The sequence below is a fragment of the Wielerella bovis genome (assembly GCF_022354465.1).
GTDB lineage: Bacteria > Pseudomonadota > Gammaproteobacteria > Burkholderiales > Neisseriaceae > Wielerella > Wielerella bovis.
Window position 1 is genome coordinate 518,185 of sequence record NZ_CP092361.1, and the last position, 230,686, is coordinate 748,870.

At 42.0% G+C, this 230,686-nt stretch carries 223 protein-coding genes, 9 tRNA genes, 3 rRNA genes, 1 other RNA gene and 2 pseudogenes (1 of these 238 cut by a window edge); 142 read left to right on the forward strand and 96 right to left on the reverse strand.

Annotated features, from left to right (window positions below):
• Positions 1 to 339: 339 nt before the first annotated feature.
• Together nrdD and nrdG are read right to left on the reverse strand one after the other, a co-directional pair.
• Positions 340 to 2,121: an anaerobic ribonucleoside-triphosphate reductase gene (nrdD, locus tag MIS45_RS02630; RefSeq protein WP_249450911.1), complete on the reverse strand. Its 1,782-nt coding sequence runs from the start codon at positions 2,119 to 2,121 to the stop codon at positions 340 to 342.
• A 42-nt stretch (positions 2,122 to 2,163) separates the two neighbouring features.
• Positions 2,164 to 2,628: an anaerobic ribonucleoside-triphosphate reductase activating protein gene (nrdG, locus tag MIS45_RS02635; RefSeq protein WP_249450912.1), complete on the reverse strand. Its 465-nt coding sequence runs from the start codon at positions 2,626 to 2,628 to the stop codon at positions 2,164 to 2,166.
• A 326-nt stretch (positions 2,629 to 2,954) separates the two neighbouring features.
• Here nrdG and MIS45_RS02640 point away from each other — a divergent pair, with 326 nt between their 5' ends.
• From MIS45_RS02640 to MIS45_RS02685, 10 genes and pseudogenes are all read left to right on the forward strand, one after another.
• The gene (locus MIS45_RS02640; RefSeq protein WP_249450913.1) at positions 2,955 to 3,707 is read left to right on the forward strand and encodes a Nif3-like dinuclear metal center hexameric protein; all 753 of its coding nucleotides are present in this window, start codon (positions 2,955 to 2,957) and stop codon (positions 3,705 to 3,707) included.
• 252 nt (positions 3,708 to 3,959) lie between these two features.
• Positions 3,960 to 4,544, forward strand: coding sequence for a ubiquinol-cytochrome c reductase iron-sulfur subunit (gene petA, locus MIS45_RS02645; RefSeq protein WP_249447195.1), 585 nt, complete (start codon positions 3,960 to 3,962; stop codon positions 4,542 to 4,544).
• A gap of 14 nt (positions 4,545 to 4,558) precedes the next feature.
• Positions 4,559 to 5,911, forward strand: a complete 1,353-nt coding sequence (locus tag MIS45_RS02650; RefSeq protein ID WP_249444509.1) for a cytochrome b — start codon at positions 4,559 to 4,561, stop codon at positions 5,909 to 5,911.
• 13 nt (positions 5,912 to 5,924) lie between these two features.
• The gene (locus tag MIS45_RS02655) at positions 5,925 to 6,695 is read left to right on the forward strand and encodes a cytochrome c1 (RefSeq protein ID WP_249450914.1); all 771 of its coding nucleotides are present in this window, start codon (positions 5,925 to 5,927) and stop codon (positions 6,693 to 6,695) included.
• 449 nt (positions 6,696 to 7,144) lie between these two features.
• A 16S ribosomal RNA gene (locus MIS45_RS02660) occupies positions 7,145 to 8,681 on the forward strand.
• Positions 8,682 to 8,775: 94 nt separating this feature from the next.
• Positions 8,776 to 8,852 (forward strand) — tRNA-Ile (locus MIS45_RS02665).
• A gap of 19 nt (positions 8,853 to 8,871) precedes the next feature.
• Positions 8,872 to 8,947, forward strand: a tRNA-Ala gene (locus tag MIS45_RS02670).
• 335 nt (positions 8,948 to 9,282) lie between these two features.
• Positions 9,283 to 12,168 (forward strand): 23S ribosomal RNA (locus MIS45_RS02675).
• A gap of 133 nt (positions 12,169 to 12,301) precedes the next feature.
• Positions 12,302 to 12,413: ribosomal RNA gene (gene rrf, locus MIS45_RS02680) — 5S ribosomal RNA — on the forward strand.
• The 16S, 23S and 5S rRNA genes sit together here with 2 tRNA genes alongside, the layout of an rRNA operon.
• A 146-nt stretch (positions 12,414 to 12,559) precedes the next feature.
• A pseudogene (locus tag MIS45_RS02685) lies at positions 12,560 to 13,402 on the forward strand (IS630 family transposase).
• Between the two features lie 19 nt (positions 13,403 to 13,421).
• Here the strand turns inward: MIS45_RS02685 and MIS45_RS02690 are convergent.
• The 12 genes from MIS45_RS02690 to prmA all read right to left on the reverse strand — a co-directional run bounded on the left by MIS45_RS02690 (position 13,422) and on the right by prmA (position 21,210).
• Positions 13,422 to 13,604: a hypothetical protein gene (locus tag MIS45_RS02690; RefSeq protein ID WP_249444511.1), complete on the reverse strand. Its 183-nt coding sequence runs from the start codon at positions 13,602 to 13,604 to the stop codon at positions 13,422 to 13,424.
• Positions 13,605 to 13,663: 59 nt separating this feature from the next.
• On the reverse strand, positions 13,664 to 14,566 hold the full coding sequence (locus MIS45_RS02695; RefSeq protein WP_249450915.1) for a tyrosine-type recombinase/integrase: 903 nt from the start codon (positions 14,564 to 14,566) through the stop codon (positions 13,664 to 13,666).
• A gap of 174 nt (positions 14,567 to 14,740) precedes the next feature.
• Positions 14,741 to 14,992: a BolA family protein gene (locus tag MIS45_RS02700; protein ID WP_249443104.1), complete on the reverse strand. Its 252-nt coding sequence runs from the start codon at positions 14,990 to 14,992 to the stop codon at positions 14,741 to 14,743.
• Positions 14,993 to 15,054: 62 nt separating this feature from the next.
• On the reverse strand, positions 15,055 to 15,942 hold the full coding sequence (locus tag MIS45_RS02705) for a metal ABC transporter permease (protein ID WP_249443105.1): 888 nt from the start codon (positions 15,940 to 15,942) through the stop codon (positions 15,055 to 15,057).
• Between the two features lie 159 nt (positions 15,943 to 16,101).
• Positions 16,102 to 16,314, reverse strand: a complete 213-nt coding sequence (locus MIS45_RS02710) for a PspC domain-containing protein (RefSeq protein WP_249443106.1) — start codon at positions 16,312 to 16,314, stop codon at positions 16,102 to 16,104.
• Positions 16,315 to 16,380: 66 nt separating this feature from the next.
• Positions 16,381 to 16,638, reverse strand: a complete 258-nt coding sequence (locus tag MIS45_RS02715) for a spore coat-associated protein camelysin (RefSeq protein WP_249443107.1) — start codon at positions 16,636 to 16,638, stop codon at positions 16,381 to 16,383.
• A 26-nt stretch (positions 16,639 to 16,664) separates the two neighbouring features.
• Positions 16,665 to 17,135, reverse strand: a complete 471-nt coding sequence (locus MIS45_RS02720) for a DUF2750 domain-containing protein (protein ID WP_249443108.1) — start codon at positions 17,133 to 17,135, stop codon at positions 16,665 to 16,667.
• Positions 17,136 to 17,335: 200 nt separating this feature from the next.
• Positions 17,336 to 17,614, reverse strand: coding sequence for an FtsB family cell division protein (locus tag MIS45_RS02725; protein WP_249444514.1), 279 nt, complete (start codon positions 17,612 to 17,614; stop codon positions 17,336 to 17,338).
• 90 nt (positions 17,615 to 17,704) lie between these two features.
• Positions 17,705 to 18,991: a phosphopyruvate hydratase gene (gene eno / locus MIS45_RS02730; RefSeq protein ID WP_249450916.1), complete on the reverse strand. Its 1,287-nt coding sequence runs from the start codon at positions 18,989 to 18,991 to the stop codon at positions 17,705 to 17,707.
• Positions 18,992 to 19,096: 105 nt separating this feature from the next.
• Positions 19,097 to 19,339: an NGO_0222 family membrane protein gene (locus MIS45_RS02735; RefSeq protein ID WP_249443111.1), complete on the reverse strand. Its 243-nt coding sequence runs from the start codon at positions 19,337 to 19,339 to the stop codon at positions 19,097 to 19,099.
• Between the two features lie 88 nt (positions 19,340 to 19,427).
• Positions 19,428 to 20,279: a hypothetical protein gene (locus MIS45_RS02740; protein WP_249447250.1), complete on the reverse strand. Its 852-nt coding sequence runs from the start codon at positions 20,277 to 20,279 to the stop codon at positions 19,428 to 19,430.
• Between the two features lie 43 nt (positions 20,280 to 20,322).
• Entirely contained in the window at positions 20,323 to 21,210 is an 888-nt protein-coding gene (gene prmA, locus MIS45_RS02745; protein WP_249450917.1) for a 50S ribosomal protein L11 methyltransferase, read from the reverse strand.
• A gap of 240 nt (positions 21,211 to 21,450) precedes the next feature.
• Here prmA and rpsT point away from each other — a divergent pair, with 240 nt between their 5' ends.
• A complete protein-coding gene (gene rpsT, locus MIS45_RS02750; protein ID WP_249444517.1) occupies positions 21,451 to 21,714 on the forward strand; it encodes a 30S ribosomal protein S20 in 264 nt (87 codons plus the stop codon).
• 265 nt (positions 21,715 to 21,979) lie between these two features.
• On the opposite strand, the gene MIS45_RS02755 is transcribed toward rpsT, so the two are convergent.
• The 3 genes from MIS45_RS02755 to amgK all read right to left on the reverse strand — a co-directional run bounded on the left by MIS45_RS02755 (position 21,980) and on the right by amgK (position 23,937).
• Positions 21,980 to 22,309, reverse strand: a complete 330-nt coding sequence (locus MIS45_RS02755; protein ID WP_249443115.1) for a zinc ribbon domain-containing protein YjdM — start codon at positions 22,307 to 22,309, stop codon at positions 21,980 to 21,982.
• 75 nt (positions 22,310 to 22,384) lie between these two features.
• The gene (locus tag MIS45_RS02760; protein WP_249450918.1) at positions 22,385 to 22,924 is read right to left on the reverse strand and encodes a hypothetical protein; all 540 of its coding nucleotides are present in this window, start codon (positions 22,922 to 22,924) and stop codon (positions 22,385 to 22,387) included.
• Positions 22,924 to 23,937, reverse strand: a complete 1,014-nt coding sequence (gene amgK, locus MIS45_RS02765; RefSeq protein WP_249451325.1) for an N-acetylmuramate/N-acetylglucosamine kinase AmgK — start codon at positions 23,935 to 23,937, stop codon at positions 22,924 to 22,926. The genes MIS45_RS02760 and amgK overlap by 1 nt, the downstream gene beginning before the upstream one ends.
• A 97-nt stretch (positions 23,938 to 24,034) precedes the next feature.
• Here amgK and MIS45_RS02770 point away from each other — a divergent pair, with 97 nt between their 5' ends.
• Together MIS45_RS02770 and MIS45_RS02775 are read left to right on the forward strand one after the other, a co-directional pair.
• On the forward strand, positions 24,035 to 26,356 hold the full coding sequence (locus tag MIS45_RS02770; protein ID WP_430472164.1) for an LPS-assembly protein LptD: 2,322 nt from the start codon (positions 24,035 to 24,037) through the stop codon (positions 26,354 to 26,356).
• Between the two features lie 4 nt (positions 26,357 to 26,360).
• Positions 26,361 to 27,308 carry a peptidylprolyl isomerase gene (locus MIS45_RS02775; RefSeq protein WP_249449102.1) on the forward strand — a complete coding sequence of 316 codons (948 nt, stop codon included), beginning with the start codon at positions 26,361 to 26,363 and terminating at the stop codon, positions 27,306 to 27,308.
• A gap of 315 nt (positions 27,309 to 27,623) precedes the next feature.
• Here MIS45_RS02775 and MIS45_RS02780 read toward each other — a convergent pair whose 3' ends face one another.
• The 4 genes from MIS45_RS02780 to MIS45_RS02795 all read right to left on the reverse strand — a co-directional run bounded on the left by MIS45_RS02780 (position 27,624) and on the right by MIS45_RS02795 (position 30,924).
• Complete coding sequence (locus tag MIS45_RS02780) at positions 27,624 to 27,911, reverse strand: SPOR domain-containing protein (protein WP_249450919.1); 288 nt, start codon at positions 27,909 to 27,911, stop codon at positions 27,624 to 27,626.
• A gap of 694 nt (positions 27,912 to 28,605) precedes the next feature.
• Positions 28,606 to 29,472, reverse strand: coding sequence for an acetyl-CoA carboxylase, carboxyltransferase subunit beta (gene accD, locus MIS45_RS02785; protein ID WP_249450920.1), 867 nt, complete (start codon positions 29,470 to 29,472; stop codon positions 28,606 to 28,608).
• 144 nt (positions 29,473 to 29,616) lie between these two features.
• The gene (gene surE / locus MIS45_RS02790; RefSeq protein WP_249450921.1) at positions 29,617 to 30,390 is read right to left on the reverse strand and encodes a 5'/3'-nucleotidase SurE; all 774 of its coding nucleotides are present in this window, start codon (positions 30,388 to 30,390) and stop codon (positions 29,617 to 29,619) included.
• A 72-nt stretch (positions 30,391 to 30,462) separates the two neighbouring features.
• Positions 30,463 to 30,924, reverse strand: a complete 462-nt coding sequence (locus MIS45_RS02795; RefSeq protein WP_249450922.1) for a low molecular weight protein-tyrosine-phosphatase — start codon at positions 30,922 to 30,924, stop codon at positions 30,463 to 30,465.
• A gap of 120 nt (positions 30,925 to 31,044) precedes the next feature.
• Here MIS45_RS02795 and MIS45_RS02800 point away from each other — a divergent pair, with 120 nt between their 5' ends.
• The 4 genes from MIS45_RS02800 (at position 31,045) to MIS45_RS02815 (ending at position 33,652) form a co-directional block, all read left to right on the forward strand.
• Positions 31,045 to 31,365, forward strand: coding sequence for a hypothetical protein (locus MIS45_RS02800; protein WP_249443122.1), 321 nt, complete (start codon positions 31,045 to 31,047; stop codon positions 31,363 to 31,365).
• Between the two features lie 300 nt (positions 31,366 to 31,665).
• The gene (locus tag MIS45_RS02805) at positions 31,666 to 32,691 is read left to right on the forward strand and encodes a hypothetical protein (protein WP_249450923.1); all 1,026 of its coding nucleotides are present in this window, start codon (positions 31,666 to 31,668) and stop codon (positions 32,689 to 32,691) included.
• Positions 32,692 to 32,743: 52 nt separating this feature from the next.
• On the forward strand, positions 32,744 to 32,932 hold the full coding sequence (locus MIS45_RS02810) for a DUF3460 family protein (RefSeq protein ID WP_249444526.1): 189 nt from the start codon (positions 32,744 to 32,746) through the stop codon (positions 32,930 to 32,932).
• A gap of 51 nt (positions 32,933 to 32,983) precedes the next feature.
• Positions 32,984 to 33,652, forward strand: a complete 669-nt coding sequence (locus MIS45_RS02815) for an O-methyltransferase (RefSeq protein WP_249450924.1) — start codon at positions 32,984 to 32,986, stop codon at positions 33,650 to 33,652.
• Positions 33,653 to 33,872: 220 nt separating this feature from the next.
• Here the strand turns inward: MIS45_RS02815 and MIS45_RS02820 are convergent, their stop codons facing one another.
• The gene (locus MIS45_RS02820) at positions 33,873 to 34,502 is read right to left on the reverse strand and encodes a substrate-binding periplasmic protein (RefSeq protein WP_249450925.1); all 630 of its coding nucleotides are present in this window, start codon (positions 34,500 to 34,502) and stop codon (positions 33,873 to 33,875) included.
• Entirely contained in the window at positions 34,450 to 34,707 is a 258-nt protein-coding gene (locus MIS45_RS02825) for a hypothetical protein (RefSeq protein WP_249450926.1), read from the reverse strand. The genes MIS45_RS02820 and MIS45_RS02825 overlap by 53 nt, the downstream gene beginning before the upstream one ends.
• Positions 34,708 to 35,023: 316 nt before the next feature.
• On the opposite strand from MIS45_RS02825, the gene hscA reads away from it, so the two are divergent.
• From hscA to MIS45_RS02845, 4 genes are all read left to right on the forward strand, one after another.
• Complete coding sequence (gene hscA / locus MIS45_RS02830) at positions 35,024 to 36,886, forward strand: Fe-S protein assembly chaperone HscA (protein ID WP_249450927.1); 1,863 nt, start codon at positions 35,024 to 35,026, stop codon at positions 36,884 to 36,886.
• Between the two features lie 350 nt (positions 36,887 to 37,236).
• On the forward strand, positions 37,237 to 38,157 hold the full coding sequence (locus MIS45_RS02835; RefSeq protein ID WP_249450928.1) for a TonB family protein: 921 nt from the start codon (positions 37,237 to 37,239) through the stop codon (positions 38,155 to 38,157).
• Between the two features lie 44 nt (positions 38,158 to 38,201).
• Positions 38,202 to 38,873 (forward strand): MotA/TolQ/ExbB proton channel family protein, encoded by a 672-nt coding sequence (locus tag MIS45_RS02840; protein ID WP_249450929.1) that lies wholly within the window; start codon positions 38,202 to 38,204, stop codon positions 38,871 to 38,873.
• 2 nt (positions 38,874 to 38,875) lie between these two features.
• The gene (locus MIS45_RS02845) at positions 38,876 to 39,313 is read left to right on the forward strand and encodes an ExbD/TolR family protein (protein WP_249443130.1); all 438 of its coding nucleotides are present in this window, start codon (positions 38,876 to 38,878) and stop codon (positions 39,311 to 39,313) included.
• A 293-nt stretch (positions 39,314 to 39,606) separates the two neighbouring features.
• Here MIS45_RS02845 and MIS45_RS02850 read toward each other — a convergent pair whose 3' ends face one another.
• On the reverse strand, positions 39,607 to 40,011 hold the full coding sequence (locus MIS45_RS02850; RefSeq protein WP_249443131.1) for a roadblock/LC7 domain-containing protein: 405 nt from the start codon (positions 40,009 to 40,011) through the stop codon (positions 39,607 to 39,609).
• 214 nt (positions 40,012 to 40,225) lie between these two features.
• Entirely contained in the window at positions 40,226 to 41,266 is a 1,041-nt protein-coding gene (locus tag MIS45_RS02855; RefSeq protein ID WP_249450930.1) for a sulfate ABC transporter substrate-binding protein, read from the reverse strand.
• Positions 41,267 to 41,646: 380 nt separating this feature from the next.
• On the opposite strand from MIS45_RS02855, the gene cysT reads away from it, so the two are divergent.
• The 6 genes from cysT (at position 41,647) to MIS45_RS02885 (ending at position 46,559) form a co-directional block, all read left to right on the forward strand.
• Positions 41,647 to 42,465, forward strand: coding sequence for a sulfate ABC transporter permease subunit CysT (gene cysT / locus MIS45_RS02860; RefSeq protein WP_249450931.1), 819 nt, complete (start codon positions 41,647 to 41,649; stop codon positions 42,463 to 42,465).
• Between the two features lie 250 nt (positions 42,466 to 42,715).
• Positions 42,716 to 43,558: a sulfate ABC transporter permease subunit CysW gene (cysW, locus tag MIS45_RS02865; RefSeq protein WP_249451327.1), complete on the forward strand. Its 843-nt coding sequence runs from the start codon at positions 42,716 to 42,718 to the stop codon at positions 43,556 to 43,558.
• A 41-nt stretch (positions 43,559 to 43,599) separates the two neighbouring features.
• Positions 43,600 to 44,259, forward strand: coding sequence for a DUF2625 domain-containing protein (locus MIS45_RS02870; protein WP_249450932.1), 660 nt, complete (start codon positions 43,600 to 43,602; stop codon positions 44,257 to 44,259).
• A 39-nt stretch (positions 44,260 to 44,298) separates the two neighbouring features.
• Complete coding sequence (locus tag MIS45_RS02875; protein ID WP_249450933.1) at positions 44,299 to 44,937, forward strand: NAD(P)H-binding protein; 639 nt, start codon at positions 44,299 to 44,301, stop codon at positions 44,935 to 44,937.
• Positions 44,938 to 44,997: 60 nt separating this feature from the next.
• Positions 44,998 to 45,387, forward strand: coding sequence for a hypothetical protein (locus MIS45_RS02880; protein WP_249450934.1), 390 nt, complete (start codon positions 44,998 to 45,000; stop codon positions 45,385 to 45,387).
• Between the two features lie 89 nt (positions 45,388 to 45,476).
• Entirely contained in the window at positions 45,477 to 46,559 is a 1,083-nt protein-coding gene (locus MIS45_RS02885) for a sulfate/molybdate ABC transporter ATP-binding protein (RefSeq protein ID WP_249450935.1), read from the forward strand.
• 249 nt (positions 46,560 to 46,808) lie between these two features.
• Here the strand turns inward: MIS45_RS02885 and MIS45_RS02890 are convergent, their stop codons facing one another.
• Entirely contained in the window at positions 46,809 to 48,332 is a 1,524-nt protein-coding gene (locus MIS45_RS02890) for a fumarate hydratase (RefSeq protein WP_249450936.1), read from the reverse strand.
• 519 nt (positions 48,333 to 48,851) lie between these two features.
• On the opposite strand from MIS45_RS02890, the gene MIS45_RS02895 reads away from it, so the two are divergent.
• From MIS45_RS02895 to MIS45_RS02910, 4 genes are all read left to right on the forward strand, one after another.
• On the forward strand, positions 48,852 to 49,484 hold the full coding sequence (locus MIS45_RS02895) for a 4Fe-4S dicluster domain-containing protein (RefSeq protein WP_249443137.1): 633 nt from the start codon (positions 48,852 to 48,854) through the stop codon (positions 49,482 to 49,484).
• Between the two features lie 16 nt (positions 49,485 to 49,500).
• Complete coding sequence (locus MIS45_RS02900; protein WP_249450937.1) at positions 49,501 to 51,129, forward strand: FAD-binding protein; 1,629 nt, start codon at positions 49,501 to 49,503, stop codon at positions 51,127 to 51,129.
• Between the two features lie 178 nt (positions 51,130 to 51,307).
• Complete coding sequence (locus MIS45_RS02905; RefSeq protein ID WP_249443139.1) at positions 51,308 to 52,570, forward strand: complex I 51 kDa subunit family protein; 1,263 nt, start codon at positions 51,308 to 51,310, stop codon at positions 52,568 to 52,570.
• Between the two features lie 116 nt (positions 52,571 to 52,686).
• Positions 52,687 to 54,168, forward strand: coding sequence for a DASS family sodium-coupled anion symporter (locus MIS45_RS02910; protein ID WP_249450938.1), 1,482 nt, complete (start codon positions 52,687 to 52,689; stop codon positions 54,166 to 54,168).
• A 276-nt stretch (positions 54,169 to 54,444) separates the two neighbouring features.
• Here the strand turns inward: MIS45_RS02910 and MIS45_RS02915 are convergent, their stop codons facing one another.
• From MIS45_RS02915 to MIS45_RS02925, 3 genes are all read right to left on the reverse strand, one after another.
• Positions 54,445 to 54,891, reverse strand: coding sequence for an effector binding domain-containing protein (locus tag MIS45_RS02915; RefSeq protein ID WP_249450939.1), 447 nt, complete (start codon positions 54,889 to 54,891; stop codon positions 54,445 to 54,447).
• A 63-nt stretch (positions 54,892 to 54,954) separates the two neighbouring features.
• A tRNA-Glu gene (locus tag MIS45_RS02920) sits at positions 54,955 to 55,029 on the reverse strand.
• Positions 55,030 to 55,044: 15 nt separating this feature from the next.
• A tRNA-Arg gene (locus tag MIS45_RS02925) sits at positions 55,045 to 55,121 on the reverse strand.
• A gap of 109 nt (positions 55,122 to 55,230) precedes the next feature.
• On the opposite strand from MIS45_RS02925, the gene MIS45_RS02930 reads away from it, so the two are divergent.
• From MIS45_RS02930 to MIS45_RS03010, 15 genes are all read left to right on the forward strand, one after another.
• Positions 55,231 to 56,598 (forward strand): 3'-5' exonuclease, encoded by a 1,368-nt coding sequence (locus tag MIS45_RS02930; RefSeq protein ID WP_249450940.1) that lies wholly within the window; start codon positions 55,231 to 55,233, stop codon positions 56,596 to 56,598.
• Positions 56,599 to 56,756: 158 nt separating this feature from the next.
• Entirely contained in the window at positions 56,757 to 57,287 is a 531-nt protein-coding gene (locus MIS45_RS02935; RefSeq protein ID WP_249443143.1) for an inorganic diphosphatase, read from the forward strand.
• A gap of 123 nt (positions 57,288 to 57,410) precedes the next feature.
• Entirely contained in the window at positions 57,411 to 58,814 is a 1,404-nt protein-coding gene (dnaB, locus tag MIS45_RS02940; RefSeq protein WP_249443144.1) for a replicative DNA helicase, read from the forward strand.
• 54 nt (positions 58,815 to 58,868) lie between these two features.
• Entirely contained in the window at positions 58,869 to 59,594 is a 726-nt protein-coding gene (locus tag MIS45_RS02950) for a GspH/FimT family pseudopilin (RefSeq protein WP_283397277.1), read from the forward strand.
• A 72-nt stretch (positions 59,595 to 59,666) separates the two neighbouring features.
• A complete protein-coding gene (pilV, locus tag MIS45_RS02955; protein ID WP_249450941.1) occupies positions 59,667 to 60,287 on the forward strand; it encodes a type IV pilus modification protein PilV in 621 nt (206 codons plus the stop codon).
• 15 nt (positions 60,288 to 60,302) lie between these two features.
• Positions 60,303 to 61,400 (forward strand): PilW family protein, encoded by a 1,098-nt coding sequence (locus MIS45_RS02960; RefSeq protein ID WP_249450942.1) that lies wholly within the window; start codon positions 60,303 to 60,305, stop codon positions 61,398 to 61,400.
• A 15-nt stretch (positions 61,401 to 61,415) separates the two neighbouring features.
• A complete protein-coding gene (locus tag MIS45_RS02965; RefSeq protein WP_249450943.1) occupies positions 61,416 to 62,006 on the forward strand; it encodes a pilus assembly PilX family protein in 591 nt (196 codons plus the stop codon).
• A complete protein-coding gene (locus MIS45_RS02975) occupies positions 62,003 to 62,440 on the forward strand; it encodes a prepilin-type N-terminal cleavage/methylation domain-containing protein (RefSeq protein ID WP_283397435.1) in 438 nt (145 codons plus the stop codon). Before MIS45_RS02965 ends, MIS45_RS02975 begins: the two co-directional genes overlap by 4 nt.
• Positions 62,441 to 62,534: 94 nt before the next feature.
• On the forward strand, positions 62,535 to 62,981 hold the full coding sequence (gene smpB, locus MIS45_RS02980) for an SsrA-binding protein SmpB (RefSeq protein WP_249443148.1): 447 nt from the start codon (positions 62,535 to 62,537) through the stop codon (positions 62,979 to 62,981).
• Between the two features lie 53 nt (positions 62,982 to 63,034).
• Positions 63,035 to 63,685: a hypothetical protein gene (locus MIS45_RS02985; protein ID WP_249450944.1), complete on the forward strand. Its 651-nt coding sequence runs from the start codon at positions 63,035 to 63,037 to the stop codon at positions 63,683 to 63,685.
• A gap of 57 nt (positions 63,686 to 63,742) precedes the next feature.
• Complete coding sequence (gene folK / locus MIS45_RS02990; RefSeq protein WP_249450945.1) at positions 63,743 to 64,228, forward strand: 2-amino-4-hydroxy-6-hydroxymethyldihydropteridine diphosphokinase; 486 nt, start codon at positions 63,743 to 63,745, stop codon at positions 64,226 to 64,228.
• A gap of 225 nt (positions 64,229 to 64,453) precedes the next feature.
• Positions 64,454 to 64,777, forward strand: coding sequence for a DUF2185 domain-containing protein (locus MIS45_RS02995; protein ID WP_249450946.1), 324 nt, complete (start codon positions 64,454 to 64,456; stop codon positions 64,775 to 64,777).
• A 52-nt stretch (positions 64,778 to 64,829) separates the two neighbouring features.
• A complete protein-coding gene (gene ribH / locus MIS45_RS03000) occupies positions 64,830 to 65,285 on the forward strand; it encodes a 6,7-dimethyl-8-ribityllumazine synthase (RefSeq protein ID WP_249443151.1) in 456 nt (151 codons plus the stop codon).
• Between the two features lie 74 nt (positions 65,286 to 65,359).
• Complete coding sequence (nusB, locus tag MIS45_RS03005; RefSeq protein WP_249450947.1) at positions 65,360 to 65,806, forward strand: transcription antitermination factor NusB; 447 nt, start codon at positions 65,360 to 65,362, stop codon at positions 65,804 to 65,806.
• Positions 65,807 to 65,974: 168 nt separating this feature from the next.
• Positions 65,975 to 66,316: a hypothetical protein gene (locus MIS45_RS03010; RefSeq protein WP_249450948.1), complete on the forward strand. Its 342-nt coding sequence runs from the start codon at positions 65,975 to 65,977 to the stop codon at positions 66,314 to 66,316.
• 347 nt (positions 66,317 to 66,663) lie between these two features.
• Here MIS45_RS03010 and thrS read toward each other — a convergent pair whose 3' ends face one another.
• Positions 66,664 to 68,580: a threonine--tRNA ligase gene (thrS, locus tag MIS45_RS03015; RefSeq protein ID WP_249450949.1), complete on the reverse strand. Its 1,917-nt coding sequence runs from the start codon at positions 68,578 to 68,580 to the stop codon at positions 66,664 to 66,666.
• An 814-nt stretch (positions 68,581 to 69,394) separates the two neighbouring features.
• Between thrS and MIS45_RS03020 the strand changes: the two genes are divergently transcribed.
• Positions 69,395 to 70,243 (forward strand): transporter substrate-binding domain-containing protein, encoded by an 849-nt coding sequence (locus tag MIS45_RS03020; protein WP_249450950.1) that lies wholly within the window; start codon positions 69,395 to 69,397, stop codon positions 70,241 to 70,243.
• A 470-nt stretch (positions 70,244 to 70,713) separates the two neighbouring features.
• On the opposite strand, the gene MIS45_RS03025 is transcribed toward MIS45_RS03020, so the two are convergent.
• Complete coding sequence (locus MIS45_RS03025; protein ID WP_249450951.1) at positions 70,714 to 71,826, reverse strand: cytochrome-c peroxidase; 1,113 nt, start codon at positions 71,824 to 71,826, stop codon at positions 70,714 to 70,716.
• Between the two features lie 471 nt (positions 71,827 to 72,297).
• Here MIS45_RS03025 and MIS45_RS03030 point away from each other — a divergent pair, with 471 nt between their 5' ends.
• The 6 genes from MIS45_RS03030 to MIS45_RS03055 all read left to right on the forward strand — a co-directional run bounded on the left by MIS45_RS03030 (position 72,298) and on the right by MIS45_RS03055 (position 78,895).
• Entirely contained in the window at positions 72,298 to 74,082 is a 1,785-nt protein-coding gene (locus tag MIS45_RS03030; protein WP_249450952.1) for a 2-isopropylmalate synthase, read from the forward strand.
• Positions 74,083 to 74,317: 235 nt separating this feature from the next.
• Entirely contained in the window at positions 74,318 to 75,373 is a 1,056-nt protein-coding gene (gene tal, locus MIS45_RS03035) for a transaldolase (protein WP_249450953.1), read from the forward strand.
• Positions 75,374 to 75,494: 121 nt separating this feature from the next.
• Positions 75,495 to 76,160: a (d)CMP kinase gene (gene cmk / locus MIS45_RS03040; protein ID WP_249451328.1), complete on the forward strand. Its 666-nt coding sequence runs from the start codon at positions 75,495 to 75,497 to the stop codon at positions 76,158 to 76,160.
• Between the two features lie 173 nt (positions 76,161 to 76,333).
• Positions 76,334 to 78,004, forward strand: a complete 1,671-nt coding sequence (rpsA, locus tag MIS45_RS03045) for a 30S ribosomal protein S1 (RefSeq protein WP_249443173.1) — start codon at positions 76,334 to 76,336, stop codon at positions 78,002 to 78,004.
• 11 nt (positions 78,005 to 78,015) lie between these two features.
• Positions 78,016 to 78,318 (forward strand): integration host factor subunit beta, encoded by a 303-nt coding sequence (locus tag MIS45_RS03050; RefSeq protein WP_249443172.1) that lies wholly within the window; start codon positions 78,016 to 78,018, stop codon positions 78,316 to 78,318.
• Between the two features lie 277 nt (positions 78,319 to 78,595).
• The gene (locus tag MIS45_RS03055; RefSeq protein ID WP_249443171.1) at positions 78,596 to 78,895 is read left to right on the forward strand and encodes a hypothetical protein; all 300 of its coding nucleotides are present in this window, start codon (positions 78,596 to 78,598) and stop codon (positions 78,893 to 78,895) included.
• Positions 78,896 to 78,939: 44 nt separating this feature from the next.
• Here MIS45_RS03055 and MIS45_RS03060 read toward each other — a convergent pair whose 3' ends face one another.
• Both MIS45_RS03060 and MIS45_RS03065 read right to left on the reverse strand, forming a co-directional pair.
• On the reverse strand, positions 78,940 to 79,737 hold the full coding sequence (locus MIS45_RS03060) for a methyltransferase domain-containing protein (protein WP_249450954.1): 798 nt from the start codon (positions 79,735 to 79,737) through the stop codon (positions 78,940 to 78,942).
• On the reverse strand, positions 79,734 to 79,958 hold the full coding sequence (locus MIS45_RS03065) for a hexameric tyrosine-coordinated heme protein (RefSeq protein WP_249444559.1): 225 nt from the start codon (positions 79,956 to 79,958) through the stop codon (positions 79,734 to 79,736). The genes MIS45_RS03060 and MIS45_RS03065 overlap by 4 nt, the downstream gene beginning before the upstream one ends.
• Positions 79,959 to 80,200: 242 nt before the next feature.
• Between MIS45_RS03065 and MIS45_RS03070 the strand changes: the two genes are divergently transcribed.
• Positions 80,201 to 82,396 carry a RelA/SpoT family protein gene (locus MIS45_RS03070; RefSeq protein ID WP_249450955.1) on the forward strand — a complete coding sequence of 732 codons (2,196 nt, stop codon included), beginning with the start codon at positions 80,201 to 80,203 and terminating at the stop codon, positions 82,394 to 82,396.
• 374 nt (positions 82,397 to 82,770) lie between these two features.
• Here MIS45_RS03070 and MIS45_RS03075 read toward each other — a convergent pair whose 3' ends face one another.
• Both MIS45_RS03075 and MIS45_RS03080 read right to left on the reverse strand, forming a co-directional pair.
• Complete coding sequence (locus tag MIS45_RS03075) at positions 82,771 to 83,445, reverse strand: epoxyqueuosine reductase QueH (protein ID WP_249443167.1); 675 nt, start codon at positions 83,443 to 83,445, stop codon at positions 82,771 to 82,773.
• Positions 83,446 to 83,611: 166 nt separating this feature from the next.
• Positions 83,612 to 83,803, reverse strand: a complete 192-nt coding sequence (locus tag MIS45_RS03080; RefSeq protein WP_249450956.1) for a zinc-finger domain-containing protein — start codon at positions 83,801 to 83,803, stop codon at positions 83,612 to 83,614.
• Positions 83,804 to 84,034: 231 nt separating this feature from the next.
• Between MIS45_RS03080 and rpsO the strand changes: the two genes are divergently transcribed.
• On the forward strand, positions 84,035 to 84,304 hold the full coding sequence (gene rpsO / locus MIS45_RS03085; RefSeq protein ID WP_003791601.1) for a 30S ribosomal protein S15: 270 nt from the start codon (positions 84,035 to 84,037) through the stop codon (positions 84,302 to 84,304).
• Positions 84,305 to 84,432: 128 nt separating this feature from the next.
• Here the strand turns inward: rpsO and ccoP are convergent, their stop codons facing one another.
• The 4 genes from ccoP to ccoN are packed head-to-tail and all read right to left on the reverse strand — an operon-like array spanning position 84,433 to position 87,660.
• Entirely contained in the window at positions 84,433 to 85,401 is a 969-nt protein-coding gene (gene ccoP / locus MIS45_RS03090; protein WP_249444562.1) for a cytochrome-c oxidase, cbb3-type subunit III, read from the reverse strand.
• A 1-nt stretch (position 85,402) separates the two neighbouring features.
• Complete coding sequence (locus tag MIS45_RS03095; RefSeq protein ID WP_249443164.1) at positions 85,403 to 85,585, reverse strand: cbb3-type cytochrome oxidase subunit 3; 183 nt, start codon at positions 85,583 to 85,585, stop codon at positions 85,403 to 85,405.
• A 6-nt stretch (positions 85,586 to 85,591) separates the two neighbouring features.
• Positions 85,592 to 86,203, reverse strand: coding sequence for a cytochrome-c oxidase, cbb3-type subunit II (gene ccoO, locus MIS45_RS03100; RefSeq protein WP_249443163.1), 612 nt, complete (start codon positions 86,201 to 86,203; stop codon positions 85,592 to 85,594).
• A 20-nt stretch (positions 86,204 to 86,223) separates the two neighbouring features.
• Complete coding sequence (gene ccoN / locus MIS45_RS03105) at positions 86,224 to 87,660, reverse strand: cytochrome-c oxidase, cbb3-type subunit I (RefSeq protein ID WP_249450957.1); 1,437 nt, start codon at positions 87,658 to 87,660, stop codon at positions 86,224 to 86,226.
• Positions 87,661 to 87,966: 306 nt separating this feature from the next.
• Here ccoN and MIS45_RS03110 point away from each other — a divergent pair, with 306 nt between their 5' ends.
• The 6 genes from MIS45_RS03110 to MIS45_RS03135 all read left to right on the forward strand — a co-directional run bounded on the left by MIS45_RS03110 (position 87,967) and on the right by MIS45_RS03135 (position 94,272).
• Positions 87,967 to 89,721, forward strand: a complete 1,755-nt coding sequence (locus MIS45_RS03110; RefSeq protein ID WP_249450958.1) for a M61 family metallopeptidase — start codon at positions 87,967 to 87,969, stop codon at positions 89,719 to 89,721.
• A 217-nt stretch (positions 89,722 to 89,938) separates the two neighbouring features.
• Complete coding sequence (locus MIS45_RS03115; RefSeq protein WP_249450959.1) at positions 89,939 to 90,658, forward strand: tetratricopeptide repeat protein; 720 nt, start codon at positions 89,939 to 89,941, stop codon at positions 90,656 to 90,658.
• Positions 90,659 to 90,943: 285 nt separating this feature from the next.
• The gene (locus MIS45_RS03120) at positions 90,944 to 91,483 is read left to right on the forward strand and encodes a L,D-transpeptidase family protein (protein ID WP_249450960.1); all 540 of its coding nucleotides are present in this window, start codon (positions 90,944 to 90,946) and stop codon (positions 91,481 to 91,483) included.
• Positions 91,484 to 91,594: 111 nt separating this feature from the next.
• Positions 91,595 to 92,746, forward strand: coding sequence for a THUMP domain-containing class I SAM-dependent RNA methyltransferase (locus MIS45_RS03125; protein ID WP_249450961.1), 1,152 nt, complete (start codon positions 91,595 to 91,597; stop codon positions 92,744 to 92,746).
• Positions 92,746 to 93,303, forward strand: a complete 558-nt coding sequence (locus tag MIS45_RS03130; protein WP_249450962.1) for a hypothetical protein — start codon at positions 92,746 to 92,748, stop codon at positions 93,301 to 93,303. Before MIS45_RS03125 ends, MIS45_RS03130 begins: the two co-directional genes overlap by 1 nt.
• A gap of 162 nt (positions 93,304 to 93,465) precedes the next feature.
• Positions 93,466 to 94,272 carry an integrase core domain-containing protein gene (locus MIS45_RS03135; protein WP_249445581.1) on the forward strand — a complete coding sequence of 269 codons (807 nt, stop codon included), beginning with the start codon at positions 93,466 to 93,468 and terminating at the stop codon, positions 94,270 to 94,272.
• A 133-nt stretch (positions 94,273 to 94,405) separates the two neighbouring features.
• On the opposite strand, the gene metG is transcribed toward MIS45_RS03135, so the two are convergent.
• From metG to hemW, 4 genes are all read right to left on the reverse strand, one after another.
• Complete coding sequence (gene metG / locus MIS45_RS03140; protein WP_249450963.1) at positions 94,406 to 96,463, reverse strand: methionine--tRNA ligase; 2,058 nt, start codon at positions 96,461 to 96,463, stop codon at positions 94,406 to 94,408.
• A gap of 226 nt (positions 96,464 to 96,689) precedes the next feature.
• On the reverse strand, positions 96,690 to 97,253 hold the full coding sequence (locus tag MIS45_RS03145) for a FixH family protein (protein ID WP_249450964.1): 564 nt from the start codon (positions 97,251 to 97,253) through the stop codon (positions 96,690 to 96,692).
• 2 nt (positions 97,254 to 97,255) lie between these two features.
• Positions 97,256 to 98,698, reverse strand: coding sequence for a cytochrome c oxidase accessory protein CcoG (gene ccoG / locus MIS45_RS03150; protein WP_249450965.1), 1,443 nt, complete (start codon positions 98,696 to 98,698; stop codon positions 97,256 to 97,258).
• A 252-nt stretch (positions 98,699 to 98,950) separates the two neighbouring features.
• Positions 98,951 to 100,114, reverse strand: coding sequence for a radical SAM family heme chaperone HemW (gene hemW, locus MIS45_RS03155; RefSeq protein WP_249450966.1), 1,164 nt, complete (start codon positions 100,112 to 100,114; stop codon positions 98,951 to 98,953).
• A 96-nt stretch (positions 100,115 to 100,210) separates the two neighbouring features.
• On the opposite strand from hemW, the gene MIS45_RS03160 reads away from it, so the two are divergent.
• Positions 100,211 to 101,086, forward strand: coding sequence for an IS982 family transposase (locus MIS45_RS03160; protein ID WP_249450967.1), 876 nt, complete (start codon positions 100,211 to 100,213; stop codon positions 101,084 to 101,086).
• Positions 101,087 to 101,178: 92 nt separating this feature from the next.
• On the opposite strand, the gene MIS45_RS03165 is transcribed toward MIS45_RS03160, so the two are convergent.
• Positions 101,179 to 101,400 (reverse strand): HP1242/YdcH family protein, encoded by a 222-nt coding sequence (locus MIS45_RS03165; protein ID WP_249443181.1) that lies wholly within the window; start codon positions 101,398 to 101,400, stop codon positions 101,179 to 101,181.
• A gap of 149 nt (positions 101,401 to 101,549) precedes the next feature.
• Here MIS45_RS03165 and tmk point away from each other — a divergent pair, with 149 nt between their 5' ends.
• From tmk to tgt, 16 genes are all read left to right on the forward strand, one after another.
• Complete coding sequence (gene tmk, locus MIS45_RS03170) at positions 101,550 to 102,173, forward strand: dTMP kinase (RefSeq protein WP_249451329.1); 624 nt, start codon at positions 101,550 to 101,552, stop codon at positions 102,171 to 102,173.
• Positions 102,174 to 102,175: 2 nt separating this feature from the next.
• Positions 102,176 to 102,793, forward strand: a complete 618-nt coding sequence (locus MIS45_RS03175; protein ID WP_249450968.1) for a DUF4230 domain-containing protein — start codon at positions 102,176 to 102,178, stop codon at positions 102,791 to 102,793.
• A gap of 143 nt (positions 102,794 to 102,936) precedes the next feature.
• Positions 102,937 to 104,109 (forward strand): O-succinylhomoserine sulfhydrylase, encoded by a 1,173-nt coding sequence (gene metZ / locus MIS45_RS03180; RefSeq protein WP_249450969.1) that lies wholly within the window; start codon positions 102,937 to 102,939, stop codon positions 104,107 to 104,109.
• A 189-nt stretch (positions 104,110 to 104,298) separates the two neighbouring features.
• Positions 104,299 to 104,496, forward strand: coding sequence for a DUF2788 domain-containing protein (locus MIS45_RS03185; protein ID WP_249443184.1), 198 nt, complete (start codon positions 104,299 to 104,301; stop codon positions 104,494 to 104,496).
• 47 nt (positions 104,497 to 104,543) lie between these two features.
• Positions 104,544 to 105,086 (forward strand): septation protein A, encoded by a 543-nt coding sequence (locus tag MIS45_RS03190; protein WP_249450970.1) that lies wholly within the window; start codon positions 104,544 to 104,546, stop codon positions 105,084 to 105,086.
• A gap of 1 nt (position 105,087) precedes the next feature.
• Positions 105,088 to 105,381 (forward strand): YciI family protein, encoded by a 294-nt coding sequence (locus MIS45_RS03195; RefSeq protein WP_249450971.1) that lies wholly within the window; start codon positions 105,088 to 105,090, stop codon positions 105,379 to 105,381.
• A complete protein-coding gene (locus MIS45_RS03200; protein WP_249444577.1) occupies positions 105,378 to 105,650 on the forward strand; it encodes a BolA family protein in 273 nt (90 codons plus the stop codon). Before MIS45_RS03195 ends, MIS45_RS03200 begins: the two co-directional genes overlap by 4 nt.
• A 63-nt stretch (positions 105,651 to 105,713) precedes the next feature.
• Entirely contained in the window at positions 105,714 to 106,586 is an 873-nt protein-coding gene (locus MIS45_RS03205) for a peptidyl-prolyl cis-trans isomerase (RefSeq protein ID WP_249450972.1), read from the forward strand.
• 81 nt (positions 106,587 to 106,667) lie between these two features.
• A complete protein-coding gene (locus tag MIS45_RS03210; protein ID WP_249450973.1) occupies positions 106,668 to 107,588 on the forward strand; it encodes a YheT family hydrolase in 921 nt (306 codons plus the stop codon).
• Between the two features lie 208 nt (positions 107,589 to 107,796).
• A complete protein-coding gene (locus MIS45_RS03215; RefSeq protein WP_249450974.1) occupies positions 107,797 to 108,840 on the forward strand; it encodes a right-handed parallel beta-helix repeat-containing protein in 1,044 nt (347 codons plus the stop codon).
• A 296-nt stretch (positions 108,841 to 109,136) separates the two neighbouring features.
• On the forward strand, positions 109,137 to 109,604 hold the full coding sequence (gene infC / locus MIS45_RS03220; protein WP_249447292.1) for a translation initiation factor IF-3: 468 nt from the start codon (positions 109,137 to 109,139) through the stop codon (positions 109,602 to 109,604).
• Positions 109,605 to 109,768: 164 nt separating this feature from the next.
• Positions 109,769 to 109,966, forward strand: a complete 198-nt coding sequence (gene rpmI, locus MIS45_RS03225; RefSeq protein ID WP_003787833.1) for a 50S ribosomal protein L35 — start codon at positions 109,769 to 109,771, stop codon at positions 109,964 to 109,966.
• Between the two features lie 12 nt (positions 109,967 to 109,978).
• Positions 109,979 to 110,335 carry a 50S ribosomal protein L20 gene (rplT, locus tag MIS45_RS03230; RefSeq protein ID WP_249443193.1) on the forward strand — a complete coding sequence of 119 codons (357 nt, stop codon included), beginning with the start codon at positions 109,979 to 109,981 and terminating at the stop codon, positions 110,333 to 110,335.
• A gap of 82 nt (positions 110,336 to 110,417) precedes the next feature.
• A complete protein-coding gene (gene tadA, locus MIS45_RS03235) occupies positions 110,418 to 111,164 on the forward strand; it encodes a tRNA adenosine(34) deaminase TadA (protein WP_249450975.1) in 747 nt (248 codons plus the stop codon).
• Between the two features lie 126 nt (positions 111,165 to 111,290).
• A complete protein-coding gene (rpoH, locus tag MIS45_RS03240; protein ID WP_249443198.1) occupies positions 111,291 to 112,163 on the forward strand; it encodes an RNA polymerase sigma factor RpoH in 873 nt (290 codons plus the stop codon).
• 283 nt (positions 112,164 to 112,446) lie between these two features.
• Positions 112,447 to 113,562 carry a tRNA guanosine(34) transglycosylase Tgt gene (gene tgt / locus MIS45_RS03245; RefSeq protein ID WP_249450976.1) on the forward strand — a complete coding sequence of 372 codons (1,116 nt, stop codon included), beginning with the start codon at positions 112,447 to 112,449 and terminating at the stop codon, positions 113,560 to 113,562.
• A gap of 239 nt (positions 113,563 to 113,801) precedes the next feature.
• Here the strand turns inward: tgt and plsY are convergent, their stop codons facing one another.
• Positions 113,802 to 114,542, reverse strand: a complete 741-nt coding sequence (gene plsY, locus MIS45_RS03250) for a glycerol-3-phosphate 1-O-acyltransferase PlsY (RefSeq protein ID WP_249450977.1) — start codon at positions 114,540 to 114,542, stop codon at positions 113,802 to 113,804.
• 96 nt (positions 114,543 to 114,638) lie between these two features.
• Here plsY and folB point away from each other — a divergent pair, with 96 nt between their 5' ends.
• The 5 genes from folB to MIS45_RS03275 all read left to right on the forward strand — a co-directional run bounded on the left by folB (position 114,639) and on the right by MIS45_RS03275 (position 119,253).
• Positions 114,639 to 114,992, forward strand: a complete 354-nt coding sequence (gene folB, locus MIS45_RS03255; RefSeq protein WP_249443204.1) for a dihydroneopterin aldolase — start codon at positions 114,639 to 114,641, stop codon at positions 114,990 to 114,992.
• Between the two features lie 2 nt (positions 114,993 to 114,994).
• The gene (locus tag MIS45_RS03260; RefSeq protein WP_249450978.1) at positions 114,995 to 116,029 is read left to right on the forward strand and encodes a histone deacetylase family protein; all 1,035 of its coding nucleotides are present in this window, start codon (positions 114,995 to 114,997) and stop codon (positions 116,027 to 116,029) included.
• A gap of 2 nt (positions 116,030 to 116,031) precedes the next feature.
• Positions 116,032 to 117,768: a YdgA family protein gene (locus tag MIS45_RS03265; RefSeq protein WP_249450979.1), complete on the forward strand. Its 1,737-nt coding sequence runs from the start codon at positions 116,032 to 116,034 to the stop codon at positions 117,766 to 117,768.
• A 74-nt stretch (positions 117,769 to 117,842) separates the two neighbouring features.
• Positions 117,843 to 118,907: a uroporphyrinogen decarboxylase gene (gene hemE / locus MIS45_RS03270; protein ID WP_249450980.1), complete on the forward strand. Its 1,065-nt coding sequence runs from the start codon at positions 117,843 to 117,845 to the stop codon at positions 118,905 to 118,907.
• 52 nt (positions 118,908 to 118,959) lie between these two features.
• On the forward strand, positions 118,960 to 119,253 hold the full coding sequence (locus MIS45_RS03275; RefSeq protein ID WP_249449165.1) for a hypothetical protein: 294 nt from the start codon (positions 118,960 to 118,962) through the stop codon (positions 119,251 to 119,253).
• Between the two features lie 383 nt (positions 119,254 to 119,636).
• Here MIS45_RS03275 and MIS45_RS03280 read toward each other — a convergent pair whose 3' ends face one another.
• The gene (locus MIS45_RS03280; RefSeq protein WP_249450981.1) at positions 119,637 to 120,326 is read right to left on the reverse strand and encodes a class I SAM-dependent methyltransferase; all 690 of its coding nucleotides are present in this window, start codon (positions 120,324 to 120,326) and stop codon (positions 119,637 to 119,639) included.
• 148 nt (positions 120,327 to 120,474) lie between these two features.
• Between MIS45_RS03280 and MIS45_RS03285 the strand changes: the two genes are divergently transcribed.
• The 7 genes from MIS45_RS03285 (at position 120,475) to MIS45_RS03315 (ending at position 124,021) form a co-directional block, all read left to right on the forward strand.
• Positions 120,475 to 122,520 carry a lytic transglycosylase gene (locus tag MIS45_RS03285; RefSeq protein ID WP_249450982.1) on the forward strand — a complete coding sequence of 682 codons (2,046 nt, stop codon included), beginning with the start codon at positions 120,475 to 120,477 and terminating at the stop codon, positions 122,518 to 122,520.
• A 276-nt stretch (positions 122,521 to 122,796) separates the two neighbouring features.
• Positions 122,797 to 123,360, forward strand: a complete 564-nt coding sequence (pgsA, locus tag MIS45_RS03290; RefSeq protein ID WP_249443236.1) for a CDP-diacylglycerol--glycerol-3-phosphate 3-phosphatidyltransferase — start codon at positions 122,797 to 122,799, stop codon at positions 123,358 to 123,360.
• 77 nt (positions 123,361 to 123,437) lie between these two features.
• Positions 123,438 to 123,513: transfer RNA gene (locus MIS45_RS03295), tRNA-Gly, on the forward strand.
• Positions 123,514 to 123,538: 25 nt separating this feature from the next.
• Positions 123,539 to 123,614: transfer RNA gene (locus MIS45_RS03300), tRNA-Gly, on the forward strand.
• A 19-nt stretch (positions 123,615 to 123,633) separates the two neighbouring features.
• A tRNA-Gly gene (locus tag MIS45_RS03305) sits at positions 123,634 to 123,709 on the forward strand.
• Positions 123,710 to 123,749: 40 nt separating this feature from the next.
• Positions 123,750 to 123,823, forward strand: a tRNA-Cys gene (locus tag MIS45_RS03310).
• A gap of 108 nt (positions 123,824 to 123,931) precedes the next feature.
• Positions 123,932 to 124,021, forward strand: a tRNA-Leu gene (locus MIS45_RS03315).
• A gap of 81 nt (positions 124,022 to 124,102) precedes the next feature.
• On the opposite strand, the gene MIS45_RS03320 is transcribed toward MIS45_RS03315, so the two are convergent.
• The 3 genes from MIS45_RS03320 to MIS45_RS03330 form a co-directional block, all read right to left on the reverse strand.
• Positions 124,103 to 125,416, reverse strand: a complete 1,314-nt coding sequence (locus tag MIS45_RS03320) for a replication-associated recombination protein A (RefSeq protein WP_249450983.1) — start codon at positions 125,414 to 125,416, stop codon at positions 124,103 to 124,105.
• 75 nt (positions 125,417 to 125,491) lie between these two features.
• The gene (locus MIS45_RS03325) at positions 125,492 to 126,538 is read right to left on the reverse strand and encodes a metallophosphoesterase (RefSeq protein WP_249450984.1); all 1,047 of its coding nucleotides are present in this window, start codon (positions 126,536 to 126,538) and stop codon (positions 125,492 to 125,494) included.
• Positions 126,539 to 126,636: 98 nt separating this feature from the next.
• Positions 126,637 to 128,703 carry a TonB-dependent siderophore receptor gene (locus MIS45_RS03330; protein ID WP_249450985.1) on the reverse strand — a complete coding sequence of 689 codons (2,067 nt, stop codon included), beginning with the start codon at positions 128,701 to 128,703 and terminating at the stop codon, positions 126,637 to 126,639.
• A 461-nt stretch (positions 128,704 to 129,164) separates the two neighbouring features.
• On the opposite strand from MIS45_RS03330, the gene MIS45_RS03335 reads away from it, so the two are divergent.
• A complete protein-coding gene (locus MIS45_RS03335; RefSeq protein ID WP_249450986.1) occupies positions 129,165 to 130,496 on the forward strand; it encodes an anaerobic C4-dicarboxylate transporter in 1,332 nt (443 codons plus the stop codon).
• A gap of 273 nt (positions 130,497 to 130,769) precedes the next feature.
• On the opposite strand, the gene MIS45_RS03340 is transcribed toward MIS45_RS03335, so the two are convergent.
• The 7 genes from MIS45_RS03340 to rsmA form a co-directional block, all read right to left on the reverse strand.
• Entirely contained in the window at positions 130,770 to 131,492 is a 723-nt protein-coding gene (locus tag MIS45_RS03340) for an amino acid ABC transporter ATP-binding protein (RefSeq protein WP_249443772.1), read from the reverse strand.
• A gap of 63 nt (positions 131,493 to 131,555) precedes the next feature.
• A complete protein-coding gene (locus MIS45_RS11325) occupies positions 131,556 to 131,681 on the reverse strand; it encodes a hypothetical protein (protein WP_283397436.1) in 126 nt (41 codons plus the stop codon).
• Positions 131,682 to 131,817: 136 nt separating this feature from the next.
• A complete protein-coding gene (locus MIS45_RS03345) occupies positions 131,818 to 132,444 on the reverse strand; it encodes a hypothetical protein (protein WP_249450987.1) in 627 nt (208 codons plus the stop codon).
• Between the two features lie 44 nt (positions 132,445 to 132,488).
• Positions 132,489 to 133,355, reverse strand: coding sequence for a DUF1444 family protein (locus tag MIS45_RS03350; protein WP_249450988.1), 867 nt, complete (start codon positions 133,353 to 133,355; stop codon positions 132,489 to 132,491).
• Positions 133,356 to 133,388: 33 nt separating this feature from the next.
• On the reverse strand, positions 133,389 to 134,093 hold the full coding sequence (locus MIS45_RS03355) for a DUF6348 family protein (RefSeq protein WP_249450989.1): 705 nt from the start codon (positions 134,091 to 134,093) through the stop codon (positions 133,389 to 133,391).
• A gap of 153 nt (positions 134,094 to 134,246) precedes the next feature.
• A complete protein-coding gene (locus tag MIS45_RS03360; RefSeq protein ID WP_249450990.1) occupies positions 134,247 to 134,597 on the reverse strand; it encodes a hypothetical protein in 351 nt (116 codons plus the stop codon).
• A 169-nt stretch (positions 134,598 to 134,766) separates the two neighbouring features.
• Entirely contained in the window at positions 134,767 to 135,543 is a 777-nt protein-coding gene (gene rsmA, locus MIS45_RS03365; RefSeq protein ID WP_249449166.1) for a 16S rRNA (adenine(1518)-N(6)/adenine(1519)-N(6))-dimethyltransferase RsmA, read from the reverse strand.
• A 212-nt stretch (positions 135,544 to 135,755) separates the two neighbouring features.
• Here rsmA and zupT point away from each other — a divergent pair, with 212 nt between their 5' ends.
• Complete coding sequence (zupT, locus tag MIS45_RS03370) at positions 135,756 to 136,553, forward strand: zinc transporter ZupT (RefSeq protein ID WP_249444603.1); 798 nt, start codon at positions 135,756 to 135,758, stop codon at positions 136,551 to 136,553.
• 326 nt (positions 136,554 to 136,879) lie between these two features.
• Here zupT and MIS45_RS03375 read toward each other — a convergent pair whose 3' ends face one another.
• From MIS45_RS03375 to MIS45_RS03395, 5 genes are all read right to left on the reverse strand, one after another.
• The gene (locus MIS45_RS03375; RefSeq protein WP_249450991.1) at positions 136,880 to 137,533 is read right to left on the reverse strand and encodes a hypothetical protein; all 654 of its coding nucleotides are present in this window, start codon (positions 137,531 to 137,533) and stop codon (positions 136,880 to 136,882) included.
• Positions 137,533 to 138,153 carry a recombination mediator RecR gene (recR, locus tag MIS45_RS03380; protein WP_249450992.1) on the reverse strand — a complete coding sequence of 207 codons (621 nt, stop codon included), beginning with the start codon at positions 138,151 to 138,153 and terminating at the stop codon, positions 137,533 to 137,535. The genes MIS45_RS03375 and recR overlap by 1 nt, the downstream gene beginning before the upstream one ends.
• 85 nt (positions 138,154 to 138,238) lie before the next feature.
• The gene (gene dcd, locus MIS45_RS03385) at positions 138,239 to 138,805 is read right to left on the reverse strand and encodes a dCTP deaminase (RefSeq protein ID WP_249443241.1); all 567 of its coding nucleotides are present in this window, start codon (positions 138,803 to 138,805) and stop codon (positions 138,239 to 138,241) included.
• Between the two features lie 89 nt (positions 138,806 to 138,894).
• Positions 138,895 to 139,290 (reverse strand): MORN repeat-containing protein, encoded by a 396-nt coding sequence (locus tag MIS45_RS03390; protein WP_249447309.1) that lies wholly within the window; start codon positions 139,288 to 139,290, stop codon positions 138,895 to 138,897.
• Positions 139,291 to 139,342: 52 nt separating this feature from the next.
• Entirely contained in the window at positions 139,343 to 140,239 is an 897-nt protein-coding gene (locus MIS45_RS03395) for a recombination-associated protein RdgC (RefSeq protein ID WP_249450993.1), read from the reverse strand.
• Between the two features lie 140 nt (positions 140,240 to 140,379).
• On the opposite strand from MIS45_RS03395, the gene MIS45_RS03400 reads away from it, so the two are divergent.
• The 3 genes from MIS45_RS03400 to MIS45_RS03410 all read left to right on the forward strand — a co-directional run bounded on the left by MIS45_RS03400 (position 140,380) and on the right by MIS45_RS03410 (position 142,681).
• Positions 140,380 to 141,201 (forward strand): tetratricopeptide repeat protein, encoded by an 822-nt coding sequence (locus MIS45_RS03400; protein ID WP_249450994.1) that lies wholly within the window; start codon positions 140,380 to 140,382, stop codon positions 141,199 to 141,201.
• A 385-nt stretch (positions 141,202 to 141,586) separates the two neighbouring features.
• Positions 141,587 to 142,066 (forward strand): hypothetical protein, encoded by a 480-nt coding sequence (locus MIS45_RS03405; protein ID WP_249450995.1) that lies wholly within the window; start codon positions 141,587 to 141,589, stop codon positions 142,064 to 142,066.
• 69 nt (positions 142,067 to 142,135) lie between these two features.
• Complete coding sequence (locus tag MIS45_RS03410) at positions 142,136 to 142,681, forward strand: outer membrane protein (RefSeq protein WP_249450996.1); 546 nt, start codon at positions 142,136 to 142,138, stop codon at positions 142,679 to 142,681.
• Between the two features lie 480 nt (positions 142,682 to 143,161).
• Here MIS45_RS03410 and MIS45_RS03415 read toward each other — a convergent pair whose 3' ends face one another.
• On the reverse strand, positions 143,162 to 144,556 hold the full coding sequence (locus MIS45_RS03415) for a DEAD/DEAH box helicase (RefSeq protein WP_249450997.1): 1,395 nt from the start codon (positions 144,554 to 144,556) through the stop codon (positions 143,162 to 143,164).
• A gap of 752 nt (positions 144,557 to 145,308) precedes the next feature.
• On the opposite strand from MIS45_RS03415, the gene MIS45_RS03420 reads away from it, so the two are divergent.
• From MIS45_RS03420 to rfbB, 11 genes and pseudogenes are all read left to right on the forward strand, one after another.
• Entirely contained in the window at positions 145,309 to 146,160 is an 852-nt protein-coding gene (locus tag MIS45_RS03420; RefSeq protein ID WP_249450998.1) for an RnfABCDGE type electron transport complex subunit B, read from the forward strand.
• Between the two features lie 161 nt (positions 146,161 to 146,321).
• Positions 146,322 to 147,194, forward strand: a complete 873-nt coding sequence (locus MIS45_RS03425; RefSeq protein WP_249450999.1) for a ParB/RepB/Spo0J family partition protein — start codon at positions 146,322 to 146,324, stop codon at positions 147,192 to 147,194.
• Positions 147,195 to 147,246: 52 nt separating this feature from the next.
• A complete protein-coding gene (locus MIS45_RS03430; RefSeq protein ID WP_249444615.1) occupies positions 147,247 to 148,671 on the forward strand; it encodes a bifunctional cytidylyltransferase/SDR family oxidoreductase in 1,425 nt (474 codons plus the stop codon).
• 2 nt (positions 148,672 to 148,673) lie between these two features.
• Entirely contained in the window at positions 148,674 to 149,774 is a 1,101-nt protein-coding gene (locus MIS45_RS03435; RefSeq protein WP_249451000.1) for a hypothetical protein, read from the forward strand.
• A gap of 6 nt (positions 149,775 to 149,780) precedes the next feature.
• Positions 149,781 to 153,395: a CDP-glycerol glycerophosphotransferase family protein gene (locus tag MIS45_RS03440; RefSeq protein ID WP_249451001.1), complete on the forward strand. Its 3,615-nt coding sequence runs from the start codon at positions 149,781 to 149,783 to the stop codon at positions 153,393 to 153,395.
• Positions 153,396 to 153,427: 32 nt separating this feature from the next.
• Positions 153,428 to 153,691 (forward strand): transposase, encoded by a 264-nt coding sequence (locus MIS45_RS03445; RefSeq protein ID WP_249451002.1) that lies wholly within the window; start codon positions 153,428 to 153,430, stop codon positions 153,689 to 153,691.
• A gap of 17 nt (positions 153,692 to 153,708) precedes the next feature.
• Positions 153,709 to 154,191 (forward strand): transposase, encoded by a 483-nt coding sequence (locus tag MIS45_RS03450; protein WP_249441775.1) that lies wholly within the window; start codon positions 153,709 to 153,711, stop codon positions 154,189 to 154,191.
• Between the two features lie 187 nt (positions 154,192 to 154,378).
• Positions 154,379 to 155,254, forward strand: coding sequence for an IS982 family transposase (locus MIS45_RS03455; protein WP_249450967.1), 876 nt, complete (start codon positions 154,379 to 154,381; stop codon positions 155,252 to 155,254).
• Positions 155,255 to 155,491: 237 nt separating this feature from the next.
• A pseudogene (locus MIS45_RS03460) lies at positions 155,492 to 156,334 on the forward strand (IS630 family transposase).
• A gap of 109 nt (positions 156,335 to 156,443) precedes the next feature.
• Complete coding sequence (locus MIS45_RS03465; protein ID WP_346766865.1) at positions 156,444 to 156,965, forward strand: hypothetical protein; 522 nt, start codon at positions 156,444 to 156,446, stop codon at positions 156,963 to 156,965.
• 191 nt (positions 156,966 to 157,156) lie between these two features.
• Entirely contained in the window at positions 157,157 to 158,221 is a 1,065-nt protein-coding gene (gene rfbB / locus MIS45_RS03470) for a dTDP-glucose 4,6-dehydratase (RefSeq protein ID WP_249451007.1), read from the forward strand.
• 134 nt (positions 158,222 to 158,355) lie between these two features.
• Here the strand turns inward: rfbB and MIS45_RS03475 are convergent, their stop codons facing one another.
• From MIS45_RS03475 to ssrA, 4 genes are all read right to left on the reverse strand, one after another.
• Positions 158,356 to 158,898, reverse strand: coding sequence for an IS630 family transposase (locus MIS45_RS03475; RefSeq protein WP_346766869.1), 543 nt, complete (start codon positions 158,896 to 158,898; stop codon positions 158,356 to 158,358).
• Complete coding sequence (locus MIS45_RS03480) at positions 158,891 to 159,193, reverse strand: IS630 transposase-related protein (protein WP_249441922.1); 303 nt, start codon at positions 159,191 to 159,193, stop codon at positions 158,891 to 158,893. The genes MIS45_RS03475 and MIS45_RS03480 overlap by 8 nt, the downstream gene beginning before the upstream one ends.
• A gap of 115 nt (positions 159,194 to 159,308) precedes the next feature.
• A complete protein-coding gene (locus tag MIS45_RS03485; RefSeq protein WP_249451008.1) occupies positions 159,309 to 159,803 on the reverse strand; it encodes a hypothetical protein in 495 nt (164 codons plus the stop codon).
• 154 nt (positions 159,804 to 159,957) lie between these two features.
• Positions 159,958 to 160,319, reverse strand: a transfer-messenger RNA (tmRNA) gene (gene ssrA / locus MIS45_RS03490).
• 92 nt (positions 160,320 to 160,411) lie between these two features.
• Between ssrA and MIS45_RS03495 the strand changes: the two genes are divergently transcribed.
• The 7 genes from MIS45_RS03495 to ygfZ all read left to right on the forward strand — a co-directional run bounded on the left by MIS45_RS03495 (position 160,412) and on the right by ygfZ (position 167,020).
• Entirely contained in the window at positions 160,412 to 160,915 is a 504-nt protein-coding gene (locus MIS45_RS03495; RefSeq protein ID WP_249443286.1) for a DUF1841 family protein, read from the forward strand.
• Between the two features lie 73 nt (positions 160,916 to 160,988).
• A complete protein-coding gene (gene holB / locus MIS45_RS03500; protein ID WP_249451010.1) occupies positions 160,989 to 161,969 on the forward strand; it encodes a DNA polymerase III subunit delta' in 981 nt (326 codons plus the stop codon).
• Positions 161,970 to 162,041: 72 nt separating this feature from the next.
• Positions 162,042 to 162,434 (forward strand): PilZ domain-containing protein, encoded by a 393-nt coding sequence (locus MIS45_RS03505; protein WP_249447333.1) that lies wholly within the window; start codon positions 162,042 to 162,044, stop codon positions 162,432 to 162,434.
• Positions 162,435 to 162,499: 65 nt separating this feature from the next.
• Positions 162,500 to 163,270, forward strand: a complete 771-nt coding sequence (locus MIS45_RS03510) for a TatD family hydrolase (protein ID WP_249451011.1) — start codon at positions 162,500 to 162,502, stop codon at positions 163,268 to 163,270.
• A gap of 195 nt (positions 163,271 to 163,465) precedes the next feature.
• The gene (gene nagZ, locus MIS45_RS03515; protein ID WP_249451012.1) at positions 163,466 to 164,545 is read left to right on the forward strand and encodes a beta-N-acetylhexosaminidase; all 1,080 of its coding nucleotides are present in this window, start codon (positions 163,466 to 163,468) and stop codon (positions 164,543 to 164,545) included.
• Positions 164,546 to 164,936: 391 nt separating this feature from the next.
• Positions 164,937 to 165,734 (forward strand): basic amino acid ABC transporter substrate-binding protein, encoded by a 798-nt coding sequence (locus MIS45_RS03520; protein WP_249451014.1) that lies wholly within the window; start codon positions 164,937 to 164,939, stop codon positions 165,732 to 165,734.
• A gap of 443 nt (positions 165,735 to 166,177) precedes the next feature.
• The gene (gene ygfZ, locus MIS45_RS03525; protein WP_249451015.1) at positions 166,178 to 167,020 is read left to right on the forward strand and encodes a CAF17-like 4Fe-4S cluster assembly/insertion protein YgfZ; all 843 of its coding nucleotides are present in this window, start codon (positions 166,178 to 166,180) and stop codon (positions 167,018 to 167,020) included.
• Positions 167,021 to 167,206: 186 nt separating this feature from the next.
• Here the strand turns inward: ygfZ and MIS45_RS03530 are convergent, their stop codons facing one another.
• From MIS45_RS03530 to MIS45_RS03565, 8 genes are all read right to left on the reverse strand, one after another.
• Positions 167,207 to 167,797: a uracil-DNA glycosylase family protein gene (locus MIS45_RS03530; protein WP_249451016.1), complete on the reverse strand. Its 591-nt coding sequence runs from the start codon at positions 167,795 to 167,797 to the stop codon at positions 167,207 to 167,209.
• Positions 167,790 to 168,182 (reverse strand): hypothetical protein, encoded by a 393-nt coding sequence (locus MIS45_RS03535; protein WP_249451017.1) that lies wholly within the window; start codon positions 168,180 to 168,182, stop codon positions 167,790 to 167,792. The genes MIS45_RS03530 and MIS45_RS03535 overlap by 8 nt, the downstream gene beginning before the upstream one ends.
• 193 nt (positions 168,183 to 168,375) lie before the next feature.
• Positions 168,376 to 169,461, reverse strand: coding sequence for a putative phage abortive infection protein (locus tag MIS45_RS03540; protein WP_249451018.1), 1,086 nt, complete (start codon positions 169,459 to 169,461; stop codon positions 168,376 to 168,378).
• A 79-nt stretch (positions 169,462 to 169,540) separates the two neighbouring features.
• Positions 169,541 to 171,829 (reverse strand): Tex family protein, encoded by a 2,289-nt coding sequence (locus MIS45_RS03545; RefSeq protein ID WP_249451020.1) that lies wholly within the window; start codon positions 171,827 to 171,829, stop codon positions 169,541 to 169,543.
• 26 nt (positions 171,830 to 171,855) lie between these two features.
• A complete protein-coding gene (locus MIS45_RS03550) occupies positions 171,856 to 172,728 on the reverse strand; it encodes an HNH endonuclease (protein ID WP_249451021.1) in 873 nt (290 codons plus the stop codon).
• A 42-nt stretch (positions 172,729 to 172,770) separates the two neighbouring features.
• Complete coding sequence (locus tag MIS45_RS03555) at positions 172,771 to 173,115, reverse strand: DMT family protein (protein ID WP_249443275.1); 345 nt, start codon at positions 173,113 to 173,115, stop codon at positions 172,771 to 172,773.
• A 1-nt stretch (position 173,116) separates the two neighbouring features.
• Positions 173,117 to 173,776: a DUF1294 domain-containing protein gene (locus tag MIS45_RS03560; RefSeq protein ID WP_249451022.1), complete on the reverse strand. Its 660-nt coding sequence runs from the start codon at positions 173,774 to 173,776 to the stop codon at positions 173,117 to 173,119.
• A 71-nt stretch (positions 173,777 to 173,847) separates the two neighbouring features.
• Complete coding sequence (locus MIS45_RS03565; RefSeq protein WP_249451023.1) at positions 173,848 to 174,627, reverse strand: TrmH family RNA methyltransferase; 780 nt, start codon at positions 174,625 to 174,627, stop codon at positions 173,848 to 173,850.
• Between the two features lie 192 nt (positions 174,628 to 174,819).
• On the opposite strand from MIS45_RS03565, the gene MIS45_RS03570 reads away from it, so the two are divergent.
• A complete protein-coding gene (locus MIS45_RS03570; protein ID WP_249451025.1) occupies positions 174,820 to 175,050 on the forward strand; it encodes a hypothetical protein in 231 nt (76 codons plus the stop codon).
• A 20-nt stretch (positions 175,051 to 175,070) separates the two neighbouring features.
• Here the strand turns inward: MIS45_RS03570 and MIS45_RS03575 are convergent, their stop codons facing one another.
• Positions 175,071 to 175,592 carry a hypothetical protein gene (locus MIS45_RS03575; protein WP_249451026.1) on the reverse strand — a complete coding sequence of 174 codons (522 nt, stop codon included), beginning with the start codon at positions 175,590 to 175,592 and terminating at the stop codon, positions 175,071 to 175,073.
• Between the two features lie 226 nt (positions 175,593 to 175,818).
• Between MIS45_RS03575 and MIS45_RS03580 the strand changes: the two genes are divergently transcribed.
• Together MIS45_RS03580 and MIS45_RS03585 are read left to right on the forward strand one after the other, a co-directional pair.
• Positions 175,819 to 176,121: an IS630 transposase-related protein gene (locus MIS45_RS03580; RefSeq protein WP_249441922.1), complete on the forward strand. Its 303-nt coding sequence runs from the start codon at positions 175,819 to 175,821 to the stop codon at positions 176,119 to 176,121.
• A gap of 25 nt (positions 176,122 to 176,146) precedes the next feature.
• Entirely contained in the window at positions 176,147 to 176,656 is a 510-nt protein-coding gene (locus MIS45_RS03585) for an IS630 family transposase (RefSeq protein ID WP_249447679.1), read from the forward strand.
• Between the two features lie 176 nt (positions 176,657 to 176,832).
• Here the strand turns inward: MIS45_RS03585 and trkA are convergent, their stop codons facing one another.
• The gene (gene trkA / locus MIS45_RS03590; protein WP_249451028.1) at positions 176,833 to 178,254 is read right to left on the reverse strand and encodes a Trk system potassium transporter TrkA; all 1,422 of its coding nucleotides are present in this window, start codon (positions 178,252 to 178,254) and stop codon (positions 176,833 to 176,835) included.
• Between the two features lie 375 nt (positions 178,255 to 178,629).
• Here trkA and MIS45_RS03595 point away from each other — a divergent pair, with 375 nt between their 5' ends.
• From MIS45_RS03595 to rlmB, 5 genes are all read left to right on the forward strand, one after another.
• On the forward strand, positions 178,630 to 179,742 hold the full coding sequence (locus MIS45_RS03595) for an ABC transporter ATP-binding protein (protein ID WP_249443269.1): 1,113 nt from the start codon (positions 178,630 to 178,632) through the stop codon (positions 179,740 to 179,742).
• A gap of 11 nt (positions 179,743 to 179,753) precedes the next feature.
• Entirely contained in the window at positions 179,754 to 180,719 is a 966-nt protein-coding gene (locus MIS45_RS03600) for an ABC transporter permease subunit (protein ID WP_430472130.1), read from the forward strand.
• Complete coding sequence (locus MIS45_RS03605; RefSeq protein WP_249444651.1) at positions 180,716 to 181,606, forward strand: ABC transporter permease subunit; 891 nt, start codon at positions 180,716 to 180,718, stop codon at positions 181,604 to 181,606. Before MIS45_RS03600 ends, MIS45_RS03605 begins: the two co-directional genes overlap by 4 nt.
• A gap of 104 nt (positions 181,607 to 181,710) precedes the next feature.
• Positions 181,711 to 183,561, forward strand: coding sequence for a lipid A export permease/ATP-binding protein MsbA (gene msbA / locus MIS45_RS03610; RefSeq protein ID WP_249451029.1), 1,851 nt, complete (start codon positions 181,711 to 181,713; stop codon positions 183,559 to 183,561).
• Positions 183,562 to 183,739: 178 nt separating this feature from the next.
• Entirely contained in the window at positions 183,740 to 184,495 is a 756-nt protein-coding gene (gene rlmB / locus MIS45_RS03615) for a 23S rRNA (guanosine(2251)-2'-O)-methyltransferase RlmB (RefSeq protein ID WP_249451030.1), read from the forward strand.
• A 255-nt stretch (positions 184,496 to 184,750) separates the two neighbouring features.
• On the opposite strand, the gene argS is transcribed toward rlmB, so the two are convergent.
• The 5 genes from argS to rfbD all read right to left on the reverse strand — a co-directional run bounded on the left by argS (position 184,751) and on the right by rfbD (position 189,130).
• Positions 184,751 to 186,469: an arginine--tRNA ligase gene (gene argS, locus MIS45_RS03620; RefSeq protein ID WP_249451031.1), complete on the reverse strand. Its 1,719-nt coding sequence runs from the start codon at positions 186,467 to 186,469 to the stop codon at positions 184,751 to 184,753.
• Between the two features lie 100 nt (positions 186,470 to 186,569).
• Positions 186,570 to 187,124 carry a pseudouridine synthase gene (locus tag MIS45_RS03625; RefSeq protein WP_249451032.1) on the reverse strand — a complete coding sequence of 185 codons (555 nt, stop codon included), beginning with the start codon at positions 187,122 to 187,124 and terminating at the stop codon, positions 186,570 to 186,572.
• Between the two features lie 108 nt (positions 187,125 to 187,232).
• Positions 187,233 to 187,775, reverse strand: a complete 543-nt coding sequence (rfbC, locus tag MIS45_RS03630; RefSeq protein ID WP_249451033.1) for a dTDP-4-dehydrorhamnose 3,5-epimerase — start codon at positions 187,773 to 187,775, stop codon at positions 187,233 to 187,235.
• Between the two features lie 46 nt (positions 187,776 to 187,821).
• Positions 187,822 to 188,208 (reverse strand): SMI1/KNR4 family protein, encoded by a 387-nt coding sequence (locus MIS45_RS03635; protein WP_249444658.1) that lies wholly within the window; start codon positions 188,206 to 188,208, stop codon positions 187,822 to 187,824.
• A gap of 46 nt (positions 188,209 to 188,254) precedes the next feature.
• Positions 188,255 to 189,130 (reverse strand): dTDP-4-dehydrorhamnose reductase, encoded by an 876-nt coding sequence (gene rfbD / locus MIS45_RS03640; protein WP_249451034.1) that lies wholly within the window; start codon positions 189,128 to 189,130, stop codon positions 188,255 to 188,257.
• Positions 189,131 to 189,661: 531 nt separating this feature from the next.
• On the opposite strand from rfbD, the gene MIS45_RS03645 reads away from it, so the two are divergent.
• The 3 genes from MIS45_RS03645 to MIS45_RS03655 all read left to right on the forward strand — a co-directional run bounded on the left by MIS45_RS03645 (position 189,662) and on the right by MIS45_RS03655 (position 193,063).
• The gene (locus MIS45_RS03645) at positions 189,662 to 191,314 is read left to right on the forward strand and encodes a multidrug ABC transporter permease/ATP-binding protein (RefSeq protein ID WP_249451036.1); all 1,653 of its coding nucleotides are present in this window, start codon (positions 189,662 to 189,664) and stop codon (positions 191,312 to 191,314) included.
• A gap of 467 nt (positions 191,315 to 191,781) precedes the next feature.
• On the forward strand, positions 191,782 to 192,228 hold the full coding sequence (locus MIS45_RS03650) for a MarR family winged helix-turn-helix transcriptional regulator (RefSeq protein ID WP_249451037.1): 447 nt from the start codon (positions 191,782 to 191,784) through the stop codon (positions 192,226 to 192,228).
• Entirely contained in the window at positions 192,221 to 193,063 is an 843-nt protein-coding gene (locus MIS45_RS03655; RefSeq protein ID WP_249444662.1) for an ABC transporter six-transmembrane domain-containing protein, read from the forward strand. The genes MIS45_RS03650 and MIS45_RS03655 overlap by 8 nt, the downstream gene beginning before the upstream one ends.
• A 187-nt stretch (positions 193,064 to 193,250) precedes the next feature.
• Here MIS45_RS03655 and serS read toward each other — a convergent pair whose 3' ends face one another.
• Positions 193,251 to 194,543, reverse strand: a complete 1,293-nt coding sequence (gene serS / locus MIS45_RS03660) for a serine--tRNA ligase (protein WP_249451038.1) — start codon at positions 194,541 to 194,543, stop codon at positions 193,251 to 193,253.
• 292 nt (positions 194,544 to 194,835) lie between these two features.
• Between serS and miaA the strand changes: the two genes are divergently transcribed.
• Positions 194,836 to 195,783, forward strand: coding sequence for a tRNA (adenosine(37)-N6)-dimethylallyltransferase MiaA (miaA, locus tag MIS45_RS03665; RefSeq protein ID WP_249451039.1), 948 nt, complete (start codon positions 194,836 to 194,838; stop codon positions 195,781 to 195,783).
• 200 nt (positions 195,784 to 195,983) lie between these two features.
• Positions 195,984 to 196,496 carry an RDD family protein gene (locus MIS45_RS03670; protein ID WP_249443292.1) on the forward strand — a complete coding sequence of 171 codons (513 nt, stop codon included), beginning with the start codon at positions 195,984 to 195,986 and terminating at the stop codon, positions 196,494 to 196,496.
• A 178-nt stretch (positions 196,497 to 196,674) separates the two neighbouring features.
• On the opposite strand, the gene MIS45_RS03675 is transcribed toward MIS45_RS03670, so the two are convergent.
• Together MIS45_RS03675 and mtrR are read right to left on the reverse strand one after the other, a co-directional pair.
• The gene (locus tag MIS45_RS03675; RefSeq protein WP_249451040.1) at positions 196,675 to 197,970 is read right to left on the reverse strand and encodes a paraquat-inducible protein A; all 1,296 of its coding nucleotides are present in this window, start codon (positions 197,968 to 197,970) and stop codon (positions 196,675 to 196,677) included.
• Positions 197,971 to 198,090: 120 nt separating this feature from the next.
• Positions 198,091 to 198,723: a multidrug efflux system transcriptional repressor MtrR gene (gene mtrR, locus MIS45_RS03680; protein ID WP_249443294.1), complete on the reverse strand. Its 633-nt coding sequence runs from the start codon at positions 198,721 to 198,723 to the stop codon at positions 198,091 to 198,093.
• A gap of 164 nt (positions 198,724 to 198,887) precedes the next feature.
• Here mtrR and MIS45_RS03685 point away from each other — a divergent pair, with 164 nt between their 5' ends.
• The 8 genes from MIS45_RS03685 to MIS45_RS03720 all read left to right on the forward strand — a co-directional run bounded on the left by MIS45_RS03685 (position 198,888) and on the right by MIS45_RS03720 (position 210,921).
• Entirely contained in the window at positions 198,888 to 200,189 is a 1,302-nt protein-coding gene (locus MIS45_RS03685) for an efflux RND transporter periplasmic adaptor subunit (protein WP_249451041.1), read from the forward strand.
• Positions 200,190 to 200,200: 11 nt separating this feature from the next.
• A complete protein-coding gene (locus tag MIS45_RS03690; protein WP_249451043.1) occupies positions 200,201 to 203,365 on the forward strand; it encodes an efflux RND transporter permease subunit in 3,165 nt (1,054 codons plus the stop codon).
• A gap of 106 nt (positions 203,366 to 203,471) precedes the next feature.
• Positions 203,472 to 205,055 carry an efflux transporter outer membrane subunit gene (locus MIS45_RS03695; RefSeq protein ID WP_283397437.1) on the forward strand — a complete coding sequence of 528 codons (1,584 nt, stop codon included), beginning with the start codon at positions 203,472 to 203,474 and terminating at the stop codon, positions 205,053 to 205,055.
• Positions 205,056 to 205,254: 199 nt separating this feature from the next.
• Positions 205,255 to 206,514, forward strand: a complete 1,260-nt coding sequence (gene ftsW / locus MIS45_RS03700; RefSeq protein WP_249449227.1) for a putative lipid II flippase FtsW — start codon at positions 205,255 to 205,257, stop codon at positions 206,512 to 206,514.
• Entirely contained in the window at positions 206,507 to 207,583 is a 1,077-nt protein-coding gene (gene murG / locus MIS45_RS03705; RefSeq protein WP_249447343.1) for an undecaprenyldiphospho-muramoylpentapeptide beta-N-acetylglucosaminyltransferase, read from the forward strand. The genes ftsW and murG overlap by 8 nt, the downstream gene beginning before the upstream one ends.
• 297 nt (positions 207,584 to 207,880) lie before the next feature.
• Complete coding sequence (locus tag MIS45_RS03710; protein ID WP_249451044.1) at positions 207,881 to 209,377, forward strand: Ppx/GppA phosphatase family protein; 1,497 nt, start codon at positions 207,881 to 207,883, stop codon at positions 209,375 to 209,377.
• A gap of 108 nt (positions 209,378 to 209,485) precedes the next feature.
• Complete coding sequence (locus MIS45_RS03715; protein WP_249451045.1) at positions 209,486 to 209,833, forward strand: NF038104 family lipoprotein; 348 nt, start codon at positions 209,486 to 209,488, stop codon at positions 209,831 to 209,833.
• Positions 209,834 to 210,114: 281 nt separating this feature from the next.
• Entirely contained in the window at positions 210,115 to 210,921 is an 807-nt protein-coding gene (locus tag MIS45_RS03720; protein ID WP_249443301.1) for a basic amino acid ABC transporter substrate-binding protein, read from the forward strand.
• 322 nt (positions 210,922 to 211,243) lie between these two features.
• Here MIS45_RS03720 and MIS45_RS03725 read toward each other — a convergent pair whose 3' ends face one another.
• Together MIS45_RS03725 and MIS45_RS03730 are read right to left on the reverse strand one after the other, a co-directional pair.
• A complete protein-coding gene (locus MIS45_RS03725; protein WP_249451046.1) occupies positions 211,244 to 212,527 on the reverse strand; it encodes a hypothetical protein in 1,284 nt (427 codons plus the stop codon).
• A 312-nt stretch (positions 212,528 to 212,839) separates the two neighbouring features.
• Positions 212,840 to 213,199 carry a hypothetical protein gene (locus MIS45_RS03730; protein ID WP_249451048.1) on the reverse strand — a complete coding sequence of 120 codons (360 nt, stop codon included), beginning with the start codon at positions 213,197 to 213,199 and terminating at the stop codon, positions 212,840 to 212,842.
• Positions 213,200 to 213,846: 647 nt separating this feature from the next.
• On the opposite strand from MIS45_RS03730, the gene MIS45_RS03735 reads away from it, so the two are divergent.
• A complete protein-coding gene (locus MIS45_RS03735; RefSeq protein WP_249451049.1) occupies positions 213,847 to 214,866 on the forward strand; it encodes an IS110 family RNA-guided transposase in 1,020 nt (339 codons plus the stop codon).
• A gap of 215 nt (positions 214,867 to 215,081) precedes the next feature.
• Here MIS45_RS03735 and MIS45_RS03740 read toward each other — a convergent pair whose 3' ends face one another.
• Both MIS45_RS03740 and uvrB read right to left on the reverse strand, forming a co-directional pair.
• Positions 215,082 to 215,936: a hypothetical protein gene (locus MIS45_RS03740; protein ID WP_249451050.1), complete on the reverse strand. Its 855-nt coding sequence runs from the start codon at positions 215,934 to 215,936 to the stop codon at positions 215,082 to 215,084.
• A gap of 25 nt (positions 215,937 to 215,961) precedes the next feature.
• A complete protein-coding gene (gene uvrB / locus MIS45_RS03745; RefSeq protein ID WP_249451051.1) occupies positions 215,962 to 218,019 on the reverse strand; it encodes an excinuclease ABC subunit UvrB in 2,058 nt (685 codons plus the stop codon).
• 106 nt (positions 218,020 to 218,125) lie between these two features.
• On the opposite strand from uvrB, the gene MIS45_RS03750 reads away from it, so the two are divergent.
• On the forward strand, positions 218,126 to 218,500 hold the full coding sequence (locus MIS45_RS03750; protein ID WP_249443307.1) for a hypothetical protein: 375 nt from the start codon (positions 218,126 to 218,128) through the stop codon (positions 218,498 to 218,500).
• The gene (locus MIS45_RS03755) at positions 218,501 to 218,947 is read left to right on the forward strand and encodes a protein YgfX (RefSeq protein WP_249451052.1); all 447 of its coding nucleotides are present in this window, start codon (positions 218,501 to 218,503) and stop codon (positions 218,945 to 218,947) included. It abuts the gene before it with no gap.
• 212 nt (positions 218,948 to 219,159) lie between these two features.
• On the opposite strand, the gene MIS45_RS03760 is transcribed toward MIS45_RS03755, so the two are convergent.
• Entirely contained in the window at positions 219,160 to 220,491 is a 1,332-nt protein-coding gene (locus MIS45_RS03760; RefSeq protein WP_249451053.1) for a sodium-dependent transporter, read from the reverse strand.
• Positions 220,492 to 220,900: 409 nt separating this feature from the next.
• Here MIS45_RS03760 and MIS45_RS03765 point away from each other — a divergent pair, with 409 nt between their 5' ends.
• The 3 genes from MIS45_RS03765 to MIS45_RS03775 are packed head-to-tail and all read left to right on the forward strand — an operon-like array spanning position 220,901 to position 221,975.
• Positions 220,901 to 221,218, forward strand: a complete 318-nt coding sequence (locus MIS45_RS03765; RefSeq protein WP_249451054.1) for an ArsR/SmtB family transcription factor — start codon at positions 220,901 to 220,903, stop codon at positions 221,216 to 221,218.
• Between the two features lie 14 nt (positions 221,219 to 221,232).
• Positions 221,233 to 221,748, forward strand: coding sequence for a rhodanese family protein (locus MIS45_RS03770; RefSeq protein WP_249451055.1), 516 nt, complete (start codon positions 221,233 to 221,235; stop codon positions 221,746 to 221,748).
• Positions 221,749 to 221,780: 32 nt separating this feature from the next.
• Entirely contained in the window at positions 221,781 to 221,975 is a 195-nt protein-coding gene (locus MIS45_RS03775) for a YgaP family membrane protein (protein WP_249451056.1), read from the forward strand.
• Positions 221,976 to 222,040: 65 nt separating this feature from the next.
• Here the strand turns inward: MIS45_RS03775 and glyA are convergent, their stop codons facing one another.
• The 5 genes from glyA to MIS45_RS03800 all read right to left on the reverse strand — a co-directional run bounded on the left by glyA (position 222,041) and on the right by MIS45_RS03800 (position 226,980).
• Positions 222,041 to 223,291, reverse strand: a complete 1,251-nt coding sequence (gene glyA, locus MIS45_RS03780) for a serine hydroxymethyltransferase (protein ID WP_249451057.1) — start codon at positions 223,289 to 223,291, stop codon at positions 222,041 to 222,043.
• A 226-nt stretch (positions 223,292 to 223,517) separates the two neighbouring features.
• Positions 223,518 to 224,879 carry an acetyl-CoA carboxylase biotin carboxylase subunit gene (gene accC / locus MIS45_RS03785; protein ID WP_249451058.1) on the reverse strand — a complete coding sequence of 454 codons (1,362 nt, stop codon included), beginning with the start codon at positions 224,877 to 224,879 and terminating at the stop codon, positions 223,518 to 223,520.
• A 65-nt stretch (positions 224,880 to 224,944) separates the two neighbouring features.
• Positions 224,945 to 225,634, reverse strand: a complete 690-nt coding sequence (locus MIS45_RS03790; protein ID WP_249451059.1) for a hypothetical protein — start codon at positions 225,632 to 225,634, stop codon at positions 224,945 to 224,947.
• A 17-nt stretch (positions 225,635 to 225,651) separates the two neighbouring features.
• Positions 225,652 to 226,125, reverse strand: a complete 474-nt coding sequence (accB, locus tag MIS45_RS03795; protein ID WP_249451060.1) for an acetyl-CoA carboxylase biotin carboxyl carrier protein — start codon at positions 226,123 to 226,125, stop codon at positions 225,652 to 225,654.
• 66 nt (positions 226,126 to 226,191) lie between these two features.
• Complete coding sequence (locus tag MIS45_RS03800; protein WP_249451061.1) at positions 226,192 to 226,980, reverse strand: hypothetical protein; 789 nt, start codon at positions 226,978 to 226,980, stop codon at positions 226,192 to 226,194.
• 235 nt (positions 226,981 to 227,215) lie between these two features.
• Between MIS45_RS03800 and MIS45_RS03805 the strand changes: the two genes are divergently transcribed.
• On the forward strand, positions 227,216 to 227,878 hold the full coding sequence (locus MIS45_RS03805; RefSeq protein WP_249451062.1) for a protein-L-isoaspartate O-methyltransferase family protein: 663 nt from the start codon (positions 227,216 to 227,218) through the stop codon (positions 227,876 to 227,878).
• Between the two features lie 69 nt (positions 227,879 to 227,947).
• On the forward strand, positions 227,948 to 228,271 hold the full coding sequence (locus MIS45_RS03810) for a rhodanese-like domain-containing protein (protein WP_249444689.1): 324 nt from the start codon (positions 227,948 to 227,950) through the stop codon (positions 228,269 to 228,271).
• Between the two features lie 79 nt (positions 228,272 to 228,350).
• Here the strand turns inward: MIS45_RS03810 and MIS45_RS03815 are convergent, their stop codons facing one another.
• Both MIS45_RS03815 and MIS45_RS03820 read right to left on the reverse strand, forming a co-directional pair.
• Complete coding sequence (locus tag MIS45_RS03815; RefSeq protein ID WP_249449295.1) at positions 228,351 to 229,931, reverse strand: L-lactate permease; 1,581 nt, start codon at positions 229,929 to 229,931, stop codon at positions 228,351 to 228,353.
• Positions 229,932 to 230,095: 164 nt separating this feature from the next.
• Positions 230,096 to 230,686, reverse strand: the 3' portion of a protein-coding gene (locus MIS45_RS03820) for a LutB/LldF family L-lactate oxidation iron-sulfur protein (protein WP_249451063.1). Its footprint extends 858 nt past the window's final position; 591 of the gene's 1,449 nt are visible here — the last part of the coding sequence; its start codon lies off the right edge, out of view; the stop codon is at positions 230,096 to 230,098.

Genomic DNA, 230,686 nt, shown 5'->3' on the forward strand with positions numbered 1-230,686 from the left:
CACCGTGTTTAGAAAAATTATTTTCAGGCTGCATTATAAAGGTTTTGCGGTATTATCTAAATCAATAATTTAGGCAGCCTTACGGTACACGACAAAAATCTTTAATATGACCTGAAATCTGTTCCCTCCCACGCTGGCGGGGGAGGGTTAGGGTGGGGGTGGCTCGTTGATTAGGACAAGTTTTTGTTTACCCAAGATTTTCCCCCACCCTAGCCCTCCCCCGTTTAGGACGGGGGAGGGGACAGATTGTTGGTCAGTAAAAATTGTTGTGTAACGCAAGGCAGCCTGAAAAAGATATATTAAAAATTTCAGGCTGCCTTTATTTTTTGTATTCTGTTATCAAGCCGCTTGCCGATGATAATGCCGCAGAGCCTGTTCTTTGCGCCGTCCCGCACTAAACGCCGATACGCGTTTCAAATAACCAATCACGCGCGTGCCATAATCAATATCGTGCGAACCACATTGACTACACGCCTGTAAAGTACGTTTATCAATATGTGCACATTGATTGCAAATGGTAATTTTCACATTGACACAGAAATAATTGCAGCCCGTTTTCGCCGCAATATCCAACAAAGCGCGATAGCCCGAAACATTCAAGGCTTCGTCCAAATTCAAATGCAAGGCTGAACCGCCGTCCAGCCAATCAATCAATTCATGACCGTGCAGCAAAAATTTATCCAATGCATTGGTTTTGTCGTCTTCCACCACATAAAAATATGAGTTATAACAATCGCGTGGCACAAAATACCCGTCCACCTTGTCCCATTTCGCGTTTTTCACGCCCAAGTTTTCTGCTGGTACAAATTCGGTATTGAATTTCACGCCATATTGGGCATTTGCTACTTGATTTGCCTGAAAAATAATTTTTAAACGCGATTGCACAAATTCAATGTATTCAGGCGTATAGGCAGCCTGAATCCCTTGCGATTCCGCTGCTTCCACCATGCCATTGATGCCAATCGTCAAAAATTGTTTATCCAGCGAAATAAAACCCGCATCATACACAGGCAACATACCAGCCGCTAAATAATCTTCCATCAATTTGCGATATGCGTATTGATATTGATGGATTTTGCCTACTTCGGTCGCCAAATCACGTCCATCTTGCACCAAGCGATTCATATTGATTGTGATGACATTGATAGACCCAGTCGCCACGCCACCTGCACCGAGTGAATACGAAAACGTGCGGTCTTCAATCTGATTACGCAACCGACAACACGATGCCAAAGAATCAGGATTATCCGATTGATAGACAAAAAACGAATTACCAGCCGCCAATTCTTGCGCCATGTGTGCCGCAAATTCATCGTCTTTGCAACGACCATTTTCCGTCAGCATCGCCGCCGTAACCACAGGAAACGTCAGCACCGCTTTTGTGCGTTCCCGATTGAACCATTGCAAGAAAAATAATTGCAAACGCGACACGCTGTCCCATTCAGGTTTGGAAAAATCAGGGAACACAAAATCGCCAAACATCGCGTCAAAATAATATTGGTCATACAGCGAAATATTCCAAAATGCGCTTTGATAACCACGCGCCGCCGCAGGTTGATTGATGCTGTACACCACTTGCTGCAAACAACTTTCCACTTCGCGGCGATGCGTATCCAAATAATCTGCGCCAAAATCCTTACGCGCAAAATAATCAAAATACGTCAAAAATTCCACCGTTGCCACCGCACCCGCAAATTGTGCGCTGACAGCAAAAACAAAATTGATAAACGAACCACAAAATGAAGCCAAATGTTCGGGCGCACGCGATTCGCCGCCCAATTTTGTCAAACCATCGCGCAAAAACGGATACATCGTAACCGACACACAATACGGTTTCAGGCTGGTTTCATCATGCACATAAATTTCATGCGCTTCAATTTGGCGTACATATTCAGCCGCCAAATCCGCACCGAATAATTGCGCGATTTTTCCGCACACTTGGGCGCGGTTGATTTGTACCAACATATCTTTCAATAATTCCGCTTCCATTGTCGCAATATTTTTATGGCTTACATTCGCATTTGCGTCCATTGTAGAACCGTCCGCCGCATTGCCAGCAGCAATATAACGGTCAATAAAGGCTTGTTTTGCCTGAATTTGTGTTTGATTTAAACGAATCATGTCTATTTCCTTTGTGTGTGTATTTTCAGGCAGCCTGAAAACCTATTTCCAAAACAAATGCGTCCAATCTTCATCGGTACGCAAATCTATAAATCTTTGATTAGTATTGGGATTATCCAAACCGCCCAAAGCTGCCACCCAACGCCCCGTTTTCAAAAATGTCAATTTCGGTAACAATATCGGCGACAATTCATCGCGCTCCAAACCCGTGTACAAACACGTTTTCAGCCCAAATTCATCACGCGCCACGTTTAACAACGCCAATAGCGTTTCAGGCTGCCATTCGCCACCCAAAAACAACACACAAGTCAGCAAATTACGATACATTTGCAAGCGCGTTCGCAAATAATCCACCGACAAAATCTCGCCACGATTGGCTTTCCAACTGTCCGCGCTATGACAACCTGCACAACGCAAAGGGCAGCCTGAAATTAAAAACGCCAGCGAAACTTCATTGGGGACTTCCTGCCAAACAATTTGTTCTTGTGTGAAATATAAGTCATTCATTTTATAAAAATAAATCAAATAAAAAGGCAGCCTGAAAGCAAAAAATAATATTAGTTAATAGTTATATAATATTAATGTAATAAAAATACACAATCATAAAAGTTAAAAAGCAGCCCCAAAACACGAAAATCATGCGTTAGGGCTGTGGTTTTTTGTTGATTAAGTTGAACATAGTTTATGCTTGTTGGCATAAGTAGAGTTTGATTTGAATCAAATGAAAATTGTCAGCATCGATAAGTATCAGAAAACAGAAAAAACTATTTTCAGGCTGCCTGAAAAATCTTGCTATACTTGATGTTTTAATCAAATTGATTGTGGATAACTATATGATTAAACGACAAAGTTTGTTAAATTGGTGTGATGAAACCTTGCAAGTCTTTCAATTTAAAGATTATGCGCCCAATGGTTTGCAGGTGGAAGGACGAGACGAAATCAGCAAAATAGTGACGTCTGTAACGGCTTCGCAAGCGGCGATTGATTTTGCGGTGGCGCAGGGCGCGGATATGTTGTTGGTGCATCACGGCATGTTTTGGAAAAGTGAGCCTGTTACGATTACGGGCTGGAAACGTCAGCGGATTGCGACTTTGTTGGCGCATCAAATCAATATGGTGGGTTACCATTTGCCTTTGGATGCTCATCCTGTGTTGGGCAATAATGCACAATTAGCGGCGAAATTGGGTTGGCAGTTTGAACGTTGTTTCGGCGAACAAAATTTGTTGAATATCGGCAATTTGCCTGAAAATCAGCAAAATGTAGCGCAGTTGGTGGCGCAATTAGAAACGGTGTTGCAACGCAAAGCTGTGGTAGCAGGGAGTGTGCAAGGCAGCCTGAAACGTGTGGTATGGTGTACGGGTGGGGCGCAGGGTTATTTTCAGGCTGCCATTGATGCAGGCGCAGATGTTTTTGTTACGGGGGAAATTTCGGAAGCGCAATATCATTTGGCAAATGAAACGGGCGTGGTGTTTATCAGCGCAGGGCATCATGCGACAGAACGCTATGGGATTCAAGCACTCGGTAATGCGATTGTGGCTGAATTTGGTGTGGAAACGCTGTTTTTTGATGAAAACAATCCTGCTTAAATTGAATGGGTAAGTAGGCAGCCTGAAAAGATATTTTTCAGGCTGCCTATTCGTTTAAAAACCACAAAATATTGTGCTAAATCTAATATTACGCATAAAATCTTTACTTAACTTTAAATAATGCTTTAATAAACCCTACAAAGTCGGGTAAAATTCCGTTGTTTACTGGCATTTTCTTAATCAACCAGCGCGTGTGTGAATTTTTTATGATAAATATTCACACACGCCCAAAATCTGGATGACAATAATTACATGGATAATAAAGAAATTAATCAAGGACGCCGCCGCTTTCTCACTCTCGCTACCGCTGGTGCTGGTGCTATTGCCACCGCTGGTGTAGCGACTCCGTTTGTTGCAAGTTGGTTTCCGTCCGAAAAAGCAAAAGCAGCAGGTGCTTCGGTTGAAGTGGATATTAGCAAAATAGAAGCAGGTCAGCTGACCATTGCAGAATGGCGTGGCAAACCTATTTTTGTTTTACGTCGTACCGAGCAGCAGTTGCAGGATTTGCCTAGCCTTGATGGTAATTTGGCTGACCCTGCTTCCGCAGCTGACCAGCAGCCTGAATATTGTAAAAACCCAACGCGCGCCATTAAACCTGAAATTTGGGTAGGTATTGGCATTTGCACACACTTGGGTTGTTCGCCAACTCATCGCCCTGATGTGGGTGCGGCAGATTTGGGTGGTGGTTCATGGAAAGGTGGTTTCTTCTGCCCATGCCATGGTTCTAAATTTGATTTGGCAGGTCGTGTGTTTGCAGGTGTACCTGCGCCAACGAACTTGGTCATTCCGCCATATAAATACTTGAATGACAATGTTATTCTTGTTGGTGAAGACTAATTGGGGGATGGAATATGGAAAACCAAAAAAGCTGTAATAAGGCAAAAGCCTTGCTAGATTGGGTGGATGCGCGTTTCCCCCTATCCAAAATGTACAACGAACACGTTGGACAATATTACGCGCCTAAAAACTTTAACTTCTGGTATTTTTTCGGTTCATTGGCTCTGCTCGTATTGGTTATCCAAATTGTGAGTGGTATTTTCTTGACCATGAACTTTAAACCAGATGGCACAACCAACGCGCAAAACTTGCCTGTGGCATTTTCTGCGGTGGAGTACATTATGCGTGATGTGTCGGGTGGCTGGATTATCCGTTATATGCACTCAACAGGCGCATCATTCTTCTTTATTGTGGTGTATTTACACATGTTCCGTGGTTTGATTTACGGCTCATTCAAAAAACCGCGTGAATTGGTGTGGGTATTTGGTTCATTGATTTTCTTGGCATTGATGGCAGAAGCGTTCATGGGTTATCTGTTGCCATGGGGTCAAATGTCATTCTGGGGCGCGCAAGTGATTATTAACTTGTTTGGCGCGATTCCTGTGATTGGTCCAGATTTGTCCACATGGATTCGTGGCGATTTTAACGTGTCTGATGCTACATTGAATCGTTTCTTTGCCTTGCATGTGATTGCAGTGCCTTTGGTATTATTGGGCTTGGTGGTGGCGCACTTGATTGCCTTGCATGAAGTCGGTTCAAACAATCCAGATGGTGTAGAAATCAAAAAATTGAAAGACGAAAACGGTATTCCATTAGACGGCATTCCTTTCCATCCATACTATACAGTTAAAGATATTTTGGGTGTAGTGGTCTTTTTGATTGTATTCTGTTCTGTGATGTTCTTTGCACCAGAAGGTGGCGGTTATTTCTTGGAAAAACCAAACTTTGACCCTGCTAATCCAATGGTAACGCCAGCACATATTGCGCCAGTTTGGTATTTCACACCATTCTATGCGATTTTGCGTGCCATTCCATCATTCTGGGGAACGCAGGTTTGGGGTGTAATTGGTATGGGTGCGGCGGTTATTTTAATTGCTTTATTGCCATGGCTTGACCGTTCGCCAACCAAATCAGTACGTTATCGCGGTCCAATTTTTAAAGCCGCGTTGGTAGCGTTTATCATTTCTTTCATTGGTTTGGGTATTTTAGGTGCAATGGAAGCAAACGATTTGCGTACTTGGGTTGCACGCATACTGACAGTAATTTATTTTGCTTTCTTCTTGTTAATGCCAGTTTACACCAAAATGGACAAAGATTTACCTGTCCCAGAGCGTGTAACAATGGGTACAAGTAAGCAAAAAGTCATGTTCTTTGTATATGTTGCAATTACCTTAATTGGCGCATATTTATTTGCAATCATAATTTAAGAGGCAGCCTGAAATGAAAAAAGCATTGAAAAACACGATTGCTGCCTTGGTATTGGCAGCGCCCCTGATGGCAAATGCAGCAGGTGGTGGGCATTATGAGCATGTGAAACTGGATCCTCGCGATCAAGTAAGTTTGCAACGCGGTGCACAAATTTTTGTGAACAACTGCTTGTCTTGTCACTCTGCCGCTGCAATGCGCTATAATCGTTTAAAAGACATCGGTCTAACAGAAGAGGAAATTGCAAAAAACTTAATGTTCACGACTGATAAAATTGGTGACGTGATGCAAGCACATATGTCACCAGCTGATGGTAAAAAATGGTTTGGTAATACGCCGCCTGATTTGACCTTGATTGCACGTTCACGCGGTGCAGATTATATCTACGCCTATTTGCGTGGTTTCTATAAAGACCCTAAAACGCCAACTGGCTGGAATAATACAGTACTGCCTAATGCTGCCATGCCACATGTTTTGTGGGAGCAAGAAGGAGTAAAAGCTGCAAAACTGGATAAGGATGGCAACATCGTTCTGAAAGCCGATGGTACGCCAGATTGGACTTGGGAAAGTACAGGGAAGCTGTCGCGTCAAACCAAAGAAGGTGTGGTTATTACCAAAGAATATGATGATTATGCTAAAGATTTAACTAATTTTATGGCATACATGGCAGAACCTGCACAAGTACAGCGTAAACAAATCGGTTACATTGTATTAATGTTCTTGTTGGCAATTATGTTGCCGTTGGTATATTTCCTGAAAAAAGAATATTGGAAAGATGTGCATTGATTTGCACCATAAGAAAATGCAGTCTGAAAAACAATTTTCAGGCTGCATTTTGTATGTTTTGTAAATGGAGGTGCTAATTATTTAGTTCAAAGTTATAGTTGTGTTAAAAATAATGAATAGAAAATTCATTAATGTTTCATAATGTTAATAGATTTCTCTCATAAATTTGAGGTTGATTAGTTGACAGTTTTGGGTAGTAGGCGTATAGTTCTGACTTTCGCTGCTACGGCGGTGAGGTTAAAAGAGAGAAATATTTGATTGTAAGGCATATGGTTAGATATTTCAAGATTTTGATTGAGAAGAGTTCTTTAAAAGCAAGATTACCGATAAGTGTGAGTGCCTGATGGTCTCACACTGTTTTGAGAGATACAAGATTTGATTTGGAATTTTCCTATTAAGTTTTTGTTAATTTCTTTGAAGCAGACCAGAAGTTAAATAAGTTAGAGATTGAACATAAGAGTTTGATCCTGGCTCAGATTGAACGCTGGCGGCATGCTTTACACATGCAAGTCGGACGGCAGCACGAGTACTTGTACTTGGTGGCGAGTGGCGAACGGGTGAGTAATGCATTGGAACGTACCGAGTAGTGGGGGATAACTAGTCGAAAGATTAGCTAATACCGCATACGTCTTGAGAGAGAAAGCAGGGGATCTTCGGACCTTGCGCTATTTGAGCGGCCAATGTCTGATTAGCTAGTTGGTGGGGTAAAGGCCTACCAAGGCGACGATCAGTAGCGGGTCTGAGAGGATGATCCGCCACACTGGGACTGAGACACGGCCCAGACTCCTACGGGAGGCAGCAGTGGGGAATTTTGGACAATGGGGGCAACCCTGATCCAGCCATGCCGCGTGTCTGAAGAAGGCCTTCGGGTTGTAAAGGACTTTTGTCAGGGAAGAAAAGGCGATTGCTAATATCAGTTGCTGATGACGGTACCTGAAGAATAAGCACCGGCTAACTACGTGCCAGCAGCCGCGGTAATACGTAGGGTGCGAGCGTTAATCGGAATTACTGGGCGTAAAGCGAGCGCAGACGGTTTGTTAAGTCAGATGTGAAATCCCCGAGCTCAACTTGGGAACGGCGTTTGAAACTGGCAAGCTAGAGTATGTCAGAGGGGGGTAGAATTCCACGTGTAGCAGTGAAATGCGTAGAGATGTGGAGGAATACCGATGGCGAAGGCAGCCTCCTGGGATAATACTGACGTTCATGCTCGAAAGCGTGGGTAGCAAACAGGATTAGATACCCTGGTAGTCCACGCCCTAAACGATGTCAATTAGCTGTTGGTGCACTTGATGCATTAGTAGCGTAGCTAACGCGTGAAATTGACCGCCTGGGGAGTACGGTCGCAAGATTAAAACTCAAAGGAATTGACGGGGACCCGCACAAGCGGTGGATGATGTGGATTAATTCGATGCAACGCGAAGAACCTTACCTGGTCTTGACATGTACGGAAGAGCGTAGAGATATGCTTGTGCCTTCGGGAGCCGTAACACAGGTGCTGCATGGCTGTCGTCAGCTCGTGTCGTGAGATGTTGGGTTAAGTCCCGCAACGAGCGCAACCCTTGTCATTAGTTGCCATCATTTAGTTGGGCACTCTAATGAGACTGCCGGTGACAAACCGGAGGAAGGTGGGGATGACGTCAAGTCCTCATGGCCCTTATGACCAGGGCTTCACACGTCATACAATGGTCGGTACAGAGGGTAGCCAAGCCGCGAGGTGGAGCCAATCCCAGAAAACCGATCGTAGTCCGGATTGCACTCTGCAACTCGAGTGCATGAAGTCGGAATCGCTAGTAATCGCAGGTCAGCATACTGCGGTGAATACGTTCCCGGGTCTTGTACACACCGCCCGTCACACCATGGGAGCGGGGGATACCAGAATTGGGTAGGGTAACCGCAAGGAGCCCGCTTAACACGGTATGCTTCGTGACTGGGGTGAAGTCGTAACAAGGTAGCCGTAGGGGAACCTGCGGCTGGATCACCTCCTTTCTAGAGAAAAGAAGAGATTATTAGGTACTCACACTTATCGGTAATCAGAAGATGCAAGGATGATTAAACAGAAGTTTAAGAGTCAAAAGTACATGGGTTTGTAGCTCAGGTGGTTAGAGCACACGCTTGATAAGCGTGGGGTCGTAGGTTCAAGTCCTACCAGACCCACCAGTTGCAGCACAGGAATACTGGGGGCATAGCTCAGTTGGTAGAGCACCTGCTTTGCAAGCAGGGGGTCATCGGTTCGATCCCGTTTGCCTCCACCAAGATTAAATAAAATGAAATTGCAAATTAAAGCGAGTTTGTGTAGAATGAATAGTTTGCTTGTTTTAATTTGCAATTTCCTGACAAAGTCGGGAAATGATTGCATCGATCTTTAACAAATTGGAAAGCCGAAATCAACAAACAAAGACAAAGCAATCTTTAAATATAGAAATGAAAGATTGTGCGAATTTGGGTGATGATTGTATCAAGTAGTTTGTGAAACACAAAAGGCACAAACTACTCACAACAAAGCAGTAAGCTTTATTGTTTGAGAATTTAAGTAAAGATTGGTAGTCAACGCCAGTTTTTGCAAAGTCAGAGGTTCTTCAAATGATAGAGTCAAGTGAATAAGTGCATCAGGTGGATGCCTTGGCGATGATAGGCGATGAAGGACGTGTAAGCCTGCGAAAAGCGCGGAGAAGCTGGCAAAAAAGCAATGATACCGCGATGTCCGAATGGGGAAACCCACTGTACTTGTACAGTATCCCAGTCTGAATACATAGGACTGGTGAAGCGAACCGGGAGAACTGAACCATCTAAGTACCCCGAGGAAAAGAAATCAACCGAGATTCCGTAAGTAGTGGCGAGCGAACACGGAGCAGCCTGTGCGTGATAATTGATGCGTTAGGAGAAGGACTTGGAAAAGTCCGCCATAGTGGGTGATAGCCCCGTATCCGAAAACACATTAATGGTACTAAGCGCACGACAAGTAGGGCGGGACACGTGAAATCCTGTCTGAATATGGGGGGACCATCCTCCAAGGCTAAATACTCATCATCGACCGATAGTGAACCAGTACCGTGAGGGAAAGGCGAAAAGAACCCCGGGAGGGGAGTGAAATAGAACCTGAAACCTGATGCATACAAACAGTGGGAGCACCTTTATGGTGTGACTGCGTACCTTTTGTATAATGGGTCAACGACTTACATTCAGTAGCGAGCTTAACCGAGTAGGGGAGGCGTAGGGAAACCGAGTCTTAATAGGGCGCATAGTTGCTGGGTGTAGACCCGAAACCGAGTGATCTATCCATGGCCAGGATGAAGGTGCGGTAAAACGCATTGGAGGTCCGAACCCACGCATGTTGCAAAATGCGGGGATGAGCTGTGGATAGGGGTGAAAGGCTAAACAAACTCGGAGATAGCTGGTTCTCCCCGAAAACTATTTAGGTAGTGCCTCATGTATCACTTCTGGGGGTAAAGCACTGTTATGGCTAGGGGGTCATTGCGACTTACCAACCCATTGCAAACTCAGAATACCAGAAAGTGCAATCATGGGAGACAGACATCGGGTGCTAACGTCCGGTGTCAAGAGGGAAACAACCCAGACCGCCAGCTAAGGTCCCAAATGACAGATTAAGTGGTAAACGAAGTGGGAAGGCACAGACAGCCAGGATGTTGGCTTAGAAGCAGCCATCATTTAAAGAAAGCGTAATAGCTCACTGGTCGAGTCTTCCTGCGCGGAAGATGTAACGGGGCTCAAATCTGTAACCGAAGCTGCGGATGCTTTTAAAGCATGGTAGGGGAGCGTTCTGTAAGCCTGTGAAGGCGGCTTGTAAAGGCTGCTGGAGGTATCAGAAGTGCGAATGTTGACATGAGTAGCGATAAAGCGGGTGAAAAGCCCGCTCGCCGAAAGCCCAAGGTTTCCTACGCAACGTTCATCGGCGTAGGGTGAGTCGGCCCCTAAGGCGAGGCAGAAATGCGTAGTCGATGGGAAACGGGTTAATATTCCCGTACTTTGATTCAATGCGATGTGGGGACGGAGAAGGTTATGCTAGCAAACTGTTGGAATAGTTTGTTTAAGCCAGTAGGTGGAAAGAGTAGGCAAATCCGCTCTTTCTTAACACCGAGACGTGATGACGAGTAACTACGGTTACGAAGTAGCAAATACCACGCTTCCAGGAAAAGCCACTAAGCTTCAGTTGAATCAGAACCGTACCGCAAACCGACACAGGTGGGCAGGATGAGAATTCTAAGGCGCTTGAGAGAACTCGGGAGAAGGAACTCGGCAAATTGATACCGTAACTTCGGGAGAAGGTATGCCCTGTAAGGTTAAGGACTTGCTCCGTAAGCCAATCAGGGTCGCAGAGAATCGGTGGCTGCGACTGTTTATTAAAAACACAGCACTCTGCTAACACGAAAGTGGACGTATAGGGTGTGACGCCTGCCCGGTGCTGGAAGGTTAATTGAAGATGTGCAAGCATCGGATCGAAGCCCCAGTAAACGGCGGCCGTAACTATAACGGTCCTAAGGTAGCGAAATTCCTTGTCGGGTAAGTTCCGACCCGCACGAATGGCGTAACGATGGCCACACTGTCTCCTCCCGAGACTCAGCGAAGTTGAAATGGTTGTGAAGATGCAATCTCCCCGCTGCTAGACGGAAAGACCCCGTGAACCTTTACTGTAGCTTTGCATTGGACTTTGAAGTCACTTGTGTAGGATAGGTGGGAGGCTTAGAAGCAGAGACGCCAGTTTCTGTGGAGCCGTCCTTGAAATACCACCCTGGTGGCTTTGAGGTTCTAACCCAGACCCGTAATCCGGGTCGGGGACCGTGCATGGTAGGCAGTTTGACTGGGGCGGTCTCCTCCCAAAGAGTAACGGAGGAGTTCGAAGGTTACCTAGGTCCGGTCGGAAATCGGACTGATAGTGCAATGGCAAAAGGTAGCTTAACTGCGAGACCGACAAGTCGAGCAGGTGCGAAAGCAGGACATAGTGATCCGGTGGTTCTGAATGGAAGGGCCATCGCTCAACGGATAAAAGGTACTCCGGGGATAACAGGCTGATTCCGCCCAAGAGTCCATATCGACGGCGGAGTTTGGCACCTCGATGTCGGCTCATCACATCCTGGGGCTGTAGTCGGTCCCAAGGGTATGGCTGTTCGCCATTTAAAGTGGTACGTGAGCTGGGTTTAAAACGTCGTGAGACAGTTTGGTCCCTATCTGCAGTGGGCGTTGGAAGTTTGACGGGGGCTGCTCCTAGTACGAGAGGACCGGAGTGGACGAACCTCTGGTGTACCGGTTGTTTCGCCAGAAGCATAGCCGGGTAGCTAAGTTCGGAAGAGATAAGCGCTGAAAGCATCTAAGCGCGAAACTCGCCCAAAGATGAGACTTCCCCTGCGATTTAACCGCATTGAAGGGTCGTTGTAGACCACAACGTTGATAGGTCGGGTGTGGAAGCGCAGTAATGCGTGCAGCTAACCGATACTAATTGCCCGTAAGGCTTGACTCTATCATTTGAAGGACTTTGAAAATAGAAAAACTGAAATCAAAGTAAACAAAAATGAAAATAAAGCTTACTGATGACTCAGTCATCACCAAAAACAAATACCAAAGATAAAGGCTTTCCAGTTTGACAGTTTATGTTTGGCGACCATAGCGGTTTGGCACCACTCCTTCCCATCTCGAACAGGACAGTGAAACGAACTAGCGCCGATGATAGTATAGTCCCTATGCGAAAGTAGGTCATCGCCAAACTCTTAATCCTAACCCCCTAGCTCACATAGTGCTAGGGGGTTTATCTTTTTATCAGTATGAAGTAATTTGTCAGAGTGGAAATCAATTATAGTCAATTCAAAATAAAATAGTACAATACCCTATTTTCTAGGATTTAAAAATGGCACATTCAACATTCAACTGAACTGCGAAATAAAGCATTAAATTATTATGAACAATGCAAAAATATCAGTAAAGTTTCCCAAGCTTACCAAATATCCAGAAATACACTCTACCTATGGATACGCTTAAAAGAGCAAACAGGCAGCTTAAATCATCAAGTAAAGGGACAAAATGCCAATAAATTAAACAGTCAAAAATTGGCTGAATATGTGCAACAACACCCTGATGCTTATTTATATGAAATAGCTGAACATTTTCATTGTTCAAAATCAGCCATTTTTTATGCACTCAAAAGAATGGGTATCACGCGTAAAAAAAGACCACCACATACAAAGAACAAGACCTAAATAAAGTAAAGCATTATTTAAATCAACTGGCTGAATTTTTTGATTATCAGCATGTTTATTTGGATGAAACAGGATTTGATACTTACTTGTTTCGTCCTTATGCGCGTAGTCCAAAGGGACAGGTCATCAAAGCCCAAATCAGTGGTAAAAAGTACCAACGTTTATCGCTTGTTGCCGCACAAATCGGCAATAAACTGATTGCACCAATGATTTATCAAAACACAATGACCAGTGCTTTTTTTGAAACATGGTTTGAGCAATGTTACCTGTAGAAATAAGAAATCTGTCATTATTTTAGATAATGCACGATTTCATCGTATGGGTATTTTGCGTGAAATGGCGCACAAATGGGGGCATAAAATTTTGCCGCTTGCGCCTTATTCACCAAAGCTTAATCCCATAGAACAAACATGGGCAAACATTAAGAGATATATGCGAACCATGTTACCTTGTGGAAGGCATTTTACTGATACGTTAGTGTCCTATTCTTATTTTAACTGACTATATTTTGTTTATTTATTTACTCTTCATTTTCCTCAATTTGTTTACCTGTTTTATTCATATTATCTTTTACTTTATCTGCACGTTCTACAGCTTTATCTTTGATTTGATTAATTTGTGCAGCGGCTGCATCGCTGGCTTTGTCAGCTTTGTTGCATGCACCTAATAATATGGCAGTAAGTAGGATAGCAATTTGTTTCATGGTTTTCTTTCTAAAAATTATCAAATAAATATAGATTATAACTGATTTTGCTTGTAGTTTTAATCGATATCATCATCCGTTTGGCGATGTGCACGTGGGTGTGTTTGGTCGTACACTTGTGCCAAATGGTCAAAATCCAATTTGGTGTAGATTTGTGTGCTGGATAAATTTTCGTGTCCCAGCAAATCTTGTACGGCGCGTAAATCTTGCGATGCTTGCAGCAAATGTCCTGCAAAGCTGTGGCGCAACATATGTGGGCTGATGTGTTGCAGATTATTGTGTTGCGGCGCCCATCTTTCCAGCCGTTTGGCGATTTGGCGGCTGCCGATGCGCTGTCCATGTTGTGTGGTAAACAAGGCAGTTTCATTTTCGGCAGCGGGACGCACCGCCAGCCAGTTTTGCAATGCGATGATGCTTTTTTGTGTCAGCGGTACTTGGCGTTGTTTGCGCCCTTTGCCGATGACGTTGAGCCAGCCATTTGTCAAGAAAATATTGTCCAGATTCAGGCTGCATAATTCGGCTAAACGTAAACCACTGCCGTAAAATAATTCTACGACCGCTTGGTCGCGTAAATCCAATAATTTTGGCGAATCGGGCATTTGATTGAGTGCGATGTTCAACGTTTCTTGGTCTATGGCACGAGGCAAACGTTGGGGGATTTTCGGGGCTTTAAGATGTTGAGTTGGATTGTTTTTCAGGCTGCCTATGCGTTGTAAATAGGCGCAATATTGCCGCCATGCGGAACATTTGCGTGATAAGGTGGCTGCGCTGACACCGCGTTGCGACAGTTGTTTGAGTGCGGCGGTGAAATCGTGGCGTGTGGGCTGCTCGGTGGCAGGTAATAATGTGGTAAGTTCGCGTAAATCGTTTTCGTAGGCGAGTAGGGTGTGTGGCGAACGTTGGCGTTGTTTTTGCTCGGTAAGATAGGCAGCAAGATGTGTTAAAAAAGGGTGGTTAGACATGATAAAAATTAAGATAAAAGGCAGCCTGAAAGGTTTTCAGGCTGCCTTACATTACACGACAATTTTTTGAAATAACCACGAATCTGTTCCCTCCCCCGTCAGCGGGTGAGGGGGCAAATTTCAGATAATATTAAAGATTTGTGTCGTGTATTGTAAGGCTGCCTGAAATTGGGTTTATGCTTGTTGTTTGGCTGCCCATTCGCTTGGTGTGGCGGCAACGCTGATAGACAGCGCGTGTAATTCATTGCTGGCTAATTTTTCTGCCAAGCCATCTTTAATCAGGCGATGGCGCGCTAAACGTGCTTTGCCTTCAAATGATGACGAAATAATTTTGGCGAAAAAATGATGTCCATCGCCTTCCACTTCAATGTGTTCACAAGGGGTTACGGCGGCAATCAGTTCTTTGACTTGTTCGGGGGATAACATGGTTTTTGTGTCTTTCAAAATAAAATAAACGCAGATTTTAACATTTTCAGGCTGCTTTTGGATTAGCTTGCTTGTATTTTATGGTGTTTTTTGCGTAACAAGCGCATGACTATGCCACTATTGATGCCAAATAAGATGGAAATCAAATACCATACGCCGCAAAATAAAATAATGGTTGGGCCTGATGGAATATTGGCTGGATGATGATAGGACAGCAATAATCCTGCATAACCGCAAATTAACGCGCCTAATGCGGAGACAAACATTAATGCGCCCATATTGCGTACCCATAATCGTGCGGAAATGGCGGGCAACATCATCAAACCAACCGACATTAATGTGCCAAGTGCTTGAAATCCTGCCACTAAATTCATCACCACCAACACCAAAAAGGCAACGTGCCACAAGCCGCCACGTCCATTAACGGCGCGTAAAAATAAGGGGTCTATGCTTTCCATCATCAAGGGGCGGAACATGATTGCCAGCGCGATGATGGTTAAACTGGCGACACCGCCCATCAATCGCAATGAAGTCAAATCTACTGCTAAAACCGAGCCGAACAGCAAATGTAATAATTCTACACTGTTGCTGCCCAAGCTGACTAAAATCACGCCGATTGCCAAGCTGCTCAAATAAAATGCGGCGAAGTTGGCATCTTCTTTTAATTCGGTGAAACGGCTGACCAAGCCTGCAAAAAACGCCATTAACATACCTGCGATAAAACCGCCTAAACTCATGGCGGGTAAACTTAAACCTGCAATCATGTAGCCAATCGCTGCACCTGGTAAAACGGCGTGGCTCAATGCATCGCCGATTAAGCTCATGCGGCGCATGACGAGAAATACGCCTACCAGTGATGCGGATAGGGCAAGGAATACGACTGACGCCAATGCGTATCGCATAAAAGAAAATTCGGTAAATGGGGCAATAAGGTATTCGTATAAAGACATGGTTTAAAATGAAAAGGCAGCCTGAAAAGGTGGATTATACCGTTTCAGGCTGCCTTTGTTACAGAATAACATTAAATTTAATTGTGTTATCTGATGTTTGCGTGTGTTTTTTGAAAATATGGTTTATTTTTGTGTGATATGGCGTTTCAGGCTGCCTATTTAACAATAAGAGTCTTCGCGAGCATTAGGCATCATAATCCATAATATCAAATAAACGAGAATACCAGGAACAGCAACGCTGGCACAGGAAATAATGACGAATAGTAGACGTAACATGGTGGGCGACCAGCCTAAATATTCGGCAAAACCGCCCATTACACCAGCAATCATGCGATGCTGATAAGAACGATGCAGCTTAACTAATCTTGCCATGTGATGATTCTCCAAAGTGGGGTTGATGATGCGTATATGGAGATGAAAGTTGGAATTTCAATGATTTTAACGACAAATCCGCCGCTGATAATAATGGTCGTAATAGCACTCTCTGCGTGGATATTCGCGGATGATAACGGTAGGTGGAGTGGGTTCGCTGATGTTCACAATTGTGCCAGCAGGTGCGTTTACGGTTACAGTTTTATGGACAGTAGTTTGCGTTTGCATGGGTAAATCCAGCGCGGCAAAACGACCATCGGGGCTTTCGGCATAGACACAACCACCGAGTATCAATAAGGTGGATAAAATCAGTAAAGGTTTCATTTTCAGGCTGCTTGTTTGAAAAAAGTTTAGTGAATAATAGTAGGTGTATCCATGGCAGCAAGCCATTCTTGACGATAACGTTGTAGTTCGTCAAATTGTTCAAATTCGTGCGTTAGACCTTGTGCGGTAATTTCGTCTAGCAAATCTGATAATAAATCAATAGGTTCAATTTCTGTGCCAAACAAATCTTTATCAAATGCCACGCCAACTAATTTAGCATCTGCGTCCATATCCAATAAAATTTCATTCATAAATTCGTCCAAAGAAAACGTTGCGAGTGCAAAATTTTCCCATTCTTCTTGTTGGCAAGCGAGTGCATCAGTTTCGCTGTTCCAAAAACACCAAACGGCAATTGGTTGCCCTAGTTCGTCATAATATTCCTCCGATGGACATTCGGCGAAAAAATCTTCGCGGTCTTGCAAAGAATATACCAAACGTGTACGAACGGTGTGTTGGATAAAATGAGTATAGCGTGGGTCAATGTCGGTTTCTTGCATGATAGTCTCCACAGGGTAGGTTATAGTAAATTAAAATCAGAAATCTGCTTCGTTGTCCACGCCCTTATGTACTATTTGTACACGGCGAGCGTGGTTGCCTTGCATCTTTTTTATTTTACTTCACCATATTTTCAGGCTGCCTGAAAAATAAATAGCATCATAACAAAAAACACCAAGTTGTTGTAATAACGACTTGGTGTTTATTGAGGACGTAAAGTGTAAAATGTTTCGCCTTCTTCAATATAATGCATTTCGGTGCGAGCGATTTCTGATAAGGCTTCAAACCCATTTTGTAAATCATTCACTTCGGCACGAAGTACAGCATTTTGTAGGCGTAAGGTTTCATTTTGTTGTTTAATGGCATCCGCTTGTGCTTGCATTTTTGCATATTGCAGACGCAAACCTCCACCTTGGTGTATCCAAATTTGGTATTGCAAACTACATAATGCTAATACCATAGCCCATGTTATCCATTTCATTTTGTTATCTTTTAATTTATCTAGATAGGGCAGCCTGAAAATTTATTCGGATATTTTCAGGCTGCCTATTCAAATAATCAAATCAGTTGATTATTTTTTCAGTTGATAAAATGCTTTTTTGCCAGGGTAGTAAGCTGCAGAACCCAACTCTTCTTCAATGCGCAATAATTGATTGTATTTCGCCATGCGGTCTGAACGGCTCAATGAACCTGTTTTGATTTGCATACAGTTCGTTGCAACTGCCAAGTCAGCAATGGTGCTGTCTTCGGTCTCACCTGAACGATGGCTCATTACGCTAGTGTAGCAATTACGTTTTGCCAAATCTACTGCGCTCAATGTTTCGCTCAATGTACCGATTTGGTTCACTTTAACCAACAATGCGTTTGCTACGCCTTGTTCAATACCTTGTGCCAAGATTTTTGGATTGGTAACAAATAAGTCATCACCTACCAATTGAACTTTACCGCCCAGTTTTTCAGTCAGATATTTCCAACCTGCCCAGTCGTTTTCATCCATACCATCTTCAATGGAAATGATAGGGTATTTAGCGACCAAACCTGCCAAATATTCAGCAAATTCTTTGCTGGTATATGCTTTACCTTCGGCTTCCAAATGATATTTACCATCTTTGTAGAATTCGCTAGATGCGCAGTCCATGGCAAACAAAACATCTTCGCCTGCTTTGTAACCTGCTTTTTCAGTGGCTTCAACCATCAATTGCAAAGCTTCTTCATGGCTGTTCAAATTGGGTGCAAAACCACCTTCATCGCCCACCGTTGTTGGGAAACCTTTGCTGTCGCACAATTTTTTCAAGGCGTGGAAGATTTCTGCGCCACAACGCAAAGCTTCGCGGAAACTTTCTGCACCCACAGGCATAATCATAAATTCTTGAATATTCAAGCTATTGTTTGCGTGTTCGCCACCGTTAATCACGTTCATCATAGGAACAGGCAAAGCCATTGGACCTGCACCACCCAAATAACGATACAAAGGCAAACCAGCATCTTCTGCTGCGGCACGTGCTACTGCCAAAGAAACTGCCAAAGTTGCATTCGCACCCAAATTACCTTTATTTTCTGTGCCGTCCAAATCCAGCATGATTTGGTCAATATAGGCTTGTTCAGAGGCATCAATACCAATCAAGGCGCTGGCGATTTCGTTGTTCACATGTTCAACCGCTTTTAATACGCCTTTGCCCAAATAACGAGATTTGTCGCCATCGCGCAATTCCAAGGCTTCTTTTTGACCAGTAGATGCACCGCTTGGTACAGCTGCGCGACCCATCACGCCACTTTCCAATAATACATCACATTCAACAGTTGGGTTACCGCGTGAATCCAAAATTTCACGGGCGAAAATATCAATAATTGCGCTCATGCTTTGCTCCGTAGTGAGAAAATTAATGTGGGAAGATTAAGATGTAGGATTATAACGTGTTTGTGAACTTTGGTGGGCAAAATTCAATAAAAGGCAGCCTGAAAATTATTTTTTAGCTTTCAGTTCAATGATTTTGTTAGCTTTTTCTCGTGCTACGCAACGAATGAATAGAGCGAAACTACCCATTTGCCCCAATGCGCTGGCAAAGGCAAATAAAAAAGCAGCAATACCAAATTGTTTTTCAGGCTGCGTTTTCAAGGAAATAAGATAACTGCCTGCGGTAATGAGTGCAATAAATAATAAGGAAAACAATAGGGTTAGGGTCAAAAAAACATTGCGTTTGCTCATGGCGATTATCTTGTTGTCAATAGTTAAAATTATGAAAAAGCGTTTCAGGCAGCCTGAAAGCTACATGAAACGCTTTATTTTGTATTGTTTACATCATCATCATTACCCAGTAAAACAGTTGCACAATTAATACAATCAATGCGGAAAGTGTAGCGATTGTCCAATTCATTTCATTGGTTACTGCAACGGGTTGCATTTGGGTCTGTGTTGCTGTTTGCGTAGCAGAATCGGGTTGAGTGTTATTCACGGAAGTCGTGTTTTGACCATCGCCCAAAAGTGTAAAAACTAAACTATCTGTATGAATCGTAATATTATTTTGTTGCCCATCTTGGCGTAATTCTGAGGATTGATTGTCATCATCTGCCTTTTCTTTGACTGTTACTTGTGGTAATTGTGAAGCTACGCTATCACGGTCTAGTAAAGTAAAAGCAAAAGGTTGTCCTTGTGCAGCAGTGGCATCAGCAAACATTTGTGCCACATTTTGCGCTTTAGGAATGCGATAAGATAAAGGTTGTTGCTGTGTTTTCAGGCTGCTTAATTCTGAAACGGTTTTATATAAAGGATTGCGTGGTTTTTCTTCTGCTGGTTGGGATGGTGTAGAGTTAACGCCATCATCATCTAAATCAGCAAAATCATCAAACATGTTTTTCAGAGAATCATCTACATCTGGTATGAGTGGAGGATTATCATCTACTTCTTCAAACATTAAAGCATCATTTGGGCGCGGAGTATTGGCAGATTCACGACGTGGCGTAGGTTCTGGTGCTTCTGGACGTGGTTTTTCAGTGGATGCAACAGGTTTCTTTTTTGCTTTTTTAACTAAATGAAACACGAAGCCACAAGAAGGGCATGATGCACGTCCTTTTGTTTGATTCAAAATTTCTGTATTTAACAGTAAAGAATTCTTGCATTCGGGGCAACTTACTTTAATTTCACTCATAATCTTGTGTCTCTAAAATCCTGATTTGAATTTGTGTTCGCATTCAGCGCTTTACACCACTTAAACACGCCCAGCCATTATCAGTAACAGCAGGTGCAAGGTCAAACCATTGCGCATAAATTTCGCTCATTTCATCAATTTGTTCTGCTAAAATACCTGATAAAACAATGCGTCCGCCTGTTTTGGTACGTCCTGCCAGTATTTCGCCCAATAGACGTAAAGGATTGGCTAAAATATTGGCAACGACAATGTCAAATTGTCCTTCTGGTAATTCTTTTGGCTGGTAAAAGGCAGCCTGAACATGATTTTGTTGGGCATTATCGTTGCTGGCTTTGATGGCTTGTGGGTCAATATCTACACCTGTTGCGTTACTTGCGCCTATTTTTAAAGCAGCAATGGCTAAAATACCTGAACCGCAGCCGTAATCCAATACGCTTTCACCACCTTGAATATGATTGTCCAGCCACTGTAAGCATAAATGTGTAGTTGGATGGCTGCCTGTACCGAATGCTAAACCGGGGTCTAAACGCAAATTAATGGCATCAGAATCGGGCGTATCGTGCCATGTTGGTGTAATCCACAGGCGGTCGGAAATTTTAATTGGGTCAAATTGTGATTGGGTTAAACGTACCCAGTCTTGTTCTTCCAAAGCATCCAACGTGTATTCCGGCTGAGTTAAGCCAATTTCAGCGGCGGCATCTGCAATAATACTTGCCACATCAGCCTGTTCGTCAAACAATGCCACAATCACACTTTCTTGCCAAAGTTGTTGTTGAGGCATATCGGGTTCACCAAAAATAGGCTGTTCATTGTCTGTGCCAGCAAAGGCATCTTCAATCGCGGTGGAAAGTGCACCGTAACTCATTAAGGCATCGGAAAAAGGTTCGGCAATTTCTTCTTTTACAGGGATACTGGCTTGCTGGTAAGACATAATCAAATAATATATTGGAAGATAAAGTGGCGCATTTTAACATTTTTTTGCGGATTTGTTGAATTTTAACAAGATGATTTGGATTTTCAGGCTGCCTATTTTCAGGCTGCTTATTTATCTGCATCAAAAGGCAGCCTGAAAAGCATTAGTAAACATAAAAATGGCTTGCCATTCGTAGGTTTAGTGTTTAAAATAGCTCGTTTTTACAAATTCATCTATCCCCATTCAGGAGTAATATTTATGGCAAATAGCGCACAAGCACGCAAACGCGCCCGTCAATCTTTGAAAAACCGCGCTCACAACGCTAGCTTGCGTACTGCATTTCGTACAGCTGTGAAAAAAGTATTGAAAGCTGTTGAAGCAGGTGATAAAGCGGCTGCACAAGAAGTGTTCCGTCAATCTACTAAAGTTTTGGATCGCATCGCTGATAAAGGCGTGTTCCACAAAAACAAAGCAGCACGTCATAAAAGCCGTTTGTCTGCAAAAGTTAAAGCAATGGCTTAATTATTTTGCTGATAAAAACCCCTATCTCAATCAAGTGGTAGGGGTTTTTATTATATCTACAAGCATGGAGTGGTAAAAAAAACCGACAGATTATAGCCTTTTGAAATTAACACAAACAGTGTTTCCAGCTCTCTTATGTACGACTTGTACACGGCAGTTGCTGTCGCCTTGTTTGCATTAATTTGCAATGACTATGAAAATTTTTGCTAAAATATTTTTGGTATTTTTTTGTAATGCGATTTAATCCATTTGTAAGGATTGGTGCTTATGCTTTTTTCACAAATTCAGATTTTAAATTCATTGGTGTTCCATCAATTTTGCAACCAATATTATGGTCGCCTTCTTGCAAGCGAATGCCTTTTACTTTGGTACCTTGCTTAATTACCATACTGCTGCCTTTTACTTTCAAATCTTTAATTAAAACAACAGTATCACCATTAGATAATGGTGTGCCATTGGCATCTTTGACTACCGTGATTTCTTCGGTAACAACTTCGGTTTCCTGCCATTCGTGAGCGCATTCTGGACAAACTAATTGGCTGCCATCATGATAGGTTAAATTGGAATGGCATTGTGGGCAATTTGGATAAGTCATTATTTTTCCTTGTTTAAATATTAAAAAAGAATTTTTCAGGCTGCCTTATCAATAGGCAGCCTGAAAAATTGGGTATTATAAATTTTGGCTAAACCAGCGGCGCAGTTTCCCCATTTTGCTACGATTATCTGGGAAAACAATATCGCTTATTTGCAGGCTTTCCAGATACGCCCAATCGTCTTCATCAATTTTATCTTTTAAAAAGAATTGAATATCAGCAATGGCATAACCTGCCGCTTCTACCATATTTATCAGTAAAACCAATTCGGTTTTCGCCAAATCTGCTACAAACATACTTTGTGGACGAATTACAAAGATTGTCGGTTTATTTCTATCTACCAGATTGCTGTTTTTTAAGGCAGCCTGAAAAATTTCTGCCGCTGAAGTCTCATCATCAATCACTACGCGATGATGCGAAAATGGGCATTGTTTCATCAAATCGTTAGCAGAACCGACTCGCAAAGTGGTCGGCATTTTAAAACTTTCGCGTGAAGCAATATTTATCAGTTCAATCATGCCTGCGGAGAGCGCAACCAAAATCACAGGGATAGATGGCGCAAGTGGCTCGGCAATTTGGCGATTGCTGCGATGTGGCACAATATTTGTTTTTTTCATCAGAATGTGTATCCTGTTTGCAATTCTTCATCGCCCACCAATTCCAATAATAATTGGTACAAAGGTGCCAATTCCACATAACGGCGCGATGTGCGACGCAAATAATTTAAAAAACGTGGGATTTCGGGGCGATATTTGTCTTTGCCATCACGATACCATAATCGCGCAAAAATCCCTGCTACTTTCAAATGTCGCTGCACGCCCATGTATTCAAACCAGCGATAAAATTCGTCAAATTGTTCTGGCACGGGCAATTTGGCAGCGCGTGCTTTTTCCCAATAACGAATCACCAAATCCAGCACAAATTCTTCTTCCCATTCAATAAACGCATCGCGTAATAGAGAAACTAAATCGTAAGTGATAGCACCATAAAGCGCGTCTTGGAAATCTAAAACACCAGGGCGGTCGTTGGTCAGCATTAAATTGCGGACGATGAAATCACGATGGACATAAACTTTGGGCTGTTTTTCAATTTCAGGCAGCAAAACATCAATGGTTTGTTGCCATAATTTGCGTTGGGCAAAATTTAACTCGCGCCCCAATTCTTTGGCGACAAACCATTCTGGAAACAGATTGATTTCGCGTAATAAAGTGGCGTGGTCGTATTCGGGTAATTGATTGGGCTGACTGGCTTGTTGTAATTCAATTAGCGTGTCAATCGCTTCCAACAACAAGGCTTTGTGTGCGGCTAAATCGTTGGGGTGCAGCAACATGGCTTTGAGATATTGCACATCGCCTAAATCATTCAGCACGACAAAACCGTGTTCCAAATCTTTTGCCAGCACGGTGGGGACATTCAAATGCGAAAATAAATCGCGTACTTTCAAATAATTGGAGACACTTTCGCGCATTTTTTCGGGTGGCGCGTCCATGCAAATCACGCTGCTACCATCGACAAATGTGGCGCGAAAATAGCGGCGGAAATCGGCATCGGCTGCGGCAAAGGATAATTCAAAATTTTGGTTGGGATACACGCTTGCCAACCAGTTTTTTAATAAGGTTTCTCGTTCAATCATATTGTGTTGCGCGGTTTTCGGTTAAAATGTGCGTTATTTTAACTTCAATCTGTTGCAAGGTGTGATTTTGTCTCGTTTATTTGTAAGTAAACCCATGGTAATGGCATTGGGATTGGCTTTTTCAGGCAGCGTGTCAGCCGCTTCGGACACGTGGAGCGAAGATGCGCCTGCTTTGTGTCATGAACCTAATACGCAACAAACCAAAACACATGCGGTTGCGCCTGCGAAAAAAAGTGGCGAACCCAAATTGGGACAAGATGTTACACGCATCGTGTCCGACAAAGCTTTGGGGCAAACCAATGTACGTCATCGTGCTGAAGGTGATGTGATTGTTGAGCGCAATGATGAAGTTTTGAACGCAGAATGGGTGGATTATGACCAGCAAACAGAAACGGTGGTTGCTGGCGATAAATTTAAGCTGACTCGTGCTGATGGTCAAACGGTGGAGGGTGAAAAACTGCATTATGATTTGAAAAATAGTCAAGGCTCGGCAGAAAATGCGGAATTTGAAGCCAATCACGAAGGTCGCCGTTTACAGGGTGTGGGCGGTCATATTGTAATGGAGAATAAGAAGAATTATAAAATTCAAGATGTAAAATTTAATACCTGTAACCCTGGTGATAAATCTTGGTATATTCAGGCTGCCTCATTAAAAGCCAATAATGATACGGGAATTGGCGTGGCGGAACACGCGAAATTGGTATTTGGTGGTGTGCCGATATTGTACGCACCTTGGGTAGATTTTCCGATTGACGGTAATCGCAAAAGTGGTTTTTTGGTGCCAACAGTCAAAACAGGTTCGGATGGTTTGCAAGTTGAGTTGCCGTATTACATGAATCTTGCGCCCAATTATGATGCAACTGTTGCACCAGGGTTCATTGCCGACCGAGGTGCAACTTTGGCAGGTGAATTTCGCTACAAACAACCCAAATATTCAGGCAGCCTGAATGCCAATTATATGCCACATGATAGAGAACGTAAGCGTAATAATCGTTATAGCGTGAATATCAAACACAATCATCAATTTACCAATGAATTATCAGGTGGTGTGGATTTTAATCAAGCATCGGATGATTATTATTACCAAGATTTTTCTGGACGCAATGAAATTGCAGAAAATGTGAATCTTGACCGCAAAGCATGGCTCAATTACAACACACTACTATTTGGTGAAACTTTATCCGCACAATTATTGGTACAAAAACATCAAACTTTGCGTGATGCCAATGGCAATAAAGATGAACCGTATGCTATTTTGCCGCGTTTATCTGCCAACTGGAACAAGCAAATTGGTAATGGTAATTTAGACGTGTGGACACAAATCACACGTTTTGAGCACGATAGTAAACAAAATGGTATTCGCGCCATTGTTTATCCTAGCATCAAATGGGATTTTCACAATCAATGGGGTTATGTGCGTCCCAAAATTGGTGTACACGCCACACGTTATGCTTTGGATGAATATGGCAGCCTGAAAAGCCGCAATGCTTCGCGTATTTTGCCGATTATCAATGTAGATAGTGGCATCACACTAGAACGCGAAACTTCGTTGATGAATCTGTTCGGTGGCAAACGGTTTGTGCAAACGCTAGAACCACGCTTATTTTACAATTATATACCCAGCAAATCTCAAAACGACTTGCCTGTGTTTGATACCATTGCCAACAGCAATTTCAGTTATGACCAACTATTCCGCGAAAATATCTACACAGGACACGACCGCATCAATTCTAGTAATAGTTTGTCCACAGGTTTGCAAACGCGCATTTTAGACAGATTTTCGGGCGAAGAATTTTTCCGTGCTGGCATGGGACAGAAATATTATTTTACCGATGATAATGTGTTGCTTAACGGTACGATTGGGCAACATCCGCGCAGTCGCAGTGATTTTGTTGCATTTGCTGGCGGTCGCGTTGCATCAAATTGGTGGGCAGATGCGCATTGGCATTGGAATGAAAGTAGTCGCAAAACCGAAAATTTAGATTTGGGTGTTCGCTATAATCCCGAGGCAGGAAAAGTGGTTAGCGTTCGTTTTAAATCAGGGCGAAACGAGGAAATTTATTCTGGTTTTTATGATAAATTGCGCCACATTGACATTGGCGCACAATGGCCAATTACCCCCAATTTATATGCAGTTGGGCGATTGGATTACAGCATTTCGCCACGCGCAGTGCTAGAACAAACATTGGGTTTTGAATACCGCAATCCTTGTGGTTGTTGGAGTGCTAGTTTCGTTGGACAACGGTACATCAGCGCGTTGAATAAACACAAAACGGCGTTCTTCTTCACGTTGCAACTGAAAGATTTGAGCAATATTGGTAATAATCCATACGAAACGTTACGCTTGAGTATTCCAGGGTACACTAAAACAAACGATGTAAACAGTAACAAAAACAATATCTTATTTACGAGGTAATCACATGACTTCTATTCGCACATTCGCCACCATTATGACGTTGGGACTGGCTTTTCAGGCTGCCTCTGCTGCTGATGTAAACAACATCAAACCATTAAACAGCATTGCTTTTGAAGTAAATGGCTCCATTATCACTTATCGTGATATTGAACGTTTAACTCAAGAATTAAGCGGACGCAACAAAGATATTCCGCGAGAACAACTGGTTCAGGCTGCCAAAACACGTTTATTGGAACGCGCTCTATTGGCAGGTGCGGCAAAACAACAAGGCTTGAAAGTGCCACAGGAAATGATTGATGTTGAACTGGCACGCCGCGCCAAAGCTGAAAATACCACCGTTTCTGCTTTATATGCGCAAGCGGCTGCCAATGGCTATCGTCGAGGCGCGTATCGTTTGGAAGTTGCAAAAGATTTGCTGATTGAACACATGATGAGCAATTTGAATAGCGAGGTCAAAATCACACAGAATCAAATTGATGATGCATTAAAAAGCGGACAAAACCTACCAGCGGGTGAACCGTACACCGTTTACACTATTCGCCGCATTATTTTGCATGCTGATAGCCAAGAAAATATGGATGGAATTGGTCAGCGTTTACAACAAATTGCCAATGCCATTGCACACGGTAGCGATTTTGCCACAATGGCAAAACGTTATTCACAAGAACCCCAAGCAGCCAATGGCGGTTTACACGATGATATTACCGATATGATGCTGCCTGAAAATGTAGAAGAATTGTTGCATCAACTGCAACCTACCCAAGCCACCGTACCATTGCGTGCAGGCAATACATGGCAAATTGTACAATTTTTAGAGAAACGCACGGAAACCAATCCCGAAAAAATGCAACGCGAAGCCGTGCGCCGTATGTTGGTGAGACAAGCACAGCAAGAAAATCAAGCACAATTCTTGGAACAGTTGCAACAAAGTGCTGTTTTGCGTGAGTATTAATAAATAAAAAGTTTTCAGGTGGTCTTCTGTGATAAGGCAGCCTGAAAACCTGTGCTCATAATCTTAATAGCTTGCTTTTATCGCCACTTCATGCGCCCACTGCGTTGGATTTTCATACCGATAGAACTACTATCAGCATGAAAATCCGCCGTGTACATCTAGTACATAAGGCGTTGGCAACGCTGTACTGGTTTAGTGAATTCACTATAAAATCAAGCTATCAATCTTACGAACACAGGTTCTGAAAACTCGCAGATTAGATACAGGTATCTGACAATTTTTGAATCAAAATAAATAAGGTTTCCGCCTGAAAAATTATCGTGGTACTAAAATCACTTCAACTTTATTTTGGCGCAAGCGATTCGCAATCGGTATTGCTTTTTCACGCATAATGGGTGCAGTTCGCACGCGATATAAGCGTGTATCATTTTTCATACGCAAAGCATAAATTCTAACTGGCACATTCATCGCGCGCACTTTTTCGGCTTGTTGTTTCGCTAAACTCAAATCCGCAAACGCACCTACTTGAATAACCACATCTTGCGCATTTGCTATGCTAAAACCCATTCCCAATATCCACGCAAAAAGGTATTTTTTCATCATTATTTTCCCTAAAATCTAATAACCTGTGTTCGTAAGATTGGGAGCTTGATTTTATTGATAACTCTTGCGAATACAAGGCGGATTTTTAAGTCAATACTGGGACTATTGGCTTAAAAAAATGACGCAGTAGTCGCATGAAGTGGTAATAAAAGCAAGCTATTAAGATTATGAACACAGGCTGAAACCTTTGCAAAACCTATTCAGGCAGCCTGAAAAATCGTAGGCCTGATACTTACATTAGTAAATTTTAAATAAAAACAAATATTTGTAAAGTATGGGAAATATCGGATTCAAGAATTCGACCTATAATTTTGAGTTTTGCAAAGGCTTCAGGCAGTTATAGTTGATTCAATTTAAATCAGGGTAAGGCAACAGCGAGTAGTACATAAGGAGGCTGGCAACGCTGTACTGGTTTAAATTGAATTCGCTATAAAATAAAAATAAGACAAGGCGATAGTGACCGCCGTGTACAGCTAATACATTAAGAGAGCTGACAACATTGTATTATTTTTATTTTAACCAACGATAGATAAGCAAAGTTTATACCAATAAAGGCAGCCTGAAACAAAATATTGTTTCAGGCTGCCTTATTTTAACACAAATTTGGGATAAATATTTCTATAGATATTTGTTTAATATGGATTTTATTTTATTTTGAGCGCTGGTTGCTCATGTGATGTAACAGACAAAAATTTCAGGCTGCCTGAATACTGTTTTGTCTACGCAACAATGTAATCAACTGAACAATGCGGTTTTTCATCTCACGGCGGTCAATAATTTGGTCAATCGCTCCTTTGGCTAACAAAAATTCAGCGCGTTGGAAACCTTCGGGCAAAGTTTCGCGCACCGTTTGCTCAATCACACGTGGGCCTGCAAAACCAACCAATGCATTGGGTTCTGCCAAAACCACATCGCCCAAAAATGCAAAACTTGCCGATACACCACCCATCGTTGGGTCGGTTAAAACCGAAATAAATGGCAAACCTTTTTCATTGAGCAAATGCAAAGCTGCACTGGTTTTTGTCATTTGCATCAAAGAGTTCACGCCTTCTTGCATACGCGCACCTCCCGATGCAGCAACACAAATAAACGCGCAATCATCGGCAACAGCGCGGCGTATGCCTTGCACAAAACGCTCTCCCACAACCGAACCCATTGAGCCGCCAATAAACCGAAATTCAAATGCCGCAACCACCACAGGCACGCCGTGCATTTCGCCTTTCATCACCACCAAAGCATCGTCTTCGCCCGTTACCTTACGCGCCGCAGATAAACGGTCGGGATATTTCTTGCTGTCCTTAAATTTCAACACATCGGTGGGTTTGACATGGGCAGCGATTTCTTCACGCGCGTTTGCATCCAATAACAAATCCAAGCGTTCACGCGCTGTTAAGGCTTCGTGGTGTCCGCATTTGGGGCAAACTTGATAATTTTGGGCAACTTCGGTGGCGTATTGTGTCGTGCCACACGCAGAACATTTACGCCATAAACCTTCTGGTATGCCTGATTTAGCGTCATTTTTCTTGATTTTTGGGGGGAGAATTTTGTCTAACCAGCTCATGAGCTATTCCTTGCTGTACAGGTTTCAGGCTGCATATTTATCAGGCAGCCTGAAAAAATATTCTAAATAAATCAATCGCGCAATATAGCCATTATTGTGCAACTTGGCAATGTTTACGGCGATTTTTTCTTGTGCGATGTGTTTTCAGGCTGCCTTATCTGATTTTACGGACAAATTTTGCCAAAATTGTTGTAAATCATTCAACTGATTGTAGGCGGTTAAATCAATTTGCAAAGGCGTGATGCTGACAAAACCTGATTCGCATGCGGCAAAATCTGTTCCTTCTTCATTATCTGCTACTTCTCCTACTGCGCCAATCCAATAAATATCTTCGCCGCGTGGATTGGTGGCATGTACGATGCTTTGCACATGATGACGGCGACCCAAACGTGTGATTCGGTGTCCACGCAACATTTCGGGCGAAACCGCAGGAATATTCACATTCCACAAAATCGGTGCGGTGGGCGGTTGTTGGATTAAATGCGCTACAATTTGCCAAACGGCTTGTTCAACGGTGTCAGCGTATTTACTAAATTGATGATGATTCAGCGAAAAAGCAACGGCTGGAATGCCCATTAAATAGGCTTCGGTGGCGGCGGCAACCGTGCCAGAATACAGCGTATCATCGCCCATATTGGCACCGTGATTGATGCCTGACAAAACCAAATCGGGTTTAAAATCGGATAGGGCGTGCAAACCCAAATGAATACAATCGGTGGGCGTGCCGCTGACATAGTAAAAGCCGTTTTCGGCTGCACGAATACGCAAAGGACGGTCAAGCGTGAGCGAATTGCTGACACCGCTGCGGTCGCGTTCAGGTGCCACTACGCGCACATTGGCAAATTCACTGGCAATGCGTGCTAACATGGCTATTCCTTGTGATAAATAACCGTCATCGTTGGAAATCAAGATATTCATATTTTTCTTTCAAATAAAATGGGTTTTCAGGCTGCCTGAAAGATAATTAAATTATATTTTTTAAATATTTGTCTAAATGTTTTTTCGCAACAAGCGTTCTACCAATATCGTGCAACATTCGGTCAAAATATCACGCGTTTCGACAAAATTGCCTGTATACCAAGGGTCTGGGACATGGTCATACGCTGAATGTTCAGGCAACAAATCGGTAATTTTAAACAGTTTTTCAGGCTGCCTACCAAATTGTTTTTCCATGTTGCGCAAATTATTGTTGTCCATAACGATTAAATAATCATAGATTTGCATGGCATTTTTGGGTACTTGGCTGCTGATAAAACTGTGTGTATCAATGCCCATGCCGTCCAAAATATCGGCTGTGCCACAATGCATAAATTCGCCATTGTGCCAGCCTGATGTTCCTGCGCTGGCGACTTCTACCGCTAAACCGTGTTTGCTGGCTTGGTCGCGGAAAATATATTCTGCCATTGGCGAGCGACAAATATTGCCTAAACAAATAAATAGGATTTTCTGCATTTTTTGTTTCCTGAATAAAATAGGGGGCTATTTTAACTGTTTTGTTTGTATCAGGCAGCCTGAAAATGCGTGTGCAGGCTGCCAATTTCGGCTACAATACCCAATTTTTGGGAGCGTATCATGGGTGCAATTGGTGGTTTTATTGCTTTAAATGTTGTGGAAAAGAACGATGCTGGTGTGTTTCCGATTGTGGTGCATGGCTCAGAATTTCAACTGGAACAAGGCGGCGAATTTGAGCAAAATGAACAAGGCGAATGGTTGGGCATGACGCTGCATATTGCGTATTTTTCGGAGTTTGATTTGATGTTGCATGTGCAAACCAAAGGGCGCGAAGTGGTGCATTATCAATTTGGTGCGCGTTTAAAATCGCCTGAGATTTTGCGTGTGGACGTGGTGCAGGATAATTTGGATACATCTGGTTTGTTGCCACGCGGGATTTAAGATTAATACGGGTTCCTCATTATATGAATATGAACATAGGGATTTGTCATTAAGCAACTATTCTGTGTGCAAGATAATTAACTATATCAAGGTGTTGCAATTTATAGACCGAATTTTGCAAATGTTTCAGGCTGCCTGTACAATAGGCAGCCTGAAATCCTATTTGAATATTATAGTTGTCTGAGATTAACACATACAGAGTTGCTAGCTCACGATGTACGACTTATACACGGCGGTCGCTGTCGTCGTGTTTGTGTTAATTTGAAACGACTCTATCAAACCCAATACAGAAAGCCCATTATGACCAGCGCATTTTCTCCTAAAAAACTCAATGCCTTGAATACCCGTGAACGCCAACAAGCCACCATTGCACAATTTAACGCTGCAATGGACGCCCAAGATACCGCCACTGCCATTGATATAGCCAATTATGTGGTTTCCGATGACGATTTGAGCAACCATGCTTTTTCACGCGGTTGGCAACTGCATTGTCTAAAATGGCTCATCATTCACCACATGAATGAATGGCGCAACAGCGAAGACAATAGCGAACACGAAGACAAAAGCATCCATGCCTTATTAGGCGGTTTGTGGAAACTGAAATGGATAATTGGCATACTGCCACAAGACATTGGCGAAACACGTCAAGATTTTGATGAAGCCATTGAATTTATGCAGCATGTATACGAAGATTTTGAATTTAGCACTGCGATGGTGGATAAAGCACAATTAGACATTGCCATGCTAACAGGAGATGCCGAAGCCGCACGCAAACACTTTGCCCAATGGCAAGCCGCCGACAAAGACGATATGAACGATTGCGAAGCCTGCGAACAAAGTACCTTGATAGATTATTATCACTTTATCGGCGATTATCAACGCGCCGCCGAGCTTGCCGCCCCCATTATTTCAGGCGAAATGACCTGTGGCGAAGTCCCACACATTACCTATCCCAGCATCATCAATAGTTTGATACAAATCGGCAAATTCAGTGAAGCCCAAGCCGTTTTGCAAGACGCGGTTGATTTAATCACAAAATCCAGCGAACATTTTTTATGGCTCATACCACAACTGATTCAACTGTCTGTCCGCTTAGAAAATCGCGAACAAGCTGAAGAATTATTGGACGAATTTAGCCACGACATCGTAGAAGCCGCGCAAAACAATCATTTCCACTATTTGCAATATTTGATTGCAGTCGCACCGTTTAACGAAGAAGCATTGGAAGCCGCACGCAATTTGGCACGCGATTTTGACGAACGCAATGGCAACCAATATTATCAAAATCAATTGGATTTAATGTTTGTTACCCCAGTTTTGCATTAAAATTATGCTTTCAGGCAGCCTGAAACATTTTTTTCATCAATAAGGACACATAATGTACGATAAATACCAATCCGATGCGACCAAATTACTCAATGAATTGCTGCAACAAAATCCCGAATTGGAAGCCGAACGCCTTGCTAACCGACAATTATTGTGGGACGTCAAGCTAGATGCTGACGAACAAGCAGGTTTCAAAGCGGCTGCGGTTGCCAAAAAACCTTATACTTATCAACCCGATTAACGTTTTCAGGCTGCCTTTTATGGCAGCCTGAAAATATCATATATAAAAATTATGACTGTTCACGCGCCATCATTTACCCCGCAATTATTGGATTATCTGCGTCAAATCAGCGAACCCGAACACCCGATTCTCGCTCAAATGCGCCAAGATACTGAACATCATCGTCTTGGCAAAATGGCGATTGCACCCGAACAAGCCGCCTTGCTCACATGGCTGGCACGGCTGATGCGCGTAGAAAATTATCTGGAAATCGGCACATTCACAGGATACAGCAGTACCGCAATGGCACTCGCGCTGCCCGATAACGCACGATTGACTTGTTGCGACATCAACGTAACGTTTACCGACATCGCCCGACAAAATTGGCAACGCGCAGGCATCGCCCACAAAATTACCTTGCATCTGCAACCCGCCATCATCACAATGGACGAAATGCTGGCAAACGGCTCAGCCAACACATTTGATATGGCGTTTATTGATGCCGACAAACCACCCACGCCACATTATTTTGAACGCTGCCTGAAACTGGTTCGCAGTGGCGGCTTGATAGCGATAGACAATATTTTACTCAATGGACGCATCATCAACGATGTTAACGACCACAGCCCAGCCAGCCACGCGATTTTGCGTGATTTCAACGCCCATCTGCCACACGATGACCGCATCATACCGCTCACGCTGCCTTTAGGAGATGGATTGACTTTAATCATAAAAAAATAGTGTTTTTATAGTCGTTGGAAATTAACACATACAGCGTTATCGGCACTAGGTGTACACGGCGGTCGCTGTTGCCTTGTTCTGATTTAAATTGAATCCACTATAAAACAAATGGTTGTTCAATATAAGAAAGGTCGAATTCAAGAATCCGACCTATCATTTTGATTGAGTTTTGTAAGGGTTGCAGCCTGAAAGGTTTCAGGCTGCCTTTATAATTTATTGTTTAATGTGTATGTGATTCAGAATCAGAATGAACATGAGGCTTATCACCTAACCATTTATCTTTTAGTTTGTCCCATGTGCCATCAGCTTTAACTGCAGCCAGTCCACGATTCAATTTTTCCAATAATTCAGTATTGCCTTTTTTAATAGCAAAGGCACTAGGCTCTTTTGGCAAAGTATCATCATAAACCAAACGCAAGCCCTCATCTTTGTATTGTGTAACAAAATAATGGAATGACCCAGAGTGTCCAATCGCGGCATCACTTTGTTTAGCCATTACGCTTTTAATAGTCAGCCATGCACTATCAAACCCCAAGTCTTTGGCTGGTTCGCCTACTTTATTACGCAAAGTATCTACCATAGATGTATTCACTTGATAAGCTACTTTTTTGCCTTTTGCGTCAGCAAATGATTGAATAGATGAACTTTGTGGTACAGCTAAAACAGTTGATGTTTCATAGTAGGAGTCGGTAAAGTCTACTTTGGTTTTGCGTTCATCAGTAACTGATAAGCCACCCGCAATAATATCTGTTCCACCATTTTCAGGTAAATCAAAAATACCTTCCCACAATACAGGTTTATAAGTTAGCTGAAAGCCTTCTTTTTGAGCAATTGCATTTAACAAATTCAATGTCAAAACCTTCTGCACCATTTGGGCAAGTAGGGCATGATTGCACAAATGGAGGATAAGTTTCCTCAATGGCAACACGATAAGTTACACCATTTTCAGATGTCGTTGTCGCAGGAGTGTTTGATGCAACTGGCTGACTTTCCCCGCCACCACATGCACTTAAAACAACTGCCACCATAGGTGCAAGAATCCAAGATTTAGTCATGATAACTCCTTATAATTTTGGGGTTTCTAAAAGTGGAATGGTTATTCTAAACGGAAAGTGAAGAATATTGATATATATCAATATTGCAAAAATTAGGTTTGAGATTATCGTATTGATACATAAAGGATAATTAAATAATGATTGTTGTTTTTATTACACAGTAGTCTTATAAAAGGCAGCCTGAAATCTTTGAAAAGCTTCGTGTTTTACAATCCCATCTCGTTTTCAGGCTGCCTATTGCTATTCCGACAAACTTACTCAACTAATATGTTAAAATAACACCATCAAAATAACAAAATGAAGGAAAACATATATCATGGCTTTATTGCAAATTGCCGAACCGAATATGTCCGCCGCGCCCCACCAACATCGTTTGGCTGTGGGCATTGATTTGGGCACAACCAACAGCTTGGTGGCGACCGTCAAAAGTGGAGCGGCAACGTGTTTGCCTGATGAAACGGGCGCTGTGTCCGTGCCGTCTGTGGTGCGTTATTTGGGCAACGATGAGCGGGTGGTGGGCAAGGCCGCCTTGTCGCAACAAAAACTTGACCCACAAAACACGATTTCTTCCGCCAAACGCTTAATCGGGCGCACGCTGCCTGAAATTGACACGGCACATTTGTCCTACCGCTTTGGCGCGTCCGACAAAATCATTGAATTGCAAACAAAAAACGGCTTGAAAACACCGATTGACGTGTCCGCCGACATTTTGCGCGTGTTGAAAGAACGCGCTGAGCAATCTTTGGGTGGCGATTTGGTGGGCGCAGTGATTACCGTGCCAGCCTATTTTGATGACGCGCAACGCCAAGCCACCAAAGACGCGGCGCGTTTGGCAGGTTTGAACGTGTTGCGTTTGCTGAATGAGCCGACCGCCGCCGCCATTGCCTACGGTTTGGACAACGCGGCGGAAGGCACGTTTGTCGTGTACGATTTGGGCGGCGGCACGTTTGATGTGTCCGTGTTGCAGCTTTCCAAAGGCTTGTTTGAAGTGAAAGCGACGGGCGGCAATTCCGCTTTGGGCGGCGATGATTTTGACCACCGTTTGTTCTGCCACATTGTTGAGAAAAATCAACTGTCTTTGACCGATGAGCGCGATGTGCAACTCTTGCTCGGTTTGGTGCGTCAAGCCAAAGAAACATTGAGCAAGCAGCCTGAAACGACTTTGCAAACCGAATTGCATGACGGCAAAGTCATCAACACCGTGATTACACGCGCCGAATTTCACGCGCTGACCCAACATTTGGTTGCCAAAACCATTGAGCCAGTCAAGCAAGCCTTGAAAGACGCTGGTGTGGGCAAATCCGACATCAAAGGCGTGATTATGGTCGGCGGCGCAACGCGCATGTTGCACGTTCAACAAGCGGTTGGCGCATTTTTCGGGCAAACGCCACTCAACAATTTGAACCCCGATGAAGTGGTGGCATTGGGCGCAGCCATGCAAGCCAACGTGTTGGCAGGCAACAAAAATGACGGCGAATGGCTGCTGTTGGACGTAACACCGCTTTCTTTGGGCTTGGAAACTTATGGCGGGCTGGCTGAAAAAATCATTCCGCGTAATTCCACTTTGCCCACAGCGCGCGCCCAAGAATTTACCACTTTCAAAGACGGACAAACCGCGATGACCATTCATGTGGTGCAAGGCGAACGTGAGTTGGTTTCAGACTGCCGCAGTTTGGCGAAATTCACATTGCGCGGCATTCCGCCTATGGTGGCGGGCGCGGCGCGCATTCGCGTTACCTTTCAGGTGGACGCGGACGGTTTGTTGTCCGTGTCCGCGCGTGAACAAACGACTGGCGTACAAGCCCAAATTGAAGTAAAGCCGTCCTACGGTTTGGACGATGACACGATTATGCAAATGTTGCGCGACAGCATGAGCAATGCCAAAGATGACGCGATTGCCCGCGCTCGTGCCGAAGCCAAAGTGGAAGCAGAAGGTTTAATCGCCGCCATTCAGGCAGCCTTACTGTTGGACAGCGATTTGTTGAGCGTAGATGAAATCAGCAAAATCAATGCCTTGATTGACAAGCTGAACGCCAGTTTGCCCAATCACACGGCGGAGCAAATTCGCGCTTTGGTGCATGAACTTTCACACGCCACAGACGATTTCGCCGCCAAACGCATGGACAGAAACATTCAGCGCATGTTGCAAGGACAAAATGTAGCAGATTTGAATGTTTGAGTATTCAGGCAGCCTGAAACTTGTACAAAATTCAATTTGTAAGGGTAGATTTCATATCTACCCTTTTTTATTGTGTACTGGTTTAAATTGAATTCACTATATAGTCGCAGAACTGAAAAAGCAGTACGGCGTTGCCAACGCCCTTATGTACTATTCGTACACGGCGGGCGTTGTCGCCTTGTACTGTATTTTCATTTCTACGACTATAGATGCAAGGGTAAGATAAAATCTACATCGTTTGGTAAAAGTTCCAATCTTACAAAAAACTAAAACCATAAAAACATGAGGTAATACATAAATCAACAAAATTCTTTTGCCAAACAAGAATAATTTGCATTAAAATTACACTCATGAAAAACAACGACTCTCTTCTCAAAATTACCACTACATTGGCGGTTACTTTATTGCATGCAGGCATTATTGCGCTGACGTGGCATGCGAGTAAGCCGCCTGAAATTGTTGAAGTGGATAATTTAACAGTTGTGGACATTGGTTCTCTTTTAGGTGATGACCAACCTGCTGCCGATGGTGCACCTGCACCTTTGGAAAACAAGGCAGAACCTGAGCCACCTAAACCACAGCCTGAAAAAATCACACCACCTAAACCAATAGAAAAAGTCGTTAAACCAGAATCTCCAAAAACCATAGAAACACCAAAAGTTCAGGCTGTGGTACGCAATGATAAACCTGCAGATATAACACAGCCTGAAAAACCTGTACCACAACCAGTAGTGGAAAAACCAAAACCGATTGAACAGTCCAAACCTGTGGAAACACCTGCACAACCCAATACAACACAGCCTGAAAAATCTACTGGGCAGAATTTGGCTGATTCGGGTAGCAAAAATAATAATCCTAATCGCCATATCAATGGTCAAGAAAATGGCAATGGCAGCAATCCCAATAGTACCAAACCCAGTAATGGCGTAGGTGGCGATAAGAATGCTACGGGAAGTGGTGTTAAAAATCCAAATGGTAACGGCAATAAACAATCTTCTGGAAGCGTGATTCAAAATGGTGGTTATATTGGTTTGCCCAACCCTCCTTATCCTGCCAATGCAGATGGAGATGAAGGTACTGTCAAATTAAGCGTTTTGGTCAAACTTGATGGTTCCAAGGAAATTAGCGTTACCCAATCCAGTGGTTCAGCAGTGTTAGATAATGCAGCAAAACGTGCGGCGCGAAATGCAAAATATCGTCTTGCCAAAGTAGATGGACAAGATGCTCCCACTCGGTTTAGCACTTCATTCACGTTTAAAGTATACGATTAATTTTTTCAGGCTGCCTGAAACCCAATTTTAAGAGAAAGCAACAAATGAATTTAGGATTAGTTTTTAAACATGGAGACGCGGTTTTAATCGGCGTATTTTTAAGTTTGATTGCAATGAGTATTGCATCATGGGTCATCATCATTATTCGGTGCATCAAATGGAAACAAGCCAAAACCGCTAATAAACAAGCGCGAGAAATCATTTGGGCATCAAATAATTTAGCCGATGCAGAACAAAAAGCCAAAAATTTACCTTGTCCCATTAGTTCATTGGCATTAGACGGCATCATGGCAACACGCCGTTTTGATGCAACCGAACACCATTTACTTTCTGCCAGTTTGCCGCGTAATGCTTATTTAGAACGCGAATTGCGCCACAGCATGGGCAAAGTGATGAGTCAATTTGAAGGCGGTATGACGGCATTGGCAACCATTGGCTCAACCGCACCATTTATTGGCTTGCTCGGAACAGTTTGGGGGATTTACCGTGCCTTGATTAATATCAGCAACAGTGGGCAAATCAGTATTGCAGCGGTATCAGGTCCCATTGGCGAAGCATTAGTGGCAACCGCAATCGGTTTATTTACCGCAATTCCTGCTGTTTTGGCATACAATTTTTTCAATCGTGCCAACAAAAATATGGCGCGTATTGTACACAATTTTGCCCACGATTGGCATGTGCAACTGATTAACAGCACCAACAACAATAAGGAATAATCATGGCATTTGGTTCAATGAATGATGGTGATGATGCGCCGATGAGCGACATTAACGTTACACCTTTGGTGGATGTAATGTTGGTTTTACTGATTGTATTTATGATTACAATGCCTGTTTTAACGCATTCCATTCCGCTCAATTTGCCGACTGCCAACAGCCAATCGCAAACGCCACCTAAAATGGATGTGAAGCCGATTGAAGTAGCGATTGATGCGACAGGCGCGTATGCGGTTGGTGCAGATTCAGAAGTTAAAGTGGATTTGGAAACTGTGCGCCAACAATTCACGAAAATTGCCCAAGAAAATCCTGATACAGTTGTGGCGATTGATGCCGATGAAACGGTGGCTTATGAACATGTCGTCAAAGTGTTGGAAGCCGCACGAGAAGCAGGTTTGAGTAAAGTGGGTTTTCGCATGAAAACCGAAGCTGTGAAATAAAACTCTGTTTATAAGCAAAACAAGCAAAATAAGCGTATTTTGCTTGTTTTTTTATAGTGGATTCAATTTAAATCAGGACAAGGTGACAGCGACCGCCGTGTACACCGAGTATATAAGAAAGCTGGCAACACTGTACTGGTTTAAATTGAATTCACTATATATTTTAAAGATAGGTCATTTAATAAAAAACACACAAAATCATAATAATTTGATTCTGTGTGTTTTTTTATTAAGCAATTAATCAAAGCCAACAATATACAATATTAGTTTATCTAACGACGATATCGTGTTGATTATATATTTTGGCTGATGGTTGGTACAGCACGGCGCAATGAAGCCCAACCCATGCCAGTACTGGTTCGTTTTGATGTTACCATCACAACCACGATATGTTGATGCTCAGGCAATACAATCATAAAATGCAGAGTACCTGCCGTAGTCATTTGCACTTCTTGGATAGAATGCAAAGCAGATTTATTTCTTTGTTTGGTTAATTGGTCTTCCACCATGCGGACAGTTTTTCCACGAAACATATCTACCGCAGCAGCTGATACCAAATCTACATAATTTTGGTCAAAATGACTCACTTGATGGTATACAGACAAAGGCATACCAGAATCCAAATCTACGACAGCTACAGCAATAGCACCATCAACTTCCGAATAGACTTCCGCACAAATTTCGTCTAATTTACTCATAATTTATGTTCCTCAATAATGTGAAATATAACAATCGCTTTTTCATTAGCCTTGTTAAATAAATAGCATACAAATATTTATTTGTATGCCTATATTAAAATGGAAGTAAAATAATAACTATTTGAAAAAATAAAATCAATTCCTTTTATTGAGCCGATTCAATTTAAAAATAAAGGCAGCCTGAAAACATTTTCAGGCTGCCTTTATTTTAATTTTAACGTTTATTCACTTGGTCAAACACACCACCATCAGCAAAATACGTTTGCATAATATCGTCCCATGAACCAAATACATCATTAGCGCGGAAAGTTTCCACTTGTGGGAAACGGTCATTGTGTTTGGCTAAAACTTCAGTTTTGCTTGGGCGCAGATAAAAATTTGCTGCTAGATTTTGTGCGTCATCCGACCACAAATAATCCAAATACGCTTTTGCCGCCTCTGTTGTGCCCTTCTTATCTGTAACCGATGTTACAACCGCCACAGGATTTTCGGCTGCAATCGTGTATTTTGGGTACACAATTTCAAACTTATCTGCACCAAATTGTTGCAAAATCACATGCGCCTCATTTTCAAATGTAATCAATACATCACCAATATTACGTTGTGCAAATGTAGTTGTTGCACCACGTCCACCTGCCTCAAATACTTCCACATTTTTCAAGAATTTTTGTGCAAATGTCTTGGCGGCATCTTGATTATTTCCATTTTCTTTCAAAGCATTAGCATAGGCTGCTAAAAATGTATAACGTCCATTACCTGCTGTTTTGGGATTAGCAATGACTAATTTCATACCATCTTTGGCTAAATCGTTCCAATCGTGAACACCTTTCGGATTGCCTTTGTGTACCAAAAACACCGTAATACTTGTAAACGGTACGGCATTATTAGCAAAAGATTTTTGCCAATCTTCTGCAACTAATTGTTTCTTTTGTAATAATTCAATATCCGATGTTTGATTCATGGTAACCACGTCTGCCGTCAAACCATTGGCAACGGATAAGGCTTGTTTGCTAGAACCGCCATGTGATTGTTTGATGTCAATGCTGATATTCGGATTTTTAGCTTGATAATCCTTAATAAACAATGGATTAAAATCTTTGTAAAAATCGCGCATCACGTCATAAGATACGTTGAGTAATTCAATTTTTGCGCCATTTTGTGCGGCAGATGTGCTGCTGGCTGCATTATTATTTTGACCGTCACAAGCAGTAAGTACGCTTGCCAATAGTAAACCGATTGCCCATTGTTTTAACATGATATTTCCTTATTGATATGTGAAAGAATGGCGAGATATTAAGGAATAATGATATTTTTGGGAAAGAATTTACGGTTTTTTGATAAAGAATATGTGGTTATATGGTTTTCAGGCTACCTAAAAAATACATCAATCCACATTTTGATTGAAATAATCAGGGAAAATTGATGGATATTGGATTATTTCAGGCAGCCTGAAAAACGGTTTATACAATTTTTGCATAAGGGAAATAAATTAGTATTCTTTGAAAGCGCATCAGCTTTTCGGTACATTGTACGTTTTAAATTTAGGGGAAGTTTTTTAACTTTGTTGCAGCTTAATGGGCTTTCAGGCTGCCTGAAACCTAATTCCCCAAAATAAAAAAATGGATTTTAAATAATATGTTACTCAAATCCCCTACCGTTTTACCTGCGTTTAAGTTGAGCTTTGGCATCAGCGTGTTTGCGCTGTCTCTGTTGGTGTTGCTGCCGTTTACCATGCTGTTGATTACCGTGCAGGGCATGGGTTTTGCCGCGTTTTGGCAAACGATTAGCGAACCGCGCACGCTGTTTGCCGTGTGGCTGACCTTGAAAACATCGCTGTTTGCCGCGCTGACCAATGTGGTGTTTGGCACGCTCACCGCGTGGGTGTTGGTGCGCTATGAATTTGCTGGCAAAAGCATAGTCAATGCTTTGGTGGATTTGCCGTTTGCGTTGCCCACAGCCGTAATGGGCGTGGCGTTGGCGACTTTGTACGCGCCCAATGGTTTGATTGGGCAACTGTTTCCTTTCAAAATTGCGTTTACGCCCATTGGCATTTGGTTGGCGTTGGTGGTGGTGAGTTTGCCATTTGTGGTGCGTTCGGTGCAGCCCGTGTTGGCGGAATTGTCACCCGAATACGAAGAGGCAGCCGCCACATTGGGCGCAAACCGTTTGACCGTGTTTCGCCGCGTTTTGCTGCCTGAAATGTTGCCTGCTTTGGTAACAGGCGCAGGCATGGCGTTTGCCCGTGCGACTGGCGAGTACGGCTCGGTCATTTTCATTGCAGGCAATATTCCCATGGAATCGGAAATTTTGCCTTTGATTATCGCGGGCAAATTTGAATTGTTTGACATTCAAGGTGCGAGTGCGGTGGCTTTATTTATGTTGATGATTTCGTTTGTGATTTTATTTGCATTGAATGTTTGGCAATGGCGTTTGAACAAAAGAATGAATCGATAAAAATGTTTCAGGCAGCCTGAAAATATTTTTTGAAATAAGCAGCAATCTGTTCCCTCCCCCGTCTCAAACAGGGGAGGGCTAGGGTGGGGGAAATTGGGTGCTGTAAATGAATGTTGTTGAAAATCAAAGAGCCACCCCCACCCTAACCCTCCCCCGCCAGACGGGAGAGGGGACAGGTTTCAGGCAGCCCACAGATTTTTATCGCACATTTTCAGGCAGCCTGAAAAAAATCAAAATTAGGAAAAATCCCATGTCTCACAATCATTTAACCGAACCGCGCTGGTTGCGCTACACCTTAATTGGCACGACTTTGCTGTTTTTGGCAGCGATGTTGGTTGTGCCGTTGATTTCCGTGTTTTACTACGCGCTGGAACGCGGTTGGCAGCTTTATATTGATGCGCTGACCGAACCCGAAGCCTTGCACGCGCTGAAACTCACGTTGATTATTGCCGCTATTGTCGTGCCATTGAACGCGATTTTGGGCATCGCCTTGGCGTGGTTGCTGACACGCTTTGATTTTCGTGGCAAACAATTTTTGACCACGCTGCTGGATTTGCCGTTTTCCGTGTCGCCTGTGGTGGCAGGTTTGATGTTTGTGCTGCTGTTTGGCGCGAACAGCACGATGGGTGGCTGGTTTGAATCGCACGGCATACAAATCGTCTTTGCCTTGCCGAGCATGATTTTGGCGACTTTATTTGTAACATTCCCCTTTGTTGCCCGAGAGTTAATCCCCCTGATGCAAGCACAAGGCGACAGCGAAGAGCAGGCAGCCTTAATTTTGGGTGCAAACGCATGGCAAATGTTTTGGCGCGTAACGCTGCCGAACATCAAATGGGCATTGCTGTATGGCATCATTTTGACCAATGCACGGGCGATGGGCGAATTTGGCGCGGTGAGCATGGTGTCGGGACACATACGCGGTCAAACCAACACGCTGCCTTTGCAGGTGGAAATTTTGTACAATGAATACAATTTTGTGGGCGCATTTGCCTTGTCCAGTTTATTGGCGTTGTTGGCATTGCTGACTTTGTTGCTGCAAAACTTTTTGGATTGGCGACAAGCCAAAGCATTGGCAGCCGCAGAGCGCGAATAATTTTCAGGCAGCCTGAAAACAATTACTTAAAGGGATAAATCATGAAAACTTTACAAGACTTGATTAATTTAGAAGAGCCAGCTTGGGAATGGATGCAGGAAGAATGGTTCAGCCAAGCCCGTAATCATTATGAAATTATTCCGAAAAATCAAATGCAAGCAGAAAAAGAATTGCTTGCCAATCAAGTTACCACACGTTCGCCTATGGGCGCGATGATTTATGAAACAGGCGGCATGTTCATTGATAACGGTTGGTTGCGGATTTTGGGTTCAGGTGGTGCCAAATTGAACAGAAGCATTAGCGAATGGAACAAAGGCAAAATTTTTGAGCAATTAGGCGACATACCTCCCTTTTTGTTGATTGCAGATGATGTGCTGGGCGGCTACTTTGCGATTAATGGCGGGGGATTGGGCGACAATTTGGGTCAGATTCATTATTTTTCGCCCGATTCATTGGCATGGGAAGATTTGAATATCACTTACTCACACTTTCTTGAATGGGTATTAATGGGCAATTTGGAACAGTTTTACCAAAATCTGCGTTGGGAAAATTGGCAAGACGATGTGAAACAATTAGACGGCAATCAAGTTTTTTCTTTCTTTCCATTCTTATCAAGCAAAGAAGGGAAAAATATCAATGAAATCAGCCGAAAAGTGATTCCAATACAAGAACATTATTTTGCATTTGTATCATCAAATTAATTTCGTTTCAGGCAGCCTGAAAAACCTAGAAGGAAAAACATGAAAGCAATCGTCATTGGCGCGACAGGTGCAACAGGCAAACATTTAACCGAACAGTTATTAAACCACCCAGCCTTTTCACAAGTAACGATTTTTGTGAGAAAACCCCTTGCCATTTCCCACGCCAAATTAACGGTTAAAGTGATAGATTTTGATGCGCCCGAAATTTGGGCGCAAGATGTACAAGGCGATGTGTTATTCAGTTGTTTGGGGACAACTTTAAAACAAGCAGGCAGCAAAGAAAACCAATACAAAATAGACCACACATATCAATACCATTTTGCCAAAATCGCCAAAGAAAACGGCATACAACATTACGTTTTGATTTCATCAGAAATGGCAAATGCCAATGCCTTAACATTTTATGCCCAACTCAAAGGCAAATTGGACAACGATGTATTGGCATTGAATTTTCCCAAAATCAGCATTTTCAGACCGCCTTTATTGGTGCGTGAAAACACAAACCGTTTTGCCGAGAAAATGGCGGAAAAATGTTTGATGTTTGCCAATCAACTGGGCTTGTTCCAATCGGCACGCCCCCTGCCCACACAAAAATTGGCTTATGCGATGATAAACGCGGTTATTCAAAATCAAACAGGAATTGTGAATAAACAAGCCATTTGGGAATTGGCGAAATAAAAATACTGCGTTTCAGGCAGCCTGAAAACCCTGACGAAACCAAAACGAGACCACATCAAAATGAATCATGAAACAGCCAAAAATCAATTAAAACCTTTATTTCTGAATTATTTGCAGGAAATTAGTCAAGAGCCTTTTTCTGATGATATTCAAGCATGGTGGTTTGGATTGTATGAACCCTATGGGATTTATGTTTTGGGTTCAACAGAATTTGATGAACAAGATGAATACTTTGAATGGGCGTGTCCCAAAGATGATGATTTTTCCCCATCAGCCCATGCACCCGATTTAACCATTTTATCAACATGGCATTGGGAAAATGTTTTCAAAATCATTCAAGAAATATTGACAGAATTATTCCATGAAAATCCCAATCTGGCTCTATTGCGTGTACCCAAAATTGGATTGGGATTTGATGATGGGGACGGAATATTGATACACAAACAGTAGGGTATATCGCGTACCAAATCGTTATCCTAATTTATTGCTTTTAAAATTTTTTTCAGGCAGCCTGAAAACAAAAATATGGAACACAAACAATGTCTATCCAAATTAAAAACCTAAACAAACATTTCGGCAAATTCCATGCCTTAAAAGACATCAACCTGACCGCCGATTCAGGCAGCCTAACTGCATTATTAGGGCCCAGCGGTTGCGGCAAAACCACCCTATTACGCATCATCGCAGGCTTGGAAACCGCCAGCGATGGACAAATTCTGTTTGACAATCAAGATGTTTCCCAAGTACCCGTGCGCGAACGTCAAGTCGGTTTCATGTTTCAACATTACGCGCTGTTCCGCCACATGAATGTTGCCGACAACATCGCCTTTGGTTTGGACGTCAAACCCCGCGCCACACGCCCCAGCAAAGAGCAAATCGCACAAAAAGTCAACGAATTGCTCAAATTGGTGCAACTGGAACACCTTGCCAAAGCCTTCCCCAGCCAATTATCGGGCGGACAACGCCAACGCATTGCGCTTGCCCGCGCTTTGGCAACCGAACCCAAATTATTGTTATTGGACGAACCCTTTGGTGCATTGGACGCAAAAGTCCGCAAAGAATTGCGCGCGTGGTTACGTCAAATTCAACAAGAATTGGGCATCACCACCATTTTGGTAACGCACGACCAAGAAGAAGCATTGGAAATGGCAGACCAAATTGTGATTATGAATCATGGTGTTGTAGAGCAAATTGGCACAGGCGACCATTTATATCACGCGCCCAAAAACGTGTTTGTAAACGAATTCTTGGGCGAAACCAACGCCTTTGAATTTGCCAAAATTGAACAAGGCGAATTACACATAGGCGGCTACCGCGAAACGCTGAATCCACGCCCCACAGAACGGCAAAATGTCATCGCCTATGTGCGCCCACACGAATTGGTTTTGCACACCACGCAGCCTGAAAATGCAATTGGTGCAGCAGAAATCGTGCAAATTCATCATATTGGTGCGGTGGTTCGCGTGGCATTAAGGCTGCCTGAAACATCAAAATTGATTTGGTCAGCATTGTCGCCCGCACAATTCAAAGCGTTGAATGTGCAAACAGGCGATACCGTTTGGCTGTTACCGCAGCAAACCAGCATTTTCAGGCTGCCTGAAATGGTGGAATATGTGATTTGATGATGAAAAAAGAGTAGATGATTTTATATGAAATATATAAAAAACAAATATTTAATAGGTATGGGAAATGTTATATTTAAGAATCCGACCTGCCGTTTGGGGTTTTGCAAAGGATTCAGCTAAAACTTTTGCATAATCTCCATCATTGATACATTTTGGCGTGCTATGACTTTGAATTGTATAGGCTAATGACAACTCAAGCCAGAATTGTCATTAGCTCTTAGTGTTTCTCAAAGGTTGTTGCACGGCTTATGCTTCAACAGGAATAATCCCAATTTTCGCTTGCCATTGTTTCGGTGCAATCGCATGAACAGATTGACCGTTACTGTCCACTGCTACGGTAACAGGCATATCTTGCACGTCAAATTCATAAATCGCTTCCATGCCTAATTCTGGGAATGCCAATACTTTGGATGATTTAATCGCTTTGGCTACTAAATAAGCGGCGCCACCTGTTGCCATTAAATAAACAGCTTTGTTGTCGGCAATTGCTTCGCAAGTTGCTGCACCGCGTTCGGATTTACCAATCATGCCCAACAAACCAGTTTGTTCCAGCATTTGACGAGTAAATTTATCCATGCGTGTCGCGGTTGTTGGACCTGCTGGCCCAACCACTTCATCACGAACTGGGTCAACTGGGCCAACGTAATAAATGATGCGATTAGTGAAATCCACTGGCAATTTTTCGCCTTTGTTCAACATATCAATCAAGCGTTTGTGTGCTGCATCACGACCCGTCAAAATTTTGCCATTGAGTAACAAAACATCGCCTGTTTTCCAAGTAGCCACTTCTTCTTTGGTTAAGTTATTGACATCAACACGTTTACCGTTTTCTGGGCTGTATGTAATGTCTGGCCAATCTTCCAAGCTTGGTGCTTGTAAATTTGCAGGACCACTGCCGTCCAATTCAAATTCAACGTGGCGCGTTGCTGCACAGTTTGGAATCATCGCAATCGGTTTACCTGCCGCATGAGTTGGATAATCCAAAATTTTCACGTCCAACACGGTTGTTAAACCACCCAAACCTTGAGCACCAATGCCCAAAGCGTTCACTTTCTCATAAATTTCCAAGCGCAATTTTTCAACGGTGTTCAATTCAGCACCCGATGCGGCTTTTTCTTGCAATTCGTGGATATCAATATGCCCCATCAAGCTTTCTTTTGCCATCATCATCGCTTTTTCGGGAGTTCCGCCAATACCGATGCCCAAAATTCCTGGTGGACACCAGCCAGCACCCATAGTTGGTACAGTTTTAATCACCCAATCTACAATATTGTCAGATGGATTGAGCATTGCCAATTTGGATTTATTTTCTGAACCACCACCTTTTGCTGCACAAATCACTTCCACCTTGTCGCCTTCTACCACTTCATAATGCACGACCGCAGGTGTATTGTCTTTGGTGTTGATACGTTTGCCTGCAGGGTCAGCCAATACCGATGCGCGTAAAACATTATCTGGATGTGTGTAAGCACGGCGAACACCTTCATTCACCATTTCTTGCACCGACAATTTCGCATTCCATTGTACATTCATACCAATTTTCAAAAATACCGTTGCAATCCCTGTATCTTGGCAAACTGGACGATGCCCTTCAGCACACATGCGGCTATTAACCAAAATTTGTGCCATTGCATCTTTGGCAGCAGGATTTTCTTCTTTCTCCCATGCTTTGGTCAGTGCTTGAATAAAATCTTTGGGATGATAGTAGCTGATAAATTGAAACGCATCAGCAATGCTTTGAATGAAATCTTCTTGTTTGATAATGGTCATGATTTTGTGTCCTTTAAAAGGAAGTTTATGAAGAAAATGCAAATTTGTTCAATCTTTCAGGCAGCCTGAAAGATTACCACCAGTTATATTTTTAATTTATGTCAGAAAGTTACAGAATTTTAACATTTTTGTCATGCTAAAAAAGCGTTTATTTGACTTATATCAAACATCATTCATTTTCTGAATTGCTAACAAATTTAAACAAATTACATCGGTGTCTATGCAAATTCCTTAAAAATTATAGGGATATAAAATTAAAACAAATACTTGTTTTTATTGTTCTTTGTTACAATTTGTTTAAATTTTAAGCAAAATATCAATAGGCGAAAATCAATCTTATTTAAAAATATTTAAATTCAATTAATTAACATAACTTAAAATAAATAAACAAAATAAAACCTATTTGAGCTTTGTGAAAATATTTTGTATTATTCCTACAAAATTTATATTTATTATTCTGATAAAATCCTACTAAAAATAATCATATTAAAACTCTTTAAATGAACAGGAACATCAACCATGAGCGAAGAAAAATACAAATTAATCATTGATGGTTTGGAAGTGGAAGCCGATAAAAATGACACCATTATTCAAGCCTATGCCAAAGCAGGTAAGGCGATTACTGCCAATGTGGGTTGCATGGGGCAGGGTGTATGTGGTTCTTGCCGCTGCTTGGTGCGTAAAGAAGGCGAACGTTCTGCTGAAACCAAATTAGGTTGCGAAACCAAAATTGAAGCAGGTATGCAAGTGAGCTTTTTGGATTACTTCTTGCCTACTCATGTGCATCATTATGATATGAATAAAGTTGGCGATGGTTGGAATTGGTTAGAAGAAGTAGATGAAACATTCCCAGAAGCGAAAAATTGCCGTCATTGTGGTGGTTGTGATACTGCTTGTCCCAAAGGTTTGGAAGTACAAAATGGCGTGGCACAAGTGGTAATGGGCGATTTTTCTACCGCTTCTACTACATTTGATGAATGCGTTATGTGTAATTTATGCACGTTGGCTTGCCCTGAGCATATTCGTCCGAATCATTTAGGTTTATTTGCTCGTCGCATGAAAGCAGCGCGTACTTTGCGTCCAATTGATTTGATGCGCCGTTTGCAAGAAATTGATTCTGGCAAAGTTTCTGTAAACATTGATGCAATTTGAAAGGCAGCCTGAAAAAATGAGTACACAACAAAAATTTACTGGTATTCCTTATGAAACTGCGCTGGCAAATTTGCGCGCGAAAACACCCGAATTAAACGGTACGCTGCCTGAAAAAGATGTTTTGCTGAAAACCTTTCACCCTGACCATGCTGAAACAGCGCGTACCACTTTAACTGTGGGCGCAAATGCAGGTGATTTTTGTCATCCAGATTTAGCCAAATTATTAACAGCCAATCCTTTAATTGAAGATGCTGATTTGGCTGGCGCTGAAAATATGGTAACCGATGTGCTGGTTATCGGTGGTGGCGGTGCAGGTGCTGCCGCAGCTTTAACAGCGGTACAAGAGGGCGCACAAGTCATCATGGCAAACAAATTGCGTATTGGCGACAGCAATACCGTTATGGCAGAAGGTGGTATGCAAGCTGCCGTTGGTGCAGATGATAGCCTACAACGCCACTTTGAGGATACGCTCAAAGGTGGGCATATGGCAGGCAAAAAAGAATTGGTTGCGCAAATGGTTACCGATGCACCTAGTGCTGTTCGCTGGTTGATTGGCTTGGGTATGAGTTTTGATACGCAAGGTGGAGACCCAAATGGCTTACTGGTACGCAAAAAAGCTGGTGGCACAACAGCACAACGCATTTTGTGTCATCGCGACTTTACAGGTTTGGAATTGATGAAAGTATTGCGTGAAGCCGTTGATATTGAGCCACGCATCACACAACTAAATCGCCACCCAGCCGTAGAGTTGCTATCTGATGCAGAAGGTCGTTGCGTAGGCGCGGTTTTATATGATTTGGAACGTCGCAAACTGATTACTGTCCATGCCAAAGCCGTTATTTTGGCAACAGGTGGTTCAGGTCGTTTGCATTTGCAAGGTTTTGCCACGTCCAACCATTATGGCGCAACAGCAGATGGTTTAGTTTTGGCATATCGCATGGGTGCGAAATTGCGTGATGTGGATAGTTTCCAATACCACCCAACTGGCGTTGCCCATCCACCACATTTGGCTGGCGCATTGATTTCTGAAGCTACACGTTCAGCAGGTACTAAATTGGTTAATGGTTTAGGCGAACGTTTTGTAGATGAATTACAACCACGCGATGTGGTTGCTGCTGCCATATTGCGCGAAGTTCGTGAAGGTCGTGGCGTAGAGCGCGACGGTCAAGTAGGCGTATTCTTGGATACACCGCGCATCATTGCTGAGCAGCCTGATATTTTGCAACGCTTGGTTACTTTGGGACACATTGCCCACAAATGCGGTGTCAATCCAGCCGAAGAGCCTTTAATCATTCATCCTACGTTGCATTACCAAAATGGTGGCATAGAAATCAATGGTAATGGCGAAACTTGTGTACGCGGTTTATTTGCTGCTGGCGAAGTTACAGGTGGCATTCACGGACGCAACCGTTTGATGGGTAATGCTTTATTAGACATCATCAGTTTTGGTCGCCGTGCAGGTAAAGCTGCTGCACATGCAGAACCTGCACACAATAATCGTGGCGGTTTATCTCACGTTCACAATTTCCAACGTGCGCTGCAAAAAGCTGGTGTGAAAAGTGAGGGCAAAGCTCCAGTGTTATACCCAAATTACGGTACATTTGATTGGAAAGAACACGCTGGTTTGGTTTGCAATATTGACTAAAACAAATCTTTCAGGCTGCCTCTATTCATTATTCTTTCACAGAATTGCAATTTATTTTATTTAAAAATAAGCATAGGCAGCCTGAAAAATATCATATTTAAATTAAACTTTTTCAGGCTGCCTGAAAACATAAATGCAGCCTGAAAACGTAGCCAACACAAAATATGGAACAAAAATCATGACCCAATCCACAAACGAATTAAATCAAGTATTACTGCATCCCAGCCGTTTAGTCGGCGCTGATTTGAACGCATGGCTGGCAGTTGGTGGCGGCGAAGGTTTGCTCAACGCATTGAGTGCGCCTGACAACATCGTCAAAGTTTTGGAAGAAGCGGGCTTATGCGGCATGGGTGGCGCAGGTTTTCCAACGCATAAAAAATGGTCAGCAATGGCAGAAAGCCCCAGCGAATCAGGCGACCGTTATGTTGTCTGCAATGCCAACGAAGACGAACCTGGTACATTCAAAGATTGTTTTTTATTAGAAAAATCGCCTAACCAAGTCATTGAAGGTGCGTTAATTGCTGCCGTGTACACGCGTGCAAATAATGTGATTTTGTATATCAATCCACATTTAACCGAAGCATTAGCCAATACACGCGCTGCGATTGCTTTGTGGCAACAACACGATTTATTCAAACGCATTGAAGCGCATTTGGGTAAAACATTGAATATTAAAGTAGTTGAATCGTCAGGTCGTTATATTGGTGGTGAAGAAACTGCGGTGGTTTCATGGTTAAACGGCGGTTTCCCTTTCCCACAACGCAAACCACCCTTCCCATTCCAAAAAGGCGTGGCAGGCGAACCAACTTTGCTGAACAACACCGAAACTTTGGCAAATATTCCGCACATTTTGCGTAATGGTGCAGCATGGTATCGCTCATTGGGTCGTGCCAATGGTGTGGGGACAAAATTGTATTCATTGTCTGGCGATGTCTTAAACCCAGGTTTATACGAATTACCCATGGGCATTACTTTGCGTGAATTGATTGAGAATTACGGCGGCGGTATGTTGGAAGGTCGCTTATTCAAAGCTGTATTTATGGGTGGACCCTCAAACAATTTGCTGACTGCAAAAGATATGGATGTGCCATTGGACTTTATTTCTGCGCGTGAACGTGAATCAGGTTTGGGTACGGGCGCGATGATTGTGATTTCAGAAGGCACCAGCATTGTCCGCAAAACAGCCGAATACATTCAGTTTTTTGCCAATAATTCTTGTGGACAATGTCCGCCTTGCAAAGGTGGAACCTATCAGTTGGCACGTTTGGTTGAACGTGTGGACAATGGCATCAGCACACCTGACGATTTGCGTGCACTGCAAAACTTGGTAAACATTATGCCTGGTGCAGGGCGTTGTGGCTTGATTACAGGTGCAGCTACTGTGGTTGCCAGCTCCATGCGTACGTTCCCGATTGAATACGGTTTGCCAGAAAAAGAATAATCAGTATTTTGAGTATGATGATTTTTCAGGCTGCCTGAATATTTTTTATCTTATATTAAAAGGCAGCCTGAACATTACCCGATTTTTAACCAGAACTTCATTACGAGGTAGTTACAATGGGCTTTAAGAAAGTTCCAGCAGCCATTGCATTAGCATTAACGCTAATCGTTTGGTTTATTCCTGCGCCAGAAGGCGTATCCGAAAATGCGTGGCATTTACTTGCTTTGTTTATTGGTATTATTGCAGGCATTATTGGCAAAGCCATGCCGATTGGTGCAATGGCAGTGTTGGCAATGACGATTGTTGCCTTGCTACAAGTTACGGTACCAGAACTAGATGCACAAGGTGCACCAATTAAAAATCCATCCGCACAAGCAGCACGCGATGCGTTAAGCAGCCTGAACAGCACTTTAATTTGGATGATTGGTATTGCCATCATGATTTCACGCGGTTTGCTGAAAACAGGTTTAGGAACGCGCATTGGTTATTTATTTTTGTCTGTATTCGGTAGAAAAACCATTGGCGTAGCGTATAGTTTGGCATTGTGTGATTTGTTGATTGCGCCCGTAACTCCGTCCAATACGGCACGCGGTGGTGCGATTGTTCACCCAATCATGAAAGCCATTGCTGCCAGTTTTGATTCTGACCCTGAAAAAGGTACACAAAACAAAATCGGTCGCTATTTATCGTTGGTAAACTACCATTCCAACATTATTTCATGTTTGATTTTTATTACCGCCACAGCTCCCAATCCATTGGTGGTAGATTTAATCGCCAAAGGCACCAATCAAGACATTCAGTTATCTTGGGGAACATGGTTTGTTGCAATGGTTGTACCAGGATTGGTGGCTATGGCAGTTATGCCCATCATTTTGTTTTTCTTGTATAAACCTGAAATTACCAGCACCCCAAATGCACCTGAAATGGCGCGTAGCAAATTAAAAGAAATGGGTGCAATGTCTATGCACGAAAAAATCATGTTGGGAGTATTTGCTATTTTATTGCTCTTGTGGGCAGGTATTCCAGATATGCTGTTTGGCATTAAAGTAGATGCCACCACAACCACTTTCTTGGGCTTGTCTTTATTATTAATCACAGGCGTGCTGACTTGGGATGATGTCCTGAAAGAAAAAGGGGCATGGGACACGATTGTATGGTTTGCCGCTTTGGTTATGATGGCAACTTTCCTAAACAAATTAGGTTTGATTAAATGGTTCTCCGACATGATGGGAAGTGGCATTTCACACATGGGATTAAGTTGGGTATGGGGCTGCGCCTTATTAACTTTGGTGTATATTTACTCACACTATATGTTCGCCAGCGGTACAGCACACGTTACTGCCATGTTAGGCGCATTTTATGCCGCAGGATTGGGATTGGGCGCACCACCTATGTTGTTCGCCTTAATTCTCGCAGCTTCAACAGGCATTATGATGTCTCTGACTCACTACGCATCAGGTTCATCACCTGTCATTTATAATTCAGGCTACACCACTATGGGAGAATGGTGGATTGCAGGCTTTGTTATGAGTGCAGTAGAAATCCTGATTTTCGCCACCATCGGTTTAGCTTGGTGGAAAGCATTGGGTCATTGGTAAACAGACTTGAACTGACCAAGGGTAGCCTGAAAACTTGTGGGTCGGATACTTGTATCCGACATCTAAATCAAAATAAATGTTTGATTAAAAATGTTTGATTTAAGAATCTGACCTACCATTTTAGGTTTTATAGTGAATTCAATTTAAACCAGTACAGCGTTGCCAGCTCCCTTATGTAGTCGGTGTACACAGCGGTCGCTGTCGCCTTGTCCTGATTTAAATTGAATCCACTATACAAAGGTTTCAGGCTACCTTCATACCTGATAAATACAGGTTCTAAAACTCTTCTGAAATATTCACTTGTCCTTCAATACCAACATACACACGTGCATCGCCAAAGGCAGGATAACTTTCAAAATCCGCTTGAAAACGGCGTGATAAATCCCCTTGTGCTATTTGCGTCCATACCGATAATGCTGCAGAATATTGTTTCTCAGATAATGTGTATACTTGGTATTGCTGTGACGGCAACCAAACATCATTTACCGTTGCTTCTAATTCAGTATCATTTGCCACCAAATAACCAATAATCACACTAAAACTACCATCAACCTGATAATCATAGCGCACACAATAAACCGTTTTACTGAATGCAGGTAACGTATCTTTCAGGCTGCCTTGAAGCCAATTTTGCCATAAAGCTGCTAAATCATCCGCTTGATGTGCTACACGAATAATAGCGTGTAAGCCAGCGACACGAAAAACGGGTAATGTTGTTTGCATAATTCCACCTAAAATTTAGAATATGAAAAAGCCTTGCAATGAAAATTGCAAGGCTTATGAAACTGGCACGCCCACGGGGAATCGAACCCCGGTTACCGCCGTGAAAGGGCGATGTCCTAACCGCTAGACGATGGGCGCGGATAAAATCTTTTCTGGCGCACCCGGAGCGATTCGAACGCCCGACCCTTTGGTTCGTAGCCAAATACTCTATCCAACTGAGCTACGGGTGCAGCAAAGATTTGAATTATAGGCAGCCTGAAAGTTTCTGTCAATATATGTTTTACGAAATTTTATGAAAATCGTATAATTTACGAAATTTATTCAGAAAATTTTTAAATCATGGATACTTCTTTTTCGGCACTAACAGAATTTTTTCAACATTTTCCCATTCCTGTAGTCGTTGTGGATTTGGAAACGACAGGCGGTCATTTGTATGAAGACCGTATCACAGAAATCGCTTTTTTACATTTTTGGCAAGGTAGGGTTACGTCTGTTCAACAACTTATCAATCCTGAACGTGGCATCAGCGAATTTGTGCAAAATTTGACGGGAATCAGCGATGCGATGGTTGCAGATGCGCCAACATTTGCGGAATTTGCGCCTAATGTATTGCCTTTGTTGCGTGGTAGTTTAATTGTGGCACACAATAGTAAGTTTGATTATGCGTTTTTGCGGCATGAATTTGCACGATTGAATATTGCCTTTGCTGCACCTGCGTTGTGTAGTGTGCAATTGTCGCGCAAATTGTATCCCGAATTTTATAAGCATAATTTGGATACGATTATTGAGCGACATGGTTTAGCGGTGGATAGTCGGCATCGGGCGATGAGTGATGTGTTGGCACTGACGGCATTTTTGCAGTTAGCGTTGCGTGAAAAAGGTGAATGGGTATGGCTTCAAGCAGCCAAACAGTTGTTTAATCCGCCTATGCTGCCTGAAAATTTGGCGTCGCATTTGGTTCAGGCTGCCTATGCGCTGCCAGATTCGTATGGTGTCTCAATTTGGCGTGATGCACGTGGAGAAATAACCGCTATTCGTTGCCATGAACAAGCGTTTCGCGAGGTGGCGCTTTTGCTACGGCAGCCTGAATATGCGCGCGCGGCACAGTTGGATTTTGTGCCAACGGTGGGTGCATTGCATTCAGTGGTGGTGCGAGCAGAAAAGATGTTGCATGAGGGTTTATTGCCACATAATGAACTATTGCGCCATACTATTGTTTTTCAAGAAGTTTCAGGCTGCCTGAAAGCGCGAGTTCGTCCATTAAAAGCAGGTTTTCGTGATGCGCCACCACATGGTTTGTTTATACATTCAAAAGCAGCCAAACGCGCATTATTAACATGGGCAAAAGCGCATGATTTGTGTCCGAATTTATTGGGAATTTTGCCTGACGAGTTACCGCAGGGTGCGCCATGTCCCGTGTCTTTGTTGGGCAAATGTTCAACAGCGTGTGCTGCAAATGACATAGAGGCGCATAATTTAGCGGTTCGTGCGGCTTTGAATAAATTGCCTGTATGTGATTGGGGGCAATCGCCATGCGTGCGTATAACAGAACGCCATATTTTGCATGGGCAGGTATTTGAATTTTTGTGTGATAGTGGTGCAGTACGTTTGACTGATGGAACGTGGTTTGTGGATAAGGAATTATTGATGATATTAAAAACAAAATTTAAGACAGACAGGAAAAATATTCAGAACTTGTCTTCTTAATGAAGCTCTGTGAAATTGAATATGGGTGGGTTGGATATAAGTTTTTTCTACGGTTTGTTGTATGTGTAAGGCAGCCTGAAAACACAAAAATCTATGCTTTCAGGCTGCCTTTCGTTATAATTATCGCTTTAATTTACCCTGTGAAGAGGAAAAATAAAATGGCAGATTTTAATCAAATATTAGATGCAGGTGATGTAGATGGCGGCATCATCAACGTGGTAGTAGAAATCCCAGAAGGCAGCACGCATAAAATTGAATGGGACAGAAAAAATGCTGTGATGAAACTTGACCGCATTGAGCCGCAAATCTTCGCTAAACCAACCAATTATGGTTTTATTCCTCAAACTTTGGATGAAGATGGTGACGAATTGGATGCTTTGATTATCACTAAAAATCCATTGCCAACAGGTATTTATATGGAGGCGCGTGTAATTGGCATCATGAAATTTGTAGATGATGGTGAAGTAGATGATAAAGTGGTTGTTGTGCCAGCCGATGACCGCGATGCAGGTAATGAAATTAAAACTTTGGCAGATTTGCCCGCACAACTGATTAAACAAATTGAGTTTCACTTCAATAACTACAAAGCCTTGAAAAAACCTGGTACCACCAAAGTAAGCCATTGGGGCGATGTAGAAGAAGCTAAAACCGTGATTCGTGAATGCCAAGCACGCTGGAAAAATCAATAATAGACAGGCAGCCTGAAAAAGTTTCAGGCTGCCTTTTAGTGCAAAAAATGATAGTTCACACAAAAAATATGGGCAGCCTGAAAGAGTGCCAAAAAATGTTAGTTTTATCCACAAGCAAAAAATATGGACGATTATCAAAATAACCCAGACAATGAAGTACGCAGCCTGAATTTACCGCCACATTCCATTGAAGCAGAACAATCTTTGCTCGGCGGTTTGATGCTGGAAAACGCCGCATGGGACAGAATTGCGGATTTGCTGACCGATGAGGATTTTTATCGTCATGAACATCGTTTAATTTTTCGCGCGATTGCTGCGCTGATTAACGAAAGTCGCCCAGCAGATATTATTACCGTTCAAGAAGAGTTGGAGAGAAATGACCAACTAGAACAAGCAGGTGGATTTGATTATCTGGTTACACTGGCGCAAACCACGCCATCAGCCGCCAATATTCGGCGTTATGGCGAAATTGTGCGCGAACGTTCGGTTATCCGCCAACTGGCAGAGGTTGGAACAGAAATTGCTAGAAATGCCTATAATCCGCAGGGTAAAAACGCAGAACAATTATTGGACGAGGCGGAAAATAAAGTCTTTCAAATTGCCGAAAGTACGGCAAAATCCAAGCAAGGTTTCTTGGAAATGCCTGATTTGCTGCGACAAAATATTGAGCGCATCGACTTATTGTATCAGCGTGATAATCCCAACGAAGTAACAGGGGTTTCTACTGGTTTTACCGATTTGGATAAAATCACATCTGGTTTACAAGCAGGTGATTTAATCATTGTGGCAGGTCGCCCATCAATGGGTAAAACCGCATTTTCTATCAATATTGCGGAGCATATTGCGATTTATGACAAATTACCTGTTGCCGTGTTTTCAATGGAAATGGGCGGAGCGCAGCTGGTTATGCGTATGTTGTCTTCTGTTGGACGGCTTGACCAAAGTGTTTTAAAACATGGTAATTTGCAAGATGAACACTGGGAGCGTTTAAACGAGGCGGTTGCTAAATTGTCCGATGCGCCCATGTTTATTGATGAAACACCAGGTCTAACTGCTTTGGAATTGCGTGCTCGCGCCAGACGTTTAGCACGGCGATTTGATGGTAAATTAGGTTTAATTGTTATTGACTATTTACAGTTAATGTCGGGTTCAGGGCGCAGTGATAACCGCGCAGCAGAATTAGGGGAAATATCACGCAGCCTGAAATCACTTGCCAAAGAATTACATGTTCCTGTGATTGCTTTATCACAATTATCGCGTACGGTAGAGCAGCGTACCGATAAACGACCGATGATGTCGGATTTGCGTGAATCTGGCGCGATTGAACAAGATGCGGATTTGATTATGTTTATGTTCCGCGATGAGTATTACACCAAAGAACAAAGCCAATTCAAAGGATTGGCAGAATGTATTATTGGTAAACATCGTAATGGACCTACGGGGCGTGTGTTTTTAACATTTTTGGGGCAGTTTACGAAATTTGAAAATGCCGCTTATATTCCTGACCATGCAGCAGATTCTGAATAAAAGAGATAGCTGACGTGTGTCGCTTTATTTTATTTTTATTGAGTATTTTTGAATATGCTGAATTATAGAAAATCACAAGGTTTCACATTAGTGGAATTGATGGTCGTTATTGCGATTATCGCAATTATGGCAGCGATTGCGTTGCCAAGTATGAGTAAGTTTGTTTCTAATACCCGTATTGTGAATCGTTCAGAACAAATTGCAAACTTATTCCGTTTTGCAAAAAGTGAATCCATTCGTATGAATACACCAGTGTTAGTATGTGGTGTGAAAATTCGGAGTGATGGCCGTCCAACGGGAGTGTGTTCAGCAAATGAAATTCAAAATGGTATGATGGCGTATGCAGACAAAAATCAAAATGGTGTGTATGATGATACAGATGTGCCGTTGCGTTCTATTACCTTGAATGCACCTAATGTTGCAGAAAATAATAAGGTGGTTTTTTCTATTGATGCTTGTGCGTTTAATGCTAATAATTGCAAAAAAAGTGTCAGTACAAATACATTTGTATTTATGCCAAATGGTATGTTTGGTTTTACCAAAGCTACGGGTTCTTCAACAAACTATGCAGCATTATCGGCAAATACTGATTTATCAGCAAACTATGTTCGCTTTTTGGTTTCAGATAAAGCCCGTGAAAATTCGCCCTCTCGTTTTGTGATTATTAGTCCAAGTGGTTCAGCTTCTATTTGTAATGTATCTAGTACCAAAAATAAAACTGGTGGTGAACAATTAACAGGTGATATGGCAGAAGTTTGTTCACGTGCTATTCCCTCTTAATATAGATGCTTGTGTGGTTTTTCAGGCTGCCTGAAAATGTTTTAGTAACTTAAATATGTAAATGAGATTCTCATGAAAATGCGTAATAGCAAAAAATTTAGTTCACGCAAAAGTATGCAAGGTGCAACTATTATTGAAGTAATGGTGTCTGTATTGTTGCTAACTTTTGGTGTGTTGGCTTTGATGGCTGCTCAAATTCGTTCTGTTGCAAGTGTAACAGAGGCAGAAAACCGAAGCATTATTTCTCAAGCAGCGGAAGCATTGGCAGAAGGGATGCAAATCAATTCTACTTTGTCTAAGCAAAATGTGAATGGGCAGCAGATGTACGTTCATAGTTATGAAAATTATAACTTGGGAGAAGTACAAAAGCTTACTTTGAAAGCAGGTAGCAAGCAGCCTGAACCTAAAAAAGATGCTTCTTTGAGTAAAGAGGATTTGGCAAAGCAATATCTTGATGAATTTGAATATGTATTGCAATCGCAAGTACCTAATGTAAGTAATATTAGTTACATTATTTGTCAAGACAAAGATGGAGCTGAAGCACCTACGATGAGCGATACAGGGGTAATGGACGGCAAATGTACTAATGGTAGAACGACAACAATTAAAGTTGCTTGGCGTATGCGTGGTGCAAATGGTACAGAAAACCCTGAAAGCCCTGTGTATACTTATACATTGCAAGTGGCAAATTAATTATTCAGAAAGTTTATGATGAGAAATAATAGAAATTATTTATCCAGTCGTGCGAAATATGCTGGTTTTACATTGATTGAATTTTTGGTTGCTAGTGCTTTATCGCTGATTGTCATCGTTGCGGCAGGTGGAACGTATTTTATGACACGCCAATTAAATGCCAATGCGCAAAAGCGTTTAGATGTGCAACAGAATTTGCGTAATGCAGCATCATTGATTACGCGTGATGCGCGTAATGCAGGTTCGTTTGGCTGTTTTAGTACATCTTCAGTAGTTGTAAAGGCTGAATCAGAAGGCGTGGGTGCAACGGTAGGTAAATTTCCAAATTTCACAGATGCGGAAAGACGGCAGTTAGAATTGGATCCCAATAAGAATGATGGATTTGGTTTGAAATTGATTTCCCAAGCACAAGCACAAGCTGCAGGATTTGATCTTCAAGGTATTCAATTTAAAGGTAATGCCATTGCTTTTATTTATGGTAAAGGTTCAGCTAGTGTAACAGATAATGGTATTCCTGCACCTAAAGCAGATGGTTCTGCTAGTCCATATACGTTGGGGACATTGACCGTTAGTGACTATCAGAATGAGCCAGATATTAGTAATACAGTTGCAAGTCAAGGGGAATTAGTTGTAAGTAGTTGTAATGACGCTTTTGGTAGTAAGGCACAAAGCGGAAGTAATAACTCAATTACATTTGCTGCTACACAAGCGGATGAATTGACCAAAGCGCAAAGAAGTTCGGGTGAATTGGGTGTTACCAAATTGTATGCTTCTGCATATGTAGTGGCAGATGTAAATAATGTAAGTAGCTTATTGCGTTATGACCTTAATGGTGCGGGTGAATGGCAAGGTCCTCAACTGTTGGCAAAAAATGTAACGGGGATAACACCTATGTTTGGCTATGTGGAAAACTGTCAAAATATGTCTGATGATGTAAGTAAACATAATCAGGAAACATTTAAGTTTACTGAAAATTTAGATAAGGCAGACTTACCTGCTGTTGTTCGTTTACATGTAACATACAGATATCCAGAAGGTGATCAAGACGTTGATTATATTATCAATGCAAGCGTTCGTAGCGGCAGTAGTTGTTCCACTACTCTTCCCGTTTAATGAAGGATGACAACGATGAAGTTTAAAACAAAACAACAAGGTTTCTCCTTGTTCATGGTAATGATATTGATGCTGGTTATTGCATTATTAGTAATGGTTTCTGTTCAATCATCAACCACAGAAATGCGGATGAGTACGAATGAAGCTGACCGTAAGTTTGCTGTCTCTTTAGCAGAAAATGGTTTACGAGAGGCGGAAGGTAGAATTCGTCAATTAGCTCAAGGCCCAAATGTAATCACGTTTACAGCAAATTGTACCAAGGGGTATTGTGCAGCTGCAGAAGATGGTGTGAATAACAGCATGGAAGGTGCATATTTCAAACTTGAGAAGACAGCCAATTCTGCTGTTCCAGCATGGGAGCGTTGTACAAATAGTACCAATAGATGCGATGTAGGTAGTACAGTTTTGGATAATGGATGCGACACAAGTGACCGCTGTATCACAACCAATAACGGTAAAGTACACTATGTAATTGAATATTTGGGCAATAGAAGTTTGTCTGATGAATTAGTAACCGATTATTTCCGTGTAACTTCACGCGCTCGCGGTAATAACCAAGATACCATTGTTACATTGCAAACTCATGTGGAGTTGCAAACACCATGATAACTACATTGAATAAACGAGCAGTTCAAGGTTTTACTTTGGTAGAGCTGATGGTTGTAGTAGCCATTATTGCAATTTTATCCGCAGTAGCCTTGCCAAATTATCAGCGTTATGTTGAAAAAACGAACTTGGCTCATGCTAAACAATTAATTGTTTCAGCAAAACAAAAAGTTGAAGCAGAACGATTGATTAATCCGCGTGGTTTTGATGTAGAAAAACACATTGGAACAAGATTAGCAGTGGCGGATAAAGAAAATACCAAATATAAGTTTACTCATAATAAAACAGATGATGGTAGCGTATTTATTCAGGCTGCCCCATTGACTGGATATAAATACGGCGTATGGTTAGATGACGGTGGTGTTGCATACCGATGCGAAGGTTTGTCGGGTAAAGCACCAACAAAAAAACCAGCAAACTGTGAGCGTATGTAACGTAGCCTGAAAATAACAGCGTGTTCAGCAGAATACGCTGTTTTTCTATAGGTATTCTGCTAAAATTGCATCCATTAAAATATAAGGAAAAAATATGTCTATCGCAAACAATCGCAAGGCGTTTCACGATTATTTTATTGAAGAGCAAATTCAGGCAGGTTTGGTGCTAGAAGGTTGGGAAGTCAAAGCCATTCGCGCAGGTCGTGTGCAGCTTAAAGAAAGCTATATTTATTGGAAAAAAGATGCGTTTTATTTGGTCAGTTGCCATATTACCGCGCTGCCAACCGCTTCCACGCACGTTAAACCTGACCCCGTTCGGGCGCGAAAATTATTGCTCAATCAACGAGAAATCAATAAACTCATCGGCAAAGTGGAACGCGCAGGTTACACTATCGTCCCCTTGAATATGCACTTTCATCGTGGCAAAATCAAAATGGAAATTGGCGTAGCAAAAGGTAAAAAATTGCACGACAAACGCGAATCCTCCAAAGAAGCAGATTGGAAACGTGAAAAACAACGTTTGATGAAAAATACACGGTAATTTTCAGGCAGCCTGAAAAAATAAACCCTTCCCTCTACAAAAGGAAATTTATCATGATTAATTTGTACCAAATACTCAACATCCCACCACATGCCAGCGTCAGCCAAATTCAGGCTGCCTTACAACGCACGCAAGCAGGACTTGACCCAAAAACCATTAAAGCCGTGAACGAATGGTTGCTGGTTCACGATGTACGCGTGCGTTACGATGCCAAATTGCGCCAAGAGCAGCCCGACTTTTTCATGATAACAGAATCAACATCGCCGCAAGAAAAACCGAAAATCGTGTTAAGCAATAGCGAAACCGAAAATGACGATGATTACATGGATTTACCACCCTTGTGGAATCCCAAAGCCGCAATGTGGTGGTCAGTATTTTTCAATGTTGTATTGGGTGCAGTATTGCACGCAAAAAACTGGGAAAGTTTAGGCGAAAAAGAATTGGCAAAACAAAACTGGATTTGGGCGGGTATAGGTGCAGTATTTTTGTTTATCGTCATGGTTACTGGAATGAAAATCGGTTTAGGTGTACAAATTGGTTTGGTTGTTGCGTGGTATTATGCACTGGGCAAAAAACAAGTTCTCTTTTTTGAAGAAGAGTTTAATAACGATTACGAACGCAAAGGTTGGCTTAAACCAATTTTGCTGACCATTATCGCTATTTTTGTTGCTGCATTTGTTGCAGTTTTGATTGCTCCCGAATAATACAATCTTTTCAGGCTGCCTATTTAGCAAAAAGCAGCCTGAAAGCCAAAAAAATCTATGAAAACAACCATCATTGCATTTGGCAGCAATCTACAAAATCCTGCCGAACAAATCCGTCGCGCTATTGTTGCCGTATCCGCATTACCCAAAATAGGCAGCCTGAAAACCTCATCGCTGTATCGTACCACGCCTGTGGGCTATGCCGACCAGCCCGATTTTATTAACGCAGTCGCCAGCGCCCAAACCGATTACACCGCCACCGAATTGCTAACCGAATTGCAAGCGATTGAACAACAATTTGGACGCGAACGCAGTTTTCGCAATGCACCGCGTACTTTGGATTTAGATATTATTGATTATAATCACGAAATTTATCAAACGGATACGCTGATTTTGCCCCACCTACGCGCTCATGAGCGTAGTTTTGTGATGCAACCGCTCGCTGAAATCGCCCCCGATTACACGCTGGGTAAACATGGTACCGCCGCACAAATCGCCGCAGAACTGGGTCATGATGGCATACAACTTTTTCAGGCTGCATAAATATTTTTCATCTGAACGTTGTAGGTCGGGCATTTATGCCCGACATGATAACAGTACATTGTGTCGGGCATAAATGCCCGACCTACGGAAGCTGTCGTACAAATTGCTACGCAACTGGGATATGACGGCATACAACTTTTTCAGGCTGCCTCTCATACAAAAGCAGCCTGAAAAAACAAAAAAAGCGTATAATTTAACCCCTTTTTCATTTTAACGAGCAGAATCATGAATCCTTTTGCACAAGCGTTATCCGCCGCGTTGGAATATGCCATTGTTAGTCGCCAAGTGAGCGTAGATGGTGAACCGATTGGTTTTGTATACCGTGAACCTGCCGCGTTTCCGCACGATAGTGGTTGGCGGATGTTTAGCGGTGCAGAAACCGATGAATATGTGGAAAATCCTGCTCATTTTGATACATTGGTATTGCGTGATTTATTGGTAGGTAATCCCGAACTGGCTGATTTGATGAAAGAAAAACAAGGTGCATGGGAATGGGATGATGAAACGGAAACTTTTGTTCCCGTCAGCGATTGGCAACCGCAAGAATAGCTTTCAGGCTGCCTTTGAATTTAAATATAAATGATTGAATAGGATAAAGAATATGAAAAAAATTGAGCCTGATTTAAATGGCAAAGATTTGAAAATCGGCATCGTACAAGCGCGTTTTACCAATGAAATTGGCAGTGCGATGGTAGAAGTGGCACGCCAAAAATTATTGGAATTGGGCGTGGCAGACGATGATATTACTTTGGTAACGGTGGCTGGTGCGTTGGAAGTGCCATTAGCGTTGCAAAATTTAGCAGCGAGCGAAGAATACGATGCGTTAATTGCATTTGGTGCGGTCATTCGTGGTGAAACCTATCATTTTGAATTGGTGGCCAATGAATCGGGCGCAGGCGTAACACGCGTGGGTTTGGACTTCAATATTCCGATTGCCAATGCAATTTTAACCACAGAAAACGATGAGCAAGCCCATGTTCGCATTCAAGAAAAAGCCACCGATGCGGCTTTGGTTGCCGTAGAAATGGCAAATTTGCTGCGTGTTTTGGCTGATTAAATTGCCATTAACCCTGATAATGCAGCCTGAAAATGTGTTCAGGCTGCCTCACTTTATAAAATGATTGAACGAAAATGACTGAATTAAAAAAAACGACTAAATCGCCACGTCGTCGTGCGCGTGAATTTGCGGTACAGGCTTTGTATCAAGTTGCTTTGAATAATGTACCTGCACCTGAAGTAGCCAATAATATCCGCGAACACACGGATTTTAAACGTGCTGATGCAGAATTGTTTACGCAGATTTTCTTTGGTGCGAACAGTAATCAACGTGAATATATGCAACTGGTGCGTCCACATTTAGACCGCGATGAAAATTTGGTTAATCTGATTGAACGCGCAATCTTGTTGATGGCGGTACACGAATTGAAGGAAATGCCCGAAACGCCGTATCCTGTCATCATCAATGAAGCGATTGAAGTAACCAAAACGTTCGGTGGCACGGATAGCCATAAGTTTATTAACGGAATTTTAGATAAATTGGTAACAGATTTACGTCCGAATGACCCAAAACGTGGTTGATATTTTTCAGGCTGCCTATATACTGGATAGGCAGCCTGAAAACTTATTTTCTAGTCGTTTCAAATAGAAATCATACCGTGTTGCCAGTTCCCTTATGTACTCGATGTACACGGCGGTCGCTGTCGTCTTGTCTTATTTCTATTTTAAACGACTATATGAGGAAAAAATATGAAACCTTCACTTGGAATGCCTTTATTTTTGGTTATTATTGGCGCGTTGTGGTTTTTGAAAAGCGTGGATTTGTTCCCCAGTACGGCAAATATTATTGCGTTTGCGATTGCCACAGCAGGTTTGCTGGTGTTGGTTTTGGACGGCATCAACAAACAATCCATCGTGTCCGCGCCTTTGTTGATGTATATTGGCGCGGCGATTTATGCGGTAAATGAAGAAGGTTTTGCCACGTCGCCTTTGATTGCATTGGGCATGGTTTTTTCAGGCTGCCTGATGTTATTGGCGCGAAGTGATGCTGTGCCCAATAAACGTTCGCGCCGTTTGCCACCGAAAGATTGATTTCTTCACAAGGCAGCCTGAAATCTTTGCAAAATCCCTATATTTATATAGCCGCTTAAAATAAAAATAGGACAAGGCGACCACGCCCATCGTGTACATCTAGTACATAAGGGCGTGGGCAATGCAGTATAGTCGCAGAACTGAAAAAGCAGTACGGCGTTGCCAACGTCCTTATGTACTATTCGTACACGGCGGGCGTTGTCGCCTTGCACTGCATTTTCATTTCTACGACTATAGTATTTTTAAGCGACTATAGTCACAGAATGGAATTTACTGAAACGACTATAAAGGAGTAGGATACATCATAATAGAAGGCAGCCTGAAAACCTTTCAGGCTGCCTAAAATATTACGCCACGCCAATCGTGTCCGCAATTTCTTTCTGCAACATTGCAATCAAATCATCAACACTCATTGCGCCCAAATCTTCCGCTTTGCGGCGCACGGCAACTTGACCGTTTTCCTTCTCTTTGTCGCCAATCACTAATTGATAGGGGAAACGATATTGGCTGTTGTCGCGGATTTTGTAGCCGATTTTCTCGTTACGCGTATCCAGTTCCACACGGAAACCTGCGGCGCGTAATTTATCCGCCACTTCGGCGCAATAATCGGCTTGTTTTTCCGTGATGTTCATCACCACCATTTGCACGGGCGCAAGCCATAAGGGGAATGAACCCGCGTGTTCTTCAATCAAAATACCAATAAAACGCTCCATTGAACCTAAAATCGCGCGGTGCAACATCACGGGGCGGGCTTTATTATTGTCTTCGGTAACGTATTCCGCGTCCAAGCGTTCTGGTAACACGAAATCCAATTGAATCGTGCCGCATTGCCATGAACGACCCAGCGCGTCTTTAATGTGGTATTCCACTTTGGGCCCGTAGAACGCGCCTTCGCCCGGTAATTCTTCCCATGTTACGCCGCAGGCTGTCAAAGCTTGACGCAAACCGTTTTCTGCTTTGTCCCAAATTGCGTCATCGCCAGCACGTTTTTCGGGGCGCAAAGACAATTTAATGCTAACGTGTTCAAAACCAAATTGTTGGTAAACTTTCATAACCAATAAATTAAAGGCTTTGGTTTCTTCTGCGATTTGGTCTTCGGTACAGAAAATATGCGCGTCATCTTGCACAAAACCGCGTACGCGCATTAAGCCGTGTAATGCGCCGCTTGGTTCGTTGCGGTGACATGAGCCAAATTCCGCCAAACGCATCGGCAAATCACGATATGAACGCAAACCGTGATTGAAAATTTGCACGTGTCCAGGGCAGTTCATCGGTTTAACGGCGTATTCGCGTTTTTCTGAAGCGGTCAGGAACATATTGTCTTTGTAATTGTCCCAATGCCCTGATTTTTCCCAAAATGTTTTGTCCATGATTTGTGGTGTTTTCACTTCTTGGTAGCCTGCGGCGGTTAATTCGCGGCGCATGTGTTGTTCAATCACTTGCCACAATGTCCAACCGCGCGGGTGCCAGAACACCATACCAGGGGCTTCATCTTGCAAATGGAATAAGTCCAATTGTTTGCCCAATTTGCGGTGGTCGCGTTTTTCTGCTTCTTCAATGCGCGTGATGTAGGCTTTCAAATCGTCTTTATTGCCCCACGCGGTGCCGTAAATGCGTTGTAATTGTTCATTATTGCTGTCGCCGCGCCAGTACGCGCCCGACATTTTGGTTAATTGAAAATGTTTCAAAAAACGCGTGTTCGGCACGTGGGGACCACGACACATATCCACATATTCTTGGTGGAAATACATGCCCATTGCGGTGATGTCGTCTGTCATGTCGTCAATCAGACGCAATTTGTATTCTTCGCCACGATTTTTAAAGATTTCAATCACTTCGGCGCGTGGTGTCATTTTTTTGATGACATCGTAATCTTGGTTAATCAATTCTTTCATGCGCGATTCAATTGCCGCCATGTCTTCGGGCGTGAACGGTTTTTCGGTGGCAATATCGTAATAAAAGCCGTCTTCAATCACAGGACCGATGACCATTTTGGCATTGGGGAACAATTGTTTTACCGCGTGTCCGACCAAATGGGCACAGGAGTGGCGGATAATGTCCACGCCTTCGGGGTCTTTGGGGGTGAGAATTTGCACGGTGGCGTCTGCGGTAATCGGGTCGCACGCGTCCACTTGCACGCCGTTTACTTTGCCTGCAACGGTGGCTTTGGCTAAACCCGCGCCGATGGATTGGGCAATTTGCATAACGGTAACGGGCGATTCGTATTGGCGTACTGAACCGTCTGGAAGAGTAATATTAATCATATTAATTCCTTGAATTTTATTGTATAAATTAAGTAGGCAGCCTGAATCGCTTTCAGGCTGCCTGAAAATATGGAAACGATAAAATTATAGAGAAAACAAGGTAGTTTTTCAAGAAAATGCGCTTTCAGGCTGCCTGAAACCATAATCTTCACTCATAATCTTATCGTTTGAAATAAAAATTCAAACAAGAGAGCTGACAACGCTGTATTATTTTATAGTGGATTCAATTTAAATTAGGATAAGGCGACAGCAACCGCCGTGTACACCTAGTACATAAGGGAGCTGGCAGCGCTGTACTGGTTTAAATTGAATTCACTATGTATATTCACAAATTGGTTCAATTCAAAAATCTGCCTTACTTTTGTTGCGCAGGAACGTTATTCTTGGTTTTTGCCATACCTCTTATTATTTCATTTGTGTTAAAATTAATTTACATATTATTAGGGGCTAATAACAATTCGTGTGTGGTCAGATTTTGTGTTAACAAGCCCAATTCTGCGTTAAAAATGTTCGTTAATGGATAACATTGGCTTGCATTTTTGCCTTGAATTCGGCGTTATCTGCAAAACCAATATCGCATCCGAATAGTCATTAGCCCCTAGCATAATATGCTTATAGTTTAATAAGTTGGCACATTAACATAAATAGTGTGCATTTTTGGAACCTATATTCGTAAGATTGAAAGCTTGATTTTGTTGCTAATTCTTGTAAATTCAAGGTAAATTCTCATACTAGGAACTATTGGCATAAAAGCAAACTATGAAGTTTATGAATACAGGCTCTTAATTTTGAAAACATTTAAGAGGTGAATAACATGAAAAAATTAAAATACTTAACTATTTTAGTATTAGGAATTGGCTTATCTGCTTGCTCTGGAGAATCAACAACCACTGAACAAAATACCACACCTGCTACTCCAAACGCATCTGTTCAAACAGCAAGTGCGACCAATCAAGCTAATCCTGATTTTCCAACTTATATGGTTGGTTCTGAAGTAAGCTATGAACCGTTTGAATTTAAAGATGAAAAAGGTCATCCCATTGGATTTGAAGTAGAATTACTGGAAGAAATTGGTAAAGCAGCTCAATTTAATGTGGTCTTCATTCATACACCACGCAATGCTTTGGAAGCAGATTTGAACAGCGAGCGTTTTAGTATTTTGGCATCAGCTTTATCTGTTTCTCCTGAACGCATGGAAAAAATGGATTTCAGCGAACCGTTTTTGGATTTTGTACGTGAAGTTTATATTTTAGATACACCTGAAAATGCCGCTTTAAAATCAATAAGCGATTTAAATGGCAAACGTATTGCTGTCAATGGTGGTAGTAGCACAGCGGTTGCTACTGCTCAAGAATTAGCAGGTTCAGCAGATAGAGTAGAAAAGGCAGATAGTTTTTACCTTTCTTTGGCAGCTATGTACAATGGAAAAGCTATTGGTACCTTGGGTGATAGTCGTATTTTGCAGTATTATGATGCAAAAACTCCTGAAATTAAAACACGTGCTATTTCTTTGGGCGACAAACCTAAATATATTGCATTTGCTGTGAAAAAAGGTAATACCGAATTACGAGATAAAATTAATCAAGGTCTGAAAATAGTCAAAGAAAATGGCACATACGACCAATTACTGAAAAAATGGTTTGACCAAGATAGCACAAAATAAAATGTCTAGGGTAGCCTGTAACTTGTGTAAATCTATTTTAAACTAATACAAGGGCGGATTTCATATCTGCCCTATCATTTTTAGGTCAAAATCTTTGCAAAATCTATTGTTGTTTCAAATTAACACAAACAAGGTGACAGCGACCGCCGTGTACAATGGTATAGTGAATTCAATTTAAACCAGTACAGCGTTGCCAGCTCTCTTATGTACTGAAACTTTTGCAAAACTCCTAAAATTTGACATTGAAAAATTTTAATTTTTTGAATTTTAAGAAATTTATTTTTTCAAAAAGTTCAAAAAATAGGGTTTTGCAAAGGTTTCGTATGTGTACACGGCAGTCGCTGTCGCCTTGTCCTGATTTAAATTGAATCCACTATAATTTGAAACGACTATAGCCTAGAACCTGTATTCACATAAAATAGCAATAAAAGCAAGCTATTAAGATAATGAATACAGGTGCTTAATTACTATTACTCTGGTAATTCAGGTACTTTTAATGCATCAGCAGGCACCTCACCAGTCAATGTATTCAAAAATGCAACAATATCTTCAACTTCTTGTTGTGATAACGTTTTACCTAATTGAGTTTCAGCCATCACACTGACCGCAGTTGCTAAATCTGGCGTAGCTCCATTATGGAAATAAGGTGCGGTTTTTGCCACATTACGCAAACCAGGTACACGGAAAAAATATTTATCCGAATCTTTTTGTGTAACTTCAAACAAACCTTCATCGTGTGGTTCTTTGCTGTCAATAAAATTCCAGTAAGGACCTTTAACTAAACCAAATTTTTGGAATGTGCCATTACTCAAAGTAGCACCTGTATGGCAAGTAATACACGCATTATCTATGAAAGCTTTCACGCCGCGTTTTTCTTGTTCATTCAAGGCATTCACATCACCTTTCAAATAATTATCCCATTTACTAGGTGTCAGCAAGGTTCGTTCAAATGCACCAATCGCATGCGCAATATTATCAATCGTTGGCTTACCACCTTGGTCAGCATAAGCTGTTTTAAATGAATCTGCATAGCCTTGAATGCTTTCTACTTTTTTCGCTACCGCATCCAAATCAGGCATTGCCATTTCTTTAGGATTAACCAAAGGTCCTTTGGCTTGCTCTTCTACTGTTTCTGCACGACCATCCCAAAATTGTGAAGTAAGCAAAAAAGCATTTAATGCAGTAGGCGAATTACGCGCACCAAAAACTCCTTTGTGTGCACCTTCACTGGTTGGTGTCATGCGGTCATCGGCACCAAAATTTGTCAAACTATGGCAAGTATTACAACTTTGGCTATCATTAACCGATAAACGTGGCTCATACCACAACTGCTGACCCAATTTCACTTGCTCATCTGTATAAGCATAAGATTTTTTAGTTTCTTCTAAACTTGGCAGTGGTTGAAAAAATGATTGTGCTTGTTTCAGCAATTGCGCATCTTCTGCTGAAACAGATTGGCTATTAACACTAGAAGAAGCTGTTGATGCACTTGATGCGCTTGATGGTGCAGGTAGCGGTTCCGTACAGGCACCCAATGCCAACATTGTGAACAAAAGAGAAAAAGCTGTGGTTTTGTGGTTCATGATGTTTCCTTTAAAACGGGATTGTGAAAATAACAACGGAATATTGAATTTTTTTACATCATACAAGGTCTTAATAAAATCTCTTTTTGACAAATATCAAACAATATTTTTTGATAGGTTTTTACTATATATGTCATATAAATATAAAAGGTAGCCTGAAATGCCAAATCTAGCAAGTTCTCTAAATTTCATTTTAGAATCAATAAATTTTCAATAGAATACCAATCATTTATAGTTAGTTAAAATAAAAATAACACCACATTGCCAGTTACCTTATGTACTTATTTGTACACAGTAATTACCGCTACCTTGTTGTTTAGTTTTATTCCAACCGATGATACCCATTATAGACATAATGTCTAATAAACCAATTTTCAAAAATAAAACTGGACGGTTTATCAAAAATACTATTGCCATATTGTCCAAAATCAGTATAATCCACAATAAGAAATTCAATTTGGACAAATTATCATGCAACTAGACATTGAACAATTAATCGCTTATTTTGGTGGCGTCAACGCACTTGCTGAAGCTTTAAAGCAATACGACCCTAAAAATGCTGCCAGCACTGCTGCTATTTATAAATGGCGTACGCGAGGTTCTTTGCCTTTGGCACAGTTGCAAAAATTATCCGAATTAGCACAGCATCAAGGCAAATCTTTGGATTTGAACGCATTTATTAAACAACAACCTGAATTGGACAAACCCATCATGAATACGAGCAACCGCATTATTATTTTTGATACCACTCTGCGCGATGGCGAGCAATCCCCTGGTGCAGCTATGACCAAAGAAGAAAAATTACGCATTGCACGCCAATTAGAAAAAATGGGTGTGGACGTGATTGAAGCAGGTTTTGCCGCTGCCAGTGATGGCGATTGGGAAGCGGTACATGAAATTGCGAAAAATATCAAAAATTCAACTGTTTGCTCACTTTGCCGTGCAGTTGAACGCGATATTCGCCGTGCAGGTGAAGCGATTGCACCCGCACAAAAACGCCGTATTCATACTTTCATTGCCACCAGCCCAATCCACATGGAACACAAGCTGAAAATGCAGCCCAAACAAGTCATTGAAACGGCAGTAAAAGCTATTAAAATTGCCAAAGAATATACCGATGACGTGGAATTTTCGTGTGAAGATGCATTGCGTTCAGAAATTCCATTTTTAGCAGAAATCTGCGGTGCTGTGATTGAGGCTGGTGCTACGACCATTAATATCCCCGATACCGTTGGTTATTCTATTCCACATAAAACCGAAGCATTTTTCCGTGAATTAATTGCCAAAACACCCAATAGCGACAAAGTGGTATGGTCAGCACATTGCCATAACGATTTAGGTTTGGCGGTGGCCAATTCTTTGGCAGCGGCACAAGGTGGTGCGCGACAAATTGAATGCACCATCAATGGACTAGGCGAGCGTGCAGGAAATGCATCTCTAGAAGAAATCGTTATGGCTTTGAAAGTACGCAGCGATGTATTTGGTTTGGAAACAGGCATTGATACCACTCAAATCGTACCTGCATCCAAATTGGTTTCTACGATTACAGGCTATCCCGTGCAACCAAATAAAGCCGTGGTAGGCGCCAATGCTTTCTCACATGAAAGTGGTATCCACCAAGATGGCGTGCTAAAACACCGTGAAACTTATGAAATTATGTCCGCAGAATCAGTTGGTTGGGCAACCAATCGTTTGACTTTGGGAAAATTATCAGGACGCAATGCTTTCAAAACCAAATTAACCGAATTAGGCATTGACTTGGGCAGCGAAGAAGCTCTGAATGCCGCATTTGCGCGTTTCAAAGAATTGGCAGATAAAAAACGTGAAATTTTTGATGAAGATTTGCACGCATTGGTATCGGACGAAATGTCCAATTTATCGCAAGACAGCTATAAATTCATTTCGCAACGTGTTGTCACAGAAACAGGCGAAGCACCTCGTGCGCACATCGTATTTAGTTTGGATGGCGAAGAAAAACACGCCGAAGCAACGGGTACAGGTCCTGTTGATGCAATTTTCAAAGCGATTGAAAGCGTGGCGCAATCAGGTGCAGTATTAGAAATTTATTCTGTGAATGCGATTACCAAAGAAGCCGAAAGTCAAGGCGAAACATCGGTACGTTTGTCCAAAAATGGCAAAGTAGCCAACGGACAAGGTTCGGATACTGATGTTTTGGTAGCGACCAGTAAAGCATATTTATCAGCACTTTCGCGTTTGTCTAACAATCAAAAAATCAAAGCTCAAGGCGATATTTAAACCGTATATTAGGGCTACCTATACCGCCATTAACCCAGAGGCAGCCTGAAAATATTTTTTTCAGGCTGCCTATTTATGATATTTTGTGGCAAAATAAACCAAATCACTTTTTATCATTATGGTGAATTATTTTTAGATGAAAGATAGTGCCGTTTTGACCTGACCTAATCAAAATATAATTCACAATAATCTAAAACTTTTTTAAACAAAATGATGTAATGACGAGAGGGAGTTCATGGCTATCTTATCCGAAGTAAAAAAATTGGGGCAACAAATTTGGCTGGATAATTTATCACGCAGTTTGGTGCAAAGTGGTCAATTAGCGGCGTTTTTGACCAATGGTGTCAGTGGTGTAACGTCCAATCCTGCTATTTTCCAAAAAGCGTTTTCGGGCGATGCTTTATACACGCCTGAAATTGCGGCATTAAAAGCACAAGGCAAAAATGCCAAAGAAATTTACGAAACATTGGCGATTGCCGATGTTCAGGCTGCCTGCGATGTATGTCGTACAGAATTTGATAGTACGGGTGGCAAAACAGGTTTTGTGAGCTTGGAAGTTTCGCCTGAATTATCGCGTGATGCGGCTGGCACAATTGCGGAAGCCAAACGTTTGCATACTGCCATCAATCGCCCGAATGCAATGATTAAAGTACCTGCTACCGATGAAGGTTTGGTCGCTTTGACCGAATTGGTGGCAAGTGGCATATGCGTGAATTTGACTTTGTTGTTTTCGCGTGAACAAACGAAAAAAGCGTATGCAGCTTATGTAGCTGGTTTGGAAAAATTGGCAGCCAATGGTGGCGATGTGTCTAAAATTCAAGTAGTTGCCAGTTTCTTTATTTCGCGTGTGGACAATGCTTTGGACGCGACGCTGCCTGAAAAATTACAAGGCAAAATCGCCATTTCTTTGGCAAAAGCAGCATATCAAGATTGGGCAGATTTCTTTGCTGCCGACAAATTTACCGCATTGGCAGCCAAAGGAGCGAATAAAGTTTCTTTGTTGTGGGCATCAACTGGCGTGAAAAATCCAGCTTATCCTGACACATTATATGTGGACAGTTTGATTGGCGAACACACCGTCAATACCGTTCCCGATGCCACATTGAATGCGTTTATTGACCATGGCAAAGTCGCATTAACGCTGCCTGAAAATACCACAGAAGCGTTAGCAAATATTGCCGAAGTCGCCAAATTGGGTGTAGATTTGGAAACTTTGGCAACTCGTTTGCAAGACGATGGTTTGAAACAATTTGAAGAAGCATTTGCTAAATTGCTTGCACCATTGGCATAAATTTTGTGTACTAGGCAGCCTGAAAACTATTTTCAGGCTGCTTTTTTTAATAATGAATAAGCATGGTAAACGGTTTATGTTACAATCACGCTCTAAAAAAATCATATAAGGAAACAAGATGATGCAAAAAATTATTGCCATTGATGGACCCTCTGCATCGGGAAAAGGGACAGTTGCAGCGCGTGTTGCAGCCGCATTGGGCTGGGCATATTTGGATTCGGGCGCACTTTATCGTTTAACTGCATTACATGCGAAAAATCAATCGCTTGCATGGGATGATGAAATAGGTGTCGCCCAAATTGCGGCCAGTTTGCCTGTGGTATTTTCCAATCAAAACATCTTATTAGATGGACAAGATGTCTCGCAACAAATCCGCAGCGAAGAAATTGGCATGGGTGCATCAGCGGTGGCAAAACTACCCGCCGTTCGTAGCGCATTATTGCAACGCCAACGTGATTTTTTAACCGAACAAGGTTTGGTGGCAGATGGGCGCGACATGGGTTCAGTCGTATTTCCTGATGCGCCACTCAAAATTTTCTTAACCGCATCCGCACAAGTACGCGCAGAACGCCGTGCCAAACAAATCAATGTACCACTTTCAGGCTGCCAATTTGAGCAAATTTTGGCGGATATTCAAACGCGTGATGAAAATGACCGTAATCGCGCCGTTGCCCCCTTACAACAGCTACCCGATGCCAAATTATTGGATACAGATAATTTGACCGTTGAACAAGCGGTGCAGCAAGTTTTAGATTGGTACGAAAAAAGTATCAATAAAACAGCTTGATACCCTAGCCAAATTTTAAAAAAAGCGTATAATGCGCAAATTCCTTTTTTTCAGGCTGCCTAAAATAAAAGGCAGCCTGAAAAATGTCGTTTAATCGTTTATGAGCCAGAGGCATAAACGTACATTCAACCTAACCCCGCACACTCTGGCGGTGCATGAAAGCAAACCCAAACATGGAAAATTTTGCCCAGTTATTTGAAGAATACTCAGCAGCCCAAGAAATGAACTACGGTGAAGTAATTACCGCAGAAGTTGTTGATATTACAGATAAATTTGTAATTGTAAACGCAGGCTTGAAATCAGAATCTCTGATTGATGTTGCTGAATTCAAAAACGCCCAAGGCGAATTAGAAGTTAAAGTTGGTGACTTCGTTACAGTTACCATTGAATCTATTGAAAACGGTTTCGGCGAAACCAAATTGTCTCGCGAAAAAGCACGTCGTGCTGCTGACTGGATTGCTTTGGAAGAAGCAATGGAAGATGGTGAAATCTTGTCTGGCGTAATCAATGGCAAAGTTAAAGGTGGCTTGACTGTGATGATTAACAGCATTCGCGCATTCTTGCCAGGTTCTTTGCTAGATGTTCGTCCAATCAAAGATACTTCTCACTTTGAAGGCAAAGAAGTTGAATTCAAAGTAATTAAATTAGACCGCAAACGCAACAACGTGGTTGTTTCTCGTCGCGCTGTATTGGAAGCAACTTTGGGCGAAGAGCGCAAAGCTTTGATGGAAAACTTGCAAGAAGGTACTGTTGTAACTGGTGTTGTGAAAAACATCACTGATTACGGTGCATTCGTTGATTTGGGTGGTATTGATGGCTTGTTGCACATCACTGACTTGGCATGGCGCCGTGTGAAACACCCAAGCGAAGTATTGGAAGTGGGTCAAGAAGTTCAAGCTAAAGTATTGCGCTTTGACCAAGACAAACAACGTGTTTCTTTGGGCTTGAAACAATTGGGCGAAGACCCATGGGATGGTTTGGCTCGTCGCTACCCACAAGGCACTCGCTTGTTCGGTAAAGTATCTAACTTGACTGATTACGGTGCATTTGTTGAAATTGAACAAGGCATTGAAGGTTTGGTTCACGTTTCTGAAATGGACTGGACAAACAAAAATGTTCACCCAAGCAAAGTTGTTCAATTGGGCGATGAAGTTGAAGTGATGATTTTAGATATTGACGAAGACAAACGCCGCATTTCTTTGGGCATGAAACAATGTCAATCTAATCCATGGTCTGATTTTGAAGCTAACTACAACAAAGGCGACAAAATCAAAGGCGCAGTAAAATCTATTACTGATTTTGGCGTATTCATCGGCTTGCCAGGTAATATTGATGGCTTGGTTCACTTGTCTGACTTGTCTTGGACAGAAGCTGGCGAAGAAGCTGTTCGCAAATACAAAAAAGGCGAAGAAGTGGAAGCTGTTGTATTGGCGATTGATGTGGAAAAAGAACGCATCAGCTTGGGTATCAAACAATTGGAAGGCGACCCATTCAACAACTTCTTGGCAATGAACGACAAAGGTGCTTTAGTTAAAGGTACAGTAAAATCTGTTGAAGCAAAAGGTGCTGTTGTTGCCTTGGGCGATGAAGTAGAGGGTTACTTGCCTGCTGCTGAATTTGCTGCTGACCGCGTTGAAGATTTGACTACCAAATTGAAAGAAGGCGATGAAGTTGAAGCTATCATCGTAACTGTAGACCGCAAAAACCGCAGCATCAAATTGTCTATCAAAGCAAAAGATGCCAAAGCCAATGAAGAAGCATTGAAAGCAGCTCAAACTGCTGCACCAGCTAATGCTGGTACAACCAGCTTGGGTGATTTGTTGAAAGCGTCTTTAAACAAATAAGGTAAACGAAAATGACCAAATCAGAGTTAATGGCTCGCTTGGCAGAAACTTTCATTGCAAAAAATGAAGGTACTGAATTACAAGCCAAAGACATTGAATATGGCGTAAAAGTTTTGGTAGATACCATGACTCGCTCGCTCGCAAAAGGTCAACGTATTGAAATCCGTGGTTTTGGTAGTTTTGATTTGAACTACCGCCCACCACGTATCGGTCGCAATCCTAAAACAGGTGAAAAAGTGGAAGTGCCTGCCAAACATGTGCCTCACTTCAAACCTGGTAAAGAATTGCGTGAACGTGTAGACATTACGGCTTAATACATATATCGTTGATTTTATAAAAAACCGTATCTCTTTTGGGATACGGTTTTTGTTTTTTAGAAAGGCAGCCTGAAAATGCTAATTCACGTTAATCTATGAATAGATAAAATTATGTTTCAGGCTGCCTATATTTAATAAAATTAAATAAAATCAATTTATTAGATATTTAATACAAAATATCTCATCTATTAACTTTATTTAAATTGACGTAAAAATTAACACGGTCAACCCATTTTCCAGTACAGTATGTTTTTTATGAAAGGAACTTACCATTATGAAGAAAAATATTTTAGCTTGGGTAACAGTTGCCATGCTTACTGCTGTACCATTTGCAAGCGCAAAAGATAAGTTACCGAATATTCAAACAAATACATCTAACATTACCAACAATGCATTTATTAACAATGTTGCCACAGCTGCTATGGGAATGGGTGTCAAAGAACCTTTATCCATCAGTGAAACGCAGACAAATGGAAAACGTGCATTGCTTGTAGCTGGTAGTAACAGTACAACTTGTCGTATCAATATTTCTGAAGGGAATGCCCCAAAAATGATGGGGATTAGTTGCAAATAAACATTAAAAAGGCAGCCTGAAATGATTTTTCAGGCTGCCTTATCTTATTTTTGTCTTGGATAAAACTGCACAGGCTGCGCGTTGTTGGGTAATACCTGCTTTTTCAGTGCATGCCCGAATACTGTCTCCAAAGTCATTTCACGCAATAATCCTTGTTCCCATGCTGCCATTATTGCGCATTGGGGAGAATTATCATCAAGCGATAATGCCTGCCACACTCCAATACTTGCCAAATCTTGCAATAATGTGTCCAGTTTCTCATACGACAAAACCAGTTTCGCTGTATCCACAATCGGGTCATAAAAACCATGTGCTAACAATAAATCACCCAAATCATGCATTTCTGGCAAACCTTTTGCACTGTATGCGATGGAGGCAGCCTGAAAGACTGCGCGTAATTCTGGAAAACTATCTGCACCCAAACATGTGAAAAACAATAGACCATTGGGTTGTAACGCCTGCGCCCAATTATCCAGCAAGTCTGCTGTGTGTGCATGATACGGTAACAATAAATTGGACCACAACATATCTGCCGATTGCTCGGGCAAATAATCATTGATGGTTTTCAGGCTGCCTTGTTTAACCCAATTTGTTTTGCCTGATATTTTTGCCCACCAACCACTATTTTCTTGCCTTATGGCAAGCGTTTGCGTGGCAAAATCTGTGCGTGATTCAAATTCAATTAACGTAGCTTGTGGATAACGTGCTGCTAATAAACTGCGGCTAATGTCGCCATCTGCACCGTGTAGCAAAATATGTTGCGGTGACTGACGCAATAACAATAACCGACTGTCCATATGCTCAGCAAAGTGGCGATGAATTAACCAATGTTCTGCGTTCATTCTTCTGTTTTTTCAGTCGTGTGACGTGGCGTAATTTTTGGCATGGGTCGCCAATAATTGTTAGCAGCAGCAACAGTTGCAAAATGTTGCGCAACCACTTGCGCCGCGTGGTCATTTTCACGGTAGAGCTTATTTTGTATCCCAAATTCATATAAGCGATAGGCAATTAACCAGCCATCTTCAACATTTTGGGCAAATAAATTATCACTTAATTGATTCATGGTGTTCTCCTGAATATGAAGGTTTTATACGATAGAATTATTCCAGCATTTTGCTTGCCATTATTTTAGCATTTTCAGGCTACCTTATCGCATAGAGTAAAATAAAAAATCACCACCAACAAATTATGATTAGCCCCTAGTCCCTTCATGCAGATACGTTTACAATAAGTCTATCTATTTTATTGTGATAAGGCGGCCTGAAAATCATGCTGTATGATATTTCCACACAAACAGGACAAAATATGAGCGAAATCACCGCAGTCCAACAAGCTCGTCGAGATTATTTAGATTACACTGAAAAGCAGCCTGAAAGCGAACAAAAAATTCTACTCGCTGCCTTGCAAATTGCCGAGCAACATTACCCTGATAATGCCACCACACACATCACTCAAGAGCCTTTATTTCTGCATTTACTCTCTGCCGCCAAAATGGTTGCTGATATGGATTTGCTGCCTGATGCCGTTGCTGCCACTATTTTGGCAGACATCAGCACATACTGGAAAGAAGATTGGGTAGAAGCAGTACAAGAACAATGTGGCAAAAACGTGTTGGAATTGATTAAAGGCATTGACGAAGTCCAAAAACTGACCGATGTAGCCAAAAACGAAAGCATCATCACGCCACAAGAACGCGACAATCAAGCTGAAACCATGCGCAAAATGTTGCTGGCTATGGTGTCCGACATTCGCGTTGTGTTGATTAAATTGGCATTGCGTACCCGAACCATGCAATCTATGGCGCATTTGCCCGATAGCGAAGAAAAACGCAAAACTGCCACCGAAACATTGGATATTTTTGCACCACTCGCCAATCGTTTGGGCGTATGGCAATTAAAATGGCAGTTAGAAGATTTGGGCTTTCGTCATCAAAATCCCGAAGAATACCATCGCATCGCCAAATTATTAGATGAAAAACGTGTGGAGCGATTGGAATACATCAACCATTTTCTTGACCAAATTCGCATGGAAATGGACAAAATCGGTATTCAATACGATGTCGCGGGTCGCCCCAAACACATTTATTCCATTTACAAAAAAATGGTTAAGAAAAAACTAGATTTTGATGGTTTATACGATATTCGTGCGGTGCGGATTTTGGTCGATAGCGTATCGGAATGTTATTCCACATTGGGGATTATTCACAGCCTATTTCAGCCTATCCCAGGGGAATTTGATGATTACATCGCCAATCCCAAAAGCAATGGCTACAAAAGTTTGCACACAGTCATCATTGGCCCAGAAAACAAAAGCATTGAAGTGCAAATCCGCACGTTTGATATGCACCAATTCAATGAATTTGGCGTAGCAGCACACTGGCGATACAAAGAAGGTGGCAAAGGCGATAGCGCGTATGAACAAAAAATTGCGTGGTTGCGCCAACTTTTGGATTGGCGTGAAAACATGGCAGACAGCAGCAGTGAAAATTTAGCTGCGGCGTTCAAAACCGAATTGTTTCACGATACGATTTACGTTTTAACGCCCAAAGGACGCGTATTTTCCTTGCCAGCAGGTTCTACGCCGATTGATTTTGCCTACGCTTTACACAGCGATGTTGGCAATCGTTGCCGCGGTGCCAAAGTGGGCGGTACGATTGTGCCTTTGTCTACACCATTAGAAAATGGACAACAGGTAGAAATCATCACGGCAAAAGAAGGCAATCCATCGGTCAATTGGCTGTATGACGGTTGGGTCAAATCGCCCAAAGCCATCAGTAAAATTCGCGCATTTATTCGTCAGCAAAATGCAGAAACCATACGCGAAGAAGGCAAAAACCAATTTGACAAAATTTTGGCAAAAGGCAGCCTGAAACCCAATTTAAGCAAATTATGTGAACAATTAAGCTTCAAAACATTAGACGAGTTATACAGCGCAATGGGGCAAGGCGAAATCACGCCGCGTACCGTGCAAAAAGCCATCGGTTTATTGGTTGAACCCGAACCCGTGCCAGTCAATGAAACCACGATTGTCAAACAATCCAAAATCAAAACAAACAGCAAAAATAGCGTGTTAGTTAATGGCGAAGATGGCTTGCTGACCAATTTAGCGCGTTGTTGTAAACCTGCCCCACCTGATAAAATTGTCGGATTTGTTACCCGCGAAAAAGGCGTGTCTATTCATCGCCAAGGCTGCTCCGATTTTGAACATTTGGCACTACAATCACCCGATAAAGTTTTGTCGACAACATGGGCAAGATTAGATGCTAATCAGGTTTTTGCCATAGATATTGAGATACGCGCCCAAGACCGCAATGGCTTATTGCGCGATGTGTCCGACACATTGGCGCGGCATAAAGTCAATGTTACCGCCGTGCATACGCAAACACGTGATTTGGAAGCAAGTATGCGTTTTACGCTGGAAGTGAAAAAAGTGGACGATTTACCGCGTGTCATGGCAAGTTTAGGTGATGTAAAAGGTGTAAGTGGCGTATCGCGGATTTAAGAGTCTGTGTTCATAACTTTAACTAACTATAATTAGAACCTGTATTCATAAGATTGATTGCTTGATTTTATTGCCAATTTTTGCGGATACAAGGCGACTTTTCATACCAATATTGAACATATTGGCATGAAAAGTTAACGCAGTAGGCGCATAAAGTGGCGATAAAAGCAAGTTATTAAGATTGTGAATACAGGTTCTTACAATAAAGGCAGCCTGAAAACATGTTTTCAGGCTGCCTTTATCCAAATATAGATTATCTCCACTATATTATAGTGGATTCAATTTAAATCATGACAAGGCGACAGCGACCGCCGTGTACAACTAGTACATAAGGAAGCTGGCAACACTGTTCTGGTTTAGTGAATTCACTATATTTACTCATCATCACCATAATATTTCACACCAATTTTAATTGGCTCACGCCCTCTTTCTCGTCGCCATGCATTACTATCACGCAAAGAATACGCACAACCACAATATTCTTGCTGATAAAAACGTTCACGCTTACTGATTTCAATCATACGCGCCGAGCCACCACCTTTACGCCAGTTATAATCCCAATACACCATATTGGGATAATGGCTTGCCGCACGTTTACCACAATCATTGATTTGGTTCATATCCTTCCAACGCGAAATCCCCAAACTACTGGAAATCACATTAAAACCATGTTCGTGTGCATACAACGCCGTGCGCTCAAATCGCATATCAAAACACATGGTGCAACGAATACCGCGTTCTGGCTCATATTCCATGCCTTTGGCGCGTTCAAACCAATTATCCACATCATAATCCGCATCAATAAACGGCACACCATGTTGTTCCGCAAACTTAATATTTTCCTCTTTGCGGATTTCGTATTCTTTAAGTGGATGAATATTCGGATTGTAAAAATAAATTGTGTAATCAATGCCACTTGCCAATAACGCCTCCATTACCTCGCCCGAACACGGAGCACAGCAAGAATGCAACAGCAATTTATCTGCACCATTTGGTAGCGTTAATTTAGGACGCTCAATCGGCGTAACATTGGGTTTAGTTGGGTTCATAGTATTCCTAAAATCTTGATATTTGTGATATTAAGGCAGCCTGAAACAGCAGTTTATTATAGTCGTTTAAAATAGAAATAAGACAAGGCGACAGCGACTGCCGTGTACAGCTAGTACATAAGGGAGCTGGCAACGCAGTATTATTTTTATTTTAAACGATTATATTTTAATGGTGTTTTGCTTCACCATTTAATTGATAAATCGCACCACAATATGGACATTCAATTTTACCGTGCGACTGAATCGGCAAAAACACACGCGGATGCCCATTCCAAGCATCTGTATCCGCACCGCTGCAATGCAATGGCAAATCATGCGATTCAATGACCACTACTTGTCTTTCAGAAACATGAGACATAAGATTTTCCTTTCAAAAATGGCACAAATTATACCGCAAACCCCAATTTACAGGCAGCCTGAAATACTATTTACACCACGAAAAAATCCTGCACAAACCAATAATTTATGGCATAATGCTGGTTTCGCTTACTTAGGTAAGCGATTTTTTCGGAGTTTGCTGGCTGGTAGCGTTTTGCTGCTCGGCAAACTTGTCGCCGTAAGGCTTTATATTTTTTAGGAATTTTCAATCATGGCATTGACCGTAGAACAAAAAGCACAAATCGTAAAAGATTTCCAACGCAAAGAAGGCGATACTGGTTCGTCAGAAGTACAAATCGCATTGTTGACTTTCCGCATCAACGACTTAACACCTCACTTTAAAGCAAACCCAAAAGACAAACACAGTCGTCGTGGTTTGTTGAAAATGGTTAGCGCACGTCGTCGTTTGTTGGCTTACTTGCGTCGCACAGATGCAGAAACTTATCGCAACGTGATTACCCGTTTGGGTCTGCGTAAATAATTTTCGCGCATACAATTTTAAAGGCAGCCTGAAAAAATATTTTCAGGCTGCCTTTTGGATTATTGATACATAAAAAAAACAGATTCTATTGTGTTATAGAATCTGTTTTCATTTAGGCAGCCTAAAAATTATTTCGGCGTACCAATTTGTGGTGCAGTATCTGTTGGTAAAGCTTTACCGTCTGGATGTGATTTACCCCACACATAAGCTGTCAGCAAGTGCATTTTTTCTTCGGTTAAGAAACCTTCCCAAGCTGGCATTTGGTTATGACGACCGCTAGTAATGGTTTCAATAATCCCTTTTTCACTACCGCTCCATAACCACACATCATCAGTCAGATTAGGCGCAAGACCCATTGTACCTTGACCTTTATCACCATGGCACGCTACACAATTTGCTTTGAAAATTTCTTGACCACGTGCAGCACGATTTTCATCAAAACCTTCTTTGCGTGATAAAGAAATAACATAATGTGCGGCATCTTTTACGCCTTCTTCACCCAACTGTGGTCCCCACGGTGTCATCACACCGATGCGTCCTTTATTTATGGATTCGTGGATTTTTTCAGGTGTACCACCATAAATCCAGTCTGTATCAACCAAATTCGGGAAACCGCGTGAACCTTGTGCATCTGAACCATGACATTGGATACAGTAGGTATTAAACAAGTTTTGACCAATGGTCATTGCCGCTGGGTCTTTGGCAACATCTTCTACTTTCATGCCTTTAAATTTGGCATACAATGCACCTGTTTCTTTTTCAGCAGCCTCAACTTCCCATTTGTATTGATTGTGTTGCGACCAAGGTTCTTTGCCACCAAAAGACCAGCCTTTGTAATCGCCCAAACCAGGGTAAACAATCAAATAACCAATGCTGAATACGATTGTCCCCAAGAACATGAGAAACCACCAACGAGGCAGAGGATTATTGTATTCTTCAATACCGTCCCAAGAATGCCCCATGGTTTGTGCTTCTTCGCCTTTTTTCACTTTGATTTTGTTTTGTGATATTAACAAAAACAAGATGTAAAGGAAGCTCAACACCACAATCGCGATGATGTAGTAACCCCAAAATGGGGAAGTGAATTGTGATTCCATTTTATGCTCCATTCTCACGACTTGATTGGGTATCGCCCATTGGGGTGTCTGCATCATCAATGATGCTATTGGCAGCATCTTGATAATTGCTCTTGTTGCGCTTATTAAACACAATGCACAATACCAGCATAAAACTGATAAATACGCATACCGTAAATAGGGTTCTTGCCCAATTCAAGTCCATGATTTTTTACCTTTTGTTTTTCAATGCCAAACCCAAGCCTTGCAGATAGGCAACCACTGCATCCAATTCAGATTTATTTTTCAACTCTTCAGGAGCTTTCTCATAATCTTCTTTGGTATAAGGTGTACCCACTTTTTCCAATGCTTTCATATTGCGAATAACTTCATCTGCATTGACTCTATTACGCGCCAACCAAGGGAATGAAGGCATATTGGAGTCAGGAACCACGTCGCGCGGATTCAACAAGTGAATGCGATGCCATTCATCTGAATAACGTCCACCCACACGCGCCAAATCTGGACCTGTTCGTTTAGAACCCCATTGGAATGGGTGATCAAAAACAGACTCACCTGCTACAGAATAATGACCATAGCGTTCTGTTTCTGCACGGAATGGACGAATTTGTTGCGAATGGCAGTTATAACAACCTTCACGAATATAAATATCACGACCAGCCACTTGCAGCGCAGTATAAGGTTTTACCCCTTCGGTTGCCGTAATCACTTCTTTTTGGAAGAACAAGGGCACGATTTGCACAAACAAACCGACACTAATAACCAGCAAGGTAAAAACAATCAGAAAACCGACTTTTTCTTCGGCTAATTGTTGCAGTTTCATTATAGTCCGCCTTTCCGTGATTAATGGTGTTGTGTTTGCGGCAATGTTGGGATTTCCGCTTCAACAGGTTTACCAGATACAATGGTGCGATACACGTTATACGCCATAATGAACATACCGCTCAAATACAATGCACCACCTACAAAACGAATCACATAGTAAGGCATGGTACGGCTGATTGATGCAATAAATGTATGTACCAATGTACCATCTGGATTCATTTGACGCCACATCAAACCTTGCATCACACCTGATACCCACATTGAGGTAATGTATAACACCACACCAATAGTCGCAATCCAGAAATGTAAATCAATCAATTTAGTGCTGTACATTTCTTTTTTGCCATACAAACGTGGGATTAAATAGTACAAAGAACCGATGGTTACAAAACCTACCCAACCCAATGCACCAGAGTGTACGTGTCCGACTGTCCAGTCTGTGTAATGGCTCAATGCGTTTACTGTTTTGATAGACATCATTGGACCTTCAAATGTGGACATACCGTAGAACGACAATGACACAATTAAGAATTTCAAAATTGGGTCAGTACGCAATTTGTCCCATGCGCCAGACAAAGTCATAATACCGTTAATCATGCCACCCCAAGAAGGTGCAAACAAAATCAACGACAGAATCATACCCAAAGATTGTGTCCAGTCAGGCAATGCGGTGTAGTGCAAATGGTGTGGACCTGCCCACATATAAGTGAAAATCAACGCCCAAAAGTGCACCACAGACAAACGGTATGAATACACGGGACGACCTGCTTGTTTGGGAACGAAATAATACATCATGCCCAAGAACGCAGCAGTCAGGAAGAAACCTACCGCATTATGACCGTACCACCATTGCACCATTGCATCAATCGCGCCATAGTACACAGAATACGATTTCATTGGACCTGCTGGGATTGCCAAGCTATTGACAATGTGCAACAAGGCAACCGCCAAAATAAACGCGCCATAGAACCAGTTTGCCACATAAATGTGTTTGATTTTGCGTGTGGCAATTGTGCCAAAAAACACAATCGCATAAACCACCCAAATCGCTGTAATCAGCAAGTCAATTGGCCATTCCAATTCAGCATATTCTTTACCTGTGGTATAACCCAAAGGCAAAGTAATTACTGCTAAAACAATAACCAGTTGCCAGCCCCAAAACGTAATGGCTGGCAAAATATTGCCACCGAACAAGCGCACATTACATGTCCGCTGCACGATGTAATAAGACGTGGCAAACAAACCGCAGCCACCAAATGCGAAAATAACCGCATTAGTATGCAGCGGACGAATGCGCCCGAAGTGAAACCAAGGCGCAACATCAGTAAAGTTAAGCGCAGGCCAACGCAGTTGTGCGGCGGCAATAACGCCCACCAGCATTCCCACGATACCCCACACTACTGTCATGATGGCGAACTGGCGCACCACTTTGTAGTTATAAGTTTGCGTTTCCATAAAAGATTCTCCATATACATGGCGTTGGTTTATCATTATTATTTACAAGCTAAATAGGCAGCCTGAAAATAATTTTTTTCTAAAATTAACTTCATTTGTGCAAAATCTTACACAAACAAAACAAAGTGCAACATTTTAAAGCAAATTTGACTGTTCCACCAAGCTAAATAATGATAAAACCCATGCTTTTGTCGCAAGATTGTGGTAAAACACACAATCTACGCAAGGTTATCCAAAAAATACTTCTCACAATTTGACTCATGTCAAATAACATAAATAAACGATATTTTACATTTTCTATCAGCTATGTTAATTTATTCAATCGCTCCACACCCACATCGTCATGTGTGGCACATCACTTTTTCGTATGAACACGTTTCAGGCTGCCCTAATGTGCTTAAATTGGCAAATTGGGTAGCTGGTAGTTATATGATTCGTGATTTTTCACGACATATTATGAGTATGGAGGCAGCCTGTAATGGCGAAACTGTGCCGATTATTCAACAAGATAAAAATACTTGGCAATTACCTGACCAAAGTGGCACATACGATATTCAATACACGGTTTACGCTAACGATTTATCTGTGCGCGCCAGTTTGCTCAATACCCAGCGCGGCTTTATTGATGGCGCGTGTTTATTTTTATATTTGCCACATCGCCGTGAAGAAATGTGCCAAGTTCAATTTTTCAGGCTGCCTGAAAATTGGGATATTCACACCACTTTGCCACGCAATCCAGAAAACAATAGACGTAGTTTTCAGGCTGCCTCATACGCCGAATTAACCGACCACCCATTTGAATTGGGCGCGAATTTGGAAGTATTGGAATTTGTTGCCAATGATATTCCGCACAAAATCGTGTTGAGCGGTTATTACGCGCCGTTTGACCGCGAGCGTTTATTGGACGATTGCCGCAAAATTTGTCAGTACGAATTGGCGATGTTCCCCCAACCTGCGCCATTTAAAGAATATCTGTTTTTGCTGCATTTGGGCGACAATATTTATGGTGGATTGGAACACCGCAGCAGTACCGCGTTGCATGCCGACCGTCGTTCTTTACCACCGTTTGGTATGAACGAAGCCAATGCGGCTTATACCGAATTACTTGGCTTAATCGCACATGAATATTTTCACGCATGGAATGTCAAATCCATCAAACCGACTCAATTCCAATCGTATGATTTGGATAAGGAAACTTATACCGAGCAATTGTGGGCATACGAAGGCATCACATCTTATTACGATGATTTGACTTTGGTACGTTGTGGTGCGATTTCGGTGGAAAACTATTTGAATTTATTGGCAAATAATATCACGCGCGTGCATCGCAATGCTGGACGCAAGTTGCAAACATTGGCGCAATCCAGTTTTGCCGCGTGGCACAAATATTATAAGCAAGACGAAAATTCGCCCAATGCTATTACCAGTTATTATCAACAAGGTGCATTGGCGGCGATGTGTTTGGATTTGACCATTCGCGCTCAAACGCAATACAGCCTTGATTTTGTGATGCAAAAATTATACGAGCGATTTGTGTCCACAGGAAAAGGGATGGACGAAGGAGAATGGCAAAATTTGGCGCAAGAATTTGTGGGCGCGGATTTGGACGCATTTTTTCAGGCTGCCTTATATTCAACCGAAGATTTACCACTTTCAGACTGCCTGAAAACCGTTGGCGTGGAATTGTGTTGGCAGCCTGAAAACCGCAGTTCGGGTAATGGACGTTTGGTGCGCGAATTTGTAGAAATGTTGCCGCAGCCTGAAATCGGCTGTCGTTTTAAACAGCAAGCCGATGGCGCAGTTTTGACCCACGTTTTTACCGAAGGCAGCGCAGAATGTGCTTCTTTGCAAGCGAACGATAAAATCATTGCGGTGGACGGGTTTGTTTGCACGGATTTGCTGACACAAGCACAAACAGAAGTGGGCAATCGGCATTTGATACATTTTTTCCGACAAGGCTTGCTACACCAAACAGAATTATTGATTTTTCCTGCTAAACCAACAACGGCACATTTAAAAATTGTGGATAGAGATTTGTTGGAAAAATGGTTATTTCAATAAAATAAAGGCAGCCTGAAAGGTTTCAGGCTGCCTTTGCCCTATTTTTATAATCGTTTGAAATTAAAATAATATATAGTGGATTCAATTTAAATCAGCCCAGTACAGCATTGCTAGCTCCCTTGTACCAGTTTTGTACACGGCGGTCGCTGTCGCCTTATCTATGTTAATCTGAAACGACTATAGTTTAAACAATAATATTTATTAATAAACACACATCATGAAATCTCTACTCTTCTCCCTATTCATCGCATCTAGTTTAACAGCTTGCGTTGCGATACCCTCTTCGCCCAATAATCAGCAGCCTGAAACTGCATCAACACCTGCTGTAGCCGAGTCAGAACAGACTCCTCTCCCTTACCCTGATTTAAATAGTATGGCAGACCAACGAGAGCAATTCGAACAACTCGCAATTCAAGTAGTTCGTTTGGAACAGCAAGTGGAACAATTACAAATGCGTGTACACCAATTAGAGCAACGTTCGCATTCTGCGCCTCGTAATACACCGCGTCCACGAATGGCATCTAAACCTGAAACTATGCCAGTATCAGGCAGCCTGAAAAACGTTACACATCCATCTGCGCAAAATTTGTTGCACCAAGCCCAAATGCAATTTAAACAAGGTAATTATCGTGCAACTGCCACAATTTTGCACGATGCTGACAGTGGTGGTGATGGTAGTGAAATTGCACGTCAATCCATGTATTTATTGTTACAAAGCCAACAAAAATTGGGAAATTGTCAATCGGTTATTAATATTGGACAACGATACGCTTCACGTTTTGCCAGCAGCACTTTTGCGGCAGATGCGCTGTATGCGGTAGGCGACTGCCAATGGAAAATTCAGCAGCAAGACATTGCTAAAGATACTTGGCGTAATTTAATTCGCTTGTATCCTAATAGCCTCGCAGCACGCCGTTCAGCTATCCATTTAAAATAAAACGAAAAATAATATAGTGAATTCACTATAAAACACAGCCTGAAAATCACTCTTTTTATATTTGGACTATAATATGCATATGTAATGGTCGGGAATCTTTACAAAACTTATTCAGGCTGCCTGAAAACTTGTGGGTTAGATATTGGTATCCGATATTTTTAAATAAAAATCAAATAGTTGATTAATGTAAAAAGTTGGACTCAATAATCCAACCGACAATTTTAGGTCTTGCCAAGGTTTCAGACATAGAATCTGTATAAAAATACCAAATGAAATGACATAAACATGAAAAAATTTGTATTATTCTTAATGGGGCTAACAGGATTAGCTGGCGTCATTTTTTGGTGGTGGAAACCGATTTCTTCGCTAGAAAATGCTGCGTTGCCATTACCTGAAAATGCACAAATCACACGCTTATTGGTATTGAAATCTGAACGAAAAATGTTGGCTTATGAAAACAATCAATTATTGAAAAGTTATGATATTGCGTTGGGATTTAATCCGATTGGACACAAACAATTTGAAGGCGATGGCAAAACGCCAGAGGGCATTTATCGCATCAACGAACGCAATCCCAATAGCGCATATCATAAAAACTTAGGTATTTCTTATCCAAATCAACAAGATAAAGATTACGCACAATCGCAAGGCAAAAGTGCAGGTGGTTTGATTAAAATTCATGGCATCAAAAATGGTTTGGGCGCGATTGGGCGCAATCATCTTCGCAGCGACTGGACACATGGCTGCATTGCAGTTACCAACGAAGAAATAGATGAATTGTTCCGCCACGTTATCCACAATGCAGAAATTGAAATTCGCCCTTAAAATTCGTGTCAAATGTTGATAAATTGATTTTTTCAGGCTGCCTATATTGGATTATGATGTAGAAAGGCAGCCTGAAAATCCCAAAAATTTAACTTAAAGAAACAAAATATTATGACCACCAAATACACCCTATTCGCCACCTGCCCACGCGGTTTAGAAACCATTTTGGCGCAAGAACTCGCTGCACAAGGCTGCACCGACATCGCTCCCACAGACGGCGGCGTATCCTGCAAAGGCAGCCTGAACGAAGTTTATCGCGCCAATTTGCACAGCCGCACCGCCAGCCGCGTGTTGCTGCAACTCACACGCGCCAGCTACCGCAGCGAAGACGACATCTACCGCGCCGCCAAAAACATTCAATGGCAAAATTGGTTTCAGGCAGCCCAAACTTTCCGCGTCAAAGTGGAAGGAAAACGCGCCAGAGTCAAAAGCCTTGATTTCATTGCCCTGAAAATCAAAGATGGTGTATGCGACCGTTTCCGCGACCATTGTGGCGAACGCCCCAGCGTAGACAAAAATCGCCCCGATGTCCGCATTCACGCCTTTTTGGACGAGCAAAATGTGTCCATTTTCGTGGACACGAGCGGCGAAGCCTTGTTCAAACGCGGCTACCGCCAAGACACGGGCGAAGCACCTTTGCGCGAAAACTTGGCGGCAGGTTTGCTGTTGTTAGCAGGCTATGACGGTTCGCAGCCGTTCCAAGACCCGTTTTGCGGCAGTGGCACGATTGCGATTGAAGCGGCATGGATTGCTTTAAATCGCGCCGTTGGATTAAATCGCCGTTTCGGTTTTGAAAAATTGTTGAATTTTGACAAAGCCTTGTGGGTCAAATTGAAAGCCGAAGCGCGCGCTCAAATCAAAGACAAACCTGCCAACAAATTGTCCGCCAGCGACAACGACCGCGCCATGACCCGAATCGCCCAAGAAAACGCACGCGCCGCCGAAGTGGATATGTTTATGGATTTCAACACTTTGGACGTGCAAGACACGCGACCCAATGGCGAAAACGGTATTGTGATGAGCAATCCGCCTTATGGCGTGCGTTTGGCGGAAGTGCAGGCTTTGCACGCGCTTTATCCCCAGCTTGGTAGCTGGCTGAAACAGCATTATGCGGGCTGGACGATTGGTTTGCTGTCGGGCGATATGGAAATGCCCAAACTGATGCGCTTGAAACCGAAACGCAAAATTCCTTTGTACAATGGGCAGTTGGATTGCCGTTTGTTTTTGTTGGATATGGTGTCGGGCAGCAATCGGGATAAGTGATGAATGATGTTGCAGGCAGCCTGAAAACCATTGGTGGCAAAGAAATTCGCATTCCGCAGCCCATTCCATATTGGGATAGGCTGCAAACAGTTTTTTGCATTGTTGGCGGTGTGTTGGGATTGATGAGCAGCGACTGGAAATGGATTGTGGTGGCGAGTTTGTGGCTGGTGTTTTGGTTGTGGACTGGTTGGCGGGAATGGCGTGATTTTGTTTATGAAATTGTGTTTGCTGGCGATGGCACGGTTCAATTTATCAGTCGTAAAGGGAAACGTGTTGTGCCTTTATCGCAATTTGTCGGCATTGCCAGCGCAAGAAACACCCAACGCGGTCGCATTGGCAATGTTTACCAAACGGCATTAATCCCGCGTAAAGCATTTGCAAATGCGGCGGTGGTGCAAACACAAGTGGTGTCTTTTGACCGCCAACCTGCCACGCTGCCTGAAAATATGACGACTTTACGCCAACAAATCTCCGCTTTGACAGGCTTGCGTGATTTTAGCGATGTGGGCGTGGCTACGGGGTCGGAGTGGTGTTTACGTTGTCATAACCATGACTAAATATAGTCGTTTGAAATTAAAATAATACAGCGTTACCAGTCCCCTTATGTATAGTGGATTCAATTTAAATCAGGACAAGGCGACAGCGACCGCCGTGTACACCTAGTACATAAGGTGTAGAAATTACTAGCGTTGTTTACAGTATTGAAAGACAATACTGCCATGAATATCCATAAGAACACTCGCCTTACCCCACACCATCGTCAAGCCATTTGGCTAGCTTATACGCAAAACAAAGAAAGCGTTACTTCACTGGCTCGCCGTTTTATGGTTAGTCGCCAAACCATTTATCGTGTACTGAAAGCCGCTCGTCTTCGCCTACTTAAACCGCAAAACAGCACCAACAATCGTTTCAAACAAGCAAAATACGGTATGAAACGATTAGCCAAAGTAGAACGAGAAATTCAAGAGAAACTCAAAAAGCAAGCACAACGATACAATAAATCTTATCCTGGCGAAATGGTACATGTAGATACCAAACGCTTACCTTTACTTAAAGGACAAAAAGCAACGGATAAACGTGAGTATCTGTTTGTTGCTATTGATGATTTTTCTCGTGAGTTGTATGCTGCCATTTTGCCTGATAAAACTGCTACAAGTGCGGCTAAATTTCTAACTGAACAAGTCATAGAGCCTTGCCCATACCAAATTGACTGCATTTATTCAGATAATGGTAGTGAATACAAAGGTGCGGCAAATCATGCGTTTGGTGTGGCGTGTTTTGAAAACAATATCAATCAAAAATTCACTCGCCCAGCACGTCCACAAACCAATGGCAAAGCGGAACGCGTAATACGAACGATTATGCAGATGTGGTATGAGAAAACAGAGTTTACTGATCCATTGCATCGGCAAAAGGAATTATGTCGTTTTGTGAATTTTTATAATACTGTAAAGCCGCACAGTTCCTTAAATGGCGATACGCCATTTGAAGTGTTACAAGCTTATTTTTCTCAACCTGTTGTGTAAACAACTCGGTTTATTTCTACACATAAGGGAGCTGGCAACGCTGTACTGGTTTAAATTGAATTCACTATAAAATGCAGCCTGAAAAACAAATAGTATGTTTTTCAGGCTGCCTTATATTTTTTACGATAAATGATTAACCCACTTTATCGCCCGCTTTCGCACCTTCATGCACGTCCAGCAAACGCAATTTGCCGTCTGCAGTTGCCGCCGACAAAATCATGCCTTCCGACACGCCAAATTTCGCCATTTTGCGCGGCGCGAAATTCGCCACCGCAATCACATGACGACCATTCAATTCACTCGGATTCGGATAGCTCGCCGCAATGCCCGAGAAAATCGTGCGCTGCTCAAAACCAAAATCCAAGCTGAATTTCAATAATTTGGTGCTGCCCTCCACCGCTTCACAGTTCAACACTTTCGCCACGCGCATGTCCACTTTCATAAAATCGTCAAAGCTGCATTCGGGCGACACAGGCGCGTATGGGCTGCTTTCAGCTGGCGTTTCTACCGCAGGGGCAGCCTGAATGGTTTGTTTGTTGGCTTCTACTAAATCGTTCACTTGTTTTTCCTCAATACGTTGCATTAAATGTTTGTATTCATTGATTTTATGATTTTCAGGCAGCGTGATTGTGCTGTCTGCCCACATCAATTTGTCTACGTTCAAAAACGCCGCCGCTTGTTCCGCCACTTTCGGCAAAACTGGCGATAAGTACACGGTTAAAATTTTGAATGCATTGATTAATTCGCTGCACACTTCATGCAAACGCGTTTCCATGCCTTCTTGTTTTGCCAATTCCCAAGGCTTGTTCGCATCCACATATTCATTAACCACATCCGCCAAAGCCATGATTTCACGAATGGCTTTGCCATATTCACGGTCTTCATAATCTTGGGCGATTTGTGCTGATTTTTCAGTTAATTGTTTGATTAAATCGCTGCCCGAAACATTTTTCAGGCTGCCTGCAAATTTTTTGCGGATAAAACCGCTGGCTCGCGCGGCAATATTCACATATTTGCCAACCAAATCGCTGTTTACACGCGCAATAAAATCCTGCAAATTCAAATCAATGTCTTCAATTTTGCTGTTTAATTTGGCGGCGATGTAGTAACGCATCCATTCTGGATTCAAACCGCCGTCCAAATACGATTTGGCGGTGATGAAGGTGCCGCGTGATTTGGACATTTTTTGCCCGTCCACCGTCAAAAAGCCGTGTGCGAAAATGCCAGTTGGGGCGCGATAACCGCTAAATTGCAACATTGCCGTCCAGAACAAGGCATGGAAATACAAAATGTCTTTGCCGATAAAATGGTACATTTCTGTTTGACTATCGGCTTGGAAAAATTCGTCAAAATTCAAGCCAATGCGGTCGCATAAATTTTGGAAACTCGCCATATAGCCCACAGGCGCGTCCAACCAAACATAGAAATATTTGTTCGGTTCATCGGGAATTTCAAAGCCGAAATATGGCGCATCGCGGCTGATGTCCCAATCGGACAATTCGCCATCTTTGAGCCATTCATTCATTTTGTTCAGGGCTTCGGGTTGCAAATGGGCTTTGCCATTGGTTTCGCCCGAAGTCCAAGATTTCAAATAATCCGCGCAATCGCTTAATTTAAAAAAGAAATGTTCGGTTTCTTTCATCACAGGCGTTGCGCCCGATACGGCGGAATACGGGTTAATCAAATCGGTGGGCGCGTAGGTCGTGCCGCAGACTTCGCAATTGTCGCCATATTGGTCTTTGGCGTGGCATTTGGGGCATTCGCCTTTGACAAAGCGGTCGGGCAAGAACATTTGTTTTTCGGGGTCAAACAATTGGTTGATGTTTTTGCTGATGATTTTGCCGTTGGCTTTGAGTGCGCGGTAAATTTTTTCGGAATAGTGTTTGTTTTCAGGGGAATGGGTGGAGTAGTAATTGTCGTAGCCAATGCCAAAACCTGTGAAATCCGCCAAATGTTCGGCGTGGGTTTTCTCAATCATTTGTTCGGGTGTGATGCCTTGTTTTTGTGCGGCGAGCATGATGGGTGTGCCGTGTGTGTCGTCAGCGCAGCAGTAGTAGCATTCGTGTCCGCGCGATTTTTGGAAGCGTACCCAAATATCGGTTTGAATGTGTTCAACCATGTGTCCCAAGTGAATTGAACCATTGGCGTAGGGTAGGGCGGAGGTTACAAGAATTTTGCGAGTTTTGTTCATATTGATTATCTTTTTGTATGAAAAATTTTAAATGTAAACGAAAAATATTGAGCGTATTATGCCATAAAATACATTGGTTTGAATGATGAGATTGTGCTTTCAGGCAGCCTGAAAACCATGCAAAATCCATATTCTTTGGTGTATAGAGAAATTTAAGATAATTTGAATTCAGAATATTACAAAGTTTTCAGGCTGCCTATCTATGTAATAGGCAGCCTGAAAAACGCTATTGAACCGCAGAGGCTGCGCTTGCTGTTGCATTGACTAACACATTATCTGCTGCATGCAATTCTACTGCATGACCTTGGCTCGGCAACCATTTGTTTTCCACGCGCCATTTACCTGTCGCATCTTCCACGCGTACATACCAATGTACTGCAGCTTTCAATGGCTGTAATGCTGCGGTGTATTCTGTTTTGTTACCTGAGGCAGGAACAGCCGTTTTTTTGAGTGAAATGGTTTGGTCGTATGCTTGAGTTGCAGGGTGCAGCAATAATAAATTTAAGGGCATTTCTGGGTCAAAATCGCCACTCACAAAAACTTTTGCTGCTGAACCATCATCATTGAACAATACCTGCGCCACAATATTACGCTTAATGGCTTCTGCATCACGTTCAATTTGCATATTAATATGCTTACCTTCTTTGTAATAATCATCGGTAACCATATCATTCGCCGTGTGTTTTGCTACAAAAAATGTCGCAAAACCCGCAATGACCACAATAATTGGTCCCATCATCAACAACCAAAACGCAGTTTGTTTAAACCACGGCGCGTTATTATCCGCCATACTTACTCCCCAATAAAAATAGCTTTTTCTTTAATTTCACGAGCCTTGTCTTCAGGCTGCCCTTCTTCGCGATATTTAAACGTAAACAGAATTGGGTGGCTACCCTTATCTGCGTATTCAGGCTGCGTTGCCACTTGCACAGGTACTTTCACAATGTCGCCACCTTTGACACTTATCCCATTTTCAGGCAGCCCTGTCAAACGAATATCATCAAAACCCGATACCGTTGCTGTTACAATTTGCGTATTTTCGCTGGCATTACTGATACTCAAATTATACGCATTTTCCAACATACCTTTGTTTTCACGCACCATCACGCCGCGGTCTTTAATCACATCAATTTGCATGGTTTGACGCGTGGCAATACCAACCAATAAACCAATAATTGCCACCAATAAAACACCGCCATAACCCACCACTTTTGGACGCAACAAGCGTTTTTTAATATCCGCATCGGTGTATTCTTTTTTGAGTACCGCTTCGGTTGTGTAACGAATCAAGCCGCGTTGATAACCCATTTTGTCCATGATTTCATCGCAAGCATCAATACACGCCGCACAACCAATACATTGATATTGCAAGCCATCACGAATATCAATCCCTGTTGGACAAACTTGTACGCACGCAGTACAGTTGATGCAATCACCCAAAGGTTTTTCGCCTTCTTTTGGTACCGCGTTTTTCTTACGCGCACCGCGTGGTTCGCCGCGTTCTGCGTCATACGAAATAATCAGCGTGTCGTGGTCAAACATGGCACTTTGGAAACGCGCATACGGGCACATATAAAAACAGACTTGTTGGCGCATAATATGACCAAATAACCATGTTACAAAACCGTAAAATATGGCTGTGCCCAATGCTACGCCGCTTGCTGTGCCATTGAATACCGCAGGGACAAACTCACGAATGGGCACAAACCAACCAACAAATGAAATCCCTGTCCATGCACACACAATAAAAATCAATAGATATTTAATTGCTTTGATACGGATTTTGCGTGCGTTCCACGGTTCTTTGTCTAATTTCAAGCGTTTATTGCGGTCGCCTTCTACCAAGTGGTCAATCCACAACATGATTTCGGTGTACACAGTTTGCGGACAAGAATAACCGCACCACAAACGCCCTGCAATCGTTGTCCACCAAAATAAACCAAATGCAGAAATAACCAATAAACCTGTTAAATACAATAAATCCGCAGGTTCCAATACCAAACTAAAAATATAAAAATGCCTGCCAGGAATATCAAACCACACTGCTTGCCGACCGTGCCACATTAACCATGGCATACCGTAGAAAAACAGTTGCGTGGCGATAATCATAAAAATACGCAGATTAGCAAAACGTCCTTTTGCCATTTTGGGGTGAATGCGTTTTGCACCTTGATATAATTGAATAACTTGTTCTTTTGCCTGTGGTTTTTCAGGCTGTGTTGTGGGTTGAGACATGATTTGAGTCCTTTTTGAATATATTTTTTAGAATAAGACTTACTGCGTTACACAATTATACGCCTGTTGTGTTTGTAAAAAGTTATTAGCTTTTAACAAAAAGGCTATTATAGTAAATTCACTAAACCAGTATAGCGTTGTCAGCCCCCTTATGTGTGTACACGGCTGTCGCTGTCGCCTTGTCCTGATTTGGTGAATCCACTATAAAAAGGCAGCCTGAAAACCATTTTTCAGGCTGCCTATCTCATTTATTTACAAAAAAATCTCAATTAAATCATTCAAAAAACGCCGCCCCAATGCCGTTGGGCGGAAAAACATCGGATTGCTGTCCAGCAAACCTTTTTGCTGCGCTAATTGAATGCGTTGGCTGATTTTGGCGATGCTCACGCCCGTGCGTTCGGTAAAATATGCGCTGGGTACGCCGTCTACCAAACGCAGCGCATTCATCATAAATTCAAACGGTAAATCAGATGTTGGCACGATTCTCCGTTCAATCGCATCGTGTGGATGGGCTTGCATTGCCGCCAAATAATCCGCAGGGTGACGTTTGCGTGTGGTGCGTTCAATACGGTCGTGATGCGACAATTTGCCGTGTGCGCCCGCGCCGATGCCGATGTAATCGCCAAATTGCCAATAATTGACATTGTGCCGTGCGCGTTGATTGCGGTGTTTGGCAAACGCGCTGGTTTCGTATTGTTCAAAACCAGCCGCTGCTAATTGGGCGTGAACGGCATCTTCAATATCTTGCGCTGTGTCTTCTTCGGGTAAACCTTGTGGCGGCGTGTGTCCAAATGGCGTGTTGGGTTCAAGTGTCAGTTGATATGCGCTGATGTGGCTGGTGCCAAATGATATGGCAGTACGCACATCTTCGCAGGCAGCTTGAACGGTTTGATGCGGCAGCGCATACATCAAATCAATATTGACACGTTCAAAAATGCGCGTGGCAATATCAATCGCGGTTTTGGCTTCGTTTGCGTTGTGAATGCGCCCCAAAGTTTTCAGTTTTTCATTGTCAAAACTCTGTACGCCAATAGACAAACGATTGATGCCCGCATCTTTAAATCCTTGAAATTTTTCATATTCAAACGTGCTGGGATTGGCTTCCAAAGTAATTTCGGCTGTGGGATTGAGTTTGACCAAGGCGCGAATGTCACTTAATAATTGGTCAATCGCTGCCGCGCTGAATACGCTCGGTGTGCCGCCACCGATAAAAATCGTTTCAATCGGGCGACCCCAAAAATGGGGTAATTCGGTTTGTAAATCGGTCAGCAAGGCGGCGATGTACGCTTGTTCGTTGAGCGTGGTTTTGATTTTGTGTGAATTGAAATCGCAATAGGGGCATTTTTGAATGCACCATGGAATGTGTATATACAGCGATAAAGGGGGGAGGGCGGTGAGAGAGGTTGAATTTAACATAACGCGAACTCGGGATAAGAAATTTCATAAAAATTAAAGGGCAAACGTGATAATCTATTGTTTGCACACAACCAAGTATCACGAAAGCCCTTTAACATGGATTATCTTACCGCACTTTTCTGCCAAATTGATGATTTTTGCAAAGAATTTGAACCCAAATTCAATAGCAAATTGATTAAAAACAATAAAATTCGTAATAGACCAAGTTGTATCAGTACCGCAGAAATCATGACCGTACTGATTGCTTTTCATCAATATCGCATGCGTGATTTCAAAACCTATTACCAATGGCAAGTCCAATCCATTTGGCAGCGAGACTTCCCCAATATGCCCAGCTACAACCGCTTTTTGGAACTGGCTACACGAGCCTTACCTGCTATGTTGGTATTTTTAACCACCCAAATGGGCAAATGCACAGGTATAGGTGTGGTGGATTCAACCACTTTGTCGGTTTGCCACAATCGCCGTATTCACTCGCATAAAGTGTTTAAAAACATCGCGCAAAGGGGCAAAAGCAGTACAGGCTGGTTTTACGGTTTCAAATTGCATGCGGTATTTAACCACTTGGGTGAGCTGGTCAATTTTTGCTTAACCGCAGGCAATGTGGATGACCGTCAAGGTTTAAAACAAATGGCAAAGCACCTATTCGGCATTTTGGTGGCGGATAGGGGCTATATTGGAAAAGATTTAAGTGATTGGCTTAAAGAGAAATATGGCATTACTTTACTAACGGGTATCAAAAAAGGCATGAAACCCAAACAATACACAAGTGAGCAGAAAAAGCTGCTTAAAAAACGTGGTGTTATAGAAACCATTTTTGGGCAACTGAAAAATTTGTGTCAAATTGAACATACTCGGCATCGTTTGGAGCGTGGTTTTATCTTGAATTTGATTTCAGGTTTGACTGCCTATTGCCTGTTTCCTTATAAGCCAATGATGTTTGGAAAAAAGTCTTTGTTACCAATGAAGTAAGAAAGACTTATCCCGAGTTCGCGTTAACATAGGTATCAATCATACAAAAGGCAGCCTGAAAAACTTTTTCAGGCTGCCTATTTTAAAAATCATTAAACAGATGCTTTTTTCAAAATGATATAAAGTTCATCTTTTAATGCCAGCTTTTTCTGTTTCAGCTCATGAATTTCATCTTTGGCTGTTGCGCTGGCAACTGGGTCATTCTCCAAATTAGAAATTTTCGTATCTAACTCATTGTGTTCGTTGAATAGGCGAGCAAAATGAGCATCTTTTTGTTTCAGTTGGCTGATTAAATCACGATATTCTGGAAACACTAGGCACGTCCTTTCTCGAGTGTGGAAAAAATAGAATAGTTCAACAGTTTTTCAGGCTGCCTTGTTTTTTTATTTAAACACATTCTATAACAATTTTAGGTGTTTTGCCATACAATGCAGCCTGAAACACAAATAAGGAGCCATAAATGATACAACCTAAATTTTTAACTTTGGACGGGATTGATGGTGCAGGCAAAACCACGCAATTAAATGTGATACGAGCATGGTTTGAGGCACGTGGTTTACCTGTGTTGTTTACGCGTGAACCGGGGGGAACGCCTTTGGGCGAGCGTTTGCGTGAAATTTTGTTGGCACCTGAAACGCAAGTATCATTGCGAACCGAAACGTTGATGATGTTTGCGGCGCGTTGTCAGCATCTTGAAGATGTGATTTTGCCTGCGCTGAAAAATGGCGTGAATGTGGTCAGCGACCGTTTTACTGATGCGACTTTTGCCTATCAAGGGGGCGGACGCGGTTTGCCTGATGCGGATATTGCGGTGTTGGAGCGGTGGGTACAAGGCAGCCTGAAACCTGATTTGACGATTTTATTAGATGTGCCGTTGGAAGTATCGTTGGCACGTATTGAATCTTCGCGTGAAAAAGACCGTTTTGAGCAGGAACAGGCGGATTTTTTCAGACGTGTGCGCGATGTGTATTTGCAGCGTGCGGCGGCTGCGCCTGAGCGTTATGTGGTGGTGAACAGCAATCGTGAAAAAGCTGATGTGAAAGTGGAGATTGAAACGGTGTTGGATAAATTGTTTCAGGCTGCCTGAATATGAAAAAAATACTTTTGGGGTTGTTATTGGTTTTGTTGGTACTGTGGTTTAGGGAAGATGTGTGGCAAGGTGTGCAAAAAATCAGGCAGCCTGAAAACCGCGTGGTCAATCAAGCAACGGTGTTGGCGCAAATTCGCTCGCTCAATCATTTGGATAGCACGGCGTTTCACATGGAAACGATTGTGAAAACGGAAAAACAGGGTAACTGGTTTGCTTTGTGGCAGGATAGCCAAAAGGGCATTTTTACCGCACAAGGCAGCGTTCATGCGGGCTTGGATTTGAATAAGCTGACCGAAAAAAATGTACAAATAGCGGGCGATACAGTCATCATTACTTTGCCTCCTGTGGAAATTTTGTCAGTACGAGTAGAGGGGATTGATGTGTATGATTTGCGTACTGGAACATTGAATTTGCGCCCTGCGGATTTGAGTGTGCTGGAACAAGTTCGCCAAGTGGCGCGTGTGCAGATGTTGCAACAAGCATGTGCTAATGGCGTGTTGGCGCATGCGAAAGAACAAACTCGGGCGCAAGTGGAACGGTTGTTTGCTTTGGCGCAAGTGAAGGTTTCAGTGTACACGCCTGCGGCTTTGCCTAAATGTGTGTATTCAGCAAAATGAAAATAAATGAACAGGCAGCCTGAAAATTTTTCAGGCTGCCTATTTAGGAAATATTCTGTGTAAACATTGAAAGGCAGCCTGAAAAAGCGCACAATACCAATCTTTTTGTCATTTTAATCATCTATATAAATCAGGGAAATATTATGAAAACGCTGCATCCACAAACCCTTGCTATTCGTGGTGGCAAGGAACAAACCGAATACAACGAACATCATCAAGCCTTGTTTTTGACCAGCAGTTTTATGTTTGATAGTGCTGCTGATGGTGCAGCTTTGTTTAGCAAACAAAAACAGGGATTTACATACACGCGTACCGCCAATCCAACGGTTTCGGCTTTCGCACAACGCATCGCGCATTTGGAACGCGCCGAAGCAGGCATCGCCACTGCTACAGGTATGGCAGCGATTCAAGCGGGTTTGATGACATTTTTAAGCGCAGGCGACCATTTAATCAGTAGCCGCAGTTTGTTTGGCACAACGGCAGGGTTCATCACAGGACAGTTGATGCGTTTTGGCATTGAAGTAACCTTTGTATCACAAACCAATCTGCAAGAATGGCGTGATGCGATTCGTCCAAATACCAAAATGTTGTTTTTGGAAACGCCGTCCAATCCATTGGGTGAAGTGGCGGATATTGCTGCATTGGCAGAATTGGCGCATCAAAACCATGCTTTATTGGCGGTGGATAATTGTTTCTGTTCGCCAGCGGTGCAGCAGCCTTTGCGATTTGGTGCGGATTTGTCTATCCAATCCGCCACCAAAGCGATTGATGGACAAGGGCGAGTATTGGGTGGTGTGGTTTGCGGAAAAAATGACTTGATTCAACAAATTGCCATGTTTGTTAATAGTATGGGGATTGGTTTGTCGCCTTTTAATGCGTGGGTGTTGATGAGTGGCACAGAAACCTTGATGTTGCGTGTGCAGGCACAAAATCAGGCAGCATTGACGATTGCGCAATGGTTGCAAACGCAGCCACAAGTGGCAAAAGTGTATTATTCGGGGCTGCCTGAAAACCCACAAGCGCAATTGGTACAAAAACAGCAAAATGGTGGTGGCGTGGTCATTGCGTTTGAAGTGAAAGGTGGCGTGGAAGCGGCATGGAAAGTGATTGATACGGTGCAGCTTTTTTCCAGAACGGCAAATTTTGGCGATGTGCGCTCTACTATCACGCACCCTTGGACAACCACGCATTGCCGTATGTCGCCCGAAGATAAATTGGCGGCTGGTATCAGCGAAGGTTTGGTACGCATTGCGATTGGTTTGGAATATGTTGATGATTTGATTGCTGATTTGCAGCAAGCATTGAAAGCATTATAATAAAATCATTTCATTTTCAGGCTGCCTTAATGATGTATTGAAAAGGCAGCCTGAAAACATCATATAGTGAATTCACTAAACCAGTACAGCGTTGCCAGCTCCCTTATGTACTAGGTGTACACGGCGGTCGCTGTCGCCTTGTCCTGATTTAAATTGAATCCACTATACATAACATTATTAAGGAAAAACATGACCGAAGCAGAATTCTCCATGTGGGCATTACGCATTTGTTTAACCGTATTCATCATCTTTCTCGGCTTCATTATCTGGCAACTGGGCAGAGAGTCCAAAGTCGGCAAATGGGGCATGTTTATTTTATTTTTGGTACTTGGATTAGGCATCGCAGGATTTTTGTTCAAGAATTTATTGGTAGAAATGCTGATGTAAGGCTGTTATGATAACGCCTTTCATCGCAACAATTTGACATCATACACATGAAAGCACTCAGCGATTTTATCGCCATCATTTTATTCTTTGCGACATACAGCATCACCAAAAACATGGTTACCGCCACCATTGTTGCGGTCGTGATTGGGGTTTTTCAGGCTGCCTATACCTATTGGAAACACAAAAAACTAGAACCCATGCAATGGCTCAGTTTGGTGTTGATAGTGGTATTTGGTGGCTTAACCATTATTTTCAACGATGGTGCATTCATTATGCTCAAAACCACCTTGCTTACATGGGCAATGGCATTGATTATGCTGATTGCACAACTGCGCGGCAAAAATGGTTTACGCATCATATTGAGCAAAGAAATCACGCTGCCTGAAAACGTGTGGAACAAACTTGGTTACGCATGGATTGGCTTTTTTGCGTTTTTGGGCGCACTCAATCTCATCGTTGCCTATCCATTTGACGAAGCACGCGAAGCCGTGTGGGTACAATTCAAAGTTTGGGGCTATATTCCCCTGACCATCGTTTTTTCAATCGCGCAAGCCATTTACATGATGCGCCATTTACCAAAGGAAAATTAATATGGAATACTACATGATTTTATCCACCGATGTGGAAGGCACAGGCGAACAACGCGCCGCCGCTCGTCCAGCTCATTTGGAACGCTTAAAAGCATTAGATGCCGAAGGACGTTTGCTGATTGCAGGTCCAACTCCTATGCCCGATAATCCAACCGTGGTTTCAGGCAGCCTTGTTGTTGCCAAATTTGATAGCTTGGATGCCGCCGAAGCATGGGCAGGACAAGACCCTTATGTAGATGCAGGCGTATATGCCGAAGTCTTGATTAAACCGTTCAAAAAAGTGTTTCCACAATGAACGATATGCAACAACGCATGAGCGAATTGCTTGCCCCCTTGTCGCCAGATGTTTTTGAATTTGAAGACCAAAGTCATCTTCATGCGGGACACGCTGGTAATCAAGGCGGTGGGCATTATGCCGTGTTAATCGTCAGCCAAATGTTTGATGGCATGACACGCATCGCTCGTCAGCGAAAAGTGCAGGAATTGTTGGCAGATTTGTTTATCAGCAAACAAATCCACGCATTGAGTATTGTGGCGCGAACACCTGCCGAATATTTCAATTAAATATTTTCAGGCTGCCTATTTTATACAAAGGCGGCCTGAAAAAAACACAAAATAGGAAATTCTATGAATAAAAAACGTATTGCAGCAACCTTATTGACTGTTTTGTTTTCAGGCAGCGTATGGGCGGAAACTGTTGTAACCGTTAATGGCAGCAAAATTGACAGCAGCGAACTTGACCGCCGTGTCAAATTAACCGTTGCTGCCAGTCAAGGCAAAGTACACGATAGTCCTGATTTACGCCGTTTCATTGCTCAAGAAACGGTATTGGAAACCGTAGTGGTTCAGGAAGCGAAACGTTTGCGTTTAGACAAATCCGATGCCTACAAAGCTGCTGAAACCGCTGCACGCAAACAAGCAACCGAACAAGGCTTGGATAAACAAGCCGATTTTAAACAACGCTGGGCAGATTTCCAAAATCAATTATTGATGCAAGCGTATGCGGCAGATGTGATTCAGAAAAACCCTGTGAGTGATGCGGATATTCAAACACGTTACGAACAATTACATCGTCGCTACAATGGTACAGATGAAGTACAAGTAGGCGAAATTGTTACTGATAAGGCAGAGCAAGCTACCGCTGCTGCACGCGAATTGGGTGCGAAAAAAAGTTTTGCCGATGTGGCGAAACGATACAGCATTGACCCAATCGTGAAAGAAGGGCAATTACTGATTACCGAATTTGTGCCATTGGTAGATATGAAAGAAGCACGTCCGAAAATTTACGATGCGGTAAGCAGCCTGAAAAAAGGACAAGCGTCTAAACCCGTAGCAGGTGACAATATTCATGTGGTATTTTATATGCAAGACCGCCGAAAAATTACGGTGGATTCATTGGACAAAATGCGCGACAGTATGCGCGAAAGCATGACCGATGAACGCGTGCAAGAAGCGATGGGGACTTTGTTGCAAAAAGCCAAAATTGAACCTGCAAAATAAAGTTTGTCCATAAAAGGCAGCCTGAAAACTTGAAACCTGTATTCATTAGTTTTAAGAATACAGGTTTTTTTGAAAGTAATAATGATGTTTACTAATCCTATTCCACCGCGCTGGCTCAAAGGCGGCAATATGGAAACCTTATACGCCAAAGCCTTGCAGCGCGAAGCCCCCGAATATCGCCGCGAATTGATACGCGACAGTTATGGCGAAGATTATGCCGCTTACGATTTTGTGGACAGCCACGATGCCAACGCGCCCTGTGTGGTGTTATTGCACGGCTTGGAAGGCAGCAGTCGCAGCCATTATGCGATTGAATTGATGCATGCCGCACACGCAAAAGGTTGGCACGGCGTAGTCGCCCATTTTCGCAGTTGTGGCGGCGTGCCATCTAAACGCATGTATCACAGCGGCGATACGCGAGAAGTGGCGCATATGCTCGGCGTATTGGCAGCGCGTTATGCACGGCTTTATGTGGCTGGTGTGTCGCTGGGTGGCAATGTGTTGGCAAAATATTTGGGCGAACAAAAATCCGCCGCTTTGCCACGCGCCGCCGCTGCGGTTTCCGCACCATTGGATTTGAATGCTTGTGGCGATGCTTTGGAGCAGGGCATACCCCGTTTGCTGTACACCCAATATTTCTTGCGTTCCTTGTTGCCCAAAGTGCCGCCAGCAGCGCATAAAATCAGCAGTTTGGGCGATTTTGACAACACCTTTACCGCGCCACTACACGGTTTTGCCGACAAACGCGATTACTATACTCGCTCATCTGCCAAACCCTTTTTGCGCGATATTGCCATACCCACTTTGTTGCTCAACGCCAAAAATGACCCATTTGTACCCGCCGCATCCTTGCCACGCGAATATGATATTTCAGATTGCGTTACTTTGATGCAGCCTGAACATGGTGGACACGTTGCATTTGTAACAGGTGAAGGACGTGGGCATTTACGTTGGTTGCCTGAAACTTTATTGGCTTATTTTTCCCAATTTGAAACAGTATAAATAAGGCAGCCTGAAAATGGCTTATATTTATAGTGAATTCAATTTAAACCAGTACAGCGTTGCCAGCTCCCTTATGTACTAGGTGTACACGGCGGTCGCTGTCGCCTTGTCCTGATTTAAATTGAATCCACTATATTTTCAGGCTGCCTAAATTATATTGATAGGCAGCCTGAAAAACATATTTCACCAAATTTGTCCAAAAGAAAACATGAACAAAATCAAACCTTTAACCATCAGCATACTGATGTTTATCGCAGCTCCCACTTTTGCAGCCACCTGTACACCAGCCGAATTGGAAAATATCCTTGCGCCAGCCACCGTACAACAACACAGTGTAGAAGTCGCGTGTTCCGCAAAATTGCCCAAAAATCGCACCATCAGCAAACGCCTGTATTTCACAGGTAATGCCGCCAGCCAACAAACTTTTGATTGTAACGGCAACGCCATCGTACCCACGCACATCAATGGCGGCGACAGCATCGTTATTCGCTCCAAACAGCAACAAAATCAATGGTCGCGCCCTGAAAATCTCACCATACGCGCTTGTAAAATCAGCGGTTCAGTACGCATTATGGGTATGGGTGCGAATGGAGAAGCGACTGCCGTGCGTGATTCTTCGCAACAAATCGGACACACAGAACGTGCCCAAGCCGCCGCACCTAGCCACATTCGTCTGGAAAATATGACCATTATGGGCATCGGGCGCATACCATTGTATTTAGCCCCCGGTGTGAACCATGTCAGCGTTACCAACAGCCGCATCACAGGCAGAAGCAATAGCGTAGCGATTTATTTGGATGCAGAAAGTGGCTACAACACCTTTATGCGCAACACCATTGACACCAAAACCACAAGCCGCGAATTGATAGCGATTGATGGTTCAGCACATAACACATTTAGCAACAACCGTTTTTCTTCGCTCAATCGTGGTGGGATTTATTTATATCGCAACTGCGGCGAAGGCGGCGCGATTCGCCATCAAACACCATCGTATAACACATTGAGTCAAAACACGTTTTACTACAATAAATACAATGGTGCATTGCCCGCAATCTGGTTGGGTGCGCGTAACGGCAACCGCAGTTATTGCGCGGCAGATGCAGGATTTGCATTTGGCAGTAGTGTAGATAATCGCGATTTTGCCGATAATAATGTGGTGGAGAACAACCGAATTTATCGCTTACCTGCCCATAAAATGATTCGTAATCATGGGGCAAATAACCGCATTACCAACAATCCAACTGTTCGATAAATTTGGATTAACAAAATAGAATTTTGAATAGACTGAAACCTTTACAAAATCCATTCAGGCTGCCTTTGTTTTACAAACAATGAAGTTCCATATTGTTTAGATGTTTACTCAAACATATACAAAATGATACTGTTCATACTTTTCAGGCAGCCTGAAAGCGAGTAAAATTACATAGATTTTTATTTCAAACGCGAATATGAGATAAACGCGTTTTTCGACAAATTTTTATTAGGAGTATTATCATAGCACAGCAAGAACGCGAAGCACGAATTAATGGCGAAATTACTGCCAAAGAAGTGCGTTTAATTAGTGGAGACGGTGAACAACTTGGCGTTGTACCGTTAAAGGAAGCTATGTCTATGGCAGAAGAACAGGATGTTGATTTGGTGGAAATTTCTCCTACTGCCAAGCCGCCTGTTTGTAAGTTAATGGATTTTGGTAAATACAAATACGAACAATCCAAAAAACGAGACGAAGCCAAGAAAAAACAAAAACAAGTCCAAATCAAGGAAATTAAATTCCGCCCTGGAACGGATGATGGCGACTACAACATCAAAATGCGTAAAATCCGCGAATTTTTGGAAGATGGCGACAAAGTGAAAATTACTTTACGCTTTCGTGGTCGTGAAATGGCGCATCAACAGCTGGGTGCGCAATTATTAGAGCGCATCAAAACCGAATTGGCAGAAGACGGTCAAGTGGAGCAATTTCCAAAAATGGAAGGTCGTCAAATGGTAATGATGGTTGCGCCAAAGAAAAAATAATAGTACAATCTTGCGCTTTGTTTCATGTGCCGTATGAAACAAAGCATTTTTCAGGCTGCTGCCTGAAAATAAAAAAGCGGCAAAAAAGCGTGGTTTCGGGTTTTAAGTATTTGTTTAGACAAATCTCCCGCAGCCTTATCTAATAAATCATTGGAGTTTTTCCCATGCCTAAAATGAAAACCAAGTCTAGCGCGAAAAAACGCTTTAAAGTCTTGGGCAACGGTGGTGTAAAACGCGCTCATGCGTTCAAACGCCACATCTTGACCAAAAAAACCACAAAAAACAAACGCCAATTGCGCGGCACTTCTATGGTGAACGAACGCGATTTGGCTTCTGTTGCTAAAATGTTGCCCTACGCTTAAAGGAGTTAAATTATGCCACGCGTAAAACGCGGTGTTACCGCTCGTGCTCGTCACAAAAAAGTGATTGCGTTAGCCAAAGGCTATCGCGGTCGTCGTAAAAATGTCTATCGCATCGCTAAACAAGCGGTGATGAAAGCTGGTCAATATGCGTACCGCGACCGTCGCCAACGCAAACGCCAGTTCCGTCAATTATGGATTACTCGTATCAATGCGGGTGCACGTCAAAATGGCTTGTCTTACAGCAAATTCATGAATGGTTTGAAACGTGCTGCGATTACGTTAGACCGTAAAGTATTGGCTGATTTGGCTGTATTTGACAAAGCAGCATTTGCACAATTGGTTGAAAAAGCAAAAGCAGCTTTGGCTTAATTGTGATATGAAAAACAAGGAAATTTGCATAATGCGAGTTTCCTTGTTTTGTTTTGTCCATTATTTTTCAGGCTGCATTTTTATGAAATTAACCACACCTCCCCTTGCACCCAAAGTGATTGATGCTTTGGCAAATTTACAAATTCACTGTGTACGGGATTTGCAAAAAATAAATCCATGTCGTGCATTTTTATTATTAAAAAAGAGTGGATTAAGCGTTACACAATCAGTTTTTTGGCAACTGGTAGCATTATGCAGCCTGAAAACGGTGCAGGATTTGACGGCGAAGCAACGTGCATATTGGTTGCAACAGTTGCGCAATACACCACCTGTTGCTATTTTTCCAACGAAAAATCAAATGGAAACATATATGCATGCAGCTTTGTTTCAGGCTGCATTGGCGGCAAAAATAGGAGAAGTACCTGTTGGGGCGGTGGTGGTACATCGTGGCGAAATCATTGCAGCGGCGCATAATCGTTGTATCGCAGATTGCAATATCAGTCATCATGCAGAAATTCAGGCATTGGCTCAAGCAGGGCAAGTGTTGGGAAATTATCGTTTGAACGAATGCGATGTGTATGTTTCGCTGGAGCCCTGTGTGATGTGTGCAAGTGCGATAGTGCAAGCGCGCGTGGCTCGGGTCATTTTTGCGGCGCGTGAACCGAAAATGGGTGCGGCAGGCAGCGTGATAGATGTGTTTGCCAATAAGCAAATGAACGTACATACGGCAGTTTTGGGTGGTATATTGGCAGATGAAGCGCAGACAATTTTGCTGAATTTTTTCAGGCTGCGTCGTGAAAATAATAAATTGCAAAACTGTCAAGAGTAATTCGTTAAATTTAACTTGATTTAGCTTATTTTCCCTAGTTATCCTGTCAGAAAAGTGTATAATAGTCGCTCTTGTCGCAAAGTGATTGTTGGCAAAAAAATACAATAAGAAGGGAAAACATCAAAGATGAGTAACGCTTTTGCATTACCTGTACCCAGCGCACACGGTAGCTTGGAACAATATATTCACACGGTGAACAATATTCCCATGTTGAGTTTGGAAGAAGAAGTTTCTTTGGCAAATCGCCAGTTGCGTGGCGATTTGGAGGCAGCAAAACAGTTGATTTTGTCACATTTACGTGTGGTGGTTTCCATTGCGCGTGGTTATGATGGTTATGGCTTGAATCAGGCAGATTTGATTCAAGAAGGTAATATTGGTTTGATGAAAGCAGTAAAACGTTTTGAACCAACTCATGGCGCACGTTTATTTTCATTTGCAGTACATTGGATTAAGGCGGAAATTCATGAATTTATTTTGCGTAACTGGCGTTTAGTGCGTATTGCTACCACCAAACCACAACGTAAATTGTTTTTCAATTTACGCAGTATGCGAAAAAGTTTGAGTGCGCTCACGCCAAAAGAAGCACAAGATATTGCTGATGATTTAGGTGTCAAATTATCAGAAGTAATGGAAATGGAACAACGCATGACAGGGCATGATGTGGCTTTGTTGGCAGAAAATTCCGATGATGATGAAAACAGTTTAGCCCCGATTGATTGGTTAAGTGATACGCATCATGAACCCAGTCAGCAAATGGCACAAAAAGCAAATTATGCTTTGCAAACAGAGGGTTTGCAAAATGCTTTATCTCAATTAGATGAGCGCAGCCGTCGCATTGTTGAGACGCGTTGGTTGCAAGATGATGGTGGTTTAACTTTGCATGATTTGGCGGCAGAATACGGTGTTTCGGCCGAACGCATTCGCCAGATTGAAGCAAAAGCGATGCAAAAATTGCGTGGTTTTTTAGCGCATAAAGAAGATGATTGGGTGGACGCATAAAGTTCACATTTGTTAGAAGGCAGCCTGAAAATTGAGTTCATCATAATGTTTGATTAATATAAACATGTTGATACTCTTTTTCAGGCTGCTTTTATTTTTTAATTAATCATGCAGCCTGAAACCTTTGCAAAATCCCCATCTTTGGCACATTTCTGCGCGATGCGTTTCTCAAACGCTTGCCTATCTATATGATATGTCTGCGCGTTTTGCGATACTATCGCTTTGAACTGCGCTCAAATCTGGGGTTTTGCAAAGGTTTCAGCCTGAAAAAATTGGAAAGAATATGTTGAAATTTACCTTACATAAAAAAGATGGCTACGCACGGCGTGGGACATTGGAGTTGAATCATGGCAAGATTGAAACGCCTGTGTTTATGCCTGTTGGTACATATGGCTCGGTCAAAGCGATGACACCTAATGATTTGCATACCATCAAAGCACAAATTATTCTGGGTAATACTTATCACTTGTGGTTGCGCCCTGGATTGGACGTGATTGAACAATTCGGCGGTTTGCACCAGTTTATTGGTTGGGATAAGCCAATTTTGACTGATTCAGGTGGTTTCCAAGTGTTTTCACTATCGGATATGCGTAAATTAACCGAAGATGGTTGCACATTCAAAAGCCCGATTAATGGCGACAAATTGTTTTTATCACCCGAAATTTCCATGAAAATTCAAACGGTTTTGAATTCAGATATTGTAATGCAATTAGATGAATGTACTCCTGGCGAAGCCTCATATGAACAAGCAAGAAAATCCTTGCAAATGTCCTTGCGCTGGGCGGAACGCAGTAAAAAAGCATTTGAAGATTTGCGTAATCCCAATGCATTATTTGGTATTGTACAGGGTGCAATGTATGAAGATTTGCGCGAAGAATCCTTGCGTGGCTTGGAAGAATTGGATTTCCCAGGCTTGGCAATTGGTGGCTTGTCGGTAGGTGAGCCAAAACCTGAAATGTACCGCATGTTGCGTGCAGTTGGGCCAATTTTGCCTGAACATAAGCCACATTATTTGATGGGAGTCGGCACGCCTGAAGATTTGGTGTATGGCGTAGCGCATGGTGTGGATATGTTTGATTGCGTGATGCCAACTCGCAATGCACGCAACGGTTGGCTGTTTACCCGTTTTGGCGACATCAAAATCAAAAATGCAAAACACCGCCACGATACTCGCCCTTTGGATGAATCTTGTACTTGCTATACCTGCCAAAATTTCAGTCGTGCCTATTTATATCATTTGCATAAAGTGGGCGAAATTTTGGGCGCACAACTGAACACCATTCACAATTTGCATTTTTATCAAGTGATAATGGCAGAAATGCGTGAAGCGATTGAGCAAGGGAAATTTGCTGATTGGCAAGCACAATTCCATGAAAATCGTGCGCGTGGTACAGATTGATAGAAAAATAATGCAGCCTGAAAACGTATAGTTGCAGAATTGAAAAAAAGTACTACGGCGTTGGCTCGCCTTGCCGTACTACTTGTACAGTCTGTGGCTCTTCGCCTTGTATGATATTTTCACTTCTGCAACTATACGTTTTCAGGCTGCATTTTTATTTTGTAAAACAGAATAGGAGCTACTGACACAGTTACTTTAGGTCATTAGCCCCTAAAATTCAGGCAGCCTGAAAATATGATTTATTCTGCTTTATCGTTATTTTCAGTTTTTTCAACTTCCGCAGATGCTTCCACTTTTGGTTCTGTTATTACAACATTTTCTGCTTGCTTTTCAGTTGCAGCAGATTGCACATTACCTTGGCTATCCAGCGGTTTAGCAGGTTCGCCAATGCCCAATTCTGTACCACTTTGTATGCGTTTGATATTGTCGCGATGACGATAAATAACCAATGCAGCCACCACTACCAAAGACCATCCCCAAGTGGGTTGATGAATGATGATAAACGCTGCAAATGGCGCACATGCTGCGGCAATTAAAGCAGCCAGCGAAGATTTGTGGAATTTGAATGCAATAACAGCCCAAATTAGTACAACCCAAAAAGTTGTCCAAAATGACATGCCCAATAACACACCTAATGCAGTTGCTACGCCTTTACCGCCACGAAAACCGAAAAATATAGGGTACATATGTCCCAATACCACTGCAATCGCTGCCAAGCCTACCCCACCTGCTGGCATACCTGCGCCATTCATTAAACAGCGTGCCAACAAAACCACAACGAAGCCTTTGAGCGCATCGCCAAACAAAGTCCATGCTGCGGCTTTTGTGTTACCACTACGCAACATATTGCTTGCACCAGGGTTGCCCGAGCCGTATGTACGAGGGTCAGGCATACCCAATTTTTTAGAGACAATCAGCGCAGCAGACAGCGAACCGATTAAATACGCCACCAATGCCACCATAATTTCCAAGAAGAACATACAACCACTCCCGTCTTTTCGTTTACAATATGCGATATTGGAATGCGATGAACATTCCAACCACGATAAAACACTATTCTAACGGAACTTATTCAAATGGACAAAATTTTCCTACATGGCATGAAAGCTGATACCCTCATTGGCGTTTATGATTGGGAGCGACAACACCTGCAAACCCTTATTTTGGATTTGGATATTGGACTATCTGCACGCGCACACGATGATGATATTGCCAGCACCATACATTATGGCAACGTATGTGAACGCATCCGTCAAGAATTAAAACAACGTGATTTTAAATTATTAGAAACTCTTGCCGAATACATTGCACAATTAATACTCAACGATTTTCAGGCTGCCTCTGTGCGTGTACGCATTGTCAAAGCAGGTATTTTGCCAGATGTAAAAGAAGTCGGCGTGGAAATTGAGCGTTGTATTCAGGCAGCCTGAAAATGTATCAAAAACTGTCTTTTCTATTACAACTTTCGCTGCGTCAATATCGTTATTTGCGTGTTAAATTCTTGCGTCTTTTGGATATCAAAGGACGCACGGCGTGGGTTTATGCGCCCGAATGTCAGGCGCATTTTGTAGATGGCGAACATCCCGAAAATCCGCAGCGTACCCAAGTGATTGAAAATACATTAAGAAAAACAGGTTTGTGGCACTTATTGCAAAAAATAGAAGCCGATGAAGTCAGCGATATTCAACTTTCTCGCGTCCACACACGTCGATATTTGAGTAGCTTGGAAAACAAATTACCGCTCGCCGATAGCATTGTTAAAATCAGCGAAGATACTTATTTGAGTAAAGATACACTCAAAGCCGCTCGTTATGCCGCAGGTGCAGCCGTCCGCGCGGTGGATTTGGTCATGAAAAAACAAGCTAAAAATGCCTTTTGCGCCATTCGTCCGCCAGGTCATCACGCATTTGCCGACAAAGCAGGTGGATTTTGTTTCATCAACAATGTTGCAGTTGCCGCCATGCATGCCATTGCCGAATACCGCTTGGAACGCGTAGCGATTGTGGATTTTGACTTGCATCACGGCGATGGCACAGAAGATATTTTCCGTGATGACCCACGAGTGATGTTCTTATCATCATTCGAATCACCTCTGTATCCATTTTGTGGTTTGAAATTTGATGGTAGCAATCCAAATGTGATTAATTCACCACTCAAAGCAGGCGATGGCAGCCGCGAATTTCGTGATTTGGTACGCGAACAATGGCTTACCCGTTTAGCCACGTTCAAGCCACAAATCATTTTCTTTTCGGCTGGATTTGATGCACATCGTGATGATGATTTGGGACATTTGAATTTAACCGAAGCAGATTTTGAGTGGCTGACCAAAAAAGTGATGCTGATTGCCAACCGCCATGCAAATGGGCGCATCGTATCTGTTTTGGAGGGGGGGTATAATTTGAGCAGTTTAGCCAGCAGCGCACGCGCACATATTATGTGTTTGATTAAAGCCAGTCCGTTTATTTAAGAATGAATATACAACTAAAAATATTAAGGCAGCCTGAAAATATGTTTTTCAGGCTGCCTTATGATATGATTATGCCCATTTATATGTATTTTTACACGGTTTATCCCATGAAAAAAATTTTGTTGGGTGGCGCAACTGCTGCAGTTGTTGCCGTAGCTATGCTTGGCTCTCCGTATTATTTGGGCAGCAAAGCACGCCAAAGTTTGCAACAACAACACGACATTCTCGCCGATACATTTTTCATTGAAATAGACAAAACCAAGTCCAATTATCAACAAGGCTGGTTTACGTCCACTGAAACCATCGTGTTTCGGTTTAGCCCCAATGTTTTGGCAAATTTGAGCAAACAAATTCCCAATAATGTGCGCGTTGTGCTGGAAAAACCCATCACATTGGTGAATCATGTGAAACATCATCCATTCGCGGCGGGCATCACGCCTGTACGCGCCGTTGTGGATACCGAATTTCAATATGACCCAGAAGTCAAAAAAACACTCGCCCGTTTTTTTGGCGAACAGACACCGCTAACAGTTCGGAATATCATTAAATTAAATGGTGATGGCGATATGAGTGTGAAAGTCGCGCCGTTTGATTATGAAGAATTATCAGGCATCAAACTTAACTGGAACGGTTTAGACGGAACGGTTTCGTATCAAGATGGTTATGCACAATACACCACGCATTTTGTGATGCCCGCATTTAAAGCACAGCTTGCTGATAAAGGCAGCCTGAATTTTGAACAACTGGATTTGAGTAGCATCACAGAATCCAGTCAAGACGGTAAAACCGCGCTTGGTTCTTCCAATACCACATTGGGTAAATTTGAAGCGACATGGCAAGAGGGCATAGATTACCATATTCAGTTGAATGAATTGATTAATATGGTTACCGATTTGCAAATTGGCGCATTCATCAATCCTACGGGGACAGTGCCACCCAGCAGCATTCGCGTGGAAAATTTAAGTTACACCACCCAAAGTTACGCCACCCAAACTCAAGAGCCAGAAGCAGGTTTTATCAATACGCAAGGCAAATTTGCGTTTGCTAAATTGCATTATGGTGACAAACAATATGGACCTTTGAATATTGATGTGGTGGCTGAACATTTGCATACCGACAGCCTGAATGCACTCAAAACCAAATGGCAAGCATTGGCAAATGAACCTGTGGTTGCCAGCGATGCCAGCAGTCCTGCGGTAGCGGAAGAACAAAATCAAAAATGGTTGGCGGCTGTTCGCAATGAAGGCGCGGGCGTATTTACCAATAATCCTGTTTTCAAAGTGCAAGCTTTTGATTTTACAACGCCACAAGGTCATATCAAAGCCAAAGGTAGCCTGAAATTCACGGATTTAACCCAAGCGGATTTAAATGATAGCAAATTGCTGATTGCTAAAATGAATGCAGATTTGGAATTAGATGTGTCGCAAAGTTTGATAGAAGATTTTTCTATCACGCAAACCAGCCATTTCTTCACGACAGAAGACCCAAACAACGCGCAAGAACAGCAAGAAATCCGCGATACCATCAAATTATTGATTAACCAAAGCATTGATAGCATGGCGCAAGAGGGTTATTTAAGCAAAGACAACGGCGCGGTTAAAACCCATTTGTTGGTTGCCAATAACCAAATCACATTGAATAACAAACCTTTCCAAACGCAAACCAATGAAGATTTGTTTGCCAATTTGGAAGATGAAAATGCCGTGCCACCGCAGCCTGAAAGCGCGTCAGCACCCTAAAAAATATATTTTCAGACTGCCTATCTACACAAGAAAAAGGCAGCCTGAAAAAACAAAATACAGAAAGAATCATCATGACAGCTCCTTTACAAAACGACACATTTCTTCGTGCCTTGCTCAAACAACCCGTTGAATACACGCCTATTTGGATGATGCGCCAAGCAGGACGCTATCTGCCAGAATACAAGGCCACACGCGAATTTGCAGGCAATTTTTTGGAATTGTGTTACAGCATAGATTTAGCCACCGAAGTAACCTTGCAACCGATTGACCGCTACAATCTGGACGCAGCGATTTTGTTTTCCGATATTTTGACCGTACCCGATGCCATGGGTTTGGGTCTGCATTTTGTGGCAGGCGAAGGTCCAAAATTTGAACGTCCTTTGCAACATGAAGCCGACATTGATTTGCTGACCGTTCCTGATATGGAAAAATTGCGTTATGTATTTGATGCCGTTGCTTCTATTCGCAAAGCGATTGACGGTCGCGTGCCACTGATTGGTTTTTCAGGCAGCCCATTTACTTTGGCGTGTTACATGATTGAAGGTGGCGGCAGTAAAGATTGGCGTACTGTGAAAACCATGTTGTATTCGCGCCCTGATTTGTTGCACAAAATATTGCATATTAACGCGCAAACAGTAACGGAATATTTGAATACCCAAATCGCTTGCGGCGCACAAGCTGTACAAATTTTTGATACATGGGGTGGTGTATTGAGCCATACCGCATTCCAAGAATTTAGTTTGTCCTACATAAAACAAATTATCAGCGGCTTGAAACGCGAACACGAAGATCGCCGTGTCCCCGTGATTGTATTTACCAAAGGCGGCGGACAATGGCTGGAATTATTAGCAGACACAGGCGCAGATGCATTGGGTTTGGATTGGACAACCGACATTACCCAAGCACGCGCAAGAGTAGGGGATAAAGTTGCATTACAAGGTAATATGGACCCATTCGCCTTATTTGGTACACACAAATCCATTTGTGCCGAAGTTGCACGAATTTTGAAAGGATATGGACAGGGTTCAGGTCATGTGTTTAATTTGGGACACGGTATTAATCAATTTACCGACCCTGAAAATGTAGAAATTTTCGTAGAAGCTGTACACGATTTATCGCGTCCTTATCATCAATAATCAACATAGGAAAAGGCAGCCTGAAACATTTTCAGGCTGCCACAATATATTTATGAGCCATTTAGATTACGCTGCTTTATTTTTAATGTTCGGTATCATATTGATTTCGTTAGCAACTGTATGGCAAATGTATGTGATGCTAACCGAAACTTATTCACTCAACCGTTTTCAAAATAGCCCGAAAATGTTGTGGGTTGCGATGTCGCTATTTTTCAGTTTCAGTTTATCTGTTTACTGGGTTTGTCCCAATGCACGCAAAAAAGGCTGGTTATTTTTGTTGTTAGGTGGTGGCGGAGTGATATGTTATGGATTGGGTATGTGGTATAAAAAATTAGCAGGATTTTGATTATTTTCAGGCTGCCTTATTTATGCAAAATAAATCATATAAAATATAGTCGCTTCAAATTAACACAGACAAGGTGATAGCGACTGCCGTGTACAATAGTACGTAAGGGAGCTGGCAACGCTGTACTGGTTTCAATTGAATTCACTATAGTTTTCAGGCTGAAACCTTTGCAAATCCCCAAAAAAATCCTTTAAATTCCCTCCTAACCAAGAATTTAGGGGATTTTTCCATGAACAGATTTTTCTACCAATCAGCACAAACCCTGTTGAATCAATATGTCGACCGATTTCCATTACTTAAAATCACCCAATTACTAGACTGAAACCTTTGCAAACCCCCAAAGCAGTTGTATTGCTTTGGGGGTTTGCAAAAGTTTCAGCCTTTTATTCTTTCACGCGCGCCAATCCCACCGCAGCCATATTATCAAAATCCAAGGTACGCTCCGTTTCTTTTAGCGCATTGATACGTGCCACTTGTTTACACAAAACCAAAGCGTAAACTGCCGCACCCTGTGTCCATAAATATCGCCCTGCAAATTCCATTAATTGCCAGTTTTCAGGCTGCCTAATTGGCGGCAAATGATGAATAAAATGGACTTGTTCAATGTACCAACCGAGAGATTCTGCCCATTTTCTAACTACCGACAACGCGACCCCTTCTCCTACATTAGGCAAATCATGACTTAAATGAATGCGCCAAATAGAATGCGGATTAAATCCTGTCAGCAACACGCAACCTTGTTCATCAAGAACTTGATACAGCTCCATCAAAATACGCAATATTTCAGTTTCCGTATCCGGCAAATGCGCCGCAATAACCGCATCAAAACTGCCTTCACGCCAAGGCAAATGAGTTGCATCTGCCAATATATCCGCAGGCAAAAAACGAGCTTGTTTCACTTGCCAAGTACGCGCGTAATTTCCATTTATGCAGCCTGAAAGATGACCCAATAATAATGTTCGATAAGGTTGGTATTGCGATAAGGCAGCCTGAAAAAAATGTTCTTCTTGTTCAAGTAGGTAGCGACCAAGTGCATCATTTCTAAACCAATTTTGCAAATAGCTCACATCCATATTGATTTATCCCATCTATCTATTGTATTTTTATTTGCAATAAATTATCACATAATTTGAATTATTTAGCTGAAATTTTCCAACTTGACAGTTCCGAGTATTCGCTTTACGATGCTGGATTATTTTTGTATTACTACATATTTTGTTTATGAAAAACACCAAGACCATCGCCATTGCTGTTGTGTGCAGTTTACTTATCCTACCCACATGGGCACACAGCAAATCATACACCCCAGCACAAACAGGGTCGGCGATGATGCTTCTGCAAAACTCTCCATTTAGCACACAACAATCCAATAGCTTTGTGTCCAATTTTTCATTGGGTTCACATGGCAGTATGTGGACAAATTTACGCAAAACATTCCGCATGGAAGAAGTTAATCCATCTTTGGTACGCAGCCACGAAAGCAAATTTGTCACTAATAGTGCTTATTTTAATCGCACGATTGTTCGCAGCACACCTTACATGTATCACATCGTCAATGAAGTGAAAAAACGCAATATGCCAGGTGAAATTGCGTTATTGCCTTTTATTGAGAGTGCATACGTAACCAAAGCACGTTCGCACGTTGGTGCATCGGGCTTGTGGCAATTTATGCCTGCAACAGGTCGCCATTATGGTTTGGAACAAACACCTTTGTATGATGGTCGCCATGATGTGTACGCCTCTACCGATGCAGCATTGAATTATTTGCAATACTTATATGGCTTATTTGGTGATTGGTCATTGGCATTGGCAGCATATAACTGGGGTGAAGGTAATGTAACACGCGCCATTAATCGTGCAATGGCTGCTGGTTTACCACCAACTTATGAAAATTTGCGTATGCCCAACGAAACACGCAATTATGTGCCAAAATTATTAGCTGTACGCAATTTGGTTAATAATCCACAGGCTTACGGTATTACGCTGCCTGAAATGAAATCAGAACCCTATTTTAAAACGGTTATGATAGATAAGCCGATTGATGTGATGGCAGCAGCACATTTAGCAAATATTTCAGAAAGTGAATTTCTGGCTTTAAATCCAGCTTTCAAAACACCCGTGTTTATCCCCAAAGGACAACATCGCCAAATGTTATTGCCTGTTAATGCAGTTCGTACATTTGAGCATAACTACAAAAATTCCGACCCTCAAACTTTGCTGTCTTGGGATGTTTATACGCCAGATACACGCGTTGCCTTGGCAGATATTGCGGCGCAAACAGGTAGTAGTGTAAGTGAGTTACGTCGATTAAATGGTATTAGTTCAGCTTATGTTAATGCAGGGCGGACAATCTTGGTCAATAAAAACCGCGCATCTGGTATTAAACCATTTACTGCATTTGCCAAAGTAGATGTGGACAATACGCCAGATACTTTTGTGGAACAAGCACCTGTATTACCACAAGGGGTTGCAACTCCTTCTGTAAATATTGCACGCCAAAATACGACTGCAAAAACGCAAACATTTGCTACTACGCCATCTCCATCAACCGCATTTATGGCAAATACTACCAATCGTCAAGTGCTGGGTAATCAATCCAATACACAGACTGTATCGCAAGTCATACAAAATACAATAAGGCAGCCTGAAAGTGATGAATTGATGCAATTAGTACAAGCCTCACAGGAAAGATTGCGTGCCGAACAAGCTGTACGCAATAGTTTAGCTCAATCAGAAGCCATAGAAGCGCGCAATCGTGCTGCGGCAGAACAACGAGCTGCAGCAGAACGTCGTCGCCAACAGCTTGCAGCTGCTGAACGTGCTAAAACCGAAACAGCTAATCGTGCCCGAGAAGAAGCTATTGCACGTGCTAAACCTGCAACCACCTACAAAGTTGGCGAAGGTGATACACTGTATAGCATCGCTAAACGTCATAATATAGATGTGGCAGATTTAATTGCTGGCAATAATATTAAGGGAAACCATATTCAGACAGGACAAGTCTTGAAAGTGGTGTTTAATAACCAATCTGCAACACAAACCGAACGAGTGCAGGCGGTGCGAGCAGTAGCCAATAGTCGAACAGTTGGCAATGTCCGTGCAGTTAATGCACGAGAAGAGCGTAAACCAAGTACACATGTCGTCCGTAAAGGAGATACCTTAAATAGTGTTGCCGAACGATACAATATCAAACCTAGTGAGCTGAAACGCCTAAATGGTGGTAGCAATACCATTAGAATAGGGCAAACATTAAAATTGACACATTAAAGCTAGAAAACCAATCAGCCGTTCTTGTGCAAAAATACCACAAGAGCGGCTTTGTTCTACTTAATCACTTGTCATACATGATTACAAAACACTACAATCTACGTTGCTTTCAGGCTGCTTTAATTGATAAATAAAGGCAGCCTGAAAAATTAGAACCTTTATTGATTACTGTTGTAGTAGATTAGCTTGAACAGAACAAGCCAATATTGATTTATCCAACCCAAGATAATTTACTATAAATTAAGGCTCATAAATAAACCAAGGAAATACATCATAATGATTTGGAATATACCCATCGGGCTCACATGGATGAGAATTGCACTTATCCCATTGTTTACGATATTGTTTTATTTGCCCAAACATTGGATAGAACCGCAAACCATTAATATAGCCGCTGCTGCAATTTTTGCCATTGCAGGAATTACGGATTGGTTAGATGGATTTCTGGCTAGACATTGGAAGCAAACTTCAGATTTTGGCGCATTCTTAGACCCAGTTGCGGATAAATTGATGGTTGCCGTAGCACTTATCTTATTGGTTAAATTAGACCGCACACTAGCAATTTATGCCATGATTATCATTGGACGCGAAATTACCATTTCCGCGTTACGCGAATGGATGGCGCAAATGGGAAAACGAAACAGTGTTGCTGTTGCTTATGTTGGCAAATTAAAAACTGCCGCACAAATGGCAGCCATTTTTTTATTACTGCTAGATACCTTGCCAAGCAGTACAATCAATCTTCATGATATTGGTAACCTGTTGATGTTTATCGCATCTATTTTAACAATTTGGTCAATGTTCTATTATCTAAAAATGGCATGGAAAGAATTTCAATAATTCTTTATTACAAAATGCTTGACAGTTTTTTTTTAGTTGCTATAATAACACCTTCTTTGTTGCATAGATAAAGAAATGCGGGAATAGCTCAGTTGGTAGAGCGCAACCTTGCCAAGGTTGAGGTCGCGAGTTCGAGACTCGTTTCCCGCTCCACAATTTAGTACAACTTTTAATCAGGGCGGGAATAGCTCAGTTGGTAGAGCGCAACCTTGCCAAGGTTGAGGTCGCGAGTTCGAGACTCGTTTCCCGCTCCACTCTGATTAAATTGCCCAAGCGGGAATAGCTCAGTTGGTAGAGCGCAACCTTGCCAAGGTTGAGGTCGCGAGTTCGAGACTCGTTTCCCGCTCCATTTTTTTGTCTCGAGACTTATTTTCAGACTGCTTAATTAGGGCGAAATAGCATAGTGGTAATGCACCGGATTGCAAATCCGTGGACGCCAGTTCGATTCTGGCTTTCGCCTCCACGATTTTCAGTTATGGCGGGGTGGCAGAGTGTTGATGCGATAAGGGGTGCAACTCTTATATAGGCTGGTTTAATTCCATGCCCCCGCCTCCAATCAAGTTTTAAGTGTGCCTGGGTGGTGAAATTGGTAGACACAGCGGACTTAAAATCCGCCGACCCTAACACGGTCGTACCGGTTCGATTCCGGTCCTAGGCACCAATATTATTAAATTTAATCAATTGATTAAAAAAATAAAGGTACATTTTTTACAATGTACCTTTATTTTTTATAACCTACTTCTCATTCATCATCTTGATTCGCTTGCCTATCCAATTCACGCAACCAAGCCAATTTTTCAGCAATTTTAATTTCCAAACCACGCGGTACAGGCTGATAAAAATCAGGCTCATCTACGCCATCGGGCATATACGTTTCTCCTGCGGCATAGGCATTTGGTTCATCATGGGCATAGCGATAATCGCGTCCATAACCCAATTCTTGCATCAACTTGGTCGGCGCATTGCACAAATGCACGGGAACAGCCGCGCTGTCGTGTTCGCGCACAAATTGGCGCATTTGATTGTACGCCACATAACCTGCATTGGATTTTGCCGCGCTCGCCAAATACAAAACGGCTTGCGCCAACGCCAATTCGCCTTCGGGCGAACCCAAACGTTCAAATGTACTTGCCGCATCGTTGGCGATTTGCAAGGCGCGCGGGTCAGCAAGTCCAATGTCTTCCCACGCCATGCGGACAATGCGCCGCGCCAAATAACGTGGGTCTGCGCCACCATCCAGCATACGACAAAACCAATACAGCGCGGCATTGGGGTGTGAGCCACGCACGGATTTGTGCAAGGCGGAAATTTGGTTGTAAAACTGTTCGCCACCTTTGTCAAAACGGCGGATTTGCTCGCCCAAAGTTTGCACGACTAATTCTGCTGTGATTTCAGAATGTTGTTGCGTGATGGCGGCGCGTAAGATTTGTTCTATATGGTTCAAAAATCGCCGTGCATCGCCATCGGCAGACTGTATCAATAAATCTTGTGCATCATCGTGTAAGATGATGTTTTGATATTCAGGCAGCCTGAAAACTTTGTCGCATAATTTTTTCAGGCTGCCTTCATTCAATGATTTTAAAACATAAACTTGGGCGCGTGATAAAAGAGCGGGATTGACTTCAAATGATGGATTTTCGGTGGTTGCGCCGATAAATGTGATGAGTCCACTTTCAACGTGCGGTAAAAATGCGTCTTGTTGGGATTTGTTGAAACGATGCACTTCGTCCACAAATAAAATGGTGCGTTGTTGATTTTGCCATGCGATTTCGGCTTTGACGATGGCTTCGCGTATCTCTTTTACGCCCGAAAATACGGCGGATAGGGGTAGAAATTGTGCGCCAAATCCTTGCGCCACAATACGCGCTAATGTGGTTTTGCCGATACCAGGGCTGCCCCACAAGAGCATGGAATGTGGTACGCCGCTTTCTAGTGCGATGCGTAGTGGTTTGCCCGCTCCTGTTAGGTGTTCTTGTCCGATGACTTCGTCCAATGTTTGTGGACGGAGTCGTTCGGCGAGTGGGGCGGTGGGTGTTTGAGTAAACAAATCTTGCATGATGATATAATCGTTTTAAATTTAAAATCAAGGCAGCCTGAAAACCTATTTTCAGGCTGCCTTTATTATAGTTGTTTAAAATAAAGTTTGTTCAATATCGCCATTATCAAACATTAAAGTTTTTTCGGGATAACGCAATGCTGCTAAACGAAAATCGGATTGCGCTGGCGTGATGCCTTTTTTGCGGTCGCGCCATCTCGCACCAACAGAAAAATCAACACAAAATACGTTTTTTCGTGCGCCATGCCAATGATGGGGTGGCATGGTAAAAATGTTTTCACGGTGTTTAGGCTGGGATAAATTGTGCCAAGTTCGCCAATAATGACCAATCACAACGTCTGCTGAGTCGGTGTACTCTTCCCACCATGGATTGCGTACGGAAAATCGCCAACGTCCACCTGCAAAAAATGGGGCATCGGCTGCTTTTTCTATGCCGCAAGTCAAGGCGCGAACGGGGTGGCGACTGCTGCGGTAAATGTCATGTATGGCGGTTGCGTGCAGCATGGGCGGTGGAATGCAGTTATTTTCCAAGCCGTGTGCATATTGGCGTTGTTCTTCTAAATAATCATCAAACCATGGGGCGTGTTTGATGCAGCAATGGAGTTCATCGTCCCATTCTTGTATTAGTTGGACGATGTTACTGTTTTGATTTTCTTTTATTTTTTCAATAGCTTGTGGTAGCCATGCGGCATGCACGATGCGTAAATCGGGACGCTGTAATATTAAAGGTTGCTGTTGCAGAAATTGAATCAGGCTGTTGCGTTGTTTTTCAGGCAGCCTTTGCCATGGGGCATAATGGTAACTGTCTTTTTCGGCGCGACAATCAAAAAACCAACCTGACCCGTCTTTGGGTTCGTGCATCAATAAATTGATTTCGTGATTACCCAGTACCATAAATGCGTTGCCTGCAAGATGTATTTGGCGAAATAAATCTAATACGGCGGGAGAATCGGGACCTCTATCTACTAAATCGCCCACAAAAACGAGCTTGCGCCCTTGTGGATGTTTACCTGCTGGGGAGTAGCCAAGATAGTGCAGTAGATTTTGCAGGGCTTCTATTTGCCCGTGTACATCGCCGATGATGTCTAGGGGGCAGTTTGGCAGGGTTTGAATGAGGGACATGGTTGATTTGAAATAATAGAAAAAAGAAGAATTATAGCATTTTAAATATATTTTCAGGCTGCCTATTAACAAGAGGCAGCCTGAAAACTGTTTAAAAATTAAAATTTGTAACTGATAGATGCGTTGATATTACGTCCTGCACCATAGTAGCAATAGTAATCGCAACCACCCAAATAGCGACGGTCGCCAACGTTATCTACATTCAGTTGTGCTGTCCAGTTGTTGCCAAATGGATAACGTGCCATCACATCAAACAAAGTGGCTGACGGCACTTTTGCACCTGAATACAATGAACCATTGGCTGTTACGCTATTGCCAATATAACGCATACCTGCACCCAAAACCAGACCATTCAGGCTGCCTTGATTGAAGGTATAGGCAGTTTTGAGCGATAAAGTGTGTTTGGGGAACAATGGCTGACGTACATCGCCACCTGTATTATTTTGCACCACGCTTAAATAAGTATAAGCTGTGCTAACATTCAGGTTTTCCAACACATTAGCATCGGCTTGAAATTCTATGCCTTTGCGTGTGGTATCACTATCATTTTCTGTTATCATCGCGCCATTAACTAATCGACTATACAAAGCCCCTTTATCTTTAGCACGGAATGCCGCCAATGACAGATTACCGTCTAACCAAGCTGGCGCGTATTTGACACCAATTTCGGTTTGTTTGGTGATATTTGGGTCATGTAAATTATTTAAACCATCTACACCATTAAGCAGCCTGAAAGATTCATTGTAAGAAATATATGGATTAAAGCCCTTTGGCGCGTGATACATCACAGAAGCGGAGTATGACGTGTGGTTGTCTTTAATTTTTTGATTGCTAATATTCTCTTCATTTTCTGCACGGTCGTGGCGTACACCCAAACCTACTGTAAATTGTTTGTTGATACGCGCTTGGTTTTGCAGATAAAAACCCAGTTGTGTCGCTTTGATATTTTGGCGTGGTGCAGCAGAAACATTTTGTGCTTGTCCCCAACCAGCTTGTGGATTCAATAAATTAGTTGAAGTAGTTGAACCAAAGAAAGTGTATAACGCATCTACTTTTTGATTACGATAATCCACACCACCTACCAATGTGTTATCTAACCAATTATTTTTAAATTTCCAAGTTAAACGGTTATCAAAATTATGGCTTTTAGATGTACCGTTATTGAAGACTACACCACGCGAAACAACATAATTTGTTGCAAAAGGATAAACATACGCACCACGATGATAATTATCTGCCTTACTATAACGATAGCTACTATTAAACGTCAGATTATTATCCAATTTATGCGAAAACTCATAACCCAAACCATATTGTTTATTGGTTTCCGTATCATTCACAGGGTCGCCATAATTACTGCTGCGGCTAATATAACTGCCGTCAGGGAATGGGCGTAACGTACCTTCCTGTGGCAAAAAGTTGCTGCTTGGTGTCCCCTTATCACGTTGATAACTTGCCAAAATATCCAAACGTGTGTGTGGCGTAATGTCCCATTGTACAGTCGGAGCAATATACAAGGTGCCATTATCCGTTTTGTCCCATTCGCCGTCCGCATGTTTATACGAACCCGTTACGCGATAACGCAAGCTATTATCCGCATTCAGGCTGCCTGTATAATCTCCAGCCAAACCATAGTGCCCTTTATTACCACCACTCAAACGCACTTCGCCTTTACCTACTTGATTGCGATTGGCACGTTTACTGATGTAATTAATCAAGCCACCAGAATTTGCCGCACCAAAGGTAATAGAATCTGCACCTTTGGTTACTTCCACCGCTTCCACACCATAAATTTCAGTCAATGGTTTAAAAAAACCATATTCAAACACAGGCATGCCGTTTACCGCTTGAGTTGCTTCCGTACCGCGCACACGGAACCAGTTGGTATTGGTGTCGCTACCAAAAATCTGATTGGAAAAACCTGCTTGATAACGCGCAATTTCATCGGTTTTTTGCACGTTTTGCGCTTCTAAATTTTCGCGCGAAATCGCTACCGCAGATTTGGCTTGACGAAATGGCACAACGCCAACACGGTTCATACTGCCCGTTACCACAACATTTTGTAATTCTTGTTTTTGTGTTTCAGATTCAGCATAGGCAGCCTGAAACATTGTAAATAAAGATGCCGCCAATAAAGTGCGCGTGAATATTGTTTTTGTTTGCATAATACAATCCTAAATTTTAGTGAAAATATAAATAAAAATGATTTTTACAACGCTTTAATTTTACTAAAATTAGTTAGATATTTACAAGTTTTTGCGTGTGAACGAGACATTTTTAATCTATAGGGAGCTGGCAACACTGTACTGGCTTAAATTGAATCTATTATATTTAATAAAAACAAATAGTTAAAAAATATAAAAATGTCAGATTCGAGAATACGACTCATAATTTTGAGTTTGGCGAAGGCTTTCAGGCTGCCTATTGATACAAACTACACTTTACTACAAAAATATATTATTCAAATCTAAATAAAATAACTAAATAATCAATTAATTAAAACAAAAATATCCATTTTATCATTTACATTAGCACATAAATCACAACAAAAATTTGCAAAATACTATCTTGGTGCTAGAATAAATCACCTTTTTTATTTCATCGTATAACACAAAAGGGTTTCATCATGTTATTTATCATACAATTTGCAATCGTATTGCTGTGTATTCTTGCTGGCGCACGGGCTGGCGGGATTGGTTTAGGTGTTTTTGGGGGCATTGGTTTAGCGGTGCTAACATTTGGTTTTGGTCTGCAACCTACCAGCCCTCCCATTGATGTCATGTTGATGATTATGGCTGTTATTTCCGCAGCAGCAGCCATGCAAGCATCGGGGGGGTTAGACTATATGATTAAAATTGCCACACGCATTTTACGTAGCAATCCCAAACACATCACATTTATTGCACCAGCAGTAACCTATCTATTCACAGTATTAGCAGGTACAGGACACGTTGCCTATTCTGTTTTACCTGTCATCGCCGAAGTTAGCCGTCGCAACGGTATTCGTCCAGAACGTCCTCTTTCAATGGCAGTCATTGCTTCTCAATTTGCGATTATCGCCAGTCCAATTGCAGCAGCGGTTACCGCAACCGTTACCTTTCTCGAACCGCAAAATATCCACCTCGGAACAATCTTAATGGTTACCGTTCCATCTACTATTTTAGGTTTGGGCTTGGCTTGCGTATTTGTCAATAAAATGGGCAAAGAATTGAAAGATGACCCAATCTATCAACGACGTTTGCAAAACCCTGAATATGCCGCATCATTGGCAAATAATACGGTAATAGAAGAAGATAAACCCATCAGCAGTAAAGCCAAAATTTCTTTGGGTATTTTCTTGGGTGCCGCATTATTGGTTGTGATTATGGGTGCTATTCCATCGTTGCGACCTTCATTTGGTGAAGTAGGCAAAATGAAACCATTGGGTATGGCTCACACCATTGAAATCATTATGTTATCAGCAGGTGCATTGATTTTACTGATTTGCAAACCTGATAATCATGCCATTACCAGAGGTTCTGTTTTCCATGCAGGGATGCGTGCCATCATTGCCGTATTCGGTATTGCATGGTTGGGCGACACTTTGATGCAAGCGCATATTGATACCGTCAAAGCTGCTGTATCTGGCTTGGTACACACCGCACCTTGGACATTCGCCTTTGCCCTATTTATTTTATCTGTATTGGTAAACAGTCAAGGCGCAACTGTAGCTACATTATTTCCTGTCGCCATTGCATTGGGCGTACCAGCACCCATTATTATTGGTACATTTGTCGCCGTCAATGGCTACTTCTTCGTGCCAAATTATGGGCCTATCATCGCATCTATTGACTTTGATACAACAGGAACAACCAAAATTGGTAAATACATTTTTAACCACAGCTTTATGATTCCAGGCTTGCTGAGCATGATATTTAGCTTAATCTTTGGTTTATTTTTTGCCAAAATGTTGATGTAACTTATGGAATCTGTATCCACAATCCTAATAGATTATTTTTATTACCACTTAATGCGACTGCTGCGTTAGTTTTTCATACCAATAGTCCAGATATAGTGGATTCAATTTAAATCAGGACAAGGCGACAGCGACCGCCGTGTACACATAGTACATAAGGGAGCTGGCAACGCTGTACTGGTTTAAATTGAATTCACTATATTATAGGCAGCCTGAAAATTTATCAAAACACAAATAAGCAGCCTGAAAACCACATTTCAGGCTGCTTATTATCTTTTAAGCAATTTGACTCAAAAACTGTTTAGCACGTTCCGTTTTTGGATTAGTAAAGAATGTTTCAGGGTCATCTTGTTCCACAATTTGTCCCTTATCCACAAAAATCACATAATCCGCCACATCACGCGCAAACCCCATTTCGTGTGTCACACACATCATCGTCATGCCAGATTGAGCTAAGTCTTTCATTACCTTCAACACTTCTCCCACCATTTCAGGGTCAAGCGCAGAAGTTGGCTCATCAAACAGCATCACACGCGGCTCCATTGCCAAACCGCGTGCAATCGCCACGCGCTGTTGCTGACCACCCGATAATTGCGAAGGAAATGCATCTTTTTTATGTGCCAGACCCACTTTTTCCAGCAATTCCATCGCTTTAGCTTCTGCTGCTTCCTTACTCAATCCTTTAACTTTAATCGGCGACAAAGTAATATTATCCAACACACTCAAATGCGGATACAAATTAAAGTGTTGGAACACAAAACCCACGTCCGAACGCACTTTGTTCAAATCCGTTTTCGGGTCGGCAACATTCACGCCATTGACCCAAATTTCGCCTGATTCAATGCTTTCCAACTGGTTTACCGTGCGAATTAGCGTAGATTTGCCCGAACCCGAAGGTCCGCACACCACCACCACTTCGCCTTGTTTGATGTTTAAATTCACACCATTAATCACATGTAAATCTTTGAAATATTTGTGAACATTTCTAAAACTTACCATATATTGTTCAGAGTTAATTGTTTCGGTCATTTTCATTCCTTATATTTATGATTTTTTTGGTTTTCAGGCTGCCTGAAAATCTCTTTCACATTCAAAATCCACATCTGCTGCTTGATATGAATAAACCCCTAATTTCTCAACCAAACTGATTTTGTGCTGTTCAAGCGCGTATTTTTGCACAAAAATCATACATGAGTTAGCGTAATCATTCCAAGTTGCTGCAATTAATTTGTTTGATTACATCAAAAAATAATTATTTCAAATAGTTATAAAGAATAATCAACATTGTACATTTTATATTTCTTTTATGGTTTCAGGCTGCCTATTATTCTCTGTTATCTCCTAAAAAGGCTTTCCTGCGATGTCTATTGATTTCACTCATAATATCACAGATAACATCTTCATCACCCAAGCCTATCAAAAGAGCAAATATCCAACACAAAGCACCTAGCCAAGGCTTGATAACCCCAGCAACAGGCATCACAAAACACAGAATAAAGTATTTAGTTTGGTCTAATGGTTTGGCAAAGTCTCTTGTAGAAATAAATTCTTTAGTACCATTACTCAATAAAAGTATTAACTTACCTTCCCATGCTATCTCTTTAACGCCCCAAATTTGTTTCCATTCAATAAATTTTTCTTCCCCTTGAAACTTGTAATATAAACCCTCTTCTCTTGCCGCCAAATAATCGGGGCGAATAAATGATTTTAGCCAATTTTTAACATTATTTTGATAAATGGCATTAGCAAATGCCAGAAATAATGCAAAGTACACCCCTAAAAATAATAGAGCATAAGCCATGTCTTTCAAGGATTTATTCAGAAAATTATGACGTGTTTGCTCATCAAAAATAAAAACAAGAAAAGGTATGCTCAAAAGCATGCATACAACCAAAAAACAGATAAACATCACAAAACCAGAATCTTCTCTGTATATCCATTTTTTGCTCATATCAAATGCTTTCTAACAATATTTTTCAGGCTGCCTGAAAAAAATCAATGCGTATTAAACAAACTCATCTGCCCATTTTTCAGACAATATTTTTGCGCCGAAATACAATAAGATGAATCCTGCATCACATCATCAATGATTTCCTGCATTTGCGCCAAAGCATCCTGATTATCCGCCCCACAAACCAGCAACATATCACGCGCTGGCACGGCAAAAACAGGATATGGCGCAACATCCAATTCCGCCATTTCCGTGATTTTTTCCAGCAATAAAATCAAAGACGCATCAAACACATCGTCCAAATAAATCTGATACAAACCGTTTTCGCTTTGGCGATAACCCAAATCTTCGCTTTGGCTCAGGTAATTTTCCAAATTTTCAAGCGCGATTTGGTGCAGCATTTCATCGTTTTCAATGCCCAATTTGGCGACATCATCGCGGTTCAGGCTTTTCAACGCATCGCCCGTATCCACCATATAAATCAATGAAATATCGCCAGCCAATGGACAAATACACAAATGTTCGATCGGATTTTTGCCTTCTTTTTGATACATTTGCGCCACATAATTGACGTATCCAGCCGATTTAATGGTGGGGAAAATGTGTTCGCGTTTAATCTCTTGCGTTTTGTCTTTCCCCAAATGTGCGACCGCTACAAGGGTTTGCACGATGATTTCAGGCAAATCATCAGGATTGTGCTGATAACGCGCAAAATGGTTGCCCAAATACGATTCCGCTTGGTCGCCATTATTGAATGTCAGATGAACGGTGGTGTTTTCCAAATCATCTCCCCATTCAATTTTGGCTGTACCGTCAATATTTTGCTGGATTTCTTGGGCGAAATATTCGGCAAATTCGCGCCAATTCATGATGGTTTGTTTATTTGAAAATAGGTTCTTAATCAAAGACATTTGGGGTTTTCCTTTTTCAGGCTGCCTGAAAAATCAATCGTCCGTTTCCTGCCAATTATCGGGCTGATTGCGAATAATGATGTATTGTTTTCTAGACGTTATGCCTTCGCCAGACCATGTTTTGGCATAATTTTTCAATGAATCCAATGCGTCTGCCCAATCTTCGCCATTCACACGACAATCGGCTTTGTATTCGTCATCATCGCGCGACACAAAAATCCGAATGGCATAATTTTCCGATGATTTCAACAAAGGTTCAAAGGCTTGCAAACTTTGCGTAAACAAACAGCATTCGCAAAATTCGCCATGTGTTTCGCAACTTGTTTCATCTTCTTCGTTTTCATTTGGGGCGGGATAAAAGCCGACTGAACCCAACAAAACCAAGCGTTTCAATGCTTCATCTGCAAAATCCATATTTAAATACAAGTGATTGGCTTCATGGGGGCAAGCTGCGTCCCACAAGGTTTCCCAATCGGTTTTCAACCAAATATCAAAGCCACTCAATAGGGCTTCTTCCAACGTTTCGTATTCGCCAAATGAATATTGATATTCAAAAATACCATTGGGAAACAATTCTTTATGCTGAATTTGAATGGTGGACGCGCTGCGAAACAAGCCATCATCTAATTCAAAATCCCCCAAAGCAGGCAGAAAATAATAGCCCGTATCGGGTTGATAAAGCCAAGATTCGTCCACAATCTCGGTTGGAATGTCATGCTCTGCTAATTTTTGCTGCAATAATTAGGGCGACATTGATGACATCTTCGCCTGATTCGCCCGATTCGGTTTGCTAAGTGAGCGTGATGATGCCGTCATGGGCGGGGTTGTTGTCTAATTTCTTCAATTCCATGATTGCATTTCCTTGCAATATTTTTTCAGGCAGCCTGAAAATTAAATTTGGTTTTCGGGAATATCAGGATTATTGGCATGAATGTCTGCTTTCATTTTTGTGATATTTTTGAATACCAGTATTAAAAATATCAACGAAGCAATATTAAAATTCAAATAACCACCATCAAAATTACCAAAACCAATAGATAATTTTAATAGACCAGCCGTATTCCATTCAAAAGAAAAACCCGAATCATAGAATATGGTACGAAATTGAATAAGTGATTGTATAAACAATAATATTGCCAACCGAAAACCACTGATTTGATAATGAAATATTTTCCACGCCGCAAAGAGATGCAAACCTGATATTGTGATTAAAATCACGATTGCAATCAAGGGAATATTCATATTATGGAATAAAACTGTACCCATTATAAATAGGGGGGTAAAGTCCTTGTAATAAAATGACCCACGCTAGAATTTGTCCACTCTTACTCAATTTGTTGTAATCTGGAAAGCGTTGATAAAACCATTTCATTTTATAATCCTTTTGGTTTTCAGGCTGCCTGAAAAGATTTTACGCCTTACCAATCAAATAATTGGATAATTGCACATACAATTCAGGCGCAATTTCTTCGGGGCGTTGCTGGGGCAAAATGCCAACCGCTTGCAAATCATCATCGCTGGCGATGTTTTTCAGATTATTGCGTATGGTTTTGCGGCGTTGCTGAAAGGCATCGCGCACCAAGTCGCTGAAATGCTTGAAATTTTCCGCCACGCCAATGCGTCCAGCCACAGGAATCATGCGTACCACAGCCGAATCCACTTTGGGCGCAGGCGTGAAACTTTCGGGCGGTACGTCAATCAGGTTTTCCATATCAAAATAATACTGCAACATCACGCTCAAACGCCCATAATCATTGGTTTTGGGCGCGGCAACCATGCGCTCAACCACTTCTTTTTGCAGCATAAAGTGCATGTCAATCACTTCGTCCGCCACTTCACTCAATTTGAACAAAAGTGGCGTGGAAATGTTGTAGGGCAAATTGCCGACAATTTTCTTGCGCCCCGCGATTTGGCGAAAATCAAATTTCAACACATCGCCTTCGTGTATGGTCAATTTGTTGGCAAAGTCTTGTTTTTTCAGAAATTGGATGATATCTCGGTCAATCTCGCAAACGTGCAGGCGATTGAGTTTGCGCGTCAAAGGCTGGGTAATCGCACCCAACCCTGGTCCAATTTCAATAACCACATCATCGGCTTGCGGACGCACCGCGTTCACGATATCGCTGATGATTCGAGTATCTTGTAAAAAATTTTGCCCGAAGCGTTTGCGGGCTTTATGTTCGGTCATAATGTTTGTTTTCAAATCAAAAAATTGTTCAAATTATACTAAAAAAACTTTCAGGCTGCCCGATAGACATTTAGGCAGTCTGAAAAATATTTTTAATCAGTAAAAAAATTTGCATTGTTTTTTACTATCAAAACGAAAAATAAGTTTTCAGGCTGCCTTTTCTATTTTATGCTAATATTTGATAATGATTTTTATTTAGTTAAGGCAAAGAAATGTCTTCTCATCTTTTTATTGCATTTGGCATTACATTTGCAGCAGGTTTAGCAACTGTTTTAGGAAGCGCATTGGTGCTTTTTTGCAAAACACCTAATCCGCGTATTTTGTCATTTGGCTTGGCATTTGCAGGTGGCGCAATGGTTTATGTTTCATTGACTGAAATTTTGAATAAATCTATTGAGGCTTTCTCGGTTTCTTTGGGCGACAAATGGGCAACGGCAGCGGCGACTGCGGCATTTTTATTTGGCATGGGCTTGGTATTATTGATTGACCGTGTTATTCCCAATCCGCATGATTCGCTCAATCCAAACGACCCTGATTATGAACAAAAAAGCCGTGATTTGGTGGCGCGTGTTGGCTTCATGGCAGCGTTTGCGATTACTGCGCATAATTTACCCGAAGGCTTGGCAACTTTTTTCGCAACGCTGGATAATCCGAAAGTGGGTGCGCCTTTGGCTTTGGCGATTGCGGTACACAATATTCCCGAGGGTATTTCCATCGCTGCGCCTGTGTATTTTGCGACGCGCAAAAAGGGATTGACAGTATTGATGTGTGCTTTATCAGGTTTGGCTGAACCTTTGGGGGCGATTTTGGGTTACACGATATTGCGTCCATTTTTATCGCCAACCATGTTTGGTGCGGTGTTTGGTTTGATTGCAGGTGTGATGGTGTTTTTGGCGTTAGATGAGTTGTTGCCAGCAGCCAAACGCTATGCTTTGGGACACGAAACGGTTTATGGTTTGGTTACAGGCATGGGCATTATTTCGGTGAGTTTAGTTTTATTTCAGTTTTAGTGATTGAAGATGCAGGTTTCAGTCTAGTAGTTGGGTGATTTTATAGTGGATTCAATTTAAATCAGGACAAGGCGACAGCGACCGCCGTGTACACCCAGTACATAAGGGAGCTGGCAACGCTGTACTGGTTTAAATTGAATTCACTATAAGTAGTGGAAATCGGTCGGCATATTGATTCAACAGGGTTTGGGCTGATTGGTAGAAAAAGCTGTTCATGGAAAAATCCTCTAAATTCTTGGTTTGGGGGAATTTAGAGGATTTTTTTGGGTTTTGTAAAGGTTTCAGGCTGCATACTAAATCAAAGTACATATTTAACTGATTATATTTTATTGTTCTTCTGTTCGCGCTCCTGCCAACTGTTTCCATTCCCACACTCGACCATCTTGATGACAACTCAAATAAAACTGTTTACCTACCGTTTCAATGGTTGCGGTATGCCAGAATTGTTTTTTGGATTTTGGTAAAAACACATACGCCACATAATACGGCTCATCAATCGGCGCATTCACTTCACGCGCTTTCTGTGCCCAAGTAGTTGCTATATCCGCCGCTTGGGCAAACTCTACATCACTCAATGCAAATAAGTGACGCGATAGATTTTTGATATGGCTCACATCTTCCGCTGGCGAAGTTGTCCATTTGTTTTGCTCAAAAGTGAAAAAAATCAAATGTTCAGGCTGCTTGGGATTGAGTACCGCCAATTCTATGCGTGGACGGTCGCCATCAAAAAAGTTTATTTTTTCAAATGCATAAACAGGATTGTCAGCTAATTCAGGCTGCATTAATAAAGATTGTTGCGCAGCTTGCAAAACTGATTTATCACGCAAAACCCATTGTTTAGGCATTTTTTCAGGCTGCCTTTGTACTGTCTCCACAGCAGAGACAGCCTGAACCTGAACATTCTGTTCTGCCACAAGCGATTCGCCAAAAAATTGTGGCGACACGCTCAATAACCACATTGACAACAACCATACTAACATCACATTTCCTTGTTTTCTTGCAATAATTGTCGTTCGTAAACCGCTTGCGCCAATGTGCCCGCATCCACATATTCCAATTCGCTGCCCAGCGGCATACCACGCGCCAAACGGCTGACTTTATACGGCTGCTCTTTCAATAATTCGGACACAATATATGCGGTTGCATCACCTTCCGCAGTAAACGATGTAGCGATGATGATTTCGCTGACTGTGCTGGCGGATAATCTCGCCACCAATTTATCCAATGCTATTTGCGATAAGTCCATATTTTGCGTGGGATTCACATATCCCATCAATACAAAATACAAACCATCATGACAACGTGCTAATTCCATGGCTGCCACATCGGCAGGCATATGTACAATCATTAGGCGTGTTTTATCGCGTTGTTCATTGGCGCAAATATGGCACAACTCGTCTTCACAAAATGTGTTACACAAGGCGCAGTTGTGAACTTGTTTTAACGCATTATCAAGGGCTTGTGCTAATTTTTCTGCACCCTCTCGGTTTTGCTGCAACAAAACGTGTGCCATGCGTTGCGCGGTTTTTGCGCCAACATTGGGTAAGATGCGCAAGGCTTGAATCAGTTGAGAATAGGCGTCTAGATTTTTGTTTGACATAATTTCAGGCTGCCTGAAAATAGAAAAAAAGAGTTTTCAGGCTGCCTGAATATCACTTAAATATACAAAAGCAGCCTGAAAAAAATTATGCTTTGGGCAAAGTAACCCCCGTTTGCCCCATATATTTACCATTGCGGTCTTTATACGATGTTTCGCATTCTTCATCGCTTTCAAAAAACAACACTTGCGCTACGCCTTCGCCTGCGTAAATTTTCGCGGGTAATGGTGTGGTGTTGGAAAATTCCAGCGTAACATAGCCTTCCCATTCAGGCTCAAATGGCGTTACATTCACAATGATACCGCAACGTGCATAAGTAGATTTGCCCAAACACACAGTCAAAACATTGCGCGGAATACGGAAATATTCCACCGTACGCGCCAAGGCGAAAGAATTGGGCGGAATAATGCAATAATCGTCTTCCACCGTAACAAAATTGCGTGGGTCAAAATTTTTTGGGTCCACAATCGTGCTGTTGATATTGGTAAAAATCTTAAATTCATTGGCGCAACGAATGTCGTAACCGTAACTGGACGTGCCATAAGAAATGATTTTTTGACCGTTTACTTCTTTGATTTGATTGGGTTCAAATGGCTCAATCATGCCATATTCTTGCGCCATGCGGCGTATCCATTTGTCGGATTTAATGCTCATTTTGTTTTCCTTTTGATACAGTAGGCATAGTAGAAATACTCCAAACTATAATTGATAAAACATCATAAATAGACAGGCAGCCTGAAAAACTATTTCGCGGCAGTAACATTTTTCAACATACCTTTATCAAATACCATATTTAATAAATGTTTGCCATTTTGATAAACTTTAAACGTACCAACTGCCGAACCATGCCTAAATTTGCCGTTCAACACAAAACCTTTCAATTTTCCGCTACGCATACCAAAAGGCGATAAAAAGACATTCGGCGCATTTGGCGATACAAATTGTCCTGTACCATGAAATTCGCCTTGTGCAAATTCGCCCGTATAAATACGACCATCGGGGCAAGTCAAAACGCCTTTGCCATGCGGTTTACCATTGGCAACATCGCCTTGATAGTGGCAACCATTATGCACCATTTTGCTTTGCGCCATAATCGGCAATGCTGCTGTGAGTAAGATTAAACTTATCCATTTTTTCATTGTATTTCCTTTTTTCAGGCTGCCTAAATGCAAATTTAGGCAGCCTGAAAACTTATTCCTGCCAACCGCCCAAGCAACCCACCAATTCCATAATCATAGTGGACACACTTTGCGCCATCAAAATTTGCGATGCAAATGCCAAACTTGCCGCATCATCGCCGTGCTGTTCCGCTTCTTCTTGCAGCACGTCCAAATATTGCACGCGCTTAATCGCAAAATCTTCGGTTAGCACAAACGCAATTTGCTCGCGCCAAACCAAGCCTAATTGCGTAACCGTTTTGCCATTTTTCACATGCTGCGTAACTTCGTCCGCCGTCAAATCTTGTTTGGCGATTTTCACCGTTGGCACAATATCGCCTGTGCCTTTCAATTCGCAACTGTCGTCCAATTCAAAACCCGCATCGCACACACCACGCAATAACCAATCCGTCATCAAACTGCTGGGCGATTGCCGAGTTTGTGGCAAACGCGCTTCCAAACCACCCAATGCTTCACGCAATTTATTCAACATATTTTCCGCTTTTGCACCTGCGGCATTGATAAACAACAGATTATGTTTTGTATCCACCACCGCTTGCGTGCGACTGGTTTTTACAAAAGCACGCGGTAATAAATCATCGGTAATTTGTTCTTTTAATTCTTGTTTTTCTTTGCGCCCGATATTTCGCGCTTCGGCAGCCTGAATTTCTGCAACTTTGTCTTCCAAAATATCACGCACCACCGCAGCAGGCAAAACCTTTTCCGCTTTTTTCAGCGCAACCGACCAAGTAAAATCAGCAGCAAACACCAATTCAGGCGAAAAACCATGTGGCGCAGCAAATCCTTCGCTAAACCAATCCAAACCTGTTACAGGCGCAAATTCATATTCAGCTAATTTTTCAGGCAGCCTATCTATTGCAGGCAATTTATCGGCAATAATCGGGTAAAAAGTTATGTGTTTGAACCACATTTTGTATCGCTTTTCTTGTGTACAAAGTTCGCCATTATACCAATTTTAGAACCGCTAATCTTGAAGGCAGCCTGAAAATATATTTTTCAGGCTGCCTTTTCTTTTATAATAATCCATTTACTGAAATAGGATTGGTATTTATGACTTTCTCGCTCCAAAATCTGAAATTGAACACAGCTTTTGCCAATATTGAACAAGGAAATTACAAAGCTGCTGCGCCTGTTTTGCGTGAATTTGCTGAAAAAGGCGATGTAGATGCACAATATCAACTGGCGTTTATGTATGAACAAGGTTTGGGTGTCAAAGTGGATTGTGTGGCGGCGGTTAAATGGTATGAAGCGGCGGCAAAACAAGGCGATGTGGCAGCACAATTTAATTTGGCTGAATTGTATGAAGATGGTGCGGACGGCGTAGCACAAGATTATGTTCAGGCTGCCTATTGGTATGAACAGGCAGCATTGCAAAATGATGTGGACGCGCAAAATCAACTGGCGCGTTTGTATGCCGAAGGTTTGGGCATGGCGCAAGATTATACGCAAGCGGTCAAATATTGGTTGATGGCGGCAGAATTGGGCGATGATGAAGCCTTACATAATTTGGGCGTGGTGTATGACGATGGTTTGGGCGTGGCAGCGGATTATGAAAAAGCGGCAGATTTTTATCGTCAAGCCGCTGATATGGGCAATGCCGATGCAATGGTTAATTTGGGTTTGCTGTATCAAGAAGGCTATGGTGTGGCACAAGATGAAGCTCAAGCTGCGACATGGTTTCGCCAAGCAGCGGAATTGGGCGATGTGATGGGACAATTCAATTTGGGTATGTCGTATGCACAAGGCGAAGGCGTGGAGCAAGATTACGCCGAAGCAGCAAAATGGTGGAAACGTGCTGCGGCGCAAGGTGATAAAGATGCGGAGACGGCTTTGCAAGAATTGGAACGTGTTATGCAAGAGGAAATGGAATAAGGTTGCAGGTTACTTTTAAATATGAGTGATAGTTGGTTCGTTATTCCATAGGGCGGTTATTTTTGCATTTCTGCGACACCAATTCAGATAAAAAAGCCAAAATTGGGTGTCATTAGTTTCAGATTACCTTATCTCGCAGTACAATTAACCATGAAATTTTTTCTAGCTAACACACTTTAAAATAGTTATAAGAGTTGGTTCGCCGTACACCTAATTTATTTTATGGTCGTTTAAAATAAAAATACTACAGCGTCACTAGTTCCTTTATGTATGATTTCTACACAGTGGTTGCTGTTGCTTTGTCTGATTTTTTATTTTAAACGATTATAAATTGTGTCAGTTTTGCATTATTTTTAGATTTTAAAATACATAAAGGTTTTATCTCATGAAACAAAGTTATATTTTATCTATTGCAGCAATTTTTGCTTTTTTTACTTCTCTTATTGCACAAGCTGGTGTAACTACCGACTCACATGGTAACGTAGGTTACGATACCGCAGCAGAATGTGATGCTGCTGTTTTATCTGGTAATGCAAAATTCTATCAATCGTTTACTAAAAAAACAGCGTTGGTTCGTAATGGAGAAAAAACTGTTCGTATTATGACTTTGCGTGATGCAGGTTACCCTAATGGTGCTTGTGATATAGGGGTTGGTCATAAAGCAGGTCGTGATGGTGTTTCTCCTGCATTGCAAGGCAAATATATTCCTTTTAGTCCAGATATGCTGGTTAATGTATATTCTAATGCTGCTGGCGAAGCTGTACGCATTTCCATGAAACAATGTGATAACTGGTTCTCTGATAATAAACCTCGTGCAGTAGAATTTGTACGTAATGAACCGCAAACACATGAAGAAGTAAATTAAAGAAGCAACAACAGTTACTACCCCTGTTATTGCTACAGTTGCCCCCCTGTTGCTGCTGTGGCGAAAAAATTGGGTGCTAATCCTTATGTATTCGGCACATTAGGTGCTCTGCAAGATGGTGTAAAAGTAGAAAATGGTGTAAACACCATAAGCGATAAAGATACTCGCTTGGCAGGTCAAATTGGTATAGGTATGCAATTTAACCATCGTTTGGGTGGTGAAGTATTCTATCAAGGCGCACAGAAACACAAATATTTAGCTGATATTACAACAAATGAAGCCAATAAAGTACGTAACCAAACTTACGGTGCGCGCGTAACCTTTGGTGATAATGTAACCGATAAATTCCGCTTATTTGGTAAAGCAGGTGTTGCTGGTGTGAAACATTCGGTTGGAGATTCAAACATTGTTGATGTTCATTCTAAAACCAAAGTTCGCCCGACTGCTGGTGTCGGTGCGACTTACAATTTGACTGATAATTTAGCGGTGCGCGCAGATTATGATCATGTGTTCAAACGTGGTACGCAATCATTTACCAATAATCAAGGTCAAAATGGTAATGTTAAATGGAAAGGCGCCAATTACTTGGGTGTTGGTCTGCAATACAATTTCTAATTTATTGTAGAATATTGGAGGCTATTGTAGAAGCAAATTGCCAGTAGCTTCCAATTTTAAAACCTTTACAAACCATAATGTTGTGTATTGTTTTACAATATATTGTCCTATTTATGATTAGGAGCTAATGACAGCTCAGCGATGTCTAGCTCGGTTAGATATTGCGTTAAAAATTCGCTCAATTTCGTGTTAAAAATACTCGCTAATGGATAGCATTGACTTGCTACATATTTTAGTTGAACAAGTCCACTTACATTTAGCTTTGAATTTAGCGTGTTATTTACAAAATTACCGTAGTATACGACCTTATTGAGTTGTCATTAGCTACTAGGACAAAATTTCTACATACTATCGCTTTACATCAAAATCTTAGGTTTTGCAAAGGATGTAGCCTGAAACTTAAAATTATGTGTGTGCAAGCATCTACTCTTTTAGCATAAAAACATCGGTTTACTGTGAATAAAATCAGCAACAATGATTTTATCGTTCGTCATTCATGCCAAAATTGGGTTGTAACAACGCACAAGTACGACGTTCTCGTCCACGACGGCGCGTACTGGCACGATTTTGAATTTTAGGCATATCTGGCACAACAATGTTTTCACGCTGACGATATGATGATTCTCGCACATCATGATTTTGTTGATAGCGGCGAGAGTAGGGTGCTGCGCTATCTTTATATTCTTCATTTTTCAGGCTGCCTGAAACAGATTCACTCCCCATTTCCCAACGTGGTGCAAAACCTTCAATTCGTGAAATGGGTAATTCATTCCCTGTTAATTCTTTGATGGCAGCATACATTTTTTGTTCATATTCGTCCATCATAGAAATAGCAACACCGTCAGCACCTGCGCGACCTGTGCGTCCAATACGGTGTACATAATCTTCCGCTTGCACAGGCAATTCATAATTAATCACAAACGGCAATTCAGCAATATCTAAACCGCGTGCCGCTACGTCGGTTGCAACCAAAACGCGTAATTCGCCTGATTTGAATTGTTGTAATACTTCTAAACGCACTTGTTGTGATTTGTCGCCATGAATAGCGTTGGCAGACAAACCGCGGCGCACTAAATCACGTGAAACTTGGTCGGCAGATTGTTTGGTTTTGCAGAACACAATAACTTGGGGTATTTGCAAATCCACAATCAGGCGTTCCAATAATTCCTTTTTACGATAGGCATCAACCGCAATAACATGTTGCTCCACATTGGCATTAGTGGTGTTTTGTGCGGCAACTTCTACGATTTCAGGTGTGTTCATAAAATCTTGTGCCAATTTGCGAATGGCTGGTGCAAACGTTGCAGAGAATAGCAGCGTTTGGCGTTGTTTTGGCAACATTTGCATGATGGTGCGAATATCATCAATAAAACCCATGTCCAACATGCGGTCGGCTTCGTCTAATACAACAATTTCTACTTTATTTAAATTGATGTGTCGCTGCTTCACATGGTCAAGCAATCGCCCAACGGTTGCTACGACAATTTCACAGCCTGCACGCAAATCTGCTGTTTGCTTGTCCATGCTCACGCCGCCGAATAATACGGTGTGGCGCAGGGGCAGATTTTTCATGTAATTGCGCGTGTTTTGGTCAATTTGGTCGGCTAATTCGCGGGTGGGTGTTAACACCAGCATGCGCACGGGGTGCATAGCGGGCGATGTGCTGGGGTTGGCGTAGCGTTTCAGACGTTCCAAGCTGGGTAGCATAAAAGCGGCGGTTTTGCCTGTGCCTGTTTGCGCGGCGGCGAGTAAATCGTGTCCTGCCAATGCTTTGGGAATGGCAGCAGTTTGAATGGGGGTAGGTGTTTCGTAACCTTGTTCGGCAAGTGCAGATGTGATTTCATATCCCAAGCCAAGTTCGTTAAATTTGCTCATTTTTTATTGTCTTTCTTATTGTGAATTTGATGGTGAGTTGTCAGTTGAAACTTTTGTAAGTCCATAATATTGTGATAAAAATATTTAGGTAGCCTGAAAATATAGATATATTATAGTCGTTTAAAATAGAAATAAAACAAGACGACAGAACCACATATATAGAGAATTGGTAACGCTGTATTATTTTAAGCGACTAATAGATAATCATCTAAAAAATTGAAACCATTTGCAAAAATGGTAAGTTGGATTTATGAATCCGATATTTTCTGTATTTAACAACGATTTCTTTTCTTTGAAACGTTGGATACAAATTTTCAGGCAGCCTGAATGAGTTTTACAAAGGTTTTAAACTGTATTTTAACAGAATACCACGTTTAGGCAGCCTGAAAACATCATTCACGTTATATAATTCTTGTTTTTCAATCATTAAAATATCATATCCATACCGACTCATTATCACTATTCTAAATCTATTTGGTTATTTCCGCTTGCTGACACCTTTATTTTGACGATGGGCATACGCATGTTGTTGGGTTTGTTTGTATAAATCAGACCAACTCCGTAACCACTTTAAAACTGTGTCAGCTTGTCATTCACTCTCACCATTATCTTTCTGTAAGTCTGTGCAAAAGTCAAAGAATACAACGCACAAAAAGAAAACTTTCGCGTATAATTTAACAATTTAACTTAATATTTTCAGACTGCCTTTTTGAAGTTAAACAAATGCAGCCTGAAACCATATTTATCCCTATATGACAAACCAATCCATTACTCAACAAATCAACGCGCTGCTGCCACAAACTCAATGCCGTGAATGCGGTTTTTCAGGCTGCCTACCCTATGCACAAGCATTAGCCAATAACGAAGCAGCCATCAATTTATGTAGCGCAGGCGGCGAAGTAGTGATGTTGGATATTGCCAATTTATTGCATCAACCGCCGATGCAGCCTGAAAAAATCCAGCCTAAACAACTGGCTTGGATTGATGAAGATATTTGCATTGGCTGCACCGCCTGTATCCGCGCCTGCCCTGTTGATGCGATTATGGGGGCATCTAAATTGATGCACACCGTATTGGCGGACGAATGCACAGGCTGCGGTTTATGCGTTGCGCCGTGTCCCGTAGATTGCATTTATATGCAAGATGTAGCGCAAACATTTTTACCCATGTCGCGTTTATTGGCACGCGAAGGGCAGCCTGAAAGATTCGCCGCTGCCACGCACGCCCAAACGCGTTATGAAAACCGTGTACAGCGCAAACAACGTGATGATGCCGAACGCAAAGCACAAATCGCGGTACGACAAGCAAAATTATTGGCGCAAAAACCAGCGACCGAGCCAACTGAAACGGCGCAAAAACCTGCACTTAATCCTGCCGATTTAATCGCCAAAGCCATGGCGCGCGCCCAATCGCAACAAAATGCCTTGGTTGTACCCAATAATCGCGAAGCATTCCGCGAAACCGAAATTCGCAAAGCGCAAGAAAGAGCCATGTATCGTCGCCACATTCACACCGCAAAATACGGTTCAGGCGAAGAAAAAGAAGTCGCGATTGCATGGTTACGCCAATATAAAGAAGAACAAGAAGCGCGAGCAGCGCAATAATTTTCAGGCTGCCTATTCAACTTCTCAAAAAATACCCAATAAATGCAGCCTGAAAATACAAAATGAAAGATTATCATGCAGCCTGAAAATACAAAATGAAAGATTATCATGCAGCCTGAAAATTATTTTGGTGCTGAAATTGCTTGTATAGAAAGAATGAAATGTCTCAAAAAACCAAAAGCGGTCTGGGTCGTGGCTTGGATTCGCTGATTGCCGTTTCAGGCAGCCTGAATCAAGTAACAGATGGCGACCGCTTAACCACTATTGCAACTGCGGCTATTCGTACTGGACGTTATCAAGCGCGTGTGCAAATGGACGATGCCGCTTTGCAAGAATTGGCAGAATCTATCAAAGCACAAGGCGTGATTCAGCCGATTATTGTGCGCGAATACGGTTTGGATAGTTACGAACTGATTGCGGGCGAACGGCGTTGGCGTGCGGCGCAGTTGGCTGGTTTAACCGAAATCCCTGCTATTATCAAACAAATCAATGATAAAACCGCAATGGCAGTAGGTTTGATTGAAAACATTCAGCGTGAAAATTTAAATCCGATTGAAGAGGCGCAAGGTTTTCGCCGCTTGATTGATGAATTTGAACTGACCCATGAAACCGTAGCAGAAGCGGTTGGGCGCAGTCGCAGCGCAATTTCCAATAGTTTGCGTTTATTGAAATTGCCTGAACCTGTGCAAGAAATGTTGTTTAATCGCTATTTGGAAATGGGGCATGCGCGCGCGCTGTTGAGTTTACCTGTTAATGAGCAATTGGATTTAGCGCAAAAAGCGGTTAAAAATGGCTGGTCGGTTCGTGAAACCGAAAAACGCGGGCAAGCCTTGTTGCAAGATAAGCAGCCTGAAAAAACCAAACGCATTGACCCTGATGTGGCTCGCATTGAAGAAATGTTGGTAGAAAAATTGGGAGTGAATGTGGAAATCAAAACGCGTGACAGAAAAAAAGGGAGCGTGGTTTTGCATTTTGGGTCGGTTGAGGAATTTGAAGACGTTATTCGTTGTTTAGGTATACACGTTAATCACTAAAAATATATTTTCAGGCAGACTGAAACACAATGTAATTATTTTGGGAGTAAATATGGCAAAAAATATCGGTATTATCTTGGCAGGTGGTGTAGGCAGTCGCATGGGACTGGGCTATCCCAAACAATTTTCTAAAATCGCAGGGAAAACCGCATTGGAACATACGGTTAGTATTTTTCAAAATCATGATGAGATTGATGAAATTATCATTGTATCCGAAAAAAATCATCATAAACAAATTCAAGATATTGTCGCACAAGCTGGTTTTGATAAAGTCAATCGTATTTTATTTGGTGGTAAAGAGCGTACCGATTCTACTTTGTCTGCCATACAAGCGTTGCAAGATGAGCCTGCTGATACCAAACTGATTATCCATGATGCGGTGCGTCCTTTGTTGGCAGCCGAAGTGATTCATGAATGCATTGCAGCATTAGAAACATTTAATGCGGTTGATGTGGCGATTCCTGCAACTGATACCATTGTGCATGTGAATAATGAAACACGCGAAATCATCAATATTCCGCCACGCAAAGAATATTATCAAGGACAAACACCACAAGCATTTCGTTTAGGCACACTCAAAAAAGCGTATGAAATTTATGCGCAATCTGGGGAAGTGCACGCGACTTGCGATTGTGGCATTGTGTTAAAAACACTACCTGATGAAAAAGTAGGGATTGTAGGAGGCTCTGAAACCAATATTAAATTAACGCGCCCAGTCGATTTATTTATTGCTGATAAATTATTCCAAAGTCGTAGCCATTTTACCTTACGCAACATTACATCACTAGAACGCTTGCAAGAATTAAAAGGCAAAGTTTTGGTAGTATTCGGCGGTAGCTATGGTATTGGTGCAGATATTATTAAATTGGCACAACAGTTTGGCGCAAAAACTTATGGTTTAAGTCGTTCATCTGGTGTAGACGTTACTGATTTTGATGCTATTCAGGCTGCCTTGAAACAGATTCATGATACAGAAAAATACATTGACTTTGTGGTCAACACCGCAGCTGTTTTGGTGCATAAACCCTTGGCATTAATGAGCCGAGAAAGTGTAGAAGGCTGCATTAATGTGAATTATATGGGCATGGTCAATGTTGCTATGGCTGCGTATCCCTATCTAAAAGAAAGTCATGGTGGTTTTTTAAGCTTTGCATCAAGCTCTTATACGCGTGGTCGTCCATTTTACAGTATTTATTCGTCCACCAAAGCTGCAATTGTGAATTTAACCCAAGCATTATCTGAAGAATGGCAGCCTGAAAATATCAACATCAATTGTATCAATCCAGAACGTACTCAAACGCCGATGCGTTCCAAAGCATTTGGTATAGAACCGGAAGGCACGCTACTTGATTCTCGCACCGTCGCGCTGGCATCATTGGCAGTATTGGTCAGCAAGGAAACAGGTAATGTGATTAATGTGGTAATGCAAGACCAAGAATATATTCAACATCTTCTAGATGATTTGACAGAAGAATAAATATGGAACGTTTGCCACAGTTCATTTATTTGGATAGCAAAATTGTTGGGACAGCCAAACAAATCGCTACATTTTTTGAAGAAGGTATTTTTGCATCTGAAACAACGGTACTCATCAAAAAATACAAACACAAATCAGCCAAACAGATTGCAGCTATTTTCAGGCTGCATGGTATTGCGTACCGATTTGTGTTAGCACAAGATTTAGACACTTTACCTAAAGGTGTGATGTTTTACCCATTTAATGCCCAATCCAATTGTCGCGCTGTTGCCAATCGCCACTTAACGCATATTTTTATTACGCATGGTGAAAGCAATAAAGCTGCATCGGTCAAGCCGATTATTCGGATTTATGATTATGTACTGACGGCAGGACAAGCGGGTATTGACCGTTTTTTGGCGCACGGTATTTTTTCGCAGCATGATGTGGATAGTGGGCGATTAATTACCGCAGGCGATACTTTTATTGGTAAAACAGGATTGTCTAAACAGGGCAAAAAATGTATTTTCTATGCTCCAACTTGGGAAGGTGGTATTGAACAGGAAAACTATTCCAGCTTGGCGTATTGGCAACAAGTAGCAGAGCGCATTATCCAAAAAGTAGTAGAATATCAGATAGATACTCTGGTAATACGGTCGCATCCCAACACAGGACATCGCCTTGCGTACTATCAAGAAAACTTGTTTCAATTGGCAAAAACTTGTATGCAACATAATTTAAAAGTGATTGCATATCAGCCCAATTTAGCTTTATCGTTATTTCAACAATGGAAATGGAAAAAGCTAGGAATTAAGTTTTCAAGCAACCTGAAAGATTTTCAGGCTGTGTTTGCATTGTGTGATGTTTCAGCAATAGAAACGCAGTTGTTGAATGAGGATATCTCATACGAATTGTTCTACCCTGCGTATCAATCTACAATGGCCATTCCCAATTTGAATGTTTATCATGAAGTAGCACCCATGGATATTCAGGCAGCATGGCTGTCATTACATGATGCTGCACAACATAAAATTTATTGGATTAACACCCATTTTGAACAGATGGCTTTATCCAATCGCATCACTTTTTTAATCAATCAATTATCACAATACGAACGGAATTAAAACATAATGAAACTTTGGTTATTTGGTACGTACGCTTGGCAAGGCAATCCTAAAGCATTATTTTTATATATGGTGAAACATTGCGCTCAAACCCATGAATGCTGGTGGGTGGCGGACAATGAAATCGATGCTAAAAATATTCGAAAACTTACAGGTATTCAAAATGTTACATTCATGAATAGTAGCAAAAGTAAAGAACTTTTTGCGCGTGCAGATGTGTATGTAACAGAGAATTTTCGCGAAAATTATCCCTTTGAAATAAAGGAAAGCACCAAAATTTTCAATACTTGGCATGGCGTGGGTTTGAAGCATATAGAATTAGCATTGATAGGTAAAGGAATTAATCTAAATTATACTTGGATTGATAGTATTATTCGTAAAAATATTAAATATTCTTCTATATACCGAAATCAAACTATTTTTTTGGTTACATCAGAAAAAATGGAAGAGCATTTTTTAGCCGATGCTCCAATTTCATCTAAACATTTAGTTCGTGGCGTATATCCACGTAATATTGCATATAAAGATAATACTTTAAATAGTTTTACTTTAAACGATATTTTTCCGAAAAAAGAACATAAATATACAAGAATTACTTTATTTGCACCAACTCACCGTTTTAATTTGAATGGTATTTTAAATAAACTAATACCTGATTTTAATGCATTGGAGAAAGTGGCTAGTGAAAATAACCAATTAATTATTATTAAAGTTCACCCTTCAATGAAAAAAGACGCGTATTTTGGCGAAATGCAAGGCAAATACGAAAACAATTCACACATTTTATTCTGGGACGATCAATACGATATTTATGAAATTTTCCAACATATTGATGTAGCGATTGTGGATTATTCCAGTATTTTCTACGATATGCTAGAAGCAGGTGTGAATAAATTTATTCGTTATGTACCTGATTTGACAGAATATCAAAAAGATTTGGAATTGATTGGTGATTACATTGATTTGACCGAAGGTACCTTGATTCACGATTTCACATCTTTGTTGAATGAATTGCAAAATACGGAAATTCAAGAGATTGATGCCGAACGCAAACAATATTTGATGAACCACTTTTTCTCCTACGAAACAGATTCAGGCAGCCTGAAAAACATGATTCAGGCTGTGGATGATTGCATTTTGCAGCCCAGTCAATTAAAAGAATTGCATTCTTTTGATATTTTTGACACGCTTATTCGCCGCAGTACTTTAAAACCATTGAGTATTTTTGATTATGTGCGCGACCGTGCCAAGCAATCTGACATTGTGTTTCCTACTGCTTTGTTGGAAAACTGGGTAAATGTTCGCAATAAAGTGGAACACGATGTGCGCGACATGATGCGTAAAACCATTTTGGAACGTCAAAGCAATAAATTGGAAGTAACACTAGACCAAATTTATGCGCGTTTGCAGCACAACATGAATTTGTCTGATGAACAAATTGCATTTTTAAAGCAAGCGGAAATTGAAGCAGAAATTGCCCATGTTGAACCAATTCAAAAACGCATTGATTTCTTGTTTGGTTTGATTGCAGCAGGTCATGATGTGGTATTGGCGAGTGATATGTACCTACCTGAAAACGTTATTCGTGCTATGTTGATTCAAGCAGATGAGCGTTTAGCAGATGTACCATTGTACCTTTCAGCCAGCATTGGTTATCAAAAATCAACGGGTAAATTGTATCAACATATTTTCTTTGATTTGAATTACGCATACAGTCGTTGGGTTCACTATGGCGACAACAAGCATGCCGATGGTTCTGTGCCACGCAAATATGGCATTCAAACGATGGTGCATGATATTGACGATTTTATCCCATTTGAGGCAGCCTTAATTGAAGCGATGGACAACCACAACCGTTATCCAGCCTATCAGTTGGCGACCAAAATGCACCGCTATCGTACTCATTTGATTCAACAAATGGGTATGAGTAATGCCGTATTAGAACAGCAATATTATGCTTATGCCTATGTGGGCTCGGCGTTTGTGCCATACATTAATTGGGCGATTAAAGATGCTTTGAAACGTGGCTATGAAACCCTGTATTTTATTTCGCGTGATGGTCATTTCTTGAAACAAATTGCCGATAAAATCATTCAAATTCAAGGCTATGATATTCAGACCAAATACATTTACGGCTCGCGTAAAGTATGGCGTTTACCGTCTTTCATAGATAAAGTGGATGATGAAACTTTTGGTGGATTTGGCAATTTTGTGGGCATGGATTGCTTTGATGATTTGGTCAATGCCAGTTTTTTGAGTGAAGAAGAATTATTGACACTGTTCCCCGAATTTGGCAGCCTGAAAAATGCCAAGCATTTGCGTGGCGAAATTGCTGAAAACATTCGTGTGAAAATGAAATCATCAGCAGTTTATCATCAGAAAGTATTGGCATTGGCGGCAGAAAAACGTGCGATTGTACGCCAATATTTGCAGCAAGAAATCAATCCAGATGAAAAATTCGCCTTCGTAGAATTTTGGGGACGAGGTTACACCCAAGATACGTTTGGGCGCTTATTGAACGATGCGTTTGGTCGTGAAATCAACAACCCATTCTATTATGTCCGCAGCTTTACCGATGATAAAGGCACATCGGTACGCCACAATTTTGTGCTGACACCACAGAATTTTTCGTTTTTTGAACCGATTTTTGCCCAAACACCTTATGAAAGCATTTCCGCTTATCAAGAAAATGCGGGCAGAATTGAGCCAGTGATTGTACCAACGGATGCGACAAATTCCGAATGGTTGTTGTCAGGCATATTGGATTTTGTGTCGGATTATCTGTCATTGACACTGAATGATGCCGACTATTTTGATGCTGCCATTTCACAATTCACTTATCATTACCAATTGACCACGCATTCTGACCAGTTTTTATGTAATGTATTCAGTGAGTTGAAGGATAATATTTCCAGTTTTGGCGAAACAAAATCCTACGCGCCCAAATTGACTGTGAAACAACTGCAAAACATTTCATCAAAACAAGATTTAGATAAATTGACCTTATCCATTCCCATGTCATTGGCGAAAAGTGATGAAGAAACCATTGATTTTTATGGAAAAATTCAAAAATCACATAAATTGCCAGCAATCAATGTTACACCAGTGAAAATGGTGTATGCGGTTAATCCGATGGATAATTATGTGGTCAATGATACTGTGCCATTTAAAGTGAACAGTGTAAAAAACAACAGTTTTTATTTGGACGTGGCATTTAACGATAATACCAAACGCAAAGATATGTATTTGAAAGCTAATCATGAAATTGAAGTCATTGCGATTGACTATTTGAAAAATGGTGTACCACGTTTGCTGACGGCTTATGGATACATTACAGCCAATAAAGAGTGGGTAAGTATGCTGCCTGAATCAATACAACCTAAAAAAATGGTTCAAACTTCAATGGAAGAAGAAAAGCTTGGCTTAAAACAGCTTGATACAGGTGATACGGATGAAATTGTGGCAATAAGAAAACGTAAAATGAATAAATTAGCGCGTAATCCTTATGCTTTTTTCAAGGATTCAAAAAATCCTGCTGTTTCTTCATTGAGTATTTTATTTGATGAAAAAACAGTTATTGGGCGAATATTAACTCGTTTGGTAAAAAATCTTTTAACTTAGAACCTGTGTTCATAAAATGATAAAATATTTCTATGACTAGAAAACCTTACCCAACTGACCTAACAGACGCTCAATGGCAAGCCATTGAACCGTGTTTTACCAATTGCCGTAACAGAAAATGGGATAAACGCGAGCTGGTTAATGCTGCTTTGTACATTACCAAAACAGGTTGCCAATGGCGCATGCTGCCCTATGATTTTCCACCACATGATACGGTGTGGAGCTTTTATCGCAGAGCTAATCAATCTGGTTTATGGGATAAAATTCTTTTGGCATTGGTTCACAAAAACGTTTAGCAAACAATAAGCAAGCAATGCCAACTTATGCCATTATTGATTCACAAAGTGTGAAAACAGCCGCTGTTGCACAGGATAAAGGTTTTGATGGTGGCAAGAAAATCAAAGGTCGCAAACGGCATATTGCCGTAGATACGATGGGTAATCTGCTGGCTGTTGTTGTTCATGCTGCCAACATTCACGACACCAAAGCGGGTATTTTCGTGGCTCAAAAAGCGTTTGAAACTTATCCGAGTTTAAAAGGCTTTTGTGCCGATGCAGCTTATCGCCGTACATTTGAGCAAAATGTGCAAGATGAGTTGGGTTTATCTGTTGATATTTCAGTGAAAATCAAAGATGTCTCTTGGCAAGTTTTACCCAAACGTTGGATTGTGGAACGGACGTTTGCATGGTTGGGGTGGTCTCGGCGTTTGGCAAAAGATTTTGAGCAGACAATTTTATCTGCTGAAAATTTTATTAAACTGGGGTATATTTCACGAATATTAAAATTTATCAAATAATTATTTATGAACACAGGTTCTTAGTTTACAGTTTGTTATCTTCATTTTTACAGGGTAACATAATTGCTAATCTAATACAGCCACAATAAATAACGCGAACTCGGGATAAGAAATTTCATAAAAATTAAAGGGCAAACGTGATAATCTATTGTTTGCACACAACCAAGTATCACGAAAGCCCTTTAACATGGATTATCTTACCGCACTTTTCTGCCAAATTGATGATTTTTGCAAAGAATTTGAACCCAAATTCAATAGCAAATTGATTAAAAACAATAAAATTCGTAATAGACCAAGTTGTATCAGTACCGCAGAAATCATGACCGTACTGATTGCTTTTCATCAATATCGCATGCGTGATTTCAAAACCTATTACCAATGGCAAGTCCAATCCATTTGGCAGCGAGACTTCCCCAATATGCCCAGCTACAACCGCTTTTTGGAACTGGCTACACGAGCCTTACCTGCTATGTTGGTATTTTTAACCACCCAAATGGGCAAATGCACAGGTATAGGTGTGGTGGATTCAACCACTTTGTCGGTTTGCCACAATCGCCGTATTCACTCGCATAAAGTGTTTAAAAACATCGCGCAAAGGGGCAAAAGCAGTACAGGCTGGTTTTACGGTTTCAAATTGCATGCGGTATTTAACCACTTGGGTGAGCTGGTCAATTTTTGCTTAACCGCAGGCAATGTGGATGACCGTCAAGGTTTAAAACAAATGGCAAAGCACCTATTCGGCATTTTGGTGGCGGATAGGGGCTATATTGGAAAAGATTTAAGTGATTGGCTTAAAGAGAAATATGGCATTACTTTACTAACGGGTATCAAAAAAGGCATGAAACCCAAACAATACACAAGTGAGCAGAAAAAGCTGCTTAAAAAACGTGGTGTTATAGAAACCATTTTTGGGCAACTGAAAAATTTGTGTCAAATTGAACATACTCGGCATCGTTTGGAGCGTGGTTTTATCTTGAATTTGATTTCAGGTTTGACTGCCTATTGCCTGTTTCCTTATAAGCCAATGATGTTTGGAAAAAAGTCTTTGTTACCAATGAAGTAAGAAAGGCTTATCCCGAGTTCGCGTTAAATATATATTTGCATTATCAGCCATGATTGTTAATTTACAAAAAACTAATTCTAATTTATATGATGAAATTGTGGTTTATCATGATGATTTAACTGATGATGATTGTAGGGAATTTCTAAAACTAGAAACCAGAATTCGATTTATTAAATATGATTATATAGTCAATTCAAAATAAAATAGTACAATACCCTATTTTCTAGGATTTAAAAAATGGCACATTCAACTGAACTGCGAAATAAAGCATTAAATTATTATGAACAATGCAAAAATATCAGTAAAGTTTCCCAAGCTTACCAAATATCCAGAAATACACTCTACCTATGGATACGCTTAAAAGAGCAAACAGGCAGCTTAAATCATCAAGTAAAGGGACAAAATGCCAATAAATTAAACAGTCAAAAATTGGCTGAATATGTGCAACAACACCCTGATGCTTATTTATATGAAATAGCTGAACATTTTCATTGTTCAAAATCAGCCATTTTTTATGCACTCAAAAGAATGGGTATCACGCGTAAAAAAAGACCACCACATACAAAGAACAAGACCTAAATAAAGTAAAGCATTATTTAAATCAACTGGCTGAATTTTTTGATTATCAGCATGTTTATTTGGATGAAACAGGATTTGATACTTACTTGTTTCGTCCTTATGCGCGTAGTCCAAAGGGACAGGTCATCAAAGCCCAAATCAGTGGTAAAAAGTACCAACGTTTATCGCTTGTTGCCGCACAAATCGGCAATAAACTGATTGCACCAATGATTTATCAAAACACAATGACCAGTGCTTTTTTTGAAACATGGTTTGAGCAATGTTACCTGTAGAAATAAGAAATCTGTCATTATTTTAGATAATGCACGATTTCATCGTATGGGTATTTTGCGTGAAATGGCGCACAAATGGGGGCATAAAATTTTGCCGCTTGCGCCTTATTCACCAAAGCTTAATCCCATAGAACAAACATGGGCAAACATTAAGAGATATATGCGAACCATGTTACCTTGTGGAAGGCATTTTACTGATACGTTAGTGTCCTATTCTTATTTTAACTGACTATAAAAATTGGGAGGAAGAACATAAGCCTGTTACCACTACATTAGCAAAACAAATTTTATCTAGATACTCACATTTAGCATGGTCTAAATATAAAATATTTGAATTATTGCAATATTATAAAAGAGTACTGTATTTAGATTTAGATATAATAATTAAAGGTGATATTTCTGAATTATTTACATTAGAGGGAATTGCTTGGAGAAATGGTGATTCATTTCATAAAAAATTTGGCAGTAAATTAAAAGATTTCTCAGAAACAAAGAATATACCAGAAGATACAAGTACACCTAATGGTGGCTTAATCTATGTAAGTGATGTGATTGATTGGCAAAAAGCATTGCGAGATGGTAATGATTTTTTAGTTAAGTTTATGGATTATTACGAAGCAGGTATAGATGAATTGGTGTTAGCATGGGTAGTTTACCAGAATAAACTTAAACTAACCAGTTTAGATGTTTATACTTTTAATACATTTCCTCAAATGTATAAATTTTACACTAAAATAATACATTTTATGGGTGTGGAAAAGCCTTGGAATAGCGAACTAATGCAAATGGTTTATCCTGAATGGATTCAATATTTTGATGAAGCATATAAAACGATACAATTTACATCAGATGTCATTTAAGCTTGTATCTCAAAAAGTTCAATCATTGATTGAGCGTAATAGTAGAGTGTTCAAACTAACAGAGGATAATCGGGGGATTTATTTATATTCTGAAAAGTGCAGTTTGTCAGAAATTGCTAGTTTATTTGAATATTTTTACTCAAATACTAAGGATATTGTAAAAATTTCCGATTAATTAACAATATAAAATTATGAATATTTTAATCACAGGCGGCGCAGGTTTCATCGGCTCCGCACTAATCCGCCACATTATTGAAAACACAAACGATTCTGTTATCAATGTGGACAAATTAACCTACGCAGGCAATGTAGACAATCTCGCCAGCGTAGTCGATAATTCACGCTATGCTTTTGAGCAAGTGGACATCTGCGACCGCGCCGAATTAGACCGCATTTTCCAACAATATCAACCGACTGCCGTCATGCACCTTGCCGCCGAAAGCCATGTGGACAGAAGCATAGACAGCGCAGGCGAATTTATCCAAACCAATATTATTGGCACGTTCACGCTTTTAGAAGCAACACGAAAATACTGGAACAGCTTGTCGGAAAACAAAAAATCGGCTTTCCGTTTCCACCATATTTCCACAGATGAAGTGTTTGGCGATTTGTACGGCACAGATGATTTATTCACGGAAACAACGCCCTACGCGCCATCTAGCCCTTATTCCGCCAGCAAAGCCAGCAGCGACCACCTTGTCCGTGCATGGCATCGCACCTATGGTTTGCCGACCATCGTAACAAATTGTTCCAACAATTACGGCGCGTATCATTTCCCCGAAAAACTCATTCCACTCATGATTTTAAATGCGCTGAACGGCAAACCATTGCCCGTTTACGGCAACGGCTCACAAATCCGCGATTGGCTGTTTGTGGACGACCACGCACGCGCTTTGTACACCGTTATCACACACGGAGAAATTGGCGAAACCTACAATATTGGCGGTTTTAACGAGCAAACCAATTTAAACGTGGTTCAAAAAATTTGCGAATTATTAGAAGAACTTGCCCCCGAAAAACCGCAAGGCGTGGCACGTTATGCTGATTTGATTACCCACGTTACTGACCGTGCAGGACACGATTTGCGTTACGCGATTGACGCGCGAAAAATCCAACGCGAATTGGGCTGGGCACCACAAGAAACCTTTGAAACAGGTTTACGCAAAACCGTGCAATGGTATTTGGACAACAGAGCATGGTGCGAACGCGTGTTAAGTGGTGATTATCGGTTGGAACGTTTGGGTTTAGGCGGATAATTTTCAGGCTGTCTTTCATGACCCTATAAAATTTGGTGCCGCCTGAAAATTGAATAGCAAATAACCAAGCGTAGATACTGTCGCTCCTGTCAATCCCTAAAACTAAAAATGTAACGAATATATAGATAAAGAAATTAAAATTCGGTACACAACCAAGTAAAATAAAAAAACAAAGAGTGAATGCAATCCAATAACCAATCTTGACGTAAATGTTTAATCCAAGCCCAAGTGTGCTCAATTAAATTCAAATCAGGACAGTATGGCGGTAACCATAAAATCACATGCCCTGATAAAACAATAAGCTCTTGAATGTCCTGGCGTTTGTGAAAAGTCGCATTATCCATAACCAAAACACTGTTAGGTGGTAATTGTGGCAGTAAAACGTTTTGAACCCATGAATAAAACACATCTGAATTGATGCTGAATTCATACAAACCCACTGCAATCAATTGATTTTGGTACAGTGCGCCAATGGCATTGGTTGTGTTTTTGATTTGCCAGTTGTGATTGCCATGACAAACTTGTCCTCTTGGCGCATAGGCATAAGGACGATAAGTTTGGTTTTTAAAACCACTTTCATCAATATAAACAATAGGACGTTTCTCTTGCTCATACTGTTGTTTTAATGAGAGAAATTGTTCAATTGTTTCGGGTTGAGCTTTGGGGTGTTTAAGAATCTTTTTTTTGAGTGATTTTTAGCCGTTTAAGTGCCACACCAATGGCTCTTTGTGAACAGTTAAAGCGAACAGCGCGTTCTCTTTGAAAATCATCAGGAAATTGTTCTACGTCTTTTCGCAATAATTCATCATTGATTTTATTGGTTCTTTTGGGGTAGGGTTTACGTTCAATGCATTTTTTCCATAGTTGAATGGTACTGCGACTGATGCCATATTCCGCTGCCAATTCACGGTAGCTGTAACCCGAATTTAATTTTTCTAAAATCATTTGGCGATAATCTTGTGAATAAGCCATAACTGTTCTCCTGTGTGTACCGTTTATTTAATTCTACACCTATAGTGGATTCAATTTAAATCAGGACAAGGCGACAGCGACCAGTACATAAGGGAGCTGGCAACGCTGTACTGGTTTAAATTGAATTCACTTTATAATAATATGATTTTAGATAATCTTCCATTTCTTGTTGAATAGAACGAATAATTTTCAATGGGTTATTTGGTGGCTCATCAATATATTTTACACCCCTATCATCAACCAAAAACCACGTTGGATTAATATAAGCAAAATCCAAATAAGGATTATTTTCTATATTTTCCACTACCGCATTATCCGTACAACAACAAACCACATCACAAGCCAATTTTTTTGCAATATTTTTTACACAATCAAAATAAAATAATTTTTCAGGCGTAATCTGAATTTTATTTTGTATATAAATATCCAAAATACAAACCCATTCTATATCATCTTTACTGGGATAAAATTCAAATAAAACATCGGCTTGTTTAATATTAGGATTTTCCCAGTCATTATTTTCAATCTCAACAATATAACCCAAATGTTTTAAGGTATTTTGAATATCTTTTGAATCAGGAAATTTAGATAAAACCAAACTAATCAACATATTATCTTTTAAATTAAATTCTTCAGGCTGCCTGAAAAAATCTTATCTATTATTTTGCCCATTAACTCTCTAATTAAAGTTAATGTAAAGTGGCATACTTTTTAGATTAAATAAAAATAACCACTTGAATAATCAAGTGGTTATTAGCTTAAAATGGTGGAGGCGGGGGGAATTGAACCCCCGTCCGAAAGCTCTCTACAAAGTGTTCTACATACTTAGTCTTGCCAATTTAAAAATCTCATCTCCATATCGCCGACAGACAGGCTGTTTGGAAACCAGTTACCTAAAATCTCATCCCCTGCCAAGTAACCCGACAGAAAACCAGTCAATGTAAATGACGTTGCAGTGGGTTACCCCACACAGCCCATTGACCAACTGCTGCAACGGCTGGCATTAAGCTGCCAAAGCGTAAGTTTCGTCGTTTGCGACTATTTTTGTTCAGTGTTTTACGCGTAACTGAAAACGCGGTATGCCCACATTTGCTTCGCAACCCCCGTCGAAACCAAGGTCGCCCCCAAATGAGAAAACGCATTGTACCTGCTTTCAGGCAGCCTGAAAAGACTTTATAATACACGCCCACATTTCATCAACAAAGGCAGCCTGAAAAAATGTATGACGTAAACACACACGACGTACGCCGCTTTTTCGCCCACGTTTGGCAACACCGCTTTACGCCACTACAACTAGATGGCTTACAACAAAAAGCCTTGCGAATTTTAGAAGCTCATCAAGAATACGCCCACTATCTAGAAAACATCGAGCAATATTTAGACCACACATGGACACCTGAACAAGGCGAAACCAACCCATTTTTACACCTGTCCATGCACCTATCCATTCAAGAACAAGTCGCCATAGACCAACCATTTGGCATACGCGCCATTCACGCCCAACTGTGCGCCAAACACCATGACGATTGGGTCGCAGCCGAACACGAAATGATGGACGCACTCGCCGAAACCATTTGGGAAGCCCAACGCTACCAACGCGGTTTAGACGTCAATAACTACATGACCCGTTTACGCAAACTTATCCAACTCGGACAAGAAGACAACGCCCGCATCAATCCACACGAAGTCCCCTTATCCGACCAAATCAGTATGCGTGAATAATACTTTCAGGCTGCCTAATTCCCAAAAAGCAGCCTGAAAATCAACAAATTACACAAAAAAACAGCCTGAAAACATGATTTACCCTTGGCACACCGCCGCATGGCACACCCTTACCGCAAATTGGTATACCCAACCCAACGCATGGCTATTTGTCGGACGCGAACACACAGGCAAAACCGCCTTGGCACACCATTTTGCCCAAGCCCTATTATGCGAACAAGCATCCGCACAACACGAACCCTGCGGACAATGTCCATCGTGCCATCTGTTTACCCAAAACGCACACCCTGATTTTTACACCCTTACCCCAGAGCAGCCTGAAACCGATGGCAGCCGCAAATTATTGCAGATAAAAATTGATGCCGTGCGCGCCATATTGGAACCGCTGACCCAAACTTCCGTGCGCGGCGGACGGCGTGTCGTACTCGTTTCCCCAGCCGAAAGCATGAATATTCAGGCTGCCAATGCGCTGTTGAAAATGTTGGAAGAACCACCCACCGCCGTGATTTTTCTACTGGTTTCGCACAACCGCGACCGCGTTTTGCCCACCATTAAAAGCCGTTGTCGCCAATTTGCCTTGCCCACGCCATCACATCACGAAGCACTATCCTTTTTGCAACAACATCAAATAGATAATGCCGAAAATCTACTCGCCTTTCACAGTAGAGCACCCTTATTTGATAGGCAGCCTGAAAACGATGTTTTACGCGAAAATTTGTTGGATTTACTGGCAGAACCCCGTTTGCTCAAAATTTTGGATTACGCCGCAGAATTTGATAAACAAAAATTACCCTTGGCGATTTTGCTAGATTGGCTGCAAAAATGGACAGTAGATGTCTCGCTGGCAGCACAAAAAATTCAGCCGTTGTATTACCCACATCGTGCCGAACAGGCGCAAAAAATCGCCGTGAAAACCAATCCTGCTACACTTTTCCAATTTTCAGGCTGCCTAAATCGTTTGCACCCTTACGGACATCATAGCTTGAATGTTAAAATGCAAACTGAATATGTATTGAGCGAATATTTATCGCTGCTGACACGCAAACCCCGTTAATCATTTTTCAGGCTGCATAACTTCACGCAGCCTGAAAACCAAAATCTGTTGTTTTATTTGAAGGAAAAAATTATGAGCGCAAAACCTGCTCCTGCACCACAACAACAAGCTGCACCAGCTGCTCCTGGACGAATGCTGCAACTGCGATTGGAAAGTAAACCCATTATTTACGCCAGCTATATGTCATTTTTGGAATTTGGCGGCGTGTTTATGCCAACCAATGATTCATTCAAAATGGGCGAAGAAGTGTTATTGGTTTTGGAATTGGTCGGTCCTAGCAGAACCGAAAAAATGTTCATCAAAACCAATGTATGCTGGATTAACGCCAATCCAAGTGGTAGTGGTCGTCCCAAAGGTGTCGGCTTGGCATTTGGTAGCGATGAATCGGGTCTGAAAGCCAAAGAGCAATTTGAAGCAATTTTATCTGGCTTAATCCACAACGAACGTCCGACTTATACGCTGTAACATCTTTTCAGGCTGCCTTTTTTCATAGATTAGGCAGCCTGAAAAACGATTTGAGAATAAAAAATATGCAACTGATTGATTCACATTGCCACATCAATTTTGAAGGATTACGCGAACGCTTGCCCGAAGTGCTGGCAAATATGCACGAAAAACACGTCAAACAAGCATTGGCGATTAGCGTCAGCCGCGAAACCTTTGCCGAAGTGCTGCACATTGCCGAAACACACGAGCCAATTTACGCCAGCGTCGGTATTCACCCCGACAGCGAAACCGCCGCTGAATTTTCCGCAGACGAATTGGTGCAACACGCACAACACCCAAAAGTGGTCGGTATAGGCGAAACAGGGCTGGATTACCATTGGTGCAAAGGCGATTTAACGTGGCAACACAATCGCTTCATCACCCACATTCAGGCTGCCAAACGCGCCCAATTACCGCTGATTATCCACACACGCGATGCAGGTGCAGACACGCTGAAAATTTTGCGCGAACAACAAGCCGAAAAAATCCTCATTCATTGTTTTACCGAAGATACCGCATTCGCCAAAGCCGTGTTGGATATGGGCGGTTATATTTCATTTTCAGGCATACTCACATTCAAAAATGCCAAAGAAATCCAAGCAGTAGCACAATATTGCCCACTTGACCGCATTTTAGTGGAAACCGATGCGCCCTATCTCGCCCCCACGCCCTATCGCGGCAAACAAAATGAACCCGCGTATGTGTATCACACCGCCGAATTTTTGGCACAATTGCGTGGCGATACATTGGAAAATATCGCGGCACACACCACCGAAAATTTCTATCGTTTATTCAATAAAGTGAAACGTATTTAATCAAAAGGCAGCCTGAAAAATACCTTTATATAAATTCCATATAATATTTTTCAGGCTGCCTTATTTAAAATATAGTGGATTCAATTTAAATCAGGACAAGGCGACAGCGACCGCCGTGTACACCAAGTACATAAGGGAGCTGGCAACGCTGTACTGGTTTAAATTGAATTCACTATAAAAATCAAGGAAAAACAAATGTCTATCTCAATCCCACGCGGCGCAGTGATGGCGGACGTGGTCGCATACGAATTAAGCCAAGACGACAAACAACGCCTATTGAATCCAGCCGTTGGTGGCGTGATTTTGTTTCGCCGCAATTTCCAAAATATCGCGCAATTAAAAAAATTATGCAGCGATATCAAATCTTTACGTAGCCCAGAACTCATCATTGCCGTTGACCACGAAGGAGGTCGCGTGCAACGTTTTATTGATGGTTTCACTCGCCTACCTGCCATGCGCGTATTAGGCGAAATGTGGGACGAACACGGTCAAACCGCCGCCGAAGCTGCTGCCGAACAAGTTGGTTGGGTACTGGCAAGCGAATTGACCGCGTGTGGCGTAGATTTATCATTCACTCCCGTGCTTGATTTGGATTGGGGACAATGCGCCGTGATTGGCAATCGCAGTTTTCATCGGCAGCCTGAAATTGTTACCGCGCTGGCACTCGCCTTGCAACGCGGCTTAAATCGCGGTGGCATGAAATCGTGCGGCAAACATTTCCCCGGACACGGATTTGTATCGGGCGACAGCCATTTGACTTTGCCGCAAGATGACCGTTGCTTGGCGGATTTGCAAGCCGATATTGCACCCTTTCGCGCCCTATCAAACGCAGCTATGGCAGCAGTTATGCCCGCCCATGTGGTTTATCAGCAAGTGGATAATTTGCCCGCAGGTTTTTCCAAACGCTGGTTGCAAGAAATTTTGCGCGGCGAATTGGGTTTTCAAGGCGTGATTTTTTCGGACGATATGACAATGGAAGGCGCAGTCAGCGGTGGTGGCATCAAACAACGTTGTGAACGCGCATTTGCAGCGGGTTGCGATATTGTTTTGGTGTGCAATCGCCCCGATTTGGTGGACGAATTGTGCGCGGATTTCCCATCATACGAAAATGCACATTTGGCAACGCGCTGGCAATATATGGCGGCAAGTGTGTCGCCCGAACAAGCTACTGCGATGATGAACACGCCCGAATTTCAGGCTGCACAACGCATCACCGCGCAACTATCAACGCCAAAAGATGTGCAAAATGGCGTGAAAGTTGGCGAAGCGTTTTAATTGATAACGATTTTAGCTAAAATTTTCCACTAATTTATAACCAAATTTTGCAATAATTTATCCGTTTATTTGCGTTTATTTTGAATTTAAATTTATTTAATAAATCAATATCTTAATAAAACTTTCATCTATAATCAAAAATCTATATGTTTTCAGGCTGCCTTTTATTTATCAGCAAAAGGCAGCCTGAAAACATATGAATGATTATCAAATTTACATTTATCACACAATCAACCAAAATCTATCTGCAAAAAGACATTTCTTATCTTTTTTGAAACTTCATGATAAAAATTGTTATTTTTGAGATAAAATATTCTCGTATTTTTAAAAAATACAAAAGTAAATATCACACACTATATTCTATTTTTCCAACATCAGAAAGGACTTTATCATGTTACTCAACAAATGGATTGTTACGCTTATTTCTTGCGTTGCATTATCAGCTTGCGGTGGGCAAAACAGCAATACAGCAACCAATGCAAGTGCATCAACTGCTACGCCCACAACAGAAAAAGTTTTCCGTGTCGGTACCAATGCTGCTTTTGCACCCTTTGATTATTTGGATGAAAACAATGAAATCAAAGGCTTTGATGTGGATTTGATGAAAGCAATGGCGGAAACAGGCAATTTCAAAATTGAATACACCAACAAAACATGGGGCAGTTTATTTCCTGCGCTGAAAAATGGCGATATTGATATTGTGGCGGGCGCAGTAACGATTACAGATGAGCGCAAAGCTACTATGGATTTCACCGAGCCATATTATGAAATCACGCAAGTGGTATTGGTTGCGCCGAATAAAAATGTCAATACCATTGACGATTTGAAAAATCTGCAAAAAATCGGCGTGGTAACAGGCAATACGGGCGATTTGGCGGCGCAAAAAATCTTTGGTGCAACCAGCGATAAAGTGGCGCGATTCGAAACTGTGCCTGTGATGACCAAAGAAGTGGAAAATGGCGGTGTGGAAGCAGCAATCAGCGACAGCGCGGTAATTGAAAATTATGTAAAAAATAATCCAAACAAGGGTTTTAAAATTATTCAAATACCTGATTTCCAAGTGGAACATTATGGTATTGTGGTACGCAAAGGCGATACGGAAACCTTAAATATGCTCAATGATGCTTTGAAACAAATTCGTGCCAATGGCAAATATGATGAAATTAAAGCCAAATATTTTGGGTCTTAAACAATTGGCAGCCTGAAACCTGCAAAAATTCATGAGTTTCGGTACGCCCATTCAATTTAAATCATGACAAAGCGACAGCGACCGCCGTGTACACCTAGTACATAAGAGAGCTGGCAACGCTGTACTGGTTTAGTGAATTCACTATCATATAACCAAAAATCTTTACAAAACTCAAAGCTGTAGTAGGTTGGATTCTTGAATCTGATATTTCCCATATATATTAACTATTTGTTTTTTTATTTAAAAATTATCATAATCAAGTATTCAACCTACTCGTTTTCAGGCAGCCTGAATAGATTTTGCAAAGGTTTTTATCTGTGTTTTATTTTAACCAACTATTATCATTCACTATACATAAACAAAGTGCTAAAATTTTGGTTCATTCAATCTATTTTACAGTTCAAATGCACACTGAATTTGAACAAAAATAATCAAGGATTTTTATGCACACTCAACTTCCTTTCTTCGCACTGATTCAAGTCTCGGGCGATGACCGACATACTTTTCTGCACAACCAACTTTCCAATGACATCAATCATTTGCAAACAAATCAGGCCTGTTACGCCACTTACAATACGCCCAAAGGTCGTGTGATTGCCAATATGATTGTGTACAATACAGGCACGGATATTTTGCTTGCTGTGGCAGCAGATTTGGCAGAAATTTTACTTAAACGATTGAAAATGTTTGTGTTACGCGCTAAAGTACAATTAACTATTTTGCCAGATTGGGGCGTTTCAGGCAGCCTGAAAGACAATATGGCGATTGTTTATCCCAATGAACCTCATTTGGTTTTACCATGCAATGCACAAAATGAAATTTTTTTACCACACGGAGGCAGCCTGAAAATTGCACCAAAAAATGAATTGCCTGTGTATGATGCCGCTGCTGAATCTGCATGGAATACGCATGAAATTGCGTGCGGTTTCCCATGGATTTGTGCTGCAACAACAGAAACTTGCGTGGCACAAATGTTGAATCAGCACACGATTGGTGGCGTGCATTTTCGCAAAGGCTGCTACCCTGGACAAGAAATCATTGCGCGTGCCCAATATCGTGGACAAGTGAAACGTGGCTTGGCGGTGGCGCATAATCAGATAAATCAAACAGTTGGTGCGCCAGTATTAGATACGAGCGGTGCGGAAGTTGGCTTGGTTATTAATGCGCAAGGCAGCCTGAATTTGTTGGTTATCAAGCATGGTATGGCAAAAGCAAAACTGTATGATTCCTCAGAAAATCCATTTGAATTAAAACATTTATTTTTCGATTTGAATGATGGAACATAAATACAAGAAGGCGACCTGAAGCTGTTGTAAAACCCGAAACGGTAAGTCGGATTTTTGAATCTAACATTGTCCATATTTAACAAGCATTTGTTTCTATATGAAATTTATGGATACAAGTATCTGACCAACGAGCTTTCAGGCAGCCTGAATGACAATCATATGGATGTATAGTCATTTATAGTGGATTCAAAACATATTAGCCATAGAAAAATAAAACACCTCCCCATACACTGCCGCCTTTTTCTCCAACGCCAAAGGATAAGCACGTGAACTAGATGGTAAACGATGCAGATATAGTTCACGCCCTAAAAATTTACTGCGCACACATTGCCCGATTTTGGGGATAGTAGTATCGCTAGGTAACTGCGACAATAAAGTTTGTGTGGCAAGTTCGCCTGTGGTGATGATGGTTTGGCAATGTGGGATTTGTGCCAATAATTTGGTTAAATCCACCGCTTCCACAATTTGCAAAAATTTATCTGAAGCATTGCCTTGCAGACGTTTCACGCGATAAGCGGTATCGTAAATGGCAATGCCTTTTTCTTGTAGAAAATCGCGGATTTGTTGTTCGTGAAAGGTTTTGTTTGGTGTGTCAATAAAATGGTCTTTGTCGCCGAAAAACACCAAGCCAAAAATCCGCCACATATCGTTGTTGAAATTGGGGTAGTAGAAATTCATTTTCCAACGGGTTTGGGGTGGTGGGAAACTGCCTAGCATTAAGATTTTGGCGTTTTCGGGGAGAAATGGGGGCAGGGGGTGGGTTTCAATTTCAATCATTTTCTAATAAACCACTTTGTTCCAAAGCCTGACACAATTCAGGTTTCAAACGCCAAATAAAATAATTCGTTTCCTGTTGCCACCAGCCTTCAAAAAACAGCGTCCACCATTGAAACGTGCCATTGCCACGCCGATTAAACAGCAGTTGTTCGCCATAATGACGATGAATTTTTTGGTTGTATCCGCCAATCATCATGTTGATGGTAGAATGCGGACTTTTGGTGTAGCCCATTTGTTCGCCAATAATGCCCGCGCGGTTTTGATGATTGGGGCTGCGGTAAACCGTCAGCAAAATTTGCAGGGATTTTGGGGTGCTTAATTTGGGGTTATGCAAAACTTTGAGCCATTCTTCAACGGTTAAAGTGGTGGTGATGTTTGGAGTCATGATTGGTGTCTCAATGTGTTTACAGGCAGCCCGAAATATCAAAAAACAACGTTTCAACTTCGCAAATGCATCAGCTATTTTATTGAAATTTGGATAGAAAAAATATTTCCCAAATAGGTTTGGGTGGTAGGAAACCACCTAACATCAAGATTTTAATAGTCTCTGGCAGGAAAGATTTCAGGGGATAGGGCAATCATATTTTTTTACTTAAATATATATTTTCTCCAAAAGCTTTTTTATCCATCATTTCCATTGCAGCCTTTTCTACAAGACTAATCATATCAATTCTAGGAATATGTTCATTTGGGTATATATTTTCTATCCAATCTTGATTAAAATCTAGGTGTTCGAATAGTTTTGCTCGAACCAATAATTCATCATAAGCAATAGAATTTCTTTCATTACTTTTACTCCAACCATAACTATTAAATAAAATTAAAAATAATACATTAGATGGAATCAATCCACGAACCAAACCAAAATATTCATTTTTATCATCATTTTCAATCTTCTCAGTATTTTTTATATATTTTAATATGCGAAAAAGAATTATGAGATAAGGTTTAACTATTTTATTACCATTAATCAATTGTTCTAATTCAGTCTTAATGGCAGATAAATTTTTATCAATATGATTTTCTTTAAAATATCTTTCAATAATATTAATAGCCTCATCAGAATGTTCAATAACTATCTTATGTTGTTCTTTATAATCTTGGTCGGATTTTTTACAAAAAATTTGATATGTTGGATTATATAACTCATGTTTGGTATTTATTTTATTTTCTTCATTATATATTGATTTCAATGAGTTTCTTAATTTAATCACTTCCTCAATATTATTCTTCCTTTTTGTTGTATGTAATTTACATAATAGTTCTTGATAAATAAGTATATCATCAGGATATTTAAAATTGTATTTCCGAATAATATTAACAATTTCTTCATTTAATTTTTCCACCCCCTTTTTAAAAGATTCATTCTCCATTAATTTATTGTGTTCATTTAATAAGATTTGAAATAAATTTTCAAATTCTGTACTTTTTTGGTTTTTGAAAGTTAAATAACTGAACCAAACTAATCCGATTGCAGAAATAATTGTACCGATTGTATTAAACGACTCTATCAAATTAAACTTATCTCCCAAGTTAAACCAATCACATTTTGATTCCACTGGATTGCAGAGGGAGAAAGGATAATTGAAAACTATCAATAAAATAATAAAAATAACCAATAAGCTCAATACTATACTTGATAAAAATATAACTATTCTATACATATTAATCTCCAAATAATTAATTTCAGGCAACCTGAAACTTTTCGGAACGTATTTTCAGGCTGCCTGAAATTTAAAAAAATCAACGTTTCAATTTTGCAAACGCATCTGCCATTGCCGAATTGGTCGGGGCTTTTTCGCGTTGATTTTGCGGTTTATTGGGGCGCGATGATTTTTCAGGCTGCCTGAAATCGCGTTTCTCCGCTTTTTCCGCAGGCTTGTCATCATCCAAACGCATGGTCAGCGCAATGCGTTTGCGTGCCGCGTCCACTTCCACCACTTTCACTTTCACCAAATCGCCTGCTTTCACGACTTCGCGCGGGTCAGCAACAAATTTATTGGACAAAGCCGAAATATGCACCAAACCGTCCTGATGCACGCCAATGTCCACAAACGCGCCAAAATTCGCCACATTGGACACCACGCCTTCCAAAATCATGCCGACTTGCAAATCGCTGATTTCATTGATACCTTCCGCGAAACTGGCGATTTTGAATTCGCCGCGTGGGTCGCGGTTGGGTTTTTCCAATTCCGCCAAAATGTCCATAATGGTCGGCAAACCAAAGCGTTCATCAATAAAATCAACGGCTTTGATTTGCGCGATGTGTTCGCGTTTGCCGATTAAATCACTTGCGCTAATTCCTTGTTTTGCCAACATTTTCGCTACGACAGGATAGGCTTCGGGGTGAACCGCGCTCGCGTCCAAAGGTTCAGTACCACCTAAAACGCGTAAGAAACCTGCCGCTTGTTCAAAGGTTTTTTCGCCCAAACGTGGCACTTTCAACAAAGTTTTGCGATTAGGGAACGCGCCATGTTCATCACGATAGGCAACAATGTTTTTCGCAAGCGTTTGATTTAAACCAGAAATTCTTGCCAATAAAGGCGCAGAAGCCGTGTTCACATCCACGCCCACCGCATTCACGCAATCTTCCACCACCGCGTCCAGCGATTTCGCCAACGCGCTTTGATTCACATCGTGCTGATATTGCCCCACGCCAATGGATTTCGGGTCAATTTTCACCAGTTCCGCCAAAGGGTCTTGCAAACGCCGCGCAATCGACACCGCGCCACGCAAACTTACGTCCAAATCGGGGAATTCCGCCGCCGCCAACTCGGACGCGGAATACACGGACGCGCCCGCCTCCGACACGACAATTTTATGCAAATCATTGATAGACAATGATTTTAATAACTCGCCAGCCAGTTTATCGGTTTCGCGGCTGGCGGTGCCGTTGCCGATGGCAATCAGTTTGATGTTGTGCTGTTTGACCAAACGCGTCAAAATGGATAAAGCATTGTTTTCTTGATGTAAATAAACAACGGCGGTTTCCAATAATTTGCCTGTGTCATCCACCGCCGCCACTTTAATGCCCGTGCGAAAGCCAGGGTCTAAACCCAAAGTCGGCAAACGCCCAGCAGGCGCGGCAAGCAATAAATCTTTGAGATTTTTGGCGAAAACGGTAATCGCGTCCGTGTCCGCCAATTCTTTTAATTTGGAAAAGGCTTCCAATTCCAGCGACAAAAACATTTTCGCGCGCCAAGTCAGGCGAATCGTGTCGCGCAACCATTTGTCGGCTGGGCGATTTTTGTCTTGCAAACCAAAGTGTTGTGCGATGATTTTTTCGTATTCGGATGGCTCGGTAATGGGCGTTTCGTCTGGCTGATATTTTAAGGCAGCCTGCAAAATGCCTCCGTTGCGACCGCGCAAAATCGCCAAAGCGCGATGACTGGGCATGCGCGACACGGCTTCGCGGTGGTCAAAATAATCTTTGAATTTTTCGCCTGTTTCTTGTTGTCCATCAATCACTTGGGCGTGGATTTCGGCTTCACGCCACAATTTTTCGCGCAACACGCCCAGCAATTCCGCGTCTTCGGCAAATTGTTCCATGAGAATGGCGCGCGCACCGTCCAATGCGCTTTTAATATCAGGCACTTGCTCGTTCAAAAACGACTGCGCGAAGGTGTCGGGGTCGGTTTCAGGCTGCCTGAAAAGCGTGTCCGCCAAATCCTGCAAACCGTTTTCGCGCGCGATTTGGGCTTTGGTGCGGCGTTTGGGTTTGTAGGGCAAATACAGGTCTTCCAGCGCGGTTTTGTTGTCGCAATCTTCAATTTGCTGGGCGAGTTCGGGCGTGAGTTTGCCTTGTTCTTCAATGCTTTTCAGGACGGTGGCTTTGCGTTCCACCAGTTCACGCAAATAGGTCAGGCGGTTGGCGAGCGTGCGCAGTTGGGTGTCGTCCAGACCGCCCGTCATTTCTTTGCGGTAACGCGCGATAAAGGGGACGGTTGCGCCTTCGTCTAATAATTGGATGGCTGCCTGAATTTGGGCTTCGGTGGCTTGGAGTTCGGTGGCGATGATGTTGTTGATATTCATAGGGTTACTTTCTTTAAAAAATGTTTTCAGGCTGCCTGAAAAATATTTTGACGATGAAAATCCAAATAATGTTGATGTTTTTCATTAACATGAATTTTCATCTCTTCATGAAGATTCAATAAAATTTGATTATGTGGTTCCAATTTTGGCGAAATTAAAATTTTTCCTTGTTCATCAAAACCAATCAAACCCAAATCAAATAATTTATCGTGATGTGGGCAAAATAATAAACCATTGTAACTATCTAATTTTTCTGTATCTTGACTAACTGACCATGGCTTTATGTGGCTGGCAATCAATAATTTAGGTTCATCAATACCGCATAAGCAGCATTTTTGATATTTTGCTAATAATTGCGTTCTAAACTTGGTTTGGTTAACGCGAACTTTGACATAAGCGAGTTTATCAATGCCTTTTAATTCGGTTGTCTCGTTTTCTATTTTTTGGATAATTTCATTTTGTTCATCAAAAATGGTTTTAATGTGTTGAAAAAGTGTTTCAAATTGCTTATGTTTTTCATTGGAAATGGCATATCTAAAAGTAAAATCGTGAAGCATATTTTCTTTTTTCAAGAAACCAAATGACAAACGGTCATCATCACATTTTTGTATCAGTTTCAAATCAACGCAATTAAGCACCTCTTCCGAATGGTCATTAAAGTCTTGTTTTTTATAGTAAGGTTTGTCTTTTTCCCAGTCTTTATCTTTACTGCTTACATCATCTGCAATACAAACCGTACGAAACATAATTTTTTGTATGGGTTTAGCGATATATAAAAAAACTTCATCGCCTTTTTTTATATCATCTCTTCCTTTTGTCCAATAAAAACTATCAAGATTTTGATACGCTGCGAAAACATCAAAATCGTTAAAATTAACTGGTTTAATCCATATTGCCATTTTTATTTCCTTATTTATTTAATATTTTCAGCCTGCCTGAAACTATTTCCTAAACGCAAAATAAACGGCACCCAAAATACACACAAAACTCAATAGATAATTCAGCGTGATTTTTTCGTTTAAATACAATATCGCAAACAGGGTAAATACACTCAATGCGATGATTTCTTGTAATATTTTTAACTGAAACGGCTTAATGCCCCATAATGTCCCAAAATGGTTGGCAGGTATTACAAGGCAATATTCTAGCAAGGCAATTGACCATGAAATCAAAACAATTTGCCACAGGGGAAAAGGTGTAGCAGAAGGTTTGATGTGCCAATACCATGCAATCGTCATGAGTAAATTGGAAACGGTTAGCAAGGAAATGATGATTAAATAGTGCATATTAAATGAAACCTTTCAGGCTGCCTGAAAAAATAAAATACAAGGTTATCAATATATTGATTGCCACAGTCGCCCAAAAAATCCCGACAAACGGCTGTTTTTGCGTTTTGTGGCGAAATACATATCGCGCCAATAATGCACCTGCCCAGCCGCCACATAATGCGATGACGTGCAAAGATTTTTCGGGTACACGGCTGCGTTGATTCAGGGCGCACGATTTGTCCCATGCGTAAGTGGCGAATGCGACCAGCGAAACAATCATGGCGCAGATACCTATGTTGGCAGCCTGAAAAAATAATCCTGTCAGCCAGATGATGGCGATGGGAATTGCCCACGTTAATTTGTCTTTCATCGGGCGAATCAGCGCATTTTCGGTGGCTTCACGTTCAGCTTGCCATTGTTCGCGTTGTGGCGAAGTAACTTTGCTGGCTGACCAGCGTTTTTTGTTGGCATCGTATTGCGCGTGGACGGTGATAGTCTCGTTGCGTTTGGGGGAGTGGTCTGGTGCAACGAGTGTGTTGATATGAAAGAAAATATTGTCGCTGATGATTGCAGTTTGGATAAAGCCATAACCTTTTTCGGCATTCCATTGGACGATATTGCCTGTTACGCCGAGATGAAGTTTGGATTTGGTGTCGTAATCGGGGGTGGTTTGGTACATATTGTCTTTCAAAATAAAATGTTAATGCAGCCTGAAATGAATATTTGAATGTTTTCAGGCTGCCTTTTTGTTTATAAACGTTGGCGCATTTGTTCAAATAAACAAATGGTTGCCGCCATGGCAATATTGAGCGATTCGGTTGCGCCGAGCATGGGAATTTTGACGCTGGCACTGGCGTGGGCAAGGGTTTCTGCGGAGATGCCTGCGCCTTCGTTGCCGAAAATCCATGCACTAGGTTGGCGTAAGTCTAAATCGTATAAGGAAAAATTATTGTGTTCGGTGAGCGCGGTGGCGAGTACGCGGTGGGGGTAGTGGCTGCGCCATTCGGTTAAATTGACGCGCTCGTGAATGTGGAGCAAAAAATGTGCGCCCATGCCTGCGCGTAGAACTTTGGGCGAATAAGCATCGGCGCAACCTTCGCTCAAAATAATGGTTTTGATGCCCGATGCGGCTGCGCTGCGTAACACGGTGCCAACATTGCCCGCATCTTGTACGCGCTCTAACACGATGCAATCGCTGTTTTCAGGCTGCCTTGTTTGTGGAAGTGCGATGAGTGTCATTATGTCATCAGCATCATTTAAACTACTGATTTTTTTGAGTAGATTGTTGGAGACTATGGTGTATTGGTGTTCAGGCAGCCTGAAAATTAGTGCGCGAATTTCAGGCTGCATTTGGCGATATTCGGGGATGTAAACGTGTTCGGGTGTGTTGCCTGCGTCTAAATAGGCGGAAAGTAGATGCGTGCCTTCTAGTACGGCTTGCTGGTGTTCGCGGCGGTGTTTGCTGGCGGATAGGAGTTTAGCGAGATGTTTGAGTTGCGGATTGTGGGGCGATTGAATGGTGGGGGGCATGACGGCTTGTATTTTTATAATGAAAGATAAGTGTGGTATTTTACTGTAAATAGTAAGATAAGCGTAAGGTAGGTAACTTGTTGTCCACACAGTTTAACGTAATCCTACTTTTCAGGCTGCCTGAAAGCTTGTTTTAATCATTGGATTATTGATACAAAAATCGTTTTTTATCAAGAATATGAAAGATATTTTATGATTGATAGGCAGCCTGAAAATGAGAATTTGGTTTTGGAAAAAATGATTTTATGGTTGTTCGCGTGGGCAACGAGTTGCCTATGCTACGCTTGCTTGTACCAATTCGCCAGCAGGATTGTAGGTGTAACGGCTCAATTTACCGTCAAACCCAGTTTCACTCAACAAACGGTTACGCTCATCATACGCAAAGCGGTAGGTGTTGCCGTTTTCGTTGATGAGTTCGTTTAAGCGCCCAATTCGGTCGTTAATTAATCATTACCATTTGGAACTGGTTTACCTTTGAGATAGTCGCTATAATTATAATTATTATGCATTTTATTATAACTTCCATGCATATAAATACCTAAAATTATAATATCTTGCTTCTCCATTTCCCATATTAATTGGGCTTCATAAGCTATATTTTTAAAATGAAAATTGATCAAAAAAGAATGAATAGTTGGCTTAAGAGAATCCCTATCAAATTTTGAATATAAATAATGCCCATGTACTGATTTACCAACTTCTATTAAAAAATCATCATAAGGTAACTGTTCTTCAGTTATATCTTTTTGGATAAGAAAATGAACATATAATCTTTGCAAAATAATATTAGTATTAGGTATTTTGATTCCTTTTTTATAAAGAATATAACTATCAGAAATTTTTAAATAATTTTCTTCATCTGATAACCATTGTTCTGCATTGAACCAAAATTTTTTATGCGGAAAATTTGGATCATTGTCATCTACATAACGAAATACATACATTTGGTATTTTTTTTGTTCCATACAATAAAATCCTAATAATATAGTTAATACAATTAGTATAATTAATATAGTAATAATCTTTTTATTTTTGTGGCAAATATGTTTGTAAATCATTTTTTAACCCTTCAGGTGTTTGTCCTGCTATAGCAAGCGTAGGGTGGGCAACTTGTTGCCCACGCGGTTTGATACACGCTGAATTATTTTATAGGTGTAGAATTAAATAAACGGTACACACAGGAGAACAGTTATGGCTTATTCACAAGATTATCGCCAAATGATTTTAGAAAAATTAAATTCGGGTTACAGCTACCGTGAATTGGCAGCGGAATATGGCATCAGTCGCAGTACCATTCAACTATGGAAAAAATGCATTGAACGTAAACCCTACCCCAAAAGAACCAATAAAATCAATGATGAATTATTGCGAAAAGACGTAGAACAATTTCCTGATGATTTTCAAAGAGAACGCGCTGTTCGCTTTAACTGTTCACAAAGAGCCATTGGTGTGGCACTTAAACGGCTAAAAATCACTCAAAAAAAAGATTCTTAAACACCCCAAAGCTCAACCCGAAACAATTGAACAATTTCTCTCATTAAAACAACAGTATGAGCAAGAGAAACGTCCTATTGTTTATATTGATGAAAGTGGTTTTAAAAACCAAACTTATCGTCCTTATGCCTATGCGCCAAGAGGACAAGTTTGTCATGGCAATCACAACTGGCAAATCAAAAACACAACCAATGCCATTGGCGCACTGTACCAAAATCAATTGATTGCAGTGGGTTTGTATGAATTCAGCATCAATTCAGATGTGTTTTATTCATGGGTTCAAAACGTTTTACTGCCACAATTACCGCCCAACAGTGTTTTGGTAATGGATAATGCGACTTTTCACAAACGTCAGGACATTCAAGAGCTTATTGTTTTATCAGGGCATGTGATTTTATGGTTACCGCCATACTGTCCTGATTTGAATTTAATTGAGCACACTTGGGCTTGGATTAAACATTTACGTCAAGATTGGTTATTGGATTGCATTCACTCTTTGTTTTTTTATTTTACTTGGTTGTGTACCGAATTTTAATTTCTTTATCTATATTTTTTCAGGCAGCGTGAAATGAAATATTGCACGTTAAAATATGATTTTAGTGCAGTATCATTGAATTGCGTGGGCAACAAGTTGCCCACCCTACGCTGCTAATGATTTTTAAAATGTTTTCAGGCTGCCTATTTTACCGCAACAGGCAGCCTGAAAAATCCTTATAACCCAAAAAATCCCATTTTCACTTGAATCAATTTTTCCAATTCACGCAATACACGGCGACGTGATACGAAAAAGACAATATGGTCGCCATCTTGTAACTCAGTATCATGATGCCGCCCCATAATCACTTCTTCGCCACGCACAATAGCGGCAATATGGCAACCTGCTGGCCATTTCACTTCATTGACACGCCGCCCCACCAACGATGATGTTTTGCGGTCGCCATGCACCACCACTTCAATCGCTTCGGCTGTACCGCGCCGTAATGGATAAACCGCAGCAACATCGCCGCGCCGAACGTGCGCCAAAACGCTGCCAATGGTAATTTGATGCGGTGAAACGACAATGTCAATTTGATTGCCTGTCAGCAAATCTACATAACGCGAACGGTTGATAATGGTAATGACCCGTTTTGCGCCAAGATTTTTCGCCAGCAAACCTGCCATAATATTGTTTTCATCATCGTTGGTGATGGCGCAAAATACGTCAATTTCGTCAATGTATTCGCGTGAGAGCAAATCCTCATCGGTAGCAGAGCCGTGTAAAACCAATGTGTTATCTAATTTATCAGATAACCATTCTGCGCGAGGTAAATGGTTTTCAATAATTTTAATATTGAACTTGTGTTCCATTTTTTTGGCAAGGCGATACCCGACATTGCCCCCCCCTGCAATCATCACGCGATGATTAGACCTGTTGTATTCAAAGAATACATACATCACGGCTGCCATGTGGCGTGAGTCTGCCATAAAAGCAATTTCATCACCTTCTGCAATCACGGTTTCAGGCTGTGGTACGATTAAGCGAGTATTGCGATAAATGGCGCAAATTTGACAATCAATGTTTTCGGGCAGTTGTGCATTGGCTTGAAAGATGGTTTTGCCAACCAACCAATCTTGTGCTTGCGCTTGAGCAATAACCATGCGGACTTTATCGTGTGCAAATGGCAACAGTTGCAAAGCACGAACGTGGCTCAATAATCCTGCCAAATGTTCTGTAACTAAATGTTCGGGATGAATGGAATCGGTTACTTCAAAAGCTTTCAGGCTGCTGGATAAAGCATCTTTATCTATCTCATCTTCACTTTCTATGCCAAAATCTTGATAATCTGCCAAACGCACTCGGGCGATGCGTTGCGGAATATTGAATAAATCAGCGGCAAGTTTGCAAGCAACCAAATTGGTTTCATCGCTGCGTGTCAGGGCAAGTAACATATCGGTATCACGCGCGCCTGCTTGTTCCATAATCACAGGCGATGCGCCATTACCAACGAGTGTGCGCACATCCAAGCGGCTACCAATATTTTTTAACGCAGATTCATCGGTATCTACAATGGTTACATCATTATCGGGCATGGCGGCAAGTTCTTGGGCAATCGCAGAGCCAACTTGTCCACTACCTAAAATCAAAATTTTCACGGGCGTATGCTTGTATTAAAATAGAGGAAAACGTGGATTATAGTTTCAGGCTGCCTTTTCGTATATGATTTCATTCATAGGCAGCCTGAAAAATGGGTTACATACAATGGTATTTATTGGGATTATGATTTTATTTTAACATATTGTTTAAAATAGAAAATTAACCTTTCAGGCTGCCTTTTGGTACAAAATTTTCCATAATTCCCTTTTTTCACTTGCCCCATGTCGCTCACTACACTAAAATCACGCGCTTTAAAATTTTTCACGCTGCTCGAACGCCGCTAAACAGACCACAGAGATTTTCTATTAAATCAAAAAATTAAACTGTCCAAAGCAATCAAACCAGCATTATTCTCATTTCATTTGGAGCATGCCATGACGACTGATGCCACACCTTATTTGCAAATCAAAGGAATTACCAAAACATACGGCGATAATCTTGCCGTAAAACCGCTTGATTTGGAGATTAATCAACATGAAATTTTTGCGCTGCTGGGTAGTTCTGGTAGCGGCAAATCCACCCTATTGAGAATGTTGGCAGGTATGGAAACGCCTTCTGGTGGACAAATTATTTTGGACGGACAAGACATTACCCAACTGGCTCCCTACGACCGTCCTATCAATATGATGTTCCAAAGTTATGCGCTTTTCCCACACATGACGGTGGAAGACAACATCGCTTTTGGTTTGAAACAAGACAAATTACCCAAAGACGAAATCAAAGCGCGTGTAGACGAAATGCTACGCTTGGTACAAATGCCACAGTTTGCCAAACGCAAACCGCATCAATTATCAGGCGGTCAGCAACAACGTGTCGCATTGGCGCGTAGTTTGGCAAAACGCCCTAAACTATTGTTGTTGGACGAGCCATTGGGTGCATTGGATAAAAAATTGCGCCAACAAACGCAATTTGAATTGGTTAATACTTTGGAAAAAGTTGGCGTAACCTGCATTATGGTAACGCACGACCAAGAAGAAGCGATGACAATGGCACATCGTGTTGCCATTATGTCGCATGGCGAATTAATGCAAGTGGGCACGCCTGCCGATGTGTATGATTATCCCAACAGTAAATTCACGGCAGAATTTATTGGCGAAACCAATATCTTTGAAGGTACTTTGGTACACAAAGACGATGTGCATGCCTTGATTGATTGCCCTGATTTACCAAGTAAGGTTTATACTGACCAAAAATTTGACGCAGAAGATGGTCAAACCATGTGGGTATCCATTCGTCCAGAAGATATTGATTTGCACAAAGAAAAACCTGCTCATCGTGATACGCATAACTGGGCAAAAGGCAAAGTAAAAGAAATTGCTTATTTGGGTAGTTTTGCGATTTATCATGTGCAAATGGACAATGGTCGCATCATCAAAAGCCAAGTGCCAGCACCCTATTGGTATGTACGCGGCATTGAACCGCCTACTTGGGGCGATGAAGTGTACTTGGATTGGCCTGAAAACCAACCCACACCTTTAACTCGTTAAATGGAGGCAGCCTGAAAATGTCTTCTGTAAACATTAAACGCCGTAAACGACTTGGAGCAAGAATTGTTACTGGCATACCATTTATGTGGCTGTTTTTGCTGGTTTTAATTCCGTTCTTTATCGTATTTAAAATCAGTTTTGCAGAAACCGCATATAGTATCCCACCTTTTACCCCTTTATTTGATGAAGAGGGTAAATGGCACATCGTTTACCAAAATTATCAGGATATTTTTGCGGATTTTTGGTCATCGCTGGGTGCAATGCTCAATCCATTTGATGGTGGCAATCGTGGCGACAATATTTATTTGCTAACGTATTGGTTATCTATTAAAACCGCGTTGATGACCACTCTTATTTGCTTATTGCTGGGTTATCCGATGGCATATGCCATTTCGCGTGCGAATCCATCTATCCGCAATGCTTTATTGTTGGCGATTATGTTGCCATTCTGGACATCATTCCTATTGCGTGTCTATGCTTGGATGGGTTTACTTACCACCAATGGCATCATCAACAATTTTTTGATGAAATGGGATATTATCAGCGAACCATTGGATATGTTCTACAACAGTTTTTCCCTGATATTGGTTATGGTGTATGCCTACTTACCATTTATGATTTTGCCGTTGTACACGCAATTAGTAAAATTGGATAAACGCTTATTGGAAGCCGCTGCCGATTTAGGTGCGCACCCAATCAAAGCATTTTTAACCATTACTTTGCCCATGTCCAAATCAGGCATTATTGCAGGTTCCATGTTGGTATTTATTCCATCGGTAGGCGAATATGTGGTTCCCGAATTGGTTGGAGGACCAGATAACTTAATGATTGGTAAAGTATTGTGGCAAGCATTCTCCGACCAAAATAACTGGCCATTAGCTGCTGCGATTGCCGTTGTTATGGTGATATTATTGGTTTTACCGATTGGCGTGCAGCAATATTTTGACAATCGTGAAACCGCGAAAGGAGGCAAATGATGAGCAATAGAATGTCTCCATTTTTAAAAATCATGCTGTTTGCAGGATTGGCATTTTTATACATTCCGTTGATTATTTTGGTTATTTACTCGTTTAACGATTCCAAATTAGTAACAGTTTGGGGTGGTTTTACGACTGAATGGTACGGCAAGTTGCTAAAAAATGACCAAATTTTAAGCGCAGCTTGGTTGTCATTGAAAATTGCGGTAACGTCTTCACTGGCAGCGGTAGCATTGGGTACACTAGCAGGTTATGCCTTGGCGCGGATTAAGCGTTTTCGTGGTAATACCTTGTTTGCAGGAATGGTTTCTGCGCCAATGGTGATGCCAGATGTAATTACAGGCTTGTCTATGTTGTTGCTGATTATGCAAGTGCAAATGTTATTGCAAGGTGCATTGGGTAACGATGTTGCGTGGCTCGACCGAGGATTTTTCACGATTTTCTTGGGGCACACTACGCTCTGTATGGCGTATATCACAGTTGTGATTCGTTCGCGTTTGACAGAACTCGACCAATCTTTGGAAGAAGCTGCGATGGATTTGGGCGCACGTCCCTTAAAAATCTTCTTCGTGATTACTTTGCCATTGATTGCACCTGCCATTGCATCGGGTTTCTTGCTTGGCGTAACTTTATCGCTAGATGACGTGGTAATTACATCATTCTTGTCGGGTCCTGGTTCAGCCACTTTGCCACAAGTGATTTTTTCCAAAATCCGTTTGGGTCTTGATCCACAAATGAACGTATTGGCAACTATTTTCATTGGCGTAGTTGGAACATTGGTCATTATGATGAACTATATAATGATGCGCCAAGCTACCAAACGCGAATATGAAATGGCAGCGGCATATAAAGCTGAACAAAAAGCTTTAGAAGAATTGTCAGCCTAATCTATTTTTACTTATAAAGGCAGCCTGAAAACTTTTCAGGCTGCCTATTGTTTTAAATAAAATGCTAGAATAGGCAGCCTGAAAAATTAAATAAATACACAATTATGATTAGTAAACTAACTTTTGGCTTATTCTCAGAAAAAGATGCGCATAACTTTATGCGTTTAATGTCCTATGTCAAACCATTTAAGGGACGGATTTTTCTCGCATTATTGGCGATTATAGGCGTGGCCTTTACCGAAAGTTATTTAGCCGCCTTTATTGCACCTTTGGTCAATCAAGGATTTGCACCACCAGCAGAAATACCTGCTACTCAAGAAGTAACAGGTATTATCAATACACTCAACAACTGGAAAAATCAATTTAATCACATGATTTGGGGTACAGAAAACAAAGTCTGGATTGTGCCCATTTTCTTTCTCTCACTCATTACGATACGCGGCGTGTGCCGTTTTGCCAGCAGTTATTTGTTATCATGGGTTTCGGTAGTGGCGATTAGTCATGTACGCCGCGATATGTTTAACAAAATGTTGTCTTTATCCTCAAAATATCATCAAGAAACACCGTCGGGTACAGTATTAATGAATATTGTGCAAATGACAGAGGTGGCGATTAGCAATGCAAGTAATGTGTTCATTGTTTTAACGCGTGATACATTGATTGTCATTGGCTTAGTCTGCGTTTTGTTGTATTTAAACTGGCAATTAAGTCTGATTGTGCTGCTGATGTTTCCTGTGTTGTCCTTATTATCACGCTATTATCGCAACCGATTAAAAAGCATCATTGCCAATGCACAAGCCAGTATTGGCATACTCAATAATGTTGTCAATGAAGTGCATCAAGGTCATCGTGTTGTCAAATTATTTGGTGGACATCAACAAGCGATGACTCGTTTTTTGGATATTAATCAAACAATTGTGAGATTAGGCAAAAAAATGGTGCAAGCATCAGCTGCACGCTCTCCATTTAGCGAATTAATCGCTTCCGTAGCATTAGCAATCGTTATTTTTATTGCCCTGTGGCAAAGTCAAAATGGTGTTACTACGATTGGTGAGTTCATGGCATTTATTGTTGCTATGCTACAAATGTTAAGTCCAATCAAGAATTTAGCTAATATCAGCATTCCCATGCAAGCCATGTTTTTAGCATCGGATACTGTATGCCAATTTCTAGATACGCAGCCTGAAAAAGACACAGGTGTAAAAGCATTAAACCAAGTTTCAGGCAGCCTAAAATTTGAAAATGTCGTTGTGCAATATACCGCAGAAAACAAAAAAGCATTGGATAATTTTAATCTGACCATTCAAGCAGGAGAAAAAATCGCACTGGTTGGACGTTCAGGCAGCGGTAAAACCACCGTTGTTAATTTATTACCTCGCTTTGTAACCCCTAGTGCTGGAAAAATTACATTAGATGGCGTGGACATTGAAGATGTGAAATTGAACAATTTACGCACCCAATTTGCTTTGGTATCACAAGAAACCTTTTTGTTTGATGATACTTTGCTAGCAAACGTACAATACAGTCGTCCAGAAGCCAGCGAAGAAGAAGTATTACGCGCACTAGAAGCTGCCAATTTGCTGGATTTAGTCAAACAACACCCAGATGGCTTGCAACAAAAAATTGGTGCAAATGGCAGCAATTTATCAGGTGGACAACGCCAACGCGTTTCTATTGCGCGTGCTATTTTAAAAGACGCACCAATTTTATTATTAGACGAAGCCACCAGCGCATTAGACAATGAGTCCGAACATTTGGTACAACAAGCATTGGAACGCTTAATGCACGGTCGTACCAGCATTATTGTCGCCCATCGCTTAACCACGATTGAACAAGCCGACCGCATTATTGTGATGGATGAAGGTAAAATTGTGGAACAGGGGTCGCATATAGAATTAATGGCAACTCACGGTTATTATGCGAAACTGTGGAATATGAATGATGTGAATGGATAATATAGTGGATTCACTAAATCAGGACAAGGCGACAGTGACCGCCGTGTACATCTAGAGTACATAAGGGAACTGACAACACAGTATTATTTTTATTTTAGACGATTATATTTTTTGAAATTTCAGGCTGCCTTTTGCTGTAAAATAGGCAGCCTGAAAATATTTTGAAAGAATAATAGTCATGTCTAATCAACGCTTAATTTATGGCTTCCATGCTGTAAATGCTCGCTTGTGGCAAAATCCAAAATCCATTATAGAATTATATGTGCTTGAAAATAAAAATGATACTCGAACGCGTGATGTCTTGGAAAAAGCAGCACAAGAAAATGTGAAATTACATTTTGCCAATCAAGACCGCCTCGCCACCATTGCCAAAGGTGCACGGCATCAAGGTGTCGTGGGTTTTATTGACGCATCAAAAAATCATATCCACTTGGAAGATGTGCTAGAAAATTTGCGTGAGCCCGCATTTTTATTGGTATTGGACGGCATTACTGACCCACATAATTTGGGTGCGTGTTTGCGTACTGCCGATGCAATGGGCGTGCATGCGGTGATTGCGCCCAAAGACAAAAGCGCAGGCTTAAATGCAACGGTAAGCAAAGTGGCTTGCGGCGCAGCGGAAACCGTACCTTATATTACAGTAACCAATTTGGCACGCACTTTACGCGAATTAAAAGAATACGGCATTTGGGTAGTTGGCACAGACATGGGCGGAGAGGCAGATTTATTCCATTATGATATTCCACAATCCGTGGCGTGGGTAATGGGCAATGAAGGCGAAGGTATGCGCCGTTTAACACGTGAACATTGTGATGCACTGGTATCTATCCCAATGTTTGGCACGGTGGAAAGCATGAATATTTCCGTATCAGCAGGCATGGTATTGGCAGAAACGCGCCGCCAAAGAATATTGCGTGAAAACACAGCAGTATAGTGGAAGGCAGCCTGAAACTTTTGCAAAACTACCAATATCGTCATTCTCGCGCAGGCGGGAATCCAACGCTGGGTTAAACAAACTTTTGTTTCTTAAAGTTAAAAGTGGATTCCCGCTTACGCAGGAATGATGGAAATTTAAAAGTTTCCGCAGTTTTACAAAGGTTTCAGCTTGAAAACGTCATATCGTATATTTCAAGATACGCAAAAGGGTGGATATAAAATCCACCCTTCTTTTACTCGATATTCTTCACAATTACATCATTTCCAGCGTTTCAATGCCCAGCAAAGACAAACCTTGTTGCAAGGTCTCTCCCGTTAATTTTGCCAACTGTAAACGTGAATCTCGCACCACACCTTCCGCTTTCAAAATCGGGCAGGCTTCGTAGAAACGGCTGAACAAAGTCGCCAGTTGATACAAATAGCTCGCCAAATAATGTGGGAAAGAAGTTTCCGCCACGCTTTGTAACACATCTTCAAATTTCAACAATTCTACTGCCAACTGTTGTTCCAAAGGCTCATTTAATGTGATTGCAGCTTGTGTATTCCATTCACCTGCTTTTTTGAACACACTTTGCACACGCGTGTACGCATATTGCAAATACGGTGCAGTATTGCCTTCAAACGACAACATATTTTCCCAGTCAAACACATAATCGCTGTTACGATTTTTGCTCAAATCAGCGTATTTTACCGCGCCAATACCCACAACAGTGCCAATTTTTGCCGCTGTTTCTGCTGGCAAATCAGGATTTTTCTCACGCACCAACGCGGTAGCACGTTCAACCGCTTCATTCAGCAATTCAATCAATTTAACTGTGCCACCCGAACGTGTTTTGAACGGTTTACCGTCTTTGCCCAACATCATACCAAAACCAATAAACTCGGCTAACACATTTTCAGGCAGCCAACCCGATTTGCGTGTTGCAGCAAATGCTTGTTGAAAATGCAAAGATTGGCGCGTGTCCACCACATACATAATGCGGTCAGCTTTCAGGCTGCGTACACGATAGCGGATACACGCCAAGTCAGTAGTGGAATACAAGAATCCACCATCTTGTTTTTGCACAATAAATCCAGCAGGTTCGTCATCTTTATTTTTAAATTCGTCCAAGAATACAACTTTCGCGCCTTTATCATCAACCGCGTACCCCAGTTGCACCAACTCGTCCACCACATTTTGCAAATCATCGTTGTATTTAGATTCGCCCGCCACATCTTCGCGTTGCAGCAACAAACCCAGTTTGCGATACACTTCTTCGGCGTGGTCAAGCGAAATATCCACAAATTGTCGCCACAATGCCAACACGGTTTCATCGCCGCCTTGCAATTTCACCACATATTCACGCGCGGTATTGGCAAAGTTTTCATCTTCATCAAAACGGATTTTGGCATTGCGATAAAATTCTTCCAAATCCGCCAATTCAAACGTGGCATTATGCGCTTGCTGTTCCACCATATAGGCAACCAACATACCGAATTGCGTGCCCCAGTCGCCCACATGATTTTGACGGATAACGGTGTTGCCCAAATAGCCCAACACACGCGCCAAACTGTCGCCAATAATGGACGAGCGCAAATGTCCAACGTGCATTTCTTTTGCCAGATTGGGCGATGAATAATCAATCACAACGATTTTAGGCTGCGCGGCTTGTTCCACACCCAAATGTTTATCTTTCAGGCAGCCTGAAAGATGTTGCGCCAAAAATTCGGGCGACAAACGCAAATTGATAAAACCTGCGCCTGCCACTTCTGCCGATGAAAAAGTGGTATTTTGTTTTAAAATATCCGCCACTTGTACGGCTAAATCGCGTGGATTTTGTTTCAATTTTTTCGCTGCACCCATCACGCCGTTGATTTGGAAATCGCCAAATTCCGCGCTTTTTGCTGGTTGCAAAACAATTGGATTGCCCGCAAGTCCTGCTTGTGCAAAGGCTTGTTCGGCAATTTGAGAGATGATTTGATGTAGTTTCATAGTGTTTTTTCAAAAATAAAATAAATAATAAATGATGTGTTTTCAGGCTGCCAAATGTCAGTTAATTTTTCTTTATACTAAATATAGGCAGCCTGAAAAATTAAGGTAATTGCGAACACTCGCGCCATTCGCCCAATTCCAGTCCCAAATCAAACAGATTCACGCGCCCAATGCCTACACGAATCAAGCGCAAACACGGAAAACCTGCTTTTGCCGTCATGCGGCGCACTTGGCGATTTTTACCTTCGTGGATTTGGATTTGTAGCCAGAAATCGGGGACAGTTTTGCGTTCCCGAATCGGTGGGTCGCGCTGCCAGATTTTTGCTACATCATCTTGATTTAATAAGCAGATTTTTGCAGGCTGCGCGACAAAATCGCCCAAATCAAGCGGCTGCGTGAGTTGTGCCAATTTATCCGCATCGGGCGAACCTTCCAGTTGCGCCCAATAGGTTTTGGCCAGTTTAAATTTGGGATTAGCAATACGCGCTTGTTGTTGTCCATCATCGGTTAGCAGCAGCAAACCTTCGCTGTCGGTATCCAATCGCCCTGCGGGATAGACATTGGGGACAGGAACAAAATCTTTCAGGCTGCGGTGTTTTTCGTGTGGCGAAAATTGGCAAATCACGCCATAGGGTTTATTGAGTGCGATAAGCATAATGCTGCCTGAATGCTGGTAAAGTTGGCAATTATAACATTTGTTTACAGGATTTTGCATATAAAAAGGCAGCCCGAAAGCATTTTCAGGCTGCCTTTGGGCGATGATTTAGGCAAATGTTAGCGCATCTTGCAATAACTTACCCGCCACATCTTTGGCGGACAAGCTCGGCTCGCCAATCAAACCCCAATCAATCCCCACAGTTGGGTCGTTCCACAACAACGAATGTTCCGATTGTGGATGATAATAATCGGTGCATTTGTACACAAATTCTGTATTGTCTTCAATGGTATAGAATCCGTGCGCGAAACCTTCGGGTACCCACAATTGGCGTTTGTTTTCGGCGGACAAAATCGCGCCAAACCATTTGCCAAAAGTCGGCGAACTGCGGCGCAAATCCACCGCCACATCAAACACGCTGCCTGAAACCACACGCACCAATTTTCCTTGCGTGTGTTTCAGTTGATAATGCAAGCCACGCAAGACGTTTTTGCTGGATTTGGAATGGTTTTCTTGCACAAAAGTGCGGTCGGCAATGTGTTCACGAAACCACACATCGCGAAAGGTTTCCATAAAAAAGCCGCGTTCATCGCCAAACACTTTGAGTTCTAATAATTTGACATCGGGGATAGATGTGTCAATAATATTCATGTTTTCAATTCCTTAAAAGTAAAAAATATTTCAGGCTGCCTGAAAATCAATCTTCCTCATCAAACAAATCCCAGTTTTCATCTTCATTAGAAAGGATTTTTGTTAATAAATCTGCCATATTGTCAGCTACATGGCGCATTTTTGCTGAACCTAATGCCCCTAAATCCAAAGCGTAAATGGCATCATCGTAACCTTTTTTGTGAATAAAAAAGCCCAAATCGCCATCTTGACCAATTAAAAAATAATCAGGGGCATTTTTTTGCACATCATAAGTCGCATTGCGCTCCAACAGATTTTTATAGCCATAGAAATAACCACCATTGCCAAAATCATCATAATAATCAAGCCCATCTTCTTCTTTTACACACGATAAAAATTCTTCGTAGCTATCTGGTAAATGAAAGCCCAATTTATTTTTCCATAGATAAAACATCATCATATCCTTCATTTGACATTTTCAGGCTACCTGAAAATCAAATTCAAACATAATCTTTCAAATCCAACAAAGCCTTACGCCAATCGCTCGTCTCAATCCCAAACGCTGCTTGAATTTTGCCACAATCCAAACGCGAATTGGCTGGGCGAGACGCTGGCGTGGAGTAATCCGCAGTCGCAATCGCATTCAAAACAGGGATTTGCGCCAACACATTTTGCGCGTGGGCTTGCGCGAAAATCTCGCTGGCAAAATCGTGCCACGACACATAGGGGCTGCCTGAAAAATGGTACACGCCATAAGCATTAGTTTTGCCAACGTGAATTTGTTCGCATATTGAAATCAATGTCGCCGCAATGTCGCCTGCATAAGTTGGGCTACCAAATTGGTCGGCAACCACGCCCAAACTGTCTCGGCTCGCGCCCAAACGCAACATGGTTTTGACGAAATTACCGCCCTGTTCGTTGAACACCCAAGCGGTGCGCAAAATAATGTGGCGTTCGCAGGCAGCCTGCACCGCGATTTCGCCTGCCAATTTGGTTTCGCCATACACGCTTTGTGGCGCAACGGGGTCGGTTTCACGGTAAGGGGTTTCGCCTTTGCCGTCAAAGACATAGTCGGTGGAAATGTGCAAAATGGTCGCGCCAACATTTTGCGCTGCCAAGGCGAGATTTTCTGCGCCTGTGCAATTAATTGCGTGGGCTAAATCGCGTTCGCTTTCGGCTTTGTCCACGGCGGTATGGGCGGCGGCGTTGATGATGAAATGGGGGCGAAAGGTTTGCGCTGCCTGTAAAACGGCTTGTTTATCGGTAATATCCAGCGTGTCGCGGTCGGTGGCCAAAATTTCGGCTTTACTTTGTAATTGCGCAACCAGTTGGCTGCCAACTTGTCCGTTTGCACCTGTGATTAGGTATTTAATCATTTTGTTTCAATCTCTTAAGTTGCAGAAATATTTTCAGGCTGTCTTCCTGTACACAACAAAAGTACAATATATAGTGAATTCAATTTAAACCAGTACAGCGTTGCCAGCTCCCTTATGTATTAAGTGTACACGGCGGTCGCTGTCGCCTTGTCCTGATTTAAATTGATTGAATCCACTATAATCCCAAAAACTAAATAACAACACGGTAGCCCCCTAGCCTCTCGGATACTTATATACCCGAAATTTTTCCTATGCATTGTAAAATGCTAAAATAATACTTTTCCAACAATCAATTATAGTAGTGAGTTTGGATTAGAACAAATTGGGCTGGTACACTTTAAAAATCGTTACAAACAAACATTAGCAATGTATTTTTAATGCGGAATTAAATAACTTTAGCGCAAAATTCAACCGCGAACAAAATATCATTAAATTTCCTTTCAATATAGTTTGTAAACAATAGTTGCTGTTACTTTGTCTTATTTTTATTTTAAACAACTATATCTACATATAAAACGCAGCCTGAAACACATGGACATCATCAAACTTATTTATTCACATCACAAAAACACTTTCCTGCAAATGTTCGCGCTCACGCTCATTTCAGGCGCACTCGGCATCGGCACATTATCCTATATCAATAACAATTTACTGCAAAATAATCAGCTAAATAGTGGTGGCATTGGTATGTTTCTTTTGCTCGTCATGATTTATTTCATTGCCGCCAGCATCGCCCAAATCCAACTGGCACGACTGGGACAACAGTTTATTTACGACACGCAAATCCAATTCGTCAAACGCATTATGGACAGCCATGATGCGCAATTACAACTGGTTGGCAAACCCAAAATTCTTGCCAGCCTTGCCAACGATATTCGCAGCCTGTCATTTGCCTTTACGCGCTTGCCAGAATTGGTGCAAGGCGCATTGTTCACATTTGCATGCAGTCTCTATCTGATTTATTTATCACCCAAATTATTTTTGGTAACCGCCGCGCTGATGGCAGCGATGATTATCGGCACCAATTTTGTCGTGAAAAAACATTACGGCAGTTTCCGCACCATGCGCCACGCAGAAGATGAAATCCAACGCCATTACGAAACTACTTTAAATGGTCATAAGGAATTGAAATTAAACCGTTTCCGTGCAGAACGCTTTTACAAAGAAGAATTTATCCCACAAGCCGAAAGTCGTCGCCAAGCTCATATCCATGCCGATAGCTATCACGCCATTGCCGTAAACTGGGGCAACAGCATCATGCTTGCCGCCGTTGGCATCATATTTTATTTGTCCACCCAACACGGCTGGGCAAGTTTGTCGGATGCCGCTACCATTACCATGACCGTGTTGTTTATGCGCGCACCACTTACCGCCGCGATTGGCGCATTTCCCGCAATCATGCAAAGCCAAGTCGGGTTGCAAGCATTGCATGATTTGGGTTTGGACGATTATCGCAGCGAATTTCACAGCAATTTCAGGCTGCCTGAAAATTGGCAAAACATTCGTTTGGAAAACATCACATACAGCTACCCCATGCAAGGTGGGCAACATTTTGCCTTACAGCCAATTAATTTAACCCTGAAACGCGGCGAAACCGTATTTTTGATTGGCGGCAATGGTTCAGGCAAATCCACTTTGTCTATGGTTTTGGCTGGCTTATATACCCCGACTTCGGGCAAAATTTTTGTTGATGATATAGAAATCACAGACGAAAACCGTGAAGCCTACCGCCAATTATTTGCCAGCGTGTTTACCGATTTTCATTTGTTTGAACAGATTATGGACGGCATGGGCGATGAAGTTGCCGATGAACATATCACACAATGGCTGGCACATTTACAATTAAGCGAAAAAGTTAAAATTGAGAAAAAACGCATTTTAAACAGTAAATTATCACAAGGACAACGCAAAAGATTAGGCTTATTGATTGCCGCGCTGGAAAATCGCAGCATGATGATTTTGGACGAATGGGCAGCCGACCAAGACCCACAATTTCGCCGTGTATTTTACGAACAACTGTTGCCCATTTTGAAAGAAAGTGGCTACACTATTTTCGCCATCAGCCATGACGACAAATATTTTCATCATGCCGAGCGGATTGTGTCCATGAAACAAGGGGCTTTGCGCGAATACGATAGCGAAACAGCTAAAACGATAGTGGAAGAACACAGTAGAATGGAATAAATCATAATCAGGCAGCCTGAAAAACATGGGTAGATTGGACTCTTGAATCCAATATTTTCTCTTCTATTTTTGAGACTAATGACAACATCACAGCATTGGGCGCGATGTTGGTTTTGCTGATAATCAGCTCTATTCAAAGCGTGTAGCGTAACGGACTTGTACAGCTAAAATGCAAGCCAATGTTTCCCATTGACGAATATTTTCAACACAGAATTGAACTTAATCCATACAAAATCTAAGCACAAATATAGTAGATTCAATTTAAATCAGGACAAGGCGACAGCAACCGACGTGTACACCTAGTACATAAGGGAGCTGGCAATGCTATACTGGTTTAAATTGAATTTACTATATTTAAAACAAAAAGCAGCCTGAAAAAGAAAAAGTCACTTTTCAGGCTGCCTGAAATTTGAAAACAGTCCTAAAAATGACTATAATCCCCAATTAGTCATTTTTAGGACTTTTCCATGAACGCAAACACCACCAATCCCCTAGACCAAATTGGCGACATTTGCACACAAATGTTATTAAGTTACGACAGTTTCGCCAAAAAATACCATATCAATGGCAATGAACTCGCCATACTCTACACATTGTGGGTAGATGGCGACTGCACCCAAAAACACATTGCAGACAAATGCCAAATCGCTAAACAAACCATACACACCCTGTGCAAAAAATACGAAACAGACGGCATTTTGGTCAGCCACACCAGCCCAAACGACAAACGCGAAAAAACCTTACAATTCACGGAAACAGGACGGCAGTTTGCCCAAAACATCATTGAGCCATTATTAGCCCAAGAAAATCAAGCCATTGCCGATTTTGGCGTGGCAAGGGCGGAATTTTTGCTCAACGAATTCAAAATATTACAAACATTATTAAGCCAAAAATTGGAGCAACATCATGGCTGATGCCGTTCATACTTTGAAACAGATTGCGTTCGCGCACCGCCAAAAATTGTTGGCGACATTCACATTGGTGGCGTTGGAAAACGTGTTGTTTTTGCTCTATCCATTGGTGGGCAGTTTTGCGGTCAATGCTGTGCTGGCGGGCAAAATGGGGCATGCTTTGGTTTACGCGGCAATGGTTTTTGTGATTTGGGCAGTGGGTTCGGCGCGGCGAGCGGTGGACACGCGCGCTTTTGTGCGGATTTACGCGGATTTGGCGGTCAAAGCCATTATGAATGAAAAACAAAAGGGAACAACGTCATCGGCAAGCGCACACGCCAATTTGGCACGGCAATTTGTTGCATTTTTTGAAGAACATCTGCCCATTTTAATTACAGCCACGTTTTCCATTGTCGGGGCTGTGGCAATGTTGCTGATGATTGAATTTTGGTCGGGTGTGATTGCATTGTTGATTTTGCTGACATTTTTGGCGATTTTACCGCGCTATATGCAAAAAAATGACCGACTGTATTTCAAACTCAACAATCGCCTTGAAAATGAAGTGAACATCATTGAACGCAGCAAAAACAATGAATTGAATAAACATTATGATTTATTGTCTAAAATCCGCATTGCCATTTCCAATCGTGAAGCGACCAGTTTTTTGCTGATTGGCGTGGTATTGGCGATTTTATTTGGCGCGACTTTGGCGATTTTGGCAAGCAAAACTGTTCAGGCAGGACACATTTATGCGGTGTTGACTTATTTGTGGGGTTTTGCGATGAGTCTTGATGATATGCCAAGATTGGTAGAAAAATTTTCTGAACTCAAAGACATAGGTAAACGTGTGGACGTGTAAATGAAGATGCAAAAGCTGCTTGAAATCTTTGTAAAACCCACAATAGTGAGTCATATTCTAAAACCAATATTTTTCATTTTTAACAATTATTTGTTTTATTTAAAAATTATTGGATAAAATATCCAACCTACCAGCTTTCAGGCAGCCTGAATAAGTTTTGCCAAGGTTTCAGGCTGCCTGCATATCATTACGGCTCTAATTTCTCAATTCCGCCCAAATATGGACGTAATGCCACAGGAATTGTAATTGACCCATCTGCATTTTGATGATTTTCCAATACCGCCACCAACGTACGACCCACAGCTAAACCTGAACCATTGAGTGTATGTACTAAACGATTTTTGCCGTTTTCGTCTTTAAAACGTGCTTTCATGCGACGTGCTTGGAAATCTTCACAATTGGAACAACTTGAAATTTCACGATAAGTGTTTTGCGCTGGCACCCACACTTCCAAATCATACGTTTTTGCTGCGCCAAAACCCATGTCGCCTGTACACAATGTAATCACACGATAGGGTAATTCCAAAGCTTTTAAAATATTTTCCGCGTGTCCAACCATTTCTTCCAAAGCTTCATAAGATTTTTCAGGCTGCACAATTTGTACCATTTCCACTTTATCAAACTGATGTTGGCGAATCAAACCACGCGTATCTTTACCATGCGAACCCGCTTCGCTGCGGAAACAAGGCGAATGCGCCGTTAATTTCATTGGCAAATCTTTTTCCGCCAACACCTGTTCGCGCACCGTATTGGTCAGTGTCACTTCTGCGGTGGGGATTAAATATTGTGTCAATTTTGTTTCATCGCCACCACGCGTAACGTGGAACAAATCTTCACCAAATTTGGGTAATTGCCCTGTGCCAATCAATGTGCTGTCGCTGACAATGTAAGGCGTGTAACATTCTGTATAACCGTGTTGTGTGGTGTGCGTATCCAACATAAATTGCGCCAAAGCACGGTGCAAACGCGCTACCTTGCCCTTCATCAAACTGAAACGCGCACCCGATAACTGCGCGGCTGTTTCAAAATCCAAACCCAAAGCCGCACCCAAATCTACATGGTCTTTGACTGCAAAATCAAATTCGCGTGGCGTACCAACTTTGCGGACTTCCACATTTTCCGTTTCATCTTTGCCAACAGGCACGCTCTCGTGCGGCAAATTCGGCACATTCAACATTAAATCGTCCAAAGCAGCCTGAATGCGTGGCAAATCTTGTTCAATTTTGTCCATTTGGTTTTTGATTTCAGCCACTTGTGCTTTGGCAGCTTCGGCTTCGTCTTTTTTGCCCTGTCCCATCAACACGCCGATTTGTTTGGATAAACTGTTACGCTGTGCTTGCAACTCTTCATTTTGCACTTGCAACTGTTTGCGTTGTGCTTCCAATTCATTGAATTTATTCGTATCCAACACAAAACCGCGTCCTGCCAAACGCGCCGCCACCGCCTGAATATCGCTGCGTAATAATTGAATATCTAACATTTTTCTTTTCCTATTCTTTGTGAGAAATGAATAGATGTATTTTAAACGAAAAAAGTGTTTTCAGGCTGCCTATCTGCATATTCCTTGCAATAAATAGGCAGCCTGAAAAAGTATTTTTTAGTACAATACACCATTTCATTTAAAACATTATTTTCAGGCTGCATTTATCCTTAGTCGTTTAAAATAAAAATAATACCATGTTGCCAACTCCCTTATGGTGTAGTCTCCTTGTCTGATTTCTATTTTAAACGACTATACAATGCAGCCTGAAAAACCATTTTTCACCATAATCATGTCCCAACATCGTCCCAAAGCCTTCGCCATACTCGGTGCAACCGCCAGCGGTAAAACCGCGCTTGCCTTGCATCTAGAAAAAAAATTTCCCTGTGAAATCATCAGTCTAGACAGCGCACTTGTGTATCGCGATATGAACATAGGCACCGCCAAACCCACGCCTGATGAACTCGCCATCGCACCGCATCATTTGATTGATATTATCAGCCCGATGCAAACATACAGCGCGGCGGAATTTGTGGACGATTGCGTGCGTTTGGTCAACGAAATTCATGCGCGCGGACGTTTGCCCTTGATTGTTGGCGGAACGATGATGTATTTTCACGCACTCACGCAAGGATTAAATGCCTTGCCCGAAGCCGATGCTGCGACACGCGAAATCTTGCAACAGCAAAAATCAGAATATGGTTTAGCCTATTTATATCAACAATTACAACAACATGACCCTGAAACCGCCGCGCGTTTAGAACCTGCCGACAGCCAACGCATTGAACGCGCTTTGGAAGTTTGGTTGCTGACGGGTAAACCTTTGTCGCAACATTTTGCCGAACAAGAAACACAAGTCGCGCCATTGGATTTGCACACGCTCACGCTGATTCCCGCAGACCGAAGTTTGTTGCACGCGCAAATTAACAAACGATTTAATTTGATGATTGAACAGGGTTTTTTGGACGAAATTCGTGATTTGCGGCAAAAATATCCACAATTGCAGCCTGAAATGCCATCCATGCGTTGCGTGGGTTATCGTCAAGCGTGGGCACATTTAAATGGCGAAACCACGCTGGACGAATGTGTGGCACAAGGGCAGGCGGCAACGCGGCAATTAGCCAAACGCCAACTGACGTGGTTGCGAAAATTGCCTGCTGATACGGTGCTAGACCCATTTTTGCAGCGTGATTATTTGGCTGCGGCAACAATCGCCATGCAATATTTTTTTGATATATAACGTGTTTTTCAGGCTGCCTTTGAGCGAATGCAGCCTGAAAATATATAGTGAAGTAAAATAAGAAAGATGCAAGGCGACCACGCCCGCCGTGTACAAATAGTACATAAGGGCGTGGGCAACGAAACAGATTTCTTATTTTAATTTACTATAAAATAATTGAATTTGAAAACCCATTTTCAGGCTGCCTATCAGAGAAAACTATGTATCAACCTGCCACTTTAAAACGCCGCTTTGCCGCCCTGCTGTATGAATCTTTATTGGTTGGCGCGGTAACTACATTAACCGCCATTGTGAGCGGCATCATCAACACCTTGATTGCCAACACCATGCCTGCATTGATGAGCCTGACACCTGTATTGTTTACTGTGTTGATGTTATCCGTATGGTGGGCATATTTTCGCCTGAACTGGGTGCGCGAAGGACAAACGCTCCCAATGCGTATCTGGAAAATTGGTTTGACCGATTTATCAGGCAGCCGTCCTGTCGCCAAACGCTTGTTGATGCGTTTTATCTGGGCATGTGTCTTTTTGGTATTCATTCCCCTACTTGTTTATCAAGGCGCGCAAAGCATGAATATACATGGCAAAACGGCTGCTGGATTGGCAATATTGTGGTGGATTTTGCCGTGGGGATTTGCGGTTTTGCATCCGCGTAAACAATTTTTGTATGATGTGTTGGCGGGAACGGAATTAGTAGATTTAAAGGAAAAATAATTATCTTCCTGTTTTATTTTAAATAATTGTATATGAGCAAACACTTTGATTTATAGTGGATTCAATTTAAATCAGGGCAAGGTGAGAGTGAATGCCGTGTATATCAAGGTAGATGAGGGAGTAGGCACCGCGGTACTGGTTTAAATTGAATTCACTATAAAAGGCAATTTCTCCTTTTTCAGGCTGCCTTTTTATATTGCTGATGTTTATCCCACAATAATCGCACATCAAAAAAATGTGCCGATAACATGGTCAAAATCACGACAATACAAAAATAAATCGCAGCAGGGCCAGGGGTTACACGCGCAATTGGGGTGTGAAATGTCGTCATCAAAATAATAATCACAAAAATATCAATCATCGACCAACGCCCAATGGCTTCGGTAATGCGGTATTGATGCGATAAAATATTGATAGGCAAAAGCAGCCTGAAACGTGCGCTGTACAATAAAATCAGCATGGAGATGATTTTTAGTGTGGGTACGGCAACGCTGGCGCTGAAAATAATGGCGGCGATGAGTTTGTCGCCATTGTTCCACATATAAATGATGCCGCTCATAATGGTGCTGATTTCGCTTTCCATAGGATTTTCGGAAATCATGATGGGCAGCAGGTTGGCAGGTATATACAAAATCATTGCGGCAAGCAGTAGATTAAATGTGATGTTCAGGCTGTGTGGGCGGCGGTCAAAAAGTTCGGAATCGCATACGCCACAATTTTGTTCGCTGCGTGGGCGAAAGTATAGACAACGGGTGCAGCAAACGGTGTCGGGGGCAGCCTGAAACAGTCGGTCGCCGTTGTGTTTGTGGATTTGGTAATACATCCAATGACTTGGCACGGAAATGGCGGTGCGTAGTAATAGGAGTGCGAGAAATGGCATCAGCCAAAATGCGGCGCCAAAAGTCAGCATGGCAACTGTTTTGATTTTGATGTAGGCAACCAGCATGGAAATGAAAAATACGTCCACCATAATCCATTCGCCTAATCGGGTGAGTAGGCGCGTGCTGGTAAGAAAATAGGGTAGGGTGCGGTTGGTAAGTAAGCCGTAATAAACGTAAATACACAATAATAAAAATAATACGGGTGCGCCGAATGTGAGCGCGAACATGACTAAACCGAGAAAACCCCAATCATCGGCGAGTAGGGCGTACACCATTTCAGGCAGCGTTAAACGTGTAAACATGCCTGTCATACGCACGGTAATAAAGGGCAAGGTGTAAACCAGTGTCATCAGTATCAAGGCGGAGATGGCGCAGGCAAGTGGTACGGGATAGGGTTCGGGTTCAATGCGTACCAGATGGTGATGACAACGTGGGCAAGAGGCTTCTTGTCCTTGGCGTAATTTGGGAATTTCAGTGCGTAAACCGCATTCGGGGCAATCTACCGTGTGCGCGGGAAGGGTGGCGCTTGGGGTATAGATTTTGTGCCATTTTTGGCTGAATTTGCGGTATAAATATTGACGAATAGAAGGCATGAAGATTGAGGCAGCCTGAAAAAATAATGGTGGATTATAGCGGAATTTATGGTTTAAAAATGATGAAAAGGCAGCCTGAAAATAGATTTTTACGTTTTCAGGCTGCCTTTTTATGTTGATTTAAGTGGTAGTAAATGTCCCATTTTGCAATACATCCATACTTGCGCCAATAATGCGTTGTGCCGTTGCAGGCAAATCATCAAAACGGTTCGGTTCATTTGCCCACATGGTAACCAGTCCACACAAATTGCTCTCCAAATATAAAGCCGAAAAAACAATGTCTGTGTTGGATGGCAATTTACCTTGTGCCACACTCAATTCCAAAGCACGGTAAATGCGCTCACGACTAATGGCGTGATACCGTTGTGCTAACTCAGTAACAATTTGATTATTTTCAGTTTGTTCGCATTTTGTAAACATAACGTGACAGAATTTTCGCTGTTTTTCATCGCTGTTTAGAATGCGAAACAATTCACACAAACTACTACGCAAATGTGCCCAGACATCGGTACTTTCATTGAGTTTGTCGTCATTCATCATGCTCATAAATAAGATATATTTTTGTTCAAATAATGCCTCAAACAAATCTTCTTTATTTTTAAAATGCCAATACAAAGCACCACGTGTTACGCCTGCTTCTTGGGCAATTTCTTGTAATGATGCGCGTGTAACGCCTGTGCGCCAAAAAACTTCTAACGCAGCGTTAAGTAAATATTGTCGGGTTTTTAAGGCTTCTTCTTTGGTTTTTCTCATAAGAATTAAAGGGTAAATATAGGGACTAATTAAAAAATGAAAGATTGCAAAACATACATAGATGAATGTATAATACCGCGTTTTACATTTATTTAAAAGGCAGCCTGAAAAATATTTTCAGGCTGCCTTGAAACGATTTTATTTTCAGTCAATAGGAAACAATAATGAAGACAAATACTTACTGGCGCATGACTGCGTTGGCATTGGCAGCTTCGTTGGCATTGGCAGCGTGTGGCGATGGCAAAGATGCGGCAGCACAACAAGGTGGAAAAGGTGGTGCAGCTGGGCAACAAGCACCTGCGCCAACTGTGAGTGTCGTTACCGTGCAGCCTGCAACAGTGGCGATTGAAGTGGATTTACCAGGACGTTTGGAAGCGGTGCGTTCTGCTCCGATTGTGCCACAGGTTTCGGGTGTTGTACGTCGCCGTTTGTTCCAAGAAGGTGCAATGGTTCGTGCAGGGCAGCCTTTGTATCAAATTGATGATGCCAGTTTCGCTGCGAATTTGGAAAATGCACGCGCCAGCCTATTGACTGCACAAGCAGCGGCTGCTAAAGCCGATGCAGATGTGGCGCGTTATCGCCCATTGGTGGATGCTGACGCGATTAGTAAGCAAGAATGGGACGCAGCCTTAACTGCACAACGTTCAGCGCAAGCGCAAATTAAAGCGGCACAAGCGGCTATTCGTTCCGCGCAAGTAAATGTGAATCACGCGCATATTAAAGCACCTATTACAGGCTTTATTGGGCAAAGTTTGGTAACCGAAGGTGCGTTGGTTACCGCAAATTCTACGCAAATGGCATTGATTACGCAGTCAGATTATTTGTATGTCAATATCAAGCAATCATCTGGCGATATTTTGCGTTTGCGTCAGCAGTTGGCAACGGGTGAACGCAGTTCAAATAAAAACTTTGAAGTGAGTATTCAGTTAGAAGACGGTTCTATTTATGAACACAAAGGCAACTTAATATTTGCTGATGCAACTGTGGATGAAAAAACAAGTCAGGTTACTTTACGCGCCGTTGTGCCTAATCCAGAAGGTATTTTGATGAGCGGTATGTATGCGCGTGTTAAATTGCCATTGTCTAGCGTGGATAATGCGTTTGTTGTGCCGCAACAAGCGGTTACGCGTGGTCAGCAAGATATTGTGATGGTGGTGGGTGCAGATGGTTCAATGCAACCGCGTCCTGTGAAAGTGGTAGGGCAAACAGGTAGTAACTGGATTATCAGTGAAGGCTTACAAGCTGGTGATAAAGTGATTGTGGAAGGCATTATGATTGCTGGTATGACAGGTGCACAAAAAGTGCAAACCAAAGAATGGCAGCCTGAAAATGCCAAACAAGCTACTTCTGCTGGTGCCGCACCACAATCTTTGCCGACGCAAGAGCAGCCTGAAAATGATGCAGATGCTATGGTGGGAACACCTGTTCAGGCTGCCTCAAATGTGGCTGCATCTGCTGAGGAATAATGGAGTAAAGCATGGCTAAATTTTTTATTGATAGACCAATTTTCGCTTGGGTAATCGCGATTTTTATCATGATTGCAGGTGTGATTGGTATCAGCCGATTGCCGATTACTCAATATCCATCGGTGGCTGCACCTAAAATCACATTAACAGCGGTTTACCCTGGTGCTAATGCGCAAGTGATGGAAGACAGCGTATTGTCCGTCATTGAACGCAATATGTATGGTGTAGAAGGTTTGGACTATATGTCCACATCTGCCGATTCCAGCGGTAGAGGCACAGTGTCTTTAATATTTACACCTGAAACCAACGAAGATTTGGCACAGATGAATGTGCAAAATAAGTTGGCGGAAGTAACCGCATTGCTGCCTGCAACGGTGCAACAAAATGGTGTGGTTGTGTCTAAGGCACGTTCCAACTTTTTGATGGTGGTGTTTTTGCAAAGTGAAAACAAATCTGCTGAAGAGTTGTTGGATTATTCGCAACGCAACGTTGTGCCAGAATTGCAACGTATTGATGGTGTGGGCAATGTACAATTATTTGGTGCACAACGCGCGATGCGTGTTTGGGTTGACCCAGCCAAATTAAAAAACTATGACGTTTCATTTGCTGATGTAACCGCAGCAATTCAAGCACAAAATGCACAGTTGGCTGTGGGTTCATTGGGTGCTCTGCCTGCGAGTGAAGGTCAGCAAATCAGTGCAACCATTACTGCCGAAGGGCAACTGAAAACGCCAGAAGAGTTTGGCAATATTTTGTTGAAAAGCAATACCAGCGGTGCAAATGTGTATTTGCGCGATGTGGCAGAAATCAAATTGGGTAGCCAATCTTATGATGCAGCTTCCTATTTGAATGGCAAAAGAGCAGCAGGTATGGCAGTGTCTTTATCCAATAGTGGTAATGCTATGGCAACTGCAACTGCTGTCAAAGCCAAAATGGAACAGTTGCAACATTATTTTCCAGAAGGTGTAACATGGTCAGCGCCTTATGACACTTCAAAATTCGTGGAATTGTCCATCAAAAAAGTGGTTACCACTTTGCTGGAAGCGATTGTTTTGGTGTTTATCGTGATGTTTATTTTCTTGCAAAACATTCGCTATACGCTGATTCCAACGATTGTTGTACCCATTTCCTTGTTGGGTGCGTTTGCCTCCATTTCGTATTTGGGTATGTCCATTAACGTGATGACCATGTTTGCCATGGTATTGGTGATTGGTATTGTGGTGGACGATGCGATTGTTGTGGTGGAAAACGTGGAACGGATTATGGCGGAAGAAGGATTGTCGCCTAAACAAGCCACGAAAAAAGCCATGCGCCAAATTTCAGGTGCAGTAGTCGGGATTACCGCAGTATTGATTTCTGTATTTGTACCCTTGTCCATGTTAAGCGGTGCATCGGGTAATATTTATCGCCAATTCTCGCTGACAATGGTGTTTGCGATTGGATTTTCGGCATTCTTGGCTTTGACTTTAACGCCAGCCTTGTGTGCCACCATGTTAAAACCAATTAAAAAAGGACATAATCACACTAAAACAGGTTTCTTTGGTTGGTTTAACCGCACATTTAATTCAGGCACGCGTACTTATTCAAGTTGGATTGCCAAAACCTTGCGTAAGGCAGGCACTATGTTTGTGGTTTATGTTGCATTGGCTGCCGTAGGCGTGTTACTGGCAATGCGTTTGCCATCAGCATTCTTGCCAGCGGAAGACCAAGGTAACTTGATGATTAACGTACAGTTGCCAGCAGGTGCAACGCTGGAACGTACTGAAAAAACCATGAACAATATCGTGGGTGTAGCGAAATCCATGCCCGAAGTGGAAAACGTGATTACCGTATCAGGTTTCAGTTTTGCAGGCAGTGGTCAAAATATGGGTTTAGGCTTCATTATTTTGAAAGATTGGTCTGAACGAACTGGCAAAGGTAGCGATGCGCAATCTATGGAAGGTAAGATTACTGGCGCATTGATGGGCGGTGCCATTCAAGATGGTTTCGGTTTGGCAATTAATCCACCACCCATTATGGAATTGGGTAACGCATCAGGTTTCAGTTTTTATCTGCAACAACGCGGTACAGCAAATCATGCCGAATTATTGGCACGCCGTAATGAATTGTTGGGCAAAATGCGTGGTAATCCACAGCTATTTAATGTACAAAACGTGCGTGCATCGGGTTTGGAAGATGCGCCACAGTTAAAAATTGAAATTGACCGTATGGCAGCAGCAGCCAATGGCGTAAGTTTCAGTAGCATTCGTAGCGTATTAGGTACAGCTTTGGGTTCAAGTTATGTTAATGACTTCCCCAATGAAGGACGTTTGCAACGTGTGATTGTTCAGGCTGCCCCAAAAGCACGTATGCAGCCTGAAGATGTTTTGGCATTAACTGTGCCTACGGCTGATGGCACATTGATTCCCTTGTCCAGTTTTATGACTGCGCGTTGGGAAAACGGCATTGAACAAAGCGTGCGTTTCAACGGTTATCCAGCGATGCAATTGAATGGCGCAACGGTGGCAGGCAAAACCACAGGCGAAGCGATGGCAGAAGTGCAACGCATGGTGGACGAACTGGAAGGCAATTACACGCTGGAATGGGCAGACCAATCACGCGAAGAAGCCAAAGGAACATCGCAACAAGCCATTATTTTAGGCTTGGCAGCCGTTGCCGTATTCTTGGTATTGGCAGCTTTGTATGAAAGCTGGTCTATTCCATTTGCGGTGGTTTTGGTGGTGCCATTGGGTATTTTAGGCGTGGCATTGGGCGCAAAATTACACGGCGCATCACGCGACTTGTATTTTATGATTGGCATGGTAACCGTCATGGGTTTGAGTGCGAAAAACGCCATTCTGATTATTGAGTTTGCCAAAGATTTGCAAGCCGAAGGCAAAAGCGTAGCTGAAGCTGCATTACGTGCTGCCAAATTGCGTTTCCGCCCGATTTTGATGACATCGTTTGCCTTCATTTTGGGCGTCGTGCCGATGTATATCGCCACAGGCGCATCATCAGCCAGCCAACGCGCCATTGGTACAGCTGTGTTCTGGGGTATGCTGATTGGTACATTCCTGTCTGTATTCCTTGTGCCGATGTTCTACATTGTTGTGCGTAAATTCTTCAAAGGCAGCAATCCTGTTCCTGTTCAAGGCGAACTGGATTTGTTTGAAGATGAAGAAGATATGGACAATTAACCATAATTTTCAGGCTGCCTACGTTTGTTAAGGCAGCCTGAAAGTATAATTTTGTTTATTTTTAATTTATTTATTTTTCAGGCTGCATGATTAAGGCAGCCTGAAAATGAAAGCATACATTATGACAATGTTTAAACACACCATAACCGCAATCAGCATCAGCATTGCATTATCTGCATGTAATCTTGCCCCTAAATATGAGCAACCTAATATTGAATTGCCATCAACAACATTCAAATATGATGTACAACAAACTGAAATGGAAAGTATTCAGGCTGCCTCATTGGGTTGGAAAGATTATTTTGCCGACCCTCGTTTACACGCATTGATTGAATTGGCAATTCAAAACAACACCGATTTGCGTACCGCTAATTTAAATGTGGAAAAATTCCGCACACAATATGCCATTTCACGCAATGCATTGTTGCCCAGCGTAGGCGGTAATGCAGGTGTAAGTCGCAGCCGTGGTGCACAAAGCGAAAATTACAGTATCGGTTTGGGTATTTCCAGTTTTGAATTGGATTTATGGGGCAATGTCCGCAACAGTAAAGAAGCTGCATTGGAAGCATATCTTGCCCAAGCATCCACACGCGATGCCACTCATTTGAGCATTATTTCCAGCGTTGCCAAAGCCTATTTCAACGAGCAAGCAGCACAAGCATCTATGAATTTGGCAGAACGCACCTTGCGTACACGCCAAGAAACCTATCGCTTGGCACAACTGCGCCACAAAGCAGGCGTGATTTCCAAATTGCAATTATTGGAACAAGAAAGCCTGATTGAAAGCGCGAAATCCAATTATGCAGAGGCTGTCAATTCGAGAGAACAAGCGCGTAACGCATTGGAATTATTGATTAGCCAAGCCATTCCCGAAGATTTGCCTAAACCATTGGCATTGGATAAACAGTTCCGCATTCGTAATTTACCCGCAGGCTTGTCATCAGATTTATTGCATAATCGCCCTGACATCATTGCCGCAGAACACAGCCTGAAAGCTGCCAATGCTAATATCGGTGCAGCGCGTGCCGCTTATTTCCCACGCATTAGCTTAACAAGCACATTGGGTTTTGCTCATCCACAATTAAGCAATTTGTTTGAATCTGCCAATAAGTCATGGAACTATGGTGCAAATGCTTCCATGCCGATTTTTGACTGGGGTTCAACCACCAAAAATGTAGAATTAAGCAAAATTGCCCAAGAAAAAGCTCTTGTTGAGTATGAGGCTGCTATTGAAAGCGCATTCCGTGATGTATCCAACGCATTGGTTGCACGCGCAGCATTAAATAGCCAATATGAAAGCAATGTGGCACAAAATCGTGCAGCCGCTGAACGTTTGCGTTTGACACGCTTGCGTTATCAACATGGTGTGTCCAGTTCATTGGATTTATTGGATGCCGAACGCAGTAGCTATGCTGCTGAAAGCGACGTATTGCGAAACCAATTGAGTTTGCTGGAAAACTTGGCAGATTTGTACAAAGTATTGGGCGGCGGTTTGAAACGCCACACCAGCGATGATATAACTGTTCCCGAACAAATGGATGCCGAACGCAGTGAACGCAAAACCAATGCAGTGCGTGAATTGAAAGATGCAGTTAGCGATGGTGTGAGCCATATTAAATCGGATAGCAAAAAAGTGCGTGCTACGGCTCGTGAAGTGATACAAGATACCCGAGAGGCACTCCGTAACTAATTGGTATTTGAAAAAGGCAGCCTGAAAAAAATCATTTTCAGGCTGCCTTTCTTTTTGCAGCCAAGCGGATAACTGTTACAATAGCTAAATTTTAATCAAACTATTTTTCAGGCTGCTTTTGTCGTTTTATTCTTAACAAATAATACAAAATAATCATTTTTTCCTATTTTCAGGCAGCCTGAAAAAAAACACATATATCATGAAATCATTTATTCAACCTCGTACCCCTAACTATTATGCCCGCAATAAGCAATCTTCCACGTTTTTGGAGCGATTGTTAGACCGTAACTTATTGAAAAATGGTGATACTTACGACAAAACATTTGTTTGGTTGTTGCTGTGTTTGCTGTGTTTTGGTTTGGTGATGGTGTATTCAGCATCGGGTGCACAGGCAGGGTTGCATAAATTTGATAATCGCGCTTACTTTTTGATTAAACAAGCCCAATTTGCCTTATTGGGTTTAACCTGTTCGCTGATTTTTATGCGCGTTCCCTTGTGGCGATGGCAGCGATGGACAAAATATTTGCTTGGCTTAACCTTGTTTGTCTTGATATTTTTGCCCTTTGTCGGAGAAGAAGTCAATGGCGCACGGCGTTGGCTCAACACGCCATTTGGTTTTAAAGTGCAGCCCAGCGAAATTTTCAAGTTGGTCACCATTATGTATATGGCGGATTTCTTTAAACGCCGCGTAGATGTGTTGCACGATTTTCGCCGCGTGGTGATGGTTGGTATCCCGATTGCCGCAGGTGCCGCGTTTGTGTTATTAACGCGCGACTTGGGTTCCATGATGGTGATTTTGGGCATATTTTTGTGCTTGCTGTTTTTGGCAAATATGCCGATGAAATGGTTTTGGAGTGCGGTGGGTGTATCGATTGCAACGGTGGGTTTGGTTATTGTGTCGTCTGAATTCCGTATGCGCCGTATCAGTGTGATGTGGCAGCCATGGAAAGACCCAACAGGTACAGGTTATCAAGGTTTAGGTTCGTTGTTGTCTATGGAACGCGGTGGTTTATTTGGCGAAGGTTTGGGCAATGCAATTTTCAAACGCGGTTTTCTACCCGAAGCGCATACCGATTTTATTTTGGCGGTAATTGGCGAAGAGCTTGGATTGATAACAGTTGCTTCATTGGTATTTGTCTATGTTTGGATTATTTGGCGTGCATTTTCCATTGGTAAACAAGCGCGAGATTTGGAATTACATTTCAATTCATTTATTGCGGTTGGGATTGGCGTTTGGGTGGCAGCGCAGAGTTTCATCAACATTGGTGTGAATATTAGTTTATTGCCAAATAAGGGTTTAACGCTGCCATTGGTGTCGTATGGTGGCTCATCATTGGTGATTATGTTGGTGGCATTTACCATGTTGTTGCGTGTAGATTACGAAAATCGCCGCGTGTTGCGTGGTTTCTGCGTAACCGACCCGCGTGAAAAAATGAAGAAAGATGAAAAAAATGAGTGAGCAAAAAACATTTTTATTGATGGCTGGTGGTACGGGCGGACATATTTTTCCTGCGTTGGCGGTGGCGCAATCTTTGCAGCAACGCGGACACAAAGTCGTGTGGTTGGGCAGCGTGGGCAGCATGGAAGAACGTCTGGTGCCACAACACAATATTCCTTTAGAATTGATTGCGATGAAAGGTGTGCGTGGCAAAGGTTTGTTGCGCAAATTGAGTTTGCCGTTTATGTTATGGCAAAGTGTTCAGGCTGCCAAAGATATTATTCAAAAACATCAGATTAGCGCGGTAATTGGTTTTGGCGGATTTGTAACGTTCCCTGGTGGATTGGCGGCGAAAATATTGGGCGTGCCGATTGTGGTGCATGAGCAAAATGCGGTTGCTGGCATGGCAAACAAGCATTTGGCAAAATGGGCGGCGCGTGTGTTGTACGCTTTTCCGAAAGCGTTTTCACAATATCCCGATGGTTTGGTGGGCAATCCTGTACGAGCGGAAATTACAGCTTTACCTACGCCAGAAATGCGTTTTGCTGAACGTTCAGGCAGCCTGAAAATTGTGGTGGTTGGCGGTAGTTTAGGGGCACAAGTGTTGAATCAAATTGTGCCAGCAGCGATGGCGATGCTGCCTGAAAATGAACGTCCACAAATTGTGCATCAATCAGGGCGCGGCAATTTGGAGACTTTGCAGGCTGCGTATCAAAAAATGGGTGTCAATGCGGAATGTGTGGAATTTGTGCATGATATGGTTTCGGTGTACCGCGATGCTGATGTGTTGATTTGTCGTGCTGGTGCACTGACGATTGCGGAATTAACGGCGGCTGGTGTTGGTGCGTTGCTCGTGCCGTTTCCCTATGCGGTGGACGACCATCAAACGGCAAATGCGCGTTATATGGTAGCGGCGGAAGCGGGTTTGTTGTTGCCGCAAAGTCAGTTGAACGCGGATAATTTGGCGCAAATCATTGGTGGTTTAACGCGTGAACAATGTTTGCAATGGGCGAAAAATGCGCGTTCTTTGGCGTTGCCAGATAGCGCGGACGATGTGGCAGAAATTGTGTTGCAAGTGGCAAAATCGTGATAAAAGGCAGCCTGAAAACGAATATTTTGTAGAAATAGGTTTTCAGGCTGCCTACGTTTTTATAAATTAATGTTTTTTATGATATTTAATATAGTCGTTTAAAATAAATACTATGGTATTGTCAGCTTCCTTAATGTATTTGGTGTATGCGGCTGTTGCCTTGTCTGTGTTAATTTGAAATGACTATATTTCCGTAGAACAAAAAATGTTGGATATAAGTATTCTACCAACTCGTTTTTTGAAGATTGAGTATTTTATTTCAGGCAGCCTGAAAACCAGCCAAACAAAGGATAAAATATGAATACGTTCCCTATGCTCGCAACGGTGGATTTAGGTTCAAACAGCTTTCGTTTGCAAATTTGCCATAATCACAACGGACAACCCCAAGTGATTGAAAATATCAAATACATGGTGCGTCTGGCGAGTGGTTTGGATGAAAACAAATATTTGGATGAAGCCAGTCAGCAACGTGCTTTGGAATGTTTGGCGCAATTTGGCGAGCGTTTGCGTGGTTTTGAGACGAAAGATGTGCGCGCGGTGGCAACCAATACTTTTCGTGTTGCCAAAAATATTGGCGAATTTCTGCCGCGTGCTGAAGCTGCTTTGGGTTTTCCGATAGAAGTGGTTGCTGGGCGTGAAGAAGCACGTTTAATTTACACAGGCGTGATGCACACTTATGCCAACAATGGACAAAAATTGCTGGTGGTGGATATTGGTGGCGGTTCAACCGAATTTATTTTGGGCAGTACGCCGATTCCCACGCACACTGAAAGTTTGCCACTAGGTTGTATCACTTACTCGGCGCGTTTTTTTAGTGAAAAAATCACACAAAAAAGTTTTCAGGCTGCCATTAATGCCGCACGAAGTGAAATTCAGCGTATCAGTAAAGAATATAAACATCAAGGCTGGGACGTAGCATTGGGCACATCGGGAACAGCCAAATCCATTGCAGCGGTTATTGGTGCGCAAGATATGGGTGGACGAATCACACTGGCAGCTATGCGAGTGTTGGCAGATAAAATTATTGCGGCAGGTAATGTTAAAAAAGCCAAATTTGAAGGGTTAAAACCTGACCGTGTTGATGTGTTCGTTGGTGGCTTGGCAGTAATGATAGCGGCATTTGAAGAATTGGATATTTCGGGCATGGCGTTTAACGAAGCTGCTTTGCGCGATGGTGTATTCTTTGAAATGATTGGGCGCAATGCGCATGAAGATTTGCGTGAACAAACGGCGGAACAATTCCAAAAACGTTATCATGTTGGTAAAAATCAAGCAGAACGCGTAAGCAAATTGGCACTACAATTCTTGCATGATTTGGCACAAAATGCCACCGTGCAAGAATTAACATACTGGTCAGATTATGTGCGTTGGGCAGCTATGTTGCACGAAATTGGTGTCAGCATCGCGCATACGGCGTATCACAAACACACAGCGTATATTTTGGCAAATGCGGATATGCCGGGATTTTCTCGGCAAGAACAAGAATTGTTGTCGTTGTTGGCTTTGGGGCAGCGTGGAGAAATCAAGAAAATGGCAGATGTGTTGGGCAATGATGTGATGCGCTGGCATGCAGTATTGGCGTTGCGTTTAGCCGTTTTGTTTTACCGTGCGCGTTTACCTATGGATTTGCCGCCTTATACGCTGTTGCAATATTTTGCTGATGAACAGAAATATTCATTGCGGATTGCCAAAGATTGGTTGGATGATGAACACCCATTGATTTCAGCGGCATTAAAAGATGAACGAGAACAATGGGGAAAAATTGGACGCGTGTTTTGGGTAGAAAAAATCTGATTGTATGTTTTCAGGCTGCCTTTATTGTTTTTTTATGATAAATATATGATTATTTGTAATTTAAACAATAAATCGCGTTATAATTCTTGTTTCATTATGGGGAAATACATGAATAAAAATATTTTCAGGCTGCCTACAGTAGCGTTATTGTGCATAATGTTACAAGGTTGTGCTATTGGTGCAGCAGCAGATTTAGCGGCAACAACGGTTTTAACGGCAGGTAAATTAGCGGTTAAAGGGACGGGAGCAGTTATTGGTGCGATGATTCCTGATGGTGATGACGATGATGATAAACGTAAGCAAAGTCGCAGAAAATCAGAGGTGCAAGCAGCAACAACGCATCAACCAGTTGTGCAAACTTTGCCACAATCTCAACCTATTTATCATGAAATGGATTATACGGTAACGCAGCCGCAGTATGAAATACAACAGCTATATTATTGGGATGAAGATTAAAAGTAGACATCAACTATAAAAGGCAGCCTGAAAATGAAATAATCGTTTTCAGGCTGCCTTTTATAGTTGTTTAAAATAAAAATATAGTGAATTCACTATACTATGTTGTGTACACGGTGGTCGCTGTCGCCTTGTCTTATTTCTATTTTACATGACCATAATAATCGTAATTTTTGTAAGGAAAAAAGAGTTTCAGTCAAGCGTTATTTGTGGTATAGTCTGTTAAAATAAGAAAATTAAATGTGTTTTTTAGTTAATTTTTAATTTGAAAGGAAGAAAGTATGAAATTAAATCACTTTGTTGTGTTGGGCTGCGTATCTTTGATATTGGCCGCATGTGGTGGTTCAGGTGGTTCATCGGGTAGCAATCAAACGGCTAGTGCAACATCCGATTCGGCTTCGGGTAGTGTCAAAGTATTGAAAGTAGGTACAGATGCCAGCTTTGCTCCCTTTGAGTCCATGAACGAAAAACAAGAAATTTATGGCTTTGACATTGATTTGTTAAATGAAATGGCAAAAGTTGGTGGTTTCAAATTGGAATTTAAACACACTCCTTGGGACGGTATTTTCGCTTCTTTGAATAATCGTGATGTAGATATTGTGGCTTCTGCGGTTACTATTACTGACGAACGCAAAAACACTATGGATTTTACTGACTCATACTATAAAATCACACAAGTTGTGATGGTTTCACCTAATAAAGATGTGAAAACAGTAGAGGATTTAACCAAATTAACTCGAGTAGGCGTGGTAGCAGGTCAAACTGGTGATTTTGCTGCACAGAAAATTTTTGGTGCAACCAGCAATCAAATTGCTCGATTTGACTCATTACCTTTGTTGATTAAAGAAGTAGAAAACAGCGGTTTAGATGCCGCAATTAGCGACAGTGCGGTGATTGCACATCATATTAAAAATAATGCGGGCAAGGGATTTACTATGGTATCTATCCCTGATTTTGAAGAAGAAAATTATGGTTTTGCAGTGCGTAAAGGTGACACGGAAACTTTAAATTTGCTGAATCAATCCCTGAAAACTGTGCGTGAAAATGGTACTTATGCTGAAATTGAGAAAAAATATTTTGCTCAATAATTAATAGCTTGTTTTGTCACCATTGCTTGTGTATGAAAAGTGTGGTGTAAAAATACCGTTTGAATGTTGATTCAAACGGTATTTTTTATAGTGGATTCAATTTAAATCAGGGCAAGGCAACAGCGACCGCCGTGTACACATAGTATAGTAAATTCAATTTAAACCAGTACAGCGTTGCCAGCTCCCTTATGTACTAGGTTGTACACGGCGGTCGCTGTTGCCTTGTCCTGATTTAAATTGAATCCACTATATTTACAAATAGCTATAATCATTTTTTTTGTATCAAATACAATATGTATATATGATGATTAACATACTGTATTTATTGTTGTTTCTCTTTTTTGCCAAGCGTTCTAGCTGTAATATGCCATTCTTTGTTAGCAATTTTTTGTGTATAACTGCTTGGCAGAATTAGAGCAATTTCGCCATTTTCCGCCACATCTGCTTCGTATTGACAAACAATTTCATTGTGCTGGTCTAGTAAAAACCATTCTATACGCGCTGCATTTTCATCATCAATAGTAATGCGAGTAGTACGATGGGCATCAATCATACCAATATGAAAATTGGGTATCAATTCAATATCACTGATTGGGTAATTGAGCGGAAATGGATGGCTGTCAGGTGTTGCATGATTGAAGTCATGGATAAACACGCTTTGTGCAACAGTTTGCCACAAATGGCGACGCAAAAATTGTTGGTCAATATTGCGTGAATCGCTGGTAAATGTTTCAGGAAAGCTATTAATCCATGCATGCATACTGCCCAATGCACCGCCACATCCGCCCCACATGCCAGCTAAAATCAATTCACAATGTACATAAGTATCACGTATCACATGAAAGTGTTTTCCTGAAGCAATCCATTCATTTACTGCAGCACGTTCTTTATATGAAATCAATGAGTCTGCATCACGCACGATAAAACGTTTCACATTGGCATCGTCCGCCACCATGAACCGCCAAAATAATCCAGGTAAATTACTGTTTTGCATATTGATGATTTGCGCACCACGCTGTGTTAAACGTTTAATGATTTGCGGTGGGACACTGTCATCAACATAAAATCGGCAAGTCCATTCTGGATAAATATTTTTTGCAAGAGTTGCATTCATCACAGCAACTTCACAATAGCGCGGTTTATCGCCATAAAGAGAATAACTGATAATGTTTTCAGTTTTGTTTTCACTCAATGGAAAAGCAGGAGTAGTAATGGGATGAGCGGGCGTACCTGTTTTAGCATAACGTTTAAGCCTAATATGAATAGCTTGGCTTGCATACCAACGAGCAGCTTCATAGCGATGGGTTTTGCTACATGTTTCTGCTAATGTATCAAATAATTGAAAGATAAAATCATCGCTGTCCTTTTCTAAATCGGCTGTTTTAAGCAAATCTTGCGCCATTTTGAAAGCATTTTCATTATGTCCCATGCGTCCTTCTAGCATGGTAACTTGAATAGAAGCCAGTTTATGATTAGGGACAAGGGCAAGTACTTCATAGGCTACTTCTTGTGCTTGTTTGAGTTCACCACGACGGTTGTGTGCATTGTAACGGTCAGAAAGAGTGAGTAATTGTTTATTGATAGCAGTAACTTGTTCTGTAGTCATGATTATTGGATAGAATAGTATGATGGCACACAAGGGGTTGCGTCATTATCATGATGAGAAGATTGTTTGTGTGCCATATTGATTAATAAGTTAATTATCTAATGTTTCTAGATATTTGGCTAGAGGCTAATAACAGCGTAGTGGTATTAGGCAAATTTAGTGCAAAATTCAACTGCAAACGAATTGTTATTAGTTCAAAGATTTCTGTGGGATTAGTATTTGTATTAAATCCGACAATTTTGTGAGTGAAATAAATTTCCGTAGGTTTGGAAATGGTTAGATACAAGCATTTGATTTGCTTATGTTTAATTTTTATACATGTTGCTTTTTCAACCGCAAATCTTCATCTTCTTCTGTGTGTTTCAAGCGCAACAACCATGTGCGTGTTTTCTCGGTAAAACCAGCCAAATCATCATCATGCAAAAAGCCCCAGTTATATAACCGCATGATTTTCATATCCATATTGGAAAACGAAAGCGTGTACCAATGGTCGCTATCACGGCAAAATTCGCGCATTTCTTGGGCTAAATCCCAAATATCGCCACCGTTTTTCATAGCGGCAGCTTTCTGGATAATGCGTGTTTTCTCTGCATCAAACTCCGCTAACCATGCTTTTTCCAGTAGTTGATGCGCATGGGCGTGGTCGGATTTGGTTTTCCAATGTTCACTCATTTGGTGTTCCTTTTTATGATTGAAATGGTTTTCAGGCTGCCTGAAACTGAAACATTGATTTTATCATAGGAGAATATGTGGGTAACAAGTTGCCCATGCTACGCTTGTTTTTAGTATACGACAATTTGTAGGTCGGGCATTTATGCCCGACACAACGCATCGTGATAATATAGTCGGGCATAAATGCCCGACCTACGGAGCTTGTTTAAAATAATCAATATGTTGAACCAATAAATTGCTTTGGCGATTGGCTAATACAAGGGTAAAGAAAAATGTACCGCCTTTTTGTTGCGAACGCCGATAATGGGACATGATTTCAGGCTGCCTATAAGAATGAAATGGTCATATTAACATTATTTTTTTGTTTAAATAATTCAATGGTTACAATGGAATTTTATGCAGCCTGAAAAATTGGAGAATTGCGTTAAACCGCGTGGGCAACAAGTTGCCCACCCTTGTATCTTTCCCTTATGTGGATAAAAACGTATTATCCACATCACCCAGTTGAGTAGGAAATTGAGCCCACCCTGAGTGCACAGATACTGAAACGTAGATAAACCTACTCAACTACCCATCTCACAATCTGAACAGTATCCAAGTGCGCGACAATACGCTCGCAGACACTGCATGAACAAGGAAAGACACCGATGGAAACCACAGAAAATACAAGCAATACAATCAAACAACATATTATCGGCATTGATGCCGCATCACACAAATTCGATGTCTCTTGGTTAAAAAACACCAACAAATTCACCTATCGCAGCAAAGTATTACCCAACAACCCTTCAGGCTGCCTAAAATTGCTCGAATGGATTCATAAAAACATCACCACCGATTTATCCACCATTCATGTCGTGATGGAAGCCACAGGTGTTTACCACGAATTGCTCGCCTATTTCCTACATGACCAAGGTATTGCCGTCAGCATTGTCAATCCTGCTTATGTACACAATTATGCCAAATCATTGGGCGCAGTACACAAAACCGATAAAGGAGACAGTCAAATCATTGCTCGCTTTGGTTATGAATGCCACCCACAAGTATGGCAACCCGAACCCAAATCTGTATGCGAATTGAAAGCCAAACTCAATCGTTTGGATGCGTTGAAAATTGATTTACAACGCGAAGAAAATCGCTTACATACGGCACAAATCAGTGGGGTACCTGATGAAGTAATGTTATCGATTCTTCAAATCCGCCAAGCTTTAAGTCAAAGCATTGCCGAGTTGGAAAAAGATGTGGACGAGCACATTGATAAACATCCTGATTTAAAGCGAGATGTTAGCCTATTGCAAAGCATCCCTTGTGTGGGTAGAGAAACGTCAATGCGGATGGCGGTACTTTACCATAGTAAACAGTTTGAAAAGGCTTCACAGATGGCGGCATTTTTAGGTTTGGTGCCGCGTCAACGTGAGTCGGGAAAATATCAAGGTAAGGTGATGCTCAGTAAACGTGGTAACAGTAAACTGCGTGCTTTGTTGTATTTCCCTGCGATGAATGCGTGTCGTTTTAATCCTGATATTAAATCCCAGCATGAGCGTTTGTTGTCGCGTGGCAAAGTAAAAATGCAAACGATTGGTGCGGCGATGCGTAAGTTGGTGCATATTTGCTTTGGTGTGTTGAAGCATCAAACGGCTTATCAGGCTAGGGTGGCTGTGATTTAGTACCAATTTATATGCTTTTTGTTTTGGGGAGTTGACGGGAGCGACAGTATCTACGCTTGCTACAGAACTGATTTGGTATTGTGATTTGATTTTGGGTTTTCAGGCAGCCTGAAAAACAAAATACCATTTCAATTTTGGGGTTGGAACGGTATTCTTGTAGGTTGAGTTGAAAACCCAACATTGATTTGGGGATTTAAAGGGGTTGTGTTGGATTTTTAATCCAAACCACTGGCTTGTTTTTCCAATTCTTCTATAGCTTTCAAAACATATTTAATTTTAGTAGCTAACAAAACTTTTTTAATTTTATGATATTCAATTAAAACTCCAGATACTTTGATGTCTGGTAGAGTATCTTGTAAATAATTATTAACGGCTAGATTGAAAGTAACTAATGCTCCACCACTCATTCCCGTAGGTTTAGGAGCATTATAAATGATGTCTTTTTCATCTTTTACTGTTTCATCATACTCAACAAGAATATGATTTTCAGAATTAGCTCCAACAGAAATAAATATATCTTCTTCATGAATTAGTAAGGAAGAATGAGATAAACCTGTCATCTTTAAATTATGACGGGAAATTTTATTTTTTGAGTTCGGATATCCTATAGCTACTCCTATTTTTTTGGTAACATCATCTTTTTGATGTTCTAAATACCTAAATGGTAGATAAGTTAATCTATTCCATATATCGGTATTATATCTTGTTTTTGCTAATTTAATTACTGCTATATCAATTTTATCTGACTTGTCAATTTTAGAATTAAGTAAGATGAGATTACCAATAATATCTATCAATCCACCATTCTCTCCTTTTATTCCAATGTATAAATTTGTTTTTGCTTTGTTTTTTTCATTTATCACATGTGAAGCTGTAATCAGAAATTTATTAAAATTGTACTCCACAATAAAACAGCTTCCTATATGTATAGGATTTCCTTGATTGTCTGCTCCATAGATTGGATATACAATATTTGAAAACATATTAAATATATAAGATGTACATTTCTTATAATATTCACTTACTAACTCATTATGAGTTTTGATTAATTTTGTATCCATTTTGTGCATACTCTCCATGCCTAATTAAAATATTTTATTTTACCCCAAAAAGCAAATTCTCCTTAATCCCCCGAATCCTATCACGAATCACCGCCGCCTCTTCAAACTGCAAATCCCGTGCCGCTTGCTGCATTTGTTTTTCCAAACGGGCAATTTCAGCAATCGCGTCTTCTTCGCTGTGGATTTCGGTTTTTTTGCTGGATTTTTTGGCTTTAGCGAAACTCGCTCCGCTCGTTTTCAGGCTGCCTGAAACTGGCTTGCCACCGTTTTCCGCATACACGCCATCAATCAAATCTTTCACTTTCTTATTGATTTGTTTAGGCGTAATGCCGTTGTCCAAATTGAATTGGATTTGCTTGGCGCGGCGGCGTTCGGTTTCGGCAATGGCGGATTTCATGCTGTCGGTCATTTTGTCGGCGTACAAAATCGCCACGCCGTTCACGTTACGCGCGGCGCGTCCGATGGTTTGAATCAGGCTGCGGTGTGAGCGCAAAAAGCCTTCTTTGTCCGCGTCCAAAATGGCGACCAGCGACACTTCGGGTATGTCCAAACCTTCGCGCAATAGGTTAATCCCCACCAAAACGTCAAATAAGCCTAAACGTAAATCTCTAATGATTTCAACACGTTCCACCGTATCAATATCGCTGTGCAAATAGCGCACTTTCACGCCCAATTCGGTGTAGTAGTCGGTCAGTTGTTCCGCCATGCGTTTGGTCAGGGTGGTGACGAGTACGCGCTCGCCTTTTTGTTTGCGGATATTGATTTCACTTAATAAATCATCAACTTGTGTGTCAACTGGGCGCACGATGATTTCAGGGTCTATCAAACCTGTGGGGCGCACGACTTGTTCCACAATTTGCCCTGCGTGGTCGGCTTCGTATTGCGCTGGGGTGGCGGATACGAACACGGTTTGAGGCATAACTTGTTCAAATTCATGGAATTTTAATGGGCGATTGTCCCGCGCGGAAGGCAGCCTGAAACCGTAATCCACCAGATTTTGTTTGCGGCTCGCGTCGCCTTTGTACATCGCGCCAATTTGCCCAATGGTAACGTGGCTTTCGTCTATGAACAAAATCGCGTTTTTCGGCAAATAATCCATGAGCGTGGGGGGCGGTTCACCTTCTTTTTTGCCTGAAAAATGGCGGCTGTAATTCTCAATGCCTTTGCAAAAACCCATTTCGTAGAGCATTTCTAAATCAAAACGGGTGCGCTGTTCAATGCGTTGTTGTTCTACGGGACGGTTTTCTTTGGTAAAGAAATCAATGCGTTCGCGCAATTCGGCTTTGATGTTTTCGCAGGCGCGTAACACGGTTTCGCGTGGCGTAACGTAGTGGCTGGACGGGAACACGGTGTAACGCCCCACGCGCTGTTGCAGGCTGCCTGAAAGTGGGTCAAACAAATCCAAGCGTTCAATTTCATCGTCAAACAATGAAATTCGCAGGGCAAATTCGGAACTTTCGGCTGGGTAAACGTCTATCACGTCGCCACGCACGCGGAAACTGGCGCGTTGAAAATCGGCATGGGCGCGTTCGTATTGCATGGAAACCAATGTGGAAATGATGTCGCGTTGGCTGATGGTGTCGCCTTCTTTGACGGATAAAATCATTTGTTGGTATTCGGTCGGGTCGCCGATGCCGTAAATGGCGGACACGGTGGCGATGATGATGACATCGTTGCGCGTCATCAGGTTTTTGGTGGCGGACAGGCGCATTTGTTCAATGTGTTCGTTAATCGCGCTGTCTTTTTCTATGAACAAATCTCTTGACGGAACATAGGCTTCGGGTTGGTAATAGTCGTAGTAGGAAACGAAATATTCCACCGCGTTTTCGGGGAAAAATTCGCGCATTTCGGCATAGAGTTGCGCGGCAAGGGTTTTGTTGTGCGCCATGATAATGGCTGGGCGACCGCTTTGCGCGATGACGTTTGCCATCGTGTAGGTTTTGCCCGAACCTGTTACACCGAGCAGGGTTTGGTACGCCAAGCCGTCTGATAAGCCGTCTAATAATTGGGCGATGGCGGTGGGTTGGTCGCCTGCGGGGGGGAAGGGTTGGTGGAGTTTGAAGGGGGAATTGGGGTATTGGATAATTTGCATTTTCAGGCTGCCTGAATAATTGGAATATAGTTGAAATTATAACAAAATCAATCAAGGCAGCCTGAAAATTCGGGTACAATGCGGATTTTATTTCAAAGGATTAACTATGTTTTTTGTGGACAGAAGTGCGGTGGTTTTGAAACCGACCCAAGTTTTTTTGGATTGGCTGAACAGTACCGATGATGATATGCCTGATTTAACGCTGGCACAGTTGCGTTCTAATTGCAGCGTATTTTTGCTGCCTGCATTTGATGAGCCTGAACAAGCGGTGGCTTATTTTGATGAGCGTTATGAAGAAATTTTTGTGGCGGAATTGGCAAGTTGGGTGGGCGATGCCAGTCAATATCCAAAAGATTTGAGTTTGGAAAACTTTTGGCAATTCTTTGAGTTGGAAGTGCATGATATGGTGTTGGATTTGGTGGACGAGGAATTGGAAGTGTCCAATGTGGTGCCGACTACTGTGCCAACGGAAGCGAAATAATTGAAATTTTCGGTGGAATTTGTGCCGTCAAATTTGCGGCGATTTGTCGTGGTGGTGTTTGGTGTGGCGATAGCTTGTCTGGTTTTGTTTCATTTTTCGGCTGGGATAAAATGGACATTGTTGCTGGCTATTTTGTTGGCTACGGCATGGGCATGGCGTGAATCGCCGTTGTTTGTGCATCGTTTGGTAGTGGACGAACAGGGTTTTGCCACGATTTTTGTGAATCATGTGGCGTGGGAAGCGGATTTGCTTTCAGGCAGCTTTTTGACACGATGGTTGTGTGTGTTGAAATGGCGCACCAATCGCCATATGATTTGGCAGGCGGTTTTGCCTGATATGATGAACAAGGAAGATTATCGGCGCGTATTGGTGTGGGCGCGATGGGGTCAGCCGACTAAAACGCAACGGAAACAACGTGCGGTGCAGCGTGGGGAACAGAAATGGTAAGCGGTAAAAAGTTTTTCAGGCTGCCTGAAAACTATAGTCGTTTCAAATACAAATAGTACAGCGTTGCCAACGCCCTTATGTACTAGATGTACACGGCGGGCGTTGTCGCCTTGTGCGTGTTAATTTGAAACGACTATAAATAGGCAGCCTGAAAACCAAATAATCCATAAAAAAGGTCAAATAAACATCTATTTGACCTTTTTTCTGTGCAATTAAATCCAACCTAATGTATTAGCAAATACCAGCAAAATTGCAATCGGTGCAGCATAGCGCAACATATTGCGCCAAACAACTGCTACGATAGGGGGTAAATTGCTGCCTTCGCGCATATGAGCAATAACTGCATCACGTTGCAATACCCATGCTACCAGTACGCAAACAGCCAATGAACTCAACGGCATAATCCACGATGTAATCAAATAATCCCACAAATCAAATACTGTTTTGCCGATAATTTTGAAATCGCCCATTAAACCAAACGATAGCGCGGACGGAATGCCAACAATAAAAATCGCCATACCTGCTAGCCATGAAATGCGACGACGTGCCTGTGGACGATGTTGCACGAAATAGGCAATCGCGGTTTCCAACATGGAAAATGCCGAAGTGAGTGTGGCAAGTGCGACCAAAATCATGAAAATGGCAAACAACAATGTACCAAATGGCATTTTTTGGAACACGGCTGGCAATACGATGAAAATTAAACCAGGCCCAGAATCAGGTTTAAAATCAAATGCGAATACAGCAGGGAAAATGACCAAGCCAGCTAGTAAAGAAACCAGCATATTCAACCACATAATGCTATTGGCGGAACGGAACAAATCTTGTTTGTTATCCAAATAGGACGCATATGTCATCATGGTGGATACACCCAAGCTCAATGCAAAAAATGCTTGTCCCAGCGCCATGAGCCATGTATTAGGCGTAATGACGCTGAAATCGGGTTTCAGCAAAAATTTAACGCCTTCCATGGCATTAGGGAGCGTTAATGAACGTGCCGCAAGTAGTAAAAACATGATAAATAATACGGGCATCAAATATTTATTGGCGCGTTCAATGCCCGAAGAGATGCCATTTTGTACCACCCAAACAGTAACCAACATAAAGGCAGCCTGAAAACCCAATGCCAACATAGGGTTAGCAATGGTATCACCAAATAAAGCAGCAAAATCAGTAGTTGGCGTGATTGTGCCACTTAATGCATGCCAAACATAGGTAAAAACCCAGCCACCAACAACACTATAAAACGATAATAGGAAAAAACACGATGCCATGCCCAAGCGACCAATCCACGCCCATGCAGGATTAGGTGCGATTTGGGTAAGGGCATCAATTGGATTTTTGTTGGTTTTGCGACCAATGAAAAATTCCGCAAGCAATACGGGTACGCCAACAATAATGGTAAATATCAGAAAAATCAGGAAAAAGACTGCACCGCCATTGGTGCCTGCGGTGTAGGGAAATTTCCAAATCGCGCCTAAGCCAATGGCTGAACCAGCCGCTGACAGCACAAACCCCAATTTTGACGTCCAATTAACTGACATGATAGAGACTCTAAAAAATAATGATAAAAAAGTGTTCAGGCTGTCTAAAATAGACTTTTCTTTTTCTGTTTCAGGCAGCCTAAAATGATGCGCACAATTTTATACCAAGCATGGCAAATAGTATATGATAATAACCACATTTATTTTGGTACAAATTAGACAATTCATGCAAAAAAACGACAATCAGAAAAATAAAACTTCAATTTTATTTTGATTTTTTTGATTTTATATTTTCAAATCAGACTGTCAAGCCATAAGCATTTTTTTATTCCATGATGCTGAAAATGTGTTTGAAGCAGCCCGAAAGATGCTTGTTGTGTACTGAAAACTGCCTGAAAATTGCCCCATGCTTGATGTTTTCATATAAACTTGACTTTATTTTATAAAAGTCTTATATTAGGAGTTGCTAATGAATAACGCCACAAAAAATCCCACTACTTTACAAGAACACGCTCAAATTGCCGCCGATTTTCTGAAAACCATCGGCAATGCCACACGTTTACAAATTTTGTGCCTGCTGGCTGAACGCGGCGAAATGTGTGTAATGCATTTGCACGAACATTTGGATTTGCCATTGAGCCAATCGGCATTATCGCAACATTTATCCAAAATGCGTACAGAGGGCATTTTGTCATCTCGCCAAGACGCACAAAAAATGTATTACCAAATTTGCGATGACAAAACCCTTAAATTGATACACACCTTAAAAGAAATTTTTTGCCCCTAAACGGAGAAATCATCATGTCTTTGCCCTTGCACACGCCCAAACAGGCTGCAGAAAAATGTCAAAATGGCGCAATTTTGATTGACATTCGCACAAAAAATGAACATCAACAACGACATATTCCCAACGCATTGTCCATACCTTTGGACGATTTGCCTACCGCCGACAAGCAGCCTGAACATTCTGTTTTGATTTTCCATTGTTTGAGCGGTGTACGCACCCAAGCCAACACAGCTCTTTTGGCACAATACGCGCAAGGTTGCGAAGCTTACATTTTGGATGGTGGTTTGAACGCTTGGCAGAAAAATGGTTTGCCGACCGAAGGTATTGCGCATTGTCATTTGGACATCATGCGCCAAGTTCAAATTGTTGCAGGCAGTCTGATTTTATTGGGGGGATTATTGGGCGTGGTGGTTTCGCCGTGGTTTTTTGCTTTGTGCATTTTGGTGGGAATGGGGTTGCTTTTTGCTGGATTAACGGGATTTTGCGGCATGGCAAAATTGCTGGCGAAAATGCCGTGGAATCAAGCCTAAATCTTTTTTTGTAACGTAAGGAGTTTGAAATCATGAAAGCCAATTTGGGTCAAATTGACCGCGTATTGCGTATTGTTTTGGGTCTGGTTTTGATTGCCTTATCTTTGATGGGGACAATCGGTTGGTGGGGGTGGGGGGGCATCATTCCCTTGGTAACAGGGCTGATGAAATTCTGTCCCATTTACCGCTTGTTTGGATTGAATACCTGTAAAACTTGTTCAAAATAAACATTTCAGGCAGCCTGAAAAAGGATTTTTCCCTTTTCAGGCTGCCTGAAACTTTAAATCAACAATTACGCGCCATAAACAGGATTTTTATCACACAATGCTTTCGCGGCGGTTGCCACGCGGTTCAAAGTCGCTTCATCGTTTGGATTTTCCAACACATCAGCCACCAAATTCGCCAATTCACGCGCATCGGCTTCGCTGAAACCGCGTGTGGTAATCGCAGACGCACCCACACGAATGCCGCTGGTTACAAACGGTTTTTCTGGGTCATTGGGAATCGCGTTTTTGTTAATCGTGATGTGTGCTTTGCCCAACGCTTCTTCGGCGGCTTTACCCGTAATGTTTTTCGGGCGCAAATCCACCAAGAAAACATGGCTTTCTGTGCGACCAGACACAATGCGCAAACCGCGTTTCACCAATTCTTCTGCCATCGCAGCCGCGTTGATTTTCACTTGTTTCGCATATTGTTTGAATTCAGGTTCCAGAGCTTCTTTGAATGCCACCGCTTTCGCCGCAATCACGTGCATGAGTGGACCACCTTGCAAAGATGGGAAAATGGTGGAATTCAAAATTTTCTCGTGCGTGGTGTCGCGGCACAAAATCACGCCACCGCGTGGGCCACGCAAGGTTTTGTGCGTGGTTGTGGTAACGAAATCGGCAAACGGCACAGGGTTCGGGTATTCGCCGCCTGCCACTAAACCTGCATAGTGCGCCATGTCCACAAACAAGTACGCGCCCACTTTGTCGGCGATTTCACGGAAACGCGCCCAATCAATTTCCAAAGCGTAGGCAGACGCACCTGCCACAATCATTTTCGGCTTGTGTTCCAAAGCCAAACGCTCCACTTCGGCATAATCCAACACTTCGTTTTCGTCCAAGCCGTAGGTAATGGCGTTGTACAATTTACCTGAAATATTCACGCTCGCGCCATGCGTCAAGTGTCCGCCATGCGCCAAGCTCATGCCCAAAATCGTATCACCGGGTTTTAATATAGAAGCGTAAACCGCTTGGTTGGCTTGGCTGCCTGAATGCGGTTGCACGTTGGCATATTCCGCACCAAACAATTTTTTCACACGGTCAATTGCCAATTGTTCTGCCACATCAACGTGTTCACAACCACCATAATAACGTTTTGAAGGATAACCTTCGGCATATTTATTGGTCAATTGGCTACCTTGTGCTTCCATAACGGCGCAGCTCACATAGTTTTCAGACGCAATCAATTCAATGTGGTCTTGCTGGCGTTGCACTTCGGCAGCCATTGCGGCGGCTAACTCTGGGTCGTATTTTTCAATGGTAAGGCTTTTTGAGAACATGGAATTATCCTTGTGGAAGAAGAGATTTTGTGATTGTAACGCAAATCCTATCTTTCAGGCAGCCTGAAAATAGAATAGGCGAACTGTGTTAGGAGTTTTTATCAGTATGGTATTTTATTTTAAAAAAATGGAAATTTTTATTATTTAATAAATAAAAAAGGCAGCCTGAAAATATTTTATGGACGATATGCCAAGATATATTTTCAGGCTGCTTTTTTATAAGGGATTATTTTACTAGTTTTTCTTTGCGTTCTTGGAGCCAATGCTCCAAATAATGAATGCTCATGCCGCCTTCTAAAAAACCAGCGTCTTTGAATAAATCACGGTGAAGAGGTGTATTGGTTTTAATACCTGTAATCGCCAATTCTGCCAACGCCACGCGCATTTTCGCGGCAGCTTGGGTGCGGTCTTTGCCTAAAGTGCAGACTTTGCCAATCAAGCTATCGTAATTCGGCGGAATTTTGTAGCCTTGATAAATGTGGCTGTCCACGCGCACACCCAATCCCCCTGGTAAATGGCAAGATTCAATCAACCCTGGGCTGGGAATGAAATTGTACGGGTCTTCCGCATTAATGCGGCATTCAAAAGCATGACCTTCCAAGACAATATCGTCCTGCGTGTATTGCAAAGGCAATCCCGCCGCCACGCGCAACTGCTCTTGCACAATGTCCACGCCCGTAATCAGCTCGGTAACGGGGTGTTCCACTTGCACGCGCGTGTTCATTTCAATAAAGAAAAACTCGCCATTTTCATACAAAAATTCAAATGTACCTGCACCGCGATAACCAATGCGCTTACACGCTTCCGTACAAGCCGTGCCGATTTTCTCACGCTCTTCGGGCGTAATGAATGGCGCGGGGGCTTCTTCAATGATTTTTTGGTGGCGGCGTTGCATGGAGCAATCGCGTTCGCCCAAATAAATCGCGTTGCCGTGTTCGTCCGCCAACACCTGAATTTCAATGTGGCGCGGACGTTGCAAAAAGCGTTCCATGTAAACCATCGGATTGCCAAAGGCAGCCTGCGCTTCCGCTTTGGTCATTTCCACCGCTTTGAGCAAATCTTCTTTCTTTTCAACGACACGCATACCGCGACCGCCGCCGCCACCCGAAGCCTTGATAATCACAGGGAAACCGACTTTATCGGCAATTTTCAAGATTTCATCGGGATTATCGGGCAAGGCACCGTCCGAACCAGGGACGCAAGGCACGCCAGCCGCAATCATCGCGTGTTTGGCGGAAACCTTGTCGCCCATCAAACGAATCGTGTCCGCTTTTGGACCGATGAAAATAAAGCCTGAATTTTCAACCTGTTCGGCGAAATTCGCGTTTTCCGCCAAAAAGCCATAGCCAGGGTGAATGCCGTCCGCGCCCGTAACTTCGGCGGCGGCAATAATGGCGGGAATGTGCAGATAACTTTGCGGGCTGGGCGCAGGTCCAATGCACACGGATTCGTCCGCCAATTTAACGTGCAGGCTGTCGCGGTCGGCTTCGGAATGCACCGCCACAGTTGCAATGCCCATTTCACGGCAAGCGCGTAACACGCGCAAAGCAATTTCGCCACGATTGGCAATTAAAACTTTTTTCAACATATTGATTTCCTTTTGGGAAAATATTTTTTACTGCTTAATCTATATTTCAGGCTGCCTGAAAGCGGTTATTCAATGGGTGGCAAACCTTTTTTAACGCGTTCGGCATTGTATATTTCGCTGTGCAATTCTGAAGGGTCGTCTGCCAATTCGGTTTCGCTGTCATACACGTCTTGCCAACTGTCGCAAACAAAATAAACGTCCAAATCGGCAAACTGTTCTTTCATTGCTTCAAACAGTTCATCGTCTTCAAAACAATAGGACGCGCAAAATGCCTCGGTTAAAGATGCCCCCGGCATAATGTTAAACTGACCTTCTGTATCGTATTGAACAATAGGCGAATCTTCAATCGCACGACCCGATTTGCCACGCCAATAACCATAAATGTTGCTGTCATCATCTTTGGCAACAAAGGTAATCATGCGTGCAACCTGTTCAATCGCAGCAATATTGGCTTGAATATCAGGGTTTGCCAACTCGTCTTCGCTCAAATAATCATGACCGAAAACCAACTCGTTCAACAATTCGTCTTTTTCATCAGGCAAAATCGCAAACAATGCCAGTTCGTCAAACGGTGTGCCAGCATCGGTTATCGTTGCCCATGCCAATACTTCCAAATCACGCGGCATGTTTTCTGCGCCAAGCACTTCATGCTTGAAACGTGCCAATGTTTCTAACGAATTCACAGTCATATTTTTGCCCCATAATGCGTTTTCAAATTTGATGTTTTCAGGCTGCCTGAAAGCAAAAAACTTCATTCAGGCAGCCTGAAAAATTATTCAATGATAAACAAAGGCTCGCCAAATTCCACAGGTGTGCCGTTTTCCACCAAAATTTCTTTAATCACACCTGATTTTTCGGCTTCAATTTCGTTCATCAACTTCATGGCTTCAATGATGCACAGTGTGTCGCCTGCTTTTACCGTTTTGCCTACTTCTACAAAAGCAGGTGCGGTAGGATTGGGTGAACGGTAGAATGTACCAACCATAGGCGATTTTTGCGCATTGGATAAATCGCGGGTAGCAGGTGTAGATGATGCCGTTGCTTGAACAGGTGCAGCCACAGGCGCGGTTTGAGGTGTGGGAATATGCGCTGCTTGAATGACAGGAGGGGGGGTATAAACAGGTTGCGCAGGTGCGGCGACTGAACGTGTGATGCGAACTTTTTCTTCGCCTTCGGTAATTTCCAGTTCGGCAATACCTGAACCTTCTACTAATTCAATCAGTTTTTGTAATTTGCGTAAATCCATTTTAAATTATTCCTTACTTTAAGGGTAAAATGATGATATTTTTGACAAAATACCGTTATCATAAAATTAAATACGTTCATCAACGAGCGAACATTCCACGCCCAAAATCTCTTGAATTTCTTGCTTAACGGCTGGTGGAATCATATCTGTACCAATACCTGCAAACGCCACAGCCACATTAGAACATGCAAACACATTGCCATATTGGTATGTGAAACGAGAAATCAATTCACTTTGCCCGCATTGTAAACAAGTGAATTTTCCTGTATTTGTATCCAATGTGTCTAATAAATCAATGAATTGTAATCTGTTTGGTTCTTTGGCTTGTTCCGTACTGGATTCGCCCTCTTCGTCTTCTTCATCAAAACCATCATAATCACAATAATAATGTGCTTGGCAATGTGGGCAATCGGTTTCATCAAATTCAGAACCTTCGGCAAAACCATATGCTTTGGGTTCGTCAAATACATGAAATTCAATGGTAGAGTATTGACTTTGGGGTTCTGAACAATCTGCTTCATCAGCGAAATTTTCAATGCCTTCTTCAGTCAAAGCAACCGCGTTTTCTTTAAAGAATGATTCAAATTTATTTTCAATCCAACTATTTGCCAAAACATGAAATTCAATGAAAGAATCTTGACTTTTGGATTCTGAACAACCTGCTTCAGCAGTGAAATATTCAATGCCTTTTTCAGTCAAAGCATAAGCCACAGCGTTTTTTTCAAATAATGGTACAGCCAATTCATCTTCAATCCAACCACGCGCCAAAAATTGTGCGTGAATTTGGTCAATTTTTTCTTGTGCATTTTCCAAATAAACCACTTGGGGAACAATGTACGCCAAACTGTCTGACATGATGATTTCCTGATAATGAAAAATGATAAAAAAATGAATTTTGGCGAATTTAGCAGCAAAAGTCTAGCAAAATCTGTAAAAATCATGCAAAAAAGGGGGTAATATAAATGGTTTGTATTTTGTTGGAATGGTTTAATTAGTGTTTTTATTCCATATTTTTATTTCAGGCTGCCTGAAAAGATAAAAAACGTTATAATGGCATTTAGTGTATTGTTCTATAAAATTAGGAAAAAAAATGGATTTCCAAAAAGCTCGCTATAATATGGTGGAACAGCAAATTCGTCCGTGGGACGTGTTGGATTTTGATATTTTAGATGCGTTAGATGAGATTCCGCGTGAATTGTTTGTGAGTCAAGCGCAGTTGGGTTATGCGTATGCTGATTTGGCGTTGCCATTGCCAAATGGTGGCAAGATGTTGGAGCCCAAAGTGGTGGCACGTATGGTGCAAGGTTTGACCTTGCAAAAAAATGACCGTGTACTGGAAGTTGGTACAGGGTCGGGCTATGCGACGGCATTGTTGGCAAAGTTGGCAGGTGAAGTATTGACTTGCGATGTGGACAGTACGCAGTTGGCAGCTGCAAAATCGGTACTGGACGGTTTGCAGATAATGAATGTTCGTTATGAAGCGATAGATGGTTTGCAGGGTGTGGCTGATGCGACATTTGATGCGATTTATATTGGTGGAAGTTTGCCCGAAGTTCCTGAAATTTTGAAAAATCAGTTGGTTGATGGTGGGCGCATGGTGGTGGTTGTGGGTAGTGAGCCTGTGCAACATTGTATTCAAATCACGCGAACAGGGTCGGAGTTTTTGCAAAAAACTTTGTTTGATACGTTGATTGCGCCGTTGCAAGCGGATTCAGCAAATTGGTTAAAAGCAACGGGTAAGTTTACGTTTTAATTGATTTTATATGATTAGGCAGCCTGAAAACGGTTTCAGGCTGCCTTTTGTTTAATTGGGAAAGTTTTGATGAGTATTCAATCTATTACACCGAGTGAGTTATCGGATTTTTTGCAGCGTTATCCTGAGACGGTTTTGTTGGATGTACGTGAAGATAATGAAGTGGCGATTTGTCAGTTAGTCGGTAGTACGCATATTCCGATGAATTTGATTCCTTTGCGTCAAAATGAGTTGCCTGATGATGTGCCGATTGTGGTGTATTGTCATCATGGTATACGCAGCCTGAATGTGGCACGTTTTTTGGAGCATGTGGGATTCGAGAATTTGTATAATTTGAGTGGGGGTATTGATGCGTGGGCGGTAGAGGTTGCGCCTGAAATGGCGAGATATTAGGGAAATATGGTATTGAAAGATGTGTCATAAAAAATCTCTTGCTCAATATTGAGCAAGAGATTTTTTCAGGCTGCCTGAATTAGGACAAGAGTAAACCTGCTACAACTGCTGCAATGATACCGTATACAAACATTGGCAAGAATGTTTTTTTGATGATGTAACCTTCTTGGTTTTTCACGTCGGTTACGGTACATACGGCAATGATGTTGTTCAAGCAAACCATATTACCCATTGCACCACCTACTGATTGCATTGCCAAGACTAAGGTTACGGATAAGCCAGTATCCAGTGCAATTTGTTGCTGAATGCCACCGAATGTTAAGTTAGATACGGTGTTGGAACCAGAGAAGAATGCACCAATCGCACCCAAATATGGAGCAAAATACATCCAGTAAGCACCTGCCATATTGGCAAATTCTTTACCGATGATTTTAACCATAGAACCATCGCCGCCCACCAACATCAGTTTTACCATAATCAATGCGCCTAATAACGCTAAAAATGGTTTTTTCACTTGTTTCAGGGTTGCACCAAACATGGCTTTGGTGTCGCTAGGTTTGGTTTTGAATAGCCATACTGATAATAATACGGTTACTACAAATGGGATTAGGGCAGGTACATATAGTGTACGATATACATCGCTTACCCCTTCACCAAAAATATTTTTGAAGTTTAAAATCAATGCGCGACTTAATTCAAAATCAAAAATACCCAAAGGCAATTTGAATAATGGTGTGTTGTCATTCAATAAGCCTTTAATACCTAATTGATGAATGCGTGTTACCACCAAAATAGCCATTAACATGCCCAAAGGTGACAAGGCTTTTAAAATAGTTTTGGTTGGCAAATGTTCTGCTTGGTGGTCTTTTTCATGGTCTTTGCTTAAACCGATACCTTTGTTTGCTAATAAAACGGAAAGACCTAAGCCGACTGCACCACCTACTAAAGCAGGGAATTCGTAGTTTACAGTTGCCAATAAGCAATAAGGAACAGTACAAGATAGTACGCTTAAAATGACAAATACAATGTTTTTGCGAATTTCTTCACGAGTGGTAATCAAGTTTAATGCCATAACAGGAATAATGAGACCTGCCACAAAGTGAATAATCGCTGTATTCAAACCAATCGCAGCAATGTCTTCAGTGGACAAGTTCAATGAGCCAAAGCCGAACCATGTAGGTGTACCCACTGCACCGAATGATACTGGCACGGAGTTCATAACCAATGCAAAAATTGCTACTTTCAATGGATTAAAGCCCAAGCCTACCAAAATAGGGGCTGCAATCGCTGCTGGTGTACCAAAACCACTCGCACCCTCAATCATGAATGCAAATGCCCAACCAATAATCATTAATTGTGCGATTGGGTTAGGATTGATGTTACCCAACCATTTGCGGATAACATCCATACAACCTGTTACTTCCATCATGCGGTTAAACAAAATCGCACCAAAAATAACGGTAATGGGTGTTAGGGTAGAAATCAAACCTGAAACAATATTGGCGTTTAACAGCATGAAAGAATTGCCGAAATATGCCAGTTGCAAAATGTAAATTAAAACCGCTGTGAGTGGCAATGCGATAAAAGATGGCATGCCATTTTTTTTCACCATCAGCCAAATCAACAGCACAATGGGAAATACGCTAAGAAAGAGTGCCATAATTTCAATCCTCAATAAATAATTATTTTAAAATAACTTCTTGTTTAATATGATTAGATGTGTGATATGTTGTGATAGCGTATTCTCCTATCTTGTTAAAAGTTGTATTTTCAGGCAGCCATAATTATGAGTAATGCTTGAATTAAGGCTGCCTGAAAAATGGTTTATTGTTTATTTTGTTTACGTTCTGCTAACATTTGCTGCAGGGTTTTTTCTGCTGGTTTCAATGGGACGTGATTTTCTGTCCAACCTAGTTGCCAAGGTGGTGTTAGTGCGCGGAAAGTGGTGGAGAACCAACCTAGTGCGCGATAGGCTTTGGTGTGACCAAATGAGCCATTGAAAATACGCCATGCAATGCTTTCACCAAAACTATGTGATGCGCCTTGTCCTTTAATAGGATAGTTAACGTTTTCATTTGGTGAGCGTTGCGCTTCTTCACGCAAACGCGCCATTTGCTCTGTAATAGGGATTTTCACAGGACAAACTTCTACACATGCACCGCACATGGAACAAGCTGTTGGTAAATCTCGAGTCTTTTCCAAACCCATTAAGTGTGGAGAAATAATTTCACCAATTGGACCAGGGTAGGTTGTGCCATATGCTGCACCACCAATGCGTGTATAAACAGGACAGTGATTCATGCATGCACCACAACGAATACATTGTAGTGTGCGACGCATTTGCTCTTCACCATAGGCTTGACTGCGACCATTATCCAATAATACCAAGTGCATTTCTTGCGGACCGTCCAGTTC

What these genes read in the sequence shown, in the direction of transcription:
- nrdD (WP_249450911.1), bottom strand. Translation starts at nt 2,121, where the DNA reads ATGATTCGTTTAAATCAAACACAAATTCAGGCAAAACAAGCCTTTATT.
- nrdG (WP_249450912.1), bottom strand. Translation starts at nt 2,628, where the DNA reads ATGAATGACTTATATTTCACACAAGAACAAATTGTTTGGCAGGAAGTC.
- MIS45_RS02640 (WP_249450913.1), top strand. Translation starts at nt 2,955, where the DNA reads ATGATTAAACGACAAAGTTTGTTAAATTGGTGTGATGAAACCTTGCAA.
- petA (WP_249447195.1), top strand. Translation starts at nt 3,960, where the DNA reads ATGGATAATAAAGAAATTAATCAAGGACGCCGCCGCTTTCTCACTCTC.
- MIS45_RS02650 (WP_249444509.1), top strand. Translation starts at nt 4,559, where the DNA reads ATGGAAAACCAAAAAAGCTGTAATAAGGCAAAAGCCTTGCTAGATTGG.
- MIS45_RS02655 (WP_249450914.1), top strand. Translation starts at nt 5,925, where the DNA reads ATGAAAAAAGCATTGAAAAACACGATTGCTGCCTTGGTATTGGCAGCG.
- MIS45_RS02690 (WP_249444511.1), bottom strand. Translation starts at nt 13,604, where the DNA reads ATGAAACAAATTGCTATCCTACTTACTGCCATATTATTAGGTGCATGC.
- MIS45_RS02695 (WP_249450915.1), bottom strand. Translation starts at nt 14,566, where the DNA reads ATGTCTAACCACCCTTTTTTAACACATCTTGCTGCCTATCTTACCGAG.
- MIS45_RS02700 (WP_249443104.1), bottom strand. Translation starts at nt 14,992, where the DNA reads ATGTTATCCCCCGAACAAGTCAAAGAACTGATTGCCGCCGTAACCCCT.
- MIS45_RS02705 (WP_249443105.1), bottom strand. Translation starts at nt 15,942, where the DNA reads ATGTCTTTATACGAATACCTTATTGCCCCATTTACCGAATTTTCTTTT.
- MIS45_RS02710 (WP_249443106.1), bottom strand. Translation starts at nt 16,314, where the DNA reads ATGGCAAGATTAGTTAAGCTGCATCGTTCTTATCAGCATCGCATGATT.
- MIS45_RS02715 (WP_249443107.1), bottom strand. Translation starts at nt 16,638, where the DNA reads ATGAAACCTTTACTGATTTTATCCACCTTATTGATACTCGGTGGTTGT.
- MIS45_RS02720 (WP_249443108.1), bottom strand. Translation starts at nt 17,135, where the DNA reads ATGCAAGAAACCGACATTGACCCACGCTATACTCATTTTATCCAACAC.
- MIS45_RS02725 (WP_249444514.1), bottom strand. Translation starts at nt 17,614, where the DNA reads ATGAAATGGATAACATGGGCTATGGTATTAGCATTATGTAGTTTGCAA.
- eno (WP_249450916.1), bottom strand. Translation starts at nt 18,991, where the DNA reads ATGAGCGCAATTATTGATATTTTCGCCCGTGAAATTTTGGATTCACGC.
- MIS45_RS02735 (WP_249443111.1), bottom strand. Translation starts at nt 19,339, where the DNA reads ATGAGCAAACGCAATGTTTTTTTGACCCTAACCCTATTGTTTTCCTTA.
- MIS45_RS02740 (WP_249447250.1), bottom strand. Translation starts at nt 20,279, where the DNA reads ATGAGTGAAATTAAAGTAAGTTGCCCCGAATGCAAGAATTCTTTACTG.
- prmA (WP_249450917.1), bottom strand. Translation starts at nt 21,210, where the DNA reads ATGTCTTACCAGCAAGCCAGTATCCCTGTAAAAGAAGAAATTGCCGAA.
- rpsT (WP_249444517.1), top strand. Translation starts at nt 21,451, where the DNA reads ATGGCAAATAGCGCACAAGCACGCAAACGCGCCCGTCAATCTTTGAAA.
- MIS45_RS02755 (WP_249443115.1), bottom strand. Translation starts at nt 22,309, where the DNA reads ATGACTTATCCAAATTGCCCACAATGCCATTCCAATTTAACCTATCAT.
- MIS45_RS02760 (WP_249450918.1), bottom strand. Translation starts at nt 22,924, where the DNA reads ATGAAAAAAACAAATATTGTGCCACATCGCAGCAATCGCCAAATTGCC.
- MIS45_RS02770 (WP_430472164.1), top strand. Translation starts at nt 24,035, where the DNA reads ATGGTAATGGCATTGGGATTGGCTTTTTCAGGCAGCGTGTCAGCCGCT.
- MIS45_RS02775 (WP_249449102.1), top strand. Translation starts at nt 26,361, where the DNA reads ATGACTTCTATTCGCACATTCGCCACCATTATGACGTTGGGACTGGCT.
- MIS45_RS02780 (WP_249450919.1), bottom strand. Translation starts at nt 27,911, where the DNA reads ATGATGAAAAAATACCTTTTTGCGTGGATATTGGGAATGGGTTTTAGC.
- accD (WP_249450920.1), bottom strand. Translation starts at nt 29,472, where the DNA reads ATGAGCTGGTTAGACAAAATTCTCCCCCCAAAAATCAAGAAAAATGAC.
- surE (WP_249450921.1), bottom strand. Translation starts at nt 30,390, where the DNA reads ATGAATATCTTGATTTCCAACGATGACGGTTATTTATCACAAGGAATA.
- MIS45_RS02795 (WP_249450922.1), bottom strand. Translation starts at nt 30,924, where the DNA reads ATGCAGAAAATCCTATTTATTTGTTTAGGCAATATTTGTCGCTCGCCA.
- MIS45_RS02800 (WP_249443122.1), top strand. Translation starts at nt 31,045, where the DNA reads ATGGGTGCAATTGGTGGTTTTATTGCTTTAAATGTTGTGGAAAAGAAC.
- MIS45_RS02805 (WP_249450923.1), top strand. Translation starts at nt 31,666, where the DNA reads ATGACCAGCGCATTTTCTCCTAAAAAACTCAATGCCTTGAATACCCGT.
- MIS45_RS02810 (WP_249444526.1), top strand. Translation starts at nt 32,744, where the DNA reads ATGTACGATAAATACCAATCCGATGCGACCAAATTACTCAATGAATTG.
- MIS45_RS02815 (WP_249450924.1), top strand. Translation starts at nt 32,984, where the DNA reads ATGACTGTTCACGCGCCATCATTTACCCCGCAATTATTGGATTATCTG.
- MIS45_RS02825 (WP_249450926.1), bottom strand. Translation starts at nt 34,707, where the DNA reads ATGACTAAATCTTGGATTCTTGCACCTATGGTGGCAGTTGTTTTAAGT.
- hscA (WP_249450927.1), top strand. Translation starts at nt 35,024, where the DNA reads ATGGCTTTATTGCAAATTGCCGAACCGAATATGTCCGCCGCGCCCCAC.
- MIS45_RS02835 (WP_249450928.1), top strand. Translation starts at nt 37,237, where the DNA reads ATGAAAAACAACGACTCTCTTCTCAAAATTACCACTACATTGGCGGTT.
- MIS45_RS02840 (WP_249450929.1), top strand. Translation starts at nt 38,202, where the DNA reads ATGAATTTAGGATTAGTTTTTAAACATGGAGACGCGGTTTTAATCGGC.
- MIS45_RS02845 (WP_249443130.1), top strand. Translation starts at nt 38,876, where the DNA reads ATGGCATTTGGTTCAATGAATGATGGTGATGATGCGCCGATGAGCGAC.
- MIS45_RS02850 (WP_249443131.1), bottom strand. Translation starts at nt 40,011, where the DNA reads ATGAGTAAATTAGACGAAATTTGTGCGGAAGTCTATTCGGAAGTTGAT.
- MIS45_RS02855 (WP_249450930.1), bottom strand. Translation starts at nt 41,266, where the DNA reads ATGTTAAAACAATGGGCAATCGGTTTACTATTGGCAAGCGTACTTACT.
- cysT (WP_249450931.1), top strand. Translation starts at nt 41,647, where the DNA reads ATGTTACTCAAATCCCCTACCGTTTTACCTGCGTTTAAGTTGAGCTTT.
- cysW (WP_249451327.1), top strand. Translation starts at nt 42,716, where the DNA reads ATGTCTCACAATCATTTAACCGAACCGCGCTGGTTGCGCTACACCTTA.
- MIS45_RS02870 (WP_249450932.1), top strand. Translation starts at nt 43,600, where the DNA reads ATGAAAACTTTACAAGACTTGATTAATTTAGAAGAGCCAGCTTGGGAA.
- MIS45_RS02875 (WP_249450933.1), top strand. Translation starts at nt 44,299, where the DNA reads ATGAAAGCAATCGTCATTGGCGCGACAGGTGCAACAGGCAAACATTTA.
- MIS45_RS02880 (WP_249450934.1), top strand. Translation starts at nt 44,998, where the DNA reads ATGAATCATGAAACAGCCAAAAATCAATTAAAACCTTTATTTCTGAAT.
- MIS45_RS02885 (WP_249450935.1), top strand. Translation starts at nt 45,477, where the DNA reads ATGTCTATCCAAATTAAAAACCTAAACAAACATTTCGGCAAATTCCAT.
- MIS45_RS02890 (WP_249450936.1), bottom strand. Translation starts at nt 48,332, where the DNA reads ATGACCATTATCAAACAAGAAGATTTCATTCAAAGCATTGCTGATGCG.
- MIS45_RS02895 (WP_249443137.1), top strand. Translation starts at nt 48,852, where the DNA reads ATGAGCGAAGAAAAATACAAATTAATCATTGATGGTTTGGAAGTGGAA.
- MIS45_RS02900 (WP_249450937.1), top strand. Translation starts at nt 49,501, where the DNA reads ATGAGTACACAACAAAAATTTACTGGTATTCCTTATGAAACTGCGCTG.
- MIS45_RS02905 (WP_249443139.1), top strand. Translation starts at nt 51,308, where the DNA reads ATGACCCAATCCACAAACGAATTAAATCAAGTATTACTGCATCCCAGC.
- MIS45_RS02910 (WP_249450938.1), top strand. Translation starts at nt 52,687, where the DNA reads ATGGGCTTTAAGAAAGTTCCAGCAGCCATTGCATTAGCATTAACGCTA.
- MIS45_RS02915 (WP_249450939.1), bottom strand. Translation starts at nt 54,891, where the DNA reads ATGCAAACAACATTACCCGTTTTTCGTGTCGCTGGCTTACACGCTATT.
- MIS45_RS02930 (WP_249450940.1), top strand. Translation starts at nt 55,231, where the DNA reads ATGGATACTTCTTTTTCGGCACTAACAGAATTTTTTCAACATTTTCCC.
- MIS45_RS02935 (WP_249443143.1), top strand. Translation starts at nt 56,757, where the DNA reads ATGGCAGATTTTAATCAAATATTAGATGCAGGTGATGTAGATGGCGGC.
- dnaB (WP_249443144.1), top strand. Translation starts at nt 57,411, where the DNA reads ATGGACGATTATCAAAATAACCCAGACAATGAAGTACGCAGCCTGAAT.
- MIS45_RS02950 (WP_283397277.1), top strand. Translation starts at nt 58,869, where the DNA reads ATGCTGAATTATAGAAAATCACAAGGTTTCACATTAGTGGAATTGATG.
- pilV (WP_249450941.1), top strand. Translation starts at nt 59,667, where the DNA reads ATGAAAATGCGTAATAGCAAAAAATTTAGTTCACGCAAAAGTATGCAA.
- MIS45_RS02960 (WP_249450942.1), top strand. Translation starts at nt 60,303, where the DNA reads ATGATGAGAAATAATAGAAATTATTTATCCAGTCGTGCGAAATATGCT.
- MIS45_RS02965 (WP_249450943.1), top strand. Translation starts at nt 61,416, where the DNA reads ATGAAGTTTAAAACAAAACAACAAGGTTTCTCCTTGTTCATGGTAATG.
- MIS45_RS02975 (WP_283397435.1), top strand. Translation starts at nt 62,003, where the DNA reads ATGATAACTACATTGAATAAACGAGCAGTTCAAGGTTTTACTTTGGTA.
- smpB (WP_249443148.1), top strand. Translation starts at nt 62,535, where the DNA reads ATGTCTATCGCAAACAATCGCAAGGCGTTTCACGATTATTTTATTGAA.
- MIS45_RS02985 (WP_249450944.1), top strand. Translation starts at nt 63,035, where the DNA reads ATGATTAATTTGTACCAAATACTCAACATCCCACCACATGCCAGCGTC.
- folK (WP_249450945.1), top strand. Translation starts at nt 63,743, where the DNA reads ATGAAAACAACCATCATTGCATTTGGCAGCAATCTACAAAATCCTGCC.
- MIS45_RS02995 (WP_249450946.1), top strand. Translation starts at nt 64,454, where the DNA reads ATGAATCCTTTTGCACAAGCGTTATCCGCCGCGTTGGAATATGCCATT.
- ribH (WP_249443151.1), top strand. Translation starts at nt 64,830, where the DNA reads ATGAAAAAAATTGAGCCTGATTTAAATGGCAAAGATTTGAAAATCGGC.
- nusB (WP_249450947.1), top strand. Translation starts at nt 65,360, where the DNA reads ATGACTGAATTAAAAAAAACGACTAAATCGCCACGTCGTCGTGCGCGT.
- MIS45_RS03010 (WP_249450948.1), top strand. Translation starts at nt 65,975, where the DNA reads ATGAAACCTTCACTTGGAATGCCTTTATTTTTGGTTATTATTGGCGCG.
- thrS (WP_249450949.1), bottom strand. Translation starts at nt 68,580, where the DNA reads ATGATTAATATTACTCTTCCAGACGGTTCAGTACGCCAATACGAATCG.
- MIS45_RS03020 (WP_249450950.1), top strand. Translation starts at nt 69,395, where the DNA reads ATGAAAAAATTAAAATACTTAACTATTTTAGTATTAGGAATTGGCTTA.
- MIS45_RS03025 (WP_249450951.1), bottom strand. Translation starts at nt 71,826, where the DNA reads ATGAACCACAAAACCACAGCTTTTTCTCTTTTGTTCACAATGTTGGCA.
- MIS45_RS03030 (WP_249450952.1), top strand. Translation starts at nt 72,298, where the DNA reads ATGCAACTAGACATTGAACAATTAATCGCTTATTTTGGTGGCGTCAAC.
- tal (WP_249450953.1), top strand. Translation starts at nt 74,318, where the DNA reads ATGGCTATCTTATCCGAAGTAAAAAAATTGGGGCAACAAATTTGGCTG.
- cmk (WP_249451328.1), top strand. Translation starts at nt 75,495, where the DNA reads ATGCAAAAAATTATTGCCATTGATGGACCCTCTGCATCGGGAAAAGGG.
- rpsA (WP_249443173.1), top strand. Translation starts at nt 76,334, where the DNA reads ATGGAAAATTTTGCCCAGTTATTTGAAGAATACTCAGCAGCCCAAGAA.
- MIS45_RS03050 (WP_249443172.1), top strand. Translation starts at nt 78,016, where the DNA reads ATGACCAAATCAGAGTTAATGGCTCGCTTGGCAGAAACTTTCATTGCA.
- MIS45_RS03055 (WP_249443171.1), top strand. Translation starts at nt 78,596, where the DNA reads ATGAAGAAAAATATTTTAGCTTGGGTAACAGTTGCCATGCTTACTGCT.
- MIS45_RS03060 (WP_249450954.1), bottom strand. Translation starts at nt 79,737, where the DNA reads ATGAACGCAGAACATTGGTTAATTCATCGCCACTTTGCTGAGCATATG.
- MIS45_RS03065 (WP_249444559.1), bottom strand. Translation starts at nt 79,958, where the DNA reads ATGAATCAATTAAGTGATAATTTATTTGCCCAAAATGTTGAAGATGGC.
- MIS45_RS03070 (WP_249450955.1), top strand. Translation starts at nt 80,201, where the DNA reads ATGAGCGAAATCACCGCAGTCCAACAAGCTCGTCGAGATTATTTAGAT.
- MIS45_RS03075 (WP_249443167.1), bottom strand. Translation starts at nt 83,445, where the DNA reads ATGAACCCAACTAAACCCAATGTTACGCCGATTGAGCGTCCTAAATTA.
- MIS45_RS03080 (WP_249450956.1), bottom strand. Translation starts at nt 83,803, where the DNA reads ATGTCTCATGTTTCTGAAAGACAAGTAGTGGTCATTGAATCGCATGAT.
- rpsO (WP_003791601.1), top strand. Translation starts at nt 84,035, where the DNA reads ATGGCATTGACCGTAGAACAAAAAGCACAAATCGTAAAAGATTTCCAA.
- ccoP (WP_249444562.1), bottom strand. Translation starts at nt 85,401, where the DNA reads ATGGAATCACAATTCACTTCCCCATTTTGGGGTTACTACATCATCGCG.
- MIS45_RS03095 (WP_249443164.1), bottom strand. Translation starts at nt 85,585, where the DNA reads ATGGACTTGAATTGGGCAAGAACCCTATTTACGGTATGCGTATTTATC.
- ccoO (WP_249443163.1), bottom strand. Translation starts at nt 86,203, where the DNA reads ATGAAACTGCAACAATTAGCCGAAGAAAAAGTCGGTTTTCTGATTGTT.
- ccoN (WP_249450957.1), bottom strand. Translation starts at nt 87,660, where the DNA reads ATGGAAACGCAAACTTATAACTACAAAGTGGTGCGCCAGTTCGCCATC.
- MIS45_RS03110 (WP_249450958.1), top strand. Translation starts at nt 87,967, where the DNA reads ATGTTAATTTATTCAATCGCTCCACACCCACATCGTCATGTGTGGCAC.
- MIS45_RS03115 (WP_249450959.1), top strand. Translation starts at nt 89,939, where the DNA reads ATGAAATCTCTACTCTTCTCCCTATTCATCGCATCTAGTTTAACAGCT.
- MIS45_RS03120 (WP_249450960.1), top strand. Translation starts at nt 90,944, where the DNA reads ATGAAAAAATTTGTATTATTCTTAATGGGGCTAACAGGATTAGCTGGC.
- MIS45_RS03125 (WP_249450961.1), top strand. Translation starts at nt 91,595, where the DNA reads ATGACCACCAAATACACCCTATTCGCCACCTGCCCACGCGGTTTAGAA.
- MIS45_RS03130 (WP_249450962.1), top strand. Translation starts at nt 92,746, where the DNA reads ATGAATGATGTTGCAGGCAGCCTGAAAACCATTGGTGGCAAAGAAATT.
- MIS45_RS03135 (WP_249445581.1), top strand. Translation starts at nt 93,466, where the DNA reads ATGAATATCCATAAGAACACTCGCCTTACCCCACACCATCGTCAAGCC.
- metG (WP_249450963.1), bottom strand. Translation starts at nt 96,463, where the DNA reads ATGAACAAAACTCGCAAAATTCTTGTAACCTCCGCCCTACCCTACGCC.
- MIS45_RS03145 (WP_249450964.1), bottom strand. Translation starts at nt 97,253, where the DNA reads ATGGCGGATAATAACGCGCCGTGGTTTAAACAAACTGCGTTTTGGTTG.
- ccoG (WP_249450965.1), bottom strand. Translation starts at nt 98,698, where the DNA reads ATGTCTCAACCCACAACACAGCCTGAAAAACCACAGGCAAAAGAACAA.
- hemW (WP_249450966.1), bottom strand. Translation starts at nt 100,114, where the DNA reads ATGTTAAATTCAACCTCTCTCACCGCCCTCCCCCCTTTATCGCTGTAT.
- MIS45_RS03160 (WP_249450967.1), top strand. Translation starts at nt 100,211, where the DNA reads ATGGATTATCTTACCGCACTTTTCTGCCAAATTGATGATTTTTGCAAA.
- MIS45_RS03175 (WP_249450968.1), top strand. Translation starts at nt 102,176, where the DNA reads ATGAAAAAAATACTTTTGGGGTTGTTATTGGTTTTGTTGGTACTGTGG.
- metZ (WP_249450969.1), top strand. Translation starts at nt 102,937, where the DNA reads ATGAAAACGCTGCATCCACAAACCCTTGCTATTCGTGGTGGCAAGGAA.
- MIS45_RS03185 (WP_249443184.1), top strand. Translation starts at nt 104,299, where the DNA reads ATGACCGAAGCAGAATTCTCCATGTGGGCATTACGCATTTGTTTAACC.
- MIS45_RS03190 (WP_249450970.1), top strand. Translation starts at nt 104,544, where the DNA reads ATGAAAGCACTCAGCGATTTTATCGCCATCATTTTATTCTTTGCGACA.
- MIS45_RS03195 (WP_249450971.1), top strand. Translation starts at nt 105,088, where the DNA reads ATGGAATACTACATGATTTTATCCACCGATGTGGAAGGCACAGGCGAA.
- MIS45_RS03200 (WP_249444577.1), top strand. Translation starts at nt 105,378, where the DNA reads ATGAACGATATGCAACAACGCATGAGCGAATTGCTTGCCCCCTTGTCG.
- MIS45_RS03205 (WP_249450972.1), top strand. Translation starts at nt 105,714, where the DNA reads ATGAATAAAAAACGTATTGCAGCAACCTTATTGACTGTTTTGTTTTCA.
- MIS45_RS03210 (WP_249450973.1), top strand. Translation starts at nt 106,668, where the DNA reads ATGATGTTTACTAATCCTATTCCACCGCGCTGGCTCAAAGGCGGCAAT.
- MIS45_RS03215 (WP_249450974.1), top strand. Translation starts at nt 107,797, where the DNA reads ATGAACAAAATCAAACCTTTAACCATCAGCATACTGATGTTTATCGCA.
- rpmI (WP_003787833.1), top strand. Translation starts at nt 109,769, where the DNA reads ATGCCTAAAATGAAAACCAAGTCTAGCGCGAAAAAACGCTTTAAAGTC.
- rplT (WP_249443193.1), top strand. Translation starts at nt 109,979, where the DNA reads ATGCCACGCGTAAAACGCGGTGTTACCGCTCGTGCTCGTCACAAAAAA.
- tadA (WP_249450975.1), top strand. Translation starts at nt 110,418, where the DNA reads ATGAAATTAACCACACCTCCCCTTGCACCCAAAGTGATTGATGCTTTG.
- rpoH (WP_249443198.1), top strand. Translation starts at nt 111,291, where the DNA reads ATGAGTAACGCTTTTGCATTACCTGTACCCAGCGCACACGGTAGCTTG.
- tgt (WP_249450976.1), top strand. Translation starts at nt 112,447, where the DNA reads ATGTTGAAATTTACCTTACATAAAAAAGATGGCTACGCACGGCGTGGG.
- plsY (WP_249450977.1), bottom strand. Translation starts at nt 114,542, where the DNA reads ATGTTCTTCTTGGAAATTATGGTGGCATTGGTGGCGTATTTAATCGGT.
- folB (WP_249443204.1), top strand. Translation starts at nt 114,639, where the DNA reads ATGGACAAAATTTTCCTACATGGCATGAAAGCTGATACCCTCATTGGC.
- MIS45_RS03260 (WP_249450978.1), top strand. Translation starts at nt 114,995, where the DNA reads ATGTATCAAAAACTGTCTTTTCTATTACAACTTTCGCTGCGTCAATAT.
- MIS45_RS03265 (WP_249450979.1), top strand. Translation starts at nt 116,032, where the DNA reads ATGAATATACAACTAAAAATATTAAGGCAGCCTGAAAATATGTTTTTC.
- hemE (WP_249450980.1), top strand. Translation starts at nt 117,843, where the DNA reads ATGACAGCTCCTTTACAAAACGACACATTTCTTCGTGCCTTGCTCAAA.
- MIS45_RS03275 (WP_249449165.1), top strand. Translation starts at nt 118,960, where the DNA reads ATGAGCCATTTAGATTACGCTGCTTTATTTTTAATGTTCGGTATCATA.
- MIS45_RS03280 (WP_249450981.1), bottom strand. Translation starts at nt 120,326, where the DNA reads ATGGATGTGAGCTATTTGCAAAATTGGTTTAGAAATGATGCACTTGGT.
- MIS45_RS03285 (WP_249450982.1), top strand. Translation starts at nt 120,475, where the DNA reads ATGAAAAACACCAAGACCATCGCCATTGCTGTTGTGTGCAGTTTACTT.
- pgsA (WP_249443236.1), top strand. Translation starts at nt 122,797, where the DNA reads ATGATTTGGAATATACCCATCGGGCTCACATGGATGAGAATTGCACTT.
- MIS45_RS03320 (WP_249450983.1), bottom strand. Translation starts at nt 125,416, where the DNA reads ATGCAAGATTTGTTTACTCAAACACCCACCGCCCCACTCGCCGAACGA.
- MIS45_RS03325 (WP_249450984.1), bottom strand. Translation starts at nt 126,538, where the DNA reads ATGTCCCTCATTCAAACCCTGCCAAACTGCCCCCTAGACATCATCGGC.
- MIS45_RS03330 (WP_249450985.1), bottom strand. Translation starts at nt 128,703, where the DNA reads ATGCAAACAAAAACAATATTCACGCGCACTTTATTGGCGGCATCTTTA.
- MIS45_RS03335 (WP_249450986.1), top strand. Translation starts at nt 129,165, where the DNA reads ATGTTATTTATCATACAATTTGCAATCGTATTGCTGTGTATTCTTGCT.
- MIS45_RS03340 (WP_249443772.1), bottom strand. Translation starts at nt 131,492, where the DNA reads ATGGTAAGTTTTAGAAATGTTCACAAATATTTCAAAGATTTACATGTG.
- MIS45_RS11325 (WP_283397436.1), bottom strand. Translation starts at nt 131,681, where the DNA reads ATGATTTTTGTGCAAAAATACGCGCTTGAACAGCACAAAATCAGTTTG.
- MIS45_RS03345 (WP_249450987.1), bottom strand. Translation starts at nt 132,444, where the DNA reads ATGAGCAAAAAATGGATATACAGAGAAGATTCTGGTTTTGTGATGTTT.
- MIS45_RS03350 (WP_249450988.1), bottom strand. Translation starts at nt 133,355, where the DNA reads ATGTCTTTGATTAAGAACCTATTTTCAAATAAACAAACCATCATGAAT.
- MIS45_RS03360 (WP_249450990.1), bottom strand. Translation starts at nt 134,597, where the DNA reads ATGAATATTCCCTTGATTGCAATCGTGATTTTAATCACAATATCAGGT.
- rsmA (WP_249449166.1), bottom strand. Translation starts at nt 135,543, where the DNA reads ATGACCGAACATAAAGCCCGCAAACGCTTCGGGCAAAATTTTTTACAA.
- zupT (WP_249444603.1), top strand. Translation starts at nt 135,756, where the DNA reads ATGTCTTCTCATCTTTTTATTGCATTTGGCATTACATTTGCAGCAGGT.
- MIS45_RS03375 (WP_249450991.1), bottom strand. Translation starts at nt 137,533, where the DNA reads ATGTTAGTATGGTTGTTGTCAATGTGGTTATTGAGCGTGTCGCCACAA.
- recR (WP_249450992.1), bottom strand. Translation starts at nt 138,153, where the DNA reads ATGTCAAACAAAAATCTAGACGCCTATTCTCAACTGATTCAAGCCTTG.
- dcd (WP_249443241.1), bottom strand. Translation starts at nt 138,805, where the DNA reads ATGAGCATTAAATCCGACAAATGGATACGCCGCATGGCGCAAGAATAT.
- MIS45_RS03390 (WP_249447309.1), bottom strand. Translation starts at nt 139,290, where the DNA reads ATGAAAAAATGGATAAGTTTAATCTTACTCACAGCAGCATTGCCGATT.
- MIS45_RS03395 (WP_249450993.1), bottom strand. Translation starts at nt 140,239, where the DNA reads ATGTGGTTCAAACACATAACTTTTTACCCGATTATTGCCGATAAATTG.
- MIS45_RS03400 (WP_249450994.1), top strand. Translation starts at nt 140,380, where the DNA reads ATGACTTTCTCGCTCCAAAATCTGAAATTGAACACAGCTTTTGCCAAT.
- MIS45_RS03405 (WP_249450995.1), top strand. Translation starts at nt 141,587, where the DNA reads ATGAAACAAAGTTATATTTTATCTATTGCAGCAATTTTTGCTTTTTTT.
- MIS45_RS03415 (WP_249450997.1), bottom strand. Translation starts at nt 144,556, where the DNA reads ATGAGCAAATTTAACGAACTTGGCTTGGGATATGAAATCACATCTGCA.
- MIS45_RS03420 (WP_249450998.1), top strand. Translation starts at nt 145,309, where the DNA reads ATGACAAACCAATCCATTACTCAACAAATCAACGCGCTGCTGCCACAA.
- MIS45_RS03425 (WP_249450999.1), top strand. Translation starts at nt 146,322, where the DNA reads ATGTCTCAAAAAACCAAAAGCGGTCTGGGTCGTGGCTTGGATTCGCTG.
- MIS45_RS03430 (WP_249444615.1), top strand. Translation starts at nt 147,247, where the DNA reads ATGGCAAAAAATATCGGTATTATCTTGGCAGGTGGTGTAGGCAGTCGC.
- MIS45_RS03435 (WP_249451000.1), top strand. Translation starts at nt 148,674, where the DNA reads ATGGAACGTTTGCCACAGTTCATTTATTTGGATAGCAAAATTGTTGGG.
- MIS45_RS03440 (WP_249451001.1), top strand. Translation starts at nt 149,781, where the DNA reads ATGAAACTTTGGTTATTTGGTACGTACGCTTGGCAAGGCAATCCTAAA.
- MIS45_RS03445 (WP_249451002.1), top strand. Translation starts at nt 153,428, where the DNA reads ATGACTAGAAAACCTTACCCAACTGACCTAACAGACGCTCAATGGCAA.
- MIS45_RS03450 (WP_249441775.1), top strand. Translation starts at nt 153,709, where the DNA reads ATGCCAACTTATGCCATTATTGATTCACAAAGTGTGAAAACAGCCGCT.
- MIS45_RS03455 (WP_249450967.1), top strand. Translation starts at nt 154,379, where the DNA reads ATGGATTATCTTACCGCACTTTTCTGCCAAATTGATGATTTTTGCAAA.
- rfbB (WP_249451007.1), top strand. Translation starts at nt 157,157, where the DNA reads ATGAATATTTTAATCACAGGCGGCGCAGGTTTCATCGGCTCCGCACTA.
- MIS45_RS03480 (WP_249441922.1), bottom strand. Translation starts at nt 159,193, where the DNA reads ATGGCTTATTCACAAGATTATCGCCAAATGATTTTAGAAAAATTAAAT.
- MIS45_RS03485 (WP_249451008.1), bottom strand. Translation starts at nt 159,803, where the DNA reads ATGTTGATTAGTTTGGTTTTATCTAAATTTCCTGATTCAAAAGATATT.
- MIS45_RS03495 (WP_249443286.1), top strand. Translation starts at nt 160,412, where the DNA reads ATGTATGACGTAAACACACACGACGTACGCCGCTTTTTCGCCCACGTT.
- holB (WP_249451010.1), top strand. Translation starts at nt 160,989, where the DNA reads ATGATTTACCCTTGGCACACCGCCGCATGGCACACCCTTACCGCAAAT.
- MIS45_RS03505 (WP_249447333.1), top strand. Translation starts at nt 162,042, where the DNA reads ATGAGCGCAAAACCTGCTCCTGCACCACAACAACAAGCTGCACCAGCT.
- MIS45_RS03510 (WP_249451011.1), top strand. Translation starts at nt 162,500, where the DNA reads ATGCAACTGATTGATTCACATTGCCACATCAATTTTGAAGGATTACGC.
- nagZ (WP_249451012.1), top strand. Translation starts at nt 163,466, where the DNA reads ATGTCTATCTCAATCCCACGCGGCGCAGTGATGGCGGACGTGGTCGCA.
- MIS45_RS03520 (WP_249451014.1), top strand. Translation starts at nt 164,937, where the DNA reads ATGTTACTCAACAAATGGATTGTTACGCTTATTTCTTGCGTTGCATTA.
- ygfZ (WP_249451015.1), top strand. Translation starts at nt 166,178, where the DNA reads ATGCACACTCAACTTCCTTTCTTCGCACTGATTCAAGTCTCGGGCGAT.
- MIS45_RS03530 (WP_249451016.1), bottom strand. Translation starts at nt 167,797, where the DNA reads ATGATTGAAATTGAAACCCACCCCCTGCCCCCATTTCTCCCCGAAAAC.
- MIS45_RS03535 (WP_249451017.1), bottom strand. Translation starts at nt 168,182, where the DNA reads ATGACTCCAAACATCACCACCACTTTAACCGTTGAAGAATGGCTCAAA.
- MIS45_RS03540 (WP_249451018.1), bottom strand. Translation starts at nt 169,461, where the DNA reads ATGTATAGAATAGTTATATTTTTATCAAGTATAGTATTGAGCTTATTG.
- MIS45_RS03545 (WP_249451020.1), bottom strand. Translation starts at nt 171,829, where the DNA reads ATGAATATCAACAACATCATCGCCACCGAACTCCAAGCCACCGAAGCC.
- MIS45_RS03550 (WP_249451021.1), bottom strand. Translation starts at nt 172,728, where the DNA reads ATGGCAATATGGATTAAACCAGTTAATTTTAACGATTTTGATGTTTTC.
- MIS45_RS03555 (WP_249443275.1), bottom strand. Translation starts at nt 173,115, where the DNA reads ATGCACTATTTAATCATCATTTCCTTGCTAACCGTTTCCAATTTACTC.
- MIS45_RS03560 (WP_249451022.1), bottom strand. Translation starts at nt 173,776, where the DNA reads ATGTACCAAACCACCCCCGATTACGACACCAAATCCAAACTTCATCTC.
- MIS45_RS03565 (WP_249451023.1), bottom strand. Translation starts at nt 174,627, where the DNA reads ATGCCCCCCACCATTCAATCGCCCCACAATCCGCAACTCAAACATCTC.
- MIS45_RS03570 (WP_249451025.1), top strand. Translation starts at nt 174,820, where the DNA reads ATGATTGATAGGCAGCCTGAAAATGAGAATTTGGTTTTGGAAAAAATG.
- MIS45_RS03575 (WP_249451026.1), bottom strand. Translation starts at nt 175,592, where the DNA reads ATGGAACAAAAAAAATACCAAATGTATGTATTTCGTTATGTAGATGAC.
- MIS45_RS03580 (WP_249441922.1), top strand. Translation starts at nt 175,819, where the DNA reads ATGGCTTATTCACAAGATTATCGCCAAATGATTTTAGAAAAATTAAAT.
- MIS45_RS03595 (WP_249443269.1), top strand. Translation starts at nt 178,630, where the DNA reads ATGACGACTGATGCCACACCTTATTTGCAAATCAAAGGAATTACCAAA.
- MIS45_RS03605 (WP_249444651.1), top strand. Translation starts at nt 180,716, where the DNA reads ATGATGAGCAATAGAATGTCTCCATTTTTAAAAATCATGCTGTTTGCA.
- msbA (WP_249451029.1), top strand. Translation starts at nt 181,711, where the DNA reads ATGATTAGTAAACTAACTTTTGGCTTATTCTCAGAAAAAGATGCGCAT.
- rlmB (WP_249451030.1), top strand. Translation starts at nt 183,740, where the DNA reads ATGTCTAATCAACGCTTAATTTATGGCTTCCATGCTGTAAATGCTCGC.
- argS (WP_249451031.1), bottom strand. Translation starts at nt 186,469, where the DNA reads ATGAAACTACATCAAATCATCTCTCAAATTGCCGAACAAGCCTTTGCA.
- MIS45_RS03625 (WP_249451032.1), bottom strand. Translation starts at nt 187,124, where the DNA reads ATGCTTATCGCACTCAATAAACCCTATGGCGTGATTTGCCAATTTTCG.
- rfbC (WP_249451033.1), bottom strand. Translation starts at nt 187,775, where the DNA reads ATGAATATTATTGACACATCTATCCCCGATGTCAAATTATTAGAACTC.
- MIS45_RS03635 (WP_249444658.1), bottom strand. Translation starts at nt 188,208, where the DNA reads ATGTTTTATCTATGGAAAAATAAATTGGGCTTTCATTTACCAGATAGC.
- rfbD (WP_249451034.1), bottom strand. Translation starts at nt 189,130, where the DNA reads ATGATTAAATACCTAATCACAGGTGCAAACGGACAAGTTGGCAGCCAA.
- MIS45_RS03645 (WP_249451036.1), top strand. Translation starts at nt 189,662, where the DNA reads ATGGACATCATCAAACTTATTTATTCACATCACAAAAACACTTTCCTG.
- MIS45_RS03650 (WP_249451037.1), top strand. Translation starts at nt 191,782, where the DNA reads ATGAACGCAAACACCACCAATCCCCTAGACCAAATTGGCGACATTTGC.
- MIS45_RS03655 (WP_249444662.1), top strand. Translation starts at nt 192,221, where the DNA reads ATGGCTGATGCCGTTCATACTTTGAAACAGATTGCGTTCGCGCACCGC.
- serS (WP_249451038.1), bottom strand. Translation starts at nt 194,543, where the DNA reads ATGTTAGATATTCAATTATTACGCAGCGATATTCAGGCGGTGGCGGCG.
- miaA (WP_249451039.1), top strand. Translation starts at nt 194,836, where the DNA reads ATGTCCCAACATCGTCCCAAAGCCTTCGCCATACTCGGTGCAACCGCC.
- MIS45_RS03670 (WP_249443292.1), top strand. Translation starts at nt 195,984, where the DNA reads ATGTATCAACCTGCCACTTTAAAACGCCGCTTTGCCGCCCTGCTGTAT.
- MIS45_RS03675 (WP_249451040.1), bottom strand. Translation starts at nt 197,970, where the DNA reads ATGCCTTCTATTCGTCAATATTTATACCGCAAATTCAGCCAAAAATGG.
- mtrR (WP_249443294.1), bottom strand. Translation starts at nt 198,723, where the DNA reads ATGAGAAAAACCAAAGAAGAAGCCTTAAAAACCCGACAATATTTACTT.
- MIS45_RS03685 (WP_249451041.1), top strand. Translation starts at nt 198,888, where the DNA reads ATGAAGACAAATACTTACTGGCGCATGACTGCGTTGGCATTGGCAGCT.
- MIS45_RS03690 (WP_249451043.1), top strand. Translation starts at nt 200,201, where the DNA reads ATGGCTAAATTTTTTATTGATAGACCAATTTTCGCTTGGGTAATCGCG.
- MIS45_RS03695 (WP_283397437.1), top strand. Translation starts at nt 203,472, where the DNA reads ATGAAAGCATACATTATGACAATGTTTAAACACACCATAACCGCAATC.
- ftsW (WP_249449227.1), top strand. Translation starts at nt 205,255, where the DNA reads ATGAAATCATTTATTCAACCTCGTACCCCTAACTATTATGCCCGCAAT.
- murG (WP_249447343.1), top strand. Translation starts at nt 206,507, where the DNA reads ATGAGTGAGCAAAAAACATTTTTATTGATGGCTGGTGGTACGGGCGGA.
- MIS45_RS03710 (WP_249451044.1), top strand. Translation starts at nt 207,881, where the DNA reads ATGAATACGTTCCCTATGCTCGCAACGGTGGATTTAGGTTCAAACAGC.
- MIS45_RS03715 (WP_249451045.1), top strand. Translation starts at nt 209,486, where the DNA reads ATGAATAAAAATATTTTCAGGCTGCCTACAGTAGCGTTATTGTGCATA.
- MIS45_RS03720 (WP_249443301.1), top strand. Translation starts at nt 210,115, where the DNA reads ATGAAATTAAATCACTTTGTTGTGTTGGGCTGCGTATCTTTGATATTG.
- MIS45_RS03725 (WP_249451046.1), bottom strand. Translation starts at nt 212,527, where the DNA reads ATGACTACAGAACAAGTTACTGCTATCAATAAACAATTACTCACTCTT.
- MIS45_RS03730 (WP_249451048.1), bottom strand. Translation starts at nt 213,199, where the DNA reads ATGAGTGAACATTGGAAAACCAAATCCGACCACGCCCATGCGCATCAA.
- MIS45_RS03735 (WP_249451049.1), top strand. Translation starts at nt 213,847, where the DNA reads ATGGAAACCACAGAAAATACAAGCAATACAATCAAACAACATATTATC.
- MIS45_RS03740 (WP_249451050.1), bottom strand. Translation starts at nt 215,936, where the DNA reads ATGCACAAAATGGATACAAAATTAATCAAAACTCATAATGAGTTAGTA.
- uvrB (WP_249451051.1), bottom strand. Translation starts at nt 218,019, where the DNA reads ATGCAAATTATCCAATACCCCAATTCCCCCTTCAAACTCCACCAACCC.
- MIS45_RS03750 (WP_249443307.1), top strand. Translation starts at nt 218,126, where the DNA reads ATGTTTTTTGTGGACAGAAGTGCGGTGGTTTTGAAACCGACCCAAGTT.
- MIS45_RS03760 (WP_249451053.1), bottom strand. Translation starts at nt 220,491, where the DNA reads ATGTCAGTTAATTGGACGTCAAAATTGGGGTTTGTGCTGTCAGCGGCT.
- MIS45_RS03765 (WP_249451054.1), top strand. Translation starts at nt 220,901, where the DNA reads ATGAATAACGCCACAAAAAATCCCACTACTTTACAAGAACACGCTCAA.
- MIS45_RS03770 (WP_249451055.1), top strand. Translation starts at nt 221,233, where the DNA reads ATGTCTTTGCCCTTGCACACGCCCAAACAGGCTGCAGAAAAATGTCAA.
- MIS45_RS03775 (WP_249451056.1), top strand. Translation starts at nt 221,781, where the DNA reads ATGAAAGCCAATTTGGGTCAAATTGACCGCGTATTGCGTATTGTTTTG.
- glyA (WP_249451057.1), bottom strand. Translation starts at nt 223,291, where the DNA reads ATGTTCTCAAAAAGCCTTACCATTGAAAAATACGACCCAGAGTTAGCC.
- accC (WP_249451058.1), bottom strand. Translation starts at nt 224,879, where the DNA reads ATGTTGAAAAAAGTTTTAATTGCCAATCGTGGCGAAATTGCTTTGCGC.
- MIS45_RS03790 (WP_249451059.1), bottom strand. Translation starts at nt 225,634, where the DNA reads ATGAAGTTTTTTGCTTTCAGGCAGCCTGAAAACATCAAATTTGAAAAC.
- accB (WP_249451060.1), bottom strand. Translation starts at nt 226,125, where the DNA reads ATGGATTTACGCAAATTACAAAAACTGATTGAATTAGTAGAAGGTTCA.
- MIS45_RS03800 (WP_249451061.1), bottom strand. Translation starts at nt 226,980, where the DNA reads ATGTCAGACAGTTTGGCGTACATTGTTCCCCAAGTGGTTTATTTGGAA.
- MIS45_RS03805 (WP_249451062.1), top strand. Translation starts at nt 227,216, where the DNA reads ATGGATTTCCAAAAAGCTCGCTATAATATGGTGGAACAGCAAATTCGT.
- MIS45_RS03810 (WP_249444689.1), top strand. Translation starts at nt 227,948, where the DNA reads ATGAGTATTCAATCTATTACACCGAGTGAGTTATCGGATTTTTTGCAG.
- MIS45_RS03815 (WP_249449295.1), bottom strand. Translation starts at nt 229,931, where the DNA reads ATGGCACTCTTTCTTAGCGTATTTCCCATTGTGCTGTTGATTTGGCTG.